The sequence below is a fragment of the Microlunatus phosphovorus NM-1 genome, assembly GCF_000270245.1.
GTDB lineage: Bacteria > Actinomycetota > Actinomycetes > Propionibacteriales > Propionibacteriaceae > Microlunatus > Microlunatus phosphovorus.
In genome coordinates this window covers 2,361,056-2,591,741 of the sequence record NC_015635.1, presented here as the reverse complement: position 1 = coordinate 2,591,741, position 230,686 = coordinate 2,361,056, and the positions used below count along the sequence as shown (strand labels likewise).

At 67.7% G+C, this 230,686-nt stretch carries 206 protein-coding genes, 4 tRNA genes, 2 pseudogenes and 1 riboswitch (1 of these 213 only partly in view); of the genes and pseudogenes, 113 read left to right on the top strand and 99 right to left on the bottom strand.

Annotated elements, in window-relative coordinates:
* The 12 genes and pseudogenes from MLP_RS11725 to MLP_RS26300 all read left to right on the top strand — a co-directional run.
* Positions 1-319, top strand: the 3' portion of a protein-coding gene (locus MLP_RS11725; RefSeq protein WP_013863303.1) for an NAD(P)/FAD-dependent oxidoreductase. Its footprint begins 935 nt before the window's first position; 319 of the gene's 1,254 nt are visible here — the last part of the coding sequence; its start codon lies beyond the left edge, outside the window; the stop codon is at positions 317-319.
* A 36-nt stretch (positions 320-355) separates the two neighbouring features.
* Positions 356-1,849 (top strand): 2-oxoadipate dioxygenase/decarboxylase, encoded by a 1,494-nt coding sequence (hglS, locus tag MLP_RS11720; RefSeq protein WP_083844014.1) that lies wholly within the window; start codon positions 356-358, stop codon positions 1,847-1,849.
* A 67-nt stretch (positions 1,850-1,916) separates the two neighbouring features.
* A complete protein-coding gene (gene amaB / locus MLP_RS11715) occupies positions 1,917-3,446 on the top strand; it encodes an L-piperidine-6-carboxylate dehydrogenase (protein WP_013863301.1) in 1,530 nt (509 codons plus the stop codon).
* A 120-nt stretch (positions 3,447-3,566) separates the two neighbouring features.
* The gene (locus MLP_RS11710) at positions 3,567-4,460 is read left to right on the top strand and encodes a metallophosphoesterase (protein ID WP_013863300.1); all 894 of its coding nucleotides are present in this window, start codon (positions 3,567-3,569) and stop codon (positions 4,458-4,460) included.
* Between the two features lie 115 nt (positions 4,461-4,575).
* A complete protein-coding gene (locus MLP_RS11705; RefSeq protein WP_013863299.1) occupies positions 4,576-4,962 on the top strand; it encodes a PPOX class F420-dependent oxidoreductase in 387 nt (128 codons plus the stop codon).
* 77 nt (positions 4,963-5,039) lie between these two features.
* Positions 5,040-6,047, top strand: coding sequence for a proline racemase family protein (locus MLP_RS11700; RefSeq protein ID WP_013863298.1), 1,008 nt, complete (start codon positions 5,040-5,042; stop codon positions 6,045-6,047).
* 89 nt (positions 6,048-6,136) lie between these two features.
* Positions 6,137-6,439, top strand: a pseudogene (locus tag MLP_RS29475) (LysR substrate-binding domain-containing protein); the annotation flags it as partial.
* 37 nt (positions 6,440-6,476) lie between these two features.
* The gene (locus MLP_RS11695; RefSeq protein WP_013863297.1) at positions 6,477-7,721 is read left to right on the top strand and encodes an NAD(P)/FAD-dependent oxidoreductase; all 1,245 of its coding nucleotides are present in this window, start codon (positions 6,477-6,479) and stop codon (positions 7,719-7,721) included.
* A 61-nt stretch (positions 7,722-7,782) separates the two neighbouring features.
* Positions 7,783-8,682 carry a dihydrodipicolinate synthase family protein gene (locus tag MLP_RS11690; RefSeq protein ID WP_013863296.1) on the top strand — a complete coding sequence of 300 codons (900 nt, stop codon included), beginning with the start codon at positions 7,783-7,785 and terminating at the stop codon, positions 8,680-8,682.
* Between the two features lie 16 nt (positions 8,683-8,698).
* On the top strand, positions 8,699-9,772 hold the full coding sequence (locus MLP_RS11685; RefSeq protein WP_041789985.1) for a proline racemase family protein: 1,074 nt from the start codon (positions 8,699-8,701) through the stop codon (positions 9,770-9,772).
* 494 nt (positions 9,773-10,266) lie between these two features.
* A complete protein-coding gene (locus MLP_RS11680) occupies positions 10,267-11,625 on the top strand; it encodes an NAD-dependent succinate-semialdehyde dehydrogenase (protein WP_013863294.1) in 1,359 nt (452 codons plus the stop codon).
* Between the two features lie 334 nt (positions 11,626-11,959).
* Positions 11,960-12,895, top strand: coding sequence for a hypothetical protein (locus MLP_RS26300; RefSeq protein WP_156821126.1), 936 nt, complete (start codon positions 11,960-11,962; stop codon positions 12,893-12,895).
* Positions 12,896-13,041: 146 nt separating this feature from the next.
* Here the strand turns inward: MLP_RS26300 and MLP_RS11670 are convergent, their stop codons facing one another.
* The 3 genes from MLP_RS11670 to MLP_RS11660 all read right to left on the bottom strand — a co-directional run bounded on the left by MLP_RS11670 (position 13,042) and on the right by MLP_RS11660 (position 16,753).
* Positions 13,042-13,743 carry a GntR family transcriptional regulator gene (locus MLP_RS11670; RefSeq protein WP_013863292.1) on the bottom strand — a complete coding sequence of 234 codons (702 nt, stop codon included), beginning with the start codon at positions 13,741-13,743 and terminating at the stop codon, positions 13,042-13,044.
* Between the two features lie 109 nt (positions 13,744-13,852).
* Positions 13,853-15,184 (bottom strand): aspartate aminotransferase family protein, encoded by a 1,332-nt coding sequence (locus tag MLP_RS11665; protein ID WP_013863291.1) that lies wholly within the window; start codon positions 15,182-15,184, stop codon positions 13,853-13,855.
* A 45-nt stretch (positions 15,185-15,229) separates the two neighbouring features.
* Complete coding sequence (locus MLP_RS11660; protein WP_013863290.1) at positions 15,230-16,753, bottom strand: CoA-acylating methylmalonate-semialdehyde dehydrogenase; 1,524 nt, start codon at positions 16,751-16,753, stop codon at positions 15,230-15,232.
* A 52-nt stretch (positions 16,754-16,805) separates the two neighbouring features.
* On the opposite strand from MLP_RS11660, the gene MLP_RS11655 reads away from it, so the two are divergent.
* Positions 16,806-18,395 carry a PucR family transcriptional regulator gene (locus tag MLP_RS11655; protein WP_013863289.1) on the top strand — a complete coding sequence of 530 codons (1,590 nt, stop codon included), beginning with the start codon at positions 16,806-16,808 and terminating at the stop codon, positions 18,393-18,395.
* Between the two features lie 184 nt (positions 18,396-18,579).
* Here MLP_RS11655 and MLP_RS11650 read toward each other — a convergent pair whose 3' ends face one another.
* Together MLP_RS11650 and MLP_RS11645 are read right to left on the bottom strand one after the other, a co-directional pair.
* Complete coding sequence (locus tag MLP_RS11650) at positions 18,580-19,827, bottom strand: arginine deiminase (protein WP_013863288.1); 1,248 nt, start codon at positions 19,825-19,827, stop codon at positions 18,580-18,582.
* The gene (locus MLP_RS11645; protein ID WP_013863287.1) at positions 19,824-21,050 is read right to left on the bottom strand and encodes an MFS transporter; all 1,227 of its coding nucleotides are present in this window, start codon (positions 21,048-21,050) and stop codon (positions 19,824-19,826) included. The genes MLP_RS11650 and MLP_RS11645 overlap by 4 nt, the downstream gene beginning before the upstream one ends.
* Positions 21,051-21,312: 262 nt before the next feature.
* Here MLP_RS11645 and MLP_RS11640 point away from each other — a divergent pair, with 262 nt between their 5' ends.
* The 5 genes from MLP_RS11640 (at position 21,313) to MLP_RS11620 (ending at position 28,257) form a co-directional block, all read left to right on the top strand.
* A complete protein-coding gene (locus tag MLP_RS11640) occupies positions 21,313-21,984 on the top strand; it encodes a response regulator transcription factor (protein ID WP_013863286.1) in 672 nt (223 codons plus the stop codon).
* Positions 21,981-23,378: a sensor histidine kinase gene (locus MLP_RS11635; protein WP_013863285.1), complete on the top strand. Its 1,398-nt coding sequence runs from the start codon at positions 21,981-21,983 to the stop codon at positions 23,376-23,378. The genes MLP_RS11640 and MLP_RS11635 overlap by 4 nt, the downstream gene beginning before the upstream one ends.
* A gap of 76 nt (positions 23,379-23,454) precedes the next feature.
* The gene (locus tag MLP_RS11630; RefSeq protein WP_013863284.1) at positions 23,455-25,461 is read left to right on the top strand and encodes an Ig-like domain repeat protein; all 2,007 of its coding nucleotides are present in this window, start codon (positions 23,455-23,457) and stop codon (positions 25,459-25,461) included.
* 141 nt (positions 25,462-25,602) lie between these two features.
* Positions 25,603-27,537: an Ig-like domain repeat protein gene (locus MLP_RS11625; RefSeq protein ID WP_013863283.1), complete on the top strand. Its 1,935-nt coding sequence runs from the start codon at positions 25,603-25,605 to the stop codon at positions 27,535-27,537.
* A gap of 3 nt (positions 27,538-27,540) precedes the next feature.
* A complete protein-coding gene (locus MLP_RS11620; protein WP_013863282.1) occupies positions 27,541-28,257 on the top strand; it encodes a FadR/GntR family transcriptional regulator in 717 nt (238 codons plus the stop codon).
* Between the two features lie 3 nt (positions 28,258-28,260).
* Here MLP_RS11620 and MLP_RS11615 read toward each other — a convergent pair whose 3' ends face one another.
* Together MLP_RS11615 and MLP_RS11610 are read right to left on the bottom strand one after the other, a co-directional pair.
* The gene (locus MLP_RS11615; protein ID WP_013863281.1) at positions 28,261-28,971 is read right to left on the bottom strand and encodes a GAF and ANTAR domain-containing protein; all 711 of its coding nucleotides are present in this window, start codon (positions 28,969-28,971) and stop codon (positions 28,261-28,263) included.
* Positions 28,972-29,002: 31 nt separating this feature from the next.
* Entirely contained in the window at positions 29,003-29,341 is a 339-nt protein-coding gene (locus MLP_RS11610) for an ANTAR domain-containing protein (RefSeq protein WP_013863280.1), read from the bottom strand.
* 260 nt (positions 29,342-29,601) lie between these two features.
* Here MLP_RS11610 and MLP_RS11605 point away from each other — a divergent pair, with 260 nt between their 5' ends.
* From MLP_RS11605 to MLP_RS28950, 6 genes are all read left to right on the top strand, one after another.
* Positions 29,602-30,921 carry an MFS transporter gene (locus tag MLP_RS11605; protein WP_013863279.1) on the top strand — a complete coding sequence of 440 codons (1,320 nt, stop codon included), beginning with the start codon at positions 29,602-29,604 and terminating at the stop codon, positions 30,919-30,921.
* 34 nt (positions 30,922-30,955) lie between these two features.
* Positions 30,956-31,447 (top strand): TetR family transcriptional regulator C-terminal domain-containing protein, encoded by a 492-nt coding sequence (locus tag MLP_RS11600; protein WP_013863278.1) that lies wholly within the window; start codon positions 30,956-30,958, stop codon positions 31,445-31,447.
* A complete protein-coding gene (locus MLP_RS11595) occupies positions 31,444-32,388 on the top strand; it encodes a DMT family transporter (RefSeq protein ID WP_013863277.1) in 945 nt (314 codons plus the stop codon). The genes MLP_RS11600 and MLP_RS11595 overlap by 4 nt, the downstream gene beginning before the upstream one ends.
* Positions 32,389-32,438: 50 nt before the next feature.
* Positions 32,439-33,032 carry a sugar O-acetyltransferase gene (locus MLP_RS11590; protein WP_013863276.1) on the top strand — a complete coding sequence of 198 codons (594 nt, stop codon included), beginning with the start codon at positions 32,439-32,441 and terminating at the stop codon, positions 33,030-33,032.
* On the top strand, positions 33,032-34,336 hold the full coding sequence (locus MLP_RS11585; protein WP_013863275.1) for an MFS transporter: 1,305 nt from the start codon (positions 33,032-33,034) through the stop codon (positions 34,334-34,336). The genes MLP_RS11590 and MLP_RS11585 overlap by 1 nt, the downstream gene beginning before the upstream one ends.
* Before the next feature lie 658 nt (positions 34,337-34,994).
* Positions 34,995-35,240 carry a hypothetical protein gene (locus MLP_RS28950; RefSeq protein WP_231851454.1) on the top strand — a complete coding sequence of 82 codons (246 nt, stop codon included), beginning with the start codon at positions 34,995-34,997 and terminating at the stop codon, positions 35,238-35,240.
* 222 nt (positions 35,241-35,462) lie between these two features.
* Here the strand turns inward: MLP_RS28950 and gcvP are convergent, their stop codons facing one another.
* The 16 genes from gcvP to thrS form a co-directional block, all read right to left on the bottom strand.
* Positions 35,463-38,321 (bottom strand): aminomethyl-transferring glycine dehydrogenase, encoded by a 2,859-nt coding sequence (gene gcvP / locus MLP_RS11575; protein ID WP_013863272.1) that lies wholly within the window; start codon positions 38,319-38,321, stop codon positions 35,463-35,465.
* A 51-nt stretch (positions 38,322-38,372) separates the two neighbouring features.
* Positions 38,373-38,473: riboswitch (glycine riboswitch) on the bottom strand.
* 216 nt (positions 38,474-38,689) lie between these two features.
* Positions 38,690-39,022: a hypothetical protein gene (locus MLP_RS11570; protein ID WP_156821125.1), complete on the bottom strand. Its 333-nt coding sequence runs from the start codon at positions 39,020-39,022 to the stop codon at positions 38,690-38,692.
* A gap of 260 nt (positions 39,023-39,282) precedes the next feature.
* The gene (locus tag MLP_RS11565; RefSeq protein ID WP_013863270.1) at positions 39,283-39,900 is read right to left on the bottom strand and encodes a MerR family transcriptional regulator; all 618 of its coding nucleotides are present in this window, start codon (positions 39,898-39,900) and stop codon (positions 39,283-39,285) included.
* Positions 39,901-40,043: 143 nt separating this feature from the next.
* Positions 40,044-40,523, bottom strand: coding sequence for a bifunctional nuclease family protein (locus MLP_RS11560; RefSeq protein WP_013863269.1), 480 nt, complete (start codon positions 40,521-40,523; stop codon positions 40,044-40,046).
* Between the two features lie 9 nt (positions 40,524-40,532).
* Positions 40,533-41,297 carry a transcriptional regulator FtsR gene (gene ftsR, locus MLP_RS11555; protein ID WP_041789979.1) on the bottom strand — a complete coding sequence of 255 codons (765 nt, stop codon included), beginning with the start codon at positions 41,295-41,297 and terminating at the stop codon, positions 40,533-40,535.
* A 39-nt stretch (positions 41,298-41,336) separates the two neighbouring features.
* Complete coding sequence (locus tag MLP_RS11550; protein ID WP_041789977.1) at positions 41,337-41,882, bottom strand: FHA domain-containing protein; 546 nt, start codon at positions 41,880-41,882, stop codon at positions 41,337-41,339.
* A 129-nt stretch (positions 41,883-42,011) separates the two neighbouring features.
* Positions 42,012-42,398 carry a glycine cleavage system protein GcvH gene (gene gcvH / locus MLP_RS11545; RefSeq protein ID WP_013863266.1) on the bottom strand — a complete coding sequence of 129 codons (387 nt, stop codon included), beginning with the start codon at positions 42,396-42,398 and terminating at the stop codon, positions 42,012-42,014.
* 77 nt (positions 42,399-42,475) lie between these two features.
* Positions 42,476-43,246, bottom strand: coding sequence for a DUF881 domain-containing protein (locus tag MLP_RS11540; protein ID WP_013863265.1), 771 nt, complete (start codon positions 43,244-43,246; stop codon positions 42,476-42,478).
* Complete coding sequence (locus MLP_RS11535) at positions 43,239-43,571, bottom strand: small basic family protein (RefSeq protein WP_013863264.1); 333 nt, start codon at positions 43,569-43,571, stop codon at positions 43,239-43,241. The genes MLP_RS11540 and MLP_RS11535 overlap by 8 nt, the downstream gene beginning before the upstream one ends.
* Before the next feature lie 28 nt (positions 43,572-43,599).
* Positions 43,600-44,430: a DUF881 domain-containing protein gene (locus MLP_RS11530; protein WP_156821124.1), complete on the bottom strand. Its 831-nt coding sequence runs from the start codon at positions 44,428-44,430 to the stop codon at positions 43,600-43,602.
* On the bottom strand, positions 44,427-45,140 hold the full coding sequence (locus MLP_RS11525; protein ID WP_049804526.1) for a CDP-alcohol phosphatidyltransferase family protein: 714 nt from the start codon (positions 45,138-45,140) through the stop codon (positions 44,427-44,429). The genes MLP_RS11530 and MLP_RS11525 overlap by 4 nt, the downstream gene beginning before the upstream one ends.
* Positions 45,134-46,639 carry a glycosyltransferase family 4 protein gene (locus MLP_RS11520; protein ID WP_013863261.1) on the bottom strand — a complete coding sequence of 502 codons (1,506 nt, stop codon included), beginning with the start codon at positions 46,637-46,639 and terminating at the stop codon, positions 45,134-45,136. The genes MLP_RS11525 and MLP_RS11520 overlap by 7 nt, the downstream gene beginning before the upstream one ends.
* The gene (locus MLP_RS11515; RefSeq protein ID WP_013863260.1) at positions 46,636-47,562 is read right to left on the bottom strand and encodes a phosphatidylinositol mannoside acyltransferase; all 927 of its coding nucleotides are present in this window, start codon (positions 47,560-47,562) and stop codon (positions 46,636-46,638) included. The genes MLP_RS11520 and MLP_RS11515 overlap by 4 nt, the downstream gene beginning before the upstream one ends.
* On the bottom strand, positions 47,559-48,161 hold the full coding sequence (gene pgsA, locus MLP_RS11510) for a phosphatidylinositol phosphate synthase (protein ID WP_013863259.1): 603 nt from the start codon (positions 48,159-48,161) through the stop codon (positions 47,559-47,561). The genes MLP_RS11515 and pgsA overlap by 4 nt, the downstream gene beginning before the upstream one ends.
* Before the next feature lie 16 nt (positions 48,162-48,177).
* Positions 48,178-48,726 carry an HIT family protein gene (locus tag MLP_RS11505; protein WP_013863258.1) on the bottom strand — a complete coding sequence of 183 codons (549 nt, stop codon included), beginning with the start codon at positions 48,724-48,726 and terminating at the stop codon, positions 48,178-48,180.
* A 13-nt stretch (positions 48,727-48,739) separates the two neighbouring features.
* A complete protein-coding gene (gene thrS / locus MLP_RS11500) occupies positions 48,740-50,788 on the bottom strand; it encodes a threonine--tRNA ligase (protein WP_041789975.1) in 2,049 nt (682 codons plus the stop codon).
* 207 nt (positions 50,789-50,995) lie between these two features.
* Here thrS and iolB point away from each other — a divergent pair, with 207 nt between their 5' ends.
* The 5 genes and pseudogenes from iolB to MLP_RS28945 all read left to right on the top strand — a co-directional run.
* Positions 50,996-51,835, top strand: coding sequence for a 5-deoxy-glucuronate isomerase (iolB, locus tag MLP_RS11495; RefSeq protein ID WP_013863256.1), 840 nt, complete (start codon positions 50,996-50,998; stop codon positions 51,833-51,835).
* Positions 51,836-51,877: 42 nt separating this feature from the next.
* Entirely contained in the window at positions 51,878-53,752 is a 1,875-nt protein-coding gene (gene iolD, locus MLP_RS11490) for a 3D-(3,5/4)-trihydroxycyclohexane-1,2-dione acylhydrolase (decyclizing) (protein ID WP_013863255.1), read from the top strand.
* Positions 53,753-53,777: 25 nt separating this feature from the next.
* Positions 53,778-54,764 (top strand): substrate-binding domain-containing protein, encoded by a 987-nt coding sequence (locus MLP_RS11485; RefSeq protein WP_013863254.1) that lies wholly within the window; start codon positions 53,778-53,780, stop codon positions 54,762-54,764.
* A 12-nt stretch (positions 54,765-54,776) separates the two neighbouring features.
* The gene (locus MLP_RS11480) at positions 54,777-55,841 is read left to right on the top strand and encodes an ABC transporter permease (protein WP_013863253.1); all 1,065 of its coding nucleotides are present in this window, start codon (positions 54,777-54,779) and stop codon (positions 55,839-55,841) included.
* Between the two features lie 3 nt (positions 55,842-55,844).
* Positions 55,845-56,399: pseudogene (locus tag MLP_RS28945) on the top strand (ATP-binding cassette domain-containing protein); the annotation flags it as partial.
* 95 nt (positions 56,400-56,494) lie between these two features.
* On the opposite strand, the gene MLP_RS27405 reads toward MLP_RS28945, so the two are convergent.
* Genes MLP_RS27405 through MLP_RS27970 form a run of 3 tightly spaced genes read right to left on the bottom strand, consistent with a single transcriptional unit; the run spans position 56,495 to position 57,939 of the window.
* Positions 56,495-57,364: an IS3 family transposase gene (locus MLP_RS27405; RefSeq protein ID WP_041790759.1), complete on the bottom strand. Its 870-nt coding sequence runs from the start codon at positions 57,362-57,364 to the stop codon at positions 56,495-56,497.
* 20 nt (positions 57,365-57,384) lie between these two features.
* Positions 57,385-57,678, bottom strand: a complete 294-nt coding sequence (locus MLP_RS11465) for a transposase (protein ID WP_013861031.1) — start codon at positions 57,676-57,678, stop codon at positions 57,385-57,387.
* A 48-nt stretch (positions 57,679-57,726) separates the two neighbouring features.
* The gene (locus tag MLP_RS27970; RefSeq protein WP_156821122.1) at positions 57,727-57,939 is read right to left on the bottom strand and encodes a hypothetical protein; all 213 of its coding nucleotides are present in this window, start codon (positions 57,937-57,939) and stop codon (positions 57,727-57,729) included.
* A gap of 80 nt (positions 57,940-58,019) precedes the next feature.
* Here MLP_RS27970 and MLP_RS11455 point away from each other — a divergent pair, with 80 nt between their 5' ends.
* Complete coding sequence (locus tag MLP_RS11455; protein ID WP_172641562.1) at positions 58,020-58,283, top strand: GntR family transcriptional regulator; 264 nt, start codon at positions 58,020-58,022, stop codon at positions 58,281-58,283.
* Here MLP_RS11455 and MLP_RS11450 read toward each other — a convergent pair.
* Positions 58,267-59,277, bottom strand: a complete 1,011-nt coding sequence (locus tag MLP_RS11450) for a Gfo/Idh/MocA family protein (RefSeq protein WP_013863249.1) — start codon at positions 59,275-59,277, stop codon at positions 58,267-58,269. The genes MLP_RS11455 and MLP_RS11450 overlap by 17 nt on opposite strands.
* Positions 59,277-60,479, bottom strand: coding sequence for a Gfo/Idh/MocA family protein (locus MLP_RS11445; RefSeq protein ID WP_013863248.1), 1,203 nt, complete (start codon positions 60,477-60,479; stop codon positions 59,277-59,279). Before MLP_RS11445 ends, MLP_RS11450 begins: the two co-directional genes overlap by 1 nt.
* Before the next feature lie 253 nt (positions 60,480-60,732).
* On the opposite strand from MLP_RS11445, the gene MLP_RS11440 reads away from it, so the two are divergent.
* A complete protein-coding gene (locus MLP_RS11440) occupies positions 60,733-62,214 on the top strand; it encodes a sugar porter family MFS transporter (protein ID WP_013863247.1) in 1,482 nt (493 codons plus the stop codon).
* 43 nt (positions 62,215-62,257) lie between these two features.
* Positions 62,258-62,674, top strand: a complete 417-nt coding sequence (locus MLP_RS11435) for a universal stress protein (RefSeq protein ID WP_013863246.1) — start codon at positions 62,258-62,260, stop codon at positions 62,672-62,674.
* A 10-nt stretch (positions 62,675-62,684) separates the two neighbouring features.
* On the opposite strand, the gene MLP_RS11430 is transcribed toward MLP_RS11435, so the two are convergent.
* The 7 genes from MLP_RS11430 to MLP_RS11400 form a co-directional block, all read right to left on the bottom strand.
* Positions 62,685-63,449 (bottom strand): IclR family transcriptional regulator, encoded by a 765-nt coding sequence (locus tag MLP_RS11430; protein ID WP_013863245.1) that lies wholly within the window; start codon positions 63,447-63,449, stop codon positions 62,685-62,687.
* Positions 63,446-64,264 carry an IclR family transcriptional regulator gene (locus tag MLP_RS11425; RefSeq protein ID WP_013863244.1) on the bottom strand — a complete coding sequence of 273 codons (819 nt, stop codon included), beginning with the start codon at positions 64,262-64,264 and terminating at the stop codon, positions 63,446-63,448. The genes MLP_RS11430 and MLP_RS11425 overlap by 4 nt, the downstream gene beginning before the upstream one ends.
* A gap of 86 nt (positions 64,265-64,350) precedes the next feature.
* Positions 64,351-65,202, bottom strand: a complete 852-nt coding sequence (locus MLP_RS11420; protein ID WP_013863243.1) for a sugar phosphate isomerase/epimerase family protein — start codon at positions 65,200-65,202, stop codon at positions 64,351-64,353.
* The gene (locus MLP_RS11415) at positions 65,202-65,990 is read right to left on the bottom strand and encodes an SDR family oxidoreductase (protein ID WP_013863242.1); all 789 of its coding nucleotides are present in this window, start codon (positions 65,988-65,990) and stop codon (positions 65,202-65,204) included. The genes MLP_RS11420 and MLP_RS11415 overlap by 1 nt, the downstream gene beginning before the upstream one ends.
* Positions 65,987-67,018, bottom strand: coding sequence for a Gfo/Idh/MocA family protein (locus MLP_RS11410; protein ID WP_013863241.1), 1,032 nt, complete (start codon positions 67,016-67,018; stop codon positions 65,987-65,989). The genes MLP_RS11415 and MLP_RS11410 overlap by 4 nt, the downstream gene beginning before the upstream one ends.
* Positions 67,019-67,030: 12 nt before the next feature.
* Complete coding sequence (locus tag MLP_RS11405; RefSeq protein ID WP_013863240.1) at positions 67,031-67,966, bottom strand: transketolase family protein; 936 nt, start codon at positions 67,964-67,966, stop codon at positions 67,031-67,033.
* Positions 67,963-68,907, bottom strand: coding sequence for a transketolase (locus MLP_RS11400; RefSeq protein WP_041792084.1), 945 nt, complete (start codon positions 68,905-68,907; stop codon positions 67,963-67,965). The genes MLP_RS11405 and MLP_RS11400 overlap by 4 nt, the downstream gene beginning before the upstream one ends.
* 115 nt (positions 68,908-69,022) lie before the next feature.
* Here MLP_RS11400 and MLP_RS11395 point away from each other — a divergent pair, with 115 nt between their 5' ends.
* The 3 genes from MLP_RS11395 (at position 69,023) to MLP_RS11385 (ending at position 71,808) form a co-directional block, all read left to right on the top strand.
* Positions 69,023-69,910 carry a sugar phosphate isomerase/epimerase family protein gene (locus MLP_RS11395; RefSeq protein WP_013863238.1) on the top strand — a complete coding sequence of 296 codons (888 nt, stop codon included), beginning with the start codon at positions 69,023-69,025 and terminating at the stop codon, positions 69,908-69,910.
* A 109-nt stretch (positions 69,911-70,019) separates the two neighbouring features.
* Entirely contained in the window at positions 70,020-71,195 is a 1,176-nt protein-coding gene (locus MLP_RS11390) for a phytanoyl-CoA dioxygenase family protein (RefSeq protein WP_013863237.1), read from the top strand.
* Between the two features lie 109 nt (positions 71,196-71,304).
* Positions 71,305-71,808, top strand: a complete 504-nt coding sequence (locus MLP_RS11385; protein ID WP_013863236.1) for a hypothetical protein — start codon at positions 71,305-71,307, stop codon at positions 71,806-71,808.
* Here MLP_RS11385 and MLP_RS11380 read toward each other — a convergent pair.
* Entirely contained in the window at positions 71,798-72,727 is a 930-nt protein-coding gene (locus MLP_RS11380) for a glycosyltransferase (RefSeq protein ID WP_013863235.1), read from the bottom strand. The genes MLP_RS11385 and MLP_RS11380 overlap by 11 nt on opposite strands.
* A 143-nt stretch (positions 72,728-72,870) precedes the next feature.
* Between MLP_RS11380 and MLP_RS11375 the strand changes: the two genes are divergently transcribed.
* Positions 72,871-74,022: a UDP-galactopyranose/dTDP-fucopyranose mutase family protein gene (locus tag MLP_RS11375; protein ID WP_013863234.1), complete on the top strand. Its 1,152-nt coding sequence runs from the start codon at positions 72,871-72,873 to the stop codon at positions 74,020-74,022.
* On the opposite strand, the gene MLP_RS26295 is transcribed toward MLP_RS11375, so the two are convergent.
* Positions 73,975-75,387, bottom strand: coding sequence for a glycosyltransferase family 2 protein (locus MLP_RS26295; RefSeq protein WP_013863233.1), 1,413 nt, complete (start codon positions 75,385-75,387; stop codon positions 73,975-73,977). The genes MLP_RS11375 and MLP_RS26295 overlap by 48 nt on opposite strands.
* Positions 75,384-76,349, bottom strand: coding sequence for a glycosyltransferase family 2 protein (locus MLP_RS26290; protein ID WP_013863232.1), 966 nt, complete (start codon positions 76,347-76,349; stop codon positions 75,384-75,386). Before MLP_RS26290 ends, MLP_RS26295 begins: the two co-directional genes overlap by 4 nt.
* Before the next feature lie 32 nt (positions 76,350-76,381).
* Between MLP_RS26290 and MLP_RS11360 the strand changes: the two genes are divergently transcribed.
* Positions 76,382-77,281: a glycosyltransferase family 2 protein gene (locus MLP_RS11360; protein ID WP_013863231.1), complete on the top strand. Its 900-nt coding sequence runs from the start codon at positions 76,382-76,384 to the stop codon at positions 77,279-77,281.
* A 26-nt stretch (positions 77,282-77,307) separates the two neighbouring features.
* Here MLP_RS11360 and MLP_RS26285 read toward each other — a convergent pair whose 3' ends face one another.
* Both MLP_RS26285 and MLP_RS11350 read right to left on the bottom strand, forming a co-directional pair.
* Entirely contained in the window at positions 77,308-79,704 is a 2,397-nt protein-coding gene (locus MLP_RS26285; RefSeq protein WP_013863230.1) for an Hsp70 family protein, read from the bottom strand.
* Positions 79,689-80,870 carry a Gfo/Idh/MocA family protein gene (locus MLP_RS11350; RefSeq protein WP_013863229.1) on the bottom strand — a complete coding sequence of 394 codons (1,182 nt, stop codon included), beginning with the start codon at positions 80,868-80,870 and terminating at the stop codon, positions 79,689-79,691. Before MLP_RS11350 ends, MLP_RS26285 begins: the two co-directional genes overlap by 16 nt.
* Before the next feature lie 289 nt (positions 80,871-81,159).
* Between MLP_RS11350 and MLP_RS11345 the strand changes: the two genes are divergently transcribed.
* Complete coding sequence (locus MLP_RS11345) at positions 81,160-81,465, top strand: hypothetical protein (protein WP_156821121.1); 306 nt, start codon at positions 81,160-81,162, stop codon at positions 81,463-81,465.
* Positions 81,466-81,620: 155 nt separating this feature from the next.
* Here the strand turns inward: MLP_RS11345 and MLP_RS29225 are convergent, their stop codons facing one another.
* On the bottom strand, positions 81,621-81,743 hold the full coding sequence (locus MLP_RS29225; RefSeq protein WP_269453386.1) for a hypothetical protein: 123 nt from the start codon (positions 81,741-81,743) through the stop codon (positions 81,621-81,623).
* Between the two features lie 65 nt (positions 81,744-81,808).
* Here MLP_RS29225 and MLP_RS11340 point away from each other — a divergent pair, with 65 nt between their 5' ends.
* Both MLP_RS11340 and MLP_RS11335 read left to right on the top strand, forming a co-directional pair.
* Complete coding sequence (locus MLP_RS11340; RefSeq protein ID WP_013863228.1) at positions 81,809-82,396, top strand: TetR/AcrR family transcriptional regulator; 588 nt, start codon at positions 81,809-81,811, stop codon at positions 82,394-82,396.
* A 43-nt stretch (positions 82,397-82,439) separates the two neighbouring features.
* Entirely contained in the window at positions 82,440-82,805 is a 366-nt protein-coding gene (locus MLP_RS11335; RefSeq protein ID WP_013863227.1) for an iron chaperone, read from the top strand.
* Positions 82,806-82,817: 12 nt separating this feature from the next.
* Here MLP_RS11335 and MLP_RS11330 read toward each other — a convergent pair.
* Positions 82,818-82,892, bottom strand: a tRNA-Val gene (locus MLP_RS11330).
* A gap of 413 nt (positions 82,893-83,305) precedes the next feature.
* The gene (locus tag MLP_RS11325; protein ID WP_013863226.1) at positions 83,306-84,178 is read right to left on the bottom strand and encodes an aminotransferase class IV; all 873 of its coding nucleotides are present in this window, start codon (positions 84,176-84,178) and stop codon (positions 83,306-83,308) included.
* 119 nt (positions 84,179-84,297) lie between these two features.
* Between MLP_RS11325 and MLP_RS11320 the strand changes: the two genes are divergently transcribed.
* The 11 genes from MLP_RS11320 to MLP_RS11275 all read left to right on the top strand — a co-directional run bounded on the left by MLP_RS11320 (position 84,298) and on the right by MLP_RS11275 (position 92,683).
* Positions 84,298-84,370, top strand: a tRNA-Gly gene (locus tag MLP_RS11320).
* Between the two features lie 73 nt (positions 84,371-84,443).
* Positions 84,444-84,514 (top strand) — tRNA-Cys (locus MLP_RS11315).
* Position 84,515: 1 nt separating this feature from the next.
* Positions 84,516-84,590: transfer RNA gene (locus MLP_RS11310), tRNA-Val, on the top strand.
* Between the two features lie 390 nt (positions 84,591-84,980).
* A complete protein-coding gene (locus MLP_RS11305) occupies positions 84,981-86,063 on the top strand; it encodes a YihY/virulence factor BrkB family protein (protein ID WP_013863225.1) in 1,083 nt (360 codons plus the stop codon).
* A gap of 90 nt (positions 86,064-86,153) precedes the next feature.
* On the top strand, positions 86,154-86,291 hold the full coding sequence (locus MLP_RS27965) for a hypothetical protein (RefSeq protein ID WP_156821120.1): 138 nt from the start codon (positions 86,154-86,156) through the stop codon (positions 86,289-86,291).
* A gap of 59 nt (positions 86,292-86,350) precedes the next feature.
* Entirely contained in the window at positions 86,351-88,048 is a 1,698-nt protein-coding gene (locus tag MLP_RS11300) for a nitrite/sulfite reductase (RefSeq protein WP_041789968.1), read from the top strand.
* A 193-nt stretch (positions 88,049-88,241) separates the two neighbouring features.
* On the top strand, positions 88,242-88,961 hold the full coding sequence (locus MLP_RS11295) for a phosphoadenylyl-sulfate reductase (protein WP_013863223.1): 720 nt from the start codon (positions 88,242-88,244) through the stop codon (positions 88,959-88,961).
* Entirely contained in the window at positions 88,958-89,551 is a 594-nt protein-coding gene (gene cysC / locus MLP_RS11290; RefSeq protein WP_013863222.1) for an adenylyl-sulfate kinase, read from the top strand. Before MLP_RS11295 ends, cysC begins: the two co-directional genes overlap by 4 nt.
* Positions 89,548-90,459, top strand: a complete 912-nt coding sequence (gene cysD, locus MLP_RS11285; RefSeq protein WP_013863221.1) for a sulfate adenylyltransferase subunit CysD — start codon at positions 89,548-89,550, stop codon at positions 90,457-90,459. Before cysC ends, cysD begins: the two co-directional genes overlap by 4 nt.
* Positions 90,459-91,883: a sulfate adenylyltransferase subunit 1 gene (locus MLP_RS11280; RefSeq protein WP_013863220.1), complete on the top strand. Its 1,425-nt coding sequence runs from the start codon at positions 90,459-90,461 to the stop codon at positions 91,881-91,883. Before cysD ends, MLP_RS11280 begins: the two co-directional genes overlap by 1 nt.
* Entirely contained in the window at positions 91,880-92,683 is an 804-nt protein-coding gene (locus tag MLP_RS11275; RefSeq protein WP_013863219.1) for a sirohydrochlorin chelatase, read from the top strand. The genes MLP_RS11280 and MLP_RS11275 overlap by 4 nt, the downstream gene beginning before the upstream one ends.
* Before the next feature lie 126 nt (positions 92,684-92,809).
* On the opposite strand, the gene MLP_RS11270 is transcribed toward MLP_RS11275, so the two are convergent.
* Both MLP_RS11270 and MLP_RS11265 read right to left on the bottom strand, forming a co-directional pair.
* Positions 92,810-93,121 (bottom strand): putative quinol monooxygenase, encoded by a 312-nt coding sequence (locus tag MLP_RS11270; protein WP_013863218.1) that lies wholly within the window; start codon positions 93,119-93,121, stop codon positions 92,810-92,812.
* A gap of 92 nt (positions 93,122-93,213) precedes the next feature.
* Entirely contained in the window at positions 93,214-94,188 is a 975-nt protein-coding gene (locus MLP_RS11265; protein ID WP_013863217.1) for a PPK2 family polyphosphate kinase, read from the bottom strand.
* Between MLP_RS11265 and MLP_RS11260 the strand changes: the two genes are divergently transcribed.
* Genes MLP_RS11260 through MLP_RS11250 form a run of 3 tightly spaced genes read left to right on the top strand, consistent with a single transcriptional unit; the run spans position 94,174 to position 95,572 of the window.
* Positions 94,174-94,941 carry a dihydrofolate reductase family protein gene (locus MLP_RS11260; protein WP_013863216.1) on the top strand — a complete coding sequence of 256 codons (768 nt, stop codon included), beginning with the start codon at positions 94,174-94,176 and terminating at the stop codon, positions 94,939-94,941. The genes MLP_RS11265 and MLP_RS11260 overlap by 15 nt on opposite strands.
* Before the next feature lie 57 nt (positions 94,942-94,998).
* The gene (locus MLP_RS11255) at positions 94,999-95,295 is read left to right on the top strand and encodes a DUF4160 domain-containing protein (RefSeq protein ID WP_013863215.1); all 297 of its coding nucleotides are present in this window, start codon (positions 94,999-95,001) and stop codon (positions 95,293-95,295) included.
* On the top strand, positions 95,282-95,572 hold the full coding sequence (locus tag MLP_RS11250; RefSeq protein ID WP_070100470.1) for a DUF2442 domain-containing protein: 291 nt from the start codon (positions 95,282-95,284) through the stop codon (positions 95,570-95,572). The genes MLP_RS11255 and MLP_RS11250 overlap by 14 nt, the downstream gene beginning before the upstream one ends.
* A 7-nt stretch (positions 95,573-95,579) precedes the next feature.
* On the opposite strand, the gene MLP_RS11245 is transcribed toward MLP_RS11250, so the two are convergent.
* The 5 genes from MLP_RS11245 to MLP_RS11225 are packed head-to-tail and all read right to left on the bottom strand — an operon-like array spanning position 95,580 to position 100,763.
* A complete protein-coding gene (locus MLP_RS11245) occupies positions 95,580-96,104 on the bottom strand; it encodes a mycothiol transferase (RefSeq protein WP_013863213.1) in 525 nt (174 codons plus the stop codon).
* Between the two features lie 37 nt (positions 96,105-96,141).
* Complete coding sequence (locus MLP_RS11240) at positions 96,142-97,221, bottom strand: DNA polymerase domain-containing protein (RefSeq protein ID WP_013863212.1); 1,080 nt, start codon at positions 97,219-97,221, stop codon at positions 96,142-96,144.
* Positions 97,222-97,230: 9 nt separating this feature from the next.
* A complete protein-coding gene (locus MLP_RS11235; RefSeq protein WP_013863211.1) occupies positions 97,231-98,625 on the bottom strand; it encodes a tryptophan-rich sensory protein in 1,395 nt (464 codons plus the stop codon).
* 3 nt (positions 98,626-98,628) lie between these two features.
* On the bottom strand, positions 98,629-99,396 hold the full coding sequence (locus MLP_RS11230) for a CPBP family intramembrane glutamic endopeptidase (RefSeq protein WP_013863210.1): 768 nt from the start codon (positions 99,394-99,396) through the stop codon (positions 98,629-98,631).
* On the bottom strand, positions 99,393-100,763 hold the full coding sequence (locus tag MLP_RS11225) for a cryptochrome/photolyase family protein (protein ID WP_269453393.1): 1,371 nt from the start codon (positions 100,761-100,763) through the stop codon (positions 99,393-99,395). The genes MLP_RS11230 and MLP_RS11225 overlap by 4 nt, the downstream gene beginning before the upstream one ends.
* 277 nt (positions 100,764-101,040) lie before the next feature.
* Between MLP_RS11225 and erm the strand changes: the two genes are divergently transcribed.
* The 5 genes from erm (at position 101,041) to MLP_RS11200 (ending at position 103,880) form a co-directional block, all read left to right on the top strand.
* Entirely contained in the window at positions 101,041-101,805 is a 765-nt protein-coding gene (gene erm, locus MLP_RS11220) for a 23S ribosomal RNA methyltransferase Erm (protein WP_013863208.1), read from the top strand.
* An 83-nt stretch (positions 101,806-101,888) separates the two neighbouring features.
* On the top strand, positions 101,889-102,350 hold the full coding sequence (gene msrB, locus MLP_RS11215; RefSeq protein ID WP_013863207.1) for a peptide-methionine (R)-S-oxide reductase MsrB: 462 nt from the start codon (positions 101,889-101,891) through the stop codon (positions 102,348-102,350).
* A 32-nt stretch (positions 102,351-102,382) separates the two neighbouring features.
* A complete protein-coding gene (locus tag MLP_RS11210) occupies positions 102,383-103,171 on the top strand; it encodes a GNAT family N-acetyltransferase (protein ID WP_013863206.1) in 789 nt (262 codons plus the stop codon).
* A 16-nt stretch (positions 103,172-103,187) separates the two neighbouring features.
* Positions 103,188-103,577, top strand: coding sequence for a tautomerase family protein (locus MLP_RS11205; protein ID WP_041789962.1), 390 nt, complete (start codon positions 103,188-103,190; stop codon positions 103,575-103,577).
* Positions 103,578-103,622: 45 nt separating this feature from the next.
* The gene (locus MLP_RS11200; RefSeq protein WP_013863204.1) at positions 103,623-103,880 is read left to right on the top strand and encodes an addiction module protein; all 258 of its coding nucleotides are present in this window, start codon (positions 103,623-103,625) and stop codon (positions 103,878-103,880) included.
* A 198-nt stretch (positions 103,881-104,078) separates the two neighbouring features.
* Here the strand turns inward: MLP_RS11200 and hemQ are convergent, their stop codons facing one another.
* From hemQ to hemE, 3 genes are read right to left on the bottom strand one after another with little or no spacing between them, the layout of a single operon-like run.
* The gene (gene hemQ, locus MLP_RS11195) at positions 104,079-104,768 is read right to left on the bottom strand and encodes a hydrogen peroxide-dependent heme synthase (protein WP_013863202.1); all 690 of its coding nucleotides are present in this window, start codon (positions 104,766-104,768) and stop codon (positions 104,079-104,081) included.
* Positions 104,765-106,186, bottom strand: a complete 1,422-nt coding sequence (hemG, locus tag MLP_RS11190; protein WP_013863201.1) for a protoporphyrinogen oxidase — start codon at positions 106,184-106,186, stop codon at positions 104,765-104,767. Before hemG ends, hemQ begins: the two co-directional genes overlap by 4 nt.
* Before the next feature lie 41 nt (positions 106,187-106,227).
* Entirely contained in the window at positions 106,228-107,283 is a 1,056-nt protein-coding gene (gene hemE / locus MLP_RS11185; RefSeq protein ID WP_013863200.1) for a uroporphyrinogen decarboxylase, read from the bottom strand.
* An 85-nt stretch (positions 107,284-107,368) separates the two neighbouring features.
* On the opposite strand from hemE, the gene MLP_RS11180 reads away from it, so the two are divergent.
* On the top strand, positions 107,369-107,989 hold the full coding sequence (locus tag MLP_RS11180; RefSeq protein WP_013863199.1) for a DUF3000 domain-containing protein: 621 nt from the start codon (positions 107,369-107,371) through the stop codon (positions 107,987-107,989).
* Positions 107,986-109,227 (top strand): HRDC domain-containing protein, encoded by a 1,242-nt coding sequence (locus MLP_RS11175; RefSeq protein ID WP_013863198.1) that lies wholly within the window; start codon positions 107,986-107,988, stop codon positions 109,225-109,227. The genes MLP_RS11180 and MLP_RS11175 overlap by 4 nt, the downstream gene beginning before the upstream one ends.
* A 120-nt stretch (positions 109,228-109,347) precedes the next feature.
* On the opposite strand, the gene MLP_RS11170 is transcribed toward MLP_RS11175, so the two are convergent.
* Positions 109,348-109,863 carry a DUF1707 SHOCT-like domain-containing protein gene (locus tag MLP_RS11170; RefSeq protein ID WP_197536546.1) on the bottom strand — a complete coding sequence of 172 codons (516 nt, stop codon included), beginning with the start codon at positions 109,861-109,863 and terminating at the stop codon, positions 109,348-109,350.
* A complete protein-coding gene (locus MLP_RS11165) occupies positions 109,860-110,588 on the bottom strand; it encodes a PadR family transcriptional regulator (protein ID WP_013863196.1) in 729 nt (242 codons plus the stop codon). Before MLP_RS11165 ends, MLP_RS11170 begins: the two co-directional genes overlap by 4 nt.
* Positions 110,589-110,700: 112 nt before the next feature.
* Here MLP_RS11165 and MLP_RS11160 point away from each other — a divergent pair, with 112 nt between their 5' ends.
* The 3 genes from MLP_RS11160 (at position 110,701) to MLP_RS26280 (ending at position 115,148) form a co-directional block, all read left to right on the top strand.
* Complete coding sequence (locus MLP_RS11160; protein WP_013863195.1) at positions 110,701-111,903, top strand: thiolase family protein; 1,203 nt, start codon at positions 110,701-110,703, stop codon at positions 111,901-111,903.
* Positions 111,900-114,050 (top strand): 3-hydroxyacyl-CoA dehydrogenase NAD-binding domain-containing protein, encoded by a 2,151-nt coding sequence (locus MLP_RS11155; protein ID WP_013863194.1) that lies wholly within the window; start codon positions 111,900-111,902, stop codon positions 114,048-114,050. Before MLP_RS11160 ends, MLP_RS11155 begins: the two co-directional genes overlap by 4 nt.
* A 291-nt stretch (positions 114,051-114,341) precedes the next feature.
* On the top strand, positions 114,342-115,148 hold the full coding sequence (locus tag MLP_RS26280) for a hypothetical protein (RefSeq protein ID WP_231851453.1): 807 nt from the start codon (positions 114,342-114,344) through the stop codon (positions 115,146-115,148).
* A gap of 89 nt (positions 115,149-115,237) precedes the next feature.
* Here the strand turns inward: MLP_RS26280 and MLP_RS11145 are convergent, their stop codons facing one another.
* From MLP_RS11145 to MLP_RS11120, 6 genes are all read right to left on the bottom strand, one after another.
* The gene (locus MLP_RS11145; protein WP_013863192.1) at positions 115,238-116,746 is read right to left on the bottom strand and encodes an amino acid permease; all 1,509 of its coding nucleotides are present in this window, start codon (positions 116,744-116,746) and stop codon (positions 115,238-115,240) included.
* A gap of 72 nt (positions 116,747-116,818) precedes the next feature.
* On the bottom strand, positions 116,819-117,439 hold the full coding sequence (locus tag MLP_RS11140) for a vitamin K epoxide reductase family protein (protein ID WP_013863191.1): 621 nt from the start codon (positions 117,437-117,439) through the stop codon (positions 116,819-116,821).
* Entirely contained in the window at positions 117,436-118,203 is a 768-nt protein-coding gene (locus MLP_RS11135; RefSeq protein ID WP_041789961.1) for a DsbA family protein, read from the bottom strand. Before MLP_RS11135 ends, MLP_RS11140 begins: the two co-directional genes overlap by 4 nt.
* A 51-nt stretch (positions 118,204-118,254) precedes the next feature.
* Positions 118,255-120,231 (bottom strand): 1-deoxy-D-xylulose-5-phosphate synthase, encoded by a 1,977-nt coding sequence (dxs, locus tag MLP_RS11130; RefSeq protein ID WP_013863189.1) that lies wholly within the window; start codon positions 120,229-120,231, stop codon positions 118,255-118,257.
* A gap of 60 nt (positions 120,232-120,291) precedes the next feature.
* The gene (locus tag MLP_RS11125) at positions 120,292-120,666 is read right to left on the bottom strand and encodes a hypothetical protein (RefSeq protein WP_013863188.1); all 375 of its coding nucleotides are present in this window, start codon (positions 120,664-120,666) and stop codon (positions 120,292-120,294) included.
* A gap of 23 nt (positions 120,667-120,689) precedes the next feature.
* Positions 120,690-121,304 (bottom strand): transglutaminase-like domain-containing protein, encoded by a 615-nt coding sequence (locus MLP_RS11120; protein WP_041789960.1) that lies wholly within the window; start codon positions 121,302-121,304, stop codon positions 120,690-120,692.
* Positions 121,305-121,476: 172 nt separating this feature from the next.
* On the opposite strand from MLP_RS11120, the gene MLP_RS11115 reads away from it, so the two are divergent.
* Positions 121,477-121,911: an HIT family protein gene (locus MLP_RS11115; RefSeq protein WP_013863186.1), complete on the top strand. Its 435-nt coding sequence runs from the start codon at positions 121,477-121,479 to the stop codon at positions 121,909-121,911.
* Here MLP_RS11115 and MLP_RS11110 read toward each other — a convergent pair.
* From MLP_RS11110 to MLP_RS11085, 6 genes are all read right to left on the bottom strand, one after another.
* Positions 121,894-123,420 (bottom strand): carboxylesterase/lipase family protein, encoded by a 1,527-nt coding sequence (locus MLP_RS11110; RefSeq protein WP_013863185.1) that lies wholly within the window; start codon positions 123,418-123,420, stop codon positions 121,894-121,896. The genes MLP_RS11115 and MLP_RS11110 overlap by 18 nt on opposite strands.
* Before the next feature lie 80 nt (positions 123,421-123,500).
* The gene (locus MLP_RS11105; protein ID WP_013863184.1) at positions 123,501-124,607 is read right to left on the bottom strand and encodes a PLP-dependent cysteine synthase family protein; all 1,107 of its coding nucleotides are present in this window, start codon (positions 124,605-124,607) and stop codon (positions 123,501-123,503) included.
* Entirely contained in the window at positions 124,604-125,419 is an 816-nt protein-coding gene (locus tag MLP_RS11100) for a creatininase family protein (RefSeq protein ID WP_013863183.1), read from the bottom strand. Before MLP_RS11100 ends, MLP_RS11105 begins: the two co-directional genes overlap by 4 nt.
* 2 nt (positions 125,420-125,421) lie before the next feature.
* Positions 125,422-126,255, bottom strand: a complete 834-nt coding sequence (locus MLP_RS11095; RefSeq protein ID WP_013863182.1) for an urea carboxylase-associated family protein — start codon at positions 126,253-126,255, stop codon at positions 125,422-125,424.
* Between the two features lie 48 nt (positions 126,256-126,303).
* Complete coding sequence (locus tag MLP_RS11090) at positions 126,304-126,978, bottom strand: GntR family transcriptional regulator (protein WP_013863181.1); 675 nt, start codon at positions 126,976-126,978, stop codon at positions 126,304-126,306.
* A 241-nt stretch (positions 126,979-127,219) separates the two neighbouring features.
* Complete coding sequence (locus MLP_RS11085) at positions 127,220-127,552, bottom strand: hypothetical protein (protein WP_013863180.1); 333 nt, start codon at positions 127,550-127,552, stop codon at positions 127,220-127,222.
* Positions 127,553-127,695: 143 nt separating this feature from the next.
* Between MLP_RS11085 and MLP_RS11080 the strand changes: the two genes are divergently transcribed.
* The 22 genes from MLP_RS11080 to MLP_RS10980 all read left to right on the top strand — a co-directional run bounded on the left by MLP_RS11080 (position 127,696) and on the right by MLP_RS10980 (position 159,726).
* Positions 127,696-130,353: an AfsR/SARP family transcriptional regulator gene (locus MLP_RS11080; protein WP_013863178.1), complete on the top strand. Its 2,658-nt coding sequence runs from the start codon at positions 127,696-127,698 to the stop codon at positions 130,351-130,353.
* Positions 130,354-130,407: 54 nt separating this feature from the next.
* Positions 130,408-131,406 (top strand): zinc-dependent alcohol dehydrogenase family protein, encoded by a 999-nt coding sequence (locus tag MLP_RS11075; RefSeq protein ID WP_156821116.1) that lies wholly within the window; start codon positions 130,408-130,410, stop codon positions 131,404-131,406.
* 201 nt (positions 131,407-131,607) lie between these two features.
* Positions 131,608-132,177, top strand: coding sequence for a DUF4255 domain-containing protein (locus tag MLP_RS11070; RefSeq protein WP_013863176.1), 570 nt, complete (start codon positions 131,608-131,610; stop codon positions 132,175-132,177).
* On the top strand, positions 132,174-133,001 hold the full coding sequence (locus tag MLP_RS11065) for a hypothetical protein (protein ID WP_013863175.1): 828 nt from the start codon (positions 132,174-132,176) through the stop codon (positions 132,999-133,001). Before MLP_RS11070 ends, MLP_RS11065 begins: the two co-directional genes overlap by 4 nt.
* Positions 133,002-133,047: 46 nt before the next feature.
* The gene (locus MLP_RS11060) at positions 133,048-134,970 is read left to right on the top strand and encodes a phage tail sheath subtilisin-like domain-containing protein (RefSeq protein ID WP_013863174.1); all 1,923 of its coding nucleotides are present in this window, start codon (positions 133,048-133,050) and stop codon (positions 134,968-134,970) included.
* 29 nt (positions 134,971-134,999) lie between these two features.
* Positions 135,000-135,455, top strand: a complete 456-nt coding sequence (locus MLP_RS11055) for a phage tail protein (protein ID WP_013863173.1) — start codon at positions 135,000-135,002, stop codon at positions 135,453-135,455.
* Positions 135,456-135,463: 8 nt separating this feature from the next.
* Positions 135,464-137,638 (top strand): phage tail sheath family protein, encoded by a 2,175-nt coding sequence (locus MLP_RS11050; RefSeq protein ID WP_013863172.1) that lies wholly within the window; start codon positions 135,464-135,466, stop codon positions 137,636-137,638.
* The gene (locus tag MLP_RS11045; RefSeq protein WP_013863171.1) at positions 137,635-138,204 is read left to right on the top strand and encodes a phage tail protein; all 570 of its coding nucleotides are present in this window, start codon (positions 137,635-137,637) and stop codon (positions 138,202-138,204) included. The genes MLP_RS11050 and MLP_RS11045 overlap by 4 nt, the downstream gene beginning before the upstream one ends.
* On the top strand, positions 138,204-139,004 hold the full coding sequence (locus tag MLP_RS11040; protein ID WP_013863170.1) for a CIS tube protein: 801 nt from the start codon (positions 138,204-138,206) through the stop codon (positions 139,002-139,004). Before MLP_RS11045 ends, MLP_RS11040 begins: the two co-directional genes overlap by 1 nt.
* Before the next feature lie 5 nt (positions 139,005-139,009).
* Positions 139,010-139,174 (top strand): hypothetical protein, encoded by a 165-nt coding sequence (locus MLP_RS27960; protein WP_156821115.1) that lies wholly within the window; start codon positions 139,010-139,012, stop codon positions 139,172-139,174.
* A gap of 3 nt (positions 139,175-139,177) precedes the next feature.
* Entirely contained in the window at positions 139,178-140,248 is a 1,071-nt protein-coding gene (locus tag MLP_RS11035; RefSeq protein ID WP_013863168.1) for a phage late control D family protein, read from the top strand.
* Position 140,249: 1 nt separating this feature from the next.
* Entirely contained in the window at positions 140,250-140,972 is a 723-nt protein-coding gene (locus MLP_RS11030; protein ID WP_013863167.1) for a phage baseplate assembly protein V, read from the top strand.
* A gap of 4 nt (positions 140,973-140,976) precedes the next feature.
* The gene (locus MLP_RS11025) at positions 140,977-142,677 is read left to right on the top strand and encodes a hypothetical protein (RefSeq protein ID WP_013863166.1); all 1,701 of its coding nucleotides are present in this window, start codon (positions 140,977-140,979) and stop codon (positions 142,675-142,677) included.
* Entirely contained in the window at positions 142,674-143,072 is a 399-nt protein-coding gene (locus tag MLP_RS11020; protein ID WP_013863165.1) for a GPW/gp25 family protein, read from the top strand. The genes MLP_RS11025 and MLP_RS11020 overlap by 4 nt, the downstream gene beginning before the upstream one ends.
* Positions 143,073-143,082: 10 nt before the next feature.
* Positions 143,083-145,410, top strand: a complete 2,328-nt coding sequence (locus MLP_RS11015) for a putative baseplate assembly protein (RefSeq protein ID WP_013863164.1) — start codon at positions 143,083-143,085, stop codon at positions 145,408-145,410.
* 10 nt (positions 145,411-145,420) lie between these two features.
* Positions 145,421-147,832 (top strand): phage tail protein, encoded by a 2,412-nt coding sequence (locus MLP_RS11010; RefSeq protein WP_013863163.1) that lies wholly within the window; start codon positions 145,421-145,423, stop codon positions 147,830-147,832.
* 52 nt (positions 147,833-147,884) lie between these two features.
* Positions 147,885-149,750 carry a hypothetical protein gene (locus MLP_RS11005; RefSeq protein ID WP_013863162.1) on the top strand — a complete coding sequence of 622 codons (1,866 nt, stop codon included), beginning with the start codon at positions 147,885-147,887 and terminating at the stop codon, positions 149,748-149,750.
* Between the two features lie 3 nt (positions 149,751-149,753).
* Entirely contained in the window at positions 149,754-151,367 is a 1,614-nt protein-coding gene (locus MLP_RS11000) for a hypothetical protein (RefSeq protein WP_041792037.1), read from the top strand.
* Positions 151,364-152,815, top strand: coding sequence for a hypothetical protein (locus tag MLP_RS10995; protein ID WP_013863160.1), 1,452 nt, complete (start codon positions 151,364-151,366; stop codon positions 152,813-152,815). Before MLP_RS11000 ends, MLP_RS10995 begins: the two co-directional genes overlap by 4 nt.
* A gap of 1 nt (position 152,816) precedes the next feature.
* Entirely contained in the window at positions 152,817-154,742 is a 1,926-nt protein-coding gene (locus MLP_RS10990) for an ATP-binding protein (protein WP_013863159.1), read from the top strand.
* A gap of 2 nt (positions 154,743-154,744) precedes the next feature.
* A complete protein-coding gene (locus MLP_RS10985) occupies positions 154,745-159,142 on the top strand; it encodes a hypothetical protein (protein WP_013863158.1) in 4,398 nt (1,465 codons plus the stop codon).
* 8 nt (positions 159,143-159,150) lie between these two features.
* Complete coding sequence (locus tag MLP_RS10980; RefSeq protein WP_013863157.1) at positions 159,151-159,726, top strand: hypothetical protein; 576 nt, start codon at positions 159,151-159,153, stop codon at positions 159,724-159,726.
* 12 nt (positions 159,727-159,738) lie between these two features.
* Here the strand turns inward: MLP_RS10980 and MLP_RS10975 are convergent, their stop codons facing one another.
* Positions 159,739-160,113, bottom strand: coding sequence for a hypothetical protein (locus MLP_RS10975; RefSeq protein ID WP_013863156.1), 375 nt, complete (start codon positions 160,111-160,113; stop codon positions 159,739-159,741).
* 10 nt (positions 160,114-160,123) lie between these two features.
* Positions 160,124-161,191 carry an eCIS core domain-containing protein gene (locus tag MLP_RS10970; RefSeq protein WP_197536545.1) on the bottom strand — a complete coding sequence of 356 codons (1,068 nt, stop codon included), beginning with the start codon at positions 161,189-161,191 and terminating at the stop codon, positions 160,124-160,126.
* Between the two features lie 227 nt (positions 161,192-161,418).
* Here MLP_RS10970 and MLP_RS10965 point away from each other — a divergent pair, with 227 nt between their 5' ends.
* Complete coding sequence (locus MLP_RS10965) at positions 161,419-163,617, top strand: glycosyltransferase (protein WP_197536544.1); 2,199 nt, start codon at positions 161,419-161,421, stop codon at positions 163,615-163,617.
* A gap of 14 nt (positions 163,618-163,631) precedes the next feature.
* Here the strand turns inward: MLP_RS10965 and MLP_RS10960 are convergent, their stop codons facing one another.
* The gene (locus tag MLP_RS10960; RefSeq protein WP_013863153.1) at positions 163,632-164,567 is read right to left on the bottom strand and encodes an NAD-dependent epimerase/dehydratase family protein; all 936 of its coding nucleotides are present in this window, start codon (positions 164,565-164,567) and stop codon (positions 163,632-163,634) included.
* A gap of 130 nt (positions 164,568-164,697) precedes the next feature.
* Between MLP_RS10960 and MLP_RS10955 the strand changes: the two genes are divergently transcribed.
* On the top strand, positions 164,698-165,387 hold the full coding sequence (locus MLP_RS10955) for a TetR/AcrR family transcriptional regulator (RefSeq protein ID WP_013863152.1): 690 nt from the start codon (positions 164,698-164,700) through the stop codon (positions 165,385-165,387).
* 94 nt (positions 165,388-165,481) lie between these two features.
* On the opposite strand, the gene MLP_RS10950 is transcribed toward MLP_RS10955, so the two are convergent.
* Positions 165,482-168,271, bottom strand: coding sequence for an aconitate hydratase (locus MLP_RS10950; protein ID WP_013863151.1), 2,790 nt, complete (start codon positions 168,269-168,271; stop codon positions 165,482-165,484).
* 70 nt (positions 168,272-168,341) lie between these two features.
* Complete coding sequence (locus MLP_RS10945) at positions 168,342-168,824, bottom strand: SRPBCC family protein (RefSeq protein ID WP_013863150.1); 483 nt, start codon at positions 168,822-168,824, stop codon at positions 168,342-168,344.
* Between the two features lie 136 nt (positions 168,825-168,960).
* On the opposite strand from MLP_RS10945, the gene MLP_RS10940 reads away from it, so the two are divergent.
* Positions 168,961-169,536 carry a ribbon-helix-helix domain-containing protein gene (locus MLP_RS10940; protein WP_013863149.1) on the top strand — a complete coding sequence of 192 codons (576 nt, stop codon included), beginning with the start codon at positions 168,961-168,963 and terminating at the stop codon, positions 169,534-169,536.
* A 53-nt stretch (positions 169,537-169,589) separates the two neighbouring features.
* Here the strand turns inward: MLP_RS10940 and MLP_RS10935 are convergent, their stop codons facing one another.
* Positions 169,590-170,789, bottom strand: a complete 1,200-nt coding sequence (locus tag MLP_RS10935; protein WP_013863148.1) for a class I SAM-dependent RNA methyltransferase — start codon at positions 170,787-170,789, stop codon at positions 169,590-169,592.
* A 134-nt stretch (positions 170,790-170,923) separates the two neighbouring features.
* Positions 170,924-172,942, bottom strand: coding sequence for an APC family permease (locus MLP_RS10930; protein WP_041792033.1), 2,019 nt, complete (start codon positions 172,940-172,942; stop codon positions 170,924-170,926).
* Positions 172,943-172,980: 38 nt separating this feature from the next.
* Here MLP_RS10930 and MLP_RS10925 point away from each other — a divergent pair, with 38 nt between their 5' ends.
* Both MLP_RS10925 and MLP_RS10920 read left to right on the top strand, forming a co-directional pair.
* The gene (locus tag MLP_RS10925; RefSeq protein WP_269453391.1) at positions 172,981-173,628 is read left to right on the top strand and encodes a potassium channel family protein; all 648 of its coding nucleotides are present in this window, start codon (positions 172,981-172,983) and stop codon (positions 173,626-173,628) included.
* A gap of 1 nt (position 173,629) precedes the next feature.
* Positions 173,630-174,346, top strand: a complete 717-nt coding sequence (locus MLP_RS10920) for a potassium channel family protein (RefSeq protein WP_013863145.1) — start codon at positions 173,630-173,632, stop codon at positions 174,344-174,346.
* 140 nt (positions 174,347-174,486) lie between these two features.
* On the opposite strand, the gene MLP_RS10915 is transcribed toward MLP_RS10920, so the two are convergent.
* Entirely contained in the window at positions 174,487-175,689 is a 1,203-nt protein-coding gene (locus MLP_RS10915; protein WP_013863144.1) for an ISAs1 family transposase, read from the bottom strand.
* Positions 175,690-175,858: 169 nt separating this feature from the next.
* Here MLP_RS10915 and MLP_RS10910 point away from each other — a divergent pair, with 169 nt between their 5' ends.
* Positions 175,859-176,827 carry a hypothetical protein gene (locus MLP_RS10910; RefSeq protein ID WP_041789957.1) on the top strand — a complete coding sequence of 323 codons (969 nt, stop codon included), beginning with the start codon at positions 175,859-175,861 and terminating at the stop codon, positions 176,825-176,827.
* Positions 176,828-176,843: 16 nt separating this feature from the next.
* Here MLP_RS10910 and MLP_RS10905 read toward each other — a convergent pair whose 3' ends face one another.
* From MLP_RS10905 to MLP_RS10885, 5 genes are all read right to left on the bottom strand, one after another.
* Positions 176,844-177,227, bottom strand: a complete 384-nt coding sequence (locus MLP_RS10905; RefSeq protein WP_013863142.1) for an OB-fold nucleic acid binding domain-containing protein — start codon at positions 177,225-177,227, stop codon at positions 176,844-176,846.
* Between the two features lie 128 nt (positions 177,228-177,355).
* Positions 177,356-178,120, bottom strand: a complete 765-nt coding sequence (locus MLP_RS10900; protein ID WP_013863141.1) for a DUF3710 domain-containing protein — start codon at positions 178,118-178,120, stop codon at positions 177,356-177,358.
* Positions 178,117-178,554, bottom strand: coding sequence for a DUF3093 domain-containing protein (locus MLP_RS10895; protein WP_013863140.1), 438 nt, complete (start codon positions 178,552-178,554; stop codon positions 178,117-178,119). The genes MLP_RS10900 and MLP_RS10895 overlap by 4 nt, the downstream gene beginning before the upstream one ends.
* A 40-nt stretch (positions 178,555-178,594) precedes the next feature.
* Positions 178,595-178,897, bottom strand: coding sequence for a DUF4193 domain-containing protein (locus tag MLP_RS10890; RefSeq protein ID WP_013863139.1), 303 nt, complete (start codon positions 178,895-178,897; stop codon positions 178,595-178,597).
* A gap of 147 nt (positions 178,898-179,044) precedes the next feature.
* A complete protein-coding gene (locus MLP_RS10885; protein WP_231851451.1) occupies positions 179,045-180,115 on the bottom strand; it encodes a ferrochelatase in 1,071 nt (356 codons plus the stop codon).
* Positions 180,116-180,245: 130 nt separating this feature from the next.
* Here MLP_RS10885 and MLP_RS10880 point away from each other — a divergent pair, with 130 nt between their 5' ends.
* The gene (locus MLP_RS10880; RefSeq protein ID WP_013863137.1) at positions 180,246-181,523 is read left to right on the top strand and encodes an MFS transporter; all 1,278 of its coding nucleotides are present in this window, start codon (positions 180,246-180,248) and stop codon (positions 181,521-181,523) included.
* A 54-nt stretch (positions 181,524-181,577) separates the two neighbouring features.
* Complete coding sequence (locus tag MLP_RS10875; RefSeq protein WP_041789955.1) at positions 181,578-181,955, top strand: MmcQ/YjbR family DNA-binding protein; 378 nt, start codon at positions 181,578-181,580, stop codon at positions 181,953-181,955.
* Positions 181,956-182,004: 49 nt separating this feature from the next.
* Here the strand turns inward: MLP_RS10875 and MLP_RS10870 are convergent, their stop codons facing one another.
* Positions 182,005-183,396, bottom strand: a complete 1,392-nt coding sequence (locus MLP_RS10870; protein ID WP_013863135.1) for a sugar nucleotide-binding protein — start codon at positions 183,394-183,396, stop codon at positions 182,005-182,007.
* A gap of 9 nt (positions 183,397-183,405) precedes the next feature.
* Positions 183,406-184,404, bottom strand: coding sequence for a dTDP-glucose 4,6-dehydratase (gene rfbB, locus MLP_RS10865; RefSeq protein WP_013863134.1), 999 nt, complete (start codon positions 184,402-184,404; stop codon positions 183,406-183,408).
* Positions 184,405-184,569: 165 nt separating this feature from the next.
* On the opposite strand from rfbB, the gene MLP_RS10860 reads away from it, so the two are divergent.
* The 3 genes from MLP_RS10860 to MLP_RS10850 all read left to right on the top strand — a co-directional run bounded on the left by MLP_RS10860 (position 184,570) and on the right by MLP_RS10850 (position 189,759).
* Positions 184,570-186,225: an SLC13 family permease gene (locus tag MLP_RS10860; RefSeq protein WP_013863133.1), complete on the top strand. Its 1,656-nt coding sequence runs from the start codon at positions 184,570-184,572 to the stop codon at positions 186,223-186,225.
* A gap of 70 nt (positions 186,226-186,295) precedes the next feature.
* Positions 186,296-187,168 (top strand): glucose-1-phosphate thymidylyltransferase RfbA, encoded by an 873-nt coding sequence (gene rfbA / locus MLP_RS10855; RefSeq protein WP_041792018.1) that lies wholly within the window; start codon positions 186,296-186,298, stop codon positions 187,166-187,168.
* Between the two features lie 155 nt (positions 187,169-187,323).
* Positions 187,324-189,759: an immune inhibitor A domain-containing protein gene (locus MLP_RS10850; RefSeq protein WP_013863131.1), complete on the top strand. Its 2,436-nt coding sequence runs from the start codon at positions 187,324-187,326 to the stop codon at positions 189,757-189,759.
* A gap of 41 nt (positions 189,760-189,800) precedes the next feature.
* Here MLP_RS10850 and MLP_RS10845 read toward each other — a convergent pair whose 3' ends face one another.
* The 3 genes from MLP_RS10845 to MLP_RS10835 are packed head-to-tail and all read right to left on the bottom strand — an operon-like array spanning position 189,801 to position 193,877.
* Positions 189,801-191,819 (bottom strand): vWA domain-containing protein, encoded by a 2,019-nt coding sequence (locus MLP_RS10845; protein WP_013863130.1) that lies wholly within the window; start codon positions 191,817-191,819, stop codon positions 189,801-189,803.
* An 11-nt stretch (positions 191,820-191,830) separates the two neighbouring features.
* The gene (locus MLP_RS10840; protein ID WP_013863129.1) at positions 191,831-193,231 is read right to left on the bottom strand and encodes a sigma 54-interacting transcriptional regulator; all 1,401 of its coding nucleotides are present in this window, start codon (positions 193,229-193,231) and stop codon (positions 191,831-191,833) included.
* A 34-nt stretch (positions 193,232-193,265) separates the two neighbouring features.
* The gene (locus tag MLP_RS10835; RefSeq protein ID WP_013863128.1) at positions 193,266-193,877 is read right to left on the bottom strand and encodes a trimeric intracellular cation channel family protein; all 612 of its coding nucleotides are present in this window, start codon (positions 193,875-193,877) and stop codon (positions 193,266-193,268) included.
* A gap of 93 nt (positions 193,878-193,970) precedes the next feature.
* Here MLP_RS10835 and sepH point away from each other — a divergent pair, with 93 nt between their 5' ends.
* The 4 genes from sepH to MLP_RS10815 all read left to right on the top strand — a co-directional run bounded on the left by sepH (position 193,971) and on the right by MLP_RS10815 (position 199,682).
* A complete protein-coding gene (sepH, locus tag MLP_RS26275) occupies positions 193,971-195,122 on the top strand; it encodes a septation protein SepH (RefSeq protein WP_083843783.1) in 1,152 nt (383 codons plus the stop codon).
* A gap of 5 nt (positions 195,123-195,127) precedes the next feature.
* Entirely contained in the window at positions 195,128-195,496 is a 369-nt protein-coding gene (locus tag MLP_RS10825) for a PH domain-containing protein (RefSeq protein ID WP_041789954.1), read from the top strand.
* Positions 195,497-195,563: 67 nt separating this feature from the next.
* On the top strand, positions 195,564-196,121 hold the full coding sequence (locus tag MLP_RS10820; RefSeq protein WP_013863125.1) for a dihydrofolate reductase family protein: 558 nt from the start codon (positions 195,564-195,566) through the stop codon (positions 196,119-196,121).
* A 138-nt stretch (positions 196,122-196,259) separates the two neighbouring features.
* Positions 196,260-199,682, top strand: a complete 3,423-nt coding sequence (locus MLP_RS10815) for a helicase-related protein (RefSeq protein WP_013863124.1) — start codon at positions 196,260-196,262, stop codon at positions 199,680-199,682.
* A gap of 176 nt (positions 199,683-199,858) precedes the next feature.
* Here the strand turns inward: MLP_RS10815 and MLP_RS27395 are convergent, their stop codons facing one another.
* Positions 199,859-200,191 (bottom strand): nucleotidyltransferase family protein, encoded by a 333-nt coding sequence (locus MLP_RS27395; RefSeq protein ID WP_013863123.1) that lies wholly within the window; start codon positions 200,189-200,191, stop codon positions 199,859-199,861.
* An 82-nt stretch (positions 200,192-200,273) separates the two neighbouring features.
* Here MLP_RS27395 and MLP_RS10805 point away from each other — a divergent pair, with 82 nt between their 5' ends.
* Positions 200,274-200,513, top strand: a complete 240-nt coding sequence (locus tag MLP_RS10805; RefSeq protein WP_013863122.1) for a hypothetical protein — start codon at positions 200,274-200,276, stop codon at positions 200,511-200,513.
* Between the two features lie 52 nt (positions 200,514-200,565).
* On the opposite strand, the gene MLP_RS10800 is transcribed toward MLP_RS10805, so the two are convergent.
* Positions 200,566-200,880, bottom strand: a complete 315-nt coding sequence (locus MLP_RS10800; protein ID WP_013863121.1) for a helix-turn-helix domain-containing protein — start codon at positions 200,878-200,880, stop codon at positions 200,566-200,568.
* A 68-nt stretch (positions 200,881-200,948) separates the two neighbouring features.
* Complete coding sequence (locus MLP_RS10795; protein WP_013863120.1) at positions 200,949-201,878, bottom strand: HNH endonuclease; 930 nt, start codon at positions 201,876-201,878, stop codon at positions 200,949-200,951.
* 182 nt (positions 201,879-202,060) lie between these two features.
* Here MLP_RS10795 and MLP_RS10790 point away from each other — a divergent pair, with 182 nt between their 5' ends.
* From MLP_RS10790 to MLP_RS10775, 4 genes are all read left to right on the top strand, one after another.
* The gene (locus MLP_RS10790; RefSeq protein WP_013863119.1) at positions 202,061-204,838 is read left to right on the top strand and encodes a DUF1156 domain-containing protein; all 2,778 of its coding nucleotides are present in this window, start codon (positions 202,061-202,063) and stop codon (positions 204,836-204,838) included.
* Positions 204,839-205,185: 347 nt separating this feature from the next.
* Positions 205,186-206,634 (top strand): hypothetical protein, encoded by a 1,449-nt coding sequence (locus tag MLP_RS10785; protein WP_197536543.1) that lies wholly within the window; start codon positions 205,186-205,188, stop codon positions 206,632-206,634.
* Between the two features lie 37 nt (positions 206,635-206,671).
* Positions 206,672-208,513, top strand: coding sequence for a DUF262 domain-containing protein (locus MLP_RS10780; RefSeq protein WP_013863117.1), 1,842 nt, complete (start codon positions 206,672-206,674; stop codon positions 208,511-208,513).
* 2 nt (positions 208,514-208,515) lie between these two features.
* The gene (locus MLP_RS10775) at positions 208,516-211,869 is read left to right on the top strand and encodes a Swt1 family HEPN domain-containing protein (RefSeq protein WP_013863116.1); all 3,354 of its coding nucleotides are present in this window, start codon (positions 208,516-208,518) and stop codon (positions 211,867-211,869) included.
* A 12-nt stretch (positions 211,870-211,881) separates the two neighbouring features.
* On the opposite strand, the gene MLP_RS27955 is transcribed toward MLP_RS10775, so the two are convergent.
* Entirely contained in the window at positions 211,882-212,052 is a 171-nt protein-coding gene (locus tag MLP_RS27955) for a hypothetical protein (RefSeq protein WP_013863115.1), read from the bottom strand.
* 324 nt (positions 212,053-212,376) lie between these two features.
* Here MLP_RS27955 and MLP_RS10770 point away from each other — a divergent pair, with 324 nt between their 5' ends.
* Positions 212,377-213,783, top strand: a complete 1,407-nt coding sequence (locus tag MLP_RS10770) for an HNH endonuclease signature motif containing protein (protein ID WP_013863114.1) — start codon at positions 212,377-212,379, stop codon at positions 213,781-213,783.
* An 87-nt stretch (positions 213,784-213,870) separates the two neighbouring features.
* Here MLP_RS10770 and MLP_RS10765 read toward each other — a convergent pair whose 3' ends face one another.
* Positions 213,871-214,731, bottom strand: coding sequence for a sulfurtransferase (locus MLP_RS10765; RefSeq protein WP_013863113.1), 861 nt, complete (start codon positions 214,729-214,731; stop codon positions 213,871-213,873).
* Positions 214,732-214,930: 199 nt separating this feature from the next.
* On the opposite strand from MLP_RS10765, the gene MLP_RS10760 reads away from it, so the two are divergent.
* The gene (locus MLP_RS10760) at positions 214,931-215,464 is read left to right on the top strand and encodes a flavodoxin domain-containing protein (RefSeq protein ID WP_013863112.1); all 534 of its coding nucleotides are present in this window, start codon (positions 214,931-214,933) and stop codon (positions 215,462-215,464) included.
* A gap of 44 nt (positions 215,465-215,508) precedes the next feature.
* On the opposite strand, the gene MLP_RS10755 is transcribed toward MLP_RS10760, so the two are convergent.
* From MLP_RS10755 to MLP_RS10745, 3 genes are all read right to left on the bottom strand, one after another.
* Entirely contained in the window at positions 215,509-216,624 is a 1,116-nt protein-coding gene (locus MLP_RS10755; RefSeq protein WP_013863111.1) for an alkaline phosphatase family protein, read from the bottom strand.
* Positions 216,621-217,196, bottom strand: a complete 576-nt coding sequence (locus MLP_RS10750; RefSeq protein WP_013863110.1) for a DUF5998 family protein — start codon at positions 217,194-217,196, stop codon at positions 216,621-216,623. The genes MLP_RS10755 and MLP_RS10750 overlap by 4 nt, the downstream gene beginning before the upstream one ends.
* A 79-nt stretch (positions 217,197-217,275) precedes the next feature.
* A complete protein-coding gene (locus MLP_RS10745; protein ID WP_013863109.1) occupies positions 217,276-219,915 on the bottom strand; it encodes a GNAT family N-acetyltransferase in 2,640 nt (879 codons plus the stop codon).
* A gap of 408 nt (positions 219,916-220,323) precedes the next feature.
* Between MLP_RS10745 and glpK the strand changes: the two genes are divergently transcribed.
* The 4 genes from glpK (at position 220,324) to MLP_RS10725 (ending at position 225,555) form a co-directional block, all read left to right on the top strand.
* Positions 220,324-221,832 (top strand): glycerol kinase GlpK, encoded by a 1,509-nt coding sequence (gene glpK, locus MLP_RS10740; RefSeq protein WP_013863107.1) that lies wholly within the window; start codon positions 220,324-220,326, stop codon positions 221,830-221,832.
* 64 nt (positions 221,833-221,896) lie between these two features.
* Positions 221,897-222,889: a class II fructose-bisphosphatase gene (gene glpX / locus MLP_RS10735; protein ID WP_013863106.1), complete on the top strand. Its 993-nt coding sequence runs from the start codon at positions 221,897-221,899 to the stop codon at positions 222,887-222,889.
* 51 nt (positions 222,890-222,940) lie between these two features.
* A complete protein-coding gene (locus MLP_RS10730) occupies positions 222,941-224,662 on the top strand; it encodes an AMP-binding protein (protein WP_013863105.1) in 1,722 nt (573 codons plus the stop codon).
* A 5-nt stretch (positions 224,663-224,667) separates the two neighbouring features.
* The gene (locus MLP_RS10725; protein ID WP_049804522.1) at positions 224,668-225,555 is read left to right on the top strand and encodes a CHAD domain-containing protein; all 888 of its coding nucleotides are present in this window, start codon (positions 224,668-224,670) and stop codon (positions 225,553-225,555) included.
* A 25-nt stretch (positions 225,556-225,580) separates the two neighbouring features.
* Here the strand turns inward: MLP_RS10725 and MLP_RS10720 are convergent, their stop codons facing one another.
* The 6 genes from MLP_RS10720 to uraD form a co-directional block, all read right to left on the bottom strand.
* Positions 225,581-225,808 carry a hypothetical protein gene (locus tag MLP_RS10720; protein WP_013863103.1) on the bottom strand — a complete coding sequence of 76 codons (228 nt, stop codon included), beginning with the start codon at positions 225,806-225,808 and terminating at the stop codon, positions 225,581-225,583.
* Positions 225,809-225,823: 15 nt separating this feature from the next.
* On the bottom strand, positions 225,824-226,822 hold the full coding sequence (locus MLP_RS10715) for an SPFH domain-containing protein (protein ID WP_013863102.1): 999 nt from the start codon (positions 226,820-226,822) through the stop codon (positions 225,824-225,826).
* A gap of 86 nt (positions 226,823-226,908) precedes the next feature.
* A complete protein-coding gene (locus MLP_RS10710; protein ID WP_013863101.1) occupies positions 226,909-228,438 on the bottom strand; it encodes a nucleobase:cation symporter-2 family protein in 1,530 nt (509 codons plus the stop codon).
* Positions 228,439-228,527: 89 nt separating this feature from the next.
* Complete coding sequence (gene pucL, locus MLP_RS10705; protein WP_013863100.1) at positions 228,528-229,445, bottom strand: factor-independent urate hydroxylase; 918 nt, start codon at positions 229,443-229,445, stop codon at positions 228,528-228,530.
* Positions 229,446-229,449: 4 nt separating this feature from the next.
* Positions 229,450-229,788 carry a hydroxyisourate hydrolase gene (gene uraH, locus MLP_RS10700; protein WP_013863099.1) on the bottom strand — a complete coding sequence of 113 codons (339 nt, stop codon included), beginning with the start codon at positions 229,786-229,788 and terminating at the stop codon, positions 229,450-229,452.
* Positions 229,785-230,306, bottom strand: a complete 522-nt coding sequence (gene uraD, locus MLP_RS10695; protein WP_231851449.1) for a 2-oxo-4-hydroxy-4-carboxy-5-ureidoimidazoline decarboxylase — start codon at positions 230,304-230,306, stop codon at positions 229,785-229,787. The genes uraH and uraD overlap by 4 nt, the downstream gene beginning before the upstream one ends.
* Between the last annotated feature and the right edge of the window lie 380 nt (positions 230,307-230,686).

Genomic DNA, 230,686 nt, shown 5'->3' with positions numbered 1-230,686 from the left:
CAGCTACGGCTGGACCAGGGCCTTCGATGATGCCGCCCGGATCGTGGCGCCGAGCCTGGCCGGACAGCCCCTGGTCGGTGGCTGGGCGGGACTGTACGAGAACACGCCCGACCATAACGCCATGATCGGCAAGGCCGACGTGCCTGGCGTCTTCTACGCCACCGGGTTCTCCGGCCACGGGTTCCTCCAGGGGCCCGCCGTCGGCGAGCTGGTCCGCGATCTCTATCTCGGCAGGGAGCCGTTCATGGACCCGGCACCCTTCAGCGCCAACCGCTTCAGCGACCAGGGATCGCTGTTCCACGAAGTCCACATCATCTAGTCCATCTCTATGCTTCACCTGAAAGGCATCGTCGTCATGACCAGCACGACCGAGTGCAGCGGCTCACTCACGTTGGACCCGCTCTCGTCGGACCCGCTCTCGTCGGACCCGCTCTCGTTGGACACCGTGTCGTTGGCCGCGCTTCGTGCCGAGTTCGCGCTGCGGCTCGCCGAGCTGTACGGCAACGAAGTGCCGGCCTACAACACCCTGGTCGAGGTGTCCCGAGAGGTGAACACCGACGTCGCGGCCGCGCAGGGCGTACGAGCCGAGCGACTCGGCAGCATCGACCGGGTCACCGCGGAACGGCACGGCGCGATCCGGGTCGGATCGCCACGCGAGCTGGCCCAGGCGGCCCGCGTGTTCGCCGGCTTCGGCATGCATCCGGTCGGCTTCTATGACCTGCGGGATGCCTCCAAGAGCTCCGTGCCGGTGGTCTCGACCGCGTTCCGGCCGATCGACGCGGATGAGCTGGCGAAGAACCCGTTCCGGGTGTTCACCTCCATGCTGGTCACCACCGACCGCCGGTTCTTCGACGCCGACACCCAGGCGCGGCTGGAGGAGTTCATCGACGCCCGGACCCTGTTCGGTGCCGAGCTGCTCGAGTTGGCCGACCGCTCTGCCGAGCGTGGCGGCCTGGACACTCTCGACGCCGAGCGCTTCGTCGAGTTGGCCACCGCCGCGTTCGAACTGTTCACCGAACCGGTCGACCACGACTGGTATTTCCATCTCGAGGAGATCTCCGCGGTCGCCGCCGACATCGGCGGCGTGCCGTCGACCCACATCAATCACCTCACCCCGCGAGTGCTCGACATCGATGCCTTGTACGAGCGGATGGAGGCGCGCGGCATCACCATGATCGACGAGATCCAGGGCCCGCCGGATTGGGAGGGTCCCGACGTCCTGCTCCGCCAGACGTCCTTCAAAGCCCTGGCCGAGGAGCGCCAGTTCCGGCATGCCGACGGCTCGGTCCGGCCGGGCTCGCTGCGGGTCCGGTTCGGCGAGGTCGAGCAGCGCGGGGTCGCCCTGACAGCCAAGGGACGGGACCTGTACGACCGGATGGTGGCCGAGACCGATGCCCGGCTGGCGACGGCCGCAGCGAATGGCACCACCCGGGTCGAGGTAGCTCGTGAGGTGTGGCGGGAGAATCTGCCCAGCACTGAGTGCGAGCTGGCATTGCGAGGGTTGGCCTTCTTCACCTACGCAGTGACGCGAGCGGCCCGGTTTGGCGAGGCCCACGGAGGGGACTCCACAACGCTGGGTGAGTTGATCGAGAGCGGGGTGCTGCACCCGGAGCCAATCGTCTATGAGGATTTCCTGCCGCGCTCCGCCGCGGGTATCTTCCAGTCCAATCTGACCGACGAGGGCACCCGCGACGACGAGGAGCTGGGCACGGCGTACGACATCGAGAAGCTGTCGCAGGTGATCGGCCGGCCGATCGCGGATCCGACCGCCCTCTATGCCGCCCAACAGCAGGCCTCGCTGACCGCGGCCGCCCAGGCGCTGGGCCTGCGCAGCATCATTGTTGACTGAGTCCCGCGACGTTGACTGAACACCACCCGACTGAACACCACCGACTGAGAATCACCAAGGAGATCACATGAGCACCGAGTTCCCCAGCACGACAGAGATCGCCGACGACGTCCAGCGGGCGCTCAAGGCCATCGGCGTCGACACCGAGGCCATCGCCGGCGATGTCGAGGTCCGCACTCCGATCACCGGTGGCGTGATCTTCTCGGTCCGGACCCAGACTGCCGACGACCTCGATGCGGCGGTGGCGGCGGCAGCGGAGGCATTCACGGTGTGGCGCGAGGTGCCTGCCCCGGTCCGTGGCCAGCTGATCAAGCGCTGGGGCGAGCTGCTCACCGAGCACAAGGCCGACTTGGGCACCCTGGTCAGCGCGGAGGTAGGCAAGATCACCTCCGAGGCCCTCGGCGAGGTACAGGAGATGATCGACATCTGTGATCTCGCCGTCGGGCAGTCGCGGCAGCTGTTCGGCAAGACGATCTCCTCCGAGCGTCCCGGACACCGGCTGGCCGAGAGCTGGCACCCGCTGGGCGTCGTCGGGGTCATCTCGGCCTTCAACTTCCCGGTCGCGGTCTATTCCTGGAACACCGCTCTGGCGCTGATCGCCGGTGACACGGTGGTCTGGAAGCCGGCCGAGCCGACCCCGCTGTGCTCGCTGGCCACCGATGCTCTGCTGGCTCGCGCGGCCACCGATGTCGGTGCTCCGGCAGGACTGCATCACGTCGTGCTCGGTGGTCGCGAGATCGGCCAGCGATTGGTCGAGGACACCCGGGTCGCCCTGGTCTCCGCCACCGGCTCGGTCCGGATGGGTCGCGAGATCGCTCCCCTCATCGCGGGCCGGTTCGGTCGTGCGCTGCTGGAGCTGGGCGGCAACAATGCCGCCATCGTCGCGCCGAGCGCCGACCTGGACCTGGCGCTGCGCGGCATCGTCTTCGCCGCCGCCGGCACGGCCGGTCAACGCTGCACCACGCTGCGCAGGCTGATCGTGCATCGCTCGATCGTCGATCAGCTGGTTCCTCGGATCGTGGACGCGTACGGCACGTTGAGCATTGGCAGCCCCACGACCGACGGCACCTTGGTCGGTCCGTTGATCAACGAAGCCAGCTTCAACGCCCAGCAGGCGGCACTGGCCGCAGCCGTCGAGCAAGGCGGCACCGTGCTCTGCGGCGGCGATCGGGTGCTGGCCGACGAGCATCCCAACGCCTACTACGTGCAACCGGCCGTCGTGTCCATGCCGGCCCAGTCCGAGATCGTTCAGGCCGAGACCTTCGCGCCGATCCTGTACGTGCTCACCTACGACACCTTGGACGAAGCCATCGCCCTCAACAACGGCGTACCGCAGGGTCTGTCGTCAGCGATCTTCACCACCAACCAGATCGAGGCCGAGCGGTTCACCTCCGCCAGCGGCTCGGACTGCGGCATCGTCAACGTCAACATCGGCACCTCCGGCGCCGAGATCGGTGGCGCCTTCGGCGGCGAGAAGGCGACCGGCGGCGGCCGCGAATCCGGCGCCGACTCCTGGAAGGCCTATATGCGCCAGGCCACCAACACCATCAACTACTCCGGCCAGCTGCCCCTTGCCCAGGGGGTCGAGTTCATCTAGCTCAGTCGGAGCACGCCGAACGGCTGAACACACACTGCCGATACGCTGCTGAGCGTTCCGAATACACAGCGTGAGCCACGGGCACCACATCTCGAGCTGAGCGACGGCAGGCGAGTCGCGGTGATCGGCGACGTCAGCGGGCATCTGGAGACGTTGCGCGAGGAGTTGCGGAGACTCGGCGCCAATGCCGATGGCCGACTCCCCGACGATCTGGTGGTGGTCCAGGTTGGCGATCTCGTCCACCGTGGGCCTGACTCCGATCAGATCGTCGAGCTGGTCGACGACTATCTCAGCGATCAGCCGGACAACTGGATCCAGCTGATGGGCAACCATGAGGCGCTCTACCTCGGCACCACGACGTTCCGATGGCCCCAGCGGCTCAGCCCGCGTTCCGCGCGGACCGTACGTCGGTGGTTCTACACCGGGGCAATGATCGGGGCCGTCGCCATCCATGGCACCGACGAGTCGTTCCTGGTGACCCACGCCGGTCTCACCGGGCGGTTCTGGCACGACGTCCTCGGCGGACCCGCCGATGTCGGAGCCGCCGCCGACCGGCTGGCCACACTCGCCACGCACAAACCGGCGGTCTATGCCAGACCTGGCCATCTACTCGGCGGCAATCGGCTCAACCTCGGTGCCGGCCCACTCTGGGCAGCCGCCAGCAGTGAGCTGCTGCCGAGCTGGCGAGGCATCGAGCTGCCCTTCAGCCAGGTGCATGGTCACGGCAGCCCCATCGACTGGTCCTGCAACGATCTCAGCACTCGTTCCCCCGCTCACCATCCGGTGCTGATCGATCCCGTCGCCAAGCACACCAGCGTCGAACTGCCCGGCGGCCGGATCATCGGCGTCGACCCCGACCACGGCCGCCTGCACCCTCGTCAGCGCTGGCAAGCCTGGCTGGCACCCGATCCGATCACGGCACCCGATCCGATCACGGCACCCGGTCAGATCCCCGCACCCGGTCAGATCCCCGCACCCGGTCAGATCCCCGCACCCGCCCGGTTCACGATCTGACACAGCGTCCCTTGACGTGCCCACCAGGCGCGCCTAAGGTGCCCATTGTCTGTCAATAAGCATCTCTGAATCCAGGCTCAGCACCTGACCCACTTCAGCGCGAGGAGACTCACCCGTGGAACCACTGACCCCGCAAGCTCGTGAACTCTTGGCCGGGCCCAACTTCGCCATTGTCGCTACCACCAATGCCGACGGCTCGCTGCAGCAGACGGTCGTCTGGGCCAAGGAGCGCGACGGCGAGATCGTGTTCTCCTCCAACACGAGTCGGGCCAAGACCCGCAACCTCGAGCGTGACCCCAACGTCAGCGTGCTGGTCATCGATCGGGAGAACGGCTACCGCTACAGCTCGATCCGCGGCACCGCCCGGGTCGAAGAGGCCGGAGCCAACGAGTTGATCGACGAGCTCTCCCATGACTACGACGGCCGACCCTGGCCAGAGGAGCAGCCGTGGAAGCCGCGCAGCACCATCGTGGTCACACCCGCCCGGATCATCGAGCACTGATCGGCTCGTTTGCCGTCGAACTCTGACCGTCGAACTCTGACCGTCAACTCTGACCGTCAACCACCGAAGGGACTGCCGTGCGTGCCGATCACCTGTTCAAAGTCTTCGATATCCATTCCTCCGGTGCGCCCAGCCGGCTGATCATGTCCGGCATCCCGCCGCTCCGCGGTGACAGCGTGATGGAGAAGATGCTGGACTTCGCCGCCAACCACGACTGGATCCGGCACGCTCTCGTATTGGAGCCGCGCGGCAAGGACATGACCAGCGGCATCGTGCTGCAGCCGCCGTCCCGGCCCGATGCCGACGTCGGCGCGTTCTTCATAGAAGCCCACGGCTACCTCCCGATGTGTGGCAGCGACACCATCTGCACCGTCACCGCGTTGCTGGAGACTGGCCAGCTGCCCATCACCGGGGCCGAGACGGTCGTCCGGCTGGACACCCCAGCCGGGCTGATCGAGGCCACCGCTGCGGTCGAGAACGGGCGGGTCACCGGCGTCACCTTCGTCGGAGCACCGGCGTTCTGCCTGCTGCCTGACCAGCAGGTCACCCTGCCCTCGTACGGGACGGTGACGGTCGACATCTCCTACGGCGGCAACTTCTATGCCATCACCGACGCCGACCCGTTCGGACTGGAGTTGGCACCCGACACGACCAAGCCGGCCTCCCGGTTCGCCGGTGAGTTGCACCAGGCCGTGAACGAGCAGTTGGTGGTCCAGCACCCGGAGCTCGAACCGGTGCACGGTGTCACTCATGTCCTGCTCTACTCCGAGCCGGCCGATGGCATCGGCCCGACCAAGGACATGGTGGTCATGCCCAGCGGCATGATCGACCGCTCACCCTGCGGCACTGGCACGACGGCGAGGGTCGCCACTCTGCTCAGCAAGGGCCGGTTGGAGCTGAACGAACCCTTGGCGCACACCAGCGTCACCGGCGGTCAGTACACCGGGCGGGCGGTGTCGCGTGGCCAGGTCGGCCCGGTGCCCTCCTGCCGGGTGGCGATCACCGGCAATGCCACCATCACCGCGGACTCGACCATCTATGTTGACGACTCCGACGTGCTCGCGGCAGGCTTCCAGCTCACCTGAGCCAGCCCTCGCCTGCCCCGGGCCGACCACCGAGGCTCAAACCAAGCTAGAACCGGGCCAAGGCAGCCACATCGGCCGAGCTCGTCTGTCGGGCAGCCGGCTTCGAGCCTCAGGTCCGCTTCGAGTCAGCCGATCTGCTGGTTCACGCCCAACTGGTCCAGACCGGGCATGCCGCCGCGCTGCTTCCTGACCTCGTCTGGCGCTCCCGACCGCCCGGAGCGGACTGGATCCACCTACCGGGCGAGCCGCATCGCGATGTCTACACTGCTGTGCGACAGGGCTCGGAGACCCGCCCTGCGTTGGTCGAGCTGCGCAGCGTGCTCGCTGAGATTGCAGCCCGCCCCCCAGAGGATTCTCATCGGCAATACTTGTCAAATCACCTGATCGTCTGACAACCTACAGACGTCCAGTCCCGAGACGGAGGTCTCTTTGCACACTGTCATCGTCGGTGGTGGCGTGATCGGCCTCACCACCGCCTATCACCTGGCCCGCGAGGGCGAGACGGTCACCCTGGTCAACGCCCGTGCCACCGGGTTGGGTGCCTCGGATGTCAACGCCGGCTGGGTCATCCCCGCCGAATCCGCCCCGGTCCCCGGGCCCGGACTGGTGCTGAAGTCGATGAAGTGGATGCTGCATCGAGACAGCCCGCTCTACATCCGCCCGTCGCTGCGACCCGAGTTCCTGCGCTTCATGCTCGGCATGTGGCGGCACTGCAACGCCGCGGACCAGCGGCTCGGCTTCGAGGGCCAGCTTCGGCTGGCCCAGGGCAGCATCGAGACCTTTGATGACTACCAGGCCGACGGCATCGACTTCGAGATGCACACCGACGGCCAGGTGATGGCCTTCATGGAGAAGGTGAATCTCGAGCACCACCTGGAGATCTTGGACCTGGTCCGCCAGTTCGACCTGGAGCCGCAGGTCTTGATCGGTGACGACGTACGCGTCCGCGAGCCCAAGCTCGCCGACCGGGTCTACGGCGGCATCTATCACCCGCACGAACGACACCTCGACCCAGGCGCGCTGATGCGCGGGCTGCACAAGCGCCTGGTCGAGATGGGGGTGCAGATCGAGGAGCAGGTGGTGATCGACGCCGTCGATCACGACGATCGTCGGGTACGCACGGTGCGCGGCGGCGATCAAGTCTTCAGCGGCGACCGTTTCGTGCTGGCGGCCGGTGCCTGGGCCGGCCAGCTCTCTGCCCTGTTCGGGCATCCGTTGCCGGTGCGGCCCGGTAAGGGCTACTGCGTCGACCTGGCGCCGTACGGGCTTCGCCAAGCAGTGAACCTGGCCGACGCAAAGGTCGCCGTCACCCCGCTGGCCGGCCGTCTCCGGCTGTCGGGAACCATGGAGTTCGGCGGGCTGGACGAGGACATCAACCCGGTTCGGGTAGCGGCGATCCTGCGCGCGCCCACCGCCTATTTCCGGGACTGGGAACCGCCGACCGAGCCACCTCAGGCCCAAGCGGGCTGCCGGCCGATGACCCCGGACGGCAAACCCTTCATCGGCCGACTGGGCACCTGCGAGAACGCGTACGTGTCCGCCGGGCACGGGATGATGGGCGTCACCCTGGCGCCCGGCACGGCCAGCGCTCTGACGGAGCTGATCCTCCGCGATCGGCTGAGCCCTGACCTGAACACCTTCAGCCCCAACCGCTTCTCCAAGGACAAGCACTGAGCACCGAGTTCGCCAAGTAGCAAGTAACCAAGTAGAAGTACTAGAGAGGAACACCCCCTTCATGTCCGACCTCGAGATCCGCGGCATCCTCGCCGCGGTCGTCACCCCGTTCACCGCCGATGGCAGCGCCATCGATGAGGACAACCTCCGCGCGCAGGTCGACCGTCTGGTCGAGGCCGGGATCCATGCGCTGGTGCCCACCGGCAGCACCGGTGAGTTCGCGTCGCTGAGCCTCGACGAGCACAAGCGCGTGATCGAGCTCTATGTCGAGGCCGCGGCGGGCCGGGTGCCGGTGATCGCCGGTATCGGTGGCCTTACCAACCAGATCACCATCGAGTTGGCTAAGCACGCGAAGCAGGTCGGTGCCGATGCCTTGATGGTGGTGCCGCCGTTCTACGAGCCGCTCGGTTTCGAGGACGTCAAGTTCTTCTTGACCAGCGTGTCCGAGGCCGCCGGTCTGCCGATCGTCTACTACAACATCCCCGGCATCACCGGTGCCAAGCTGTCTGCGGCCGAGCTCGCGGAACTGGGCGAGATCGAGAACGTCAAGTACCTGAAGGACACCTCCGGCGACGCGGTCTCCCTCACCGAGCTGCTGGTCAACCACAGCGACAAGATCAAGGCGTTCAACGGCTGGGACACGCTGACCTTCGTCGGCATCGCGAGCGGCGCCGAGGCAGCCGTGTGGGGTGCCGCCGGAATCGTGCCCGAGCAGGCCGTTGAGCTGTGGAACGTGCTCGCCGAGAAGAAGGACCTCGACGGGGGTCGTGAGCTGTGGGCGAAGCTGTGGCGGCTCGCCGACTTCCTGGAGAGCGTGAACTACATCGCCGGAGTGAAGGCGGGCCTCGAGCTCGTCGGCTCGCCGGCCGGCCCGCCCCGGCTGCCGGCCCGTCCGCTGTCGGACGAGAAGCGGGCGGAGCTCAAGGAGATCCTCGACGCCATCGGCGTCACCGCCTCCTGACGATCGGGAATTGATCATGGGGAATCGGATCGTCCTCGACGCGATCGAGACCCATGCCGAGGGCGAGCCCAGCCGGATCGTGACATCCGCCGCTGAGCTCGTCCTCGGCACCACCATGGCCGAGCGGTTCGCCTATTGCGTGGAGAACCTGCAGTGGCTGCGGCAGCTGCTGTTGCGGGAGCCGCGCGGCTATCCCGCTCTGTGCGCCGTCCTGCTGCTGCCGCCGGTGAACCCAGGATCACACTTCGGCATCGTCGTGCTGGAACAGGGCGGCTTCACGCCGATGTCCGGCAGCAACACGATCTGTACGGTGACGGCGGCAGTGGAGACCGGCCTGGTGCCGGTCCCACCGGGTGCCAGCAGCGTCGAGGTCGTCATCGACACCGCAGTCGGCACCATCCGGGCCACCGCGCATCTCGATGGGGCCAAGGTCCGTCGTGTGACTGTGGCCAATGTGCCGTCCTATGTCGTGGCGCTCGATCACCCGCTCGAGGTGTCGGAGATCGGCACGATCGGCGTGGACATCGTGTTCGGCGGTCAGTTCTTCGCCCAGACCGATGTCCGCAACCTCGGTCTGGAGCTGGATCCGCTCAAGGCCAAGGAGCTCGCACGGGCCGGCATCTTGATCAAGCTGGCAGCGCAGGAGCAGATTTCGGTTGCTCATCCGCTCAACCCTGGTGTCTCCGGGGTCGCTCTGGTGATGCTGCACTCGGGCGATCGGGTGCCTGGCGAGGTCTCCCGCAACACGGTCGTGATGAGCAACGGTCCGTTGCTGGCCGACGATCCGCGGACCTGGACCGGGGCTTTGGATCGTTCTCCGTGCGGCACCGGGACCAGCGCTCGGATGACGGCCCTGCACCGGCGGGGTCAGCTGGCGATCGGCGAGGACTTCGTCCACCGCAGCATCATCGACAGCGAGTTCACCGGTCGGCTGGTCGGTGAGACCACGGTCGGCGGGCAACCTGCCGTGCTGCCGACCATCACCGGCCGCGGCTGGGTGACCGGACGAGCCCAGTGGTATCTGGACGACTCCGACATCTTCCCGACCGGCTTCACCGTCGGCGACATCTGGGCACCGCAGCGCGACTAGGAGGTCTGCGGAGGGCGCGTACATCTTGTGCCGCGGGGCCACAGACGACCTGGAATCCCGCAGCAGCTGGGCACGCCTTGCGCCCGCGGGCCACATACGGTCACCAGCGGTCGGAGCCGAGTTCGTTCTCGCCACCTGCGCTACGAGAAACGGCGCGAGAAGGAGCTCTGGCACCCGATTCCGCAAGAATCAGGTGCCAGACCTCCTTCTCGATGGCCTGCCTTATGTCCTGATGTCCCAAGAGTCCGGCAATCGAGCCGCTGACCGGCCCGGGGTGGATCCCGACCGTAGCCCCCGGGCAGGCCTGGGTCACCGGCATCTATCAGATGGGGATGGACCCCTCCGACCCCTTCCCTCGCGGGTTCACCCTCAGCGACACCTGGCTCCGCCAGATCGATCAACTGCGGCCGGTCCACACCGCCGCCGAATAGTTCAGCATCCAACTCACCCACCGCGGCCCCAGCCAACCGGGGCCAATCCGACAGAAAGCAGCCATGAGCGAGTACGCCGTCACCAACCCCGCCACCGGAGAAGTCCTCCGCAGCTATCCCACCGCCACCGATGCCCAGATCGACGAGGCCGTCGCCAGCGCCTACCAAGCCAGCCGGACCTGGGCCCGGGGCACCACGGTGGCCGAACGTGCCGCGCTGGTGCACCGGGTGGCGGAACTACACACCGAGCGTCGGCAGGAGCTGGCCGAGATCATCGTCACCGAGATGGGCAAGCCGCTCGAGGAGTCGCTCTTCGAGGTCGACTTCGCCGCCCAGATCTACGACTACTACGTCGACAATGCCGAGGCATTCCTGGCCGACGAGCCGATCAACCTGCTGGCCGGCGAAGGCAGCGCGCTGATCCGACGCAGCCCGATGGGCGTCCTGCTCGGCATCATGCCCTGGAACTTTCCCTACTATCAGGTCGCGCGCTTCGCCGGCCCGAACCTCATCATCGGCAACACGATCGTGCTCAAGCACGCACCCCAGTGCCCGGAGTCGGCCGCCGCCATCCAGCGGATCTACGACGATGCCGGCTTCCCGGCGGGCGCCTACGTGAACGTGTACGCGACCAACGACCAGGCGGCAGACATCATCGGCGATCCGCGGGTGGCCGGGGTCTCGCTGACCGGCTCGGAGCGGGCCGGCGCGGCCGTGGCCGAGATCGCCGGACGGCACCTGAAGAAGGTCGTGCTCGAACTCGGCGGGTCCGACCCGTTCGTGCTGCTGTCCACCGACGACCTGGACAGCACGGTACAGGCGGCCGTCGATGCCCGGTTCGACAACACCGGCCAGTCCTGCAACGCCGCCAAGCGTTTCATCGTGGCCGAGGACCTCTACGACGGCTTCGTGGAGAAGATCGCTGCTTTGACCCTGGCCAAGGGCGACGGCATCGCGCCGCTCTCCTCCCTGGCTGCCGCCGAGCGGCTCGAGGCTCAGGTGCAGCGGGCCGTCGCCGGTGGTGCGACGCTGGTCGGTGGCGGCGAGCGGAGCGGCGCCTACTACCCGCCCGGCGTACTGACCAACGTACGCCCCGACAACCCGGCCTTCCGCGAGGAGTTCTTCGGGCCGATCTCGATGGTCTTCAAGGTCTCCAGTGAAGATGAGGCGGTCGAGTTGGCGAACGACACCTCGTTCGGTCTCGGCTCGTACGTCTTCACCACCGACCCCGAGCAGGCGGTCCGGGTCGCCGATCGGATCGAGGCCGGCATGGTCTTCATCAACGGCGTCCTGCTGGACGGCGTCGAATTGCCCTTTGGCGGCATCAAGCGTTCTGGCTTCGGCCGCGAGATGGGCCGCTACGGCATGGACGAGTTCATCAACAAGAAGCTGATCCGCAGCACCACTCCCCTCCCCGCCTGACCCAGTTCCAGGGCCCCAGTGGCGAGATCTGGTCGCGAAAGGACCATTTCTCGCCACTCGATCCCGCGGTTTCCTCCTGGCATTGTCGAGTGGCGAGTTCTGGTTGTTTCGCGGCACGTGAAAGGACAGATTCTCGCCTCTCGGCGTAAGACCTCATATCGAGTGGCGACTTCTAGCTGTTTCGCGACGTGGACCCTTTGAGTGCACACAGAATCCGCCTGTCGACACGACGCAGGTGTTGCCAGTTTCGACGGTGTGTTGTCTTTTTACGCGGAGTATTGTCCGTTTCGCCGAACTACTGGTGGGCTCGGGTCCAGCAGGTCAGGCTAGGCACATGCCAGCCCGCCGCAAGCCCTTGCCCCCGGAGTTGACCATGGGCGCCTTCGGCCCCAGCCTGGCCGCCGCGACTGGGGTTGAGTCGGGCGTCTTGCGTGGACCTGGCGTACGCCGGATCGGGCAGGGCCTGTTCCTGGCCGCCAGTTGTGACCCGACGTACCAAGCGTTAGCCGCGGCCTACTTAAGGGTTCTGCCGGCGGAGGTGACCGCCGTCGACGGCGTGAGCGCGCTGCGACTGTGGGGTGTCGAGGTCGGCACCGAGCGGCCGTACCGATATGTGACGACTGCGAAGCACCACTCGACTCGCCCTGAGGTGAGAGTTCGCAGGACGAGTCAGCTGCCACCCTGCCAGCACTCGGTGCTGCTGCCGTTGCCGGCACTCGTCGCAGCCCGGCGTGATCTGGACCTGCTGGGTCTGGTGGTTGCCGGGGACTGGCTGATCCGGGCGGGCTGGGCGACGCTGAGCGAGGTGCAGGCTGCGCTCGCCGCCGCGGAGGGGCGGGATTGTCGGCGGGCCCGACGCGCCGCCGAACTTGTTCGTGAGGGGAGTGAGTCGCCGCGTGAAACCCGGCTCCGGCTGCTCATGGTCCTGGCAGGGTTGCCTGAGCCCGAGTGCAATGTCGAACTCGGCGATGAGCGTGGATTCATCGCACGGGTCGACCTCTACTTGCGAGCATGGCGGGTGGCTGGGGAATATGAGGGTGATCAGCACCGCACCGATCCCGATACCTATGGAAAGGATCTGCGGCGGTACGAGCGCATCGTCGCGTTCGGCGTGTTGCCGGTCCGGGTCGCCAAAGCACATTTGAAGCGTCCGCGCGACGTCGTCATGCGAATCTATGATGCTTTGGTATCTCGCGGATACAACGGTCCGAGCCCGGTGTTCGGTCCAGAATGGTGCGACGCGTTCGAGCCGTGGCGCCGATCCACCTAATCCGCCAGAACTCGCCACTCGATTTGAGGTCTCACGCCGAGTGGCGAGAATCGGTCCTTTCACGTGCGTGCCGCGAAAGAGCGGAAACTCGCCACCCGACAATGCCCGGACGAAACCGCCGAATCGAGTGGCGAGTTCTGGTGCTTTCAGCGCTCGTCGAGCTCGGCCAGCATCGCGATCAGTTCTTCGGCACTGTCGACGGTGTGGGCTACCAGCGCCGCATGCACCTCGTCGAGATCGCCACCGAACAGCGCATCCACGATCCGCTCATGCACGTCATGAGCGCGTCGTGGGTCGTCGCGGGTCGTCTGGTCCCGCGCCAGGGCGATCGTGAGGTGGGCCTCGGTGACCGGCCACAGCCGGATCAGCAAGATGTTCTCCGAAGCCTCCCAAATGCGCCGATGGAAGGCGATATGGGCCTCATGTGCGGTGACCGGGTCGGCGTCAATAGGCAGCCGGTCATAGTCGGCCCAGGCCTCGCGAACCGCCTCCAGCCGTTGGCCGGACGTGTCGGCCAGGATGGCCTCCGCCGCCAGCATGTCCAGGGCCACCCGAGTGCGGGCGATGTCGATGATCGCCTTGGCGTCCAGATCCGCGACCCGCAGTCCGCGATAGGGCTCCTGGACCAGGAGTCCCTCCTGAGCGAGTTGGGTCAGCGCTTCCCGCATCGTCGGCCGGCTCACGCTCAGCGACGCCGACAGCCGATTCTCGGTGAGCTTCTCCCCTGGCTTGAGCGCGCCGAGCACGATGGCTCGGCGAATCTCGTTCATCACCGCGTCGCGACGGCTCACCGACGCGACAGGAGACAGCCCGGCCCGAGCATCTCGGCCGTCGGCGCGTACGGTCACCCTGCCTCCAATGAACCGCTCAGGGCGCTGCCGACCCCGCGGCATCACCTGATTGTCAGACACCGATCAGGTTAACACCCAGCACATGCCTGCGGGCAGGGAATCTGCCCTAGCAGAAGGTAGCAGCAAGAGCGGCATCAATGATGGCGATACCCTCCTCGGCTTCCTCGGCGGTGACCACCGCAGGCGGCACGACGTGCAGCCGGTTGGCGACCGCGAATGGGAGCAGCCCCCTGGCAACCAGCTCGGACTTGAGCCGGCCCATGGTCGCGTCGTCGACCGGGGTGCGGGACTCTTGATCGGTCACCAGCTCGACTGCCCAGAAGACACCGACGCCGCGGACCTCACCGATCGCCTCGTAGCGATCGGCCAGCGCGCGCAGACCCGGGCCCAGCTGGTAGGCGCCGATGGCCGCCGCGTTCTCGACCACGCCCTCCTCTGCCATCGCGGTCTGCGCGGCGACGATGCTGGCGGCCGCCAGCGGATGTCCGGAGTAGGTCAGGCCCCCGGGGAACACCCGCTCGTCGAACGCGTGCGCGATCGGATCGGAGATGATCACGCCACCGACCGGGACATAGCCGGAGTTCACGCCCTTCGCGAAGGTGATCAGGTCCGGGACCACGTCGTAGGCGTCCAGTGCCAGCCACTGACCGGCCCGGCCGAAGCCGGCCATCACCTCATCCAGGATGAACACGATCCCGTACCGGGTGGCGATCTCGCGTACCCCAGCCAGATAGCCGGCTGGCGGCAGCATGATGCCGGCAGTGCCGGGGATCGTCTCGAGCAGGATGGCGGCGATCGTCTCCGGACCCTCCAACTGCACCACCCGCTCCAGGTAGTGCAGCGCCCGGGCGCACTCCTCCTCCTCGGTGGTGGCCCAGAACTCCGAGCGATACAGGTAGGGGCCGAACACGTGCAGGTGACCGCGCGCGTACTCGTTCGGAATCCGCCGCCAGTCACCGGTGGCGACGATCGAGGCGCCGGTGTTGCCGTGGTAGGACCGGTAGCGGGAGATCACCTTGTCCCGCCCGGTCACCAGCCGCGCCATCCGGATGGCGTTCTCGTTCGCATCCGCACCACCGTTGGTGAAGAACACCTTGTTGAAACCCTCGGGCGCCCGCTCGGTGATCAGCCGAGCGGCATGCCCGCGGGTCTCGTTGGCATGAGCCGGAGCGATGGTCGCGAGCGTCGCCGCCTGCTCCTGGATCGCGGCAACCACCTTGGGGTGACCATGACCGAGATTGGTGAAGACCAGCTGGCTGGAGAAGTCCAGATAGCGCTTGCCGTCGAAGTCCCACACCGTCGAGCCCTGGCCGCCGGCGATCGGCAGTCCGCTGAAGGAGCCCTGGGCCGACCAGGAGTGGAACACCGAGGAGCGGTCACCCGTCAGCACCTCGGTGTTGCTCAAAGTACCGGTGGTGCTGCTCAGAGTCGCGGTCACGGGAGTCCTTTCGTCAGGTGTACTGCTACGTCACGTGCAGGTGGCTCAGTTGTTCTGGGGAAAGCCTAGATTGAGGCCGCCGTGGCTGGGATCCAGCCACCGAGTGGTGATCGCCTTGGTCCGGGTGAAGAAGTGCACACCCTCCATGCCGTGCGCGTGGGTGTCACCGAACAGCGAGGCCTTCCAACCGCCGAAGGAGAAGTACGCCATCGGCACTGGGATCGGCACGTTGATGCCGACCATGCCGACCTCGATCTCGTTGGCGAACCGACGGGCGGCGCCGCCGTCATTGGTGAAGATGGCGGTGCCGTTGCCGTACGGGTTGGCATGGATCAGCTCGACCGCCTCGGCGTAGCTGTCCACCCGGACCACCGAGAGCACCGGGCCGAAGATCTCGTCGGTGTAGGCGCTGCTGTCGGTCGGCACCGCGTCGAGCAGCGTGGGGCCGAGCCAGAACCCGTCCGCGCCGCCGTCGGCCTGCACCTGACGACCGTCCACCACGACGGTGGCACCGTCGGCCTCGGCCTGGTCGATGTAGGAGGCCACCTTGTCCCGGTGCGCGCGGGTCACCAGGGGACCCATGTCGCAGCCGCGGGTGCCGTCACCGGTCCGGATGGTGCGGGTCCGCTCGGCGACCTTGTCGACCAGGGTGTCCGCGATGTCGCCGACCGCCACCGCGACCGAGATCGCCATGCAGCGCTCGCCGGCGGAGCCGAAGCCGGCGTTGACCAGCGAGTCCGCGGCCAGGTCGAGGTCAGCGTCAGGCAGCACGATGGCGTGGTTCTTCGCCCCGCCGAGCGCCTGCACCCGCTTGCCGTGGGCGGTGCCGGTCTCGTAGACGTACCGAGCGATCGGGGTGGAGCCGACGAAGCTGATCGAGGCGACATCCGGGTCGGTGAGCAGCGCGTCGACCGCGACCTTGTCACCCTGCACGACATTGAAGACACCGTCCGGCAGACCGGCCTCGGCCCACAGTTGCGCCGTCCAGAGCACGGCCGACGGGTCCTTCTCGCTCGGCTTCACCACGACCGTGTTGCCGGCGGCGATCGCGATCGGGTAGAACCACATCGGCACCATGGCCGGGAAGTTGAACGGGGAGATGATGCCGACCACGCCGAGCGGCTGCAGCACGTTGTGCACATCGACTCTGGTGGAGGCGTTCTCGGTGAAGCTGCCCTTCAGCAGATGCGGGATGCCACAGGCGAACTCGACGACCTCCTGGCCGCGGCTCACCTCGCCCAGCGCATCGGAGAGCACCTTGCCGTGCTCGGCGGTGATGATCGCCGCCAGCTCCTCCTTGCGGGCGTTCAGCAGTTCGCGGAACCGGAACAGCACCTGCGTACGCTTGGTCAGCGAGGTGTCCCGCCAGGCCGGGAAGGCCGCAGCAGCAGCCTCGACCACGGCTCGTACGTCCTCGACGGACGCCAGCGCGAGCTGGCCGGTGACCTGTCCGGTCGCCGGATTCGTCACCGGCGCGGTGCGCGTGCTGGTTCCAGGAAACGACTTGTTGTCGAGCCAGTGGGCGATGGTCGGCTGAGCGTCAGTAGTCACGAGGTGATCCTCGCCCATCAGGTCAGAACAGAATATGAAACTGACCGACCAGATCTTTACACTATGTCAGGTGATCCCGAGCGTCCGCGATGTGCTCGCCATGCCGGTCATGGCAGCCGGCAACCCGTACGTGGTCGGGGGTGCCGCTCGGTTGGATCGACCGGTCCGCTGGGTGCACGTCAGCGATGCCAGCGACCTGACCGGGCTGCTCCAAGGTGGTGAACTGGTCCTGACCACGGGGCCGGTGTTCGCCGCCGATCGGGACCAGGTCACGGGCTATCTGCGGACACTGGTCGATCTCGGGGTGGTCGGGCTGATCGTCGAGCTGGGCACCCGCGTGAGCTCATTGCCGGCGTACGTGGGCGCGCTGGCCGACGAGCTCGGGCTGCCGGTGGTGGCGCTGCGCGAGCGGATTCGCTACGTGGATGTGACCGAGCAGGTGCACCGACTGATCGTCGCGGATCGCTATCAGGAGCTGCAGTTCGCCCAGTCCACTCACGAGACGTTCACGGCTCTCAACATCACCCGCGCGTCGCCACGAGACATCGTGACCAAGGCATCGGAGATCCTGGACGCCCCGCTGGTGCTGGAGGATCTGAACCGACATGTGCTCGCCTTCTGTCGCGCGAGCAGCCCGGCCACCACCCTGCTGGAGGGCTGGGCCGAGCGATCCCGGCGCAACGTGACCGTCGGCCGGAGCGGCTGGCTGGCCGTCCCGGTCGGGCTGGGCAACCAGCAGTGGGGCCGGCTCGTGTTGCCCACCGGCGCGGTGGACCGGGGCCGTGCCCGGATGGTGCTGGAGCGCGCGGCCCAGTCGCTGCAGCTGCAGCGAATGCTGGCCGAGGATCGCGATGCCCTGCTGGTCCAGGCTGCCGGTGGCCTGCTGGATGACCTGGTGAGCGGCCGTGTGAGCGATGACGCCGAGGCCAAGGCACGGGCCGGCGCGCTCGGCATGACCGCCAGCGCCTGCTACGCGCCGCTGGTGATCGCCGTCGCCAGTGAGCCCTCCCAGGACGTGCTCGCACAGGGAGCGGTCTATCGCCATGTGCTCGCGGCGGCACGGCAGCAGGTGAGCGCAGCGGGGTTGACCGCGATCGGATCCGTACGCCGAGAAGGGACCGTCGCCCTCATCATCGGCTGCCGGTCCGAGGCGACCGTGGACCGCACCCTGACCGCCTTCTGTGCCGGGCTGCAAGACCGCCTCGGTGTCCGGGTCGCCGCCCTCGACTGGGCGGCCGGCACGTGTTCCGCCGCGGCCGGCCTGGTCGCCGCCGCCGAGGGGCTCGACGAGGCCGAGCACGTCGCCGAGGTGGGCCTGGCCATGCCTGGTCCGCAGCGGCTCTACCGCTCCCGCGACGTACGCCTGCGCGGTCTGTTCGCGCTGTTGCGTGCTGATCCGCACGTCCAGTCCTTCGCCGACACCGAGCTCGGCAGGCTGGTCGACCATGACGCCCGCACCGGGGAAAGCCTCGTGACGGTGCTCCGCGCCTATCTCGACAGCGGCGGCTCCAAGAGTGAGGCGGCCGCGGTGACCGGCCTCAGCCGGCCGACGCTCTATACACGTCTGGCGACCATCGAGCGACTGCTGGGCGTGTCACTGGAGACTGCCGAGTCACGGACCTCGCTGCACGCCGCTCTGATGATCCTCGACAGGCGGTAGCTGCCACCTGGACGCAGGCGGCGGCCATCGGCACTCTGCCAGGCAGCGAGCCGCAGGTACGTCTCGCGCCTGCGGGCCACAGACGACCGGCGGCCAAGCGTGATCCGCGCACGCATGGCGCCGCGGGGCCAAAGACGATCGCGTACGGCCCGTGAGCCGGCACGCCACCGGTCAGTACCAGCGGTCAGTACGCGACTGGTTCGCGGATCAGCGGGCAGGTCATGCAGTGGCCGCCGCCACGGCCACGACCCAGTTCGGCACCGACGATCTCGATGACCTCGATCCCGGCGTCCCGCAGCAGTGCGTTGGTGGTCGTGTTGCGGTCGTACGCGACCACGACACCGGGCTCCAGCGCCACCAGGTTGTTGGCGTCGTCCCATTGCTGACGCTCGGTCGCATAGACCCCGCCGCCGGTCTCGACCACCCGCAGCTCGCTGAGTCCGAGCGCCGCCTCGACCACGTCGAGGAACGAGTCCTTCTCCTCGACGACATCCATCCCGATGGCGTTGTCGGCAGGGCGCAGCGTGAAGGTGTGGATGCTGTCGACGATCGTCGGATAGACCGTGACGCAGTCGACGTCGGCAAAGGTGAACACCGTGTCCAGGTGCATCGCGGCCCGTAGTTTGGGCAGCCCGGCGACGATCACCTGCTCGGCGATCCCGTCGACAAAGAGCCGCTGAGCGACCTGGGAGATGGCCTGCCGGGAGGTGCGCTCGCTCATCCCGAGCAGCACCACACCGTTGCCCGGCACCATCACGTCCCCGCCCTCGAGCGTGCTGAGCCGCCAGTCCTGCTCCGGATCGCCCCAGATCACGTTGGCACCCACGAAGTCGGGGTGGAACCCATAGATCGCCTTCATCAGCAGCGTCTCGTCCCGCCGGGCCGGCCAGTAGAGCGGGTTGAGCGTCAGTCCGCCGTAGATCCAACTGGTGGTGTCGCGGGTGTAAAGGGTGTTGGGCAGCGGCGGCATCAGATACTCCCGGCCCCCGAGGGACTCTCGGGCCAGGCTGACGTAACCGGGTCGGAAGTCGTCCGGCAGATCCATCGTGGACAGCCCGCCGATCAGCAACGTGGCCAGGGTCCGTGGATCGAGGCCGTCGAGATAGGCCCGGGTGTCCTCGACCAGGCCCAGCCCGACCTCGTTGGCGATGATCTTGCGGTCCAGCAGCCAGGACTTGGCCACCGGATCACTCATCGTCTCGGCCAGGACCTGGTGCAGCTCGACCACCTCGATGCCACGGTCGCGCATCACCGTCATGAAATCGAAGTGGTCCCGCACCGCGTTGTCGACCCACAGCACGTCGTCGAACAGCAATTCGTGACAGTTCGACGGGGTGAGTCGCTCATGCGAGAGACCCGGTGCGCAGACCAGGACCTTGCGCAGTGTGCCGACCTCGGAGTGGACGCCGTAGTTGGCTGCCGGATGGTTCATGAGCGGAAGCTTCCTCCTCGTAGGACCAGGTGCAGGACCAAGGCACCGACGGCCGCTCCGAGCATAATCGGAGCGAAGGCGCTCGGAGAGGCCGACATCGCGAAACCGAACAGCAACGGCAGCGTCGCGGCACCGACTGCGGAGGATGCTGCCTGAGCGGCGACCAGGCGGTCCAGTCCGGTCGCAGTCGTCCGGTCGCGAGTGGTGAGGATGAGCAGCGGGTACATCGGGCCGGCGGCCAGACCGAACACCAGCACACTCGCCACCGCTGCCGCAGGCCAAGTCGTTCCGACCGCCGTCAACACCGCAGCGACCAGCAGCCCGATCGCGCCGGCGCCCATGATCGTCCGGCTGCCGAGCCCTTCCGCGAGCGAACCCAGCACCACTCGACTCAGGAACATCATCAGCCAGAAGCCAGAGACGGCCAGACCCGCGATCCCTGCGCCGATGCCGGCACCCAAGGTCAGGAAGCTGTACGCCCACAGGGCCACGCTGGACTCGATGCCGGTCTGCACGACAACCGCTGCTATCCCCACCACCGCGGCAATCTTCATCCGTGGCCGCCGATTACGTGCCGGATCAGTGTCCGGAGACGCATGAGCCGTCCGTGGCTGGGTTTTGCGACGCCACTCGGGCCGCTGGTCCACATTCTCCGTCCACGGATGGACTCTGCGACGCCCCTCTGCCTCCTGCCAACGCCGCGCCCCGACGGCGAACACTCCCGCCAGCAGCAGTTGGAGACCTGCAATGACCAGGTACGGGACGCGCCAGCTCACCCCGACCTGCAGGAACAGCGTCACCAGAGCCGGCGAGGCCGCCGCCCCGATCACGTACGACGCGTGCATCAGGTTGATCCGCCGCGGACCGAAGCTCCGCGCGGCGTAGGCGTTCAGCGTGACGTCGATCGCGCCGCCGGAGAACCCCAGCATGACGACGCTCACCAAGAACACCGCCATCGTCGGACTGGCCGCCGAGATCACCAGCCCGACCGCCGACAACACGGTGCTGACGGCCAGCAGCCGACCGATCCCGAGCCGAGCCACGACATGCCGGGTGAGCAAGGTCGACACGATCGTGGCCGCGACTCCGAACGGTGGGATCAGACCGGCTGCCCCCAGGCTTTGGCCGAAGGACAATCGCATGGACGGCCAGGCGACACCCAGCATCGAGTCGGGCAGCGCGATGCTGAAGAAGGCCAGATAGGACAACAGGACAAGGAACATGCAGCGACTTCTCCGACGTCAAGGGGCGGGTATCCACGAGGGACCGCATCCAGCCGAGGAGGGCTGGCGTCAGAGCTGGCGAGGACAAGGATCAGGCACGGCCACTGACGGCGGTCAGCGCGTGCCCGAGACGCCGGGCAGGTTCGTCACGGCGTCGAGCCTAGTGGTTTCCCTCGAGCGTTCACCATCGACCCCGACGGAACGTCAGACATGATTTAGGATTGCCTTCCCTAGTCGAGTCGGGACGAGGCGGGCAGCCAGGATGTCGATCATCGCGAACGTCGAGTCCGAGCTTCGCGCCGGCGTGACGCCGGACCGCTGTGATGTGGTCGTGGTTGACGACCACGCGGTGCTGGCCGGTGCACTGGCCTCAGCGTTGTCGAATCAGCCGGACTTCGATCTCATCCTGACCGCGGGCGATGTCGAGGCCGGCGCCCGGTTGATGGCCCAGGTCCGCCCACGGTTGGCCGTTCTGGACGTCCGACTCGACGGTGGGGACGGCCTCACGCTGCTCGCCGAGCTGCCCACCTTGTCACCGGGGACTCGTGCGCTCGTGCTCACGGCACATGTCCAGCCGGCGGTGGTCAGCCGCGCCCGCAAGCTCGGCGCGTACGCCGTGCTCGCCAAGGGCACCACGTTGCCCGATCTCCTGCGGGCGCTGCGTGCGGTGGCAGCAGGGAGGAATCTGCTGGCCGAGCTGCCCGTCGGCTCCGATGAAGGCCGCGGCCAGCGGCTCACCGTCCGGGAGACCGAGATCCTGCAACTGCTGGCCGCGGGCCGCGACCCAGCCCAGATCAGTCGTCAGCTCGGTCTCAGCACCCACACCATCCGAGACCATGTGAAGAGCATCCGGAGCAAGCTCGGTGTGCAGACGCAGCTGGCCGCCGTCGCCGAAGCCGTCCACCTCGGGATCATCGAGCTGGACACTCGATGAACCGCCGCACCCGGGCCGACGTGCCGAACGCCCACTCACCGAACATCGGTGTCACAGCACGATCGTGGTGGCGGACCCGACCGGTTCGCCGGCACGCAGCCGCAGTCTTGGTGGTGATGCTGCTCGTCGGCGTGCTGCTGGGGTGGCGGTGCACCGTGCGCGCCACCGAACAGGCCGAGCAAGCCGCGGCCGACCAGGTACGCGCCACCGCGCTCGCCCTGGCAGTCCCGCTCACCTCCGCCGACATCACCGGCGACAGCGGCTGGATGACTCGCTTCGCCAGGATCGTCGAACCCCGGCTGGCGAGCGGCGACATCCTGACGGTCCACATCTGGCGCCGGATCGATCAGTCGACCGGCCAGATCTACTGGTCGACCGACGAGGCGCGCTCCGGCAGCGTCGTCCCGCTCGGTGGCGCTGCCGTCGCGCTCGACACCGGCGAGCCTGTCGTGGACCGGCTCGACGACGGCCGTCAGTCGGAGGGCCCGCCGCTGCCCAACCTGTACGAGATCTATCTCCCCTTCACCGACCGGACCGGCGCCAGCTACGTCCTGGAGATCTACCAGCCGGTGCACGACTTCGAAGCCATCCGGTCGGCACTGCTCCGCGACTGGCTGCCGATCCCCATCCTCGGGGTCTTGCTGGTCGGCGCCGTGACCTTCCCGCTCAGTCTTCGGCTCGCCCGCGCGGTCGCCGTCGCAGAGCGTGACCGGGCGCTCTTCGCCGACCAGGCGCTCAAGGCCCGCGCCGAGGAGCATCGCCGGATGGCCGAGCGGCTGCACGAACGGACCGTCCAGGACCTCGCCGCCGCTCGGTTGATCCTGGAAGGGGTCCGTGACCTGCCCGCCGACATCGAGGTCGGCGTGGCGCTGGATCAGGCGAACAAGCTGCTGGCCGGAGACATCCAGGATCTGCGGACCTTGCTGAGCACGGGCGAAGCGACCGAGTGGCAGGCCGACGATCTGGCGAGCGCGCTCACCGGCTGGGTGAACGCACTGCCGACGCCGGAGCTGGTGCGGCTCGAGCTGCCCACGCACTCGCTGTGCCTTGCCGATCCCGATGTGGCGGTGGTCTTCCGGGTGGTCAAGGAATCGGTCCGCAACGCCGTCAAGCATGCTCAGGCGACGCGCATCGACGTCCGGGTCGCCCGCGACCAGACCGGCGGTCTGAGCGCCGAGGTGCACGACGATGGTGTCGGCTGCGATCCCGTTGCCAAGACGAGGTCGACCGGACTCGGTCTGCAGCTGATGCGCCACGCCACCGCGGCTGCGGGTGGCTCGCTTCGGGTCGACTCCACTCCCGGGGCGGGCACCACAGTGCAGCTCAGCCTGCCGAGATCAAGCGCCGGTGCTGCCACGACAACCCCCCAAAAATGGGGAAGCTCATCCACATAGAGCAATCATCTGATGATGGTTAGGTAATCCTCATCAAACCTCCGGCTCGGCCGGTGTGTCTCTCGAGGAGTGTGGAATGCAGCAGAACAATGGATTCCGACGGTGCCGGCGCGCAATCGCCGCGCTCGCCGGAGCCAGTCTCGTGGCCGCGGCACTGACGGTGTCCAACCTGCCCCAGGCAGCGGCGGCCCCCAGCGAGCCCGTGGTCCACGACCACGGCGTACCTGGTCTCGCCGACATCTACAACGGCACCACCGCGTCGCCTGACGGCGGCACCTACAACGTCGGCTACCAGGTGGTCAGCGACACCAACCGTGCCGTGCTGGTCACCAAGAGCAAGGCCGACGGCTCGCTGGACACCGCCTTCGGCACTGACGGTCGTGCCGTCATCGACCTGGTCAAGACCTTCCACGAGACCGTCACCACCAATCCCGGAGCGAAGGAGGTCGCGCGCGGCGTCACCGTCGACAAGCTGGGCCGCATCCTGGTCGTGGGCGAGGTCGAGGGCGACCAGTCGTCGGCCGCCACCGCCAGCGACACCGACGTCTTCGTGGCTCGGGTGCACCCCAATGGCAACCTCGACACCAGCTATGGCACCAACGGGGGCTGGACGCGGATCAATCTCAGCGACGGCATCCACCCGACCGGCGGCACCAATGCAGCCGACGCTGCGGGCTATGACATCTTTGTCCGCCCGAACCAGAAGGCGATCTTCTCCGCCGCCATCGGCACGGACTCGAACGGGACGCGGACGGCCCGTGACGCGGCGGCGGTGCAGCTGTCCGCCAACGGCCAGCTCGACACGTCCTTCGGCAAGGACGGCATCGCCTCGATCCCGACCCCGTTCAGCGACAACCTGCGTCGCGGCCTGCTCGAAGAGGATGGGTCGTACTTCACCACCGCGTACGCCTCCGTCGGTGCCAGCAATCAGCCCTTCATCAGCAAGTTCGACTCGACCGGCAAGGCCGACGCGAGCTGGGGCGACGACGGTCTCGCCACCGCCTACCCGGGTGGACTGGGCGGCTTCGCCGAGGCCTACGGCATCAAGAAGGACAGCCTGGGCAACTACCTGATCAGCGCGTACGGCTACCGCGGCGGACGCACCGGCGACGCGGCGTCCAACGGCGTCGATGCGCTGCTCTTCAGCCTCAAGCCGGACGGCACCTTGAACAAGGATTGGGCCGACCGGGGTCTGCTCGCGTACCACGTCGGAGACGATGGCAACGGCAGTGCGGATCGCCACCGCAACCATGTCGTACTGCCCGATGGCCGGATCGTCGGGGTGGGCAGCTCGGGAGTCAGCGGCAGCATCAATGCCCTGATCACCGTCACCCCGCCGGACGGCACGCCAGGCACGGTGCACTCGATCGATCTGGGTGGCACCACCGATGACGTCTTCTGGGGTGTGACCACCGTCGGCAACGGCTACCAGGTCGTCGCCGCCGGTGTGGGCAACAACGACGCCAAGCTCGCCACTCTCGACCTGACTCCGGAGTCCTCGACCACCGCCGTGGCTCTGGCGAAGGCCTCGACCACCTTCGGTGGCGCCAACACCGCGACCGTGAACCTCAAGGTCGGCGGCGCCGCTGCAGCCGGTGAGGTCACCGTCTCGGTGGATGGCAAGAAGGTGCAGTCCGTGTCGGTGAGCAACTCCGGCACCGCGAGCGTCGCCTTGCCGAAGACGCTGTCGGTGGGCAAGCACACCGTCACCGCCGAGCTCGCCCCCGCCCCGGGCATCGCCGGCTCGAAGGCATCCGCCTCGGTGACCGTCAACAAGGCCGGCTCGGCCACCTCGCTCAAGCTCTCCGCCAGCAAGATCAAGAAGTCGAAGCGGGCCACCGCGATGATCAAGATCACCGGCAGCGGCGTGCCGAGCGGCTACTACCCGACCGGCACCGTGACGATCCACGACGGCAGCAAGAAGATCGCCACCGTCAAGGTCACCACCGGCAACAAGGGCACCGTCAAGGTGAAGCTGCCGAAGATCACCAAGAAGGGCAACCACACGATCAAGGCCAGCTACGCCGGCAACGCCCAGCTGAAGGCGTCCTCGGCCACGGCCAAGATCAAGGTCACCAAGTGACCCTGCTCGCCGGATAGCGCAGCAAACCCTGCACGGGTCAGCCGTGGACGTCGACACCGCCCCCTGGTCGACGTCCACGGCCGGCCTTCTCCAGCTCACTTTGAGCCAGCACCTCGAACAGACCGCAAAGGACCAGATCTCGTGAGCTCATCTCACCTCCTCCGCCGAGGAGTCGCAGCCATCGCGGGCACCGCCCTGCTATTCGCCGGGCTCGTCGCCACAGCGCCCTCCGCCGACGCAGCCCCGGTCACCGTCACCGATCCCGGCTCCGGCGCGACGATCACCCTCAGCAGCGACGAGATCAGTCCAGGTGAGCGGATCGAGATCTCGGGTACCGGCTTCATTGCCAAGCAGGGCAGCACCGGCGACCCGCTGGTCGCCGTCCGCCCGTACGACTTCGATGCCGGCCCAGCGTGGACCATCGGCGGAGAGGACGACTATGACCCCGTGGCAGGCAACAACCCGACGGCCGCCTCGGAGGCCAAGTACTGGTTCGTCACCCATCACGAGACCGGCTCGTTCGAGGGCTGGATCCAGGCGCCGAGCGGGCTGACCGAGGCCGGACCGCTGGGCAACGGCGATCACTGGCTGCGGATCCTGTCCGGTGCGTTCTTCACCAGCACCGGTGACCGACTGACCGATCCCATCACCTTCAAGGTGCCCTTCACCGTCGTCGACAAGGTCACCCTCGGGCTGACCAGCCCCACCAGCATCTTCCAGGCGGGTACGACCTTCCGGCCAGGGGCTGCCGTGACTGTGCGAGGACGCAGCTTCACCCCGAACACTGTGGTGTCGGTCTCACTCGATGGCAACCCTCTCACCAGCAGCATCACCACTGAGGCCGACGGGGCGCTCCCGGCCAGCGCACGAGTCACCCTGCCGAGCGATGTCAGCGTCGGCAACCACACGCTGCGAGTCGCCACCGGCGACGTGGCCGTGACCGTACAGATCAAGGTCACTTCGACCCCGACGACCACCGTCCTCACCGAACGGGTCCGCCCGGGCGGCACACTCGCCTTCGACCTGACCGGCTACATCGGCGTCGGCGGCAAGCCGCAGAAGGTCGCCGTGGTGGTCAACGAGCAGGTGCTCGCCTGCATCGAGGCAGACAGCAATGGCGCCGCCAGGGACGTCGCCAAGCTGCCCGATTCGGTCTCCGATTCGGTGGTGGTCGGCTTCAATGTCGGCACGTCCTGCCAACTGCCGCCGAGCCCGATCAACGACCAGCCGATCTCCCGGGTCGCCCCCACCGTCACGGTCAGCGACACCGCACCCACGATCACGGCCAAAGCCGGGTCCGCCGGCCAACTGGTGCTGAGCGGAACCGGTTTCACCCCCAACGCGACGGTCGCCATCACTGCCGGCAGCACGAATCTCGGCACGCTCAGCGCAAACGCAACCGGCGCGGTCCAGGGCACGGTCCCGGCCCCGACGGCCTCCGGCGCCCAGCGGATCCTCGCCAGTGACGGTGCCAACTCAGCAGCGATCAAGATCAGCTTCGCCCAATTGACGCTGTCCGCACCTTCCCCACTGACATACGGTGCCGCGCGCACCACCACGGTCGGCCTCAAGGTCGGCGGCCAGGCCAGCAGCGGCAAGGTCACGCTGTCGCAAGGCAAGTGGTCGACCACCATCTCGGTGCCGGCCAGTGGTGCGATCAAGGTCGCGCTCCCCCGCGACGCAGCCGTCGGCAAGCACACGGTGACTGCGCAGATCGGCACCACCGACGCCCTGATCGGCGCGGACGCATCCCGTGCGTTCACCGTCAGCAAGGCAGCCAGCTCTGCGAGCTTGAAAGTCTCACCGACCAAGGTGAAGAAGTCCAAGCGAGCCACCGCCACCGTCCGGGTAACGATCAGCGGGGCTCCCCAGATCGCGGCCACCGGCAAGGTCACGACCTATGACGGATCGAAGAAGCTGGGCTCCACCACCTTGAAGGCCAGCCACCAGGGGACGTGGAAGGCGAAGCTGCCGAAGATCAAGAAGAAGGGCACTCACAAGCTCAAGGTCAGCTATGTCGGAAACGCCAACATCAAGGCCAAGACCAGCGGCATCGTGAAGCTGAAGGTGGTGTGAGGCGTGATACAGGCCCAGTTGGGCATCAGCGACGAAGCTGAGGCCAGTGGCGATCTGCCGGCCGGCGTCCTTCGGATCCTGCATACGGAGATTGCCACCGGCCGCTGGCCGCGCGGCAGCAAGATTCCCACCTGGACGGACCTGGCCGCCGAGTTGCGGGTCGGTCGCTCCACGATCCGCGAGGCGGTCAGCACACTGGTGCATCTCGGCATGCTGCGGCCGCAACGCGGCAACGGCACCATGGTCAGTGCGCGCAGCGCCATCCCGGGTGTGCTGACCCGCTTCAGCGACCAGTACAGCATCGAAGAGCTGATGTCCGTCCAGCGCTCGCTCGAGGTCGAAGCCTGTCGGCTGGCCGCGCTGCGCCGGACCGATGCCGATCTCGCCGTCCTGACCGATGCCTGCAAGGCGGGTGCGCAGCGTGACTGCCGGCACCCGGTATCGGGACGGTTCCATGCCGTGCTGCTCGAGATCGCTCGCACTCCCCTGCTGACCGATCTGTCGGAGGGGATCGAGGCACGGCTGCGGGCCGGCGGGGGCGCCGTGGCCAACCGGACCCGCACGCCGTATGCCGTCGACCGGCAGCACCGAGCCATCGTTGCCGCCATCGCCGCCGGTGACAGCGAGGCAGCAGCCACGGCCGCCGCCGCCCATACCCGCGCCTCCTGTCAGGGGTCCCACCTCGGGATGATCGAGCCGCAGGCCGGGCTGGGAAGCTGAGCCTCAGCGAGTAGGAAGCCGTCCGGTCGAGAGCAGATGTTCGGCCACCGTGCCGATCTTGGTCCGACCGCTGCGTGCTGCGCCTCTCAGCCGGTTGAAGGCCACCGTGGCGTCGACCCGCTCTGTGGCCATCAGGTAACCCACGGCACGCTCGATGATCACCCGATAGTCCAGCGCATACTGCAGCTGACCAGCCAGCTCACCAGCAGTGTGGGCTCGCAATGCGGCGGTGAGAGTGGTCTCCACCACATCGCCATAGCGAGCCAACGCGCGGCGCTCGCTGTCGTCCCAGTCGTGCGGGTGGTCGCGATAGACGTCGAGCGTGCCGACCGGAATCGCTCCCAGCCGGACCGGAATCCCTAGCACCGCGTGCACCCCGTGGCCGGTCATGGCCGCCGCAAGCGCCGGCCATCTCTCGTCGGTGCACACATCCCGGCTGGCCACCATCCGGTTCTCGACGAACGCTTCCGTGCACGCTCCCTGTCCGGAACTCGATTCGGCCTCCTCCAGGAACCGCCCAAGACCGTCACTCGCCGCCACGTAGCGGGTGACATCCTGCTCGTCGGCGATCATCACGCCGCTGCCGGAGACCCCGAACAGCTCGACGCATGCGACCGTGACCGCCGACAACGCCGACACCACGCCGTTGTCGACAGATTTGTTCGCTGCCAGGGCGCGAAGACTCACGCTCAGCGCTTCTGAATCGACTGGCATGGTCGCACCGTACCCCCGTGCGGCCGCACGGTCACGGCCAGCGGCCGTTCGGTAGCCGCCTGCTCACCGCAGCCAGCAGTTCGGCATCCTCGCAACGGATCGTGCCATCGAACGCATGGACCAGAGCCCGCGCAATGTCGCGAACCTTGGTGTTGGTGTGTTGGGAGAGGGCGACCAACCGTTCCCAGGCCTCGTCGGTGCCGGTGCCATACCGATGCGCCAACAGACCGACGGCAACCCCGATCAGTCGCTGCGAACCGAGTGCCACCCACAGATGGTTGATTTTGTTCTGCAGTTGAGCCAGTTGCAGTTCCACCGAGACCGTCTCGCGATGGTGATCGGCGTACTCATCCGCAATCGTGTGTGCCACAGTCAAACGCCACCTTCATGGACGTCAGATCCGCGGACACAGGGCGGAGATGAACAAGGAGCCGATGCAGAGAATAGACCACACCAGCAAGTCGGCGATGACGCGACACCCGATTTCTAAGCCCGGATCGGGGGCGCCGAGGGCCCCAGCCCTGACCTGCTCGACCGGGTGGAGTCCGCTCGGTGTGTCGCGGGCCGTCGATCGGCTGCCCGTGGCCGCGAAGGCCCCCGCACCATATGGCTCGCCTATGCTTGTCCGTCGTGCCCTCTGGACCTGCCTGCGATGCCGATGCCGATCCGGCTGTAGGCGCTCCCGGTGCGAACCGGACCAGTCTGAAGCTGGGCACCGGCATTCGGGCGTACGGTCGGCTGCTGACCCATGGGCCGATCGCGCGTCCCTTCGTCTTCGCGGCGTTCGCCCGGCTGACCCTGGCCATGCTGCCGCTCGGGATCTTGATCTTGGTCCAGCAGGAACGGCAGACCTATGCACTGGCCGGCGTGGTCAGCGGCGCGTACGCGATCGGCGCCGCACTCGGCACCCCGTTGTGGGGACGGCTGATGGATCGCTTCGGCCAGGTGGCGGTGCTGGCGCCGACCTCGCTGAGCAGTGCTGCCCTGCTGGTCGCCCTCGCTTTGGCCACGACCGGAGGAGCCCCGGGCGGGGTCCTTGTCGCGCTGGCGGCTGGGGTCGGCCTCGCCTATCCGGCGGTCAGCCCCGCGTTGCGCGCCGGCTTCAGGGTCGCCTTTCCCGATCCCTGGTCCCGCAAGGTCGCCTTCGCGCTGGACGCCACCTCGGTCGAGCTGTCCTTCGTGCTCGGACCGCTGCTGCTGTCGGCGTTCCTGCTCGCCAGGATCGCGGTGCTCCCGTTGCTCATCACGGCGACGCTGCTGGCCGGCGGCACGATCGCCTACTGCCTGACCCGCTTCGCCCGCCGCGCCAGCCACGCCCTCGGCGCACGGGACGAGGTGGCGGGGTCCTCGACCGGCGATCCTGCGCCCCGGACGGCCCTGGCTGCGGCCGGCGTACCGGCCATCCTGATCGTGGTGCTGTTGCTGAGCGTGGGCTTCGGTCAACTGGACACCTCCATGACCGCGACCGCCGACCGGGCGTTGGGCGGCACGGAGCAGGTCGGCATCCTGTTCGCGGCGATCGCGAGTGGCAGCACCATCGGTGGACTCGTCTTCGGCGCCCGCTCGTGGCCGTTCGACGATCGACGCGCGCTCCCGGTGATGATGGGCTTCTTCGGCCTGTGCCTGTTACTGCTGGCCGGGCTGCTGGGTATCGGCCACGCCGGGCTGCCGATCCTGCTGCCGTTGCTCTTCCTGACCGGTCTGTCGATCGCTCCGGCATTGATCATGCAGCAGACTCTGCTGGACCGGCTGACCCCGCCGGAGCGACTGAACGAGGCCCAGGCCCTGCTGTCCGCGGCCAACACCACCGGCGCTGCCATTGGCACCGCGATCGCCGGATTCGTGATCGAGGGCGCCGGCCTGTCCTGGTCCTTCACCGGCGCCGCCATCGGCGTCCTGATCGCCGCCGCGGTCGCCCGCCTCCGACCCGACCGCCGTGCTCTCCCCTGATTCCCGAGGTCTTGCACTGCTGTCCACCTCCCACGTGGGTCTCGCTCCTGAAGATCGTGACCTCTCCGACGAGCTGGTGCTGACCTATCTGCGGGAGCGGCACGAGGAGTGGCTCGGTCTCTATCGCACCCGAGTCGAGCAGGCGAGCAGCCCACGGGAGCGCGTGCTCGCGGTCTTCGACGCCTACCTCGACCATGCCGAGTTCACCTATCAGCAGCACGGGTTCCGCGGCTGCGGCTTGCTCAATGCCGCCGCCGAGCTGCCGATCGGTGCTCCCGGCCGCGATCTGGTCCGCCGCCACAAGGAAGAGGTGGAGTCGCTGCTGGTACGACATCTCGCCGAGCTGGGCGCCGCTCCCAACCAGTCAGCGGCCATCGGCGAACAGCTCGCGTTCCTGATGGAGGGAGCGATGGCGCGCGCCGGGCTCGAGGGGGATGCAACTCGGCTCCGGCGGGCGCGCAGCCTGGCAGGGGCCCTGGTCGATTCTCTCCCACTCGGCACTCCCACATCGGATCCGAGCTCGTGACGAACCCACCTCCGCATCGTGCAGCAGGCACGATCTATGTCCTGCTGGCCGCGACCCTGTGGGGCACCACCGGCACTGCCGCCGCACTGGCGCCCGAGGTCGGCCCGTTGGCGGTAGGTGCGGCAGCGATGGGATTCGGCGGGCTGTTGCAGGGAGCGATCGCCGCCCGCCCCATGGCTGATCGGGCCCGACAGCTGCGCACTCACCGTTCGATGATCCTGCTCGGCGCTCTCGCCATCGCGGTCTATCCGCTCGCGTTCTATTCCTCGATGCGCCTCGCCGGCGTCGCGGTCGGCACCGTTGTCAGCATCGGACTCGCGCCCATCATCGCGGCGGTGATCGAACGGGTTCTCGATCACCGTCCGCTGTCGCGTCGCTGGCTGGTCAGCACCGGGATCAGCCTGCTCGGGATCGGCGCGTTGACTGTCGCCCACGCCACGAACGACGATTCCGCCCCGGAGCTCGGGACGGGATCGTTGATGTGGCGTCCGCTGCTCGGCATCGGCTTGGCGGTGATCGCAGCCGCCACGTACGCGCTCTATTCCTGGGCTGCCGCCACGCTGATCCGTCGCGGGCTGCCCACGCGCACCACGATGGGCGCGATGTTCGGCTGCGGCGGCGTGCTGTTGCTGCCGGTGGTGATCGCTACCGGCGCCTCGATCGTCACCTCCCCGGGCAACCTCGCCGCGGTCACCTATCTCGCAGTGGTGCCGATGTTCCTCGGCTACGTGTTGTTCGGCCGGGGGCTGGCCGTGGTCCCGGCGAGCACCGCGACCACATTGTCGCTGTGGGAGCCGGTCGTGGCCGCGTTCCTGGCTGTCATGGTGCTCCACGAGCAGCTGCCGGTCCTGGGCTGGCTCGGGGTGGCACTGGTCCTGATCGGCCTGGCGGTGCTCACTCTCCGTTTGCCGAACAGATCGCCTGCATCGATTCAGAAATAGTCGACAGAAGCCGTTGCGTACGGTCGTACGTTATGAGTACGATCGTACGCATGACGGTTCTGGATTACTTCGCCGACGACCCACGCACCAACCGGGAGCGGATGCTGGCCGGTGACCTCTACATCGCCGACGACCCGGAGAACGAGCGTCGCGCTCAGCGTGGCTGCCTGCTGGCGCACGGCTACCATCAGGCCTCGCTGGCGGATCCGCTGGCCGCCATCGGATTGCTGGCCGAGTTGCTCGGCACCCTCGGCGAGGGCGCGTACGTCAAGCCACCGCTGTATGTCGACTACGGCGAGCATCTGCATATCGGGGCCCGCACCTTCGTCAACTACAACCTGACCGCGCTCGACGTGGCCACGATCACGATCGGCGAGGACTGTCAGCTCGGTCCGAACGTGCAGCTGCTGACCCCGACCCATCCGGTCGAGCCCGGACCGCGGCGTGACAAGCTGGAAGCCGCGAAGCCGATCACCATCGGCAACAACGTGTGGCTGGGCGGCGGCGTGATCGTCTGCCCGGGCGTGACGATCGGCGACGACAGCGTGATCGGCGCCGGGTCGGTGGTCACCCGCGACATCCCGGCCGGCGTACTCGCGGTCGGCAACCCCGCCCGGGTCCTGCGCTCGATCGCGGATGCCTGATGAGCACGGCAGCCAACAGCGAGCAGTTCGACGCCCGCGACCCGTCCGCCATCAGCCCACGACTCCGGCAGGCCCGACTCGGCGTCTTCGGCACCTTCTTCGTAGCAGGCTTCGGCCTCGCAGCCTGGCTGGTCAACATCCCACCAGTCCAGGAGAAGACCCAGATCTCCCACGCCACGTTGGGAATCCTGCTGTTGGTCCTCGGTCTCGGCGGCGTCGTCGGGATGCAGATCTCCGGCTTCGTGATCAACCGGCTGGGCAGCAAGATCGTCTCGCTCGTCGCGCTGACGGTGTTCGTGCTCGCGGTGAATCTGCCGGTGCATGCCACCGGTGCGGTCTCCCTCGGCATCGCGCTGTTCGTGTTCGGATTGGGCAATGGCTCGCTCGACGTCGCCATGAACGACCAGGCGGTGATCGTCGAACGCGACTACGGCCGCCCGATCATGTCCGCCTTCCACGCGTACTGGTCGATCGGCGGTGCGGTTGGCGCCCTGCTCGGCGCTGCCCTGCAAGGTCTGGACGTGGGACTCGGCACCTCGGTATTGGTCGCAGCCGCCATCACCGCCGTCGTCGGGTTCGCTGCCGTCGGGCGGATGCTGCCAGGTACGCCGACGGTCGCTCCTGCTGCGTCCCCTGCTGTCGCTGGCTCGAAGTCTGAGGACTCGGCTGCCGCGGCATCGTCCCCTCCTCGGACTCAGCCAGGCATTCGCGGTCGAGTGATCGCCTTCGGCGTCCTCGCCTTCCTGCTGATGATGGCCGAAGGTGTCGCCAACGACTGGGCTCCCCTGCACGCTGTCGACCATCTCCACCAGCCGAGTTCCACCGCTGCGCTGGCGTACGCGATCTTCGCCGTGGCGATGACCGTCGGCCGGCTGACCGTGGACCGGATCGCCCACCGATTCGGCCCGGCCTTTGTGGTGCGCTACGGCTCGGCGGCTGCCGCGGCGGGCATCGCTCTCGTGATGGTCTCACCGGTGTTTGCCCTGACCCTGGCCGGCTGGACCATCTTCGGTCTCGGCCTCGCCGGTGTCGTACCGCAGCTGTTCACCGCGGCCGGCAACATCAGCAGCACCGGACAGAGCATCATCTTGTCCCGGGTGGTCGGCGCCGGGTATGTCGGCGCACTCGCGGGTCCCGCGCTGATCGGCCTGCTCGCCGGCCGGGTCGGGCTCAACCTCGCCTTCGTGTTGCCGTTGCTGGTCTGCATCCTCGCCATCGTGGTGGCGCCCGTCGTGACACCCCTGTCCGTTCCTGGGACCGGCGTCAAAGATGCCGACCAGCAGGCGGACGGTCAGCCGCGCTGACCAGTGCATCGCCGGCGGCGACAGTCGAATCGAAAAGGAGGTTTGGCACCTCAAATCGCCGGTTTTAGGTGCCGTACCTCCTTCTCGATCAGCGATCCCACCTGACAGAGCCAGAAGACGCTGCTCCGGCGCTGATCTGTGGCCCGGCGGCGCGAGAGGTACGCCGTGACCCGCGGTCGACGATCGTTCGTGGCCCGGCGGCGCAAACCGTACGCCACGCACGCCCGGTCAACGGCCGTCCGTGGCCCCGCGGCGCAAAACGTACGCCGTGCACGCGCAACTGGTGGCCGTTGGTAGCCCGGCGGCGCGAAACGACTCAGCATCCCGTCAGAGCCGGGTACATCTTTGGCCCGGCGGCGCCAGCCGGACCGGCGACCGCAGGTCACACCCCAGTCCCCACTTCGCACCAGCTGAGGCAACCGCCCGGAATCAGGTGCCAAACCTCCTTCTCGTGACGCCTCCGCGTCTCCGATGCCAGAATCGACGAATGCGGGCCACCGGAACCGTCGATACGACTGCGGCTGGGAACAGGGCCTCGAGTTCATGATCGGCCGAGGACTTGTCCTCAGCTGATCTGGGCCGGCCGAGGTGGCTGGCCCGGCTGCAAGGGATCTGACCTTGTCAGCTCAGGCATCGGCCGGACCACTGGCGGTGACCCGTGGTTGTCCGCATTCGGCTCGATCGCGAGCGTGTAGGGATTCACGACCAGCGGCGAGCCGTGACGTCGTCGGGCGAAGGCAACGATGCAAACGACTATCACGAACACCGTCGGCAACAGCGCAATGACGAACTCGACAGCATCCATGCCGAATACTACCGCCGTCGAGGCGGCGGCGTCACTGTCACGACGGCCGCCGCGACTTGTCGAGCATGCATCCTGAGCATCATGGAGAACCTTGAGTAGGTCCTGAGCACTCGTCCACCCAGGCTGAAGTCGCCGCTGCGATTGCCCTGGCAATCTTCTTCTCACCAGGGGAACACGGATTCGGACCGCGAGTGCCAACATCGGGGGATGGCGCACACACAGACCGGATCCGAAAGAGATGGCCCATGGCGCTGGAGCAGGGGACCTCAGCGTCATGGGCCAGCTTCATTTCTGGCCACTCTGGCCACCCGACGGCTAGGTTCAGGCTTCGAAGGCCTCCGGCGGTGGGCAGGTGCAGATCAGGTTGCGGTCTCCGAAAGCGCCGTCGATCCGAGCCACCGGGGGCCAGTACTTGTCGGCTCCGGTGGCGCCGATCGGGCCGGCGTGCAGGCCCGACGGGAATGCCGCAAGCCGACGTGAGTACGGATGATGCCACTCCTCCGCGGTCACCCGGGCCTGGGTGTGCGGCGCGTTCACCAGCGGGTTGTCCGCGCCCGGCCAGTCGCCTGTCTCGACCGCCGCGATCTCGCCCCGGATGGCGATCATGGCGTCGCAGAAGCGATCCAGCTCGGCCAGATTCTCCGACTCGGTGGGCTCGACCATCAAGGTCCCGGCGACCGGGAAGCTCATGGTCGGGGCGTGGAAGCCGTAGTCGATCAGCCGTTTCGCGACATCATCCACGGTAATCCCGCTGGCCTTGGTCAGCGGCCGCAGGTCAAGGATGCACTCATGGGCGACCCGGCCGTTGCGGCCCGTGTAGAGGACCGGGTAGTGCTCGGTCAGTCGCGCCGCGACATAGTTGGCGGCGAGCAGCGCGTGCTGGGTGGCACTGCGCAGCCCGTCAGCCCCCATCATCGCGATGTAGGCCCAGCTGATCGCCAGGATGCCGGCTGACCCGTACGGTGCCGCAGACACCGGTCCATTCCCCCGACCCTCGACCTCTGCCAGAGGGTGACCCGGCAGGTAGGGCACCAGATGCGCGCCCACTCCGATCGGCCCAACGCCAGGTCCGCCGCCACCGTGCGGGATACAGAAGGTCTTGTGGAGGTTGAGGTGGCTGACATCGGCGCCGAATCGGCCAGGTCGAGCCAGACCCAGCAAAGCGTTGAGGTTGGCGCCGTCGACATAGACCTGACCACCCGCATCGTGCACCAGGCCACACAGCTCGGTGATGCCTTCCTCGAACACACCATGGGTCGAGGGATAGGTGACCATGATCGCGGCGAGTTGGTCGCGATGGGTCGCGATCTTGGCCCGCAGGTCGTCCAGGTCGACCGAGCCGTCATCGGTCGCCTTGACGACCACGACCTTCATGCCCGCCATCACCGCCGACGCGGCATTGGTGCCGTGGGCCGACGACGGGATCAGGCAGACGGTCCGTTGCTCGTCACCGCGCGACCGGTGATAGCCGCGAACGGCCAGCAGGCCAGCAAGCTCGCCCTGGCTGCCCGCGTTGGGCTGGATCGACACCTTGGCATATCCGGTCAGCTCGGCCAGCCAGCCTTCGAGCTCCGCGATCAGGATCGCATAACCGGCCGCGTCCGCACCCGGCACGAACGGGTGCAGGTCGGCGAATCCCGGATAGGAGATCGGCTCCATCTCGGTGGTGGCGTTCAGCTTCATGGTGCAGGAGCCGAGCGGGATCATGCCACGGTCCAGCGCGAAGTCCCGATCCGACAACGCCCGCAGATAGCGCAGCATCGCGGTCTCGCTGTGGTGGGTGCTGAACACCGGATGGGTCAGGTACGCCGAGGTCCGGGAAGACTCCCCCAGCCGCGAGGGGCCCCGCCATGCCGGATCGCCGGCGACTCCGAACGCGGCCCGAACCGCGGCCAGGTCCTCGACCGTGGCATCCTGCCCGATCGAGATCCCCACCTGGTCGGCGTCCACCAACCGCAGATGTACGCCGGCCGCACGTGCCGCCTGGACTACCTCCGCAGCCCTACCCGGCACCCGAGCGAGCACGGTGTCGAAGAACTGCTCGTGGACCACCTCGACCCCGGCGGCGGTGAGATCCTCGGCCAAGGCCGAAGCTGCCCCGTGCACCGCGTTCGCTATCCGCACCAGACCTTGCGGGCCGTGATAGACCGCGTACATGCTGGCCGCCACCGCCAGCAGCACCTGGGCAGTGCAGATGTTGGAGGTCGCCTTCTCCCGTCGGATGTGCTGCTCGCGGGTCTGCAGAGCCAGCCGGTACGCCTGCACACCATCCGCGTCCTTCGACACCCCGACCAGTCGACCCGGCAGTGAACGCTCCAGCTTGGCCCGGACCGCGATGAACCCGGCATGCGGACCGCCGTAGAACAGCGGGACGCCAAAACGTTGACTGGACCCGACGGCGATGTCGGCCCCCCACTCCCCTGGCGGGGTCACCAGGGTGAGCGCCAGCAGGTCGCAGGCCGCGATCACGGCAGCGCCCTTGGCATGGGCCGCGTCGGCGATCGCCTGTAGCTCCTGGGTCGCCGCCAGTCGGCCGCTGGCACCGGGCGTCTGGACGACCACCGCGAACGGCTGGTGGGACGCGATCGCGTCCAGCAGGTCGCCGTCGGCAACCCGGACGTCCAAGTTGAGCGCCTCGGCCCGGGTACGGACCACAGCGACGGTCTGCGGCAGCGTATCGGCGTCGAGCAACAGCACGTTGCCCGTCTTGGTGGTGCGCCGGGCCAGGGTCATGGCCTCCGCGACCGCCGTCGCCTCGTCCAGCAGGCTGGCGCCGGCGATCGGCAGCGCGGTGAGGTCGGCGATCATGGTCTGGAAGTTGAGCAACGCCTCCAACCGGCCCTGGCTGATCTCCGGTTGATACGGCGTGTACGCGGTGTACCAGGCGGGATCCTCGAGCACGTTGCGCCGGATCACCGCGGGAGTGATGGTGCCGTGGTAGCCGAGTCCGATCATCGCCCGACCCGGATTGTTCTCGGCCGCCAGGCTGCGCAACCGGGTCAGGGCCTCCGACTCGCTCAGCGGGTCAGGAAGCTCCAGCTGCGCCTCGCCCGTAATAGTGCTCGGCAGGGATTGGGCGACGAGATCATCCAGGTCCGCCGCCCCGACCAAGGCAAGCATGCGATCGCGCTCGTCAGCACGTGGTCCGATGTGGCGGGCGGCGAAGGTCTCTGTGTCCATGGCAGGCTCCATCTCAGGACCCCCTCTGTCGCCGGCCGGTTCCAGAGTTGCCATCGCAGCGAGGTCTGGGTGCCTGAGAGGTTCCGGGGAGGTTGCCCCTTCGGCGCCACCTGCGCGTCATCGAGCCTGGTGGTCTCTCCCGCGCTGCTTCATCAGCAGCGCCCACCTTACCGGCTCGTCACTCGACCGGGTGTCAGCCGACAGAACAGATCAACACTGGACGTCAGAGATGTCGTTGCGCGAGTTCTCAACTCGAACAACGATGCCTCCCCAGCTCCGCGCTCGTCGGCGACATACTCACTGCGCTGGGCGTGGGCTGGCCCCGGTTGGGCAGATCGTGGAATCGTGAATGCCTGAATAGGCTCGACTCAGTAAGTTCCGGTGGAATCGAAGACCTCCTGCCCTGCGCCCGAACATTCCTTGTGGACAAGGTCTAGCACCGCCACGTCGCTAGTCATGCCACCTTGGAGACGCATACGGTCGCCGATGCGCACAGTTTCGCCGTTGACTCCGAGCGTGTCCGGTTCGTCGCCCCAGCGAGTCTCGAAGGGAAAGATCGCCACCTGGAAGACCCCGTTCGCCTCAAGTATTCCAACGCAGCCGTCAGCACCGATGGCCAGAGTTCCTTCCAGTTCTGCGTCCATGCCGGCGGTCGCCCGGGCGGCACGCACAACTATTCGAGACTCGTCCTTTCTGAGCACCTCGAAGGAGTCTCCCGCCGGATCAGACGGTGGCGAACTGCAGCCCATCAGTGTGCATAGCAGGCAAATCGATGGTATGGCGAGAGAAGTCAGCGCACGGCGCATAGTCGCAATTCTCACGTGGTCTTGAGTGTTAGGCCGAGCTTGCTTAAAGCGGTGCCGACCGGGGTGAAGACGGAACAAGTCCCCCCGCCACAGTCCATCCACCCACGCTGCTTCATCAGCAGCGCCTACCTTACCGGGTCGTCACTCGACCGGGGTCAGCCGACGGCGCGGGCCCGACGACGCTGGGCCAGCTCGTCGTCGGCTGTCGGAGTTTCTTCGACGGGGACGTCGGCGCGCTCGGCAGGCAGCTCGGACAGCGTCCCCTCGATGTCACGCCACACGCCACCCAGCGCGATGCCAAACACACCCTGGCCACCGCGCAGCAGGTCGATGACCTCATCGTCGGAGGTGCACTCGAAGACGGAGACACCATCGCTCATCAAGGTGACCTCGGTGAGATCGTGCACGCCGCGGGCGCGCAGATGCTCGATAGCGGTACGGATCTGGTTCAGCGAGATCCCGGCGTCCAGCAGCCGCTTGATCACCTTGAGCAGCAGCACATCCCGGAAGCTGTAGAGCCGCTGCGAGCCGGAGCCCTTGGCGCCACGGATCTCCGGCGAGACCAGCCCGGTCCGAGCCCAGTAGTCGAGCTGGCGATAGGTGATGCCGGCGACATTGCAGGCGACCGGCCCGCGGAAGCCGAAATCAGCCGGAAGCGGGGAGAAATCGCCATCGAACAGCAGACCCTGGGCATCGGCCATCGATTCCAGGCCCTCGAGCTGCTCATCGGACTTCGGCATGTCGCTCGTCCCCACTGACGCCTCCCCCTTCATGCGAACCCGAACGATGGAATTTCGCCCAGGAGATTTGCTTGCACCCGAAACGCTACGACCGACTCCGACGAGGGGTCAACGACACGCCGCGGACCAGCGGAGCCCGCGCGAAGTCTCAAGTGAGACTCCAGAGCGTCTGGCCCTCACGGCTTGGGTTCCTCGCCGGTGACGAAGTCGTCGGGATTGACCTGATCGAGAAACTCGCGGAACTTCTCGACCTCGTCGTCCTCCTGCTCCGGCATCTCGATGCCGGCCTCGTTCAAGACGTTCTCTGCACAGTAGATCTGTGAGCCCACCCGCAACGCCAACGCGATGGCGTCCGAGGGTCGGGCACTGATCTCCACCCCGTCGACCAACAGCACCGCATAGAACGTGCCGCCGCTCAGTTCGGTGATGTGTACTTCCCGCAGCCGATGCCCCAATGTGGCCAGTGTGTCGACCATCAGGTCATGGGTCATCGGGCGAGGCGGCACCACACCCTCCTGGGCGTTCGCGATGGCCGAGGCCTCACTCGCTCCGATCCAGATCGGCAGATAGCGCACACCACCCACCTCGCGCAGCAGCACCATCGGGTTGTTCGCCGGCATCTCCACTCGGACGCCGACCACGTCGAGTTCCCGCATGCCTCAACACTACTTCCCCAGCTTGTCCATTCCGGAACGGACCAGTGCCGCATGGAAGCTGAGCACCAGCGAGAGCACCTCACCGATGACCTCGGTACGCCGTTCGCTCCGCCGGAGGTAGGGCGCGATCGCCTGCTCGACCATGCCGATCTCCCGGTCGGCGGCCATCTTGAAGGCACGCAGGTGCCGACCGTCCATGCCGTAGTCCGACAACCGCTTGGCCGCCGTCGCCAAGGTCAGGGCATCCCGCCCGTAGTAGGCGGTGCCACGGCGTGGCGCGACGATGCTGTTGCGCTCCAACTCCATCAACGCGGCCTCCGACAGGCCGCTGGCCTCCAGCAGGTCCTTGCGGGTGAGGCGCAGCGGTTGACGGGCCGGTGGACTGGGTGCGGTTGGCGCCGCGGCCACTTCCGAGCCGTTGTCGACCACCTGGCCCGAGGCTTGGCCGTTGGCCATCGGCTGCGCGGGATCGACAGGGGTCGCGCCGGGTGGCAGCAGCCCCGCACGACCGGGCGGCACCTCACCCCGGTCGATCATGGTCAGGTGCTCACGGATCACCTTGAGCGGCAGGTAGTGGTCCCGCTGCACGGTGAGCACGTACCGCAGGCGCTCGATGTCCGATTCGACATAGCGGCGGTAGCCGGACGGCGCCCGTTCCGGTGTGACCAATCCCTCCGTCTCCAGGAACCGGATCTTGGAGATCGTGACGTCCGGGAAGTCGGCCTTCAAGGCAGCGAGCACCTGCCCGATGCTGCGAACCTGGCTTCGGGGCACCTGTGGGGGGTCGGGACTCACCGTCATCTAGGCGGGGGCCTATCCGCCGTCCTGCGGGCTGGCGAGGAAGATCAGCCGGAACTTGCCGATCTGCACCTCATCGCCGTGCCTCAGCAGAGTCGTGTCCACCAGTCCTCGGTTCACGTAGGTGCCGTTCAGGCTGCCCCGGTCGCGGAGCACGATGCCCTCCGCCGTGCGGGTGAAGGTGGCATGGCGTCTCGAGACGGAGATGTCGTCCAGGAAGATGTCGGAGTCCTGATGGCGGCCGGCCGATACCTGGTCGGTGTTCAACAGGAAGCGGCTCCCGGCGCTCGGGCCGCGTTGCACAATCAGCAGCGCCGAGCCACGCGGCAGCGCGTTCACCGCTGCCTCGTCCTCGGCGGACAAACCCTCGACGTCAGTCTCGACCTGTACGGGAGGGATCGTCTTGGTGGTGTCTCCCGTCGCCTGCCGGGGTGGCGTCTGCCCCGAAGCTGATGCTGGACTGGACGGTGAGACCTGGTTCGGGCGCAGCGCCGAACCGCACTGGCCGCAGAAGTTGCTCCCCTCCGGGTTGTCATGGCCGCAGTTTCTGCAGTACGGCATAGCCTTCGTCCTCCTCACCGGTCTCTGCCGACGTCGCCGCCGGGTCGAATCTCACGTGTCTGCCAAAGCTGCAGTGAGAGTCTAGGTCAGACTCCCACCCTGAGCCTTTTGTTCACGATTCAATCTGGTTCACGCTTCAACCTCTTCGGCGTAGGCATCGGCGTCGAGCAGGTCGTCCAGATCGGACTCGGAGGTGACCTCCATCTCGAACAGCCAGCCGTCCCCGTACGGGTCGCTGTTGATCGTCTCGGGGTTGGTCTCCAGCACCGGGTTGACCGCCGACACGACACCGGAGATCGGGCAGAAGATGTCGGAGACGCTCTTGGTCGACTCCAGCTCCCCGCAGGCATCGCCGGCCGAGACCTCTTCACCGACCGTCGGCGCGGTCACGAAGACGATGTCGCCGAGCTGGTCGGCCGCGTACTCGGTGATCCCGATCCGCACCACGGCCCCGTTGCCGCTGCGCACCCATTCGTGCTCGGCGGTGTACTTCAGGTCTTCGGGGAATTCGGCCACGAGGCGCTCCTGATCGGCAGGTCTGGTCTGAATTGTCACAGCGTCCGCCTGATCACCGGTCCCCTCGGCACAACCGATCACCGGGGTGTGGGCGCAGCAGACGCGGGCCGAGCGTACTGATTCTCCGCCTGCGAGTGCAAGGAGGTGATCTCAACCTGAGCCAAACGCTCGATCGAGACAGCGCCTCCGATCCGCGGACCGGAGATCTCAGAGACCAAGCCGCCCCGGAATCGGGCGGCCTCTTCCAGACTGTGCGGATCGCCGATCACCTCCATGGTGATCGGCCGCTGCAGTCGTTTGTCGTCCGCCACGAGGGTGGTGCCGTCCGAGCTGAACCAGGTCGAGGCGACGACCCGAACGGAGTCATTGAACTCGATCGCCTCGGCACCCGCATCGCGCATCTCCTGGACCGCGTCCACCAGCACGCTGGCCGTCACCTTCTGGCCAGGGTCGGTGATCCGCATCCGAATCCCCGGTCCCCTCGCGCCGACCGTGCCGGCCAGGATCGACAACTCGCTGAGCCGCCGCTGGCTCTCCTCCTCCGCCACCCGGCGCGAGTCGGCACCGCCTTCCAGGGTCGTCCTGGTCTGCTGCAGGTCGGCGATCTCACTCTCCAGCCGTCGCGACTCCGAGCCCAGGCCGTCGAGAATCTGGATCAGATCCTCACGCCGGGCATTGGTGTAGGCATCGTCGGTGTTGGTGATCCGGATCTGCATGGCGCCACCGAGCCCGACCACGAACAAGATCACCGCGGCGATCACCTGGCCGCGACCTGGCCGGGCCAGCGAATGCCACAGCCGGCTGCCGGCAGGTTGCCGCGGCGTCGGCTCCGAGCCGTGTTCAGGCATGGAACAACTGCCGTCGGATCGCCGCAGCGTTGGTGAAGATCCGGATGCCCAGCACCACCACGACCGCGGTGGAGAGCTGGGAACCCACACCGATCTGATCTCCGACCCACACGATCAGGGCCGCGATCAGCACGTTGGAGATGAACGAGATGACGAAGACCCGGTCCGAGAAGACCCCTTCCAGGTAGGCCCGGAAGGCACCGAAGAGGGCATCCAGCGCGGCCACGATGGCGATCGGCAGATACGGCTGCAGCGCCAACGGCAGGGTGGGTTCGAGCAGCAGCCCGACCACGATCCCGACCAGCAGCCCGATCAGCGGCAGCATCGGTGTCTCATTCCTTCCTCGTGTCGCCTCATCGGATCTCCCGGGCGTATCGAAGCACCATGCCGGGATCGGCACTGAGGGTCAAGGAGTCCGCGCCGCTGAGCGAATACGTCATGCCACGATTACGCGCCAGGTCGTTCCACCAGGCGCCGGCGCTCGTCTGGGCGAACGAAGCCGGCAGAGTCCGCGGATCGCCGATCGCCTCCACCCGATAGGGCCGATTCAGCGAGCGATAGTCGACGGTGATCGCCTCGCCCGCACCACGGATCGCGGTCAGGGCCGAAAGCCGATGACCATTGATCGAGATCGCCTCGGCACCCGACTGCCACAGACCGTTCACCAGGATCTGCAGGTCCAGATCGAGGACCCGATCTCGCGTGTCGTTGTCGGAGCCGTGTGCATCGTCGACGACCACCACCACACCGGGACCGGTGACTGCCACGGTGCCGACCGAGGCACCCAGCCGGTCGATCTCGGCCAGCCGCGCCTCGGCCGCGCTGTCCCCGCTCGCGGCGGTGACTCGCAACCGGGCGACGTCGGAGTCGAGGACCGCGATCTCGGCCCGCTGGGTCTCGAGCGTGCTCTCGGCCGCCTTGATCCGGGTGATCAACTCATCCCGCTCGGTCGCGGCCAGCGGCGCCCGCTGCGTGGTCTGCACCGCTCCGATCGCAAACAGCAATCCGGCCAGCGCGACCGTCGCTGCCAGCGCCCAGCGCCTGACCGGCGGCCGATCACCGAGACGGTGTGCCGCCGACTCGTAGTAGTCAGGGTCGATCGGCTGCTCCACGATCTGACGGAGCAGATCCATGCTGGCGTCGGGCCGACGCGGATTCGTCGTCCCGGCAGCTGGAGCACTCACCGGGCGCCTCGCTGGCGACTCCGCCGTGGGTGCGGCGGCGTCCCCTCCCGCGGGGTCGGACCCTCGTGCGGTGGCCCGATCGGGCGATGCTCCTTCGCCACCGGAGGCGTGTTGGCGAGCAGATCGACCGTCTGGCGGACGTAGAGGAGCCCTGCCCACCAGTAGAGCCCGGTGCCCCACAGCGCGAAGGCCCAGCCCGCGACCCGAGCGACCAGTTCCCAGGAGCCGGGATCGGCGCCGAGCAGCACCAGCGGAAAGGCGTACAACAGACAGAAGGTCGCGGCCTTGCCGAGGAAGTGCACCGGCAGCGAGGAGTAGCCCCGGGTGTGCAGGATCGGCACCAACGCCGCGATCATCACGTCCCGAGCGGCGAGCACGATCACCAGCCACCAGGGGATGATGCCGCGCAGCGCCAGGCTGGCGATGATCGCCAAGATGTAGAGGCGATCGGCGACCGGATCGAGCAGCTGGCCGATCCGCGAGCGCTGGTGCCACGCCCGCGCCAGATGTCCGTCGAGCCAATCGGTCAGCCCGGCCAGCGCCAGCACGACCACCGCGAGCACGTCGGCCTGTGGGCCGAGGATCAGCCAGACCACCAGCGGCACACCGAGCAGCCGCAGGAAGCTCAAGGCATTGGGTACGGTCCAGATCCGATCGACGTCGTAACTCGGAGTCTGCGGATCCACGGGTGCAAGGTTAGTTGTCAGGATTCGGCCATCTCGAAGGCACGCATGGCGGGGACACCGGCACGCCGAGTCCGCACCGCGGCGGCCACGGCGTCGTTGTGCAGCCGCCGGGCGAGGGTCGCCCGCTCGTGCTCTGCCCGCAGCGCGGACGGATCGGCTCTGACCAGCAGGCGGCTCAGGTCGCTCTCGACCTGCTCGCGATGCCGCTGGGTGACCCCCTCGCGCGCCGCCGCCAAGGCGTCCACGGCGGCCTGGTGGACGCGTAGCTGGTGCGAGTCGGCCAGGGCCGGATCGATCGTCGGATTGGTCAGTTCGAGCACCCGGCGCGCTCGGTCGATCAGCGCCTCGTCCAGCAGTGTCCAGGTCCTCCTGACCCGTTGGTCGGGCCCGGCAGCAGAGCTCCGCGCCGGGGCCGGGTGCACCGTGGCGGCGTAGATCTGGGCGATCCTCGGCGCAACCTCGGACCAGTCGTAGCGGGCCGCATGATCGGCGGCCGTCGGCTGCCGACGGACCCCGTCGCCCAGCACCCGGGTGACCGCCGCAGCCAGCGCCAGCGGGTCACCCCGGCGGAACAGCTGGCCGGCCGACACCTCGCCGGGCCGATGCAACAGTTCCACGAAGGCCGAGAGATCGGAGGCGACCACCTCCGCGCCGGCCGCGAGCGCCTCGAGCAGCACGATGCCGAAGCTCTCCCGAGCCACCTGCGATGCCACGAAGACGTCCGTGCCGGCCAGCAGCGTCCGCTTGTGCTCCTCGTCGATCCCGCCGAGCACCCGGACACCGAGCAACGCGGTCGAGCCGCCAGGCGGCATCCCGTGTCCGGCCAGGCAGACCTCGACCTCGCCGATTGCGGCCCGGATCGCCGGAAGCGCGTCCAACAACACCGCTAGGCCTTTGCGCGGCTCGTCCAGCCGGCCGAGGAACGTCAGTCGCGGCCGTTCCCCACCGCGCCACCGGCCCGGCCCCGGCGAAGCCGCCGCCTGCTCCCGTCGGAACCAGGCGTGTTCGAAGCCGTTCGGGACGACGACCGGATCACGACCCAGGTGACGGACCACGACATCCCGAGCCGATTCGGAGACCGCGATACCGGCATCGATCTTCTCGATCAGGCGGCGGAGCGCATCGCCGGCGAGTTGCATCGTCCGAGATCGGGGAGTCGCGGTGTGATAGGTCGCCACCACCGGCACGTCGGCGTGACGCAATGCCAGCAGCGCGATCGACGGGGTGATCGGCTCGTGCAGATGGACCAGGTCGAAGTCGCCCTGGCGCAGCCACCGTCGTACCCGGGCTGCGGTCACCGGGCCGAAGCTGACCCGGGCGATCGAACCGTTGTACGGGACCGGGAGCGCTGGGCCGGCCGACGTGAACTCCCCATCCGCTGGACCCAGATCGCCAGGAGCCAGCACCGCCGGGCGATGCCCGAGGTAGCGCAGCGCGCCCGCCAGGCCGAGCACATGGTTCTGCACGCCACCGGGTCGGTCGACGGAATAGGGGCAGACCAGCCCCACCCGCAGTCCCCTCATCGGTCGATCTCCCGGCCGGTGAAGAACGGCTGCAGCATCGGCCAGTCCTGTGGCTGCCTGCGGATCGCAGCGGCGAAGTGGTCGGCCACCTGCTGGGTCATGTCCCGGAGACCCTCCGGACCGGGTCGATGGTCGACCTCCGGGCCGAGCTCGATCCTCATCGACGTGTCGTCGACGAACTGGCAGACACCGGGGATCAACGCCGCACCGGTGCGGCGGGCCAGCAGAGCCGGGCCGGCGGGCAGTCGGACCGGCCGACCGGCCCAACGCACCCAGACCCCGGTCCGGGTCAGATCCCGGTCCCCCAACAGACAGACGGTCCGGCCCTGGCTGAGGGCATCGGCCAGGCGTGACAGCACGTCCGGCTCGGTGTGGCCGATCGGCTCCATGCCCAGGCTGCGCCGGAAGTCGAGAAAGTCTTCGTACGCCTCCGGATCGAGCACCTCGACCACCGTGGTCACCGGGAAGCCGCTGAGACAGGCCCAGGCACCGGCCAGATCCCAGTTGCCGCTGTGCGGCAGCACCACGATCGCCCCGGACTCCGCCTGCCGGTGCCGTAGTCGCGGGGCGTCCGGCACCTGGACCCGGGACACGATCTGGTCCGGTCGCCAGCGGGGCAACGACAGCACCTCGGTCAGCGTGCGCAGATAGGACCGCAACGCCGCCGCCACCAGCCGATCATCGGCCAGCCGACCGGAGGCAACGGACAGGTTGAGTCGCAGATTGGTCAGATGCCGACCGCGGGTACGAGCCGCCAGCGCGGCCCCGGCCGCAGTGGGCGGTCGCAACAGCGCCTGCGGAACGGCACCCACCGTCCGCCAGCCCGCCCGATAGACACCGCGTACGACGCGGTTCCAGAGTGCCGAGTTGCCAGACTCGGTGGTCGCTCGGGCGACCGTGGGATCTGACAAGTCGGAGTTCATGGTGCCTTGGCTTGGCGATAGACCGAGCGGCTACGTTGCGCCACGGTGACCAGCCCGGCGACGGCCAGGAACGTCATGGCGATCTCCAGCGTCCACGGAACACCCAAGCCCTCCAGAAAGGTCGCCAGCAGCACGATCAGGATCCGGTCGGCTCGGGCCGCCAGACCGCCGTTCGCCTCGAATCCCAGACTCTCCGCCCGGGCCCGGACATAGGAGGTCAGCTGCCCCATGACCAGAGCCGCCAGGGTGATCCCGGCCCAGATCGGCGCATCACGCTCGTACGCGAAATAGAGCAGCAGCCCACCGAAGATCGCGCCGTCCCCCAGCCGGTCCAGGCTCGAATCAAGGAAGGCACCCCATTTCGACGCAGTACCGCTGAGCTTGGCCATCAGCCCGTCGATCATGTCCGCGAGCACGAAGACCGCGATCACGAGGCTGCCCTGCCACAGCCAGCCCATCGGATAGCAGATCAGGGCCGCCAGCATCACCACGGCGGTTCCGACCGCGGTCACCAGATCGGGCGAGACCCCGTGCCGGTTGAGGAACAACGCGATCGGGGTGAGCAGTCGAGACGCACCGGCCCTGAATCTCTCGAGCATCAGAATCTCTCCAGCATCAGCCGGCCTCGGCCCAGGCGGTCGCGAGCAGTTCCCAGGTCTGGTCGAGCAGCTGCGGCACCGCCTTGGTCTGCGCGACCACCGGCAGGAAGTTCGCATCCCCGGTCCAGCGTGGCACCACGTGCTGATGCAGATGCGCGGCGATGCCCGCGCCTGCGACGGCACCCTGATTGATGCCCAGGTTGAAGCCGTCCGGGCCGCTCACGGCCCGGGTGACCCGCATCGCCTGCTGGGTCAAGACGGCGAGCTCGGTCAACTCGGTGACCGTCGCGTCGGTCAGGTCGGCGACATGGCGGTACGGGCAGATCAGCAGGTGACCCGGCGAGTACGGGTAGAGGTTCAAGATCGCGTACGCCAGCTCGCCCCGGTGCACGATGAGCGCGGACCGATCATCGCCACGCTCCGGGGCGGCGCAGAACGGGCAATGCTCGACCTGCGGAGTGGCCGGTTTGTTCTCTCCGGCGATGTAGACCATCCGGTGCGGTGTCCAGAGCCGCTGGAACGCATCCGGCGCGCCGGGCCGCTCGCCTGGGCCCTCGACCTCCACTCGAACCTGACCCTCAGACCTGGGCCCGGTCGCGAATCGCGCCGGTGATGATCTGGACGGCCTCATCCACCGGCACGCCGTTGACCTGACGGCCGTTGCGATAGCGGAACGACACCGCGCCCGCCTCGACGTCCTGGCCACCGGCGATCAGCATGAACGGCACCTTGGCCTGCTGAGCGGTACGGATCTTCTTCTGCATCCGGTCGTCGGAGGTGTCGACCTCCACCAGCACGCCTTCGGCCCGCAGCTTGTCGGCGATCTCGGTGAGATAGCCGTTGAACTCCGCCGCAACGGGGATGCCGACCACCTGGACCGGGGACAGCCAGGGCGGAAAAGCGCCGGCGTAATGCTCGGTGAGCACCCCGATGAACCGCTCCACGGAGCCGAACAGGGCCCGGTGGATCATCACCGGGCGCCGCCGGGTGCCGTCGGAGGCGGTGTATTCCAGGCCGAAGCGCTCCGGCAGCATCAGATCGACCTGGATCGTCGACATCTGCCAGGTCCGGCCGATCGCGTCGCGGGCCTGGACGGAGATCTTGGGTGCATAGAACGCGGCGCCCCCCGGATCGAGGACCAGGTCCAGCCCGGAGGCCGCGGCGGCCTGTTCGAGCGCCAGAGTGGCGCGCTCCCACTCCCCGTCCGAGCCGATCGACTTCTCCGGATCACGGGTGGAGAGCTCCAGATAGAAGTCGTTCAGGCCGTAGTCCTTCAACAGGTCCAGCACGAACTGCAGCAGCGAGATCAGCTCGCCCTGCATCTGCTCCTCGGTGCAGTAGATGTGCGCGTCATCCTGCGTCATGCCCCGGACCCGGGTCAGCCCGTGCACCACGCCGGACATCTCGTACCGGTAGACCGATCCGAACTCGAACAGCCGGAGCGGCAGCTCGCGGTAGGACCGGCCACGGGAGCGGAAGATCAGGCAGTGCATCGGGCAGTTCATCGGCTTCAGGTAGTAGTCCTGGCCGGGCTTGCGGACGCTCCCGTCGTCATTGAGCTCCTCGTCGACATGCATCGGCGGGAACATGCCCTCTTTGTAGAAGCCGAGGTGACCGGAGATCTCGAACAGCTCACCCTTGCTGATGTGCGGGCTGTAGACGAACTCGTAGCCGGCATCCACGTGCCGTTGCCGCGAATAGTCCTCCATCGCCTTGCGCAGGATCCCGCCCTTGGGGTGGAACACCGCCATTCCGGAGCCGATCTCGTCGGGAAAGGAGAACAGGTCCAGTTCCCGGCCCAGCCGGCGGTGGTCGCGCTTGGCGGCCTCCTCCAGCCGGGTCTGGTACGCCTTCAGCTCCTCCCGGCTCGGCCAGGCGGTGCCGTACAGCCGCTGCAGCTGAGGGTTGGCCTGGTCGCCGCGCCAGTAAGCGGCAGAGGTGCGCATCAGCGCGTACGCCGGGATGTAGCCGGTGTGCGGCACGTGCGGGCCCCGGCACAGGTCCTTCCAGGCGACCGAGCCGTCGCGCTTGACGTTGTCGTAGATGGTCAGCTGGCCGGCGCCGACCTCGGCGCTCGCGCCGTCATCGACACCTGCCCCTTGACCGACAGAGCCCTTGTCGGTGATCAGCTCCAGCTTGTAGGGCTCGTTGGCCAGCTCGACCCGAGCCTCGTCGTCGGACACCTCACGGCGGACGAAGCGCTGCCGCTCCTTGATGATCCGGGTCATCCGCTTCTCGAGGTCCTTGAGGTCCTCGGGCGTGAACGGCTCAGCGAGATCGAAGTCGTAATAGAAGCCGTCGGTGATCGGCGGTCCGATGCCCAGCTTGGCGTCGGCATGGGCAGCCTGCACCGCCTGGGCGGCGACGTGGGCGGCGGAGTGGCGCACGATCGCCAGCCCGTCCGGCTCGGCGTTGCTCACCGGCTCGATCGCGATCTCGGCACCATCGAGGCCCTCGATGTCGTCGAGACCCTTGATGTCGTCAAGGATGGGGCGGGACAGATCACGCAACTCGCCGTTGACCCGAACGGCGACGATCGTCTTGTCGTCGCCGAACAGATCCAGCCCGGTAGTCGTGTCGGTCACCTGCTGGCCCTCGATCTGTTCGCCAACAATGGTGATCGACATGCTGGACACGCGCCCATGCTCCCCTCTGGATGATTGCCAAACGGCCACCCGCCAGCCTAGTCGGTCGCCTCCCTTCGCCGCGGCACCATTTCGCCTCCTGCGCGCCAAGTTCCTGTCTATCGCTTGATGGACATCTCGTCTGCTACCCGATAGATTGTCGACGCTCGGCCGATGACGGATCCCGCTAGCTGGAGGAGTTCTCCCTCGATGACTGAACCCAAGATCCTCGCCAACGGATGGGAGTCGATCACTCCCGCCGATGCCGGTTGGACCTATGTCTCCTTCGCCGTCCACACCCTGCAAGCAGGTGACTCACTGACCTTGCCGATCGACGGTCAGGAGCGAGCACTGGTGCCGCTCTCGGGCACAGCCGACGTCGCCGCCGACGGTCAGCGCTGGCAGCTCGGCGGCCGGCAGACGGTGTTCGACGGTCTGGGTCACTGCCTCTATCTGCCGTTGGACACCGAAGCTACGGTGACCGCGACCACCGATCTGGAGATCGCGATCGCGGCCGCACCGGCCACCACGAAGCATGCGCCCGTGCTGGTCACTCCGGATGACACCGATTTGGAGCTCCGCGGTGGCGGCAACGCTTCCCGGCAGGTGAACAGCCTGATGCTGCCGGACTTCCCGGCCGACCGGCTGCACGTCATCGAGGTCTGGACCCCCGGCGGCAACTGGTCCAGCTATCCCCCGCACAAGCACGAGCATGATCGCGACGGCGAGGCGGAGCTCGAGGAAACCTACTACTACCGTCTCCGCGACCCGCGGGACGGCTGGGCGGTGCAGCGGGTCTACTCCCCCGAGCGTGACTTCGACCTGGTCCAGACGGTCCGCGACGGCGACCTGCTGCTGATCCCGTGGGGCTACCACACCACCGTGGCTGCCCACGGCCATGACCTCTACTACCTGAACGTGCTCGCCGGGCCGGCATCCAAGCGCACCCTGCAGGCCTTCCAGGACCCATGCCTGAAGGCGACTCAGGACGCTTGGCCCGACGCAGGCATCGACTCCCGACTCCCTTTCATCCCCCGCTATCCCAGCTGATCTCCAACATCACGACTCTTTGACGTGGAAGGAACATCCCTCGTGTCGAACACCAGCACCACTCGTCTCACGGTCGGTCAGGCCGTGGTCCGCTTTCTCGCCGCGCAGCGGGTGGAGCGCGACGGGCTCGAGCAGCAGTTCTTCGGCGGCGCGCTCGGTATCTTCGGCCATGGCAACGTGGCCGGCATCGGCCAGGCGCTCCTGCAGTACCGCAAGGAGTTCCGGCTCTATCAGGGCCGCAACGAGCAAGGCATGGTCCACATCGCCACCGGGTACGCGAAGATGAAGAACCGGCTCGGTGCGATGGCCGTCACCACCTCGATCGGGCCCGGTGCCACCAACATGGTCACCGGTGCTGCGACGGCGACGGTGAACCGGCTGCCAGTGCTGTGCCTGCCCAGCGACATCTTCGCCAGCCGCCGGACCGGGCCGGTGCTCCAGCAGCTGGAGTCGAACTTCTCCTGGGACTACTCCGCCAGCGACGCGTTCAAGGCCGTCTCCAAGTACTGGGACCGGATCAACCGTCCGGACCAGCTGCCGACCGCCCTGCTGGAGGCGATGCGTACGCTGACCAGCCCGGCCGACACCGGAGCCGTCACCTTGAGCCTGCCGCAGGACGTGCAGGCCGAGGCCTGGGACTTCCCCGCTCGGCTGTTCCGTCCCCGGACCTGGTTGGTGCCTCGTGCCCGGGCCGATCGCGAAGCGCTGCGCCGCGCGGCCCAGCTGATCGCCGGCGCGCAGCGCCCGGTGATCATCGCCGGCGGCGGCGTCATCTACTCCGACGCGACCGCCGCTCTCGCCGAGTTTGCCGCCAGCACCGGCATCCCGGTCGGCGTCACGCAGGCCGGCAAGGCGAGCCTGCCGTTCGACCACCCCCAAATGGTCAACGCGCTCGGCGCCTCCGGCTCGGTGTTCGCCAACAAGCTTGCCAACGAAGCCGATCTGATCATCGGGATCGGCACCCGCTACACCGACTTCACCACCGCCTCCAACACCCTCTTCCGCAACCCGGACGTTCAGTTCGTCAACCTCAACGTGGCCGAGCTGGACGCGTACAAGGAATCCGCGCTGGGTCTGGTCGGCGATGCCCGCGAGTCCATCACCGAGCTTGCTGAGCTGCTCGGCGATCACAGCGTGGGCGCGGAGTACCGAGCCGAGGTCGCGCAGGCCGCTGCCGACTGGCGGACCGAGGTCGACCGGATCATCGAGATCCAGGACAGCCCGACGCTCGCGCAGGCCGAGGCGATCGGCATTGTCAACGCCACTGCCGGTGATCACCACGTGGTGGTCAACGCCGCCGGTTCGATGCCCGGGGATCTGCACCGGCTGTGGCGACCCAGCGATCCCAAGGCCTACGACCTGGAGTACGGCAACTCCTGCATGGGCTACGAGGTCGGCGGGGCGGTCGGTGCGAAGCTGGCCGACCCGTCGCGCGACGTGTTCTGCTTCATCGGCGACGGCACCTTCCTGCTCTCCAGCCAGGAGATCATGACCGCGGTGCAGGAAGGTCTCAAGATCACCGTCCTGCTGGTCGACAACTCCGGCTACGGCTCAATCGCGGCACTGTCCGAGACGCGCGGCTCGCAGGCCTTCGCCTGCCGCTTCAGCCACCGCGACAGCGAGGGACAGTTCGACGACGACAACCTGGTGGGCGTCGATCTGGCCGCCAACGCGGCCAGCTATGGTGCCGACGTCCTCACCGCCAGCACCGCCGCCGAACTGCAGCAGGCCCTGGCCGAGGCCGCCGGCATCGACAACACCGTGGTGATCTACGTGAAGGTCGACGCCAAGGGCCGCTTCGGCGGCTCCGGCGCCTGGTGGGACGTGCCAGTCCCGGAGACCTCCGAGCTCGACAGCACCCAGACCGCCCGGGCCGAATACGACGCTGAGGTGGCCAACCAACAGCTCTACCTGTGACACCCCTATCAGGAAGGAATGATCGATGAAGATCACGAAAAAGGTCGCGTTCGCGAGCCTCGCCAGCGCCCTCGTCCTCACTGTCTCCGCGTGCAGCGGCGGCGGCGCGGCGCCGAACAACAACAATGACAACTCTGGCGGTGGCGGCGGCGATTCGGGCTACACCTTCGCCATGATCACCCACGAGACTCCGGGTGACAGCTTCTGGAATCGCATCCGGGCGGGTGCAGAGCAGGCCGCGAAGGACACCGGGTCGACACTGAAGTACTCGTCCGATCCGCAGGCCGACAAGCAGGCCCAGTTGATCCAGGCCGCCATCGACGCCAAGGTCGACGGCATCGCCACCACTCTGGTGACGCCGGACTCCCTGATCCCGACCACCAAGGCCGCGGTCGCCGCCGGCATCCCGGTCGACAGCTTCAACTCAGGGATCGACTACTTCGAACAGGCCGGCTCACTCACCCACTTCGCATCGAATGAGTTCCTGGCCGGTCAGGAAGCCGGCAAACGGATGAAGGCCGCAGGCGCGACCAAGATCTTGTGCACGATTCAGCAGACCGGCTCTGTCGCCCTGGAGGACCGGTGCAAGGGAGTGAAGGACACTTTCCCCAATACCGAGAACATCCAGGTCAACGGTGCCGACGACTCTGCGGTGACCACGACGGTCCAGGCCAAGCTGGCTCAAGACAAGGACATCGACTGGGTGATCAACCTGGGTGCTCCACAGGCATTGGACACCATCCAGGCGGCCGAGCAGGCAGGATGGAAGGGCAAGATCGGCACCTTCGACACCAACCCCGATGCGGCACAGGCGGTCAAAGACGGCAAGATCCAGTTCTATATCGATCAGCAGCCGTATCTGCAGGGATATATGGCGATCACCCAGCTGTATCTGTACAAGAAGAACGGCAATGTCCTCGGTGGTGGTGGTCCGGTGCTGACCGGTCCTTCTTTCGTCGACAAGGACAACATCGATCAGGTGCTGGAGTTCGTCAACAACAACACCCGTTAGGAGCCCACGACGATGAGTCAGTCAACGAGGATGGCGTCGGTGGGTGCGCCGTCGGAGGCGTCGAATCGGGTGCGGTTGGGTTGGTCGAATCGTCTTCTTGCTCGTCCTGAGGTGGGTGCCGCGGTGGCCGCGGTAGTCATCTTGATCTTCTTTTTGGTGGTGGCGCCGTCGTTTCGGTCGGCGGAGTCGTTGTTCACGGTGTTGTATGCGGCGTCGACGATCGGGATTGTCGCGGTCGCGGTCGGCATGTTGATGATCGGTGGTGAGTTTGATCTGTCGGCGGGTGTGATCGTCACCTCGGCGGGCTTGTTCAACGCCTTGTTCTGCTACTACCTGGGCATCAATCTGATCGTGGGCGCGGTCGTGTCGTTGGTGTTCTGTCTGGGGATCGGGTTCTTCAACGGCTACATGGTGATGCGCACCGGCATCCCGAGCTTTTTGATCACCCTCGGTTCGTTCTTCGTGTTGCAGGGCGCGAACCTGGGTGTCACCAAACTCGTGTCGGGTGCGGTCTCGTCACCGAATATTTCGCAGATGGACGGCTACGCCGTCTTGTCCACGATTTTTGCGGGGTCGTTCAAGATCGGCCCGGTCACGGTGTGGAACACGGTGATCTGGTGGTTCCTCTTCGTCGCCTTGTCGTCGTGGATCCTGAACCGGACGAAGATCGGCAACTGGATTTACGCGGTCGGCGGGAACGCCGCGAGCGCGCGGGCGGTGGGTGTGCCGGTGATCCGGGTGAAGGTCGGCCTGTTCATGGCCGTCTCCTTCCTTGGCTGGTTCGTCGGCATGCACACCTTGTACCGGTTCAACACGTTGCAGGCCGGGAACGGGGTCGGCAACGAGTTCATCTACATCATCGCCGCCGTCGTCGGCGGCACCCTGCTCACCGGCGGCTACGGGAACGCGATCGGCGTCGCGATCGGCGCGTTCATCTTCGGCATGACCCAACTCGGCATCGTCTACGCCGGGTGGGATCCGAACTGGTTCCGGGCGTTCCTCGGCGTGATGCTGCTCCTCGCGGTCATGGTGAACCTGTATGTGAAGAGACTCTCCACCACCCGAAAGGTCGGCTGACCCATGACCGATAGTTTGCGTGAGCACGCCGACCCGGAGCTGCACAAGGGTGAGGCGTTGGTGGAGATGGTGGATGTCGGGAAAACGTATGGGGCGATCCGGGCGTTGAAGGGCATCAACATGACCGTCAAGGCCGGCGAGGTGACCGGGGTCCTCGGCGACAACGGCGCCGGGAAATCCACCCTGATCAAGATCATTGCCGGGCTGCACCCGCACAACGAGGGCACCATGCTGGTCGACGGGGTCGAGACGACGTTCTCCTCACCGCGAGAGGCGTTGGAACGTGGGATCGCCACCGTCTATCAGGACCTGGCGGTGGTCGGGTTGATGGAGGTGTGGCGGAACTTCTTCCTCGGCTCCGAGCTGGTGGCCTCGGGGTTCCCGTTGGCGCCGCTACGGGTGCGGGACATGAAGCGGATCGCCGATGAGGAACTCCGCAAGATGGGGATCGTGGTCAAAGACATCGACCAGCCCATCGGCACCCTGTCCGGCGGCCAACGCCAATGCGTCGCCATCGCCCGCGCCGTCTACTTCGGCGCCCGCGTCCTCATCTTGGACGAGCCGACCGCCGCCCTCGGCGTCAAACAGTCCGGGGTCGTGCTGAAATACACCGCTGAGGTTCCCCCTGTTCCACGGACACTCGGGGTTGAGGGTCAGCCCGGACGGTCTGACCCTGTGGAACGGGTTTCAAACTCTATCGGCGACAGCATTCCAATACTCGAATGCCGACGTCTCCGATTATACCATGATTCTATCCATCGAAACATCGCGTTGGCAAGCTCGTCCCGGGTGAACCATACCTGCGAATCGAGCAGCTCGAGTTGCATTCTCTCCCAGAAGGACTCCATCATCGCATTGTCGTAGCAGTCGCCCACACTGCCCATCGACGGCACCAGCCCGGCATCATAGACTTTCTGACTGAATGCCCACGATGTGAATTGCGACCCGTGATCGGAATGCATGATCGTGTTATTGTCGACGTCCATCGGGTTGCGCCGCAGCACCGCCATCCCGAGCGCGTCGACCACGAGCTCCTTCCGCATGTTGTCGTCGATGGACCAGCCCAGGACCCGGCGGGACCAGGCGTCCATGACCGCGGCGCAGTACACCTTGCCCTCCACCGTCGGGTGCTCGGTGATGTCGGTCAGCCACAACCGGTTCGGACCGTCCACCGTGAACCGGCGGTTGACGAGGTCCTTGGCGGGGATGGCGTGCGGGTCCCGGATCGTGGTCCACGACCGACGCCGCCGGTACAGGCCCTGGATGCCGGCCTGGCGCATCAGCCGGGCGACCCGCTTCTGGTTCACCTGCAGGTCGTGCCCCAAGACCAGCTCGGCGTGCACCCGCGGCGCCCCGTACGTCTTCATGTCCTCATCGGCATGGATCTCCTCGATCAGCTTCAACAGCAGCGTGTTCTCCTGTTCCCGTGCCGATGCAGGCCGGCCGCGCCAGTCGTAGTATCCCGACCGCGACACATTCAGCACCCGGCAAGCCACCGCGACATCAATCCCGTCATCGGCCATTTCATGGACCAGCCCGTACACTATTTTGGGAGAACATTCTCCTGGGCAAAATAGGCGGCCGCCCTTTTCAAGATCTCGACTTCCATCTCCAGGCGCCGTTTATCCCGGCGCAGCTCGACCAGCTCCTTCTTCTCCCGACTGGTCAACGCCGTCTCGCTACCACCGGCAGCGTCGGTCTCGGACTGCTCCATCCAGCGACGCAGACACGATTCGGAAATTCCCAGATCTTTCGCCAACTCAGCAACTGGCTTGGACCGCTCACGAGCAAGCTCGACCGCACGACGGCGGAACTCAGGCGGGTGAGGAGCAGGCACAACGACATCCTCCCTGGTGACCAGTGGCCACCTCAGGTCAGGTGTCCGTCAAACGGGGGGAAGTCCACCGCCGCCGCACGAGACGCCGGGTTGGGCGTGGTATTCATCACCCACAACCCACACCACGCCTACCTGGTCAGTGACCACTTCATCATCTTGAAACTCGGCCAAGCCGTCCTCGACCGCAAACGCACCGAAGTCAGCCTCGACGAACTCACCCGCCAAATGGCCGGCGGCGACGAACTCACCGAACTCAGCCACGAACTCCAACGATAGTGAGCGACGCCGTGGTCAAACCACGCTCGCCGAGCATTGTTGATCAGTGGCACGACCACATTCAGGTGTCATCTCCGATCCCCTGCCACGCCCAACTGCAGGGGATCCTCGAGTTGCATCTGTACGCCGACGGCTACCGGATCGGCGACTTGCTGCCGAGCGAGATGCAACTGGCCAGTCGGTTCAACCTGAGCCGCGCAACCGTACGTCGAGCCGTAGACGCACTCGTCGCCGCCGGCCTGGTTCGTCGGCATCGAGGCGTTCGCACGGTCCTGATCCGACAGCCAAGCAGTCCCGGACGCCTTGACGGGCTCATGCAGAGTTTCTGAGCTCATCCATCCGGATCGGTCGGTGCTGTTGCCGCGACAGTGCGGCCGCTTCTGCGATCCAGCCGACCTCGACCGCATCTGCGACGGTGCACGGACTCTCGATAACGCCACTGACCACGTCGGTGAAGGCGGCAAGTTCACGGCGGAACGCCGCAGCGAATCGGTCCATGAAGAAGCTGTGCGGCTCGCCGTCGGGGAAGGTGACACCCGGCTCGGTGGACCGGATCGGCCATTTGGGCTCGACACCGGCCGCGATGCTGTCCTGCGAGCCGTGCAGTTCCAGGCGGACGTCATAGCCGCGTGGGTTGTAGCGGGAGTTCGACACCACCGCCAAGGTCCCGGAGTCCAACGTGAGGATCGTCGCGGCCGAGTCGACATCGTCGTTGTCCGCGAACACAGTCGTGTCCCCTTGGTTGGAGCCGGTCGCGTACACCTCGACGACCTCCTGACCGGTGACATAGCGGACGGCGTCGAAATCGTGGACGCTGCAGTCCCGGAAGATCCCGCCGGAAGCCCGGACGTAGTCGTCCGGCGGCGGCGCCGGGTCCAGAGTGGTGGAACGTACGGTGTGCAGGAAACCCAGCTCACCGGCGGCGACCGCGCGACGCGCTTCGGCGAACGCGGCATCGAACCGGCGCGGATAGCCGATCTGCACGGGCACTCCACTCACCTGAGTCCGCCGCAAGATCTCCATGCCGACATCGGGATCCCTGGCCACCGGCTTCTCGCAGAAGGTCGGCAGGCCTGCCTCGATCGAGGCGAGGATCAACTCCGGATGCACATCGGTGGCGGCCGCGATCACCACACCGTCGAGCCCGGCGGCCAGCAGTGCCTCGACGCTGCCGGCCGGCTCCGCACCGAGCCGTTCCGCCACCGACGTGACGAGGGCGGGCGCCTGGTCATAGACGACCAGCGAGTCGACCGCATCCAGGCCGCTGAGAGTGGTCGCGTGGAAGGCGCCGATCCGCCCGAGACCGATCAGACCGATCCGCATCACAGATCTTCCTCGAGGACGGGGACGTCGACCCAACGACGTTCGGCCGCGGCGATCTCGACCGCGTCCAGCACCTCAGCGACGCGCCAGCCCTCCTTGAAGTCGCCGTCCGGACGGCGATCCTCCGCAATCGCATGCAGCCACTCGTTGACCTCGATGGTCTTCAGCTCGTGCACGCCGATGGGTACGCCGGCGAACGGCCAGAAGGCGCCGTAGTCGCCATGGCCGGGACCGAGCTCGATCTCCTTGTAGCCCTTCTTGTCGGCCGGATCGCCGACAAGATAGAGCCGCAGGGTATGAATGTCCTGCTGGACGAACTGCAGGGCGCCCAGGCTGCCGATCACCTCGACGCTCTGGTGCCAGGTCCGACCGGTAGCCACTCGGGATGCCTCGATATGGCCGCTGGCTCCGTTGGCGAACTCCATCACGAAGCTGGTGTGGTCGTCGTTCTCCACCTCGCGGCGTGGCGCAGACAGGTCGGCGCCGCTTCCATAGCCGAACACACCGGTCGGCTCAGGCCGGGTCTTGATGAAGGTCTTGTTGATGCCGGCGACGGAGGCAATCGGGCCGACCAGCACCTGAGCCAGCGAGATGATGTGCGCGCCGAGATCGCCGAGCGCACCACTGCCGGACAGCTTGCGCTCGAACCGCCAGGTGAACGGCACGTCGGGGTCGCTGCAGGCATCCAGCACGAACTGGCCGTTGAAGGTCCAGATCTCTCCCAGCGCACCGCTGGCGATCAGCCGACGGGCCTCGGCGATCGCCGGGTTGCGCAGATAGTTGAACCCGACCAGCGTCTTGACGCCGGCCTTCTCGGCGGCCTCGTACATCTGCTTGGCCTCGGCTGCACTGAGCGCGAGCGGCTTCTCGCAGTAGACGTGCTTGCCGGCCGCGATCGCCGCCATCGCGATCTCGGCGTGCAAGAAGTTCGGCGTCACGATGTCGACCACGTCGACATCCGGATCGGTCACCGCCTCCCGCCAGTCGATCGTCCAGCGCTCATAACCCAACGACTCGGCCCCTGTGCGCGCGAGATCCTCCCGGGCGTCGGCCAGCACCGCGAAGCGCGGACGGTACGGGGTCGTGCCGTAGACGGCTTCCACGTTGCGGTAGCCCATGGTGTGAGACTTGGCCATCAGGCCGCTGCCGATCATGGCGACACCGATTTCGGGAACCGACGAGGTGACGTCGTGCAGAGTCATCAACGAACTCCAGAGGGTATGGGCCAACGGGCGAGAAGGAACTTGGCGCTACGAACGCAGACTATCAGCCTGTCTATCAGATGCTAGACATCTCGTCCACTGTGCGATAGGTTCCGTCAACATGTTCGGGAGGCAGAGCAAGTCGCCGACCCCGGCTGGGCCCCCTCGGACAGGCAACCCCTCGCACAGACACCGCTGTGGAGACAAGAAAGGACGGGTCGATGACGACCACCCCCCACCGCCAGGTCGCAACATGAGCGGGCATGGCGCTTCTGCGGCTGAGACCGAGCTCCCCCCGCTGACTGCCGGCCCGCACCGGAAACGGATCGGGTTGATCTCGATCGTCGCCTGCTTCGGCGGCTTCCTGTTCGGCTACGACACCGGCGTCTCCTCCGGCGCGGAAGGACCGATGTCCGAGGAACTCGGACTCACCTTGCTCCAGACCGGAATCGTGATCTCTTCACTGGTCTTCGCGGCCGCTGTCGGCGCCTTCATCGGCGGTCGACTGTCCGATGCCATCGGCCGGCGCAAGACCATCCTGGTGTTGTCGATCATGTTCTTCACCGGCGTGTTGTTCGTGGTGTTCGCCCCCGGCTTCGCGATGGTCGTCACCGGCCGCACCATCCTCGGCCTCGCGGTCGGCGGCGCCTCCACCGTCGTTCCGGTCTATCTCGCGGAGCTGGCACCGTTCGAGATCCGCGGCTCCATCACCGGTCGTAACGAGATGGCCATCGTCGCCGGCCAGTTCGCCGCCTTCACCGTCAACGCCATCTTGAATGCCACCCTCGGCCACGTCGACGGCCTGTGGCGGGTCATGTTCGGCATCTGCGCCATCCCCGCTGTCTGTCTCTTTGTCGGCATGCTCCGAATGCCGGAATCCCCGCGCTGGCTGGTCGACAAGGGACGCATGGACGAAGCCCTGGCCGTGTTGAAGACCGTCCGCTCCAATGAGCGCGCCCTGGCCGAGTACGGCCAGGTCGAGCGAGTCGCGGAGGAGGAGAAGGCAAGCGCTTCCGGGAGGCCCAACCTCGGTCAGATCATGTCCAACCGCTGGCTACGCCGGATCGTGCTCGTCGGCATCGGCGTCGCCGTGACCCAACAGCTCACCGGTATCAACACGATCATGTACTACGGACCGCGAGTGCTGGAGCAGTCCGGTTTCACCGAGTCCGGCGCGTTGCGAGCGGCCACCTTGTTCGGGCTGGCCGCGGTCGTCGGCGGCATCTTCGCGCTGCGGAACATGGACCGCCTCGACCGCCGCAAGACCTTCTTCATCGGCCTGTTCTTGACGACCACCTGCCACGTCCTGGTCGGGCTGTCCGGCATCTTGATCCCGGCCGACTCGCCCGCCAAGCCCTATGTCGTCATGGTGTTGGTGACGCTGTTCGTGTTGTCGATGCAGTCCTTCCTCAACATCGCCGTCTGGGTCTGGCTGGCCGAGATCTTCCCGCTGTCGATCCGCGGCACCGCGATCGGCATCTCGGTGTTCTTCGGCTGGACGGTCAACGGGATCCTCGCCCTGTTCGTCCCCACCCTGTTGGGCGCGCTCGGCACCAACACGTTCTTCCTGTTCGCCGTCATCGGCGTGATCATGCTCGGCTTCCTCTGGCACGAAGTCCCCGAGACCCGCGGCCGCTCCCTGGAAGCCCTCGAAGAAGACCTCACCAGCGGCGAGATCTACCGGTCACTCCCCCGCCGGCTGCCCTTCGCCGGCTTCCTCTGGGACCGCAAATGACACTGTCCAACCATCCCGAGAGTCAAGCTGAGGAGCTACGCTCATGACTGTCATCGCCGCCGTCACCGACAACCGCCAAGGCCATTTGGCTCTGGTCCAGGCCATCACCGAGGCGGAGCGGTTCGGCACCGACGTGGTCGCGGTCAACCTGGCCAACACCACACTGGATCTGACCGGCATCGACACCCGCGGTGTCACCGTCCAGGTCGTCGATCGCCGGGCCAAAGACAATCAGGACTCCGCGGATATGATCCTCGATGAGATCACCGCCCGCGAAGCCACTCGCCTGGTCATCGGCATCAAACGCCGTACGCCGGTCGGCAAGGCCATCCTGGGCAGCATGAGCCAGACCCTGCTGCTCAACGCCCCGGTCCCCGTCGTCGCGGTCAAGCTGCCCGAGGGCGAGTTGTCCGGCGGCGCGTTCGAACTACCCTCCGGCATCCGCCAAGTCACGGGTTAGGAGACGCCGGCTAGGGAAGGGTCGCAGACAGCGCATCCGCCGCGTCGAGCAGAGCTTCGGCCAGCTCGACGCGGCGTGCTGTCAGCCGGTCGGCGAGCCCGACGATCGACAGGGCGCCGGCGAAAGCACCGGTACGCGAAGTCCGCAGTGGCGCGCCGAGCGCCCCGATCCCGTCGGTCACATCTTCATCGGAGATGCTGAAGCCACGATCGCGGGTTTCCGCGATATCGCGGCGCAGTTCCTCGGCAGTGACCAGGGTGCGCAGGTTGTAGGCGGCGAACGGTGCACCGACGAGATACTGCTCGACGTCAGAGACCCCGTACGCCAGCGTCACCCGCCCTTCGGCCCCGGCATGCAGCGGCAAAGCCCGGCCGGGCTTCAGCAGCAACACATTGAACGCCTGCCCCTGGGCACAGTCGATGCAGACCGCCTCCTGTCCGCCCCCCTCCCTTCCGCGCGGCACGCACAAGAACACGGTCTGACCGGTCGAGGCGGCGAGTCCGTCCAGGATGGGTCTCGCCAGTTGCCATTCGCTCATGGAACTCCGGGCGGCGTCGCCGAGACGTAGCCAGCGCCGGCTCAGGGCAATCCGGGTCCCCGGCAACGTCTCGGTCAAACCCATCCTGGCCAGCGCGTCCGCCAGCCGGTAGACCGTGGGACGGGGGGTATCGATTCGCTCGGCGATCTCCGCCGGGGTGAGCGCACCTTCCTCGGCGAGGAGCCGGACCAGCGCGTCCGAGCGCTGCAGGATGCCCATCGGCCGCTCGACACTCACGATCCATCCTCCTGACCGAGCGCCTTGCTGACCGCCTGCGCACCGGCTCGGATGAGCTCGATGTTGCGGCGCTCCTGGTCACCCAGCACCTGGGCCCGCAGACCGCTGACCGAGATCGCCGCGACCAGGTCCCCGCGGTGGTTGAACACCGGTGCGCCGAGGGCGGCGATGCCAGGCGTCACGTCGCCGTCGGACACCGCGTACCCGCGACGGCGTACCTGGTCGATGTCTGTCTCGATGACCGATCGGGCCGGTCGCGGCGGGTCGCCAACCACGTCGCTTGCCTCGTCGAGCACCGTCTGCTGCTCGGCCACGGGCAGGAAGGCCAGCAGCGAACGCGGGGCCGCGCCGGAATAGAGCGGCAGCGAACTGCCCAGTTGCATCGCCAGCGACTGCACCGCCCGGCCCTCCAGCCGCTCCACGCAGACAGCACGGGGACCGCGGCGTACGCAGAGGTAGCTGGTCACTCCGATGTCGGCGAGCAGCGCGCGCAATGTCGGCAGCGCGGCTTCCCGGATGTCGAGCCGATCCTCCAGCCGTCGTCCCAAGGTGAGCATCGACAGCCCCAGCCGGTAGGTTCCTCGGCGCCAGCCTCGGTCCACCCAGCCGAGGCCGGTCAGACTCTGCAGCAGCCGATAGACCGAACTCAACGGCTCTCCGGTCAAGGCGGCGATGTCAGCCGCGCTGGTCTCGCCGCGCCGTTCGAGGATGGTGACGACCGCATCCACCTTGGCGAGGAGCTCGACCCCGGCGGCGTCATTGTCACTGGCGCGAGCCTTGGCGACCACGGTGATCCTCTCATCGTCATGGATCACCGCTACGGACCCACCTGCGAGAGACAAACTATCACGTGGCGGACAACTGGACCGGGCAGCTCGACCGCCCAGCTACTGAGCCGAGTTCACTCGAAGGCTTGCAGCGCGGTGCTGTAGGCCGCTCGCAAGGCGTCCCAGAGCGGGCGCTGGCGGTGTTCGGACGACAAGATCTCGACTCCCCACGGCCCGGTGTAGCCGATGTCACGCATGGTGCGGATGAACCCGGCCACGTCCTGATCGCCCTGTCCGACAAGCGTGCGGCGGTCGCGCGTGTCTTCGAACAGCGTCCCGACCACCTCGGCACGCGCGTCACATAGTTCGATTCCGAACACGATGCTCGGATCCAGGCAGTCCGCCAGTTCGCCCAACGAGGTGCCGGCACGGAACACGTGCCAGTAGTCGACGAGCAGCCCGGCAGCCGGGTGATCCACCGCTCGGATCAGCTCGGCACCTTGCGGCATCGACGCGATCAGCCCGAAGGGCAGCGGCTCGAGTGCGACCCGGGTGCCGGCTGCCGCCGCCTCGTCGGCGAGGCTGCGGAGCGGGTCGACGAACATCGTGAGGTCAGTGACCGGTTCCCCGAACTCCGTGCCGATCTTGATGAACGCCGCGCCCAGCTCCGTGGCTGCCTCGAGCAGCAGATTCCATTTGTCCCGCCAGGACTGGTCCTCGGTACGCCACCAGCCCGTGGCCAGTTCGACCTCGAGGTGCCTCAGTCCCGCAGCGTGGGCGTGCCTGCGAAGCTCCGCGAAACCGATCGTGTCCTGGACGACCAGCAGGTCGTCATAGACCAGGCCCATCCCCATCCACCCGGTCGCACCGACGGCTCGAACGCGTTCGAGGACCGGGATCGGACTGGCCTCAGACGTGTCGAGCGGGCCGACATTGCCGGCACTGGTCCAGCACGTCGCGACGAGATCCGGCGTGGTGGTTGTCACTAGTCCTGTCCTCCGATGACTTGCTGGTCCCAGTCGATGACCGAACCGGTGACCACACCAGCGCGTTCGGACAAGAGGAAGACGGCGAACTCCGCGAGATCGTCGGGGCGGCTGATTCGGCCCATCGGCACCGAGGCATCGGCCTTGGCCAGCCAGTCGTCGCCTGCCCCGTGTGCCTGGCGCTGGATCCTGCCCTCGCCTTCGGTGGCGGTCCAACCGATGTCGATGCCGTTGATCCGGATCTTGTCCCACCGGTGGGCGTACGCGGCATTGCGGGTCAGACCGGCCAAGCCGGCTTTGGCGGCGACGTACGGCGCCAGGTATGGCTGCCCGCCCACCTCGGCGATCGAGATGATGTTGACGATGCTGCCGGGAACGCCACGCTCCCGGAGGTGCCGGATCGTGTCGGCCATGATGAAGAACGGTGCCTTGAGATTGATCGCGATGTGGGCGTCGAACAGCTCGGGCGTGGTGTCCAGCATCGTGCCGCGGCTGGTGAGACCGGCTGCGTTGACGACACAGTCCAGGTGCCCGAACCCCTCGATCGCGCCCGCCACCGAGGCGCGGGCCTGATCGACGTCGCTGAGATCGACCCGCAGGAACTGGGCCGGCGTGCCGACTGCTTCCAGCTCAGCGACCAGCGCACCACCCAGGTCGGCGCTGCGGCCGGTGACGGTGATCGCGCCGGCACCCCGTGCGGCCGCCGTCCGCACGATCGCCGCACCCACGCCCTGAGTGCCGCCGCTCACCAGCACATGTTGGCCGCCGAGCCAGTTCTCGGTCGTCATAGCTGCGCTCCCCTCAGATCGCCCTCGCGTGGTCGCAGGCCGGCCCGGCGATACCACTCGTCGACGAGCTCCATCGTCGCCATGCTGTCAGCCGTGGTGGTCAGGTAGGGCGCGTGTCTACGGACCGCGTTGGTGAACGCGGCGAGCTGATAGGTGTAGGTGGAGGTCGTGCCCAGGTGCTCGACTCGATCGCCTCCGCTGTCGGTGCTGATGATCAGCCGGTCGTCGTCATGGACGTTGATGAGGTTGGCCAGCCGAACCCGTCCCGACGTGCCGGTGGCGGTCATGGAGAGGTTCCACGGGCCGTCCATGTTCGCCGTCGCGGTGGCCTCGGCCCCGCTCGGCAGCCGGAAGGTTGCAGTCGCCCACTCGTCCAGCTGCGACAAGCCGGCCCGTTCACCCGCGTCGGCCTCCAGCAAGGTCGGCGTGCCGCCTTGGGCGGCGGCCAGCATCCGGATGGCATGCACGCCGTAGCAGCCGAGGTCCATGATCGCTCCCCCGGCCAGCGACCAGGACCAGCGCAGATCGTCCGGCGGCGGGGCCGGCATCTCCATCGCCACGTGGAAGTGCTGCAGCTCGCCGATGGAGCCCTCGGAGATCAGCTCCAGCAGCCGGGCGAAGATCGGGTGATAGGCATAGTGGAAGCCCTCGAACAACACCCGATCCGAGCCTCGCGCGATCTCGTGGACCCGTGCGGCCTCCACGGCGTTACTAGCGAACGGCTTCTCGGTGAGCACATGTTTGCCCGCGCGCAGTGCTGCGACATTCCACCGTGCATGCAGGCTGTTGGGCAGCGGGTTGTAGATCGCCTCCACCTCGGGATCGTCGATCACCTGCTGATAGCTGTCGAGGACCCGCTCCACCCCGTTCGCGTCCGCCCAGGCAGCGGCTCGATCCCGGTCCCGAGCAGCCACCGCCACCAGCCGGGCGCCGAGTCGGTGAGCCGGCTCGATGATTGCCAGAGTGCTGATCCGGGCCGTGCCGAGCACGCCGATCCGCAACGGGGAATCCGCGGCAGAGTGCGACATCGCCTGCTCCTCCTAGTGACGGATCGGGAGGTTGCGGCGGACCCGATTGGCGATCGATTCGGCGGACAGTCCGTGCTTGGCGAGCAGGAAGTCGTCGCCGGCGGATTCACCCCAGGTGTCCTGGATCCCGATCCGATCGATCCTGGGTGCCGCGCCCGCCGCGGTGAGCACCTCGGCCACCAGACCACCCAGTCCTCCGTGGATCGAGTGCTCCTCGACGGTCACGATCAGGTCATGACCGGCCAGCGCGCTCAGCAGTGCCGCCTCGTCCAGCGGCTTCAGGCACGGCAGGTGGAGCACGGTCGGCTGGACGCCGGCCTCAGCCAGCAGCTCGGCCGCCGCCAGCACCCGGGAGGTCTGCGGCCCGGTCGAGACCAGCGCCACCTCGCCACCGGCTTGCAGCTCGCGCACGGAGCCGGGCTCGAAGACGTACTCGGCGTCGAACAGGTCCGGCACCGCACCGCGGGTCAGCCGCAGATACACCGGGCCGTCGTTGGCCTGCGCCCAGTCCATCATCGCCACCAGCTCGTGATTGTCCCCCGGGGACAGCACCGTCATGTCGGGCATGGCACGCATGATCGCCAGATCCTGGATGTCCAGATGCGTCTTGCCGACCGCGCCGATCAGCAGACCGGCATACGAGCCGGCGATCTTGACGTTCGCGTGACTCTGCGCCACCAGCATCCGGATCGGGTCGACGGCCCGATGGGTGAAGAACACCGCGAACGAGGACGTCCACGGCACATACCCGACGGAGGCCAGGCCGGCCGCGGCGCCGATCAGGTTCTGCTCGGCGATACCCATTTGGAAGAACCGGTCCGGATGCGCCTTGGCGAATTTGTCGGCCTTGGTCGAGTTGGCCAGATCGCCGTCCAGCACCACCGTCCGTGGGTCGGCGTCACCGAGCTGGACCAGCTTCTCGCCCCAGACGTCACGCATCGCCGTCATGCTGAAGCTCCGTTCATCGTCGGCGCCGAGGTGGCATGGGCGTCCAGCAGCTCGAGCTCATCGGGCTCCAACTCCTGCCGGGCGCGCTCGAAGTCCTCGGCACTGGGCACGATGCTGTGCCAGGTGTGCACGCCCTCGGCCAGGGACAGACCCTTGCCCTTCACAGTGTGGGCGATGATCACCGTCGGGCGATCGGCATGGTCACCGGCTTGCGCGAGCGCGTACGCGTTGTCGATCTGGCCGTAGTCGTGCCCGTCGATCTCGAGCACCCGCCAGCCGAACGCAGTGAACACCGCCGCCAGATCAACCCCGAACCACGGGTCGCGCCGATCACCGCGGTCGGTACGTACGGTGTCCTCGCTCGACGGCAGACCGAACTGCTGCAGACCGTTGCGATCGATGATCGCGGTCAGGTTGGACAGCCGGTAGCGGGCGGCGACCTGGACGGCCTCCCACACCATGCCCTCCTGGATCTCACCGTCGCCGAGCAGCACCCAGGTATGGAAAGGCTTCTTCGCCAGCCGAGCGCCCAGGGCCATCCCGACCCCGACCGACAGTCCCTGTCCGAGGGAGCCGGTGGAGGAGTCGAGGCCGGGCAGCCGGGTGACGTCGGGGTGCCCCTGGAGCCGCGAGTCGCCCTTGTCGAAGGTCGGCAGCTCGTCCAGCGGCAGAAAGCCACGCAGCGCCAGCACGGCGTACAGCCCGATCGCGGCGTGTCCCTTGGACAGCACGAATCGGTCCCGATCGGCCCAGTCCGGTTCCTCCGGACGGATGTTCAGCTGCCGGAAGTACAGACTCACCAGCAGGTCCATCATGGACAGCGGACCGCCGATGTGCCCGGCCTTGCTGCTGGTCACGGTCTTGACCACCTGCCAGCGCGCCTGCCTGGCCAGGGCCGGCAGATCGTCACTGACGACGGGGACGCCTGGGTCGGCTGTCACCACGACACCTCCTGCTGATCGGCGAACATCACAGCAGCGAACTTACCGATTTGCGGACAGTCTGTCCATCCAGCAATAATCGAGATTTCTAGCTGTCTTCTCGACGAGGAGCCCCATGGCCAAGAATGTCGTCCTCGGCACCGCCCCCGACTCCTGGGGCATCTGGTTCGCCGAGGACCCGCACCAGACACCCGCGAGCCGCTTCTTGGACGAGGTCGTCCAGGCCGGCTACGAGTGGATCGAGATCGGCGCGTACGGCTATCTTCCGACCGATCCGATCCAGCTGGCCGATGAGCTCGGCGCGCGTCGGCTCAAGGTGTCCGGCGGCACGACCTTCGCCCGGCTGCAGCACCCCGACACCATCGAGGCGGCCTGGGCTCACGTCGCTCCCATCGCCGCGCTGACCGCGGCCATGGGCGCCGAGCACCTGGTCGTCATCCCCGACCTGTGGCGCGACGATCTGACCGGCAACGAGAAGGAGTCGCGCCGGCTCACCACTGAGCAGTGGACCGCGCTCACCGAGGGGCACAACGAGCTGGGCAGGCGGATGCTCGAGGAGTACGGCGTGCATTCCCAGTTCCACTCACATGCCGACAGTCACGTGGGCTATCAGCCGGACATCGAGCGCTTCCTGGAGGACACCGACCCGGCGTACGTCAATCTGTGTCTCGACACCGGACATGTCGCCTACTACGGCGGCGACTCCGTCGAGTTGATCACCAAGTACCCGGAGCGGATCGGCTATCTGCATCTCAAGCAGGTCGACCCCGAGCTTGCGGCCCGCGCCGTGGCCGAGGACATCTCGTTCTCCCAGACCGTCCGGATGGACATCATGGTCGAGCCGCCGGCCGGCGTACCGGATCTCGCCGAGGTGCTGCAGGCCGCCGAGCAGCTGCCGCAGCAGCTGTTCGCCATCGTCGAGCAGGACATGTATCCCTGCAGTCCCGACCGTCCGCTGCCCATCGCCCGGCGGACCTACACCTATCTGTCCAGCTGTATGTAGCTGTCACTCGCGGCGTCCGACTGTCCAGGACGCGGATCTGCGACTAGCGTGTGCGGCGGCTTGCCCGCAAGCCGCCGCATTCGCTGCGCCCCGATCCGAGGAGACCGCGTTGACTGAGACGACCGCGCGGTTCACCGAAGCCGACTGTTCACTGGCCGACTTCGCTGCGCTGGTCGACCAGGTCACCGAGCTCGTCGACTATCCGTACGCGAGTGCCGTCGAGAAGAACGTCCTCGTCTACGACGCCGCTGCCGTGCGAAAGGCGATCGCTCACCACACGGGTCGGTTGGCGGTCGAGGCCGAGCTGGTCCGGGCGCTGACCGCCGGGCCGGGCGTAGTGGCGTTCTCGGGCGCTTTCCCGGACACCGCGGTGCTGGATCGGGCCACCGAAGCCTTCGAAGAGATCATCGCCGCCGAGAAGGAGGCCGGTGGCGGTCGCAATGATCACTTCGCCAAGGCGGGTGCCAACGATCGGATCTGGAACGCGCTGGAGAAGCTGGCGGTACGCGATCCCGACACCTTCGTCGACTACTACGGCAACGACATCCTGGCCCTGGTCAGCTCCGCCTGGCTGGGTCCTGGATACCAGCTGACCTCGCAGGTGAATGTCGTCCGGCCGGGCGGAAAGGCACAGGACCCGCACCGCGACTACCACCTCGGTTTTCTCACGAACGAGACTGCAGCTCGCTTCCCGGCTCACGTCCACCTGCTGTCGCCGGTGCTCACCTTGCAGGGTGCCGTCGCCCACTCGGACATGCCGATCGAGTCCGGGCCGACGATGTATCTGCCCTATTCGCATGCCTACGGGCCGGGCTATCTGGCGTGGCGGCTGCCGGAGTTCCGCGAGTTCTTCGCCAGCCGCTATGTCCAGCTGCCGCTGGCCAAGGGGGACGGCGTCTTCTTCAACCCGGCGCTCTTCCACGGTGCCGGCACCAACGTGTCCGCGGACGTGCAGCGGATGGCGAATCTGCTGCAGGTGTCGTCGGCGTTCGGCCGGGCGATGGAGACCATCGACCGAGCCAAGGTGTCCCGGGCGATCTATCCTGTGCTCGCGGCGCGCAGGGCCGCGGGTGTGGCCGCCGACACGCTCGCCAACGCACTGGCCTGTGCGGCGGAAGGATATCCCTTCCCGACCAACCTCGACCTGGACTCCAACGTGGACGGGCTCACGCCGCTGTCCCAGGCCCAGCTGGTCCAGGGCGCGCTGGACGAGGGCTGGAGCAGGGAACGCCTGGCTGCCGAGCTGACCGCGTACGACCGCCTACGCCGCACAGACGAGATCTGACAGGCTCCGCTGACGGCATCGGGCTCATCAGCACGCACTACCCAGGCATGTATCGCCGGCGGCAGCCGAAGTCTCCTCCCTCCAACATTTCCGAGGAGAGGAACCGACCATGGCATCAACCTCACAGATCCTGCGTGCCCTCATGTCCGGCGACCGGCTGGCATTGGTCATCGCCCTGAATCCCAAGGCGGCCGATGTGATCCCGCGCGGACCACAACACGTCGTGCAGTTCGCGGCACGCCAGAAGGCGGCATTGGGCGGGGAGGAGGTCGAGCTGAATCCTCAACCGCTGCCGCCGGGCGATCCGTCGATGGGTGCAGCCCTGCTGCACAAGATGACTGCTGCCGCGCTGGCCAGCCGGGATGGCTTCAAGCGCTCATTCCTGAGCGACATCGACGACTGGTGCGGCACCGGCTGGCCACGCCGCTGGCCGAAGGGCTGGCCGGTCCCGGGTCCGCGCCCTGGTCCGGTCGAGACTGCTCAGCTGCTGCTCGGCGGGCTGTTGGCCGCCGCCGACATCTCCGCGCACTACGACGACCCCGAGATGCTGGAGGTCTTCGACGCCGCGATCGAGATGCTCGGCGAGGCAGCGGTACGTCAGCTCAACGGCTGATCCTTGGCGGGCCTCCGGGCACCTGCACCAGGCAACGCGCCGCCTCCGCCAGCTGGACACCCGCAGCCCGCCGCTCGCCCGATCGAGCCAAGGACAGCGACGTGCGGGCCGCGAACACGGTCGCATAGACCAGTGCCCGCCGGGTCACCCACGGCCTCCGACGCGGCTCCAGATATCCCGCCAGCACGCCGATGGCGGCAACCCGCTCGCGGACGTTCGCACCGGTCAGCACCCGAGCCCGAGTGTCCGAGCCGGGATGCCGCCGATAGCGCGCGAGCACCTCGTCGACAAAAGCCACCCGCCCGTGCGCGGCAAGCCGCGTCCACATGTCCCAGTCCGCGGCATGCGGCAGGTCGGTCCGAAAGCCTCCCACCAGTTCGTACCCGGAGCGGCGCACCACGATGCCGGGGGCCCGGACCCGGTTCGAGACCGCGAGTGCGTCCAACGCATCGGTCCACACGCCCGTGCCCCGGCGGTAGGACCGGGTGCGATACAGCGGAGCACTGTCGATATCGACGTCCTCCACCCGGCAGATGGCGGCGAGCGCCGCCGTCGAGTCGAGCGCAGCCGCCATCGTCGAGTAGAAGCCCGGAAGAACCATGTCGTCGCCGTGCAGCAGGTGGACCAGGTCGCCCCTGGCAAGCTCGAGACCTCGGTTGAACGTCGCGCTGGCACCGAGCCGGCCCGGGTTGACGACAAAGCGGACCCGATCACGACCGACCTGCTCAACCACCCGCGCCGGATCGTCGGTTGAATCGTCGTCGAGCACGACCACCTCGCAGTCGTCCTCGGCCAGTTGCTCGAGCACTCCGGTCAGGGCATCGGCCAGAAACGGCGCGCAGTCGTGCACCGGCACGATGACCGACCATCGCGGTCGGTCTGCGGCCTCGGTCGGGCCGATCCGGGGGATCGGGTGCATCGGTCGGAGTGTATCCGCCCGCGCCGGGGTGGGCTGGGCTACACGGCCAGAGATCTGGGCTACACGGCCAGAGATCTCGACGGCACTAGAGTGGCGCGCATGACGGCCGTACGCAGGGCCGACCGGCAGCACCGAGCCGGCCCGTGAGATTCGGCGTGGCGGGAGCGGGCTTCTCGGGAGCGGTGATCGCCCGCGAACTCGCCGATGCCGGGCACGAGGTGACCGTGCTGGAGTGCCGCGACCACGTCGCCGGCAACTGCCACACCGAACGGGACCCGCAGACGCAGGTCCTGGTCCACCGCTATGGGCCGCACATCTTCCACACCGGCAATGAACGTGTCTGGAGCTATATCAACCGGTTCGGGGTGCTGCTCCCGTACTACCACCGGGTCCGCACCACCGTAGGCGGCCGGGTATATCTCCTGCCGGTCAACTTGCTGACCATCAATCAGCTCTTCCAGACCGCGCTGAATCCCGATCAGGCACGAGCCTTCATCGCGGAGCAGGCAGACTCGTCGATCGAGGTGCCTCGCAACTTCGAGGAGCAGGCGCTCAAGCTGATGGGCCGCCGCTTGTACGAGGCCTTCTTCCTGGGCTACACCCGCAAGCAGTGGGGGCTGGAGCCGAACGAGATCCCGGCCTCGGTGCTGCGACGACTGCCCTTGCGCTTCACCTACGAGGACTCCTATTTCAGTCATCCGCATCAGGGCATGCCGCGGGACGGGTACACAGCCATCGTCTCCGCCATCCTGGATCATCCGCTGATCGAGGTCCGGCTTTCGACGCCGTACGCCGCCGCTGATCGGGACGCCTTCGATCACTCGATCTGGACCGGGCCGCTGGACGACTGGTTCGAGCATCGCTACGGCCGGCTGGGCTACCGCACCTTGGACTTCGAGGAGATCCGCGCGACCGGGGACTTCCTCGGCTGCGCGGTGATGAACTATGGCGACCTGGACGTGCCGTACACCCGGATCACCGAGCACAAGTACCTTGCGCCCTGGGAGGAGCACACCGACACGGTGTGCATTCGGGAGACGAGCAGGCTGGCCGGCGAAGGCGATATCCCCTACTACCCGATCCGATTGGCCGCCGATCAGCGAACGCTGCGCCGGTATCTCGACGCCGCACGGTCGGCATCAGGCGTGACGTTCGCCGGGCGGCTCGGCACCTATCGGTACCTCGACATGGATGTCACGATCGCCGAGGCGTTGGCGACCGCGGACCGGATCCTCGCGGGAATCGACTCAGGCGGCAGGATCCCCTCGCTGTGCGTCGACGTCGACGGCGCCTGAGGTCGTCTCGCGATCAGTGCCGCGACCCTCGATTCGCCGATCGATGGCATCGAGTCTGGCCTCGACGACGCCGATCGACTCCTCCAGACCGGCGAGCTGCCGCTGGATCACCATCAGGCCGAACAGCACATCCTGCCGCGAGGCCTCGCGACCAAGTCGGCCGAACAGACCGAATCGACCAAGTGCCCTGCCGGCCTGGTCGCCGAGGAACCGGTTGCGGAGATAACGGCCGGTCAACAGCGCAGTGTGCCGGACACCGGAATGCCGGAGGTGGAATGCCGCAGCCAGCACCGGGCTGTTCGAGTCGGATCGGCTGGAGAGCGCGCGAACGAAGCTGCCGTACTCGCCCTTGGCAATGGCGAGGCTCAGCCGCCGAGCCGTCGCACCCTTGTTGCCCTCGCGGAGGGCGACCAGCACCATCTCCGTCGAGTACTGGGCGAAGATCGGTCGCAGGATCGCGAACAGCTGCCGGCGCGTGCTGGGCGAGATGCGCCGCGCGATCCACTCCAGCTGCGAGATCACCCAGATCAGCAGAGGGACCTGGTACGCATCCAGCAGGCCTCGACCGAGCAGCCAGGTGTGGATCGTGTCGTGGTGGTCAAAGATCTGCAGCAGCCGCTCGTCAGCTGCCGACGTGGTCTGGCCGGTCCGCGCGACCCGGTGATAGCAGAGCACCTCCGGCACCAGCGCAATCGAATCGGCGCAGAGCAATGTGAACCAATGGAATGGGTTGTCCTCGTAGAAGCCTTCGCTGACCGGGAATCGGATCTGGTTGTCCGCCAGCAGGGTGCGACGGTAGAGCTTGCGCCAGGGGACCGCGATGAAGCGGAGGAGCTGATAGCGGGTGTGGGTATCGAGCTCGTAGCGGCCCGCGGTGAACTCGGCCCAGCGATGGGCATCGGCCGGGTCGCGGCGCTCGCCAGAACCGTCGATCACTTCGAGGTACTCGCACATCGCGAGGTCGGATCCGGACGCGGCGGCAGCGCCGACGAGCCGCTCGAACATGGTCGGCTCGATGAAGTCGTCCCCGTCCACGAAGCCCACCCACGGGGAGCTGGCCCGCTCGAGACCGATGTTGGCGGCCGTGGCCACGCCACCGGGGCTGTTGTGTGGCAGCAGCACCGGGATGAATCGAGGATCTCCGGCACAGAACTCCGTGATCCTGGCCGGTGTGGCGTCGCTCGACCCGTCATCGACCACGATGACCTCGAGTTCGGCCAGGGTCTGCGCGGCGATGCTGGCCAGGGACTCCTCGATGTAGGACTCGATGTTGTAGGCGGTCACGATGATGCTCGCCTGCGGCGTCTGACCCAACTGCAGTGCTGGGCTCAACCGCGGTGACGGGCGCTCGGCTTGGTCGCTCATGCCAAGGCCTTGCGGATGATCCGGGTCGCCAACCGGGGATCGCGCCGCAACCGCATCCGGGTGAAGTCGCTGAGATCGATCCGGAGCAGGTGGTGCTGCAGCCGGAGATTGAACTCATCGACGGTATCTGGTGCCATCCGGGTGGTTGCCCAGCTGGCCACCCGAAGCACGAAGTCCCAATAGTGGTGCGAGAACCGATTCCGCTTCTCGGGACGCGCGGCCAACTCGGTATAGGTTTCATCGAGCGCTGCGACCAGACTCAGCCTGGCGCTGCTCTCCCGATTGGTCAGATGACGACCGCCCTCGTTCACGATATGGGTGCAGAGCGGCTCGTCCAGCAACACCAGAGCCCGCGCGTCCAGTAGGGTCAGCCAGTGTCCGAGGATGTCGTTGTGGACCGGGGTGCTACCGAAGCGAAGCCCGGTACGACGGTAGTGATCATTCCGGACCAGCTTGTTCCACGGGTAGTTGGAGAAGCCGAGGAGCCTCGGCACTTCGCCCAGCCGGGCAATCCGACGTGGCCCAACGGCGTACTGGCTCCACACACCGGTGTCGTAGGAGTTCATGCCGTCGGACTTGCGTGCCGCTCCGCGACGGTAGCGATAGGGCATGATCGCCGCATCGGCGCCCAGGTCGTCGAGCGCCTCGACGGCATTCAGCAGCGCCCCCGGATGGATCTGGTCGTCAGCGTCGAAGAAAAGCACATATCGGCCCTGCGCCCGGGCAAAGCCGTGGTTGCGCGCGATACCGGCACCCGCGTTGGCACCCAGTCCGACGACCTGCACCTCCGGTCGGTCAATGGCCAGCACCCGCTTGACCGAGTCGTCGGTCGAGCCGTCGTCGACGACGATCACCTCGATGCTGCGCTGCTCGATCTCGACGAACGAGCGGACCACCTTCGCGATGGTCGCGCTGGCATTGTGCATCGGGACCACGACGGACAGGTCGGGTCTGCTCGTCATGCCAGAACGTTAGCTGACCGGATCGGCACCCGGTGAGTCCTGATACCGGTGGTGATTCCTTCGAGCCACAGCACGAGATCGCCATCGTCATCCTCACTCAAGCCGACCGACCGGCGCAGTTGGCCAGAGCGGTGCGGTCGGTTCGCGATCAACGCCGTGTCCGAACCCAGCTCGTCTTGATCGAGAACGGCGTGTCATCCCCACCCGCCGACCTGGAGCGTCCGTCCGAGCTTGCCGACCTGCTGATCGTGCTGCGGGAGAACGTCGGCATCCCGGCCGGCCGCAACATCGGTGCCGCGAGCACCGACGCCGGGCTGGTGATGTTCCTCGACGATGACGCCGAGCTGCTCGACCCCGGGATGCTGGCGTCGGTCGTTGCCCGTTTCCAGGCCGACCCCCGGCTCGGCGCGATGGCGATCCGCTTGGTCGACGAGTCCGGCCTGACCCAGCGCCGGCACGTGCCACGACTAGGTGCCCGCTCCGCGGCGCGGTCGGGACCAGTCACCTACTTCGTCGGTGGTGCGTGCGTAGTGCGAACTGCCGCCTTTCGGCAGGTCGGTGGCTTCGACGCTCGGTTCTTCTATTCGATGGAGGAGTCCGATCTGGCCTGGCGGTTGCTCGATGCCGGCTGGTCGATCTGGTATTCGGCCGATCTGAGGGCCTTCCATCCTCGGAGCACTCCGGCTCGGCACCTCGACTACGCACGGTTGACCGCGCGCAACCGGTTGTGGATGGCGTGGCGCTCGCTGCCCGTTCCGTTCACGATCGCGTACCTGACCACCTGGACGGCGGCTGCCGTGGCCCGCGGCGCCCCGGCACGCGATGTGCTCGCCGGCTACCGCGATGGGCTCACCGCACTCCCCGCCCGGCGCCCGATGCGCTGGCGCACAGTCGCTCGGATGACCGCCTTGGGTCGGCCGCCGCTGCTCTGATCGCGCGGTGCCCCGCCCTCACGCTGCTAGCGCAATCCCCAGGCAGCGGCGTTCTGCTCTGGGTCGAGGCCCTGCGACCACAGCGCTGCCTTGTTGTCCCCGTCGTTGTCCATGATCCAGACCCGGGTCGCAGCATGATCTGGATGTTTGGGGTCCGGCGCCGTGCTCTTGTAGGCGATCTGACTGCCGGACGGGGAGAAGATCGGGTTCTGCTCATCGGCAGGGTCCTCGGTGAGCCTGGCCAGCTTGGCACTGCCGTCCGTGGTCACCGTGAAGACGTCGAAGTTGCCCCCCGACGTGCCATCGGCGACCCGGCGTCGGAACGCGATGTGCGACGCGTCCGGTGACCAGACAGGATCGGCGTCCTCACCGGCCTGGGTCGACTCCACCAGCAACCTGGGCTTCCCACCGTTCACCTCGACGGTGTAGAGGACGCCGCCATCCAGCTTCGAGTCCGAAGCGGCCCAATAGACCAGCTTTGAACCGTCGGGTGAGTAGGCGGGATCATCCACGCGTACGGTGCCGGACGGGACCGGGACCTTCGCGATCAACTCCCCGTCGAGAGTGAATCGATAGAGCCCGTACTTTCCCTTGGCGTTGACGCAGGGCACCGCGATCTCGCCGCCGGCCTCCAGCGGCACAGCCGGGTTCCAGGCCGGGCGAAACACCGTGTCGGCGCACTGCGAAGGCATCGGATTGAACAGCGCGCGGCCGTCGCCTGGTGAGGCAGCACCCTTCACCAGCAGCGTCCGTTTGCCCTCGTTGTTCAGATTCTGGAGGTAGATCACCGTGCGCCGATCGGGCGACAGGACCGGTCCCCCGTCCACTGCCGGGTCGGTTGTCAGCCGGGCGACCGGGGCCGCCGTCTCGGTGTCCGCGAGCCAGAGATCCCAGTTGTCGTCGACCTTTGCCGGCACGATCAACTGGCTGTCGGTCAACGGCGCAGAGATCGGCAGCCCGGCTGCGTTCACCGTGGCCGACGGGCTGACACTTGCTGATGCAGTGGATGGACCCAGGCTGGTCGAAGGTTGATCGCTGACCACCGGCACGTCTTTCGGACGGTTGAGGAGCGCGACCCCGGCAATGACACCGGCGATCAGGACAGCTGCCACGCCGGCGATGACGATGCCTCGCCGCCGGTTCGCGGCCCGATCGGGCCGCGGAGCTGCTGCTGGATCGACTGGCGCGGGCTTGGGCGTGTCCGGACTCGGCGGGACGGGCGGGGTGGCTGGCGTGGTCGGCTTCGGGATCGGTGCCGGTGTCGTGGGTGCCGGTGCCGTGGATGCGGGTGTCGTCGGCGGGGGCGTCGTCGGCGCGGATGTCGGCGCGACCGACGGGGTCGGCGGCAGCGCTGCCGCCCTGTCCGCGCGGTGTCCGAACTGCACCGCACCGAGAGCGATGTCGTGCTTGGGGTGGGTGTCGAGCGCGGTCGGGATCCCGAAGCGTTGCTGGACCAGCTCGCCGACGAGCGGGATCCGGCTGCTCCCGCCGACCAGCACGATCGCGGAGAGCCGGTCGGGGGTGACGTTCGCCGAGCGCAGCGCGCGCGCCATGGCGTCCATGGTCTCCTCCAGCGCCGGCCGAATCAGACCCTCGAAATCGCTGCGGGTGAACCGCAGGGTGGTGGAGAGTCCAGGCAGCGCGACAGGCAGCACGGCGTCCACGTCCGAGGACAGTGCCTCCTTGCAGTCCACACAGTCGCGGCGAAGGCGATTCAGCCCGAGGGTGGTCTGGGGATCATCGGGGTCGAGCTGCTCGATCCGGGAGCCGAGCAGACCGATGGCGTTCTGAAAGAGCGCCTCGTCGAAGTCGATGCCGCCCAGATGCTCGATTCCCTCGGGGACCCCGACCAACTCGAAGCCGTTGGCGGTCTTGGACAGGACACACGCGTCGAACGTGCCGCCGCCGAGGTCGTACACAGCGATCGTGCTGCCGATGTCCACCTTGTTCTGCGCCGCGTACTGCGCTGCCGCCGCCACCGGCTCGGGGCAGCGAATGACCGGGCCGACGTCGGCTATCGAAGCGACCTGGTCGAGCAGCTCGAGCTTGTAGGGGCCCCAGTTGGCCGGATGGGTGAGCACCACTTCGTTAGGTGCCGACCCCATCCGGTCGCGGGTCGTCAGCCAAACATGCCGCAGCAGGCGGGCGGTCAGACTCTGTGCAGAGTAGGGCGAGCCGGCCACCAGGATCGGGACCGAGTCACCGATTCGACGTTTGAACTCCCTGACCACCCGATCCGGCTCGGCCAGTCCGCGCCGCTCCGCCGATTCGCCACACATGAGCTGTCCGTCGGGCGCCAAGAACAGCACCGACGGAATCTGCAGCGCGCGGTTGCCGAGGCCGACCATCGTCGGGGGCTGACCGTTGGCGACGGCGGCGGCCGTGAACGTCGTGCCCAGGTCGACCCCTACGCGGTAGGACATACAGGTGCTCCCGATCCGGACGAGTGGGTACGAGGCCCGCCGCCGGACACCCGTCGGCTCGATCCTCCCCCATCCTCGGCCGATCCGTCATCACGATTCGGCATCCCAACCGAGCTGCTGGGTGCAAGATCTACCGGCTGCCCGGTCGCCGCGGACTCGATGACCGCATCGACTACGCGCATGGTGTCGAGTCCATCCCGGGCACTGCAGATCGGCTCCGCGTCGCCGCTGATCACGGCCGCGAAGTGGACGATCTGGTTGGCGAGCGGATCGCTGCGGTCTATCTCGATGGTGGAGGTCTCGAGAGGCTCCCACCAGGACGGCTTGCCGGCGAAGACCTTGAGCCGCATCGTCGGCACCGACAGCGACCCGGCCGTGCCGGCGATGTGATAGCAGTCCTCGTCCGGGTAGGTCGAATAGCTGGCATTCTCCCGTGAGGTCTGCTCCCAGGAGCGTGCCGAACCTGCCGCGTCGGACAGCAGGAACGTGCCCAAAGCACCGTTGGCGAAGGTGAACACCATCGCCGCCGTGTCCTCCACCGGAAAGCCGCGTACGGCATTGGACGCTACGGCCTGGACGCGCACGATCCGACCCAGCAGCTGCTGGAGGTTGTTCACCTCGTGGGTGAGATTGAGCAGGATCGGTCCGCCACCCGGCTCCCGACGCCAGCCGCCGCCGACGTCGAAGTAGTCGTCGGGCTTGTAAAACAGCGCGGTACCGGTCACCGCGACGATCCGCCCGAGCACGCCCTCGTTCACGACCTTCTTCGCCGTGGCCATGATCGGGCTGTAGTTGCGGTGATGCCCGGTCAGCACCGGTACGCCCGCCGACTCCCCCGCCTCGACGATCCGAACCGCACCCTCGATCGTGTCCGCCAGCGGCTTCTCCACGATCACCGGCACGCCAGCCGCGATGCACGCCAAAGCGCCCTCGACATGCAGCTGGTTCGGCGTCGCCAGGATGATCCCGTCGGGTTTGTCGCGTTCGAACAGCTCGGCCAAGGTCTGGTGGCAGACGACGCCAAACTTGTCGGCCACTGCCGGTCCAGCCGGTCCGGGATCGACGATCGACGCCAACTCGGCACAGTCGCTGGCGACGATCTCCTCGACGTGCCGGATCCCGATCAGACCAGCACCGACCACGCTGATACGAACACTGGCTGTCATCTGGGAGCGGCTCCTCATCGAGACGGGTGAGAGTCCTGCTATCGCAGCCGCACTGTATCCAACAGCCTTTCGCCAGCCATCGGACCACGGCGCGACATCCGTGAGTTGCCGGCCCCTTAGGCGGGTCCCAGCCTGACGGCCGAGCTTGCGGGATGGCGTCGTCACCTACGACGATCGTTTCGCAGACGCGGCACGGACCAACGGCATCACTGTCTTGACGCCGACCTGAGCGAAGCCAGGCGGACCAAGTCACTCCGACAACGCGGCCACCTTGAGCCGGCCTTTGGGTTTGAGCCAAGCCGAGAAGGGCTGCGAGGAGCAGCACCGCGAGTCCGGCAATGGCATCGACCAACAATTGGGTCTGCAACGACGCCAGTTCAGGCCTCGCGCTGACCGCGTACTCCGCTGCCTGCTGCGCGACGCCTCGATGGAGGAGGAGCGCCACTGTGGCACCGGTGGTGAGTACGAGCTTGATGACCACCCACCAATGCCGAAACAGTCCCCAGGGCGTCGCGAGGGCAACGACCACTCCCGATACGAAGGAGAGTCCCGCCAGCGGGACGATGACGACTGTGAGGAGGATGCTCAGGGCTGAGTAGAGACCGCTGGCGTCCATCGATTCGACGGCGAGGGCTGCCCCGACCGCAGCGACGGCGACGAATCCAACGACCGCTCCGATCCAGCCCACGGACGTTCCTGCATGGATCACGACCAGGCACCGTCGACCTCCTGGCGGGAGCGACGGCATCGTCAGTGCATCCGGTGCATGCCACCACCGCCAAGGTGCATGACGACGAAGACCACCGCACCAACGGCTGCGATCGAGAGCAGGACCACGACCCAGGTAGGCGTCGATCGAAGCCACCGTCTCATGCGATTTATCATGACATAGTGTATTGTTTAGATACAAACTGTCTCATCGCCAGTAGCATGGATCCGTGCCGAAGTTGTGGGAAGCGACCATCGAGGGCCACAAGGACTCCGTGAAGCTAGCGATCGTGCAGGCGACAGCAAAGCTGGTTCACCAGGACGGGTTCACCGGCCTCACGATGTCGGCGATCGCCGAGACAGCTGGGATCAGCCGAGCAACGCTCTACCGGTACGTCAAGGACTCCGCCGAAGCAGTCGAACTCTGGCACGCACACCAGATCGGCGACCACCTGCGTCAACTCCAGGCGGTCGCGGCAGCCACACCCGAGGATGAGCGACTTTCTACTGTCATCGAGCGCTATGCGATCAGTCGACAACACCAACACGGCGACCAAGACCACAGTGCCCTTCATCGGTCGGCAGCAGTGAGCGACGCAAGGGAAACCGTTGCAGCACTCCTGCACGAGTTGATCATCGCGGACTCGGAGGCTGGTGCAATCCGCACCGACGTGCCCGTCGACGAACTGGTGCAGTACGCGATGGCGTCATTAGAGGCGGCAGCGTACCTACCGGATCGCGATGCAGCGTTGCGCCTGGCGCACCTCGTGGAGCAGTCCCTACGACCCCGGAACCCAATCGGCACAATGGAGGTCTGAGGTCCTCATCAGTACCACCGACGCTGGAGTTGGAGACACGACCATGACAGCGATATCTGATCACGACGCCTACATCGCTGCTGCGCCGGAATCCTTCCGTGCGACGCTGGCGCGGCTGCGCGAGTTGCTAGCCCAAGCTCTGCCGCAGGCCGACGAGGTCGTGATGTACAACATGCCGGGATTCAAGATCGGCGGCTTGGTGGTCGCGAGCTATGCGGCGTTCAGCAAGCAGTGCGGGGTGTACTTCCTTCCGAGCGCCATCTCCCAGCACAGTGAGGAAATCGCCGCCGCCGGCTTCAAGGCCACGAAGACCGGGATCACGTTTACCCCGCGCAAACCCCTACCGGACGACCTCGTCCGACGCCTAGCGCGGACGGCATGTGCCGCGGCTCTGACCTCGCAGGTCTGAACACTCAATCCATGGTGGGCGATACTGGGTTCGAACCAGTGACCTCTTCGGTGTGAACGAAGCGCGCTACCACTGCGCCAATCGCCCCCTGCCCTGTCGGGCGACGCCAACCATATCCCATCGCAGGCGCTGTCCCCACATTCTGACCATGCAGAGGGTGAGACATCGATGTGGATCATCGACTGGTGCGCTGTGGTGGCTTCACGTCAATCGAAGCCACCCTGGGGCACCAGTGAGTGAGCACTCACTCCGGCATCTGCCGGCCGGACGGCCCGCTGCCGACTCGCCGATCAACCGCGGCTAGCAGGCGCCCGAAGTCGGCCGGGGTCGGCAGCCAGGTGAGCAGGTGGGTGACGTTGCGCAGCGCGTACCCGCACCGCTCGGCCGCGTCGGCGAGCGTCGCTGCCGGGTCTCATCCCGCAGACCGGCCAGCAGGTCCTTCGCCGACGGCGCAGGCGGTCGATCAAGGACGCGGGCCTGGGCCCGCATCAAGGTCCTGGTCAGGGGTCGACGAGTTCGGCGCTCCTGGCCAGGAAGTGGGCTGCGATCTCGGTGGTCTTCGGCCCGGGTGCGGCGTGGTCGATGCCGTCCCAGCGCGAGATCGCCTGCACATCACGCAGCGACGAGGTGAGGAACACCTCGTCCGCTTCGGCGGCCTCGGCGAGGGTGAAGTCGTCTTCCACCACATCGCACCACTCGACCACCAGTTCGCGGGTGATGCCCGCCAGGCAGCCCGCCGCCAGTGGCGGGGTGACAACCCGGCTACCGAACACGCAGAAGACGTTGGTCCCGGTCCCCTCGCAGACGTCGCCCGTCGTGTTCAGGAAGATCGTCTCGGCGGCGCCCCGGGAGCGCGCGTACGCCAGCCCACGGACGTTCTCGGCGTACGAGGTCGATTTGACCCCGGTCAGGGCCCCGTTCTCGTTCCGTCGCCAGGGAGCCGTGACGACGGTGCCGATCGCTGGTGCCGGATCCATGGGCTCGGCGATCACCACCAGGTTGGGCGGGCCGTACGCGGCCTGGGATCCGAGCGGCCCCGGACCGCCGGTGTAGGTGATCCGAACCTTCCCGAACTGCCAGTCCTGGCCGGCGCAGACCGCGTCGATCGCACCGCGGACGACGGCGTGATCGGGAGGCGGCAGTTCCAGCGATTTCGCAGACCGAGAGAGTCGCTCGAGGTGACGCTGCACGGCAAACGGGCCCGCCGCCGTGATCTTGAGCGCTTCGAAGGCGCCGTCGCCGACAACGAGGCCGTGGTCGGTGACCGGCACCGCAGGCGTCTCGCCATCCCCGTAGAGTCGGCCGTTCAGCCAGATCGTGCGGGCGGGTCTGATCAGCGTCGGGCGGGTCTCGGGGGTCGTCGGCGCGCTCATAGCGAGAGCCTAGACCGGGCCCCAACACGCACCGCCGAGACGGTTTGGCTTCCGGCGCGTACTCGGCTATTGTTCCTGACCGCGCCACGGACCGGATTCACTCCGGAAAGCAGCGCAACGCGGACGTGGCTCAGTTGGTAGAGCATCACCTTGCCAAGGTGAGGGTCGCGGGTTCGAATCCCGTCGTCCGCTCGGAGCGAGTCTCGCCCATCCCTTCGGGAGAGCAGTGTTCTCCAGTCCATCAAGGGGGAAGCGAACTCCTCAGGGTGGAGTGGCCGAGAGGCGAGGCAACGGACTGCAAATCCGTGTACACGGGTTCAAATCCCGTCTCCACCTCGGGCGATTGGCGCAGCGGTAGCGCGCTTCCCTGACACGGAAGAGGTCACTGGTTCGAACCCAGTATCGCCCACCAACAAGAACGCCTGGCTCTTGCGCCCTCGATGGGATCGTCGAGAAGGAGCAGTCGCCGCCGACAAGGCGCAGATGCAGGCGAAACCTGCGATTTCGGGTGTGCCTGCTCCTTTTCGATGACGTCCTCTCCTTCTAGATGACTTCCTCTCCTTCTCGATGACCAGGTGCGGAGCGATGGGGCCCTCAAGGTCGAGGGGTGGCGCGGCAGCCCACCTGAAGCTGCCCTGACACTTCCTTCACGTGGCCGGCTGACCCGGGAAGCCAACCCTGATCAGAGACGATGCCGTGCAGCGCCGCCCAGACCGCGAAAGCCGTCGACTGACGGAAACGCGGCGACTCTGCGCGGACCTTGTTCCCCTGTCGCAGGGACCTTCTCCCCTAGGCTTGACGGGTGGCTGGCTGGGAGGACGTGAGGGGGGTTGCGGCGCGCGTACGCCAACGCATCCCGCGGCCAGTCCGCTTTCGTCTCGGCCAGATCTGGGAGGTCATCAGCCGCACGGTCGGCATCTGCTTTCGCTACCGGGTCACCGGGCTGGCGGCCGAGGCCGCCTTCTTCGCCGTCCTGTCCCTCCCGCCCCTGATCTTCGCCCTGATGGGTGCCGTCGGCTATGTCGCCCAACGGTATGAAGGTGCGACCGTCGATGACTTCCGCGACGAGGTCCTGGAGATGAGCAGCCGGGCCCTCACCCCGGACGCGGTCGACACCTTGATCAAACCCACCCTCGACGACGTCTTGTCCGGCGGTCGATTCGACATCATCTCGATCGGCTTCGTACTGGCAGTCTGGTCCGGCTCGCGGGCCCTCAACGTGCTCGTCGACACGATCACGATCATGTACGGCCTCGCCGGCCTGCGGAACATCGTCAAGACCAGGCTGCTGTCCTTCGCGCTGTACGCCTTCTTCCTGGTGATCGGCGCGATCGTGCTGCCACTCGTGCTGGCCGGGCCGACCCTGGTCGACCACCTGCTGCCGACCCGACTGGAGTTCCTCAACAACCTCTACTGGCCGATCGTGCTGGTCGGCACCGCCTGCGTACTCGCCGGCCTGTTCCACCTCTCCGTCCCGGTGCGCACTCGCTGGATATCGGAGATGCCGGGCGCCGGCCTCACCCTGGCCATCTGGCTCGGCGGCAACTGGGTGCTCCGAGCTGTGTTGATCGCCTCGGCCGGCTCGACCACGATCTACGGCCCCTTGGCCGCACCGATCGCCTTCCTGGTGTGGACCTTCGTGACTGCCATGGCCGTGCTGATCGGAGCCGCCTGCAACGCCGCCATTGATTTCGTCTGGCCCCGGCTCTCCGGCATCGACCATCGACGCACCTATAAGGCCACGACCGTGCCAGCCAGCTCGCCGCGCCTTCGTGAGGCACTGGACGCCGAGACCGCCGAGAGCCTGATTCCCATCCTCCCCGAGCAGCCGACGGGACAGCCCAAGGACCCAGCCAGCCGACGGCTTCAGCCCCCATCGACCTGACCACCGACGTCAATATCACATTGTGAACAGCATTCTCATATGTCGAGATTTCAAGTTGCTTTCGCTCGTCCGGTGACAAAGGCTGTCGGTATGCGTCCCGCTCCCCTGCCCTGCTGCTGCTCGCACCATGCGTTCAGCACCGGCATGTGGGCGGCGGAGCTGACTGTGCGTCGCTTCGTCGACCTCGCGCGGACCAAGTCGATGATGTGTCACGCGCTCGCGCGCTGACAACCGCCGACCATCGCCGTCACCCCCCAAAGGCGGCCAACTCCGCGACTGAGGATCCGATGACCCAGACCCCCACAGCACCCCCTGCCCGCAAACCTGCCGCACGCGCCGCTCGCAAGCCGCGCGGCGAAGGCCAGTGGGCGCTCGGTTACCGCGAGCCGCTCAACCCGAACGAGCAGTCCAAGAAGGACGACAACCCGCTCAACGTCCGCGCCCGGATCGAGAACATCTACGCCCACCGCGGCTTCGCCAGCATCGATCCCGGTGATCTGCGCGGCCGATTCCGCTGGTACGGGCTCTACACCCAGCGCAAGCCCGGCATCGACGGCGGCAAGACCGCCACCCTCGAGCCGCACGAGCTGGACGACGAGTACTTCATGCTCCGGGTCCGGATCGACGGCGGCGCCCTGACCACCGAGCAGCTGCACGTGATCGGCCAGATCAGCGTCGAGTTCGCTCGCAACACCGCCGACATCACCGACCGGCAGAACATCCAGCTGCACTGGATCCGCGTCGAGGACGTGCCGGAGATCTGGCGCCGGCTCGAGGCGGTCGGTCTTTCCACGACCGAGGCCTGCGGCGACTGTCCGCGGGTGATCCTGGGCTCGCCGGTGGCCGGCATCGCCGCCGACGAGATCATCGACCCGACCAACGCGATCAGGGCCATCGTCGACCGCTACATCGGCGATCCGCAGTTCTCCAACCTGCCCCGCAAGTTCAAGACCGCAATCACCGGCCATCCCCTGCAGGACGTGGTGCCGGAGATCAACGATGTCGCTTTCGTCGGCGTCGTGCACCCAGAGCTGGGACCGGGCTTCGACCTGTGGGTCGGCGGCGGCCTGTCGACCAACCCGATGCTCGCGCAGCGACTCGGCACCTGGGTGGCCGAGGAGGACGTCGCCGAGGTGTGGGCCGGAGTGTGCGCGATCTTCCGCGACTACGGCTATCGCCGGCTGCGCAGCCGCGCACGGATCAAGTTCCTGATCGCGGACTGGGGCCCCGAGAAGTTCCGCGAGGTGCTGGAGACGAAGTACCTGCAGCGCAAGCTGCCCGACGGTCCGGCACCCGAGACGCCGGCGCGGCCGGGCGACCACGTCGGTGTCAACCTGCAGAAGGACGGCAACTACTTCATCGGCCTGTCACCCATCGCCGGCCGGACGGGCGGTCAGGCGCTGATCGACCTGGCCGAGCTGGCCGAGGCGCACGGTTCGTTCCGGCTGCGCGCGACTCCGATGCAGAAGATCCTGGTCCTCGACGTGGCCAAGGAACGGGTCGACTCGCTCGTCGCCGGAGCCGAGCAGCTCGGTCTCTCGGCTCGACCCCGTGCCTGGCGACGGTCGGTGATGGCCTGCACCGGCATCGAGTTCTGCAAGCTCGCCATCGTGGAGACCAAGGCGCAGGCGGCCCGCGTGGTCAACGAGCTCGAGCAACGGCTCGGCGAGCTGGACACCCCGATCACCGTCAACCTCAACGGCTGCCCGAACTCGTGCGCACGCATCCAGGTCGCCGATATCGGCCTGAAGGGACAGTTGGTGCCCGGTCCGAATGGCGACCAGGTCGAGGGCTACCAGGTGCACCTCGGCGGCGGACTCGGCCTCGACGCCGGCTTCGGCCGCAAGCTCCGCGGGCACAAGGTGACCGCGGACGAGTTGCCGGACTACGTCGAGCGAGTCGCCAAGAACTTCCTCGCCGAGCGCAACGATGGCGAGCGGTTTGCCCAGTGGGTTGTGAGGGCCGATGAGTCAGCACTCGCATGAGCGGCTCGACGCCCGCGCCCGCTGCCGGGTCGGGACACGCGAACCGGCAGGCGGTGATGTATTGCCCCTACTGCGCGGAAGAGACGCTGTTTCCGCTGGAGGACCACGGCTGGGAATGCCGGAGCTGCCAGCGCGCGTTCAGCGTGAGGTTCCTCGGGCTGAGACCGGCACGGGGCCAGGGAAAGCCGCAACCATGACCGCTCTCGATCTCGGGCACCGCGCCCCACAGCCAAGCGATGACCTTCGCGGGCTCGCCCGGCGTGCGAACGAGGAACTGGCCGGGGCCAGTGCCCTCGACATCCTCAGCTGGGCGTACGCGACGTTCGGTGCCGGTCTGGCCGTGACGTCATCCCTGGCCGACACGGTGATGGTGCACCTGGCCGAGCGCGTGGCGCCAGGCATCGACGTGCTGTTCCTCGACACCGGCTATCACTTCGCCGAGACGATCGGGACCCGGGACGCGGTCGCCGCGATCCATAACGTCAACCTGATCTCGCTGACCCCCGCGCAGAGTGTGGCCGAGCAGGACGCCACCTGGGGCAAGGACCTGTTCGCCAGCGATCCCGACCAGTGCTGCGCGCTGCGCAAGACCGCTCCGCTCGATGCGGCACTGGCCGGCTACACGGCCTGGGCAAGCGGCGTCCGGCGGGCCGACTCCGCAGCGCGGGCCAACACCCCGCTGGTCGAGTGGGACATGCGCCGCAAGATCGTGAAGGTCTTCCCGATCGCGGCCTGGTCCGACGACGAGGTCGCCGACTACATCGAGGCCAACTCCTTGCTGGTCAATCCCCTGTTCGAAGATGGCTACACCTCGATCGGCTGCGCGCCCTGCACCACTCGAGCTTCAGCCGATGATCCGCGCGCGGGCCGCTGGGCGGGCCTGGCCAAGACAGAATGTGGAATCCACCGATGAACGCTGACCTCACCACTCCAGGCACCGCCCGGGGCGCGACCCTCTGGTTCACCGGGCTGCCGTCCGCAGGCAAGTCGACGATCGCCCATGCACTCGCGGACCGCCTCCTGCTCGACGGCTACCGCGTCCAGGTGCTCGACGGCGACGCCGTCCGGCCTTACCTTTCCGCAGGACTGGGCTACAGCCGCGCCGACCGCGACGTCAATGTGAAGCGGATCGGCTGGGTCGCCCGGCTGCTGGCCAGCCACGGCGTGATCGTGCTGGTGCCAGTCATCGCCCCGTACGCCGCCGCTCGTGCCGCGGTCCGGGAGGATCATGCCGAGGCCGGCGTACCGTTCGGCGAGGTGTTCGTCGCCACCTCCTTGGCGGTCGCCGAGAGCCGGGATGTCAAAGGCCTCTACGCCAGGGCCCGGGCCGGCGAGATCTCCGGCATGACCGGGGTCGACGACCCGTACGAGCAACCCACATCCGCGGAGTTGAGCATCGACACAGCCGCCGTACCACTGGAGCAGTCGGTCGAACAGGCCTATGCCCTGGTCACCGACCTCATCGAACCGAAGGCCGCAGACCTGGTGGGGTCGGACGCATGATGACCCAAGCGATCCGACCGCTCACCGAGCTGCAGGCTCTGGAATCGGAGTCCATCCACATCTTCCGTGAGGTGGCGGCCACCTTCGCCAAGCCGGTGATGCTGTTCTCCGGTGGCAAGGACTCCGTCGTCATGCTGCACCTGGCCGCCAAGGCGTTCTGGCCGGCACCGATCCCCTTCGGGCTGCTGCACGTCGACACCGGCCACAACTTCGCCGAGGTGCTGACCTTCCGCGACTGGGCGGCCGAGTTCTACGGTGCCCACCTGGCCGTGGCCAAGGTCCAGGACTACATCGACGACGGCAGACTGCGGGAGCGGCCCGACGGGCAGCGCAATCCGCTGCAGATCGTGCCACTGCTGGAAGCCATCCAGGATGGCCGCCACGATGCCGTCTTCGGCGGTGCCCGGCGGGACGAGGAGCGCGCCCGGGCCAAGGAGCGCGTGTTCAGCATGCGCGACGAGTTCGGCCAGTGGGACCCGCGCAACCAGAGGCCGGAGCTGTGGTCGCTCTACAACGGCCGCCATCTGCCGGGCGAGCATGTCCGGGTCTTCCCGCTGTCGAACTGGACCGAACTGGACGTCTGGGACTACATCGAGGCCGAGAAGATCGAGTTGCCGACCATCTACTACGCCCACGAGCGTGAGGTCGTCCAGCGCGACGGCATGTGGATGGCGGTGACCGAGGTGACTCCCGCCCGGGACGGCGACGTGGTCGAGCGGCGTTCGGTTCGCTACCGAACGGTCGGCGACATGTCCTGCACCGCTGCGGTGCTGTCGGTCGCCACCACGGTGGCCGACGTGATCACCGAGGTCGGCGTGAGCACACTGACCGAGCGTGGCGCCACCCGAGCCGACGACCGGCTGACCGAGGCCGCGATGGAGGACCGGAAGCGAGAGGGGTACTTCTGATGGCAGCGCGTACCGGCACGGCCACCAAGACCGGGGGCCGCACGATCCTGCGGCTCGCCACCGCGGGCTCCGTGGACGACGGCAAGTCGACCCTGGTCGGCCGGCTCCTCTATGACACGAACTCGGTGCTCGCCGACACCCTCGATCACGTCGAGCAGGTCAGCAAGCGCAAGGGGCTCGCCAGCGCCGATCTGGCTCTGCTGACCGACGGTCTGCGGGCCGAGCGCGAGCAGGGCATCACGATCGACGTCGCGTACCGCTATTTCGCGACGCCGGCCCGCAAGTTCATCCTGGCCGACTGCCCTGGGCACGTGCAGTACACCCGGAACACGGTCACCGGCTCCTCCACCGCGGATGTGATCGTGCTGCTGGTCGATGCCCGCAAGGGTGTGGTCGAGCAGACTCGCCGACACCTTGCCGTAGCCTCGCTGCTGCGGGTCCCACACGTGGTGCTGGCCGTCAACAAGATCGACCTGGTCGACTATTCGCAGGACCGGTTCACCGAGATCGCGACCGAGTTCGCCCTGCTGGCCCGCAGCCTGAATGTGTTCGACATCCACTGCATCCCGGTGTCGGCGACCGAGGGTGACAACGTCGCGATCCGCTCGGACAGGATGTCCTGGTACGACGGCCCGACCGTCCTCGGCTATCTGGAGAGCGTCGACATCACCCCGTTGGCCACCTTCGCCGACTTCCGGTTCCCGGTCCAGCAGGTGATCCGACCACAGACCGCCGGGCTCGCTCCGTGGGCCGCTCAGACCCCGAGCTTGACCGCCGACTACCGCGGATACGCCGGACAGATCGCCTCCGGCACCGTACGCGTCGGCGACGAGATCATCGTCCTACCACGCGGCTCGCACACCACGGTCGAGGCCATCGACACCGCCGACGGTCCCCTCGACCTGGCGGTCGCCGGCCAATCGGTGATCCTGCGGCTCGCGGCTGACATCGACATCTCCCGGGGGGACCTGATCGTCGGTCCGGACACCCCGCCGGTGCCGCTGAAGGAAATCACCGCGACCGTGTCCTGGTTGACCGATCGGGAGCTGGCGGTCGGGGCCCGGGTGCTGATCCAGCACGGCACCAGCATCACGAAGGGGCTGATTCGGGCCATCGAGGCTAAACTCGACCTCGGCGGCGACGGTGAGCACCCCGTGTGGACCGACACCGACGTCCTGACGCTCAACGACATCGCACGGCTTCGGATAGCACTGGCCAGTCCGCTGCCGATCGACGCCTACAAGGAGCATCGGGGCACGGGAGCCTTCATCATCGTCGATGCGCAGGATGGCTGGACGCTGGGCGCCGGGATGGCCGGCCCACCCGCGTTCTCCGTCGCGCACCGACCGGCGCCAGACGAGTTCGACGACTTCGACGACCCAGATCTCCTGAACGACACAGACGAGAACGCAGGTAAGGAATGACCGCCCCCTCATTGATTCTGGTCGGCTATGGCAGCGACGACCCACGGGTCGCGCAGGTCAGCCATGACATCCGGGCGGGGGTGCTGGCGGTCCGTCCCGAGCTGGACGTGCACGTCGCCTTCGTCAGTGAGGGCAGTCCGAGCGGGCTGCAGGTCACCGCGAAGCTGGCCAAGCGCGGCGTCGAGGAAGCCGTCATCGTGCCCCTGCTGCTGTCGGACGCCTTCCACGCACACGCGGAGTTCCCCAGTCTGCTCGCCCAGATCGGTGCCGCGGGTGGCATCAAGGTCGCGGCTTCCCGACCGGTGGGGCCGGAGGCTCAGCTGCTGTCGGTCGTGGATCGCCGACTGCGGGACGCCCTGCGGGCCCGGCGGGCCAGTGAGCTGGACGGTCTGGTGTTCGCCGCCATGGGCAGCACCGACGTACGCAGCAACGCCATCATCACCCGGCGGGCCCGCCAGTGGGCGACCCATCACCGGCTGCCCTGCCTGACCGCGTTCGGTGCGGTGTCCGGGCCGTCGGCCGCCGAGGCGGTCCGTACCCTGCGCAGCCAGGGCCGTCGCCACGTCGCGGTGGGCAGCTGGTTCCTGTCCGCCACGCCGCTGTTCGTCCGCGAGGCCACCAGTGCTCTGGCGGCCGGCGCGGTGGCGGTCTCCGATCCGCTCGGCGCCGGACCCGAGATCGCCGAGGTCGTGCTCAGCCGCTATGTGGTCGCGGCCATGGAACTGGTCGATCTGGAACCCGAAGAGGGTGCCGAGACCGAGGAAGCCCCAGTCCGGCACCTCAGCGTGGTGTCTGCCTGATTCAATGGTCGTGCTCGCTGGGACCGCCCTTCGAGCCCGGCTACTTCGTCGTCGTGAGGAGAGGAAAGAACGCCTCTCCTCACTCCTCCTCAGCACACCGGCGGGCGGCCCCGGCCGCTCGCACTTCTATTCCGGCAGCTTCTCGTGGAACAGCTGCAGGTCGGAAGGCTGCCTCAGCAGCGGCTCCAGTTCGGCGTTGCCGCGCTGGTTGTGCTCGGAGGCCATGTGAGCGTCCCAGTCGGCCCGTGACCGGAACTTCTCGATCATCACCCAGATGTCGCGATGGTCGTCGATGCCCTGCGTCAGGTGCATGAACTCACAGCCCTCCTCCTGCTGGGAGGCAGCGCGCATCTTGTGCAGCTGGGCCTCCGCCTCGGCGAGCTTGTCGGTCTTGGGATAGATCGTCACCACCAGGAACAGGGGGTTCGGATTGGCCATCTCGTGCCTTCCTTGTCTTGTCAGTACGTGGGTTGCGGGTTTCGCCGACTGCCGAGCGGCAGCGACAAGCATGGGTGGTTGCCGGGGGCACGCTACATCGCGGCGAGGCGCTGCTTCTCCTCTGCGACATCGAAACCGGCCTTCGGCCAGGTCAATCCGAGCGCGCGGAGGTGCTCGTCCAGCAGCGCCGCGACGGCCCAGTTGCGATACCACTTCCGACCGGCCGGAATCACGTACCACGGTGCGGCATCGGTATTGCATCGTTCGAGAGCGTCGGCGTACGCAGCCTGATAGTCCGACCACTTCGCGCGCACGTCGAGGTCACCGGGGTTGTACTTCCAGTGCTTGGTGGGATCGTCCAGCCGCGCCTGCAACCGCCCGAGCTGATCCTCGGGCGTGATGTGCAAGTAGCACTTGATGATCGTCGTGCCGGCATCGGCCAGCTTCTGCTCCCAGTTGTTGATCAAAGCGTAGCGGCGTGACCAGACCTGCTTGGTGGCCAGCTCGTTGACGCGGGCGATCAGCACGTCCTCGTACTGTGAGCGATCGAAGATGCCGATCATCCCCGGCCCAGGCAGGGCGTTGGTGATCCGCCACAGGAACGGGTGCTGGCGCTCCTCGGCGGTTGGCGCCTTGAACGAGGTGATCTTGACGCCCTGCGGGTCGACCAGACCGATGGCATGCCGGATGATCCCGCCCTTGCCGGACGTGTCCATGCCCTGCAGGATCACCAGCACATTCCGTGCCGAGTCCCCCGAGCGACCGTTGGCGAACAGACACTCCTGGCGGTCGGCCAGCGAGGTCCCCAGCTGATCCATCAGTGCGGGGACGTGATCCTTGCCCAATCCCGGAAACCCGGGGGTGGCCCTGCTGTCCAGGGCGGCGAGATCGACCGGCCCGGCCGGCAACCGCAGGACCTCGCTCAGCGTCTGCTTCGGCGGCGGCTCCGGTGGATGCACGGGTGCAGCCGCCACGCCTTTGTGCTTCTTCGACTTCTTCGAGGCCACGCGGGCATTCTGCCGTACGCCGGTCCCGGGTGTCAGGATGGGCTGGTGCGCCTGCTTCATCACGCGGACCCTCGACCATCCGCCGAGCTCAGCCGAGCAGACCTGATCGATCTCTATCGCTGGCCCGAAGGCGGCTCCGGACCGGTCGTCCGGAGCAACTTCGTCTCGACCCTCGACGGATCGGTGCAGGGTCTGGACGGGCGCTCCGGATCGATCAACACCGAGAGCGACCACGAGATCTTCGCGCTTCTCCGGGCGTTGTCGGACGTGATCATGGTGGGTGCCGGGACTATCCGCGCCGAGGGCTATCAGGCCGTGGATCTGCAACCGTGGCAGCGATCCATCAGGTCGGCCGAAGGCCTCGCACCCTTCCCGATCCTGGTGGTGGTCACCAGGTCGCTCCACCTCGATCCGGCGTTCGCGGCGCCACCCGTCGAGCACGGTCCGGTGATCGTGGTGACCAGCGGGGACCATGAGCCGGGCACGATCGAACCGCTCCGTGACGCGGGCGCGGAGGTGCTGCAGGTGCCAGGACCGACCGTCAACCTCGGCTGGGTGCTGGATTCGCTCGCCGCGCGGGGCGAGCGTCGGATCCTGACCGAGGGCGGCCCCAGCCTGCACCGTGATCTGCTGGCTGCCGGACTGGTCGACCGGCTCTCCCTCACCCTGGCCCCCAGCGTCGTCGGCGGTGTCGGGCACCGCTCCACTGCCGGGGCCGCGTTGCCCGAGCGCGCCGACTTCGACCTGGACTTCGTGCTGCTCGCCGACGACCAGACCCTGTTCACCAACTACCGGCGTCAGGTTGCTGACTGACGTCAGGGCGGTGCGTCGCCGAGATCTCGTGTCAGCGGCGGGCCCTAGGCTCGGCCCGTGACGCCTATCTGGTACGACGGCGGCGAGTTCAAGCTCTACTTCTACAGCCGCGAGGAGCACCGCCTTCCGCATGTCGCCGTGATGGCTGGACGCCGACGGCTTGCGACGGTGGCTGTCGAGACCGGGGAGATTCTCGCCGGCTCACTGACTGCCCAGCAGCATCGGAAGATCAAGAAACTCCTAGCGCGCCACGCGGACTCGGCGGTCGCTGCATTCGAGGCAGCGCTGCGGCAGGAACCGATCGCTAGACTGGATCGAGATCTGAGGGTGGTGACAAGAGATGAGTTCAGCTGACGTCTCAGCGAGAGTCGATCCCTACTTGGTGTTGGTGACCGACGTGCGCGTGCTCGGGCGCTACGTGCTCGAGCTGACCTTTGACACCGGTGAGACCAAGATCCTCGACATGGAGCCTTTGATGTGGGGGCCGGTCTTCCAACCGGTCCTCGTCGACTACAACCTCTTCTGCCAGGTCGCGGTCGATCACGAGGCGGGGACGATCTCGTGGCCCACCGGTGCCGATTGGGCCCCCGATGAGCTCTACCTCAAGTCAAAAGCAGCCGTGCCGGCCTGAGGTCCCTTCAGCGATTGTGTGATCCGAGCTCGACCACGATGTCCAGGTGCCCTGCGTGGCGCGCATACTCAGCCAAGACATGGAAGCAGATCCACTCGAGGGTTGGTGGGTCGGCGTCGAATCGGCCGCCGAGGCTCGCCACGGTGTCGAGGGGATGACTCGCGAGGATCTCCCGCGTTCTCTTTCCGATCTCCTGGAGTCGGTTGGCGAGCTGCTCGCCGGTGACAGCCGACGGCACCTGCCAGTGAGCCCGATTCGCCGCAGTCGGATCTGATACGTCCCAATCGCCCCACGGATCGTCGACGGGCTCCCCGAGGAAGCCCCAGATGAACCATCGCTGCTCCATGTGCAGCACGTGGGACAACAACTCCAGCGGACTCCAGCCCGAAGGCACGCGCGGGAGACGTCTCTCGATCGGAGACAGACGCAGTGTGCCGCGAATGACGTCCATCCGCACCCAGTCGAGGTAGTCGGCCCACCGCTGCGCACCCGGCACGCCCGACTTCGGTGGTTCGCCCGAGTTCCTGGCCATTCGGCGATCTTCGGTTCCCACGTCCGTCAACTTAGTGTCATCCGATCCGATTGCCGTCCTCGTCCCAGTGGCTCGCGACCTTCTTGCTCGGCTGCACGCGAGGCGGTTCGCCCGGCATCTTCGGATAGTCCGGCGGGAAGTTCAGCTCGCCCCCTGGCAGGGTCTCCCAGAGCTGCAGCAACGGCTCGAGCGGATAGGCGACCTCGTCCATGTCCGCCCACGGATCCCCGTCGGCCAGGTAATCCGGGACCGTGGTCAGGTTGAACTCACGCGGATCGGTGATCTCGGCCAGCCGCTCCCAGGTCATCGGCGTGCTGACCGGGGCCCCAGGTCGGGCCCGCAGACTCCAGGCGCTCGCGATGGTGCGATCCCGGTTGTTCTGGTTGAAGTCGATGAAGATCCGCTGGCCCCGTTCCTCCTTCCACCAATTCGTGGTCACTCCGCCGTCTCGCCGTTCCAGCTCACGGCCGAAGCCGATGGCGGCGTGACGTACGTCCTCGAAGGTGTGGTCGGGCTGGATCCGTACGTAGATGTGGATGCCTCGATTGCCGCTGGTCTTCGGATAGCCGCGCATCCCGAGCTCCTCGAGCAGTTCCCGGGCAACACCTGCGATCCGTTGTGCATCGGCGAAGGTGGTGCCGGGCTGCGGGTCGAGATCCAGCCGAAGCTCGTCGGGGTGGTCGACGTCGGGGCGACGTACCGGCCAGGGATGGAAGGTCAGGGCACCCATCTGTGCCGCCCAGACCAAGGCCGCCGGCTCCGTCGGACACAACTCGTCGGCGGTCCGGCCGCTGGGAAAGGTGACCTTGACGGTCTCGACGAAATCGGGTGCGCCCTTGGGCAGCCGCTTCTGATAGAAGCCGTCAGCTTCGCGGTCCTGAGTACCGATCGCCAGTCGCATCCCCTCGCGCCAGCCGTCGGGCCACCGTTCCATCGCGGTCGGACGTTCACCGAGGGCACGCATCAGCGGCTCTCCAACAGCTGCGAAATATTCGCAGACCTGGAGCTTCGTGACCGCGGGAGTGCGCTCGGTCGCCTCATAGATGATCCGGTCAGGACTGGAGACCCGTACCTCGCGCTCCCCTGCCGTCACGGTCGCCGCTGCGCTCTTCGCCATAGCGCCACGCTAATGCCGCCGGTTGAGCCTGGCGACCGCACCGGAAAGGACCGTCGCGAAGCCGGTCCATCCGGCGTACGCACCCAGGGCGGTCGCCTTGCCGGGCCCGGTCGCGGCGGCCCGCCGAGCGAGATCCGTCGACGACGCGGCGAGCAGCGCCGACCACAGCGTGGCGAGCGGCAACCGGTGCAGCCGGAAGAACACCACGCTCCAGCCGGAGTTCAGAGCCAGGTTGACGGTCAGCGCCCTCCAGAAGGCCGCCGCATCGGCCTCGCGCCCCTGGTCCTCCAGTTCGGCGATCGTCGCCGTGGCAGCCACGGTGATGGCGGCGTACAACGAGGTCCAGACAACCGGGAAGGCTGCCGGCGGCGGCTGCCAGCGCGGCTTGCGGAGCCGGCGATACCAGCTGGAGTCCGGTGTCGTCGCGACCGAGCCGACGACCGCGCAGGCGGCCACCGCCGCGCCGACCTGGAGCACTGTGCGACTCCAGCGCTTCGGGTCGGTCCCGGCGAGCGCGCACCGTACCGCCTTGTCGTAGCCGAGCAGGCCGCCGGCCGGATCGCCGAGCAACCGGGACGCGTCGCCGTCTCGTCGCACGGCCTCGTGGATCAGGCTGCCGACGAGGGGCTTGGCGACCCCGGCGGCCACGGGCGTGACCAGACCGACCCAGTGGGAGGCGAGCCACGGTGTCAGCACTGGGACCGTCGCCACCAGCCGAGGCGCCAGACCGGCGAGCCGGGCATACCGCTGCATCATCTCGGCATAGGTGAGCACCTCGTCCATACCGATGTCGATCGTGCGATTGACTTCGGGAGCCAACTCAGCCGCCCGGACGAGGTAGTGCACGGCATCGTCGACGGCGATGGGTTGGATCCGGTTCTGCAGCCACTTCGGGCCGACCATGACCGGCAGCCGCTCGGTGAGATGGCGCAGCATCGCGAAGGACGCCGAGTCCGCGCCGAGCACCACTCCCGCCTGCAGCACCGCGGTGGGAACGCCGGATGCCAGCAGGATCTCCCCCACCTCTACCCGAGACGCCAGGTGCGGCGAGAGAGGCCCGTCGGGATGGAGCCCGCCGAGATAGACCAGCCTGCCGACGTCGGCGGCTCCGGCGGCAGCCGCGAACCCGTGGGCCAGCCGGCGATCGCGCTCGACGAAATCGCCGTCAGCGTCCATCGAGTGCAGCAGGTAGTACGCGACCTCGACCCCATCGAGCGCTCGACGCAGCACCTCAGGATCCGCGGCGTCGCCCTCGACGACCTCGACCCGTTCGTGCCAGGCGCTGTCGAGCTTGTCGGGGCTGCGAGACAACACCCGGACCTGCCAGCCGGCGTCCAGCAGCGCGGGGACGAGCCGGGATCCGACCGCACCGGTGGCACCGGTAACGAGAGCCGTACGAGACATCTGTCAGCCTCCTAGGTCGAGGACCGGGCCGAGCAGCAGGAGCATGCCCAGTGACCAGGTCAGATGTGAGGTGATGGGGCCGGCCACACCCCCGGTGACGCGCCGCTGCGCGGCAGTCAGCAGGCCCAGGCACGCAGCCGCGAAAGTGAGCAGCGGCACCCCGGAGAACAGAGTCGACGCGGCATATGACACCGTCGAGCCCACCAGGTTGAAGCGCCGGGAGAAGGCCGCGAAGACCGCCCCACGGAAGAACAGCTCCTCGGCAATGCCGCCCACCACGGTCACCAGCGCGACGAGCCCCAGCGATCCGTGACGGACATGGTCGAGGAGCTGTTCGACGGGGGTTCGCAGCAGCGGAATCCGGGCAATCACGAATGCGCCAGCCAAGAAGACGGCGAGCAGCATGGCGCCGAGGATGAACCCTTGCAGGACTCCCCGGCTGGTGGTTCCGGCCCGGGTTCGACCGCGTCCCAGGTGCAGCGGCCCAGAGACCAGGGCGCCCACGATCCACACCCCGGCGACCCCCAAAGAAGCGAGATAGAAGCGCGGGTCGCCGGGCGGGATCGCCAGCGCCAGACCCAGCGCGATCGTGCCGAGGACAACCGTGGCCGCCACCACGATCAGTCGCCGCAGCCGCTGTGCCGGTGTCTCGTCATAGTTTCGCTCCGTCGGCTGAAGCAGCGCCGCGTCGAAGAAGGCTCGGACCTCTGCGACGGGGCCACGTCGCACCGGCTCGCGGCCCGGCGAATCCGAGCGATTGCGCTCAGTCATCGGCTGTTGCCACCACGAGCAGCTTCGTATCGGGCGAGTGCTCCACGGCGCTCGTCGGCGTGGTCGACGACCCGCTGCGGATAGCCATGGGCGTAGCCGTCATCCTGCTTCCACGGCTCGTGGGCAGCCGCACCGCAGAGGTGGCGAAGCTCGGGGATCCAGCGACGTACGTAGTCAGCGTGCGGGTCGAACTTCACTCCCTGCAGCACTGGGTTGAACACCCGGAAGTAGGGCGCAGCGTCAGTCCCGGTGCCGGCGGTCCACTGCCAGCCGTGGGTGTTGGAGGCGAGATCGCCGTCGATGAGATGGTCCAGGAACCAGCGGGCACCCAGCGGCCACCAGACGTGTAGATCCTTGGTGAGGAAGCTGGCCGTGACCATCCGGACCCGATTGTGCATCCAGCCGAGGGCGAGCAGTTGACGCATTCCCGCGTCCACCAAGGGATAGCCGGTCCGTCCTTGCTGCCAGGCTTCGACCAGCTGTGGATCCTCCTCGTACGCCATTCCCGTCAGGCCATCGCGCAGATCGGCGTCGAGACTGCCCGGATGATGATGCAGGACATCGGCATAGAACTCGCGCCAGGCGAGCTCGGTGATCAACCGGTCCGCGCCCGCACCGCGACAGTCTGCCAAGTCGGCCAGCAGCGTTCGTGGATGCAGCACCCCGAACTTGAGGTACGGCGACAGCCGCGACGTGTGGTCCAGATCGGGCCGGTCGCGGTGTGCGGCATAGCCCTGCAGTCCATCGCTCAGGAACGTCCGCCACCGAGCCAGGGCGGCCGCCTCCCCCGCCGGCGGCAGCTCGGGCACACCTTTCCGGGCAAGCGCGCACTCTAGGATCGCCCACGGCTCGGGACCGCTCGCTGCGTCGGCCAGTTGGAGCGAAGCCGGTTCCTCCGCCGGAGCCCGCCAGCCGTGGTCGCGCCATGCCCGGGCGAACGGGGTGAAGACGGCGAACGGATCGCCGGCCTTGTTCCGCACTCGGCCGGGAGTCACCGCGTACGGGCTGCCGGTCTCGACCCACTCGACGCCGACCTCGGCCAACGCTGCCCGGACCCGAGCGTCCCGAGCCGCTCCGAAAGGCTGGGTCTCAGTGCTGACATGGACAGCGGTCGCACCATGTTCCTGCGCGAATCCGGGGAGAACGTCGACGGGATCACCGTGCAGCAACGTGAGTCGGCCCTGGTAGGTCTCGCGCAAGGCGAGCAGATTCGCCGCCAGCCACGCCTGCCGTGCCGGCCCGGCACGATCGAAGATGGCTGGGTCGAGCACGAAACAGACGATGACCTGACCACCGCCGGCACCCTCGTGTGCGGCGGCCAGCAAGGGCAGATCCGCTCGCCGCAGGTCGCGACGAAGCCAGACGATCGCTGATGCGTCGGCGGGAATGCGCTCTCACCTCTGTTCGCAAGCTAGCGTGTTCAAGGTTTGTTCAATGTTGGCCCCTTGAACGGTAGCCAGGGATTCCCCAGCAGGCAAGAAGCCCGGCTATGGTTTGACCGTGGGTATCTTCGCGACCATAGAGCGGATCCGCGGCCGGTAACGGCGCGGATCACCACTTCAACCTCGCATTCGCGCCGCCACTCGGCATCTGCCGGGCGGCGTTTTGTGCTGCCCGGCTCCCTTCACACTCACAGGAGTCGTCATGCACCAATCCCGTCTCGGTCGGCAGGAGTTCGGCCAGAACTTTCTCGTCGATACCAGGGTCATCGACCACATCGTGGGCCTCGTCGCAGAGCGACCCGGTCCGATCGTGGAGTGGGGCACCGGCAACGGCGCCCTCACGTTGGGCCTGGACCGGCTCGGCCGCCGTCTCGAGGGCATCGAGATCGATCCCCGTCGTGTCCAGGAGCTCAAGCGGAAGGTCGGTCCCCACGTTTGCATCTCGGAGGGTGACATCCTCCGGCACGCGCCGCCAGCCGGTGCTGTCCTGGTGTCGAACATCCCGTTTCACCTGACCACACCCATTCTCCGACATCTTCTCCGATCGCGACGCTGGACCGATGCCGTGCTCGTCACGCAATGGGAGGTCGCCCGTAAACGCGCTGGTGTCGGCGGGGCAACCCAGCTGACGGCGCAGTGGTGGCCCTGGTACGAATTTGCGCTCGACCAGCGCATTCCCTCCACAGCTTTCCGCCCGCGGCCCTCGATCGATGCGGGGCTGCTCCTCATCCATCGACGCAGCGAGCCTTTGCTTCCGGAGCAGAAGCAGCGGAGCTACCAAGCCTGGGTGGCACGTGTCTTCAGCAGCCGAGGCCGCGGAATCGTCGAGATTCTGCGGCGCAATGGCGTACCGCGTCGCATCGCAGCCGACCTGGTCCGAAGGGAGCGAAACCGCCCGGTGGCACTGGCGCGTGACCTGCTTGCGGAGGACTGGGCAACCGCCTATCGATCGGCGCAGGGCAGCTGACCACTCCCGCAGTGAGGACATCGACCCCGTGGAACACCCGCTGGGACGGCGGTGTTGAGTGGGTCGCAAGCACAGGAGGAACCATGACCGAGAACAATCCAACAACGCCCGGGTCGACGACCACCGATCCGGCGAGCGCGGTAGGCAAGATCGTCAAGTCCGAAGCGGAGTGGCGGGCGCAGCTGACGCCGTTCGAATACAAGGTGCTGCGTGAGGCGGGCACCGAGCGCGCCTTCACCGGTGAATACACCGACACGACCTCCCAGGGGGTGTACCGGTGCCGCGCCTGTGGCACCGAGCTCTTCCGCAGTGACCAGAAGTTCTCCTCGCATTGCGGCTGGCCTTCGTTCTTCGCACCGTTGGCCGAGGACCGGGTCCGCTACATCGAAGATGACAGCCACTTCATGAAGCGGGTCGAGGTGCGTTGTGCGGCCTGCGACTCTCATCTGGGGCATGTGTTCGAGGGCGAGGGCTACGACACCCCGACCGATCTGCGCTACTGCATCAACTCCGTCTCGTTGACGCTCGAGCCGAAAACCAGCTGAGCAGCCGATCCGAGCATGGCAGGCTGGCTCCGATGTCCACCACTGCCGACTATCTCGCCGCCTACGACGCCCAACTGCGCACCGAGGCGGCGAGTGCGATCGCTGTCACCCGCCTCGGACCGTTGTATCTGGCGACGTACCTCGGCGGGCGCGGCTGGATCACCTACGGGGCACTCGACGATGACGAAGGCACGGCCATCGCTGGGCTGGTCCCCGCGGCCCTCACGCACTTCGGCAGCGACTCCGAGATAGCCCGGGTCGAGTGGAAGACCCGCGATCACGACCACGCGCCGGGACTGCACGAAGCCCTGGTGCGGCACGGGTTCGTGGCCGGTGAACCGGAGTCGATCATGATCGGCGAGGCCCAACTGCTGGCGGTCGATGCGCCCTTACCGGCAGGCGTGTCACTACGCCGAGTGACGAGTGAGTCAGACGTACGCGCCATGTGTGCAATGGAGAGCGTCGTGTTCGACGAGAGCGAGGACATGTCCGACGAGATGGCCGAGCAGCTGCTGCATCGGCTGTCCCTCGACGACGGGATGGAGCTCTGGGTAGCCGAGGCGGACGGCGCGATCGTGTCGGCCGGCCGCCTCGAGCCGGTTGCCGGCACGGACTTCGCCGGCATCTGGGGCGGGGGAACCCTGCCGCAATGGCGGCATCAAGGCATCTATCGCGCCCTGACCGCAGCCCGAGCTCGATCGGCGCTGAGCCTGGGCAAGACTCTGATCCAGAGTGACTCGACCGAGTTCTCCCGGCCGATCCTGGAGCGGGCCGGACTGGTCAAGGTCTCCACGACGACGCCGTACGAGTGGCGTCGCTGAGCTAGGCTCCGCGAGCGTGGCACAAGTCGTGGTCTGGGGTCTGCGTGGTCAACTCGAATCGCGCCGGACCGTCTTGTCCGATGCGATCCACGCGGCGGTGATGTCGGCGCTGGACTATCCGGCCGAAAAGCGGTTCCACCGGTTCGTCGGTCTGGAGCCCGAGGACTTCGTCTACCCACCCGACCGCGGTGCCGACTACATCGTCATCGAGATCTCGATGTTCGCTGGGCGTTCCGAGCAAGCCAAACGCCGGCTGATCGCCGAATTGTTCCGCCGGATCGCCGACGAGGTGGGTATCGCCCCGCACAGCGTCGAGATCACCATCACCGAGACTCCCCAAGTGAACTGGGGCATCCGCGGCCAGAACGCCGCCGACCTCGCGCTCAACTATTCCGTGGAGGTGTAGCTGGGGGATCTGGTTGACGTCCATCCACAGCCGTACACTCGCTGCATGGCACCGGATGTGGCGGAGGTACTCGAGACCGCAAAGCTACTCAAACGCGATCAGATTGCAGATCTCGCGTACGCCTTGCTTCGTGTGCTCGATGACGACGACGACATGTCGGACGACCAGGAGCAGGCTGCGGCGGCGTGGCGTGCAGAATATCGCCGACGTATCGACGACATCGAGCACGGCAAGGTTCAGCCGGTCAGTCACGAGGACACCGTCACGGCGGCGCGCACCATGCTCGCAGCGCGGCGGAAGTGACGTACGTCGCCGACGACCATCCCGAGGCTCACGCAGAGTACCTTCAGGCCGTCGCCTTCTATGATGGGAAGGCGTCGGACTCGGCGACGAGTTGATCGACCGCTTCGAGGATGCGATCCGAGAGATTCTCAGCGATCCGGAATCATGGCCGCAGGTGCCGGACTGGAACGGCAAGCCGACACCAAACCTTTCCCACAATCACCAGGAAGCGACGATCTCCGCCAACTCCCGGCGCCGGCCTGTGTAGAAGGGGACCTCTTCACGGGTGTGGCGGCGCGCGGCGGCGGCACGCAGAGCGCGCATCAGGTCGACGATTCGATGCAGTTCGTCGGCCTCGAACGCGAGCATCCACTCATAGTCGCCGAGGGCGAACGACGACACCGTGTTGGCGCGGACGTCCGGATAGGGCCGGGCCATCATGCCGTGCTCGGCGAGCATCGCGCGGCGCTCTTCGTCGGGCAGCAGATACCACTCGTACGAGCGCACGAACGGGTAGACGCAGACGTGCGCCTTGGCCTCCTCGTCCTGCATGAAGGCGGGCACGTGACCCTTGTTGAACTCGGCCGGCCGGTGCAGCGCGAGCTGGGACCAGACCGGCACCAGGCGCTGGCCGAGGTCCGAGCGGCGCAGCGCGTGATAGGCGTCCTGCAGCGTCTCCGAGGTGGGCGCATGCCACCACACCATCAGGTCGGCGTCGGCCCGCAAACCTGCAACGTCATACCAGCCGCGGATCGTCAGGTCACCGCCCTCGGTCGCTTCGTTGACCGCCGACCATGCCGACTCGGCGATCTCCACAGGCGACCCGCTCAGTGATTGCTGCGACCGGTCGTAGCGGAACACCGACCACATCGTGTATCGGATGGTGTTGTTGATCTCGCGCGCCTTCATGCCTTCCTTCCTATCGTTCCTTCGTCGGCTTCGGCACACAGGTCGGCTGTGATCTTGCTCGCGGCCACGTCGGCCGAGCCCAGGCAGGCGGCGATCCCGACACCGTCGTACGCCGCGCCGCACACCGCCAGCCCGGACCAGGACGTCAGCTCCTCATACAGCCGTGCCACCTGGTCGCGATGGCCGACTTCGTACTGCGGCAGGCCGCCGCCCCAGCGCTGCACCGTGCTCGCCGCGACCTCCAGTCCGGACCAATCCGGCAGGCTACGCAGCTCCGCCACCGTCCGATCGGTCAGCTCACGGTCGCCGAGTTGCAGCAGCCGCTCCTCGCCCTGCCTGCCGACACTCGCCCGGATGATCTGCACCCCGGGACCGAGCGCCCGCTCGGCCGACTCGGCGACCCAACGCCATTTGACAGAGGAATGGGTGACCGCCTTGATCGTGGGCAGTTCGCCGGGCGGAACAAGCAGCCCGGAACCCACTGGCTCGACACCCCGCACGGCCAGCGCGACCACGGCCATCGACGCGTAGGGAATCCGACCGAGCCAGGCCGCCGAGTCGACCACCCCGGCCAGCAGCCGAGCAGTCGGCTTCGCGGGTGTCGCCAGCACCACCGCCGGCGCCGTGATCTCCTGCGCGTCCCGGGTGGATCCGATCGTGAGTCGATAACCGCCGCTCACTGGCACCAATGCCCTCGCCGGCGAATGTCGGATCTCGACCCCGCGCGCCTGCAACTCGGTGGCCAGCGCGTCCACCAGCCCGGCGATGCCTCCCGACAACCCACCGAACACCGGTCCCTCCCCCGGTCGTCGGCTGGCGGCGGCATGACCGCTCAGCGAACCGCCGGAGCGCGCCCGCTCGAACAGTGTCGGGTTGACCGCCGCGAACGACAGGCGACGCGCATGACCTGCGTACACCCCGCCCAGCAGGGGCTCCAGCAGCCGGTCGGTCACCTCCGGCCCGAACCGCTCGTCGACCAACTCACCGATCGCAAGATCGGCCGGCAACGGTGGCGCGGGAACCGAGGGCTCACGCAGCGCTCGGGCGAAGCCGGCCGGACTGAGCAGGTTGGACAACACGTCGAGTTCCCCCGGCACGCCCATGACCGAGGGCGGCAGGCCCACCGCCTGCCCGTCGACATAGACCCGCGGCTTTGCCTCGGTGGGATGCACCAGCTGCGCATCCAGGCCGAGCGAGGAGATCAGCGCCGGAGCCTCCGGTCGGCGGACGAGGATCGACTCCGCTCCGACGTCGACCCGCAGCCCGGCCGCCAGCTGGCTGGCGGCCAGCTTGCCACCCAGCCGCGGCGAGCCCTCCAGCAGCAGAACCCGATGACCGGCAGCCGACAGTCGTCGTGCCGCGGCCAGTCCGGCGATACCGGCGCCGACCACGACGACCTCCGGCTGCCGTCTGGTCACCGGCCTGCCAGTCACCTGTCGTCTGGTCATCCGTTGTTCAGTCACTCGACGGCGCGGCGGATCTCTGGGCCCTCGTCGTGGACGAGGTCGACGATCCGCTCCAGGACAGCGGGATCCGTGCCCGGCGGCACCCCGTGTCCGAGATTGAAGATGTGCCCCGGAGCTGCGGCGCCGGCAGCGATCACCGCGCGGGTACGCTCGGCGACCACCGGCCACGGCGCGCCCAACAGCGCCGGATCCAGATTGCCCTGCACCGCATAGCGATGTCCCAGTCTGGCCGACGCCTCGTCCAGCGGGATCCGCCAGTCCACCCCGACCACCTCCGCACCGGCCGTCCCCATCAGGGTCAGCAGCTCACCGGTGCCGACCCCGAAGTGGATCCGCGGTACGCGGTACTGCCCGATCGTCTCCAGCACCTCGGCGGAGTGCGGCAGCACCGAGGCTCGGTAGTCGGCCGCGCTCAGGCTGCCCACCCACGAGTCGAACAGCTGGACCGCCCGGGCCCCGGCGGTGACCTGGGCGGTGAGGAAGGTCGCCGAGATCTGCGCCAGTCGGCTGCAGAGGTCGTGCCACACCTCCGGCTCCGACACCATCAGTGCCTTGGTCTTCGCGTAGTCCTTGCTCGGCCCGCCTTCGACCAGATAGCTGGCCAGGGTGAACGGCGCGCCCGCGAACCCGATCAGCGGGGTCTCCCCCAACTCGGCGACCAGCAGCCGGACCGCCTCGGTCACGTACGGCAGCTGCTCGACCGTCAATGGGCGGATCCGTTGCACGTCGGCCGCGGAGCGGATCGGCTCCGCGATCACCGGCCCGGTGCCGGGCACGATGTCGAGCTCGATGCCGGCAGCCTTCAGCGGGACCATGATGTCGGAATAGAAGATGGCGGCATCGACGCCATACCGCCGGACCGGCTGCAGGGTGATCTCGGTGACCAGTTCGGGCCGGGCACAACTGTCCAGCATCGAGATCCCGGCGCGGACCTGCCGGTATTCCGGCAGCGACCGACCGGCCTGCCGCATGAACCAGACCGGCACCCGGTCGTCGCTCTGTTGCCGACAGGTGGCCAGGAAAGGACTCTCGACGGTGGGTGCGGACACGGCGCCGATCTTTCCATGTGGACAGCAGACCGGCTCTCGGCGCGTCGAACCCCGGACTGTCAGTCGGGCGATCTAGGCTCGACGGGTGGCAGCCAACTCCGACGTGGCCGCGGTCCCCACCCCATTCCAACGGGCCGCCCACGACCTGCTCAACGCCGCATGGCGGCCTGAGCTCGCGGTCGAGGAGATACCTGCGCCACAGAAGATCGCACCGTTCGCGGTCGCGGTGAGCGCCGATGTGCTGGTCGGCGGCGAGGACGTCGGCACCGGTCGGCTCGTCCTCTTGCACGATCCGGCCGGGAACGCCGCCTGGCAGGGCACCTTCCGTTGCGTCACCTTCGCCCGCGCCTCGGTCGAGCCGGAGATGGTGACCGACCCGCTGCTGGCCCGCGTCGGCTGGTCCTGGCTGATCGACGCGCTCGACGGTCACGGCGCAGAATATGCAGCCCCGAGCGGCACCGTCACCTCGGTGTCGAGCGAGTCGTTCGGCGGCATGGCCGACGAGGATCCGAACGCAGAGGTCGAGGTCCGAGCGTCCTGGACGCCGCTGCTTGCCGACGGTTATGGCCTTACCGCGCACGTGCAGGCCTGGGGTGAACTACTGTGTACGACGGCGGGGCTCCCCCCGCTGCCGGCCGGCGTGGTCGCCATGCCTGCCCGGCGACTTGCCCACAAGAGCCAGAATCGAAGCCCACGGAGACGGTGACCGACCAGCCCACGACAGCCCAGCTCGATGCTGACGCTCGGCTGCTTGTCGCCCCAGCCGAGGGCACGCCCGATATCGAGGACACCCCAGGCTGTCTCCAGGAGACCATCGCTGCCCTCCGGGCCGGCACCGGACCGATCGCCATCGATGCCGAGCGTGCGCATGGTTTCCGCTACTCCCAGCGCGCCTATCTGATCCAGCTCCGGCGCACCGGAGCAGGCACGCACCTGATCGACCCGATCGCCTTCGACGACACCCCGGCGTTGGCCGAGCTCGGCGCGGCGATCTCCAACACCGAGTGGATCATCCACGCCGCCAGCCAGGATCTCCCCTGCCTTGCCGAGATCGGGATGACTCCCCTGCACCTGTTCGACACCGAGCTGGCTGCTCGGCTGCTGAACTATCCGCGGGTCGCCCTCGGCACCATGCTCACCGAGCTGCTGGGTGTTCGGCTTCTGAAGGAGCACTCGGCCGCGGACTGGTCCACCAGACCTTTGCCGGCCGAGTGGCTCACCTATGCGGCGTTAGACGTCGAGTTGCTCGTGGAGTTGCGCGATCGGCTTGCCGATCAGCTGGTGGCGGCAGGCAAGGACGCCTGGGCCGCCGAGGAGTTCGCTGCCCTCGCCGCAGGCGCCGGAGCACCGATCGAACGACGAACGGACCCGTGGCGGCGTACCTCGGGTATTCACCGGGTCCGGACCCGCCGCGGACTGGCGTACGTCGCCGAGCTGTGGCAGATCCGGGACGAGATCGCCCGCGACACCGACCGAGCACCGTCGAGGATCCTGCCCGACGTGGCGATCGCCGAGCTGGCATCCGCCGAGCGGCCCGACCGGTCGACGCTCCATCAGATCCCGGGTTTCCAGCGCCGCCAGGCCCGGCGCTATCTGCCCGAATGGTTGGCCGGACTGCAACACGTGGCAACCCTGCGGGACGCCGAGTTGCCGCCCATGCACATCCCCAGCGTGGGCCCGCCGCAGGCGCGGATGTGGGCGTCCAAGGATCCGGTCGCCGCCAAGCGGTTGACCCGGGTCCGCGAGGTGCTCGGTGCCGTCGCCCAGCAATATGAGCTGCCGATGGAGAACCTGCTCACGCCAGACCACGTACGCCGGCTTGCCTGGTCCCCGCCCGCACCGCTCACCGAGGAGTCAGTCGACGCTGCCCTGGCCCAACTCGGGGCCCGCGAGTGGCAGCGCCGACTGACCGTGCCCGGGCTTACCGAGGCACTAGGCCCGTGAGCGGGAAGATGACGTGCCCGGCGTGCGGAGGAGTGATGAGTGAAGGCGGCGCTTTTCTGCCTTCACGAAGAGTGACGACGTAGCCGGTGAACGCACGTCATCGTCGCGAGCGGGCCCATGCTATCGCCGCGCGTGCCGCCGCCGGTGCTGAGTGATCTTGCCCATCACCACGAACCAGACCAGCACCCACAGCAGGAACGGCGCATGCAGCAGGATCGATCCAGCGATCGCCGCGACCAGCACGAACGGCAACAGCCACATCGCGTACGCCCAAGGCGGCGGTCCGCCAACCTTCGCCGGTGCCGTCGCGGGTGCCGACTCGACCGGCGACGACTTCGGCAGGTCCGCAAACAACGGCTCCAGGTCGGTGCTGAACCTGGCCTGGATGGCCTGATCCGCCCGCTCGTCGAACTCCTCGCGGGTCAACCGGCCCGCCGCGAAGTGGTCACCGAGGTCGGAGACGGCCTGGTCCCGCTCCGCATCACCGATCCGTACCGGTGTCGCCGGTGCCGCCGGAGTCGCTGCCACTGAAGTCGTGGCCGGCAGATCGGCAGGACGCTGCGGGCCGGCTCCCCACCACCACATCTGCAGCTGCGGCGGTGGAGGGGGTGGGCCCGGCTGCCAGCCCCGTCTCATCGCTGAGCTCGATCGAACGCGGTCCGGTCGGACTCGTTGCCGTCCGGCTCGACACCGTCGGCCAGGATTCCGTAGAGCGTCTTACGCAGCTCGACGATCGCCTCTTTCGCCGCAGCCTGCTGCTCGGGCGTGCCGACCGCCATCACCTGCCACATCGCCGCAGCGACCTGGCCGATCATCGGGCGGATGTCGCCGTCGGTCTCGGTGTCGGAGAGCGCAGCCCACGGCGCGGCCATCTCGTCGGGATGATTCGCCACGTACGTCCGGCCGTCCTCGGTCAGCGCGTACGCCTTCCGCCCACCCTCGGTGGTCTGCTCGACCAGCCCTTCGTCCTCCAGCTGCTGCAGCGTTGGGTAGATCGAGCCCGGGCTGGGCTTCCAGGCGCCGCCGGTCCGCTCGGCGATCTCCTGGATCACCTGGTAGCCGTTGCGTGGCTGATCGGACAACACCGAGAGGATCGCCGCCCGAACGTCACCCCGTCGGGCCTTCGGTCCACGCATGCCCCGCATCCAGGGCGGCCCACCGAAACCAGGCCCGCCGAAACCAGGTCCACCCGGTCCCCCGAAGCCCGGTCCGAACCCGGCCCAGGGTGGGCCGCCGCGGCGACCGGTGCGCGCCTTCCCCGTCATCTCGGCCCAGCGTTCCCGCAGCCGCTGCTCCAGCTCTCCGTCGCCGCAGTCGAACCCGAATCGGAGCCACGGAGCACCCATCGCATATGCGCCCATTGCCGTTCCCTTCACCAGTAGTTCACGAGTGTTGTCGATACTCGACGATATATCGGTAACTCGCGAGACCCAAGAGGTGCAGCCGTTGTTACTCGCGAGTAATATGTGGCTCATGCCTCGCCAGTCCCGGGATGTCGTCTTCGTCGACGGCGTCCGTACCCCGTTCGGAAAGGCCGGGTCGCTCTACAGCGAGACCCGAGCCGACGACCTCGTGGTCAGCTGCATCCGTGCACTGCTCCGCCGCCACCCCGAGTTGCCGCCGGAACGGGTGGACGAAGTGGCCATCGCCGCCACCACCCAGACCGGCGACCAGGGCCTGACCATCGGCCGCACGGCCGCGTTGCTCGCGGGACTGCCGCGGTCGGTGCCCGGGTATGCCATCGACCGGATGTGCGCCGGGGCGATGACCGCCGTCACCACCACGGCTTCAGGCATCGCCTTCGGTGCGTACGACGTGACGATCGCCGGCGGGGTCGAGCACATGGGCCGGCACCCGATGGGAGAGGGTATCGACCCCAACCCACGGATCGTGGCGGAGCGGCTGGTCGATCCGTCCGCCCTGGTGATGGGCTCGACCGCAGAGAACCTGCACGACCGCTTCCCCGGCATCAGTCGCCAGCGGGCCGACGAGTTCGCGGCCCAGAGCCAGCAGCGGGTCGCCTCGGCGTACGCCCAAGGCGTCATCCAGGAGTCGCTGGTCCCGATCGCCACCCGCTCCGCCGAGCTGGGTTGGGGTCTGGCCACCGCCGATGAGCCACCCCGGCCAGGAACCACGGTCGAGGCACTGGCCCAGCTGCGTACGCCGTTCCGCTCCCACGGCCGGGTCACGGCCGGCAATGCCGCCGGGCTCAATGACGGCGCCACCGCCTGTCTGCTGGCCGCCGAATCCGTCGCCGAAGAGCTGGGTCTGCCTGCGGCCATGCGGCTGGTGTCGTACGGGTTCGCCGGCGTCGAGCCCGAGGTAATGGGGGTCGGTCCGATTCCCTCCACCGAGAAGGCGCTCCGCAGCGCGGGCCTGGAAATGTCCGATATCGGTGCCATCGAGATCAACGAAGCATTCGCCGTCCAGGTGCTCGCCTTCCTCGACCACTTCGGACTGGATCCTGCCAGCGACCGGATCAATCCGTACGGAGGTGCGATCGCCCTCGGGCACCCGCTGGCCAGCTCCGGCGTGCGGCTGATGATCCATCTGGCGCGGCAGTTCCGCGAGCACCCGGAGATTCGCTACGGCCTGACCACGATGTGCATCGGGCTCGGGATGGGTGGCACGCTCATCTGGGAGAACCCGCACCACACCGAGGGAGCAGACAAGTGAACAAGCCAGCCGTGCAACCGCTGATGCCCGAGGACGAGCTCCAGGCCCTGCTGGCCGAGGCGTCCGCGCTGACTCCGGACGAGCGGGTCACCAGCTTCCTCAGCCGAGACATCGCGCTCCCCCACACCGGCCAGACAGCGGTGCTGATCACGCTGGACAACGGCGAGGACCACACCAAGCCGAACACCCTCGGGCCGCGCAGTCTGAGTCTCTACAACGAGGCCCTCAATGCGGCGCTGGCCAGGGACGATGTCGCCGCCATCGCGATCACCGGCAAGCCGTTCATCCTGGCCGCCGGTGCCGACCTGAAGGCGCTCGGCGGACTGACCGGTCGCGATCAGGCGGTGCAGATCGCCCAGCTCGGCCATGCCGTGTTCGACAAGCTGCACACTGCGCCGGTGCCGACGTTCGCGTTCATCAACGGGATGGCGCTGGGCGGCGGGCTGGAGATCGCCCTGCATGCTGACTATCGCACCGTCTCGAAGGCCGCCGCCGGCATCGCGCTGCCGGAGTGTTTCCTGGGGCTGCTGCCGGGCTGGGGCGGCACGTACCTGCTGCCCAACCTGATCGGCGCCGACCGGGCCGTCCAAGTGATCATCGAGAACGCCCTGTCGCAGAACAAGATGCTGGTCGGTCCGCAGGTGGCTCAGCTCGGGATCGCCGACGCGATGTTCGACGGTGCCGATTTCCTGGCCGACTCGCTCGACTGGGCCGGCCGGGTGGTGGCCGGCGAGATCACCGTCGATCGTCCCGAGATCGATCGGGGCGAGGGCTGGGAGGCCGCGGTCAGGCGCGGGAGACGATTCGCCGATCAGAAGACCTCCGGAGCGGCCCCGGCGCCCTATCGCGCGCTGGACTGCATCGCCGCAGCCAAGACCGCCGACCGGGCGACCGCGTACGCCGGTGAGGATGCCGGACTGGCCGACCTGATCATGAGCCAGGAGCTGCGCGCCAGTCTGTACGCGTTCGACCTGGTGCAGCGTCGAGCCAAGAAGCCCGCCGGCGCGCCGGAGTCCTGGTTGGCTCGGCCGGTCACCAAGGTCGGCGTGGTCGGCGCGGGGCTGATGGCCAGCCAGCTCGCCTTGCTCTTCTTGCGCCGGCTGGAGGTGCCGGTGGTGATCTCCGATCTGGATGAAGAGCGGGTAGCGAAGGGCATCGGCTACGTCCATGCCGAGCTGGACAAACTGCTGGCCAAGAAGCGGATCAAGCCCGACCAGGTCAACCGCTATCGCGCCCTGCTCAGCGGCACCACCGAGCATGCCGACTACGCCGACTGTGACTTCGTGATCGAGGCGGTGTTCGAGGAGCTGGCGGTCAAGAAGGAGGTGTTCGCCTCGCTGGAGAAGCACGTCTCGCCCGAGTGCGTGCTGGCCACCAACACCTCTTCCCTGTCGGTGACGCAGATGGCGGCCGATCTCGAGCATCCCGAACGAGTGATCGGCTTCCACTTCTTCAATCCGGTGGCGGTGCTGCCGCTGTTGGAGGTGATCCGCGGCACGGCGACCGACGACGAGACGGCAGCCACCGCGCTCGGCGTGGCGAAGTCGCTGAAGAAGAACGCCGTGCTGGTGCAGGACGCGCCCGCGTTCGTGGTCAACCGGCTGCTGATCCGGACGACTGCGGTGATCACCAAGGCGGTCGATGACGGCACTCCGATCGAGGTGGCCGATGCCGCGCTGCGTCCGTTGGGGCTGCCGATGCCACCATTCGTGCTGCTGCAGCTGGTCGGACCTGCGGTCGCGCTGCATGTCACGGAGACGCTCCATGCCGCCTTCGGCGACCGCTACCCGGTCTCGGCGAATCTGGAGGCGCTGGTCGCAGCAAAGAAGCCCGGTGTCTATGACCTCACCCCCGAGGGCAAGCCGTACGTCTCCGACGAGACTCGGGCACTGCTGACCGCCGGCGATCATCCCAGCACGGCCGACGAGCTGCGTACGAAAGTCGAGGAGGCCCTCGCCGAAGAGATCGGGCTGATGCTCGCCGAGGGCGTGGTCGCCGCCCCGATGGACATCGACCTGTGCCTGATCCTCGGTGCCGGCTGGCCCTTCCCGCTGGGCGGCATCACCCCGTACCTGGATCGAACCGGCGTCAGCGAACGGGTGCTGGGTCGCCGGTTCCTGCCCAAGGGCGTCGCCACCCTGCCCTGAGCGGCATACTCAGAGCGAGCCGTACACCCACTGGTGCGCTGTGGTGGCTTCAAGTCAATCGAAGCAACCCTGGCGCACCAGTGAGTGAGTACTCATTTCGCAGGGTGTTGTCCGTTTGCCGATGGTGTTGTCCGTTGTCGCAAAACCCTGGCTGAGGTGCCCTGGCACTGCCAAAGTAGGCGAATGCCCGCCCGCCGACGTCGGTTGCCAACCGAGCTGATCGGGCGCGCGTTCACTCGTGCAGTCGCACTCGATTGCAAGGTCACACCGAACATGCTGCGAGGGCCGAGCGTGCAGAGGCTCGTCCCTGGGGTGTACGTCGACGCGTCCGTCGAGCCCACGCTGGTCAAGACCCTTGCTGCCTGGCTCACTCTGCTGCCACCCGACACGCTGGTCGACGGTGTGACTGCGCTTCGCTACTGGGGAATCGAGGTGGGCGAGGCCGCGCCGTACCGGTACGTGACGACCGCCGCACACCAGTCGAAGCGCGCCGAGGTCCGGGTCCGACGGGTCGAGCGGCTGCCAGAACGACGCGGCTCGGTGGTAGCTCCCGTAGCAGCTCTCGTCACCGCCAAAGTTGAACTCAATCTGCTCGACCTGGTTATCGCCGGCGACTGGATGATCCAAGCGAAGCTGGCGACGTACGAGCAGGTGCGGAACGGGTTGGCAGCTGCGACCGGTCGCAATTGTCGCCGTGCTCGCCGCGCCGGCGAACTCGTGCGGAAGGGAGCGGAGTCACCACGGGAGACCAGACTTCGGCTCGCGATCGTGCTCGCTGGTCTGCCGGAGCCGGAATGCAACGTCAATCTCGGCGACGAGTGGTTCTTCATCGGCCGGGTTGACCTCTACTTGCGAGCATGGAACATCGCCGTGGAGTACGAAGGCGATCATCATCGGACGGATGCGAAGACCTACGGCGGCGACCTCCTGCGATTCGAGGAACTCAACGCCTCGGGCGTGCTTGCTATCCGCGTCTCCAAGGAGCACCTGCGTCGGCCTCGGGATGTCGTACGCCGCGTGCACGCCGCACTGGTGTCACGCGGTTACGAGGGTCCGGCGCCGGTCTTCGGTGCGGAATGGCGTGCGATGTTCGAGTGAGTACTCACCCACTGGTGCGCTGTGGTGGCTTCAACGCGGTCGAAGCCACCCTGGCGCACCAGTGAGTGCGCACTCATTTCGACCAAGCGCTACTTCTGGCCGTCGTTCTTGTGGGCCATGTCGTGCAGGGTTTCGCCCGTCGCGAGCCGGGAGCGCTTGTAGCCGTACAGGAAGTAGATCGCGAAGCCGATCGCCATCCAGATCAGGAACCGGAACCAAGTCTCGATCGACAGGTTGAGCGTGAGCCACAGGCAGATCGCCGCCGAGGCGATCGGCAGCACCGGTACGAGCGGAACCCGGAAGGCACGCGGCAGGTCGGGACGGGTCCTGCGGAGCACGACCACGCCGATGGACACCAGGATGAACGCGGTCAGCGTCCCGATGTTCACCATCTCCTCGAGTTTGCCGATCGGGGTCAGGCCGGCGACCAGCATGACGATGACGCCGATCGTCAGCGTGATCACCCACGGCGTCTGGAACTTCGGGTGGACCTTGCTCAGTTTGGGCGGCATCAGGTGATCCCGGGACATCGCGAACAGCACCCGGCTGGCCCCGATCATCAACGTCAGGACCACCGTGGTCAGACCGGCGACGGCGCCTGCCGAGATCAAGGTCGCGTACCCGGGGTGGCCGAGCGAGACGAACGCGTTCGCCAACGCAGCCTTGGGATCGATGTCGGTGTACTTGACCATGCCGGTGATGACCAGCGAGACCGCGGCGTACAGGATCGTGCAGATGATCAGTGAGCCGATGATGCCGATCGGCAGGTCGCGCTGCGGGTTCTTGGCCTCCTCCGCCGTGGTGGCCACCACGTCGAAACCGATGTAGGCGAAGAACACCAGGGCCGCGCCGGCGAAGATGCCGCCGATGCCGAACGCGCTCGGCTCCCAGCCCAGCAATGCCTGGATCAGCGGCTGCAGGTACCAGGCGGCTTCGGCACCGCCTTCGGCCGCGGTCGAGGCCGCCGGCGGGATGAACGGGCTGTAGTTGGCCGGGTTGATGAACCCGATGCCGGCGAAGACCACGAACAGCACCACGAACAGCTTGACCCCGACCAGCACCATGTTGACCCGCATCGACTCCTTGATGCCGATGGTGACCAGGGTGGCTAGCACGGCGACCAGCAGCATGGCCAGCACGTCGACGCTGCCGCCGGGGCCTATCGACTCCGGCCAGGGGATCCCTAGGTTGTCGAGGAAGACCACCGCGTACGTGCTCCAGCCCTGCGCCACCACGCTGGCGCCCAGCATCAGTTCGAGCAGCAGGTCCCAGCCGATGATCCAGGCGATGATCTCGCCGAGACTGGCATAGGAGAACGTGTACGCCGAACCGGACACCGGCACGGTCGAGGCGAACTCCGCATAGCAGAGGGCGGCCAGTCCGCAGGCCACGGCCGAGATCACGAAGCTCAGCACGATGGCCGGCCCGGCCAGAGTGCTTGCCGCGCGTCCGGTCAACGTGAAGATGCCGGCACCGATGATCACGCCAACGCCGAAGACCGTGAGGTCGAGCGCCGTCAGGCTCTTCTTGAGCTGGTATTCCGGTTCATCTGTGTCCGCAATCGACTGCTCGATGCTCTTCGTCCGCATCACACCCATGTGTCGCTCCGATCCTGAGGGTAAGTTAAACCTGAGCCAAACGCGTCTGTAAGCCTAGGCCCCGAAAGCGCCTCAGGCGAGCAGCGCAGCGCCGTACTTCCAGAAGATCAAAGCGACGACCGCAGCGAGCCAGATGGTGACCACCAGGACGTCGAGTCCCATCCGCAGACCGGCCTGGAGAGCGCTGCTCACCGGCATCGGCAGGAACAGGTTGTCGTCGCGGATGTTGACGTGGGTCAGCGAGGTGAACACCAAGGTGGTGGACAGGGTCACCAGCAGGCACCACGGGCACAAGGCGCCAATGCCGAACATGGCTTGAAAGAAGAGCCAGTAGGCGAAGACGAAGCCGATCGTGTAGACGAGCTGAGCAGCCAGCATGAAGCCACGAGGGAAGACGACGCCGGCCAGGCTGGCCACCGCGATCGTGATCACGACCGGCTCCGCCGCGAGCCCGAGGAACGCGTTCGGGAATCCGAACAGACTCGCCTGCCACGACGTCCCCACCGTGCCGCAGCTGAGCACCGTGTTGAGGTTGCAGGACAGCGCGGCATCTGGATCCGCCGCTAGGGTGACTGCGTCGGCCGAGAGCACGAACGAGGCGAGCAGACTCAGGCAGGCCGAGAACAGCATGGTGGAGAAGATCCACCGATTGTCCTGCCGGAGCTGGTGGATCCGGTCGAGGAGATCGGTCACGAGCCCTTGGCGTCCAGGACTGCTGCCTTCAGCGGGCCGGCCGAATACAGGTCGCCACCGAAGATCTTGCCGTTGATCTTGACGGTAGGGGTGCCCTTGATCCCGTCATTCCTGAAGGCTGCGTCGGTCAGCCAGGCCACAAAGGCCGTGGTCTCGTCGGCCCCGAAGCGTTGGATGGTGGCGTCGTCCACGCCGACCGCGCGAGCGAGCTCGGCCAACTGCTCGTTCGACAAGCCCTCCGAGCCCTCGGCGGGCTGGCGGTCATAGAGGATCGCGTTGTACGCCAGCAGCTTGTCCGGCTGATACTGGGCGACGGTCACGGCGGCGTTGGCGGCTCGGCTCGAATAGTTGGTGCCGGCCGACTGCGCATCGAGGAACGCCAGCGGGTGGATCACCAGCCGCGCGGACCCGTCATCGACGAGTTGCTGCAGGTCGGCCCGATTGGCCCGTTCGAACTGACCGCAGTAAGGACACATGTAGTCCTGGTAGACGTCCAGGGTCACCGGTGCGTCCTGCTGTCCGACCACCAGCGTACGGCCCTGGACGGCACCGATCTCTGCGATCTGGGCGGCGGCGACCGGTTCCTGTCCGCGCTTGGCGCCCAGCACTGTCCAGACGACGACGCCGACCAGGGCGAGGGCGACGACGCCGACCACACTGATCATGACGATCGTGCGGATCCGCTTCTCCCTGGCCTCTTGGGCCTCTTTGGCGAGGCGTTCCTGCTCCAGGCGCAGCCGTTGGGCTCGAGTCTTGTTGCTCATGGTCATCGCGACCCTACGCGGAGCTGCCGGCTGGCGCGCACGGCTCGCCGGTCACCGAGGACCAAGGTCCCCTTGGATTGATGCGTTCGGCTGCCGCCGGGCTTGCGACTCGGGACCGCGGACCACGGCCTCCACCGCATAGCGGGCGATCCGCTGCGAGGTGAGCCCGAGTTGCTCCAACAGTTCGGCGCGGGTGCCGTGCTCGAGGAAGTCCGGCGCGATGCCGAACTCCCGGAACGGCACGTCGACGCCGGCGAACCGCAGCTCTTGGGCCAGTCTGGCGCCGCAGCCGCCGACCACGTCGTTGTCCTCGATGCTGACCACGAGCTGGTGCTGGGCGGCGAGCTCGATCAGGGCGGGGTTGACCGGCAGGGCCCAGACCGGGTCGACCACCGTCACGCCGATCCCCTGGTCCGAGAGCCGGCGGCCGACGGCCATGCCGGTGCCACACATCTGCCCGTACGCGACCACCAGGACTCTGGGCTGCAGCTCGGTACGGAGCAGGATGTCGATGCCGCGATCGCTGGCCACCGCTTCCAGGTCGGCCGGCACCTGCTGATTGGAATAGCGGATCACGCTCGGCGCATCGACGATGGTCAAGGCGGTCGCCAGCGCTTGCCGCAGCCGGGTGCCGTCCCTGGGCGCGGTGAGCTGCAGACCGGGAACGACCTGCAGGATCGACATATCCCACATGCCGTGGTGACTGGCGCCGTCCGGGCCGGTGATACCGGCCCGGTCCAGCACGAACGTCACCCCGCAGCGGTGCAAGGCCACGTCCATCAGCACCTGATCGAATGCCCGATTGAGGAAGGTCGCATAGATCGCGACCACCGGGTGCATGCCGGCCATCGCCAGCCCGGCCGCGCTGGTGGTGGCATGCTGCTCGGCGATACCGACGTCCATCACCCGGTCCGGGAAGGCGGCGGCAAAGCGGTTCAGGCCGGTCGGATGCACCATCGCGGCGCTGATGGCCACCACCCGTTCGTCGACCGCGCCGAGCTTGAGCAGCTCCTCGGCGAACACGTCGGTCCACTTGATCGAGGCCGGTCCACCGATGGCCTGGCCGGTCCTGGCGTCGATCTTGCCAACGGAGTGGAACTGGTCCTCTTCGTGGTTCTCCGCGGCCGGGTAGCCGTTGCCCTTGCGCGTGAGGCAGTGCACCAGGACCGGGCCGCCGTACTGCCGGGCATGCCGAAGCGCCTTCTCGACGGCGGCTTCATCATGACCGTCGACCGGCCCGACGTACTTCATGCCCAGGTCGGAGAACATCCCTTGCGGAGCGACGACGTCCTTCAGTCCGGCCTTGATGCCATGCAGCAGGTCATAGGCGGCCCTGCCGAACAGCGGCGCACGACTGACGTGCCTGCGTACCAGTTCCAGCACCTGCTCATAACGCGGATTGGTGCGCAGTCCAGAGAGGTGTCGGGCGAGACCGCCCACCGTCGGGGTGTAGGACCGGCCGTTGTCGTTGACCACGATGATCAGCGGCAGATCCTCGTCGGCGGCAATGTTGTTGAGCGCCTCCCAGGCCATGCCACCGGTCAGCGCACCGTCACCCACGACAGCCACCACGGTGCCCGGCTTGCGCTGCAACTGCAATCCGCGAGCCATGCCGGCTGCGTACGAGAGCGAGGTCGACGCATGGGAGTTCTCCACCCAGTCGTGCTCGGACTCGGCCCTGCTCGGATAGCCGGAGAGCCCGCCCTTCTGCCGCAGATCGGGGAACCCTGCCTGCCGACCGGTCACGATCTTGTGGACATAGCTCTGGTGACCGGTGTCGAAGATGATCGGATCCCGCGGGGAGTCGAAGACGCGGTGGATCGCGATGGTCAACTCGACGACGCCGAGGTTGGGGCCCAGATGCCCACCGGTCTGCGAGACGTGGTCGATCAGGAAGGCGCGGATCTCGGCGGCCAACTCCGACAGCTGGTCGGGACTCAGCCGGCGCAGATCAGCGGGGTCGTTGACGGTCCGGAGCAATCCGTACGGCGCATGCTGCGAACCGCCGGCCTTGGGCGCGGGGGGCATGGAGGCGAGTTTACGTGTCAACCGATCGCTCTGGGCGCGACCTCGGCATCCGCGAGGGTGTCACAGCTGTGCGACGAACTCCTTCCCGCGCAACGCATCCTCCACCAGTCTCACCGAACGCCGCACCCGCAGCAGATGTGCCGCCTGCTCCAGCCAGGCCTCAACCGCCTCGGTGACGACCTCGGGCGGCACGCTGCGCGGCAGGCCGGTCCGGATCTCGGCGAGACCGTCCTGCGCCGTCTCACACTGCCCGGCGACATAGCGAGCGGCAAACCGGGCCAGCACGACCGGATGGCGGCGCAGCACCGGGTAGCCCCGGAACTCGGGTGGACAGCAGTCGAGCAGGTAGCCGGTCGCGGTCCGCTCCCAGCCCGGCGTGCCGGGCGGACGTACCTGAGGTGGCCAACCGGGAGGCAAATAGCTCGAACCGCTCATATATTCGATTATGGCGGGTGGCCTCAGGTTTGGCAACGGGAGGAGCTGACCGGCAACTCCGCCGGCAAGGCGCACCTGAGGATGTCGTCCGCCATGCGCAGCGCGTCCACCACCTCGGCGGCCGGCGACTCGTAGATGACCTGGTAGTCCAGCTCTCCACGGGTCTCGTCGACCGGCCAGGCAAGCCGCTCCACGCCGAGCGAGAACTGCGCGTCGACACCCGGCTTGTTGCCGCGGGGGTCCTGACGATGCCAGTCGCCATCGAGGTGGAGAGCGACCAGTCCGTGCACGACGTAGCCTTCCGCCGGACCGCCGAGTCGCTGGTAGCACAGTCCCGCTGGGATCCCTTGATTCCGGAGCAGCGCCACCAGCAGATGGGACTTCGCATAGCAGAGGCCGACCCGCTGATCAAGCACCTCCGTCGCAGTCAGGGTGACTCGCGAGTCTTGGACGTCGAACGAGTGCGCAACCTCGTCCCGCACCCACTCGAAGGCGGCGCGTGCAAAGTCGGGATCGTTCGCGTGCTGCCCTCGCAGCTCTTGGGCCAAGGCGGCGATCGCCGGATGGCTGCTCTGCAGGATCTCATCGGCACCCAGATAGCCACTCGTCGCTCTGGCGATCATGGGCGACGTAGGCATGGCGCCAAGACTAGGGCGACGGCGGGTGGCGATATCCAGGACCAATCCCCTGCGCACGGTCTCCTTCGCCCCAGCGCTCCACAACGATGGCGTTCGTCGGCGAAGCGTCTGCTACTTGACCTTGACGCCACGTCCTGGATCCGTGATCGCTCTCGCCCGCTAGCGTGGCGCTGTGGCGGACAACATCAGCGACAACCGAGACGACGTGGTGTGCAGGATCGTACGCAGGGAGCTGGATGCAGCGGTCGTGCTGCGAACAGAAGAGGTGATCGGTTTCCTGGATCATCGACCGGTGTTCAAGGGGCACGTACTGCTCTCCCCCATCCAGCACGTCGACACCTTGCTCGACCTGCCGCCGGAGCTGATGACGCCGCTGCTGACGGCCGCCCAGCGGGTCGCCGCTTCGCTGGGTTCGGCATTGGGCTGCCAGGGCACCTTCGTGGCCATGAACAACGTGGTCAGTCAGTCGGTGCCGCATGTGCACGTCCACGTGGTGCCACGGACGAAGGGCGACGGCCTGCGAGGGTTCTTCTGGCCGCGGACCAAGTACGCCGACGGCGAGCTGGAAGCGTACGCCGAGCGGATCCGGTCAGCTCTGCGCGGCTGAGTCGACGAGGCCGAGTGCGCCGAAGCTGTGGTGCTGCCAGAGCTGGCGGGAGCGCTCCTCGGGATAGGCCTTGACGGCCGATACGACGTCGAAGACCTTGGCGAGGCGCCGGCGAGTGTCGTACTCGGGCCAGCCCGGGTCCCCACCGTGAGCGAAGGAGATCCAGGCGTCACGCAGCTGCGTCGACATCAGCTCCGCCTCGACAGACGGCGGGTTCCCGATCAACATGGCCGGCTGACCCCGATCCAGGGTCCCGAAGACCAACGGCACGTCGAGACCATGGCAGGCACCGAACACACCACCCATGCCGGGCGCCGGCCAGGCAAGCTCGTAAACATGTGCCCGCCCGCCGGCCGCCACCTGCGCCTCGGCGAGGTGCAGGGATGGCATCCGAAACAGCCAGTCGGAGCCGATCAGCTCATACAGCTCCTCGGGTCCAGCCTCGGGAAATGCCTCGCGGTAGCTCCGTACGCCGCCCGGGCCGGGCGCGTACGCCTCCAATGCCTGCTGGGCTAGCTCCTCATCGACCTCACCGAGCAGTCCGTCGATCACGGTGAACAGGCGCTGTTCATCGCGAGTGTGCCCGACGACCAGCGCAATCCCGCGGGCCGCCCCGGCAGCCAACGCCTGCCAGGGGGTAGCGCAAAGCACCTCGCCGTCCACGACCGGGGAGAACAGGATCGACCGGTACGCCGGCTGGCCCCAGCGATGGGTCCACCCCTGCATCCGGGCGCTAACCACATCGGCAGCGGCGGCCAGGTGATTCGGGTCGGTGGTGGAGAGCTCGGCCACGGTCGGCTGTCGCCCCAACTCGGCGGCGCAGGCCGCCGAGATCTCCGCCGCGAGTTCAGAGGTGAAGAACGTGCCCGGCACGCTCTGGGCAATCGCGCGATGAAACAACCTCGCCGCACGGTCCATCCCCAGCAAGGCAGCAACGCACCCTGCGCCGGCCGACTGCCCGAAAACCGTGACACACTCGGGATTGCCACCGAAGGCGGTGATGTTGTCGCGGACCCATTCCAGGGCCGCGACCTGGTCGAGCAGGCCGCGGTTGTCCGGGGCACCGTCGAGATGAGCGAAGCCTTCGGCGCCCACGCGATAGTTGAAGGTCACGACGACGACGTCGCCGTCCCGCGCGAGCCCGGCCCCGTCGTACTCCGGCAGACTCGACATGCCGACCAGATAGCCGCCACCCTGGATCCACACCAGCACCGGCAGCCCGGCGATCCGCTGCGGGCTGGGCGTCCAGACGTTGATCGTCAGCCAGTCGTCCCCCTCGGCCGACGATCGCGAGGCCATGCCGAAGTAGCCGCCCTGGGGCGGCGGTGGACCGTATGCCAGAGCGTCTCGCGTCCCATTCCAAGCTCGAACCGGCCGCGGTGCGGCGAAGCGCATCGCCCCGACGGGCGGCTCCGCGAAGGGAATGCCGCGAAATACGGCGACACCGGCATCCCAGCCGCCCCGCACCGTCCCGGCGGCGGCTCGGACCTCTGGTGGGGGCGGCTGCACCCGCCCAGTTGAGTCGCTCCGCCAGGCGTCCGCAACTCATTTCTCGGGGACAGGAATCCCCGGCGCCGCGCCGACTGGAGCTACAGCTTTCCGGTCTCGGTGAAGGCACGCAGCCGGTCGAGGTACGAGGCGATGTCGAGCCCGTGAGCCGCCAGCCAATCGGACGAGTAGTACCGGTTGAGATAGCGGTCGCCGGGGTCGCAGAGCAGGGCCACCACGCTGCCGTTGCGGCCCTGGCTGTGCATCTCGGCGACGATCCGCAGAGCCGCCCACAGACCGGTGCCGGTGGAGCCACCGGCTCGCCGGCCGATCAGTGACTCCAGGTGCCAGATCGCCGCGATCGCGGCCGCGTCGGGAACCTGCATCATCCGGTCCACACCGGAGGCCAGGAAGCTGGGCTCGACCCGTTGCCGTCCGATGCCCTCGATCCGGGAGGGCACCCCGGTGGTCACCGAGCGGTCTCCGGCCACCCAACCGGGCATGAAGGCCGAGTTCTCCGGATCGGCGACACAAATGCCGGTGGCGCGTCCGGAGTAGCGCGCGTACCGGGCGATGGTCGCCGACGTGCCGCCGGTGCCGGCGGTCAGCACGATCCAGTCCGGCTCCGGATAGCGCTCCTGGCTCAGCTGCTCGTAGATCGACTCGGCGATGTTGTTGTTGCCGCGCCAGTCGGTGACCCGCTCGGCGAAGGTGAACTGGTCCATGTAGTGGCCACCGGTCGTCCCGGCCAACTCGCGCGCCACGTCATAGACCTCGCTGGCCCGCTCGACGAAGTGGCATTCACCGCCGTGCAACTCGATCAGCCGCACCTTGTCCGCGCTGGTGCTCGAAGCCATCACCGCGATGAACGGCACACCGATCAGCCGGGCGAAGTACGCCTCCGAGACCGCGGTCGAACCGCTGGACGCCTCGATCACCGGTCGGCCCGGCGCCAGCCAGCCGCTGCACAGCGCATACAGGAACAGCGACCGGGCCAGTCGATGCTTCAACGAGCCGGACGGGTGGGTCGACTCATCCTTCAGGTAGAGATCGATCCCCCACCCCGGCGGCAGCGGCACGGTGAGCAGGTGCGTGTCGGCCGACCGGTTGCCCTCCGCGCGTACCCGCCTCACAGCCTCGATGCACCACCGACGATGCTCCGGATCAAGCCGGTTCAGATCCTCGCCGACGTTCAGACCGGCGCTCACTCGGCCCGCTTGCCGATCGGCCCCTGATAGGTCCGCATCCACTCGACCAGCTCCACCAGCCGGCCAACGGTGTGATCGTGGTAGGCCTTGCCCTTCGCCTCGGTGACACCGAGCGAGGACGAGAAGCTGCCGGTCGGAGTGAACCGCCGCTCCTCCTCACCGGAGAAGATGATGTCGGCACCGTCCGGCGCCGGACCGAACAGGTCGTCGCCGACGAAGCCGCCGAATACCTGCTGGAAGTCGACACCGGCATCGGTCAGCTGATCCATCCGAACCGAACCAGGTACGCGGTAGTGCACCTGGGACAGCTCCAACTCGCCGGCGTGATGCTCCCGGGTCTCCTTGATCGTCGGCGCCGCCGAACGGGCCAGATGCAGCGGGTCGGCGACCGCGAACAGCACCCCCGGAAGCTCCCGATCGTGCAGCTCACGGACGGCGGTGGTCAGCGCCGGCAGATTCGAGCCCTTGTGGCCGTTGATCACAATGATCTTGTCGAAGCCGTGCCGGGCCAGGCTGCTGCAGATGTCGGTGACCAGCATGGACAGGGTCCCCGGCCGAATGGTCAACGTCCCGGGGAACGCCCCGTGGTGCGAGGAGTCGCCATACCAAACCGGCGGCGCGACGAGCGCTCCCGTCTGCTTGGCCGCGTCCTCGGCCAGCGTGATCGCGACGTACGCGTCCACACCCAGCACGCCGGCAGGGCCGTGCTGCTCGGTGCTGCCGATCGGGACGATGGCAACCTGGTCACGCTCGAGGTGGGCTTCTACCTCGGGCCAGGTCAGATCCTGCATCCACACCGACGGTTCGCTCATGCTCACTGGTCCTCCCATCGCGGCAGCTTCATGCCGTGTAGTTGTGAGTACGCCGCCCGTTGCGGCGAGCTCCATCCTTCCAACGCGCTCTCGTCCAGCCGGTACACCTCAACCCCCAGCGGCCGGCAGACCTCCAACGGATCACGCGCATCCGGCCCCCACATGTGCACCGACAGATCCCCGCCCGGGCAGGTGGACAGCGCGCAAAGCAGGTCGATCTCGGCAAAGAACTCGAAGTAGTCGCCTTCCTTGGCTGGGCAGGCCTTCATGAAGTAGCGGTCCTCGTCGTTCAGCCCGGTGCACTGGAACACGTTCAACACGTCGTGCACATCGAACTCGGTCAGCCCGTACGGCAGCACCGCCCGCGTGAGGTTCGAGTGACAGTGGAAGTCGAACGCCTCGTCGGTCAGCATCTGGTTCACGTACGGGTCGCAGCGGGTGCCGAGCAGATCGTGCACCCGGCCCCCATCGGAGTCGGTGCCATAGTCGGCGAGCGAGTCGCCGGTGACGGTGAACAGCGGACGCAGGAACGGCAGCGTCGACCAGACCCGGTCATAGGTTGAGATGTGCGCTGCCTGCAGCTGCCGAGTACGTGAAGCCCACATCCGCTCCCGCGGGTCGTGCCGGTTCCACACATTGAGGTCACCGACCTGCGGGCCCTCCGGCGTCGAGATCCGGCAGACGTGACCGGCCGGCACCTCCCAAGCGCGTCCGGAGCGGATCGGCAGGATGAACTCCTCGACGAGCTCGCGACCTGGCGCTTCTGCGACCCGATCGTAGAAGCCTCGGTCGACGCTCAGTTGGTCGCCCTGATAGGCGGCGGGATAGTTCCCCATGGGTACCTCTGTCCTCCTTGATTTGATGCTGGGGTTTGATGCTGGTGGTCAAGCAGCGGGCTCGGCGGCACCGTATCGCTGCAAAGCCTCGATGAGTGCGTGCTCGGAGTCGTCGAGGTAACTCCGCAACGACGCGGCGGCTGCGGCTCGGCTCCCGGCGAACAACAGGTCGTAGATCGTTCGGTCCCAGGCCGCGAAGCCGCGCTGGAAGCTTGCTTGCTCGGCGACTGCCGCAAAGGCGAGCCGGCTCGAGGCAATGACGGTGGCGAAGAAGTCATCGATCCTGGCGCTGCCGAGCGTCGTCACCAGCGCCTGATGGAACCGCAGACTCGCCGTAGCGGCTTCGAGCCAGTCTTGCGCGGCGGCTGCCTGCTCGATCTCGGCCACGATCGTCCCGATCGGCGCCAAGGCGCCTGGGCTGCCCACGGCGCCGTCGTCGACAGCGCGCAGCTCGAGTGTCCGGCGGACCTGGAAGAGATCGCGTACGTCCTCGATCGTCAGCACCCGGACCATCGCGCCCCGGTTGCGGCGCAGATCGACCAGGCCCTCGGTCGCCAACTGGCGAAGCGCCTCGCGGAGCGTGTTCCGGGAGACGTCGAACTCGCGAGCCAGCGACGCCTCACGCAATGGTGTCCCTGGAACCAACGTGCCGGCGACGATGCGCTCACGCAGAGCGGCGGCGACCCGGGCGGAAGCACCGGCAGCCGACTCACTCTCGATCACCAGGAGACCATATCTCCATGATTGTTCATCAATCAAGTCGCGTTAGGCCACAAGACGCCATCAGTGCATTGTTTTGTTGAACTATCTTGCCTTCACGTGTCATCCGTCCGGGCTGGCTCACGCCTCAGACCGGCGAAGCGGTATCACGGACGCCCCCAGAGTCCTCGTACGCAGCAGTGAACGAGGGAGGCCGATCGTGGACGATGGCACGCCGACCTCCCCTGCCTGTCACCAGGGTCGCTCACGCGGCGACGACGCTGTAGGTCAACTCGTAGTCCGCGTGCGTCCGATGGAACTCGCCGACCTGGTCGCCCTGGCCGACCTGGGCGGCCCCGCGGACGGTGATGGTCCCCATGTCGTCGTCGTTGCCGGCGTCGACCTCGATGAGCTGCACCTGCGCCGACGAGGTGAACAGCGCGGTTCGATTGAGATTGACCGTCTCCCCTTTGCCGATGTCGCCCGGCCCGTAGACCGTCCTCCCGTCGACGACGATCTTGGGATCGTCGCGCCCGACGGTGTCCTGCTTGCGATTGCACTTCAGCTTCGTGAGCTGCAAACGGTACTGATTGGCCATGGTGGTACCCCTTCCCTCGAGTGTCCGGAACTTCCGGATCGGTGTGTCATCAGGATGCGCGGCGGCTGTTGTCTCCCCGTTGCGTCTTTGTTGCACGCGGCTACGCCGGTGTCACACACGTCTTTGCTGCACAGGCGGCGATCATGACCACGCTGCCGGTACGACTGCTCGGACCGGTCTCGGTCGTCGGGCCGACGGGTGCGCTGCCGCTGGGGCCGGCCCGGCAGCGTTCCGTGCTCACGGTGCTGCTGCTGAGCGTGGGGCGACCGGTGCCCACGAGCGAGCTGATCGACCGGGTGTGGGGTGACGAGCCGCCGCCGGCATCGGATCAAGCGCTCCGGTCGTACCTGTGCCGGCTGCGCAAGATCGTCGAGCGGTCGCCGGCGGTTCGGCTGGAGCGCCGAGACGGCGGCTATCTCGCAGTGGTCGAAGACGGCCAGCTGGACCTGGCCGTCTTCCGCGGGCTCGGCCAGCGCGCCCGGGCAGCCCTCCGCGATGGCCGGCACGCTGCAGCGCTGACTGCCTTCGGCGATGCGCTCCGGCATGCCGACGGTCCGCTGCTGGCCGGTGTCGCCTCCTCCTGGTTGGCCGAGCAGCGCCGGCTGCTGGAGCGAGAGCGGCATGCACTGGCCTTGGAACGCAATGATCTGGCGCTGGCAGTCGGCGATCCGGGCCTGGTGGTCGCCGACGCTCTCGGCCGGCTCGGTGACGAACCGTACGACGAGCGTCTCGCTGGTCAGGCTGTGCTCGGTCTGGCCGGCGTGGGACGTACCGCCGAGGCGCTGCAGGTGTACGAGGGGGTGCGGCGGCAGCTTGCCGAGGAGCTGGGCATCGACCCAGGACCGGCGCTGCGGGACATCCAGCTGCGGGTGCTGCAGGGGGTCGAGACGGTCGGCTCGGTGGCGGGCCGGGTGACCGGTGTCCTGGTCTCGGGTTCTACGCCGAGGGTCCCCCGGCAACTGCCGCCGGCGACCCGCGGATTCGTCGACCGGAAGACCGAGTGGCAGACCCTCGACCAGCTGCTGCTCCCGGAGACGGACGAGCCGTCGGTCATCGTGGTCTGCGGTCCGGGCGGGGCCGGCAAGACCGCGCTCGCGGTGCGCTGGGCTCGCGAACACGCCGACCGCTTTCCCGACGGCCAGCTGTTCGTGGATCTGCATGGATTCGATGCTGGGCACCGGCCCATGTCCTCCGAGGGGGCGCTCCGCAGTCTGCTCACCGCACTCGGGCTGGAGCCCGCGGCAGTGCCGACCGATCAGGCGGAGATGGTCGGCGCTTATCGAACGATCCTCGCGGACCGTCGTGTCCTTCTGGTGGCCGATGATGCAAGCACCGCCGACCAGATCCGCCGGCTGCTGCCACCCGGCGGAGGCAGCGCTGCGATCGTGACCAGCCGCTCCGCGCTCCCCGGGCTGGTAGCAAGGCCCGGGGCGCAGGTGATATCGATCGGCATGTTGGACGATGACGCAGCCCGAGCACTGCTGACTCGTCGACTCGGGGCGGCACGGATCGAGGCTGAACCGGATGCGGTCAACCGGCTGGTCAGCCACTGCGGTGGGTTGCCGCTGGCGCTGGCCATCGTCGCCGGTCGGGCCGCCGCACTGCCTTGGCTACCGCTGTCCACTCTGGCCGAGGACCTCGATGACGAGACGCGCCGGCTCGCGGCGTTGAACGGCGGTGAAGGCGAGACCGACCTGGATGCCGTGATCGCAGGCTCGGTCGCGGCGCTGTCCGCCTCGGCCACCTCCGTCATGACCTGGTTGGCCGCCGGGCCGCGGATCCGCATCCGTACTTCCGTGGTGGCCGCCTTGGCGCATGTCAGCGATCGCCAGGCTGAGGAGATCATCCGGGAGCTGCTCACCATCCACCTGCTCGAGCCCGACGGACCACGCCAGTTCCGGATCCACGAGCTGGTGCGGCTGGCTGTTCGCTCACACATCGCGTACGGGTTCGACGCCGCTGTCGATCGACTGTTGTCGTTCTTGATCACCGAATCCCACCACGGCGGATCGGACACCGATGATCTGTTGGCCGCGCTGGCGTACGCGGCCGAGACCGGTCGCGATACCGCTCTGTGTGAGTTGGCTGATGCCCTGGAACGCCCGCTGGGATCGGCCGGGCGCTGGCCCGAGCTCGTGGCGGTGAACGATCGCGCAGTCCTGGCCGCATCGAGACTCGACGATGCCCATCATCGTGCCGTGGCTCTGATCGGACGGGGGCGAGGAGCCATCGGACAGCGTGACTTCGATAGTGCCTGTGCCGACCTGACCGACGCGCTCGCTCTGGCTGATGACCTTGCTGAGCTTGGTCTGCGCGCACGGGCCCATCGTGCTCTGGCGAGACTGAACGCCCACCAGGACCGGTTCGACCTCGCCCTGCACCACGACGAGTGCGGTCTGGCGCTGCATCGGCAACGCGGCGACGTCCTGGGTCAGGCGCATGCCTACAACGCGATCGGCTGGCACCTGGCACATCTGGAACTCCCGGCAAAGGGTCTGGAAAGCTGCCGCCGAGGGCTCGACATCTTCATCGGACGCGACGATCGGCCGGGTCAAGCGCTGACCCAGGACAGCATCGGGTACGCGCTCGAACGGTTGCGACGAGATCCCGAAGCTCGCCGGGCCTATCAAGCCGGCGCCGACCTGTGCCGGGATCTGGGCTGGCAGGTCACGCTGGCGAACACCCTGCAACGGCTGGCGGGAGTGTGCCGGCGACTGGGCGACACCCATGAAGCAGCGGCCGCGCAGACCGAGGCAGAGGTGATCCTGCGGCTGACCGGTCGTCACATCCTGGAGCCGTGATCGGCAGCTGGCCCCGTTGCCACAGCCTGGCACCGCACGAGCAGAATGGCGTTCATGGACGCCTGGGTGGTCGACCAACCTGGACCGATCGATAATCATCCGCTGTTGCGTCTCCAGCGCGACGATCCGGTGCCGGGGCCTGGGCAGGTCCGGGTCAAGATCAGCTGCTGCGGCGTCTGTCGGACGGATCTGCACCTGGCCGAAGGGGATCTGCCGCCGAAGCGTCCGCGAGTGACACCTGGACATGAGGTCGTCGGAGTGGTCGACGCGGTCGGCGCCGATGCTCGGCGGTTCATGATCGGGGATCGGGTCGGCGTGGCCTGGCTCGGCAAGACCGACGGCAGCTGCCGTTTCTGCCGCCAGGGTCGCGAGAACCTGTGCCTGCACCCGACCTTCACCGGCTGGGACGTCGACGGCGGGTACGCCGCCGCCTGTCTGGTCGACGAGTCTTTCGCCTACCGGCTGCCCGACGGGCTGGCTGACGAGACGGCCGCTCCCCTGTTGTGTGCCGGCATCATCGGTTATCGAGCGCTGCAACGGGCGGCTGTCCCCGACGGTGGTCGGCTCGGCATCTACGGTTTCGGCGGCAGTGCCCATCTGACGGCGCAGATCGCTCTGGCCCAAGGGCTGCGGGTGCATGTGCTGACCCGCGGCGAGCCCAACCAGGCATTGGCCCGCGAGCTCGGGGTCGACTCCGTGGGCGGGCCGAGCGACCCGCCGCCGGAGCCTCTCGACGGCGCCATCCTGTTCGCGCCGGCCGGCGAGCTGGTCCCGGTCGCGTTGCGGGCTCTCGATCGTGGCGGCACGCTCGCCATGGCCGGGATCTGGTCCTCCGACATCCCGACGCTGAACTACGACGAGACCCTCTTCCAGGAGCGGCAGCTGGTCAGCGTCACCGCGAACACCCGCGACGACGGCGAGACCTTCCTGGCGTTGGCGGCTCGCCTCGGTGTCCGGGCGACCACCGTCCCGTACCCGATGGCCGACGCCAATCGGGCTCTGATCGATCTCAAGCACGGCCGATTCGGCGGTGCCGCCGTACTGCACGTCTGAGGTTCTGCGGGGCATCCCTTAGCAGCGAACTCGTTGCTTCCGCGTCACCCGCGCTGCCTTCTCATCACCGCGCGCTGCCTCCACGCCGCCCGTGACATCCAGGTGACGCCCCCGTGACAGGCAGCAGTGAGACTGCTGCGCAAGCACCCTCAGGAGCCATTGAGCGCAGACCGGAGTGGGGCGAGAAGGGGGGAGAACTGAGTGGCCAGCTATCAGGCGATCGCTGCTGTGGCCGAGGCAGTGAAACGGCTGCTGGAGCAGTCGTGGGTGCAGACGCCCGACGGCCTGCGGCCGCAGTTCGCCGTGTACAACGGAGCCGAGTTCGACAGCCCGATGGCCACCGGCATCTCCGTCTTCGTGTACCAGGTGACGATCGACGCGACCCAGCGCACACTGCCGGCCAGCGGACCGGGCAGACGCCGGCCGCTGCCGGTCGACGTCGCGCTGCTGCTCACCGCCTGGGCGCCGAGCGCCGCGAGCGAGCACACGCTGCTGGGCTTCGCGATGCGCACTCTCGCCGACCACCCAGTGCTCTCCTCGGGCTTCCTGAATGCCGGCACACAGGGGGTCTTCGGCGCCGACGAGACCGTCGAGGTGGTCGCCGGCCAACTGAGCAACGACGAGATCTTCCAACTCTGGCAGGCGCTGCCCGGAAACCTCCAGTTGTCGGTGCCGTACTTGGCAAAGGTGGTGCGGATCGAGTCCGACGTCGCGCCGAGCGGCCGGCCGGTGCTGGTACGCGAGTTCGACATGGCGGAGGGCCTGCAATGACCGTCACCCATCTCGAGCGCGTCGGCTACCGGGCCGTCCTCAGCCTCGACTGCCGAGACGCGATCCGCCCCACGCCAGCTGCCCCCGGCGGCCAGGTGCTCGGGGCAGCGGTCAACGACCTGGCCGCTTGGGCGTGGCCGGAGACCGAACCGGGTGTCCGCCGACCGGCCCGGCGCTCCGTCACCTCGCAGCTGCTGGGATTCGGCGTACTGCCGGACCACCCACTCGAGCAGTACGCCCGCGCGGCCGACACCGGGCCACTTGTCTGGCGATCCAGCACCACCCGGAACCACCGGGTGCTCGTGGTCGACCCGCGGCGCCGCTACCTGCCCGTCCTCACCACCGCCACACTGCCGCTGGCCACCCCGTTGGTCGTGGAACTCCACACGGCTCCCACCCACCTCCCCCGGGGCGGATGGGCCGTCGTCCGCGGCCAGGTGCTCCGGACGAGCACCACCGACCCGCTGCCGTGGGCCGTGCTCACCGTCACTCTGGCCGGGACGCCGTACATCGCGCGCTGCGACGCGGCCGGGGTGTTCCTGCTGAACGCCCCCTACCCGGAGGCACTGCCCCCACTGTTCGGTTCGCCGCCGGCGGGCCCCGGCCTGGGCGCGATGACCTGGCCGGTCGTGATCGAGGTCGCGTCCGCACCCGCCACCCTGAGCTTCCCCGATCCGCAACATCTCGACGTGCCCGACCTGGCGTCGGTGCTCGCCCAGCCCCGAGCCGCCATCGACACCTCTGGCGGCCCGCAATCCACGACCACCGCCACACTCACCTTCGGTGAGGCCCTGGCCCTCTCCCTGTCGGCCGAGCCGACCTGAACCGTCCACCGCCCGACCGCGGGCACCACCGAGCGGAGATCACGTCATGCCGCAGTACCTTTCACCCGGCGTCTACGTCGAGGAGCTGCCGGGCTCCCGCACGATCCAAGGCGTGAGCACCAGCGTTGCCGCGTTCGTCGGCCCGACCCGATTCGGCCCGACCAGCGGGCGGCCGGAGCTGCTCACGTCCTACGCCGACTTCGTCGGCATCTACGGCGACCCGGCGGACCTGCGCTTCGGCGACAACGGCCAGTTCCGCAACCACGTTGCCCTCGGTGTGAAGGGCTTCTTCGACGAAGGCGGCGCCAGCCTCTATGTGGTGCGGGCCTTCGCCCACCGCGACACCGGGGCCCCGGAGGACGACCACGGCCGGACCCGCCTCGTCTCGCCCGGCGAGGATCCGGATGCCTCGCCGCCACCCGCCGGGCTGACCCTGCGAGCTCGCTTCCCCGGCACCGCCGGCAACCTGCGGGTGATCCTCACGCTACGGTCCGGCAACGACTGCTTGGTTCAGCCCAACAGCGGCCCCGCGCTGACCCGCGTACGCGAGTTCGACACGGTCTGGGCCGTGACCGGCGGGTCGCACCCGGCGGGAAGCGTCAACGTCGTCCGGCGCAACCCCGCGGACGGCAGCTGGTTCCTCTCCGGCGAATCGAGGATCGACCTCGACGACGTCGTCGCGGTGTACCCGATCAGCGTGCTGGTCGAAGTGCAGCGCCCCACCACCGACGCCCGCGGGCTGCCGGTGTTCGGGCCGACGGTGACCGTGGGTGAGTTCGGCTTCGATCCGCGACCGATCGGCACCGGGCTCACCACCGTCCTCACCGCCAACCCGCCCACCCGCCGGCAGGCGCTCACCGTCCCCCTCGCGATCGAGGGAGCGGCCGACCTGCTCGCCGCGGGCGATCCCCAGGACGCCGCTGCCGCCGCGCTCGCCCAGCTGCTCTTCGGTGCCACGCTCGAGACCGCCTCCAACCCCGCCACCCCGCCGGCCAATCGTCAGCGCGTCGTCACGCTGGCCGACGGCACGGACGGCAACGCCCCGGACGTCACCGAGTACGAGGGGATGCCGACCTTCGCCGACTACCAGGACGACCTCACCGCACTGCCGTTCAACGGACTGCTCGCGATCGAGGCGATCGAGGACATCTCCATCGTCTCCGCTCCCGGATCGTCCACCGGCTGGAACACCGACCCGGCGCTCGGCACCCCTATCGCGCAGGCCATCGCCGGCGCGGTCGTATCCCACTGCGAACGGCTGCTCTACCGGGTCGCGGCGCTGGACGCGCCGCCGAACAGCCTGCCGACCACGGTGCTGGACTACCGCAACCTGCGCAGTTCGACGCATGCGGCGCTGTACTTCCCGTGGCTGGTGGTTTCGCATCCGATCGAGGGCACCCGGATCACCGTCCCGCCGTCGGCCTATATGGCCGGGGTGTGGGCGCGGTCGGACAACACCCGGGGCGTGATAAAAGCGCCTGCCAACGAGGTGATCCGCTCGGCACTCGACCTCGAGTTGCGGGTCAACAAAGCGCAGCAGGATCTGCTGAACCCCGAGGGCGTGAACTGCCTGCGCTACTTCCCCGGTTCCGGCTTCCTGGTCTGGGGCGCGCGGACGATCTCCGACGACCCGGAGTGGAAGTACCTCTCGATCCGCCGGTACTTCAACTATGTCGAGCGGTCGATCGACCAGGGCACCCAGTGGGTGGTGTTCGAGATCAATGGCCCGGCACTGTGGGACGCCGTCCGGCAGACCGTCGAGGGCTTCCTGTTCACCGAGTGGAAGAACGGCGCGCTGCTCGGACGTAGCCCGGAACAGGGGTACTTCGTGCGCTGCGACGAGTCGACCATGACCCCCGACGACCTCGACAACGGACGCCTGATCTGCCAGATCGGGATCGCCGCCGCCAAGCCGGCCGAGTTCGTCATCTTCCGGATCAGCCAGTTCACCGCCACCACGCAGAGCTGACCGAGAACCACTGAGAGAGGAGACCCCCGATGGCCAAGGAACGCGAGAACCCCTACGGCAACTTCAACTACCTGGTCGACTTCCGGACCGGGGATGCCGACACCGTCCGCGGTGGCTTCGCCGAAGTCAGCGGGATGAACATCGAGACGACGACCATGGAGTACCGCGCGGGCAACTCCAAGGCCAACCACCCGGTCAAGATCAACGGCCTCTACAAGGTCGGCGACGTCACCCTCAAGCGGGGCGTCCTGGGCTCCCTCGACCTGTACGAGTGGGTGCACCAGATCCGCACGGGCGACCACAGCCAGGTACGAGACGTCGTGATCCAACTGCAGGACGAGGCTCACACCTCGACGGTGATGACCTGGAAGCTGATCAGCGCCCGACCGATCCGCTACACCGCGCCGAGCCTCAACGCCAAGACCGGCACTGACGTGGCCGTCGAGGAGCTCGTGCTGTCGATCGAAGACCTGGTCGTCGAGTAGGGGTTGAAATGGCGGCGTCCGGGCTCACCTTCGACGGCCGGCTCCCCGGAGTGGTCGTTGATGTCACCATGCCCGAACGGGAGTCCGCGATCCGGCTGGATGTGGCCGCCTTCGTCGGCTTCGCCGAACGCGGCCCGCTCGACGTCCCGGTGGCCCTCGAAGACGCGAACGGTTACGCTGGTGTCTTCGGCGGCGATCTGGTGCTGGCGAGCGACGGCGGTCGCCCGGTGGTCGCCCACCTGGCCGCGAGCGTCCGCGCCTTCTTCGACAACGGCGGACGCCGCTGCCACGTGGTTCGGGTCGCCGGCCCGGATGCGCAGCCCAGCCGATGGCGGATGCCCGGCCTGCGGATCGTGGACGGTACCGGCGCCAGCCACGAGGTCCTGGTGGACGCCGCCTGGTACGGGGCCTGGTCGAGAGGCACGCAACTGGCGGTCTCCGTGACCAGGCGTGCGCTCCCCCACCGTGGCCGCTACACCCGACGGGCGGGCGACCGGCCCGGCACACTGGCCCTGCCGGTGGGCGCCTCGGGGATCGTGACAGCGGGCGACCTGCTCGAACTCGACTTCGGCAACGACCTGCCACGGTTGTACGGCCGGGTGGGCGGCCGGCGCAGGGTGCCCGACGGTGAGGCAGCTGACGGAAACCTGCCCGGGGACGACCTGCTCGACATCGTCGGCGAGGTTGCCTGGAGGCCGCTCCCGACGCCGGTCTTCGACCCGCCGGCCGTCGGACTCGTTCCGTCGACGGCACCGCTGGTGGCCGTCCGCCTGGTGCGTTTCGACCTGCGGGTCGACCAGCTGGTCAACGGGGAGAGCCGCCTGCTCGAGCGGCTGACCGACCTCGGGCTGAACTCGTGGCTGGAGCGGTTGCAGCCGGTGATGGCAGGACAGCCGTCCCGCTCCCGTTCCATGGTGTTGCGAGCCGAGAGACACACCGCCGACCTGCTCACGGCGGGTGCGGTGATGGTTCCAGACACCGGCATCGCGGCTGCCGAGGTCCTCGCGGGCGACGACGGCCTGGCCGAGTTCGACCCGAGAAAGTGCTTCCTCGACTCCGATGTGTCCGGCGACACGGTCTCCTCGCTGGTCCCGCACATCGAGGCGCTCCTCTTCCTGAGCCCTCAGCCGATCGCGCTGCGAGGCATCCACAGCCTGGCCGCCATCGACGAGATCGGACTGATCGCCTGCCCCGACCTCGTCCACCGGCAATGGACGCCAGTGGCACCGCCGCCCCCCGAGGAGCCGCCGGAGCCGCCCGAGCCGGTGCCACCGGACTGGTCCTCCTTCCACTGCTGCGCGGCTCTCGACGAGGAACCCTCGCCGCCCGAGCCATCCGCGCCGCCCGACCTCGGCTCTCCGCCGGCGGTCCTGACGTCTCTGGCACTGGTCGACCCGGCCGGCTACGACCGCGAACCGGCACTCACCGTCCAGCGCGCCCTGGTCACGCTCTGCGCCGCGCTCACCGACCGGATCGCCGTGCTCAGCCTTCCCGCGCACCTGGACGCGCCGGACGCACTCGATTGGCAGCGTCAACTCAGCGAGACTCCCGCCCTCCGTGCCGACGCGGCCGTGGTGCCGCTGGCGTACGCCACCCTGTGGCACCCGTGGCTGCAACTCTCCGCGCAGGCCGCCGCCCCGCCGGACGGCGCCGTCGCCGGCATGATCGCCGCCCGGGAACTTCGCCGCGGGGTCTGGGTGGCCCCGGCCGCCGTTCCGCTGCGGGGGCCGGTGGCGCTCGCCGGACCACCGCTGCCCGAGCCCGACGTGAAGCGGCTGTTCGACGCGCACGTCAACGTGATCCGGCAGGGGCCACGCGGGTTCGCCCCGATCAGCGCCCATACCCTCGCCGACGACCCATGGCTGCAGCTCTCGGTCCGGCGCACCATCAGCTGGTTGCGCAAGCTGGTGCTGCGGACCGGCCGGCGTTACGTCTTCGAGGTGGCAAACGACTCCTTCATCGCGATGGTCACCCGGCGGTTCGAATCCCTGCTCGCCCGGCTCACCGACGCCGGCGCCTTCCACGCTGCCTACGTCGAGGTCGCCGGCCCGTCCCCCGACCCGGCCGCGGACGCCCAACTGGTCGTGCACCTGCACGTGGCCCCGACCTCCCCGATCGAGTTCATCACGGTCACCCTGTTGCGCACCGGCGACGGTCTGCTCGAGATCGGAGGCCCGTCATGACCGGGCTGATGGGGGTCTTCCGGTTCCAGGTGTTGCTGGATCTCGACATACCGCTGGCCGGCCTGAGCAGCCCGCTGTGTGACGGCGCGTTCGCCGAGTGCGACGGCCTGGAGCTCACCATGCAGCCCACCACCGTCGAGGTGGGCGGCCTGAACAACGCCCAGGTGCACCTGATCGGGCGGACGACCGGCGCCCAGCTGGTGCTGCGGCGCGGGATGACCTCCGATCTGCAGTTGTGGACCTGGTTCGCGCGGGGCACCCTGCCGGGCTCCGTGGTGACCGCGCACGGCCAGATCTCCGTCCTGACCGCGGACGGTGAACCAGCAATCTCGTTCGCCCTCGACGGGTGCCTGCCGGTCCGCATCAAGGCGCCCGGGCTGCAGGCTCGGGGCGACCAGGGAGTCGCGATCGAGGAACTCGCCCTGGTGTACCGCAGCCTCCGGGCGATCCCGCCAGGCGGTCTCGGGGCGTCGGCGTCCGCCGGTGCATCGGTGAGCATGAGCGCCGGGCTGTCGGTCTCCGCCGGAGCGTCCTTCGCCGCCTCGGCCTCGATCGGAGGATTCTGATGGGCAGCGCGAGGCTCACCGAATGGAACATGGGGGCCGGAGAGCCGGTCAATGGCGGGATCGACCTGAATGTCGACTTCGATCCCAACTCGCTCTCGCTCAGCTACACCCCGACCGGCACCGCGGATGGCTCCGCGGACGCCGACAACCGGCTGGCCAACAAGGCCGCCGCCCAGCAAACCGGACAGAGCTCGACCCTCACCGTCGAGCTGACCTTCGACACGTCCACGACCGGCACGTCGGTGCAGGAGAAGACCGACCTGCTGGTGAAGCTCACCCTGCCGGACAACAAGAAGCGGCGGGTGGTGCAGTTCAGCTGGGGCACCTTCCTGTTCTTCGGCTCGGTCAACACGATGAGCCAGACCATCAACTACTTCTCCGCCGACGGCGTGCCGTTGCGCGCCGTGGTGAACCTCACCTTCGCCGCGGTCGGGCCACCGAACCGCGACAACGCCCCCGCCTCGGCGAATCGACCCAGCACTCCCTTTGGCGCAGCCGCCTCGGTCGGGTTCGGGGTGAGTGCCGGAATCGGGTTGGGTGCTGGGGCGTCCGGGTCGGCCGGGCTGGGGATCAGCGCCGGAGCGTCGGTCTCGGGAGGCGCCGGCGTCGGCGGCGGGATCGGCACCACGCCGCTGGCCCAGAGCCGCTCCGGGGAGACCATCGCCTCGCTCACCGCCCGCGCCGGCGGCGGAGCCGACTGGAAGGCGGTCGCCAGCGCCAACGGGATCGACAACCCGCGAATGCTGGCCGCCGGCACCGTGATCAACCCGCAGGCCTGCATCGAGATCAAGGGAGCGTGACCCCCATGCCTATCCAGATCAACGAGGTCGAAGTCGTCCCGCCGCCCCCGCCACCGGCACCCCCCGCGGCTCCCCGAACGCCGGCCGCACCCGGGCAGGACGTCACCGAGCAACTCGCGGTCTGGCTGGACGAGCGGACCCGCCTGGCCCACCGGCTGCGAGCGGACTGAGCAATGAGCACCCTCGCCGCCTATGTCTCGACACCCGCCTTGCGGGTCGCCGGGCAGGTCCAGCCCGAACTCGCCGAGAACCTGCTGGACCTGACCGTGGAGTCCGACATCGTCGGGCTGAGCCGCTGCGTCTTGACGGTACGCAACTGGGGGCTGCGCAACAGCCGCTCCGACTACCTCTACAGCGACCGCGACCTGCTCGACTTCGGCACTGAGGTAGCCGTCCACCTCGGGCCGGACGACACGGAGGTGTTCACCGGCACCATCAGCGCGATCGGGGCGGACTACCCGCTGGACAGCGTCGCGCGCACGACGGTGCACGCCGAGGACGCCCTCTACGACCTCCGGATGGCACGCCGCTCCCGGAGCTTCGCGGACAGCAGCCTCGCCGACATCGCCGGCACGATCGCCGGGGAGCACGGTCTGCAGGCCCGCGTCGACGTAGGCAAGGTGCAGCGGGCAGTGATCGCCCAGCTCAACCAGTCCGACCTCGCCTTCTTGCGGGGGCTGGCCCGCCAGGAGGACGCCGAGGTATGGCTGGACGGCAACGTGCTGCATGTCTCCCGGCGCCCCGACCGCGGCGTCGGGTGCGACACCCCGCGGCTCAGCTACGGCTCCAACCTGCTGTCGTTCCGGGTGCTGGCCGACCTCGCCGAGCAGGTGAGCGAGGTGCGGGCGACGGGCTGGTCGGTCTCTGACAAACAAGCCATCGACGAGGCGGCCGGCGCCGGTGAACTGGGCGCCGAGCTGGGCTCGCTCACGTCCGGCACGAGACTGCTCGAGCAGGTGCGCGGCAAGCGCACCGAGCCGCTGGTACGGAGCGTCCCGCTCGCGGCCGGCGAGGCGAAAGCACTGGCAAAGGCCGCCTACCTCGAGCGTGCCCGCCGGTTCGTCACCGGCACCGCCGTCACCGGCGGCACCCCCGCCGCGCAGGTGGGCGGACCAGTCGAGCTCATCGGACTCGGAACGCTGTTCGACGGCCGCTACGCCGTGACCCGGGTGCGCCACCGGTTCGATCTGCAGCGCGGCCTGCGCACCTACCTGGACGTGGAACGCCCCGGGATCGGAGGCTGACATGAGCGCATTCACCGAGCTCGACCCGAGCGCGACCGACCTCAGCCTCGCGGCCCTGGTCGGCGATCCCGGACGGCACTACTACGGGGTCTATCCCGCGGTGGTGACCGACAACCAGGACCCCAACGGCGAGGGCCGGGTGCGGATCCGACTGCCCTGGGCGCCCGACCCCGGCTCCGCCGAGTTCAGCCCCTGGGCCCGGCTGGCCACCCTGAACGCCGGCAACAACCGCGGCAGCTGGTTCGTCCCCGAGGTGGACGACGAGGTGCTGGTCAGCTTCGGCGGTGGCGACCCGCGCGACCCGTACGTGGTCGGCTCGCTGTGGAACGGCCGGGATTCCGCCCCCGAGAAGATGGACGCCGACAACAACGTCCGCTCCCTCACCTCCCGCAGCGGCATCAAGATCACCCTCGACGACACCCGGGGTTCGGTCACCCTCACGCTGACCACCCCGGGGGGTCAGCAGGTCGAGCTCACCGACGCCGGCAACAAGGTCACCGTCTCCGACAGCAACGGCAACTCCCTGGAGCTGGCCCCCGGCGGAGTGTCCCTGACCGCGGCCAGCAAACTGTCGATCTCCGCGCCGACGATCAACATCGACTGCGGCTCGGCGAACGTGACCTCGGCGATGTGGTCCTACTCGGGCGTCATCCAGTGCAGCGCAGCCATCGCCACCTCCGTGGTGGGCACCAGCTACACCCCCGGCGCCGGGAACATCTGGTGACGCCATGACCCAGACCGTGATCCCCACCCGGGTGCTGCCGATCCCCAAGCACACCTCCGCCGACCTGCAGTGGCTGGCCCCGTCCCCGCTCTGGCAGGGATCCGTCGGTCCGGCAGCCTCCGGGATTGCCCAGCCTTGGATCGCCGAGTTCCGCACCGACGACTTCGTCGGCGAGTTCACCCGGCTGCTGGTCGGCGGGCACGCCGACGACCTGGATCAGACCAGCCCGGCGGTGGCCGCTGGGACCAGCTCCGCTACCGGGCCGTTCCGGCTGTACCAACCGCTGAGCATGCGCTACTACCTCGTCACCGCGACCCTCGCCTGCCGCCGGCCGGGCATCCCCGACCATCTCGCTTCGGCGCAGGAAGGTGAGCGGGTCTTCTTCGTGCTGCGGCAACGCACCACGGACGGCACCGAGCTGGCCCTGGTCGACGGGCAGTGGCAGCCGGTGGCCGGCGACGTCCTGGCCGAGGGCGAGGAGGAGCACCCGCTGCACTCCGCCCCGGTCACGGGGTTCGGCGCGCCCGGCACCACTGCCGCCCGGCTGGGTCTGCCCGCCGATCGTCAGGCCGCCCGACGGGTCTACTACGGCTACATCCCGGTCACCCGGCGGGAGTCGGTCGCGCCCCGGATGAGCGACCCTGCCAAGACCCTCGAGTCACTGTTCGGTCCGCTGGGGCCGAACAATCCACTGCCGACCCCACTCAGCATGATCGAGCACCCCGCGGTCGACGCCCTGGTCGACCGGGTGGTCGTCCCCTGGACCCTGCTGCGCAACACGCAGCTCGCCCTCAGCCCGAGGAACATCCAGTACGGCTCGCTGTTCGTGCTGCTCGACCTGATGGCCTGGCTCAAGCAGGAGCAACTCGCCGTCTACCAGCGGATCGTGCTGAACACCGGCCTGCCGAGCGGATCGGTTGCCCAGAAGCTGTTCGACGGGCTGAACGGCATCGAGATCCGGGTCGACGGCGCCGATCAGAAGCTGACGACCGCGCTGAGTGGGCTGGTCACCCCGACGGACTACCTTCCGCTGACGACTGGGGACGACACTCCCGGGAGCCCGCCACACACGTACGACCTGCGCACGAACACCAGTCCGGCGCTGCCTGCCACCTGGCTGCTGGGGCACCAGGTCGCCGGCAGCCTGACGAACCTGGCCGCCGACGCCATGACCGGGATTCCGCCGCGGCTGCCCCCCGAACTGGAGGGCATGATCGGCCTCCAGGGCCCCGGCCGCACCCCGAACGCCGACGGCGCCCCCGCCGCCGAGGCCCGGTACGTCATCCGGATGGTGTGGACCAGCCCGCCCTGCCGTCCGGTGCTGAGCGAGCCCACGCGGGCGTTCGAACTGGCGCGGGCGATGGACGCGGACGCGCCTGCCCGTCCGATCCTGATCCAGATGCCCGACATCAACAACCTGCGGCAGTTCAACCGCGGGGTCGCCATCGAGATGCCGCCCTCGCTGCGCAAGGTGCTCACTCAGGTGACCCCGAAGATCCTCAAGGAGGAAGGTCTCGACCAGGGGCTGGAGGTCCAGCTCGGCAAGATCTGCTCGCTGTCGCTGCAGATCATCATGCTGGTGGCCTTCATCGTGATGTTCATCTTCCTGATCTTGTTGAACATCGTCTTCTGGTGGCTGCCGTTCCTGAAGATCTGCTTCCCCGTGCCGATGCCCGCCAGCACCACGAAGGGACCGAAGCCATGACGCTCACCGGCCTTGACCTCTACGGAGTGGGGATGTCCTTCCCGCCACGGGTCGGCCCCGACGGGTCAGTGGCGTGGTCGGCCGGCGAGCTGAACGTCCGCGAGTGCATCGCCACCATTCTGCGCACCCTGCCGGGCGAACGGGTGCAGCGGCCCGGGTTCGGTTGCGGGGTCGACCGCTACCTGTTCGAGCCGAACACCGTCGCGACCCTGCGGCTGATCGTCGAGGACATCCAGCAGGCACTCGGCCGCTGGGAGCCCAGGATCCGCCTGGACGATGTCACCGCGACCGTGAATCCCAGCGACGTGCGCGCCGTGGACATCACCGTCAGCTACACCCTGATCGCCACCGGTGTGGCAGAGCGGGTGTCGATGACCCTGAGCCGGGACACCTGAGGAGGTCGCCGTGAGCCTGAACATCCCCGTCCTGGACAACCGCAGCTACGACCAGCTGGTCGCCGAGGTCAAGGCACGCATCGCCGTCCACACCCCCGAATGGACGAATCTCAATGCCAGCGATCCCGGCATCACCCTGCTGGAGTTGTTCGCCTTTCTCACCGACAACCTGCTCTACCGCAGCAACCGGATCCCGGAAGCGAACCGGCTGAAGTTCCTCTCCATGCTGGGGATCCCGTTGCAGCCCGCCACTCCCGGGCTGGGCCTGGTCACGGTCACCAATGCCAAGGGCCCGATCGAGGCCGGCCCGGTGCTGCCGGCCGGCACCGAGCTGCGGGCCGGCCAGGTCGCGTTCGCCACCGCGACCACGCTGCCCGTCCTGCCGGTGACCGCCCAGGCATACATCAAGCGGCCTCACACCCCGGACGCCGAATCGCGGCAGCGCTACGAGACCGTCTACCAGACCTTCCTGGAGACCGACACGACGATGCTGAGCTACTACGCGCCGGTCAGGCTGGAGGAGCCGGTCACCGGCAAGCCGGACGCGGTGGTCGACCTCGTCGACTCCGAGCACGGCACCATCGACCGGTGTCTGTGGCTGGCGCTGCTGGCGCCCAACGCGGATCTGGCAGCGGTCCGGGCAGCCATCGCCAACCAGACCCTCTCCATCGGGGTCTACCCCGCGGCGCGGATCGACGGCCGCGCACTGATCACCCCCACCATGAACAGCGACACCATCGACCCGGGCCTGTTGGTCGAGATCGCCGAACCGGATCCGTCCCCTCTGGCCGGTGAGGGCTTCGGCATCGGCCCGGCCCGGTACCGCCGACTCGAGCAGAGCTACGCCGAGCCCGTTCTGGAGGCTCCCGGCGTCATCCAGGTGAAGCTGCCGCCCTTCGAGAAACTGCTGGTCTGGGCCTTCGACCCCGCCGAGGAGGGAGCCGGCGACTACCCGCCGAGACTGGACGATCCGGAGGTCTCCAGCCGGCTGGTGACCTGGCTGCGGCTGCGCTATCCCACCGACCCGCACGCCGCGTCCGAGGCTGAGGCCGAGCCCAGCCCAGAACACGCGGCTGACGACGGCAAGGATGGCTGCTGCTGCTGTGGGGACGGCTTCGACCTGCTGGGCAGCCCCGAGCCGTCCACCAGGCTGACCTGGGTGGGGGTGAACGCCGTCCGGGTCGCCCAGGCGGTCCAGGTCACCGACGAGCAGCTCGGCCTCGGGACCGGCACCCCGTTCCAGGTCTTCACCATGGCCAATTCGCCGATCATCGTGGACGTCGAGCACCCCTTCCTCGTCGAGGTTCGCGACGACACCGGCAAGGACCCCGACACCTGGGTGCGGTGGCAGGAGGTCGACGACATCTTCGCCGCGGGTCGTGACGAGCAGGTCTACCGCCTCGACCGGGCCACCGGACAGGTCACCTTCGGCTCCGGGCTCGCCGGGGTGAGGGTGCCACGCGGGGCCTTCGTCCGGGTCACCTATTGGTACGGCGGCGGGTTGCTGGGCACCCAGCCGATCGGGGCGATCAACTCCAGCGCCGCACTCCCGGGCGGGTTCACCGTGACCAATCCGCTGCCGACCTGGGGAGCCGGCGCCGGCGAGTCGGTCGCCGATGGCGAGGCGGCGATCTCCAGCTGGTTGCGGCACCGCGACCGGCTGGTGACCGCCACCGACTTCGCCGACCTCACCCGGCGCACGCCAGGCGTCGATCTGGGACGCGTGGAGGTGCTGCCGCTGTTCCATCCGGAGGCCGATCCCACCCAGCGGGTGCCCGGGGTGGTGACCCTGATGGTGGTGCCGCGCTCCGACCCGCTGAACCAGCAGTCACCCACCCCCGATCGACTCTTCCTGAACGCCGTCTGCGCCTGGCTCGAGCCGCGGCGACTGATCACCACCGAGCTCCACGTCCGCGGGCCCGAATATCTCAAGGTGTGGGTGTCGGTCGGTGTCGTGCCAGTTCCCGGGCAGGTGCCGGCGGTGGTCGAGCAGGCGGTGGCCGCAGCGGTGCGCAACTTCCTGAGCCCGCTCACCGGTGGGCTGGAGGGCAACGGGTGGCCTCTCTCGCTCACCCTGCGCACTCAGGACGTGGAGGCGATCGCCACCCGCGTGCCGGGGGTACGGTACGTCCACTCCGTCCTCATGGCCGCCGCGCTGCCCAGCTCCAGCGGGGCCACGGTGGTCGTCTCACCGCTGCCCTCCGTCGCCCTGACCGGCCTGCAATTGCCGGATGCGACCGTGCTGGTCAGCACCGGCGAAGCCCAGGATCCGCGGGCCCAGGCGCAGCCGATCCCGCTGACCCTCGTCTCCGTCCCGGTCGTGCCGGCGACCTGCTAGGGGGCTTGGGATGGACATCCAGGGATCGCAGTTCCACCTGCTGAACGGACCGGCGGACTGGGGAGCGTGCATCGACACCGCCCTCGATCTGCCGCTCCGCGAGGCGGGCGCGATCGAGCCGACCCCGGAGCTCTCCCGCCCCGACAGCGCCTGGGAGTACGACAGCGGTCGCGACTGGCTACGGTTGCGTCGCGACACCGCCCGCTTCCAGCAGGCTCTGCGCACCGACCCGCTGACCCCGGACGCTCGCCGCGGGGCCGGGCGGGACCGTTATGGAACCTGGTACTGGATCGACACCGACCGTCGTACGATCCGCCACCGCGAGCAGGGCAGCCGGGCCGCCAGCACGTGGTGGACGATCGACGACCTGCACCTGCACTGCAGCTGCGTCACGCTCGCCGGCGGCCGGTTCGGCAGTGTCACCAGCTGCCCGCCCGATCCGGCGCGGTTGGTCGGACTGACCGTCACCACCAGGCACTACCTCGTGGTCGGCTACGACGGCCCGGACGGCTCCGGGCTGTTCGTCTTCGACCTGCACGCCGGGGGCCGGCCCGAGCGAGTCACCTTCGGGGCGGCACCGTTCGCCCCCTGGGATCTCGCCGACCTGCCGGACGGTGGCGTGCTGGTGCTCGACCGGGAGCACGGCAGCTACTGGCAGCTGGACAAGGACTTCCGGGTGGCCGGCCAGGAGAACGCCCGAGTCGGCAGCTTCGCCGATCTCGCTGCCGACGGCGCGCTGACCGTCCGCAGCTACCGGACCGAACCCAGCACTCCCGGCTGGGCGCTGGCGAATGCCGACGGCGACCCGATCCACCCGGTGAGCATCGAACCGGGCCCGGATGACACGGTCCTGGTGCTTGAATCCGACCCGGCCACCGGCTACTCGATCGTCAGCTGCTTCGACCACGACGCGCTGATCTGGGTCCGACCACTACGAGACATCATCGAGGTGATCGACCTCGACGACCCCGACCACGTCTCTCGCCGGATCTCGTTGTTTGCCCACGACTTCGCCTATCTGACTGCGGGCAGCACGCGTCCGCTGGAGAGCCCGCTGCTGTACCTCGCCGACGCCCAGGGCGACCAGGTGGTCGCCTTCGCCCTCGACCCCGCCACCGGCGAGCTGGTCGCGCGCGACGACTTCCTACCGCTCCGCCGCTGGGCCGCCCGCGGCCTCGTCCGGGCCGATAGCACCCTGTGGTACGACTTCGGCGAGCGCTGGATCGAGGTCGGTGTGTTCACCGAATGCCGGTTCGCCGGCACCGCCACCCTGGTCACCGCGTTGCCCGCGGGCGGCTTGCCGGGCGAGCCGTTCGACTCCCAGCTGCCCGGCTGCGTCTGGCACCGGCTGCTGCTGGACGCCCTGGTGCCGTCCGGCACGTCGATCCAGATCGAGGCCCGCGCCGCCGACCAGGTCGAGGTGCTCACCGCCCAGCCGTGGCTCGCCCAGCCCGCGCCGCTGCTGCGGGGTGGCGGCTCCGAGCTGCCGTGGGCCGATCCGTGGCGCGACCAGCGCGACCCGCAGAACCCCGCGGCGGCGCTGCCCGACGGCCTGGGGACGGTGGAACTGCTCTTCCAGCACGTCGTCGGGCGCTACCTGCAACTACGGATCACCCTCGCCGGCGGCGGACGGGCGTCGGCTGCGATCCGGTCCCTGCGGGCCTGGTTTCCACGGTTCTCCTACGTCCAGCACTATCTGCCGGCCGTGTTCGCCGAGAACGACCGTGCCGAGACCTTCCTGGAGCGCATGCTGGCCAACCCGGAGGGGGTCCTGACCACCCTCGAGGAGAAGATCGAGCACTCCCACCTGCTGCTCGACGCCCGTACTGCCCGCGACGTCGACCTGGACTGGCTCGGGCGGTGGTTCGCGCTCGTGCTCGACCCGGCCTGGGCGGTGGACCGCCGGCGTTTCCTGATCGAGCACGTCGACGCCTTCTACCGCCGCCGCGGCACCCCGGCCGGGCTGATCGGCATGCTGCGGGTCCTGTTCGACCCGCAGATCACCGCCACCGACGTCTTCCGGATCCGCCGGGTGCCTGCCACCTACTCCAGGATCCGGCTGGTCGAGAGCTTCCTCACCCGTGGCCCCGGCCTGGACCACGTCCGGCAGGCCGCGCACCGGTTCGTACTGCAGGTGCCCCGCTGCTTCGAGGCCGGGCAGGCCGATCTCGCGAACCGCATCGTAGAACAGAGCAAGCCGGCGCACACCGCGTTCACCCTCGAGCTCTACGACAGCACCTTCGTGGTCGACTCGGCCCGGCTCGGGCTCGACACCGAACTCGGCGACAGCCGGCAGTTCACCCCCATCGTGCTCGACCGGACGCCGGTTGCGGCCGGCTACCTGAGCGCCACCTGGCCGTTCGACATCACCGACCGGCTGGTCTCCGACCGTGACCGTCTGCCGGAAGGGCCACCGCTGTGACCCGCCGTTCCCGCAATCCCATGATTCGCCACTCGATGGAAGAGGACCAGCGATGACCCAGACCTGCATCTCCACCAGCACCGTCACCTCCAGCCCGGACCAGCGGGTGGCCTACGCCCACGGCATGGTGCTGGGCGTCGACGATCTCGTCACCGAGCAGAACTACTGGCTGTACCACCGCTATCTCGCGCAACGCGGGCTGGCGGGCATGGGGACCGTGTACGGCCTCCAGGTGACCGCAAGCGCCGTCGATCGCGATGCCGAGGTGAGGGTGAGCCCCGGCCTGCTGGTCGACCAGTTCGGCCGGGACGCGGTGATCCGCTGCCCCCAATGCGCCCGCCTGGGGCAGTGGCTGACCGCCCGGGAGCTGGCCCAGCCGGGGACGATCGGCGAGCACCGCGATCCGAGTGGAGTGCTCACGGTGTATGTCGTCGCCCGCTACGACCAGTGCCTGGACACCTTCGTGCCGCTGCCGGGGTCGCCGTGCAGCACCAGCGACGAGCTCATGACGCCGTCTCGGATCAGAGACTCCTGGGAGGTGGATCTCAGCTTCGACCGTCCTGCGATGCCGCGCTGGGACACCGACCGGCGGCTGGCTCGGCTGCTGTCGCTGGTCGATGCCGTCCCCGGTCTGCCTGAGGCTGATTCCGACGAACCGGAGCTGATCGCCGCCGTGCTCGACCTGATCAACCAGGCCGACGACGGACCAGGCGAACTGTGGCCGCCGACCTCCCCGCCCGATTCGGCCCAGCTCCGGTTCACGATCCCGGCCGAGGCCGCCCCGGACGTCCTCGACCGGCTGTTCGTGGTCTGGGTGACCCAGGTCCGTCCGGTGCTGCTGCCCGATCTCACCAGCCCACCCGGGATAGTGACGCCGAGCGATCCGGCCCCGGTGCCGGAGATCTTGCTGGCCACCCTCACCTTCAGCGCCGCGGATCCGTTCGACGTCGCCTCGCCCGAGATCGCCGGTCCCGTCGATGTCGACGACGCCGGGCGTCCCTACCTGCTGCACAGCCAGCTGCTCCAACTGCTCGGCGTGCTCGAGGACGACGAGGTGGTGCGGCCGCAGGAGATCGCGCAGCTCTCCGCCCAGGTGACGACCGAAGGCCAGTTGGCCGCCATCTCGGTATGGTTCAGCGCGGACGGCATCGGCCAGGTCGACCTCCCCGAGCGGGTCATGGTCACGCTGTCCGACGGCACCGGCCGCGAATATCGCAGCAGTCCCGTCCCGTCCGGACCGTTCTCCGCCCGCTGGCGGCTGATCCCGGTGACGCCGACGTCGTTCCTCACGGTGACCGACGGCGAACTGGTGCGGGTCACCTTCAGCGGCGCGGACACCCAGATAGGCACCACGGCCGAGTCCCGCGCCCTCAGGCAGGTCATCGACGACGGGCTCGTCCTGGTCAATGCCGACGCCGAGGGCAACGTCGCGGCCTACGCCACCGCCTGGATCGACCAGGTGGGGACGGTCGTGCCACCCGCCAGTCCGCAGGCCAGCGTCGAGTTCGCCACGCTCACCCCGTCCGTCCGGGAGAACAAGGTCCCCGAACTCGAGATCTGGTTCCACCCCCAGCCGCGCGGACCGGTCGATGACGTGCTGCTGTTCCCCGACCAGGACCTGGCGGTCGAGGTGTTCGACGAGCAGACCGGCAACGCGGTGCCGATCCAGCAGACCACCCGGCACCCTACGTACACCAACGTGTGGACCATCGTGACCGACGCGCCGAGGGACGGCCGTCAGCCCTGGCCCGCCTACCTGCGACTGCGGTTCATCGTCGACAAGATCGTGGTGGAGGTGCGGGGCAACCAGCTGACCCTGGGCGACTGGATCGACAAGGCCGAGATCTTGTTCATCGGCTGGGACCCGCGAGAACGCATCGTGACCGGCTTCAGCAGGCATACCGTCCAGGCGAGGTGAGTGATGTCCGCCTTCACCGTCGGAGGACATTTCCCCGACACCACCAGCCCCGGCATCACGCCCGGGCTGCGGTGGCCGAGCTACCGCAGCGGCCGCGTGCTGACGGCGACCGACCTGACCGCCGACCAGCAGGCTGCCCGGGCACGCGACCGGCTGCTGGGACGCGCGACCGGCCACGGCGTCGTCTCGGGTTTTACCGTGGCGACCTCCGCCGTCCAGACCCGGGAGTCCCCGAGCAGCAGCGGCGGCAACACCCTCACCGTCAACCCCGGCGCCGGGATCACCCGCAGCGGGGATCCGGTCAGCCTGGAGCTCCAGACCACACTGCCGCTGATCGGGGTGCTGGCCGAGGCGGAGCTGCCCAACGTGGCCGGCTTCCACTGTTGCGGATCCACCTCGGCGTCCACCACCGGGGCGCTGCTGACGGCCGGTGCCTATCTGTTGGCGGTCCGTCCCGCCGAGCGCACCGAAGGCGGCAAGTGCGCCGGCCAGTGGACGGTGGCCGGACTGGAGTTCCGGGCGATCGCGCTGCCCGCGTTGACGACCGTCGGCGGACGTCCGGTGACCGCCCAGAATCGCCGCAACCTGCTGGCGATGTGGTGCCTGGGCGCCGACTCCCACCTCGGCACCCCCGACTGGGGCGGACTGCCGGCCGAGCTGTACGGCAAGCACGTGCCGACCGGGACAGCGAGCCTGCTCGATCTGACCGGGGACGACCTGCCGCTGGCGGTCTTCTGGTGGGACGGCCTGCAGATCGCCGACCTCGATCTGTGGTCGGTGCGCCGGCGGATCACCGAGCCCGAACCGGCCGACCCGACCTTCGGCCTGCTCACCGGCGACGAGCGGATCGCCTCGGGGCAGGCTCGGTTCCACCAGTTCACCGCGCAGTGCAACCAACTGGCCAGGGAGAACCAGGCCAGCAGCACCGTGGCGAGCGAACGGTTCGGCCTGCTGCCGCCGGCCGGCTTCCTGCCGATCGGTGCCGGCATGCTCGACGAGCAGCTGGAGTCGCTCAGAGACACCCTGGCGCGTTTGAGGGACTGGCTGGCCGACGGCGGGGCCGGTGTCTCGCGAAGCCGGTACCTCAGCCTGCTCAGCTGGCTGGAGCAGGCTCTGGCGCGGTGGACGGCACTGCAGGCAGGATCCGGCTCGGGGTTCGTCCCGGAGGCCTTCTTCGGCAGGTTGGCGCGGTTCGGTGGGCTGATCGACTGGGATCTGGCGGAGTTCGCCCTGCGGGATTCATGGCACCGCCGCCCGGTCCCGACGACGCCCCCCGACATCACCCTGGTGGATGCGCAGCAGAAGGACGCGGCCTCCGGACTGAGACCAGACCTGGGCGCACACCTCAGGGAGACCAGGGCCACCTCACGGGCTGCACAGACCCCGTTCGTCTACTACCTCGTCCAGCAGCAGCTGTTCCCGCCCACCCAGGTGCTCCCGCTGGACCTCACTCAACCACCACCGGAGTCCCCGCCACCGAGCGGATCGCCGAGCCAGCTGTACGTCTTCTTCGTCGCCGGCTGGACGGTCGGCGCCCGCACCACGATGCCCGCACGCCTGCTTCTGGAAGAGCAGGTGCTCGACCTGCTCAGCAGTGGGAAGCTGTTCGGGCGGTGACCGTCGACCTGGTCGTCGAGCGACTTCGAGCGGTCACCCCGGCCGGAATGGCGAGAGTGGCCGCGGAGGTTCTGCTGCGCCCGGCCGCGGACCTCGCCCGGGATCGTCGGGTGTTGATCGTGCGTCGGCTGCGGGTGGACGCAGCCGACCCGGCCGCAGCGCGGCTGAAGTTGGTGCGATTGATGGAGCGGGCGGTGCCGGGCAGCGACCCCACCGCCCCGGAGGCAGCGGCGGTCGTGTTCGACGATCTGGTCGACGCGCTGATGGTGATCACCCGCGACCTCGCCGAGGGAGTGGCCGGCGACCGCTGGTACTGGACGTCCTGGCTACGCCGGGCCCGCAGCCATGGAGGATCGCCGCTGTACGGGGTCTGGCGCGAACACCACGCCTGGCTGCCGGCGGCGCTGCGCGAACTCGCAACCACCAGCCCGGAGGTCGTCGAGCGGGCGATCGGCCTGCTCGACGACCCCGAGCGGGAGGTGCTCGGCCGTCTGCTGCCCGCGTCGGCGCTGGCGTCGGAACGGCGGTCGTCACGACACGAACCCAGCCCGGCAGAACCTGCCGTCGGCCACCCTGCCGATCGCCGGAGGCCGCCGCCGGCAGCGCCGTATCCCCACCCTGGCAGCGGCCGTCGGCGCCGGACCCAAGCTGGACAGGCGAAATCACGGCCCGCGCGACCCGTCCGCGTGGTCAGGCAATCGCCCATCCCGGCTCCAGCGCAGCAACCGGATCGCCGCGCGGCCCGTACCGCTCCAGCCGGCGCTGCGATCCGCCGGGCGAAACACGGTCGGATCGCCGGGTTCACCCCGCGCCCCGTCGACCGGGCGCGGGTCGGCCGCGCAGCTCGGCCGGTTCCGGCCCGGCGCAGGCCCTGGCATCGTTCGCTCGCCAACCTGGTGCCACCCGTGCGCACGGGACGCCCGCGGGTGGTGCCCGTCCGACGACCACTGGCGCCGGCCCGGCGCAGCACCGATCAGTTTCCGGTCGCCGCCGTGCCCAACCCGACCACGTGGTCGGACGGCATCGCGACCAACCACGCCAGCGCGCTCTATCTCCTGCACCTGGTCCTGCGCCTCGGCGGTGAGGAGGCCGGCTACGCCGATCTCGCCCGGTTCGCGCTGTGGCTGCTGCGGCACCAGCCGCGGCGACCACGCCGGCTGCGGGATCCGCTGTGGCCGCTGCTCATCGCGCTGGACGAGGAGCCTGCGGCCGTCCCTCGCGGGCGGCCGGTCTGGTGGCGGCAGGCCGCCGCCTACCTCGACGACGCCGGCCTCGATCTCGACAGCTTCGAACAGCCCGGCCTCGTGGCGGTCACCCGCACCCACCTCGACGTCGTCCTCGGCCTCGACCAGATCGACTTCGCCGTCCGGATGGCGGGCCTCGACCAGGATCCGGGCTGGGTGCCACAGCTGGGCCGCGTGATCAGCTTCCACTTCGAGAGCAGCTGACATGGCACCCATCGACCAGGTTGTCGGCCGGGTGGTGCAGCGGATCCGGGAGCGACTGCAGGACACCGCCGCTACCCTGCCCGACCTGACCTGGCTCCCCGAGCCGGCTCCGTCGGCGCCGAACGAGGGTGGCCCGCTCGCCCGGCTCGCGCCGATCGAGGCCGATGTCCTGGTCGCCGCGGGTCTGATCGAGCTGGACATCAGGTACGGCTCGCTCTTCGCCGTGCTGCAGGATCCGCTGCCCGCCCGGCGTCCCTGCATCGGCCTGCTCACCTGGCTGCTGGGTGACAGCGACGGGGACGTCACCGCAACCTGCCACGACCTGGTGCGCCGAGGCCTCCTGGCGGTCGACAACAGCGCCGATCCCCGCGCGGAATGGACGCTGCGGGTGCCCGTGCCGGTCTGGGACGCGGCGCGCACCGGCAGCATCGAGCCCCGGACCCTGCCACCTCAGCTCACCCTGCGCACCGAGTTCCCGGCCCTCGCGGAGGTGGCTGTCGGCCCGGGTCAGGAGGCTCTGCTGGTGCGCCTGCCGGGCCTCCTCGCCGACCCCGCCCTGAGCGCACTGGTCGTCCGGGGACCACGAAGCAGTGGCCGGACCACGCTGCTCGGTGCGGCGGCGGCGACCCTCGGTCTCCAGGTGCTGGTTCACGACGGCGACGCCGGCGCGCCGTCCTGGCAGGTGTTCGAGGCCCTGACCAGGCTGACCCCTGTCCTTCCGGTGGTACGGGTGGACCCCGGACCCGGAGAAACCCTGGAACTCCCGCCCCTGCGCGGACTGGACCGCCCACTGGGCGTGGTCGCCGGCCGTTCGGGTGGCCTGACCGGGACTGGTCTGGATCACGCGCTCACCGTCACCTTGGGGCCCGCTGGACCGGATCGCCGACGGCAACTGTGGATAGCGGGCGGACTCCGGGCCGGGTCGGCGGACGCCGACGAGATCGTCGAGCGGTTCCTGCTCACCCCGGGCAATATCCGGCGGGCCACGCCGGTCGCCCGGCTGCAAGCCCTCGCCGCAGGCCGCGAGCAGGTGGTCGCCTCGGACGTGCGGGCTGCCACCCGGACGTTGCGTCGCCAGGAACTGGAAACGCTGGCAACCTTGCTCGAGCCGCTGCCGGCCGGGACCGGGCCCGTGCTCTCGCCTCCGGCCCAGGAAGAGTTCGACACCCTGATGCGTCGGTGCCGGCATCGCGAACGCCTTACCGAGGCCGCAGCGCAGCCGGGCGTGACCCGCGGCGTCCGGGCGCTGTTCTCGGGCGGCAGCGGCACCGGCAAGACCTTGGCCGCGCGGCATCTGGCCGCGCTGCTCGACCTCGACCTGTACCGGATCGACCTGGCCGCCGTGGTCAACAAGTACATCGGTGAGACCGAGCGCAATCTCGACCGGGTGCTTGCCCGCGCCGAGGAGTTGGACGTCGTGCTGCTGCTCGACGAAGGCGACGCCCTGATGGCCAAGCGCACCGACGTCGCCAACGCCAACGACCGGTACGCCAACCTGGAGACCAACTTCCTGCTGCAGCGGCTAGAGACCTTCGACGGCATCGTCATCATCACCAGCAACGCCGCCAGCAGGATCGACCGTGCCTTCCTACGCCGCATTGACGTGACCGTCGAGTTCCTGCCGCCCGACGCCGGCCAACGCTGGCAGATCCTCCTGGCCCACCTCCCCCTCGACCACGAGGTCGAGTCCCGGATACTCGACGAGGTCGCCCGGCGCTGCGATCTGACCGGTGGCCAGATCCGCAACGCCGCCCTGCACGCCACCCTGCTGGCGGTCGACGGCAGCCATCCGTTGGGCTCGGCCGAGCTGCTGGCCGGCATCCGGCGGGAGTATCGCCGCAGCGGAGGCGCCTTCCCCCTGGCCGGGCTCAACGGCGCCGGCCACCGCGTTCCTGCCGTCTCCCGGGGCGACTCGCCCGCAAGCTAGCGATGCCCGAGCGCGCCCTCATCGAGTTGCCGGCCCGCAGATCGCGGGAACCGGAGGGCGCGAGCACGTCCTGGTCCAGTCCGGCCGGACGACGTGCCCCGGTCTGGAGCCGGCGGCTGGACGAGCGAACCCCCGCACCGGAGGAGGACGACCAACGGCAGGCGGAGCCCGGCCGCGTTCCGACCTGGAGCGCAGGCCTGCCGAAGCTGACGGACGGCACCGGGGGCTCGGAACCCGAACCAGAAGCCGACCTGACCTCCGCCGTCCCACACCCGACCCCGACATCGGAACAGACGACCGAGCCGGCATCCCTTCCCAACGCCGTGCCCGAGCCGGCTGGCACCACGTCCGTCGGCGACGCCGGTGAGGCTGTCACGGGTTCGACGACCGTTGCCCAGGAAAGCCCGTCGTCGGAGCAGGAGAGCTTCGAGGACAGGCTCGACCAGGCCTCGCCGGAGTCCAAGGAGGATGAGGAGGCGGAGGCGGCGGAATCCGAGTCGCCTCCGGCTACGACCGCGGGGATGGCGGCACCGGCGCCCCCCGAGGAGAACCCGGCGCCGCTCGCAGAGGACGTGCCCGGGGCCGAGGCCGCTGCCGGGGTCGAGGCGCCGGTTCCCGAATCCGCCCCCGAGCCCGAGGCCACCTCGGCTCCGGAGCCGGCGGAGGCGGACGCCGAGCCTGAGACCATTGAACGGGAGAACGTACAGGTCGAAGCCCGGCAGGAGCAGGAGGGCGACGAGCGCGTCACAGCCGAGGAAACCGCCGAACACGATCAGGAGGCCGCCGAGACCGCGGCGGAGTCCGGGCAGGCCACAGCCGGCGGCGAGCTCTCCGGGGGCGAGCGGGATGTCGGCCTCGCCGGTCTCGCCGAGCCAGTCGAAACCGGTGGCTCCCCTGCCGGACCCGGTGGGGGTGGCGGCGGCGCCCTTCCGGAACCACCGAAGCCGGCCCCGCTGCCCGACACCTCCGGCATGTCGCCCCAGGCGGGACTCGGTGCCGTCGCCAAGCTGAAGCCGCTGCAGGCGGCGCAGGCACTCGGTGGGGTGGCCGCCGCTGTCGACACCGCGGCGCAGCAGGAGGCTGAGCAGCTGCAGGCGCTGCTCCCGATCGTGGAGGTCGGTGGCGATGGCAGCGGCGGCTCGGCGGTGGTCCAGCAGTCGGAGGCCGGCACCGGCGACAAGGTGGAGAAGATCGAGGGCGGGCCTTCCCAGCCCACGCCGGCGCCGCCACCTGCACCTGAGCCGGGCCCGGCACCCACCGCGGCGATCCGGACCCCCACCGTCGCAGACTCCGATCAGGGGAAGATCCGGCCCGAGGATGCCCAGCGGGTGGCGACCGCGATCGACTCCATGCCGACCACCGATCCCTCCATCGACACCTCGGCCGGACCAGCGCCCCAGCTGGAGCGGACCGGGGACGCAGACCCCGCCCTCATCGGCGGCCAGCACGCCGAGCTCGACGCCACCATCGCCGAGCAGCGGACACAGGGAGCAGCCGATCTCGCGGCACCGGCGGGCGAGCGTGAGGTACGCGACCGCTCGCCCCGCGTGGCTGTTGAACGCCCGAGCATCGCCGTACCCGCCGGTGCGTCCCGGCTCACCACCCCGGCAGACGACGAGGCCGTGGGCATCATCGCCGAGGAGAAGCAGGGCGCGCAGGTGCGCGCCGAGATCGCCAAGGCCCAGGGCGGTATGGCGTCCGAGCAGGAGGCTCACCGCGCCAAGGTGAGCGAGGAGAAGACGAAGAGCGACGTCGAGATCGCCACGGCGAAGGCGGAGAACGCCAGGCAGCAGCAGGACGAGAAGAACCGGGTCGCGACCGAGGTCGGCGAGGCCCGGGCCGAGTGGAGTTCCGAGCAGTCCGCGAAGGTCAAGGAGACCAACGACAAGGCCACGCAGGAGGTCGCCAGGACGGAAGCGGAGATCTCCAAGGAGGAGACCAAGGGCGACCAGGATGCCGACGCCGAACTCCGCAAGGGCGAGGTCGAGGCCCGCGAGGCCAAGCAGACGGCCGAACGTGACGCCGCTGCCAAGAAGCAGGAGGCCGAGCGCAGGAAGGCCGAGGAGTCCGGCGGCATCTTCGGCTGGATCGCCTCCAAAGTGACGTCCTTCTTCAACGCGCTGAAGGACGCCATCACCAAGGTCTTCGACCTGGCCAAGGCCCTCGTGAAGAAGGCGATCGACGCGGCCAAGAAGGCCGCGCTCGCTGTGATCGAGCGCGCTCGCAAAGCCGTCGTCGGTCTGATCAAGGCGGTGGGGGCGGCACTCATTGCGCTGGGCGACGTCCTGCTGGCGGCCTTCCCCAGCCTGCGCAAGAAGTGGCGCGCGTTCATCGAGGACAAGGTTCGCAAGGCCGAGGCCGCGGTCAACAAGCTCGCCGATGCGCTCAAGAAGGGCATCACGAAACTGCTGGACGCCCTCGGCAAGGCCTTCGAGTTCCTGCTCGACCTGTACCAGAAGGGCCTGCTGGCCGTGGTCGGGATTGCCCAGAAGGCGGCGCTGGCGGCGGTCAACGCGGCGAAGGCGATCGCGGCCGCCATCGGCGCCTGGGTGGGGATCATCAAAGACATCGCGGCGAGCCCGGTCGCCTGGATCCGCAACCTCGGAGCTGCCGCGATCGACGGCGTCAAGAACCATCTGTGGAAGGCGTTCAAGAAGGCGGTCAAGGAGTGGTTCGACGCCAAGCTCGAAGAGGTGCTCGGGCTGGGCACCGCCATCTGGAACGTGCTGAAGAACGGCGGCATCGCGATCGCCGATATCGCAAGGATGGTGTTCGAGGCGCTCAAGAGCGCGATCCCGACGGCGCTGATCCAGCTGCTGATCGAGAAGCTGGTCGCCATGATCATCCCCGCCGCCGGTGCGGTGCTGGCGATCATCGAGGGTCTGCAGGCGGCCTGGGGCACCGTCCAGCGGATGCTCAGCGCCTTCGGCAAATTCATCGCTTTCCTCAAAGCGGTCGCCAAGGGCGGCGCCGGACCGCAGTTCGCCGATCTGCTGGCCGCCGCGGCGATCGTCGTCATCGACTTCGTCTCCAACTGGCTGCTGAGACGACTGGTGAAGCCCGCGTCAAAGGTCGGCGGCAAGATCAAGGCGATCGCGCAGAAGATCCTCGCCAAGCTCAAGAAGGTAGCGAAGAAGGCGGTCACCAAGCTGAAGCGTGCCTTCCGCAAGGTGAAGAAGAAGGTCACCGACTGGCGCAAGAAGCGCCAGGCCCACAAGGACGCCAAACGCGGCAAAGACCCGAAGGCCGAGGCCGCCCGCCGGAAGAAGGCGAAGGAGCAGGCCAAGCAGAACCGACTCGAACGGGCAGTGAAGGCGATCGGGCCCGCGGCGGAAGCGATGTTCCGCCGGGGGGTCGGCAGCCTGCGATTGAAGGTCCAGCTCGGCTACTGGCGGCTGCGCTACAGACTGACCTCGCTCAAACTGGAGAGCGGGACCCTGGTGGCTCGCGTGAATCCGAGCTACGGGTTGACGAAGGCGCAGCAACTCGAGCTCGGGGCGGCCCTCGAACCGATCCTCCAGGCTGCGGAAGCGCAGTACCTTGCCGAGTACGAGGCGGCTCGCGAGAAGGAAGCCCGCGGTGAGGACCTCTCGGAGGACGACCCACTCAGGCATCACTCGACCGAGACCCAGCTCTGGTTCCTGAGGGCGGCCAGCACGGGCGAGGGCGTGAGCTGGGGCACGTCCAAGAAGGGAGCACGATACGTCGGGAAGGCAGCGGCTCCCAACGGCGTGGAAGTCACCTCCCTGAAGCATCGTGGGAAGGGCGAGCAATCGACGACACCCGGTGACGTACGGGCAAACCTCGTGACGACCGTGATCCCCATGCGGGCCGGCCGTGGCGGAGACAGCTACCACGGCATCGCCAAGAAGGAGCGCGCCCTGGAGATCAGCGAGAAGACCGACACGATCCTGGAGCTCGAAGGCGCCCGTAAAGCCGGGATGTCCAGTGCCCTGGATCTGTCGTGGGCGACCGCTGAGGCCCAGGTCGCGGCCACCCCCGAGGAGAAGCGAGCGAGTACGAGCCGCCGACTGGCGAGGGAGAACCTCACGACCCACAATCCGATGGCGCCGAAGAAGGCTGCCTCTGCCGCTTCAACGGAGGCGAGTGCGTCCGGTGCGTCCGACAACAAGAAGCGGAAGCTCACCAAGAAGGAGAAGCTCAACAAGAAGGCGATAGCCGAGCGAAAGCGCCGCGTCGCCCAGATCTTTCTTCGGATGCGCGAGATGGTCCGGACCAACAAAGATGTGTTCGGGGACAGGTCATCTGCATTGGCAGGCGTGGCCGAGGCCTTCCGACAGTGGCTCGACGCAAGGAAACTGAGCCCGTCTGCCTCCGACGAGCAGTTGGAGGCACTCAAGGCGAAGCTGGTGGTCTTCCTCAAGAACTACAAGCGTTAGGAGTTGTGATGGGCGATCACTTCTACTTCGTGTTCCCAGGGGACACCAGCACTGATCACGCGGTCACGCAGGTCGACGATGCCGTGCACACGTTGTGGCCGAGCGGCACGGCGGCGCCCCACCACGCCCGACTGAGCGCGTCCACCGAGGTGTACACCTGGGCACCGCAGGAGCTGGGCTCAGGGAGAGTGAGCCTGACCCTCAACAATGCGATTCCCGCCGCGTTCGTCAGCGTCGGTGACGGTGCATCCCCCGAGCAGGTAGCTCAGTTCGGCGCCAGACTCGGCCTGCCGACTGTTCGTGAGCACACGGCTCTCGCTGCACAGGCCCCGGCCGACACCGGTGCACTGCTGCGTGCGGCGCTCGCCGCAGGACCGAAGAAGGACAAGGCTCTATTCAGGCTTGTGGTCGCAGGTCTCGAGGCCGGGGACGCCACCGTACGAGGGGCCGCGATCCAGGCTGCTGCGCTGCTCGCGTGGCCGGCTCTTGCCGAGCACCTGCTGCTGGCAGCGTCCGTCGAGACCGACAGCGACCTCAAGCCGCTCCTGGGGGTCGCGCTTCGTAAGTGCACACCCGGCAGCTGACGGCGAGACTCCTCAGCCGGCAGAGGTTGCCAGGACGTACAGCGTGCCGCCCTGGTGGCCGGCGACCAGCCAACCGCTCGGGGAGGCAGGGCGCACAGTCTGGTCAGCCAGGGATGCCGGGTCTGTTGGCCACCACTCGGGTGGATCGCCAGGTTCGGTGAACCAGCCCGACGGCAACATCACGAGCGAGTATGCCGCAGCTTCGGCGGTCGTCAGACCGGCAGCGTCCAGCAGCGCAGGGAGTGCGTCCATCGGGATGTCGACTGCGGCGTAGCGGACCTGGTAGTCGAGTTCGCCGGGAGCCACGAAGGTGTGGACGCGCACCGGGTACCCAGGGTCGACCGCGGTCCCGAGCATCCGCTCGACAAGGAGGTGATCGTCGCTCACTCCTCCCTCCTCACTTGTTCAGGTCCTCACTGGACTGGGTGCCGACGTCGCCGCCGACCGGCCCACCCGCCACGTCGCCGGCGGCGATGTCGGCGACCCCACGGTCCTTCTTGTCGCCGACGGAGACGGGAGCCTTCATGCTGCCCCACAAGCCGCGATCATCGCTGGAGGTCTGGCTCACCGCCGCCGATTCGCTGTAGATGTGGAACGGCCTCCCCGGCAGGAGCGCCGCTGCCACCCGGACCTTCTGCTCGCCGGCCTCGGACCGTCCGGAGTTCTTGCCCTTGGGATCGAAGTCCCAGTAGTCGTAGAAGGTCATGGTGCCGACGAAGGTCCAGCTCCCGTCCGCCTTCACCGAAACGGTTCCGGTGTAGGTGATGGTGAAGTTGCCCAAGGTGCCGTTGGTGCGAGCCCCGCCCCAGCCCTTGGCGACGATGCTCTTGGTGCCACCACCGGCAGCAGCGAGCTTCGCCACCTCCGCCATGAAGACGGTGCTGCGCCGAAGGTCCACGATCGGGTTGCAATCGATCATCTCCTGGAGGGTCAGGGTGAGGGCCTTGCCGGTGTCGTCCATGTAGTTGTCCAAGAACTTGCGCGGCAGGTAGTGGTCGAAGAAGCCCTTCCACATCCGGCGCTCGAGAAAGGTGGCCGCCCGCAGGCGCACGACATCACCGCCCTCGGCGACGTGGGCCAGTTCGTGCCGCATCAGTGCGGAGTCGTCGACGGATTCCCCCTCTGCCAGGAAGATGTCCCTGCCGTGGGTGGCTGCACGCGCACCGAGCAGCCCAGCGAACTCACGGTCCTCCGGGCCCTGGTGCACCCGTGCACCCGCGCCCTCGACGCCCGCCGCGCGTTCCAGAGCAGCTGGGACGGCCGAGCCCGCGTCCGAGGCCAGCGGCGATCGGCCGGTGGGCGCCGCCCCCGCACGCCGCGGCGCCGCATGTCCCGCCTCGGCGTTCTCGGCCGCCTTCTCCGTCGGGCCGCGACGGGGACCGACCCGAATGCCAGGTCCGGACGCCCAGACCGGGGTCGCGGCACCCTGGGCTGAGGCGGAGGCCTGCTCCTGCGGTTGGGGCATCGGCTTTCGCCGCCTGGTGTCCTTGTCCGCCTGCATACGCCTGCTCCGCCCGGTCGCGGTCTGGGGTTCCCCTGACAGGTTCCTGCACGGGAGTCACCGGCGCGTCACCGCCTGGTGCCCATCCACGCGTCCGCCGGTGTCGGTGACAGCATCGTGACGCCTCCGTGAGGGGTCGGGTGACGTGGCACATACACCGCCGTGATGGGGGCAACGGAGAGTTGCCAGACATGGTGGGAACGACGGTTGTGGGGCTGACGCCGGCCGAGCCGCACGCCCTGCTGCGCAGCGCCACCTTCCTCGCCCGTTATACCGGCGAACCCTTCGAACTGGTTCACCTGTCCGCCGCCGGAGCTACCGGGTTCAACGAGTTGTTGCAGCATCCGGCGCCGCACATCGTCCTGCTGCAGGGCGGCGCCCTGGTCGGCCCCGGCTGGCTCACCCGGCTCACCGCTGCCCTCGCCCGCACCGGGGCAGGGCTTGCCGGGCCGAGCACCAATCGCTCGTGGAACGAACAGGGCTGCATCGACGCAGCGCCGAACGTCCGCGGGGTCGAGGCTGCGGCGGCGGCTCTCGCCCGCAGGTTCGGGACGGCCGCGCGGACGCTGGCCCCGCTGCACTCCCTGGGCGACTTCTGCTACCTGGTGCGGCGCGAGGTGGTGGACGCCATCGGCAGCGCCGATCCGGCCTACGGCGAGGGTCCATGTTGGGAGATGGACTACAACGTCCGGGCGGCCCGGGCGGGGTTCGTCGGCGTCTGGGTCGGCGGTGCCTTCGTCTGGCGTCCACGATCCGTCGACGAGCGCGGCACCCTCGGACCCGCCCGGCGGCTCTATCAGGACCGGTTCTGCGGACAGCGGCTGCGCGGAGAGCGCGAGGAGTACCGGCCGCACTGCCTCGGGGACGAGTGCCCCGACTTCGCCCCCCGCGAGTTGATCGAGCTGCGGCTCGGCAACCCCAGCCGCGCTGCCGACGGACCGGCGCGGCCCGTCCCGGCAGCTGCCCGGACGGCACCCCGCCAGCCGCTGGTGAGTTGCGTGATGCCCACGTACGACCGGTTGGCGTACGCACTGCGTGCGGTCGGCTACTTCCTGCGCCAGGACTACCCCGCCACCGAGCTCGTCATCGTCGAGGACGGGACGCCCCGGTTGGCGGGCCGGCTCCCCGATGATCCGCGGATCCGGCTGGTCAACGCCTCAGCCGGCAACCGCCACAGCATCGGCGCCCTCCGCAACCTCGGCTGCGCAGCCGCCCGCGGTGAGTTCATCGTCTTGTTCGACGACGACGACTGGCACGGTCCGAGACGGGTCAGCGCCCAACTCGAGCCGCTGCTGGCAGGGACGGCCGATGTCTCCGCGCTCCACGGCATCGACTGGTTCGAGCCCGCGAACTGGAAGTGCTGGCGTCCGTCGCCTGCGCTGGAGTCCCGGCTACTGCGGCACGGCGTCTACGGCGGCACGATGGCCTTCGCCCGCCGGTGGTGGGAGCGGCGAGGATTCCTGGACCGCTCGCTGGCCGAGGATGCCGACTTCCTCGACCGCTGCGTACGCGCGGGAGGCCGGCTCAGCCGCATTCCGGGCCGGGAGCACTACGTCTATGTGCGGCACCCCGGCAACAGTTGGTCGCTCCAGGCCGGGCAGGCGCTCGATCGCAGCGGCTGGACGCCGGCACCGGTGCCCGACCTGCCGGTCGACGACCTGGCGTTCTATCGCGGGCCCACTCCGACCGACCCTGCCCGGATGGCCGGACGGGTGAGCTGCATCATGCCCACCCGCGACCGACGGGCCCTGGCCGGCCTCGCGATCTCCTACTTCCTGCGCCAGGACCACCCCGACAAGGAACTCATCGTGCTCGACGACGGCGAGGATCCGATCGGCGACCTCGTCACCGGCCTCCCGAACGTCCGCTACGAGCGTCTGGATCGGTCGGTCGTGCTGGGGACGAAGCGGAACCTCGGCTGCGAGCTGGCCACCGGCGAGTTCGTCGCCCATTGGGACGACGACGACTGGCAGGCCCCGACCCGGCTCAGCAGCCAGCTCCGCGGACTGGCGTCCCAGCGGGCCGAGCTCTCGGGCACCGGGAGCCTGCTGTTCTGGGATCCCGAACGCGCTCACGCCTGGCGGTACACCTGGCCGGCCGGGGCCCGGCCCTGGCTGGCGGGCACCAGCCTGTGCTATCCGATCAGCCTCTGGCGCAAGCACCCGTTCGCCCCCGTCCGCGTCGGAGAGGACACCCGGTTCGTCTGGCAGTCGGCGGTGCGCAGGATGCACGATCTGCGCGGCACCGACCTGGTGGTCGCGTTGGTCCACCCCGGCAACACCGTCGCCAAGGATGGACGGGGCGCCTACTGGTCCCCGACCAACGCCGCCGAGGTCCACCAAGTCCTCGGCGGCGATGCTGATCTCTACCAAGACCTCGCACCCCTCTGACCCAAAGTCATGGGTCAAGCGCTGATCTGCCGATTGCCTTCCAGGGTCCGCCGGCACACCTCGTCCCAAGGTGTCGGCCGCAGATCCAGGGTCTGCTGGGTGAGTGCAGAGTCCAGCACGTACGGCCGCGTCCACATATACGCAAGATCGGCGATCTCGCGCAGCAGCGGATTGACCAGCGCCAGGCCACGCAGCACCGGCATCGGGATCGCCCGCACGGCCACCGCTGGATGGCCGCCGGCCGCCAGCACGTCGGTCAGGGCCTGCCGCTGGGTCCGCGGCGCGTTGCTCGGCACGTGCCAGACGCGCCCCCAGGTGTCCGGCCGGTCCGCCACCGCGACGAGCGTCCGCGCGACGTCGAGCACGTCGGTCCAGGTGTGCGGGACGTCGGCCTTGCCGATCACCCAGGCGGTCTTGCCGCGGACCGCCGCCGGCACATGTCGGGTGACGTGACCGTTCGGGCCCACCCCCGCACCCACGTAGTCCGAGCCGCGCACCTCCACCATCCGGATCCGGCCGGCCTCGTGGCGGGCCTTCGCGTCGGCCCACATCCCCGCTCGGAGCCTTCCCTTGTGGTCGGTCGCGGCGTCGGCCTGACCTTCGACCATCGGCGCGGTCGTCGGTCCGTACGGATAGAGGTTGGAGGTGACGACGAGCGTCGCCCCCGTACGCTCGGCGGCCTGCGACAGACTCTCGGCCAGCGGCGGCCAGACCTGCTGCCAGGTCGTGTAGTCGCCCGGGTTAGCGCAGTTGAACAGAGCCGTGGCGCCGTCGACGATTCGGCTCAGCGCATCGGGGTCCGAGGCATCGGCGCGTACAGACTCGACGCCGTCAACCACGCCATGCCCGGAGCGGGTGACCACCCTCACGTGGTCACCGCGATCTCTCAGCAGTTCGGCAGTGTGCCGGCCCACCGGCCCGGCACCGACGATCACGTACGTCTTAGGCATATCTGCATCTCCCGTTCTGAATTGAGAGCAGTGCTCTCGCTTCATTCAGAGTGACGTGCTTCTCGAGCAAAGTCAAGAGCAGCGCTCTCGTTTTATTGCACTGGTCTCTTTTGCCTGTCAGACTGGCGTCATGCCGACCTTCGCGCCCCGTACCGCACGCGCGATCGCCCGCCGCGAGCTGACGGATGCGATCACGACCAGCGCCCGACGCCAGCTTGCCGAGATCGGGCCCGCCGCGCTGTCGGTGCGTGCCATTGCGCGCGACCTGGGCATGGCGTCGTCAGCCGTCTATCGCTACTTCCCCAGCAGAGACGAGCTGCTCACCGAGCTGCTGGTGATCATCTACGGCGAACTCGCCGACCGGTTGGAGGCTGCCGACCACGCCGTGGATCGCGACGATCTGAGCGGTCGGTGGCACGCCCTCGGAGAGGCGCTCCGCGCCTGGGCGCTGCAGACGCCGCACGAGTACGCGCTGCTGTTCGGCTCCCCCGTGCCTGGCTACGCCGCCCCAGAACGCACGATCGAGCCGGCCGGCCGGGTGACCGGCGTGCTGATCGCGCTGATGGCCGATGCCCAGACCCGGGGTCCGCTGCCGGCACGCACGGAACTGCCGGCGGAGGCCCACGCGGTCTACGCCGGCATCCGCACCGTCACCGGCATCGACTTCAGCGACGAGGCGTCCGTACGGGCGCTGACCGCCTGGAGCGGCCTGTTCGGGGCACTCAGCCTCGAGCTGTTCGGGCACCTCTACCGCGGCGTCGACGACTACGCAGCCCACTTCGCGATCATGCTCGATCGCCTCGACCCCACCGGCCCTTGACCCGCGATCACCATCGAATCTGCTCGGGTTTGTCGGTCTTGCACTACCTACAGCCCGAGCAAGACCGACAAGATCGAGCAGATCGGCCCGTCCGCTACTTCCTCAGCAGCGAGCGCAGCACATACTGCATGATGCCGCCGTTGCGGTAGTAGTCGGCCTCACCAGGGGTGTCGATCCGGACCACGGCGTCGAAGCTGACATCGCCGGCGGTGACGTGCACGGTCTTCGGGGTACGTCCCTCGTTGAGCTCGGTCACACTGGAGATCGAGAAGGTCTCCTCACCGGTGAGGCCGAGCGAGGCGGCGTTCTGCCCCTCCGGGTACTGCAACGGGAGTACGCCCATGCCGATCAGATTGGAGCGGTGGATCCGCTCGTACGACTCGGCAATCACGGCCTTGACGCCCAGCAGCGCAGTGCCCTTGGCGGCCCAGTCACGCGAGGACCCGGAGCCGTACTCCTTGCCGGACAGCACCACCAGCGGGATCCCGGCGGCGATGTAGTTCTCCGACGCCTCGAAGACCGTGGTGACCGGCGCATCGTCCTGAGTGAAATCCCTAGTGAAACCGCCCTCGGTGCCCGGCGCCAGCTGGTTGCGCAGCCGGATGTTGGCGAACGTGCCGCGGATCATCACCTCGTGATTGCCGCGCCGCGACCCGTACGAGTTGAAGTCGCGACGCTCGACACCATGCTCCGACAGGTACTTGCCCGCCGGGGCATCGGCCTTGATCGCGCCGGCCGGGGAGATGTGGTCGGTGGTGATCGAGTCGCCGAGCTTGAGCAGCACCCGGGCACCGGAGATGTCGGTGACCGGCACCGGATCGGCCGGCATCCCTTCGAAGTACGGGGGCTTGCGGACGTAGGTGGACGAGGCGTCCCACTCGAAGGTGTCACCCTCGGGGGTGGGCAGCGACTGCCACTGCTGATCACCGGCGAACACGTCGGCGTAGGACTCGGTGAACATCTCGGCCCCGATCGAGGAGGCGACGATCTCATCGATCTCGGCCTCGGTCGGCCAGACATCCTTCAGGTACACGGGATTCCCGGCCTCGTCGGTGCCCAGCGGCTCGGTGGTGATGTCGATGTCCATCGACCCGGCGAGCGCGTACGCGACCACCAGCGGCGGCGAGGCGAGGTAGTTCATCTTGATGTCGGGGTTGATGCGTCCCTCGAAGTTCCGGTTGCCGGAGAGCACCGAGACGACCGCCAGATCGCTCTCGTTGACCGCGGCGCTGACCTCGGGGATCAGCGGACCGGAGTTGCCGATGCAGGTGGTGCAGCCGTAGCCGACGAGGTTGAAGCCCAGCTTGTCCAAGTAGGGCGTCAAACCGGACCGGTCGTAGTAGTCGGACACGACCTTCGACCCGGGCGCCAGTGTGGTCTTCACCCACGGCTTGCGGGTCAGGCCCTTCTCGACGGCCTTCTTCGCCACCAGGGCCGCGCCGATCATCACGCTCGGGTTGGAGGTGTTCGTGCAGGAGGTGATCGCGGCGATGGTCACCGCGCCGTGGTCGATCTCGACCTCGGCGCCGTCGAGCGTGAGCTTGGTCTTCTTGCTCGGCCGGCCGATGTTTCTCGGCACGTCCTCGCCGTACTCGTGCGGCTCACTGTTGCCGTTGCCGCCCGACCCCGCCGGGGAATCCGACGCAGGGAAGGACTCGTCGACCGACTCGTCGTAGCCGGTCAGCTCCTCGGGGTTGACGTAGTCGCGCAGCGCCTCCCGGAAGCCTTGCTTGGCATGGGCCAGGATGACCCGGTCCTGAGGTCGCTTCGGCCCGGCGATGCTGGGGACCACCGTGGCGAGGTCGAGCTCCAGATACTCCGAGTAACGCGGCTCGCGATCGTCGTCGTGCCACAGACCCTGCTCCTTCGCGTACGTCTCGACGAGGGCGATCTGGTCCTCGGAGCGGCCCGTGAGGCGCAGGTAGTCGGTGGTCTTGGAGTCGATCGGGAAGACGGCGATGGTCGAGCCGTACTCCGGGCTCATGTTGCCGATGGTGGCCCGGTTGGCCAGTGGCACCTGGGAGACGCCCGGTCCGTAGAACTCGACGAACTTGCCGACCACCTTGTGCTGGCGCAGCATCTCGGTGATGGTCAGCACCAGGTCGGTCGCGGTGGCGCCCTCGGGCAGCGCGCCGGACAGCTTGAAGCCGACCACCCGCGGGATGAGCATGGAGACCGGCTGGCCGAGCATGGCGGCCTCGGCCTCGATGCCACCGACACCCCAGCCGACCACGCCGAGGCCGTTCACCATGGTGGTGTGGGAGTCCGTGCCCACGCAGGTGTCCGGGTAGGCGTAGGTCACCCCGTCGATCACCCGCGGGAAGATCACCCGGGCCAGGTGCTCGATGTTGACCTGGTGCACGATGCCGGTGCCCGGCGGGACGACCTTGAAGTCGTCGAAGGCGGTCTGACCCCAGCGCAGGAACTGGTAGCGCTCGCGGTTGCGGCCGTACTCGATCTCCACGTTGCGTACGAACGCGTCGGCGGTGCCGAACACATCGGCGATCACGGAGTGGTCGATCACCATCTCGGCCGGTGCCAGCGGGTTGATCTTGGCCGGGTCACCGCCCATGTCGGCCATCGCCTCACGCATGGTGGCCAGGTCGACCACGCAGGGCACGCCGGTGAAGTCCTGCATGATCACCCGGGCCGGGGTGAACTGGATCTCCTTGCTGGGCTCCGAGCTCGGGTCCCACTCGGCGAGCGCACGAATGTCGTCGGCGGTGATGTTGGCGCCGTCCTCGGTGCGGAGCAGGTTCTCCAACAGGATCTTCAAGCTGTACGGGAGACTCTCCTGCCCCTCGACCGCGTCGAGCCGGAAGATCTCGTACGACGCGTCGCCTACCGCCAATGTGGCCTGGGCACCGAAGCTGTTGACACTCATTGCGTTCTCCATGGGGGTCGATGGAAAGTATCTTGACGTCAAGATATCACGCTGGTCCTACTTCGGCACTCTAGCGATCCTCGATTGCGGCGAGTACGACGGGATCGGCGCAACCTGCAACGAAGCCGTCGATCCGACGGTCGATCTCCCGTTGCAGCAAAGCGGTGCCGATCCGCTCGGCCAAAGGGGCCAGCCAGGATGGCCGGCAGTTGAAGTTGTAGCGCCAGGTGGCCAGCGTGTGTCCGGGGCGGTCAGGGACCGGCGCGAAGCGCCAACCACCACCCATCTTGGCGAAGAACCAGGGACCCCGCTCCATGGTGAAGCCGACCGAGGTCGGTGGGCGAAAGGACACGTACCGGCTGATCATGGTCAGGCCGAATCGTTGCCTGGTCTCGGTACGCACGCCCTTGGCGGCGACAACCGCGCCGTCGAGGTGGTGCTGAGCGGTGATGAACCGGTCCCAGCGCAACCGAGTGGCTCCTGTGGTCTGTGAGACGGCGAAAGCGGTGGCCGGGTCCACCGGGACGACGCGCTGAGCTTGGACGGTAGGCATTGCCGTCATCATCTCCGACTCGGCTCGAGCATGGCCACCGCCTCGAGATAGTGCACCATCAGGAAGACAGGGATAGTCCAGAGGATCGGCGATTAGGCTGGGATCAAGCGACCGCACAACACGAGGGGGTGCCCCGATGACAGTTCTTCCGGTCAACGTCGATGACGACCTGATCGAGCTGCTCGATGCCCAAGCGGCCGAAACTGGCAGGTCGCGCAGCGAGGTGCTGGCTGCTGCCATTCGTCGCGGCCTCGGCGGAGGTCGACTAGCTGAAACTCTGGCGGCCTACCGTACCGGCGAAGAGATCTCTGAGGACGACGCGATGGCTCTCGCGAAGGCTGAGCTCGCGGCCGCCCGTGCCGAACGCCCAACGGCGCGCTCGCGCCCGATCATCACCCTGATCGACGCCGGAGTGCTCGTGCCGGTCGTGACCCAGCACTTGGTGGACGAAGTGGTCGACGTGCTGGGTCGGCCGAAGCTGTCCAAGTACGTCAAGCCTGTTGCCGGAGCCGCATTCCAGGAGCAAATGCATCGACTCAGCGAGTGGCACTCCGACGTCGTCGATGCACCCCAGTCACGCGTGATCCGAAAGACGACTATCTCGTCGCCCTTGCACTCGGCGCGGACGCCGACGCCATCACAAGCGGCGACGACGACCTACACGCGGCCACGGACCTCGGTGTCGAGGTCCTCACTCCCCGCGAACTCCTGACGCGCCTCGGCTACTGACCGCTCGGGCCACGAGGGCACTTGCCGGGAATTGCATCACCGCTGGTCAGAGCGGACTTTCGTCAGCACCGCGACCGTTTCGAGGTGATGTGTCATCGGGAACAGGTCGAACGCGCGGATGCCGACTGGCCGATAGCCACCCCGAGCGGCGCGCGCCAGGTCCCGAGCCAAGGCTGCCGGATCGCAGGCGACGTACGCGATCGCTCGCGGTCGTCGAGCAACGATGGCATCGACCACGTCTTTGCCGGCACCAGTCCGCGGCGGATCGAGCACCACCAGATCGGTGCGCTTGGGCATGGTCCGGATCACCCGCTCGACCTTGCCGGCGGTGAATCTCGCCTCGGGCACATTCCGGCGGGCGTACGCGATTGCCTCTCGGCTCCACTCGACGCCCCAGGTCTGCGCTCCGGCGTCGATCAGAGCGCCGGCGAACAGTCCAACACCGCAGTAGAGATCGAAAGCCCGCTCCCCCGGTCCCGGCTCGAGCCCAGCCAAGACCGCCTCGACCAAGGTGTCGGCGGCACCGGGATGGACCTGCCAGAATCCATCGGCCGCAAGCCGCCAGTCACGTCCTGCGGCGTGCTCGGTGACCTCACGGTTTCCCTGCTCCACAACACCGTCGACCAGCAGCGCACCACCGGAACCCGCGGACACGGCGAGCATCTCGGCACCGGGAGGCCAGGCCTGGTCGGTGACCGACGGAGCAGCTGGATGAGCGATCGGACAGCCACCCTCAGGCAGCGGTTCGATCTCATGACTGCGATGACGACGGAGCCCGGCCCGACCGGAGTCGTCCACCTGATAACGCATCCTGGTCCGCCAGCCCAAGCCGTCTTCAGTCCCAGGAGACTCGACCGCTTCAACTACCCCGTCCCACGCGATCCCGGCCAGCCGATCCAACTGCTCGGCCAGCACGGCGGCCTTGAGCCGGCGCTGACCGGCCAGACTCACATGCTGGAAGTCACATCCGCCGCAGCGCCCCGGCCCCGAGACCGTACACCGAGACTCAACCCGATCCGGGCTGGCGGCCAGCACCTCAATCGCGTCAGCCCGCCAGAACTTCTCGTGGCTGGTGTCGGTAACCCGGACCCGGACCCGTTCGCCCGGCAGCGCGTGCCGGACGAACACCACCCGCCCGTCCAGTCGCGCCACGCAGTGCCCGCCGTGCGCGATCGGCCCGACCTCGACGGTCGTGTCGACCTCATCGGCAGCTCGCCGATTCGTGGTCGTGGTCATCCGAACAGTCAACCGCACCTCATAGCCCAAACGTCATTCGAAAGGTGCGCTGATGTAGTTTCACTCGACCCGAAACAGCATCTGCGCACCTTTCGACCACCGGATGCTGCCCGACCCACCGGACCCAGCGCCCATCACGTCTCGGATCGGCTTCTCGCGTACGCACGGCGCCGGCGACGCGACCGGCGATCCTCCCGGAGCATCCGTTCCCCCGCCTTGCCGGAGGACTGCAACAGGTACGGCACCGACGTCACCATGACACCCGGGGTGAACAGCAGCCGCGCCTTGAGCCGCAGCGCGCTCTGGTTGTGCAGCAACTGCTCCCACCAATGACCCACCACATACTCCGGGATGTAGACGGTCACCACATCCCGCGGCGAGTCCTTCCGCAGATTGGCGACATAGTCGAGGATCGGCCCGGTGACATCCCGGTACGGCGACGCGACCACCTTGAGTGGCACGTCGATATCGGCCTGGTGCCATTGCTCGATCAGCCGATCGGTCTCCTCCGGGTCGACCGACACCGTCAACGCCTCCAGCGTCGAGGGATGGGCAGCCTTGGCGAAGGCCAGCGCCCTGGCGGTCGGCTTGTGCAGCTTGGAGACCAGCACGACGGCCCGGACCCGGGACGGCAGCGTACGCTCCTCGCCCTCGACCAATGCCGTCTCGACCGAGACCCGGTCGTAGTGCCGTCGGATCAGCTTCATCAGCACGAACAGCCCGGCCATCGCGATGATCGCGAGGTAGGCACCCTGCAGGAACTTGCTCAGCAGCACGATGACCAACACGGTCCCGGTCATGGTGAGACCGACCGCATTGATCACCCGCGAGCGGATCATCCGAGCCCGGACCTGGGGCGAGGTCTCCGTCTTGAGCAGCCGGGTCCAATGCCGCAGCATGCCCAGCTGGCTGACGGTGAACGAGACGAACACCCCGACCACATAGAGCTGGATCAGCGCCGTCACGTCAGCCTGGAACACGATGATCAAGCCGATCGCCAGGGCAGCCAGCGTGATGATGCCGTTGCTGTAGGCCAGCCGGTCGCCCCGGGTGTAGAGCTGCCGTGGCAGGTAGCCGTCCCGGGCCAGGATCGAGCCCAGCACCGGGAACCCGTTGAACGCCGTGTTCGCGGCCAGGAACAAGATCAGCATCGTGGCGGCGACGACGAAATAGAAGCCAGGCGTGAAGTTCGAGAACACCGCTTCGGACAGCTGGCCGATCGCGGTGTGCTCGACCACCTCGACGCGCTCACCGTTGAGTGTGTAGTGCGAGTACGGCGCGTCGATCAGCTTCAGCGCGGTCAGATTGGCCAGTGCGATGACCCCGATCAGCATGGTGACCGCGATCGTGCCCAGCAGCAGCAGGGTGGTCGCGGCGTTCCTGCTCTTGGGCTTGCGGAACGCCGGCACCCCGTTGGAGATCGCCTCGACCCCGGTCAGCGCCGCACAACCGGAGGAGAAGGCACGGGCCAGCAGCGCGACCATGACGAAGCCGTTGAAGGCGGCATACCTCGGGTCGGCCTCGATGCCGTACTGCGCACTGTCCGCCTGCACGTGATGTCCGAGGATGACGATCCGGAACAGTCCGTAGACGACCATCCCGACGATGCCGAGCATGAAGCAGTAGACCGGGACGGCGAACACGCTGCCCGACTCCCGCACGCCGCGTAGATTCAGCGCCATCAAGATCAGCGCGACGACCGCCGCGACCGTGGCTTCGTGCCCGACGATGAACGGCAGCACCGACTTGGCGTTCTGCACCCCCGAGGAGATCGACACCGCGACCGTCAGCACATAGTCGACCAGCAGCGCGCTTGCCACCGTCAGCCCGGCGTTGGAGCCGAGGTTGGTGGTCGCCACCTCGTAGTCGCCACCACCGGAAGGATAGGCGTGCACGTTCTGCCGGTACGACGCCACCACCACCAACATCACGGCCGCGACGACGACGGCGATCTTCCAGGAATACCCGTACGCCGCCAGACCGGCGAGCGACAGGGTGAGCAGGATCTCGTCGGGGGCGTAGGCAACCGAGGACAAGGCGTCCGAGGCGAAGACCGGCAAGGCGATCCGCTTGGGCAGCAGCGTCTCACCGAGCTGCGTACTCCGGAGTCGTCGACCGATGATGAGCCGCTTGGCGAACTCAACAGGGTTCACGTTCGGCACTCTAGACTCGTGCCGTGCACATCGTGATCATGGGCTGCGGACGCGTCGGGTCCTCGCTCGCTCGAAGCCTGGAGCGTCGCGGCCACACCGTGGCGATCATCGACCAGAACGTCGAGGCGTTCCGACGGCTGGGGCCGGAGTTCGACGGTCAGACAGTCAAGGGTGTCGGCTTCGACCGCGAGGTGCTGATCGAGTCAGGCATCGAAGAGGCCGGGGCCTTCGCCGCGGTCTCCAACGGCGACAACTCCAACATCTTGGCCGCCCGGGTGGTGCGAGAGACCTTCGACGTGCACAACGTGGTTGCCCGGATCTACGACCCGGGCCGCGCCGAGGTGTACGAACGGCTGGGCATCCCCACGGTCGCCACCGTCCGCTGGACCGCTGACCAGGTGCTCCGTCGACTGCTGCCGGCCGGTTCGGAGCCGCAGTGGCGAGACCCGTCCGGTTCGGTCCGGTTGATGGAGGTGCACGCCGACCGCTCCTGGGTGGGCCGCACCGTCGAGCAGATCGAGGCCGCGACCGGCGCCAAGGTGCCGTTCGTCTTCCGTCTCGGCACCGGCATGGTGCCCAAGCGGGGCACCCATTTCCAGGACGGCGACCTGCTGTACGCCGCCGTGGCCGATGCCCGGCTCGCCGAGGTCGAGGCCATCCTGGCCGCCAAGCCGAAGGAGTCCTGAGATGCGCGTCGCTATCGCCGGGGCCGGCAATGTCGGCCGATCCATCGCCTCGGAGTTGCTGGAGAACGGCCACCAGATCCTGCTGATCGACCGTGACCCGCACGCCATCAAGTCCGAGAGCGTCCCAGAGGCCAACTGGCTGCTCGCCGATGCCTGCGAGCTGTCGTCGCTGGAGGAGGCCGAGATCGACTCCTGCGACGTGGTGATCGCCGCCACCGGTGACGACAAGGCCAATCTGGTCACCTCACTGCTGGCCAAGACCGAGTTCGGCGTGCCGCGCACCGTGGCCCGGGTCAACCACCCGAAGAACGAGTGGCTGTTCAACGACGTCTGGGGTGTCGATGTGGCCGTCTCGACCCCACGACTGATGTCGGCTCTGGTCGAGGAGGCCGTCTCGGTCGGCGACCTGGTCCGACTGCTCACCTTCCATGAGGGCGACACGAACCTGGTGGAGATGACGCTGCCGGACGAGAGTCCGAAGGTGGGTGTGCGGATCGGCGACATCAAATTCCCCGGCGATGTCGTCCTGGTGGCGGTGATCCGCGATGGTCACGCCCAGCCGCCGGACGGCGACGGCACCCTCGAGGCGGGTGACGAACTGCTGTTCATCACCGCGCAGTCGTACGAGCACGAACTGGCCGAGATGCTGGCACCACGGCAGGGCGGCAACGTCGCCGTCTCGGTGACGCCGACCCCACCACGATTCGGTGCTCGCTGAGCCGACGAGCGCATCCAGTTCCGTAGCTCTCCCCTACGATGAGCAGAGACTGGAGAGGCAGCATCATGTCGGAGTATCTTGACCCCAGACCCCGTCGCCATCTTCCACGCATTGCCCCAGGCCCCCCCATTCTAGCAGGGTCAATTCAAAGTTGATTCTGTTGTGACTGGTGTGACCTGGGCGTGATCGATCAGGTCGAGCAGTTGGCCGGTTTGGCGACCGAGGCTGCGGGTCGCGGCGGCGATGTTGGTGTGTTTCCCGCGGAGTCGGAGGAGTCCGATCGCAGTGTTGCGCAGGGTTGCCATCAGCTGGGGCAGGGTGCCGGTGCGCACGGTGGAGTGGTCCTCGTCGAAGGTGAGATCACGCACCCAATGCACCTTGTTCTCGATGCTCCAATGACCACGGACCAAGGTCGCGAGGTCGGCCGGGGCGATGTCTGACCAGCCGAGACTGGTGACCACATAGACGATCTCCTGCGTGGTCTCGCCGGTGGCGGTCTCGGTCCGGTTCCGCACGATCCGGCCGACGAGCCGGGCGTGCGGGAACCCGATCCCGGCCCGGACACCGGTCAGCTGCAGGGTACGGGACTCCCGTCGCCCATGCCCTTTCTCCACCACACGATGAGCGACCGGCACCTTGCTCCACGGGAGCCCGGCGAGCTGGTCGTACAAGGTGGGCTGGTTCCGTTTCACCACGAAGACGTACCGGCCGCCGTGCCGGTGCAGATAGTGGGCATGGCCACGTTGCGTGTGGAGAGCATCGGCGGTGACGATGACGCCGTTGAGGTTGATCCGGTCCAACACCGCCGCGAACGCGGCGATCTCATGATCTTTCCCGCCGGCGTTGACCTGCCCCAACGGCACCCCGGTGGCATGGTCGACGATCGAGAACAGATGCACCCTCGACCCATCCACACCGCGGGCGCCGCGGCAGGTCTTGCCATCCACCGCGACCGCCCGCCACCGCGACGAGACCGGTGTCAGCGTGGCCAGCCAGGCGTGCAGGACCGCGTCCACCACCTCCGGGTCGACCCGCAACAGCACCCGGCGGATCGTCGACAGGCTCGGCGGCCGCCGGGTGATCCCCAACCGTGGCCAATGCCAGGTGGGCAGATCCGCTGCCCATCCGGCGATCGAAGCCAGACTCCGTGATCCGCCGACCACCGCGGCCAACGCGACCACCAGCACGGTGGCCAGCTCATACCGGCGGCCCCGCCGGCCCCGCGGATCGGTGATGATCGACAACACCTCCCACACCTCGACCGGAACACCGTGACCGGGTTCGACCTGATGGGCGCGCAGCGCATCAGCGGCCGGGATGAGAGAAGATACGGGTGCGGGCACGGCAGGACTCCGATCGATCGGCAGTGGACGTCAAGCACCCACCACGATCCCGGTATCCACCGTGCCCGCCCGGCTTATACCTCACCCATGGCGTGTCAACCCGACACCACGCCGCAACCACGACTTTGAACAAGCCCTGCCCATTCTAGGGCCACGACCCTTTCCGCGATTGGCCGCTCTCCAACACCGCGCCGGCAACGCAGCGGTGACGGGGTTGTTGCGCGGCAGGCAAGCCGCCCTCGTGGACCGGGCGAGATCTCAGCCCAACCCCGTTGTCAACAGAATAGGCGAAGTAACGCGCGAGTGCTTGCAGGCGGAGGCTGAAGCCAAGAATCTGGTTGGCGATCTGAATTTCGATGGCCGAGAGGAAGAGCAGCATGAAGCGCCGTTGGCTCGGTACGTCTTTTCACTGGCATTGAAGCAGGTGAAGGGACCGATCGAGAAGGCCATTGAAGACATCTTCACCGTCGCCAGGTTGAACAAGACAGACCGCAATGCCGCAGCACAGGTCGAGGAATTCAAAGGATTCACGATGCTCCTCACGAGCGGAACTGACTTCAAAGATCCGATGTCGAGCAGACCTGCACATGGCAAGGCGACCTACGCCGAGGTCAAGATTGCCACAGGGTCATTTGACACCGCTCCAGCGGTGTGGGACACCGTTATCGATCCCGAGCAGACGATAGAGATGTTCGAGACGAACTGGGCCAGCGTCAAGGACCAGGCAACGAAGATCGCGCCGACCATCGTGCACGAGTTCACACACTTCGCACTGGAGCGGGTCTACGGAAACAACTCAGCGCCCTATCCGGAACTCACTCCCGCCCTGGACGATTCCGCTTTCGAGCGCAGGGTCGCATTGGTCCGAAAGACCAAGGAGGCGGTCAAAGAATTTTCCACAACAAAGGATGACCAGTTCATTGCCGGCATACAGGGACGATTCCTACTCTACGAAGAAGGTGAAGAGCAACAGAAAGAGATCTGCTCGCACCTGATGGAGATCGCACACAAGCGCGGTATGCCCTATCTGGAAAAGACCTTCCCCCAAGGTAAGGCACTCCTGGATATCGCATTGAACGACATCCAGAAGTCCAATAACGGCAACAGCAACAGCAGAGAGAAGTCAGCTGTCAGTTAGTCGGCAAGTGGCCGGATCAGCCGCCGGCGCGGGGACCGTCGAGCAGTTCGTAGCGCGGGTTGTACATCACTCGTTCGCCCCGGCGACAGCTGACCCGGCCCTCCACGGCCAGGTTGCGACCGGGCTCGATACCGGCGATCTCACGGCGGCCCAGCCAGACCAGCCGGGCTGCGCCGCTGCCGTCGCGAAGCTCGACCTCCAGCGCCGGGTGGCCGCCCCGTGGGTGAACGGTGACGTTCGCCACGGTGCCGCGCAGCCGAACCTGCTGTCGATCCGCGCACGCCCGGATCGGCACGGCGGACTCGGCCTCGACGGCGCGCTGCATCTCCTCCGACTCCAAGTCCGCGTTGGAGGTCGCGATGCGGTGAATGACCCGCTGCAGCAGAGAGTTCTTTCCCATAGCAAGATCAATCCTCCCACCGACAACAACCCGTCCGACAGGTGACTAAGGGGTAGATCCTAAGTGACCTCCGGCCCAACCAGCTCAGTGTGGCGTCCTGGTCGGCTCCGTGCGGTGTCTTGGTCGGCTCAGTGTGGCGTTTGGTTACCGGCCGGGTCGACGTCAGCCGGGATGGACAACGGAAGCAGGTCACCAGGCGCCTTCGCCTCGTCGCCACGCCGCACCACCACTTCGCGGAAAGCCGTCAGGAGGTCACTCACCGGCGGCTCCAGACCCTCCAGCACCGCTGCCTGACCATAGAGGATGCCGCGTAGCAGCCACCGTGGGCCCTCGACCACCCACATCCGCGACGGCTGATAGCCCTGCTCGCCATCTGGGGTGGTGACCGGCAGGATCCGGCGCAACTCCACTCCGAACGGGCCCTCGACCAGCGCCGCCGAACCACCCGCCTCGGTCGCTGCCTCGATGATCTCCTCCCGCAGCTCGGGCCACAGTCCGCCGCTCCGCGGTGCTGCGTACGCACCGAGCTCGAGTGCCGAGTCGCCGTGGATGAGCATCGCGGAGATGATCTGCTGGGTCTCCTCCGCCACCTGCAACCGCAGCTCCGCACCACCGAACCCGGTGATGATCATGCTGCCCAAGTCGATCCGGGCCCGCCCGGGTAGTGGCTCGAGATCGAGGTCGATCTCGGTGATGTCCCAGGGTCCTGCACCCCGCCAGTCGAGTGAGTCGAGCGTCTCGATATCCAGTTCGCCCTCGCCTGACTCGTCCGCGTCGGACACCTCGGCGTCTGATTCCCTTGGGTCGGACTCTTCGGGGGTCGTCTCCTCGGCCTCCGAAGTCTCCTCGACCTCGGGCGCGGGCGCGTTCTTGGGGCGGCGGCGGAAGATCACCGCGTCAGCCTAGCGGCTCGGGCGGTCTGAACAGCCTGGGCGAGCGCGGCCGGGCGGCGGGTGGAGACCAGCCAGTAGGGCACCGGGTCGGCGGGATCGTTCAAGGTCAGCTCGATCGATGATCTCGCGTACGGCCGGAGCACCAGGTGCGCCCGGACATCGGCCTTCGGGCCGGAGCGTTCGGCGGTCGCCTCGGGGTCCAGCCCAGCCACGGCGGACACGTAGGCCAGCTCGAGCACGGCTCGCCCGATCCGCAGCTCCCCGTCTTCCAGCTCCAGCCGAATCGCCGTCGCCAGGAACGCCGCGGTCACCAGCCCTTGGGAGCAGATGAAGGCGACCACCCCGGCGATCGGCCCGAGGTAGAACCCGACGGCGGCCAGCCAGCTGAGGCTGAACAGCAGCGAGAGCACCCACCAGGTCGGCGTCGGGCCCACCCATTCTCGGTATGTCGATGGCACCGGTTCGACCAATGGCTCAGCCGGCGCAGTCGTAGCAGTAGGCGTCCCCGTTGGGTCGCTGCTCGGCGATCTGGCTGCGGTGCCGGACCAGGAAGCAGCCGGCACAGGTGAATTCGTCCGACTGCTGGGGCAGCACCCGAACGGTCAGCTCCTCGTGGGAGAGGTCGGCTCCGGGCAGCTCGAACGACTCGGCCGCCTCGGCCTCGTCCTCGTCGACCTTGCCGGAGTTCTTGTCGTTGCGGCGAGTCTTGAGCTCCTCGATGCTGTCCTCGTTGAGCTCTTCCTCGGTCTTGCGTGGGGCGTCGTAATCGGTCGCCATCATTACCTTTCCGGGCGGTGACCCAGACATTCGTTCTCGTGACCCGCGCGTATGAATATCACACCCGGGACCCGAGCGTTGGCCTACGAGGCCAGCGCCCCCATAACGCCACACGCGCCGGGGTATTCCCGTGGTGGGAGGGGTACGTTACAGGGCTCCCGGCAAACCGCACAGCGCCGGTCTGTCGGGGTGTCGCAAGTTAGGACAACAGCCCGCGGGGCAGGCGTAGCGGCCGGGGTCTCCCCCCTCGATGGTCGGCTCGTCCACCAGCTCACCCCGGGCCACGGCGGCCCGCTCGACCAGCAGGTCGACCAGCTCGCGCACGAACGCCGGATGAGTGCCGGCCGTGCCGGCCCGGGCGAAACCCAGCCCCAGCTCGTGCGCGGTCGCGGCCGCCTCGGTGTCGAGGTCGAAGATCACCTCCATGTGGTCGGAGACGAACCCGATCGGCACCGCGACGACGGCGCGCTCCCCCGCCTCCGCCAGGGCGGTCAGATGGTCGTTGATGTCCGGCTCCAACCACGGCTGGGTGGGCGGTCCGGAGCGGGAGCAGTAGACCAGGTCGTGCTCGGCCGCGATCGGACGCTGGGCGGCGACCTGGCGCCACACCTCGGCGGCCACCAGTCGATGCCAGTCGACGTAGCCGCCCTCGCGCGAGTGCGGTTGAGGTCCCGCCGTCTCGGCCATCGCGGTGGGAATCGAGTGGGTGACGAACACCAGGCGTGGGACCGCCGGCTCGGCGGCCAGCTCCTCGATCGCCGCCAGTGTGGCGTCCACGGAGGCGGCGACGAAGCCGGGCGTGTCCGCGTAATGTCGGATCCGCTCCACGGTCAGGCCGGTGTCGTGGAAGGCGTCGTACAGGTTCTCCCGATACTGCCGGCAGGACGAGTACGAGGGGTACGCGCTCGTGGTCAGCACCACCACGCGTCGATAGCCGCGGGCCTCCAGTTGGCGGGCCACATCGGTGAGGTAGGGCTCCCAGTTCCGGTTGCCCCAGAACAGCGGGGCGCTGATGTCTCGACCGTCCAGTTCGGCACGCAGGGCGGCCAGCAGCGCGCGGCACTGGTCGTTGATCGGGCTCTTGCCACCGAAGCCGTAGTAGTGCTTGCCGACCTCGACCAGCCGCTCCCGCGGAATGCCACGCCCGCGGGTGACGTTCTCCAGGAACGGCACGACGTCCTCGGGGCGCTCGGGGCCGCCGAAGGACAACAGCAGCACCGCATCATAGGGATCCAGACCCCGCCTGTCAGAGGTGGCGTCTAGGGTCCCGTTTGTTGCATACGGGATGGGCTCAGGCACAGCGCGATCTTGCCCTACCGAGGGAAACGGACACGACAGGAGGACCACAATGGCCGCCGGATTCGGCGCGTATCGGCAGGTGCTAGGCACTCGGGAGGCGAGAGCGTTCACCGCTGCCGGGTTCCTGGCCCGGCTGCCGATGTCGATGACGGGTCTCGGCATCGTGATGCTGGTCTCGATCACTTCCGGCTCCTACGGCCGGGCCGGACTGGTGACCGCGGTGGCGATCTTGACCACCGCCATCGCCTCGCCGGTCTGGGGCCGGCTGATCGACCGGATCGGACAGGCACCGGTGCTCATCGCGGCCGCGATCATCTACAACGTCAGTGTCGGCGCACTCATCGCCACCGTGCAGCTCGACGCACCCCTCGCCCTGACCCTGGTCGCCGCGTTCGGCACCGGGCTCGGCTTCTCCTCCGCCGGCGCCTGTGTCCGGGCTCGCTGGAGCCACCGCTATCACGGAGATCCCCTGCTGAACACCGCGTTCTCCTGGGAGGCCGTGCTGGACGAGGTCGTCTTCATCGTCGGGCCCGTGCTGGCCACCTTCCTCGCCACCGCGCTGCACCCCACGCTCGGACTCGCCACCGGCGGCGTCGTCGGACTGGTCGGGGCGATCGCGCTGGCCGCACAACGAGCCAGCGAACCGCCACGGGTCACCAGGAGCGGCCGCAGGCAGGCCGCCAGCCGGCTGGACCCGCGAGTCCTGGTGCCGATCTCGCTGGCCTGCGCCGCACTCGGCATGCTGTTCGGCGGCATGGAGGTGGTGATCATCGCTTTCGCCGATCAGGCGGGCATCCTGCAGTACGCGGGGGTCATCTTGATGTTCTGGGCAGGCGGCTCGCTGGTGGCCGGCATCGTGACCGGCACCATCACCTGGACCGCGAGCCCGGCGAAGCGATTCCGCATCGGCGCGGTATTCCTGGCGTTGTCGCTGGCGCCGCTGCCGTTCGTGATGCACCCGCTGCCCACGGCCGGCCTGTTGATCTTGAGCGGACTGACCGTCGCACCGACCTTGATCGCCTCGGTCGCCGTCACCCAGTCGCTGGTGCCCGCCGACCGGCTCACCGAGGCCCTCGGCTGGACCTCGATGGGACTGGCCGGCGGGGTGGGTCTCGGGGCAGCAGCCCTCGGCCGGGTGATCGACACCGGCGGGGCCCAGGCCGGATTCTTCGGTGTGGTCGTGGCGGGGTTGGTCCTGGTCGTCGCCGCCTTGTGCGTACGGACCAGGCCGGGCGTGCCGAACGCCGATGACTCGGTCGACTTCGCCGCGGACGGTCCGACCGCGGGATCGGCCGATCCCGCGCCAATCGTGCGTCCCGACCGGTAACGGTGAGCCGGTCACGACGGAGGTGTGTCAGCGCGGCGTGTCAGGCTGTCCACCATGGCGACGAAGGAGCGGCCGCCGGTGCCCGAGGAATGGGTCCTCCGGATAGCCGACGTGCTCACCGAGCTGCCCGAGTGCACGACGGAGCCCGCCTGGGTCGGGACTCGTTGGCAGGTCGGTGGGGCGACGGTCGCGCACGTCTTCGGTGGCGAGGACCAGCTCTTCCGCATCACCTTCCGCGGCGAGCTCGATGAGGTGATGGCCTTCGAGCACCTCGGCCCGCCGTACTTCCGGGCAGGCTGGGGAGCCAACGTGATCGGCATGCTGCTCGATGACGGCACGGACTGGACCGAGCTTGCCGAGCTGCTCACCGACTCCTACTGCCTGGTCGCCCCCAAGCAGCTGGCCAGTCGGGTCGCTCGTCCGGACCCATGACCCGTGGTAGGGCGGCCCGGATGAGATCGCGAGGGCTTCGGCGCCGTCGTCAGGGCAACTCGGCCAGGTAGGCCGCCAGTCGATCGTGCGCCGGCCGAGGTGCAAAACCCGTCGCCGTGAGCTTGCCGAGGTCGAGCGCCGAGTGCCGCGGACGAAGCGCCAGGTCCTTGCCCCGGCCGTACTCCTCGGCACTCACCTCGGTGACCATCGCCGGATCCTTCCCGCGGGCGGCGTAGACGTCCTTGGCGATGTCGGCCCAACTGGTCACCGGGCCACCGTTGGAGACGTTGTAGGTGCCGAACGGCGCGCCCGTGCCGACCAGGTGGTCGATGGCAGCGACGATCTCGTCGGTGAAGGTGAGCCGGCCGAACTGGTCGCCGACCACGCTCGGCGCGATCCCGCGATCGGCCAGCGAGGCCATGGTGGCGACGAAGTTCTTGCCGTCGCCGATCACCCAGCTGGTGCGCAGCAGGTAGTGCCGCGGCAGGGTGGCCAGCACCGCGTCGCCGGCGGCCTTGGTCTGGCCGTAGACACCGAGCGGTGAGAACGGCTCATCCTCGGTGTGCTGTTCGATCGTGCCGTCGAACACATAGTCCGAGGACACGTGCACCAAGGTCGTCCCGTGTTCCCGCGCGGCGTGCACCAGCGCACCGACCGCAGCGACATTGACCGCCCAGGCGTCCCGGCGACCCTGTTCGGTCTCAGCAGCGTCGACCGCGGTGTAGGCGGCGGCGTTGACCACCAATCCGTAGCCGCTCAGGTCCAGCTTCGCGACGCCGGCGGGATCGGTCAGATCGACATCGGCCCGGGTCAGCCCGGTCGCGTCCGGCCAGGCGGCCAGCAACGCCCGCCCGAGCTGACCGCCGGCGCCGATCACCAGTCGCCGGGGCGGACTCATCGGGACCACAGCCGACAACGGTGGATGGTTCTTGTCCGCCTCGGATAGCTCTGCCTGAGCCAGCGGGATCGGCCATTCGATGGCCAGCGTCTCGTCCGCAAGATTGCAGAAGGTGTAGGAGTCCTTGGCGGCCAGGCTCCAGTGGTCGTTGACCAGGTAGGAGTAGACGGTCTCGTCGGTCAGCGTCTGGAAGGCGTTGCCGACGCCGCGGGGCACGAAGACCGCGGTGTCGGCTCCGAGCTCCAACGTGACCACCCGGCCGAAGCCGTCGCCGGGGCGAAGGTCGACCCAGGCGCCGAAGATGCGGCCGTGCAGCACCGAGACGAGCTTGTCCCAGGGCTCGGCGTGGATGCCCCGGGTGGCGCCGGCCTTCGTGTTGAACGACACGTTGTTCTGCACCGGCGCGAAGTCCGGCAGTCCGAGGCCGACCATCTTGGCCCGCTGCCAGTTCTCCTTGAACCAGCCCCGATTGTCGGCCCGGACATCCAGCTGGACGACCAGCAGTCCGTCGATGGCGGTCGGGGTGACACTGAGCTCTGCCATGTCCGCGCCTTACTGGTTCTGTGCGGCGTAGGCGGCCTCGGTCGCGGCCTTCTGCGGCCGCCACCAGGACTCGTGGTCGCGGTACCAGGCGATCGTGTCGGCCAGCCCCGCGGCGAAGTCGGAGTAGCGCGGCTCCCAGCCCAGCTCGGCACGAAGCCGGGTGGCGTCGATGGCGTACCGCAGGTCGTGCCCGGCCCGGTCGGTGACCAGGTCATACGCATCGGCCGGCTGGCCGAGCTCGGTGAGGATCGCCTCGACGACCTCCTTGTTGTTCTTCTCCCCGTTGGCGCCGATCAGGTACGTCTCCCCGATCGTCCCCTTCTCGATGATGGTCAGCACCGCGGCGCTGTGGTCGTCGGCGTGGATCCAGTCGCGGACGTTCTCGCCCTTGCCGTAGAGCTTCGGGCGACCACCGTCGAGCACATTGGTGATCTGGCGTGGGATGAACTTCTCCACATGCTGATAGGGCCCGTAGTTGTTCGAGCAATTGCTGATCGTGGCCTGCACCCCGAACGACCGCACCCAGGCCCTGACCAGCAGATCCGAGCCGGCCTTGGTCGATGAATAGGGGCTGGACGGGTTGTACGGGGTCTGCTCGGTGAACTTCGCCGGGTCGTCCAGTTCGAGGTCGCCGTACACCTCGTCGGTGGAGATGTGGTGGTAGCGGGTTTCGTGCCGGCGCACCGCCTCGAGCAGGGTGTAGGTGCCGATCAGATTGGTCTGCAGGAACGGCGACGGGTCGCGCAGTGAGTTGTCGTTGTGCGACTCGGCGGCGAAATGCACCACCACGTCGGCGTCAGCCACCAGCTCGTCGACCAGCGCCGCGTCGCAGATGTCGCCGCGGACGAAGGTGAACCGGCCCTCGGGCAGCCCGTCCAGGGAAGCCCGATTGCCGGCGTACGTGAGCTTGTCCAACACCGTGACCGTGTGATCGGTGTGGTCGAGGACGTGGCGGACGAAGTTCGAGCCGATGAAGCCGGCTCCACCGGTCACGAGATAGGCGGACATCTCAGGGTTCCTCAGAGGTGGATAACGGGTAGATGAACAAAAGGTGAATGCGAGGTGAAGGTTGCTACGCTGCGGCGAACACCTTCGGGTCGTGCCTGCCCGAGGTTACCGGCGAATATCGCCGAGCGTCGGCGAATCGTCAGACTCGGCCGAAGAGGGGGGCTAGTGATCGTCGTAGCCGCGATCTTGGTGGTCGCGACCTTGGTCGTGATGACGGTCGGCTGGGTGCGGCCGGTCGTGGCGCTCGGCTCGGCCGTCGTTATCGCCGGTCTGTTGGGTATCGCCCCGGCCCGCGATCTGTTCTCCGGCCTGAGCAACGGGGGCGTGATCACCGTCGGTGCGATGCTGGTGATCGCCAAGGGCATCGTGCAGACCGGTGTGGTGGCCAGGGTCACCCGCAAGCTGCTGCTCACCGTGACCACCGCGCGGCAGGCCATCCGACGACTCGCCCTGCCGGTCGGCGTCGCATCCGGCCTGATGAACACCACCCCGATCGTGGCGATGCTCATTCCGGCCAGCAAACAGCTCGAGCAGACCCGTTCGATCCCGGCCCGGGAGGTGATGCTGCCGATCGCGCACCTGACCACGCTGACCGGCTCGATCACCTTGATCGGCACGAGCTCGAACCTGCTGATCGCCGGTATCGCGTCGCGCAGCGATGTGGACATGGGCATGCTGTCCTTCGCACCGGTCGCGTTGCCGGTGGCGCTGGTCGGGATCGTGGTCATCTATCTGGTCGCACCGCGAATGCTGCGGGGGACCCAACAGATCGAGGCTGACCCACTGGACTGGCGGATGGAGATCCCGATCGGCGAACGCGCTGTCGCTCGTGGCCGGACCGCTGATCGGCTCGGCTTGGCGCTGGCCAGGGACTACCGGCTGGCCGCGGTCAAACGGGACGGCGAGTATCTCGCCCCGGATGTCCCGATGGAGGTCGATGACATCCTCGTGTTCCAGGCGACCGAGACCGGGATCAAGGGGCTCTGGGCGAGCCCGCTGTTCGGGCTCTCACCGCAGCGGCTCTTCGCGGTCTCGGTGAACACCGGCGAGACCGGCTCGCTCAACGATCTCGAGGAGGACGGCGAGATCACCGTGATCGCCGCCAAGACCAAGGTGTCGCTGCGGCGTACCGAGCTGGTTCCCGGCGCGACCTGCTACGTGACCGCACCGGATGCCGAGACCGTCGAGCACAACGAGTTCGTCGCGCTGTGGCAGGACGCCGCCAGCCGGGCCCCGCAACCCAAGAACACCTGGAAGGCCGTGGCAATCCTGGCCGCGGTCGTGCTGACCGCCTCCTTCGGCATCGCACCGATCGAGTTCACCTCGGTGGCCGGTGCGCTGTTGATGGTGTTGACCGGGGTCTTGACGCCACGGTCCGCCGGTCGAGCGCTCGACTGGAACGTGCTGTTCATCCTCGCCGGATCGGTGGGTCTGGGCGCGATCGTGCTCAGCAGCGGACTCGCCGATGTCCTGGCCAATGCGATCCGCTTCATGGCCGGCGGCAACTCCCTGCTGGTCATCGTGGTGTTCGCGGTGATGACCACCCTGCTCACCAATGTGGTCTCCAACGCGGCAGCGGCCTCGATCCTGACACCGGTCGCGATCGCGGTGGCCACGGAGGCCGCCCTCAACCCGGTGACCCTGCTGGCGCTGATCGGCACCTGCATCTCCTTCACCTTCCTCAACCCGTTCAGCCACCAGACCAACCTGATGGTGATGGGTCCGATCGGCTACAGCACCGCCGAGTTCGCCAAGTTCGGTGTCCCGGTGCTGGTCAGCGGGCTGATCGCTGCCTGCGGGGTGGGGATCCTGCTGGCCTGAGTCGGCTGATTGGGACCGAGTTGTCGCGTTCTTCTGACGTTCGGCCGAACACATGTCAGACTTCTGCACCATGCGCGGCATCATCTTGGCCGGTGGCTCCGGCACCAGACTGCACCCGGTGACCCTGGGCATCAGCAAGCAGCTGGTGCCGGTCTACGACAAGCCGATGATCTACTACCCGCTGTCGACGCTGATCTTCGCCGGCATCCGCGACATCCTGGTGATCACCACCCCGCATGACGCACCAGGGTTCGAGCGGCTGCTCGGCGACGGGTCGCAGTTCGGCATCTCGATCAGCTATGCCCAGCAGCCTTCCCCCAACGGCCTCGCTCAGGCCTTCGTGATCGGTGCCGACTTCATCGGCGACGACAAGGTCGCACTGGTGCTGGGCGACAACATCTTCTACGGCCCCGGCTTGGGCACCCAGCTGAAGAGGTTCAGCGACGTCGACGGCGGCGCCGTCTTCGCGTACTGGGTCGCCGAGCCCCGCGCGTACGGTGTCGTGGAGTTCGACTCCGACGGCACGGCCATCTCACTGGAGGAGAAGCCGACCGAGCCGAAGTCGAACTACGCCGTGCCCGGTCTGTACTTCTACGACAACGACGTGGTGCAGATCGCCCGGGAGCTGAAGCCGTCGCCGCGCGGTGAGTACGAGATCACCGACGTCAACAAGCACTACCTGGCGGCAGGGCAGCTGCACGTGGGTGTCCTCCCCCGCGGCACGGCCTGGCTGGACACCGGCACCTTCGACTCGCTCAACGACGCCAACAACTTCGTCCGGACCCTGGAGTCCCGGCAGGGACTCAAGGTGGGCGCCCCGGAAGAGGCCGCTTGGCGGCAGGGCTTCCTGTCCGACGACGGATTGCAGACCCGGGCAACGGCGCTGGCCAAGTCAGGCTATGGCGTCTACCTGCTCGACCTGCTGCAGCGCGGTCGCGGCTGACCGGCCGGCGCCTGGCGCAAAGGCAAGCGTCTGCCGTCAGTCAGATATTTCACTGCAGACCCTTGCATCAATTCGATTGTTCGCCATAGGTTCTTCAGGTGTGGGCTGGCTCACAGCCGCTCACGGTTCCCCCTCCCCAACCCGAAGGAAGTGGCATGCGTAGAGCCATCGTCGGGACCCTGGGGCTGACCCTCACCGCCGGGTTCCTGGTGGCGATGGGGTCGACCGCCCAGGCCCAGCCAGACGACGGGCACGGCCCGAAGACGTCACCACAGACCGCCCTGGTCGACGATCTCCCCAACCCGCTCGAAGAGAAACGTCGAGAACTGCGGCAGACCGCGCTGACCGACGTGCTGTCCGGCCGTCGCGACGCCGTGACCAAACACGGCTCCAAGGTGGTGAGGGTCGGCAAGACGTACGCGCCGCTGACCAAGTCACAGCGAGACCGGGTCCGGCGCGGTCACCACGTGAAGCAGCGGAAGGTCGACCAGTATGTCGAACTGTCCCGCGAGAAGACCGACCGGATCTTCGTGGTGCTGGCCGAGTTCGGCAACGAACGCCACCCGGACTTCCCCGACCAGGACACCGACCCGAACACGCCTGGGCCGGTGGTCTTCGACGGCCCCTTGCACAACGCCATCCCGGAGCCGGACCGTCGGCAGGACAATTCGACCGTCTGGCGCAGCGACTATGACGCCGACTACTTCCGCGACCTCTACTTCGGCACCGGCAAGAAGACCGAGTCGCTGAAGACCTACTACGAGAAGCAGTCCTCCGGCCGCTACAGCGTCGACGGCGAGGTGACCGACTGGGTCAAGGTGCGCTACAACGAGGCCCGGTACGGCCGGAGCAATGGCTACCCATGTGCCAGTTCGGTCTGCAACAACACCTGGAATCTCATCGCCGACGCCGTGACTCAATGGGTCGCCGACCAGAAGGCCGCCGGCCGCACCGACGCCCAGATCAAGGCCGACCTGGCGAGCTTCGACCAGTGGGACCGCTACGACCACGACAACGACGGTGACTTCAACGAGCCGGACGGCTACATCGACCACTTCCAGATCGTCCACGCCGGTGGTGACCAGGCCGACGGCGATCCGTGGCAGGGCGAGGACGCCATCTGGTCGCACCGCTGGTACGCATTCGTGAACCAGGCCGGTCAGACGGGCCCGGCCGACAACCCGCTCGGCGGCACCCAGATCGGCGACAGCGGAATCTGGGTCGGCGACTACACCATGCAACCGGAGAACGGCGGACTGTCGGTCTTCGCGCACGAGTACGGCCACGACCTCGGACTGCCCGACCTCTACGACACCAGCGGCCTCAGCCAGGGTGCGACCGAGTACTGGAGCCTGATGGCGCAGAGCCGGCTGTCTGCGAAGGGGGACGAGGGCATCGGCACCCGGCCGGGCGACTTCGGCGCCTGGGAGAAGCTGCAACTCGGCTGGTTCGACTACGAGACCGCCCTGGCCGGCGAGCGCCTGAGCTACAAGCTGGGCCCGCACGAGTACAACAGCAAGAACCCGCAGGGTCTGGTCGTGGTGCTGCCGAAGAAGACGGTCACAACCCCGCTCGCGACACCGACGGAGGGCTCGAAGTCGTGGTGGAGCGGAACCGGCGACGACCTGTCCAACACCATGGGCAGATCGGTGACCCTCCCGGCGGGCACGGCCACGCTGAGCTTCCAGACCCAGTACAACATCGAGGCCGGTTACGACTTCGCCTACGTCGAAGCAGACGACGGCACCGGCTGGAAGACCGTGGCGGGCGACATCGCCAAGGCCGAGAACAACGGCATCGACGGCGACACCAACGGCGCGTGGGTGGATGCATCGTTCGACCTGTCGGCCTATGCCGGCAAGACCATCGGCCTCCGCATCCGCTACACCACCGATGGTGGCGTGGCCGGCAACAAGATCGGGCTGCCACAGGGCATCTTCGTCGACAACCTGAAGATCACGGCCGGCCAGACCGAGGTGTTCGCCGACGGTGCCGAGAACCCGCCGAACGGCTGGCAGCTCGACGGCTTCACCAGCGTCGGCAACAGCATCACTCAGGACTACGACAACTTCTACCTCGCGTCCTACCGGAGCTACACGTCCTACGACAAGTATCTGCAGTCGGGGCCGTACAACTTCGGTTGGCCCACCAAGCCGGACTGGGTCGAGCACTTCCCGTACCAGGATGGTTTGCTCGTCTCCTACTGGGATACCTCGCAGGCCAACAACAATGTCGGCGAGCACCCTGGTGAGGGTCAGATCCTGCCCGTGGATGCCCATCCACGGCCGATCTTCCGGCTCGACGGCGGCGCCTGGCGGGTTCGAGTGGCACTGTACGACGCGACCTTCGGCACCCAGAAGGCAGACTCGTTCTATCTGCACTTCAACGGGCAGCGGAACTACATCCGCGGTCAGGACGCCGTGCCGGTGTTCGACGACACCAAGTCCTACTGGGACTCGCGGACACCTCACGCCAGTGTGAAGGTGGCCAACGCCGGTGTGACCATCAAGGTGACCGAGCAGAAGGACACCTCGATGAAGGTGCAGCTCGGTGTCAGCAAGGGTGGCCTGCGGGCAGCCTCCACCCGCTGACAGCAGTCACCAACCAGCAAGACCTGTCGGGGTCGGCGCACTCAGCGCCGGCCCCGACGGGCTTGTAGGTAGTCGCTGACCACGTACTCCCCCAGCCGACCGATGTCGGGGGTGAACACGCGGCCGCCGCAACGGCGCGCGATCGCGTCCACGAAGCGGGCCAAGCCGGGATCGTCACCAAGCATGAAGGTGTTGATCGTCGCGCCGTAGCGGGACAGCTCGTCGATCTGCGCGACGGTGGCCCGCAGCGTCGCCGAGGTCGTCGGCCACTGGAAGTACGCTTCCCCGTCCTCGGCCAGATGCGCGGTCGGCTCGCCGTCGGTCACCACCAGCACCACCGGCTCGGCATCGGGGTGCCGACGCAGATGACGGGCCGCCAGGATGAGCGCGTGCTGCAGGTTGGTGCCCTGGATCCAGTCCGGCTCGATCTCCGCCAGTTGCAACGGGCTGAGCCAGCGGGCGTACCGGTTGAAGCCGATCACCTGCAGCGCGTCCTGTCGGAACCGGGTCTCGATCAGGTGATTCAGCGCGAGCGCCGTCTGCTTCATCGGACCCCAGCGGCCGTCCTGCACCATCGAGTACGACAGATCGACGCACAGCGCCACCGCGGCCGTGGTCCGTCGTTCGGTCTCGATCACCTCGAAGTCCTCGACCGCCAGCGCGACCCCGCCTTGGCCGGGCTCGGGTAGTCCCGCACTGCCCCAACTGAGCGATCCTGCGGAGCGACGAAGCGCGTTCGCGACCGTACGCGGCGCATCGATGGGCAGTTCGTCGCCGAACTCCCAGGGTCTCGTGAGGCCCGTACGCTCATCGGCAGATCCGGTGCGGCGGTCGTCGTGGTCCCCGCGACCCGACGCCTCGAGCTGCGCGAACACCCGTTTGAGGGCCGTCTGACCCAACCGACGCAAGGCCCGCGGGGTGAGCCTGAGACCCTCGTCGGTGCGGTTCAGATAGCCCTGGCGTTCCAGCTCCCGCTCCAGGTCACGGAGCGCCTCCAGGTCGGCGACCGCCTCTCGTCCCAACCGCTTCTCCAGCAGCTCGACATCGACGTCGTCGAGGGTGGAGCCAGGATCGGTCTGGGACAGCTGTTGCGCCAGCGCCTCCAGGTCGGCCAACTCGGCCACCGCTTCCACCGCCTCGCCGTAGCCGAGCGGCTCACCACCCGGCCGCATCCCCGTCGGCGACGAGCGATCGAGCCCGGGTCGGAGGGCCCGCAGGTTGTCGGCCAGTTGGGCCATCTCGGAGGCCAGGTCGGCATCGGCCAGCGCCTGCTGCATCAGCTGCGCCAACTGTTCGCGCTGCTCGGGGCTGAGCGAGCTCATCATCCGCTGCGCCGCCGCCTGGCGCCGGGCGAGGGCATCGATCAACTCCTCGACGTTCTCCGGCTGCTCGGGGAAGAAGTCGCCGTGCTTGGTCATGAACTCGCGGAACGCGTCGGTGGTGTCCTCGTTGCGCGCGTGCTTGGCCAGCAGCGCATTGAGATCGGCCAGCATGTCCTTGACCGCCTGGATGGCTTCGGGATCGCCGCCCTCCAACGCCTGCTTCATACCGGCGAACTGGGCGTCGAGCACCTCCCGTTGCAACATCTGCGTGATCTGCTCGTACGTCTGTCGCGCCTCCGGCGAGCGCCACTGATAGTCACTCAGAGCCCGGACGGCACCGGCCACGTCGTCGGGAATGGTGTCCAGCTCCAGCTCGGCCAGCCGATGCTCCTCTCCTGGCATCCCGGCCAACTGCTCCCGCTCGGCGGCGAGCGCCTGGTCGAGGGCCGCGCGGATCTGGTCCAGGGTGCCGCCCAGATCACCTCGCCGACGGGCGGCGGCGCGCAGTCTGCGAAGCCGCTCACTCAGCTTGTCCAGCCCGCCGCGACCGTCGAGTCCGCGGCGCAGCAGGTCGCGCAGCGCGTCGCGTACCGTGCCGGCGGCCAGCACGTCCTCGCCGATCTTGTCCAGCGCGGCCCGCAGATCGTACGGCGGCGCCAGCGGATCTCGGCCACCGCGCCACGGCCCGTACCGGAAGCGGCCGTGCGGATCGGGGACCTCATAGTGTTCTGCGCTCATCTGACGGCCTCTCAGCGAGCCCCGTAGATCGTCCGACCACCGACCGCGTCCTTGTCGATCCGGCGGGTGAGGTGCAGGCCCTCGAGCACGAACTCGGCCGCAGCGGCGACCTGGCCGCGGCCGGCCGAGTCGGCGTACCCAAGTCGATCGAGCACCTTGGCCAGCCCGGTGACCGTGCCGAGCTGAGACAACAGCTCCGCCGCCGGCACCAGGTCGCCGGTCTCGACGATCGCGCCCTCGGCGAACACGGCCGTGAAACCCGACAGATCGAGCCCGCCGAGCCGATCGCGGAAGGTGGCCGCGATTGCCATTCGGAGCAGGTGCTCCAGCACCTCGCGTTCGCGGCCTTCCTCTCCCATCTCGAACTCGACCTTGCCGAGCAGGGTGGGCAGCACCGCCGGCAGGTCGCCGACCCGGGCGACGGCTTCCGGGTCGTTCGTCCGGCCGGCACGCCGCAGCGCCGAACCGGCGACGGCTTCGGCTGCGGCGATGGTGAAGCGTGCCGAGACCCCCGAGCGCTGGTCGATCGAGGCGGATGTACGCAGACTCGCGGTAAACCGAGCCAGCACCTCGAGCAGGTGGTCGCCGACGTCGGCGACCAGCTCGGCCTCCTGCCGGATCAACGAGACCTCGTCGTGCAGTTCGGACAGATAATGAGTGCGGATCTCGGCGCCGAACCGGTCCTTCAGCGGAGTGATGATCCGGCCCCGGTTGGTGTAGTCCTCCGGGTTGGCGGTGGCGACCAGGAACACGTCCAAGGGCAGCCGCAGCGAATAGCCGCGGACCTGGATGTCTCGCTCTTCCAGCACGTTGAACAGCGCGACCTGGATGCGCTCGGCCAGGTCGGGCAGCTCGTTCAGCCCGAAGACGCCACGGTTGGTCCGCGGCACCAGTCCGTAGTGCACGGTCTCCGGGTCGCCGAGGGTACGGCCCTGAGCGACCTTGACCGGGTCCACGTCGCCGATCAGGTCGCCGACGCTGGTGTCAGGCGTAGCGAGCTTCTCGGTGTAACGGTCATCCCGATGCCGCCAGGCGATCGGCAGTTCCTCACCGAACTCGGCGGCCAGTGCCCGGCACCGGACGCAGACCGGCGCGTACGGGTCGTCGTGGATCTCACAATCGGCGACCTCGGGACTCCACTCGTCCAGCAGCTGGATCAAGGTCCGCATCAGCCGGGTCTTCCCCTGGCCGCGCTCGCCGAGCAGGACGAGATCATGACCCGCCAACAGCGCGGTCTCCAACTCCGGCAGCACGGTGTCGTCGAAACCGACGATCCCGGGGAAGGCCGTCTCGCCGCTGCGGAGTCTGGTCAGCAGATTCGAACGCAGTTCCTCGGCAACGGACTTGGGCTGGTAGCCGCTGGCACGAAGTTGGCCGAGGGTGGCGAGTTGGCCGAGGGTGGTGGGCGTCATGTCCCGACACTACGTCCGGGAGTACGCCCGAGCACTACCAATCGGTGGCTCGCGGAGCGCTCCAGCGGAACCGGATGGCCAGCAGCCGAAGCACGATGCACAACGCCGCCGCCGGGATGAGCATCCAGGAGCGGAACACCCCGAGTTCCCAGCTGATCACCACCACCAGCGAGCCGGCCAGGGACGGCAGCGCGTACACATCCTCGCGGAGCACGCTCGGCATCCGATTGGCCAGCAGGTCACGCAGCACACCGCCGCCGACGCCGGTCAGGATGCCCATCAACACGGCCGGGATCGGATCCAGTCCGACGATCAGGGCCTTCTGGGTGCCCAGCACACTGAACAGCCCCAATCCCATCGCATCGGACCAGTTGATGTATCGCTCGATCTTGACCAGATCGGGATGGAAGCGGAAGGCGATCAGACCGGTGAGCAGCGGGACCGCCAGATAACGCCAGTCGTTGAAGGATGCCGGTGGGATGGCGCCGATCAGGACGTCTCGTACGATGCCGCCACCGAGACCGGTGACCGCGCCGAGCACCATGACTCCGACAATGTCGAACCGGATCCGTACGCCCAGCAGGGCCCCAGAGAGCGCGAACACGAAGATGCCGAGCAGGTCGAGCACGACCGGGAGGAGGTCCACTCACCGCACGATAGATCCATTGCGGGGATCCAGACCGGCCACCGCGTACGGCGGGATGGCCCGAGTCAGAGTAGGTTTGGCAAGACATTTTGCATGACTGCTGGAGAGAGCGAGATGGAGAGCGTACTCAGCCCGCGCGAGATCCAGACCCGGATCCGATCTGGTGAGTCGGTGGCCGACGTAGCACGTGTCGCCGGCATGGACCTCGATCGGGTCGAACGTTTCGCCGCGCCGGTGATCGCGGAACGAGAACACGTGGCGGGGCTCGCGATGACCTCGTCGGCGAGACGCCGAGGCGAGACGTCCTCACATCGGACACTGCGCGGTGTCCTGAGCGAGCGGCTGCTCAATCGCGGCATCGATGCGGACACCGTGCGCTGGGACTCCTTTCGGCTCGAGGACGGCCGCTGGGCGGTGACCGCCGACTACGACGCGGATGAGACCCCGCATCAGGCACTGTTCTATTTCGATCTGCCGGGCCGCTACTCGGTCGCCGGCAATGACGAAGGTCGCTGGATCCTCGGCGACGCCAGGCCTGGTGCCGGTACGGGATCGCTCGTCGAGGGGTATGAGGAGGGCGCCGAGCCGACCATCGACCTCAGCGACGAACTGGCACTGGTACGTGTGGTCCAGGACATTCCGGTGGCACCGCCCAGCGAGCCCGAACCGCAGGCTGCGATCGCCAAAGTGGAAATCACCGAGGTCGAGATCACCAGGGTCGAGTTGGAGGTCGTCGGCGACGAGCAGAACAGCTTGGACGAGGAGATCGCCGAGGTCCAGGCCGCACTGGATCAGCTCGAGACCGAGGAGTCCGGCCTGGACACGCTCTATCAGATGTTCGAGGACCAGGATCCGCTGGAGCTGACCGTCGAGGCCGCCCCGGAGGATTCGCGCCCGACCGATGCCGCCGCGGTGCCGGACGTGAGCCCGTCCTTGCGGGCCACGGCCTGGGAGCCGGCGATCGTGGTCGACTACCCGGTGGAGCCGAGCGAGGATGTCGGGGCCGATGCCCCGGACAGCGCTGACGGCATCGAGATTGCCGAGGGCAGCGACGACCCTGGTCGTCCCGAGCTGCCGGTTGCCGCCGAGGACCGGCGCGACGAGGCAGCGGCGCTGGTCGACGAGCCGCTGCCCCTCGACATCCCGGATCTACCGCCGCCCACTCCCCCGAAGCCGGCCCGCCGCAAGCGAGCCTCCGTCCCCAGCTGGGATGAGATCGTCTTCGGCACCCCGAAGGACAAGTGACTGTCATGGAAGCCGGCGCAATTCTGAATTGGACTCTGCAAGCGGAGATCCCCATCCCCAAGGACGCCGGGGAGCTTCTCATCCAAGGCGAGCAGCCGGTGGCAGCCTTCCGTACCTACCGTGACTCCGCGATCTTCACCAACAAGCGGCTGATCGTGCGGGATGCGCAAGGCATGACCGGCAAGAAGGTGGAGATGTACTCCCTGCCCTACGCCGACATCCACATGTGGTCCTCGGAGAATGCCGGCACCTTCGACTTCAACTCCGAGCTCACCCTGTGGACCCGCGCCGGCGAGATCAAGATCAAACTGGGCAAGGGCGCCGATATCCGGCGGCTGGACAACCTGATCGCTTGGGCTGTCCTCAACCACTGACACTCCGGGGTCGGACGCACTGCGGATCAGTCGGAGCGCACTGCGCATTAGTAGGGAGAGCACTGAGATGAGACCGCTCCGATACTCGATCAACGTCACACTCGACGGCTGCTGTCATCACGAGGCAGGGCTCCCGCCCGACGAGGAGTCGATGAGCTACTGGACCGCTGAGATGACGCGCGCCGACGCCCTGCTGTTCGGCCGGGTGACCTACGAGATGATGGAGTCGGCGTGGCGACGGCCGGCCACGGGTACGTGGCCTGACTGGATGGACGAGTGGGAGGTCCCGTTCGCCGAGGCCATCGACCAGACGAAGAAGTACGTCGTGTCGAGCACGCTGAGCGAGGTCGACTGGAATGCGGAGCTGGTGCGAGGTGACCTGGGCGAGGCGGTTCAGCGCCTCAAGCAAGAACCAGGCGAGGGCTTGTCGGTGGGCGGTGTGACGCTCCCTCTCGCGTTGGCAGATCTGGGACTGATCGACGAGTACGAGTTCCTTGTGCAGCCGGTCCTTGCCGGGCACGGGCCGACGTTGCTCGCCGGTCTGCGCGAGCGCGTCCAGCTCGAACTCGTCGATCGCCGTCAGTTCCGGTCGGGGGCGATCGCTCTGCGATATCGGCCCACGTGACTGGCTGAGCCCCCTGAGCTCCCCCGGGCCCGGGAACCGGTTTGTGGATGCCGGTCGACTGCCACCCACTCCAATCACGCGAGGCCCAACTCATAGGGCCTTACCGATACCGTATGCGGCATCCTCAAGGAGGTCAGGGTGCTGTTGGAAGAGCTCGAAGCCGGGTTGCGGCTGCACGGACTGCTGCCCGGCGAGGAAGTGAGCGTTCTCGCGGTCACACGACATGGCAGCGATGCGGTCGAGCTCACGTACAAGGCAACGAACGGCGGTCTCGGCCAGCGCGTGGTCTATCGAGCCGACCAGGACCAGCTCAGCACCCGCCCGGCAGCAGGACGACCCTTCGACGCACCTGCGACAGACTTCAAGTTGGCCGCGGAGGCCCAGCGCATCACCCTCGCCGGCCTCTACGATCCGATGCTCGCCGTTGCCACCAGCGACGTACAGCCGCTCCCCCACCAGATCCAGGCCGTCTATGGCGAGATGCTGCCGCGTACCCCATTGCGCTTCTTGCTGGCCGACGATCCCGGAGCCGGCAAGACGATCATGGCGGGGCTCTACGTGAAGGAGTTGATGCTGCGCGACGACGTCCGACGATGCCTGATCGTGGCACCCGGCGGTCTGGTGGAGCAGTGGCAAGATGAGCTGCACTTCAAGTTCGATCTCCGCTTCGAACTACTGACCAACCAGCTCATCGACGCGCAGGTCGGGCCCGATGTGTTCGATACGCATCCGTTGCTGATCGCCCGGATGGATCAGCTGGCCCGCAACGACGACTTGCGGGCCCGCCTGGCGGAGTCCGAGTGGGACTTGATCATCGTCGACGAGGCGCACCGGATGGGCGCGCACTACTTCGGCGGCAACCTGCAAAAGACCAGGCGCTTCCAGCTCGGTGAGCTGCTCGGCACCGTGACTCGGCACCTGCTGTTGATGACCGCCACCCCGCATTCGGGCAAGGAAGAGGACTTCCAGCTCTTCTTGTCCCTGCTGGATCGCGATCGATTCGAGGGCCGGAGGGTCCGGCCGGTCGATCTCGACGGGATCTGGCGCCGGATGACGAAGGAGGAGTTGCTCACCTTCGAAGGTCGGCGGCTCTTCCCCGAACGCATCGCCGAGACCGTGCCGTACGAGCTGACCCCGATCGAGCAAGAGCTCTACGAACGCGTCACCGACTACGTACGCACTGGGATGAACCGGGCCGAGAGTCTCGGTGGCAAACGACGTAACACGGTCGGCTTTGCGCTCACGGTGCTGCAACGGCGGTTGGCCTCCAGTCCCGAGGCGATCTATCGCAGTCTTGTCCGTCGTAGTGAGCGGTTGGAGCGACGCCGGCAGGATGTCCTGGCCGGCAAGTCAGCCGAGCCCGAGCCCTGGGTTGATCCCGCCGGCGTGGATGCCGACGACTACAACGCTGAGGAAGTCGAGCAGCTGGAGGAACTGCTGGTCGACTCCGCCACGGCAGCCCAGACGGTGGCCGAACTCACCGCTGAGTTGACAGATCTGGCCGATCTCATCGACCTGGCCAGGCGGGTCCGGGACTGTGGGACGGATCGCAAGTGGGCCGAATTGAGCGCGATCCTCCACGACCAGGCCCTCAGTTCCGACGACTCCGGTCGTCCCCGCAAGCTGATCATCTTCACCGAGCACCGCGACACGCTCGGCTACCTGTCGACCAAGATCAGCTCGCTGCTGGGGCGACCGGAAGCGGTGCAAGCGATCCACGGCGGAGTACGCCGCGGCGAGCGCCGCCGGATCACCGAGGAGTTCACCAAGAACCAGGACTGCCAGATCCTGCTGGCCACCGATGCGGCCGGCGAGGGATTGAATCTCCAGGCAGCTCATCTGATGGTGAACTACGACCTGCCCTGGAATCCCAATCGAATCGAGCAACGCTTCGGCCGCATTCACCGCATCGGCCAGACCGACGTGTGTCGGCTGTGGAATCTGGTGGCCAGCAACACGCGCGAAGGTGAGGTGTTCACCCGGCTGCTGGAGAAGCTGAGCCAGATGCGGGAGGCGTACGGCGGCAAGGTGTTCGATGTGCTCGGCGAGGCCTTCAGCGAGATTCCGCTGCGCGCCCTGCTGCTTGAGGCGATCCAGTACGGCGAACGCGACGACGTCCGGGCGAGGATGTATGAGGTCATCGACCATACGGTCGGCGACGGACTCAAGGATCTGCTCGACGAGCGGGCGCTCGCGGCGAATGCCCTGGCCGAGGCCGATCTCGCTGCGCTTCGGACGGCGATGGACGAGGCCCGGGCCCGACGGCTGCAGCCGCACTACATCGAGCTTGCCTTCAAGGCAGCGTTCACCCGGCTTGGCGGCCGCATCGTCCGGCGCGAGAAGGGCCGGTACGAGATCACCCACGTACCCGCGGGCCTGCGATCCGGAATCCGGCCGATCGCCACCAGGTATGACCGGGTCACCTTCGATCTCGATCGCATCCAGCCCGACGGCTTCACTCGGGCGGACCTGCTCGCTCCCGGGCATCCACTGCACGACGCCACGATGGAGGAGGCGGTCCGGCGACTCGGCGGCGCTCTCATCGCAGGCACCACCCTCGTCTCGTCCGCCATCGACCAGCCATGCCTGCTCGTCGGGGTGATCGAGGAGGTCACCGATGCCACCGGAGAACCTGTTGGACGACGATTCGGATACGCCTATGTCGATCCCACTGGCACGGTCGTCCCTGCTGGGCCGGCCCCGTACCTGGACTGCGTAGCCGTCCCTGACATCCCGGCAGTCACCGCCGCCCGCACGCTCGACTGGCTGGCCCACGCCGAGGAGCAGGCGCTGAGTTGGATGATCGCCCACCAACTGCCGCATTACTTGGCCGAGGTCCAGCCGCGCCGCGCGGCGGAACTGGCGCGGACCCGCCGCCTGGTCACCTCCCGGCTGAACGCAGAGAGTGAGCGGCTGCTGCTCGACGCCGCCGTTGCCGCAGAGCAGGAGCGGGCCGGCGAGAAGCCCAAGGAGTCGTCCGAGAGTCTGAATCGGAAGGCTGCCGACTTGGAGTTCCGCCTGCAGCATCGGTTGGCGCTGCTCGACCGACAGGCCCTGATGTCCACGGCGCCGCCACGCATCCTCACCGCCGCGCTGGTGCTGCCGCTCTCACTCGTCGAAGGCGATGGCGCCGAGGGAGCTGACTCGGCGAAGGCGGCGCAGCACGCCAAGGAGACCAAGGCGGTCGAACGCCGAGGCGTCGAGCTCGTCCTGGCCAGCGAGCGGGCACTGGGCCGGAGACCGGTCGAGCAGTCCTTTGCCAACAAGGGGTTCGACATCTTGTCGACCTCGGACGACGGCGACACTTATCGGATCGAGGTCAAGGCGCGGATCGCCGGAGCCGACGACTTCTTCATCACCCACAACGAGGTGATCCTGGGCAAGAACGCCGTCCCCCGCTACCGCCTCGCGTTGGTCCGTGTCGATGATCGCGGACCTGAGTTCGATGAGGTCCGCTATCTCGCCGATCCCTTTGCCCAGACCGATCTCGGGAGCTTCGACGCCACCGGCGTACGCGGCCATTGGGCCAAGACCTGGGCCAAGGGATCGCCCCCGTTCTGAGAAGGCTGGGGCTCCCGGCTGGGGGGTCGATCCCTTCCGACTTCACCGATCTCAAGGATCCGCATCCGGACCGCGTCGATGATCAGGTCGTCCGAAAGTGGGCCGCGGGCTACATGGGCTCGGATGGCCCTAATCGCCGCGGTGATATCGTCCTAGGCGCGCCAGGTCAAGGCGAGTCACAGATCAACCAGGTCCGGCTTGAGGTGGGCGCGCACCAACGGTTTGAGACCGACGGCAGGGACAAGGTCTACGTCGGCACCGAGAATGCTCTCAAGTTCCGCCTGAACCCGGGCGATGCCGAACAGCCCAGTCTCAGGTGGAAGCTCGACAAGGATGTCGACATCGCTGCCCGCGTGGTCATCGCCTCGAGCAACACTGCCGAAGACCTGCGCGTGGGCAATCCCGTGTCGTAGGAGCACTTCACGCAACTCGCTTCGATGGGCGACGACCAACCGCCCGATCAGGCCGCTTAGTGAGCCACCCCGGGTGCGTACGGCGCCCACAGTCATGTAGGAATGGTAGTTCCGCAGCATGCTCGACGACACCCGCTTGTCGTTTCGACGCTCCGCGATCTGGTAGCACACTGAGTACATGACCGAGCACAAGATCGTTGTGTCGCTCCCAGAGGACCTCGCTAGCAAGGTCGAGACAATCGCGGCGGAGCGCGACACTACGGTGTCCGCGCTCGTGGCCGACCTGCTCGCCCGACTTGACGACGGCGCCCCGAGCGACGGACATAGGGAGTCCGCGGGGGATGTGTTGACCGCGCCAGATGGCAGCCTCCGGATCGGTCCCATCACCTGGACCCGTGACGAGTTACACGAGCGATGACAGCGCCAACGTTGTTCCAGACAGCGGCTCGGCCCTCAACGACCACCGATCCTCAGCGCCCCACCGACTCGGGAATCGGGTCGACCGGACACCGTGGATCGACCAGGTAGGTGACGTCAACCTGAAGCTCCTGCGCCAACAGGAACAGGGTGTCGAGTCGGGCATTGCCGGGTCCCGGTCGGCCCGTGGCCGAGTCCTTCGAGTTGTTCCTGTTGTGCTCGATGTTCTGGATCTGGTTGCGCGCGATGCCGGTCGAGTGGGCGAGCTGTTCCTGCGTGAGGCCGCGCGCTTCGCGGAGTGCCCTGACCTTCTCGCCCAGCAGCCGAACAGCCTGCGCGTAAGCGTCGGGCGGCTGACGGCTGGGCACTCGCCCACCTTGGTGGGCCAAGCATCAAGAGTCCGCACAACATGTTGGGTATTTGGCTCGCGCTCAAGTCAGGACAGGAAGATCGTGTCCATGTGCCACTCGATCGCGCGCCGATCGGGCCGGTTCGCGCGGGTGTCGGGGATTCGGATCGGCTGCCCGGCGCGGTCATAGAACTCCCGCCCATTGCCCCACTCCTCCCTGAGCCTGCGGCTGACCTGGAGTTCGTACCGCTCATTGATGCCCAGGTAGCCGAGGTCGAAGAGCGTGTGGACGTCGGACCGGAGCAGCAGCCCGTTGTCGACACGGTTCTCGCCGGCACGTGACACCGGCCTGATGTGCGCGGCTTCCAGCGTCGGCCGGATGTGATTGCCGGTGATCGCACAGCGACGCTCGTACGAGGTGAGCACCAGCCCCTTGAACGCCTGCTGGCCGACCCGAGCACGGACGAGCCGGTCCCGACCGAAGACCGGCCCGGCAACCACGCTCGACTCCCCCTCCTCAGGGTCAACCCGCACCTCGGCGCGAGCAAGCATCGTGTCGAACATCAGGTCAACGTGCCGCCCAGCTCCGGTCAGGTCGTAACCCTTGAAGTTGACGATGTTCTTCGCGAAATCGCGCGGAGCGTCGAGAGTCTCCCCCGCCGGCACGAAGAAGAGGTCGCGGAGCAACACGCAGCCGATCACAGCGGCCAGGTCCGGCGCAGCCCTGCGATAGCGGGCGATCGCCGTTGCCAACTCGGCCTTCGAGCCAACCCCATTGCCTTCCTGGAACAGATCCCACGCTTCACTCACCGTCAGCAGCGCGTAGCCGCTGAAGAAGCCGCCGCCGACCAGTTGGTTCTGCGGCCAGTGGGTCTTGAACAAGAAGGGCTCCCCCACGGAGAGCGCCCGGAACGCCACCCGGGCGGAGGGGATCCAGAAGCTGGCTTCGGTGATGCTCGGCCGGTCGCGGAGGTAGGCGGCCCAGTCGTTGTCCGTGACACCGATGACCGCCCGCATGGCGGGACGCTACCGACGATTCCTACGTCAGTCGGCCCCATTCATTGGGCAGACACCCGATTGACCCACTAGACCCAATAGATTGGGTGCCCCACAGGTAGGCGAGGACTGCCTGCCCTTGTGACGCGCCCTCGCCCCCACGATCGAACGCCCAATGTGTTGGGTATGAGAGCGAGTGACCAGTGCCGGATGCGGGGTCAGCACCCAAGCGCAAACTGATCGAGGTAGCGCTGCCCTTGGAGGCCATCAACCGTGAGTCGGCCCGAGAGAAGTCGATCCGGCACGGGCACCCGTCGACGCTGCATCTATGGTGGGCACGGCGGCCATTGGCAGCGGCGCGCGCAGTGCTGTTCGCCCAACTGGTCGACGACCCCTCCGCTCGGCCCGAGGAGTTCCCGACCGAGGAGGCCCAGCGGGCCGAGCGGGAGCGACTGCATCGACTCATCGAACGTCTGGTCGTCTGGGAGAACATCCGCGACGAGAAGCTGCTGGCGGAGGCGCACGCCGAGATCCTCAAGTCCACCGACGGCAACCCCCCACCGATCCTCGACCCCTTCGCCGGCGGCGGCACCATCCCGCTGGAGGCCCAGCGGCTCGGGCTGGAGGCGCATGCCTCTGACCTCAATCCGGTCGCGGTGCTGATCAACAAGGCCCTGATCGAGATCCCGCCCAAGTTCCGTGATCAACCGCCTGTGTTCCCCGGCCTGGCCGACTCTCAGATTCGCGAGTGGAAAAGCGCCGAAGGCCTCGCGGCCGACGTCCGCGCCTACGGCCAGTGGATGCGCGACGAGGCCGAGAAGCGGATCGGGCACCTGTATCCCAAGGCGACCCTGCCAGACGGGTCCAAGGCGACCGTGATCGCCTGGATCTGGGCGCGGACCGTGACGTGTCCCAACCCGGCCTGCGGGATCGAGATGCCGCTAGTGCGCTCGTGGTGGCTGGGAAAGAAGAAGGGCAAAGAGGCGTACGTCGTGCCGTCGGTCGTGAGCGATCCGACGCATCCGTCCGGGCAACGGGTGAAGTTCGAGATCGGGCACAATCCGTCCGGCCCCAAACTCGAAGGAACGATGTCTGGCCGCCAGGGTGCCGTGTGTGTGGCGTGTGATGCGGTCGTCAGCAAAGACCACATCAAGTCCGAAGGCATGAGCGGTCGGATGAGCGCCGTATTGATGGCTGTGGTCGCCGAAGGGAGTCGCCAACGGCTGTACCTTCCACCGGCCCAGGAACATGAGAGGGCTGCGCAGGTCGGGCGGCCCCACGACGTGCCGGAGCAGGAACTCGGCTATGACCCTCGCAATCTCTGGACACCTCAATATGGGCTGAGCAGATTCGCCGACCTGTTCACGAACCGACAACTGGTCGCCCTCACCACCTTCAGTGATCTCGTCGGTGAGGCCCGAGACCAAGTCCTCGCGGACAACGGCAGTCCCGAGTACGCCGATGCCGTCGCCACCTACCTTGGCCTCATACAGAGCAAGATGACCAACCTGTCCTCATCAATCACCACCTGGATGAGTGACAGGGGAGCCTTCCGAGAGACGTTTGCGCGGCAGGCGCTTCCGATGGCGTGGGACTTCGCCGAAGCCAGCGTGCTCTCCGACTCAGGAGGCGGCTGGGGAACGTTCCTCGATAAGGAAGTCCGGGTCATTGGCTACCTGCCGGCCGAAGCGGGATTCGCAGCGCAGGCGGATGCCTCGCAGACTGATCTCGATGGGATGGTCATCAGCACCGACCCGCCCTACTACGACAACATCGGCTACTCCGATCTCTCCGACTTCTTCTACGTATGGCTGCGGCGTACCCTCCGACCGATCTATCCAGACCTTCTCGCCACCATGCTTGTACCCAAGGCCGAAGAACTGGTCGCCAATCCCTATAGGCATGACGGGAAAGGCGGAGCCCGCCAGTTCTTCGAGGACGGCTTCCGCGCTGTGTTTGCGCGAGCACGCCGGGCGGCTCGCGATGATCTCCCAATTTCGGTCTACTACGCGTTCAAGCAGAGTGAGAGCGATGAGTCTGGCGAAGCGTCGACAGGATGGGAGACTCTCCTCGACAGCATGATCCGCGAAGGCTGGGAGATCACTGCTACCTGGCCAGTCCGAACCGAGGGATCTGGAAGGCTGCTCGCCAAGGACACCAATGCCCTCGCCTCCTCGATCGTCCTCTCCCTCCGACCGCGCCCCGACGATGCACCAACAACCGACCGCCGCGGCTTCATAGCGGCTCTCGGAGCCGAACTACCGGACGCCCTCCGCAAGCTCCAACAAGGCCAGATCGCGCCGGTCGACCTACCCCAAGCCGCCATCGGCCCAGGCATGGCGGTCTTCAGCCGTTACTCCGCCGTACTCGAACCGGACGGCGGCAAGATGTCCGTCCGCTCAGCGCTCGCTCGGATCAACGAGATCCTCGATCAGGTGCTGAACGAGCAGGAAGGCGACTTCGACTCGACGTCCCGCTTCGCGATCGCCTGGTATCGCCAGCACGGTTACGGGATCGGCACCTTCGGCGACGCCGACAACCTCGCCCGGGCGCGCAACACCAGCGTCGAGACGATGGATCGCGACGAGATCCTGATGAGCCGCGCGGGCAAGGTGCAACTGATCAAGCCAGCCGATCTCCCCGCGACCTACGATCCGGCCGCCGACCCCCACATCAGCAACTGGGAATGCCTGCACCATCTGATCAAGACGCTCGAGCGAGAAGGGATCACTCCAGCCAGTGAGTTCTTGAGATCTGCGCTAAGCAGGCCTGACGACGCGGTCGACGCCGATCTGCTGAAGGAACTCGCCCACCTGCTGTTCCGGATTGCCGAAAGCAACGGCTGGACCAAAGACGCGCTGAGCTTCAACAGCCTGGTGACCAGCTGGCCAGAGATCTACGACGCTGCACGAGCTCCGCGCAGTTCGTCTGGATTCGAACAGGTCACGCTCGACTTCCACGACGGCGAGTCAGAGTCATGAGAACCGAGGAGAGCGTTGCCGACCGCAGTCGCGACTTTGTCGCGCTGATGCGTTGTGAGGCTGGCGACCATTGGTTTCCGGAGGCAGTCGCCCAGCTGCAGTCCTGGTTGAGGGAGAAGAAGTTCGACGTCAACCTCGACGTCGCCGGGGACCAGGCCACGCGTACCGCAAGCCTGACGGTGCGCCCCCTGTCAGGCAAAGGTCGCGACCTTCGCGTCCGCTTGGTCGAGCCGACGAGGGCCGGCACGTGGACCACGGATCTGGTCCTCCACGATGAGCCTGGATCCGAGGACTGGATCAGTCTGACCGTCCGGAACAGTCGCGGAGAGTTCGTCAGTGTTCCCCGGTTGGCGCCGTACCTCATGCAGGTCCTTCCACTTGGCGATGGAGCGATCGAGTTCAGTGACAGTCCTCAGGTCTTTGGGGCCGCCGACATTGATCGTTTGATCGACCTACTGACCGACTCGACCAGGCATGGTCTGGTCTTCGTTGCCGGTACCGACAACAAGATCCCGTTCGACGCGTTCCGTCGCAAGGTCAAAGAGTGGACCAAGGAGGTCTACGGGCTGGCCCAAGTCGTCGTTCTTGACCCGGCGGCAACCCGTGCTCTCGCTGAACACGTCGGCGCGCATTTCACCACACCAGCCTGGACCATTCGGACGTATCAGCCAGGTGTTGACTTTGAGAACAGACTGGACTCACGCCGCCACCGGATCCTCGGCACGAATCGTCTGGCGACTCAGTCCGACAAAGCGACCCGGATCCTACTGGGCGAGATCGCCAGGCAGCAGGCCTCCACTCGCCCGGCCGACCCCGCCCTCCAACGCGTACTACGTCGATTCGAACGCTCCGAAAACCAACGACTGGTCGAGGACCTGTCTCGGCCGGCGGAGCCTGTCACGCCGATCGTCGAGTTGCCACCGCCGACGCCACCGGAGCCGAGCCACCTCGTCGTGGAGCCACCGGGCATCCTCGCGGAAGGAGAGGCACAACTGGCGCTGGTGCGTCGCGTCCTTGGCATCGACGCCATCACGGAAGAGGCACTGATCCGAGCGGTGTCGCCGCGCGTTGACAAGACCGCCGTGGAAGCCCTCGATGAGCGCGTCAATACGCTCCAGTCCAGGAAGGAAGAACTGGAGGACGAGCGAACGGAGCTACACGCGGTCCTGGAGGATGCCCAGCTCGAACTCGAGGTGGTCAATCTCGATCTCGACAACCGCGACGGCAAGATCGCCTGGCTTCAGGCCCGCTTGAAGGAGCGTGGCGACTATGAGGCTGCATACCTGAGCGTGCCGGACGAGTATTCGATCTCCCGGCCCGGCTCGTTCGGTGAACTGCTCGACCGCATCGACGCGATGGAGACGATTAGCTTCACGGGCGACCAGTCCGTCGTGCTCAAGCTCGGGGTGAGCGATACCAACGATTCCGCGCTCCGAACCGCATGGGATGCGGTCCTGGACATGGGCGACTACGCACGGGCGAGAGCAGAAGGCAACTGGGGCCACGGCCTGGACCTCTATCTCAAATGTCCGCCAGACGGCTATCGGGCGACGACAGCCGGCAAATTCGGACAGACCGAGACGGCGGCCACAATGAAAGCTCATGGCGCTGAGCGCGTCTTCCCGGTACCTCCCGAGGTTCATTCATCGAAGCGCATCGAGATGAAAGCGCACTTCAAACTGGCGCGAATCGGGATGGTGAGTCCACGGATGTACATCCACGATGGCCACCCGAACGACCCACGACTCTATATCGGCTACATCGGTCCCCACCTGACCAACACACAGACGCGGTGACGGTCATGGCACAACTGACATCGAATGAGGATGAGCAATGGGCTTTCTGACGCCTATGTACGAACTGGGTGAGTATCTGACCTGGACCCGGTCCGGCGAGATCCAGCTGCCGGACTTCCAACGTGGCTACAAGTGGGAGGACGAGCGCATCCGCCAATTGCTGGTGACGGTGCTGCGCGGTCACCCGCTGGGGGCCGTCATGCTGCTCAAGACCGGAAACGCTCAGGTGCGATTCAAGCCGCGGGCGATCGAGGGGGTCGACCTCGCTCCTGGCACCGACGCGAAGTTCCTCCTGCTCGATGGCCAGCAGCGGCTCACCTCCTTGACTCAGGCGCTCAGCGGCGACGGGGTGGTGAACACGAAGGATGCCCGCGGCAAGCTGCTGGATCGGTGCTATTTCGTCCACATGCAGACTGCGCTCAGCGATCCGAACCGGGTCGACGAAGCGGTGATCTCGATCCCGGCCGACGGCGTCGTGCGTACCAATTTCGGCAAGGACATCGTCCTCGATCTCAGTGACCACGACAAGCAGCGCGAGCACGGCTACTTCCCGTTGCACCTCCTCTACGGCGACTATGTGAGCTGGATCTTCGATCTGGACGACCGCGCGCTGGGCAAGACCTTCCATGAGCGATTCATCCGGCCGGCCACCACGTACGACATTCCGGCGATCGTGCTGGACGAGAACACCGACAAGGCCGCGGTAGCGACGGTCTTCGAGAAGGTCAACATCGGCGGACTGCCGCTGAATGTCTTCGAACTCCTGACTGCGGTCTTCGCCGGTGACGCCAGCTACTTCGCCGAGACCGGTGAGGACTTCCGACTGAATGACGACTGGAGGGAGACCCAGCTCAAGTGGTCCGCCTATCCGGTGCTTGCCGCAGTCGAGAACACAGACTTCCTCCAGGCCGTCACGATGCTCGTCACCCAGAAGCGCCATCTCGCCGACACCTCCGACCGCCCACCGGCGATCTCGGCCAAGCGGGAGGACATCCTCAAGCTCACCCTCGCCGACTACTTGGAATGGCGTGACCCACTCCGCGAGGCGTTCATCTGGGCCGCGACCTTCCTCGCCGATCGGCACATCTTCGCGCCCCGCGACGTCCCCTACCCCAAGCAGCTGGTGCCTCTCGCAGCGATCAAGGTCGCCCTTGGTCGAGACGCCGATCTCATCGCAGTCAGCGATCGACTGGTGCGCTGGTACTGGTGCGGCGTGCTCGGCGAACTGTACGGCTCTGCGATCGAGACCCGCTTCGCGCGGGACATCGAGATGGTGCCAGTGTGGGCACTCGACCAGGAGGATCCGACCCCGCGCACGATAGCCGATGCCAACTTCACCGAATCGCGGCTGCACTCGCTCCGTACCCGCAACGCAGCCGCATACAAAGGCATCGCTGCCCTCATCCTCGACGGCGGCGCCCGCGACTGGATGGAGGACAGGGCGCTCGACAAGATCCAGTACGTCGACCTGGCCGTCGACATCCACCACGTCTTCCCCCAGAAATGGTGCAACGACAACGGTATCGATGACGAGCATCGCGAAAGCATCGTCAACAAGACGACAATCAGTGCCCGCACCAACCGTACGATCGGCGGCGCCGCACCGTCGTCCTACCTGACGGTCATCCAGTCTCGGGCACAAATCGACGAGGCGCGACTGGATCAGTTGCTTGCCACCCACCGAATCCCCGCCGAGCACCTGCGTGCTGACGCCTTCGACAGCTACTTCGTAGCTCGGCGGGAGTCATTGTGCCGACTGGTCGAAGCGGCGATCGGCAAGACCGTCCAACGCGACATCGGGGAAGGCCACGCCGAGGAGGACTCCGCACAGTTCGAGACCGATGAGATCCGCGAAGACCCCGTCACAGAGGGCGACTGATCATGGCACTCAGCAACCGCGATCGGATCGAGCGGATGTTCCAGGTGATGGCACCGGCGCTCGACGACTTCATCTCGTCGGTGATCGGGCAGGCCAATCCGGCTCTCGGGGCGGACTGGGTCAAGCTGGTCCAGGCCAGGGATGTCAAGAACGGCGCCTCGGTCAACAAGACCTACGATCCGCTCGATCCGCAGGTTCAGTTGCGCATTTTGACCGAGGGCAAGATCACCGGCAGCTATCAGCCGGGCTGGTATCCGTTCAACTCCTCGCTCGGTCGGGTCGGCGAGACCTTCGCCAGCGAGTTGCGAGAGGTACGCAACACCTGGGCCCACAACGGCACCTTCACCGATGACGATGCCTACCGCGCACTCGACACCGGCGAGCGAATGCTCCGTTTGATCGGTGCCGGCAACGAGGCCGACCAGGTCAAGAGCGTCCGTCTCAACCTCCGTCGGGTCACCGCGGACAAGGACGACAAGAAGGTCCTCAAGGCCGCGGTCGCCAACCCCGAAGCCGCGGGTCTCCGGCCGTGGCGGGAAGTGCTGCCGCCGCATCACGACGTGGCCACCGGCAACTTCCACGCCTCCGAGTTCGCGGCCGACCTCTACAAGGTGGCCACCGGAGGTGAGGCAGATGCCGACTACGCCGACCCGGTCGAGTTCTTCCGGCGGACCTACCTCACCGAAGGGCTGCGCGACCTCATCGGCCGCGCGGTCCGGCGGTTGTCCGGCGACGACAACGCCTCGCCGGTCATCAATCTGCAGACCAACTTCGGCGGCGGCAAGACCCACTCCATGCTGTCGCTGTGGCATCTGGCGGTCGGGCTGCCGATCGGCGACTTCCCCCAGGACACCCAGGAACTGCTGAGCGCGAGCGGCTACCTGCCTCGCAAGGTCAACCGGGTCGCGATCGTCGGCAACCATTTGAGCCCGGCGGGGATCGTCAAGGAGGACGGGACCCGGGTCAACACGATCTGGGGTGAGCTCGCCTGGCAGCTCGGCGGAGCCGACGGCTACGAGATCGTCGCCAGGGCCGATCGCGACCGCACGCACCCGGGCGAGGCGCTGCACGACCTGCTCGTCCTCCATTCGCCCGCGGTGATCCTGATCGACGAGTGGGTGGCGTACGCCCGATCGCTGGTCGGGCGTGACGACCTGGCGGGCGGCACCTTCGACGACCAGTTCACCTTCGCCCAGGCACTGACCGAGGCGGTGAAAGGGACCTCGGGCGTCCTGCTGGCGATCTCCATCCCGGCGTCGGAGACCGGCGACGACACCCAGATCGTGACCGGGAACGCCGAGGAGGTCGGCGGCACGCACGGGCTCGAGGCGCTGAAGCGGCTCCAGAACGTGGTCCGGCGGGTAGCCGACCAATGGCGTCCGGCCTCCTCGGACGAGGCCTACCACATTGTCAAACAGCGACTCTTCACGCAGCCCGACGCCGCGGCCCTAGCCGCTATCGGAGCGACCGCGCGGGCGTACGTCGAGCTCTATCGCAAGTACACCGACGACTTCCCGCGGGAGGCGCGCGACCCGGCGTACGAGGACCGCATCAAGCGGACCTACCCGATCCACCCGGAACTGTTCGACACCTTGTACGAGGAATGGTCCTCCCTCGAGCGGTTCCAGCGAACGCGCGGCGTGCTGCGCCTGATGAGCACGGTGATCCATGCGCTCTGGACCGGGGAGGACGCCTCGCCGCTGATCATGCCCGGCTCCATCCCGCTGGCGACCGCCAATGTGAATGCCGAGCTGACGCAGTATCTGCAGGATTCGTGGAAGGCGATCATCGATGCCGACGTCGATGGGGCCAACTCGGAGCCGGCCCGGATCGACACAGCCAAGCCGCTGTTCGGCCAGCGAGCGCTGACCAAGCGCCTCGCGCGTACGGTGTTCTTCGGTGCCGCTCCGACGGTTGCGCCGGGGTCGATCCACAAGGGCATCGGCACCCAGCGTGTGTTCCTCGGCACGGCCATCCCGGGCGACGTGCCCGGCAACTTCCACGCCGCGTTGACCCAGCTCGGCGATCGGGCCACGTACTTCTATTCCGGTTCGGGGAAGTACTGGTATGACGTCCAGCCGAACATCACCCGGACCGCCAAGGACCAGGCCGAGCGGTTGCACGTGGAGGAGGTGTGGGCTGAGATCGCCCGCCGGCTCCAGGGGCAGGCGCGTACCCGTGGTGATTTCGCCGGCGTCCACGTCTGCCCGGAGACCGCCGCCGATATTCCGGACACCGACGAGGCACGGCTGGTGATCCTGCATCCCAAGGTGGCCCATCGGCGCAGTACAGAATCGGCAGCCAAGGACTTCGCCCGCCACGCCACGGAACATCGCGGCAACGCCAACCGGACCAACCGGAACATGGTCGTCTACCTCGCTGCCGACGAGACCCGGCTGGCCGAACTGGACAGCGCAACCCGTGACTATCTGGGTTGGAAGCACGTCCTCGACAGCGAGGCCGACCTCGATCTCACCCAGAACCAGCGGAACCAGGCAGCACAACGACAAGCACAGGCTGATCAAACCGTCAGCGCGCGATTGTTGCAGACCTTCATCTGGGCGCTGGTGCCGACGCAGCCCGATCCCGGTGCACCGTTCGTGATCAGGGAGGCCAAGGTGGAAGGCCAGTCGGAGGCGCTGGCCGAGCGGGTCTCCCGCAGACTCGGCAACGACGGCGATTTGTCCACGCGGCAGGCCGCCGCCACCATTCGACTGGCGATCAACCGGGTGCCGCAGATCTGGCAACGCGGCCATGTCTCGCTGGGCAGCCTGTGGGGGCTCTATTGTCAGTACCCGTACATGCCCCGGCTGCGAGACCGGCAGGTCCTCAACGAAGGCATCACCGACCTGCCGATGATCTGGCAGACCGACGCGTTTGCCCTCGCCACTGGCTACGACGAGGCAGCCGATCGCTACAGCGGGCTATGGACACCGGACGACCGCGGGGCCGCGCCACCAGCCACCGACTCATTGCTGATCGTCCGTCCCGATGCAGCGCTCCAGCAACGCGATGCCGAGGTGCCGAAGTCACCCACCACGCCTGCTGAGGGTGATCCGGACGCGGGTGGTGGCGCGACCGTGCGTCCAGATCACCGACCCGACATCGTGTATCCGAAGGCCAAGACCCGCTTCTACGGCGTCAAGACCCTCAATCCGGAGCGGATCGCCTTGGACTTCAGAAACATCGCCGAGGAGGTCATCGCCCATCTCCGGGCCGACGTCGGGACCACACTCACGGTGCGGATCGAGATCGAGGCGACGGATACGTCGGGCTTTCAGGAAGGCAAGATCCGTACGGTGTCGGAGAACGCCCGGACCTTGAAGTTCGATCAGTCGGGGTTCGAGGAGGACTGAGTCTCGGGACGGCTACTCGGTGGCCCGCAAGGCATTCATCAGCACCCGACGTGCCTCAGAATTCAAGCGAAGCAACCCGATCCGTCCGAGTACCTCACGGAAGACGGCATCAGGATCTTGCCAGCCGAGCGAGTTCGCTGCGTCCTCGAGCAACGCCGCCAGCTCCGCCGACGGCACGTCCACCAGACCTCAACTTCGGCCGACCCGCAAAGAATATCGAGGATCTTAGCCCCGGGGCGCGCGATCGCCGCGGGCTGCACGTGAACCGGTGTCGGAGAACACCCGGGCCCTGGAGCTCGGCTCAATCGGAGTCAGGGAGGATTGAGGCCGGACTCGGTAAGCCGCTGCGCGCTGCGCCTGTGGAGCGACGACCGGTCCGGGAGCCTGTAGGCGCTCCTCACGATCCAGCCAGAGCCGCGCTGCGCCTCCCTAATCGCTCGCGAGCACTCGAACCTCTTAGCGAATTCTCAGATCGGGAGACTCGTTCAGTCGAACGTAGAGCCGAAAGTGTCAGTGGTCTCCTCTACCGTTTCGGGTATGAGTACGGCAGCGGTGATGGAGGCAGGCGAGGAGATCGACCTGCCCGATGCTGCCGCGCCCCACGCTGCTGCCGCCGCGGATGCTGCTACCGACGATGCGCCGGCGGCTGCCGCGGCTGACGATGTGACGGTTCGGTTGGATGAGACGTTGGACTGGCTGCACTCTCTCGTGTCGGTCCGTGGTGTCGATGCCGGTCTGGTCGGGGATGCCGCCCGGATTGATCGGATCGCGGTGTGTGAACGCCTGCAGGCCAGCCTGGAAGCCGTCAAAGCCGTGGAGATGGTCGCCTTCGCGCAGTCCCAGTCGGCTGAGCAGATGCGTCTCGGGGTGCATCCGGGCAAGATCGGCAGCGGGATCGCCGACCAAATCGCGTTGGCCTGCAAAGTGTCGCCGTCCGAGGGGTCCCGCCGGTTGCATGTCGCCCGGGATCTGGTGCTGGACATGCCCCACCTGCTGGATCTGCTCGCGACCGGGGAGATCGGTGGTTGGACCACCCGGTTGATCGTCGGCCAGCTCTCGCATCTGGATCGGGCCACCCGGTCCCGGTTGGATGCCGAACTGGCGGGCAAGGACCTGGGGTCGATGGGTGCCCGGCAGGCCGAAACCACAGCGAAACGATTGGCTTACCAGGCGGATCCGGTCGCCGCCACGGAGCGGGCCCGGAAGGCGCGGAAAGACCGGCGGGTGACGTTGCGGCCGGCGCCGGACACGATGAGTCTGCTCACCGGATTGTTGCCGGTGGAGCAAGGGGTGGCCTGCTACGCCGCGTTGGACGCGGCCGCGAAGACCGCGAAAGCCGCTGGTGACACGCGATCCAGGGGTCAGATCATGGCCGACACGCTGGTCGCCCGGTTGACCGGGCAGGAGAAGGCGGAGGACACCGGCTTCGAGGTCGGGGTGATCATGCCCCTGGGCACCCTGCTCGACCCGAACGATCCACGGCCGGCGGAGATCATCGGCCAGGACCTACTGCCCGCCGACCTGATCCGCCAGTTGATCAAAGATGCGGAGGCCCGCTGTTGGTGGCGCCGGTTGTTCACCCGCCCCACCGGTGATGGTGGCCACCTGATCGTCGATGCGGACAAACGGCGCCGCCAGTTCAGTAGTTGGCTCGCCCATCTGATCCGCGGCCGCGACAAGATCTGCAGGGATCCGTTCTGTGGGGCGCCGATCCGGCATCTCGACCACATCCACCGGCACGCTGATGGCGGTGCCGCCACCGCCGAGAACGGGCGTGGGGTGTGTGAACGCGGCAACTACATCCGCGAACTGCCCGGCTGGACCGTCCAGACCATCGACACCGACACCCACACCGTCGAGATCACCACCCCCACCGGACACCACTACCGAAGCCGACCACCCCAACCACCCTGACCGGCGCGAGGGGTCTTGGGCACCATCGCCCGGCAACTGAGTTCTGGTTCGGGAAAGACTGACGTGACCGCGGCTTGTCGATCCTCGTCAAGCTGAGGGACCGGTGGTGCGAGGCCGGTCAGGGTCGGTGATCCAGTCGCTCCAGGAACCCGGATAGATCGCGCCGGTGCGGCCGGCCGATTCCAAGGCCAGCAGGGTGTGTGCCGCAGTGATCCCGGACCCGCAGTAGAAGACCGGTTCGCCGTCGATGTCGGCGAACCGCTCAGTGATCTCGGCGGGCGGCTTGAACTGGCCAGAAGCCGTCAGGTTCTCGGTCGAAGGCCGGCTCAACGCACCGGGAATGTGGCCGGCGATCGGGTCCATCGTCTCGTTCTCGCCGGCATACCGATCGGCGGCGCGGACATCGACCCGGGTGATGTCGGTCGAGGAGGAACGGGGCGAACCGCTCCCCTCATCGAGCAGCGCAAGCACCCCAGCCGCGTTCACCGCCGCTCGCTGCCCCGGCCGGCCGACGAAATCCCCGTCAGCCGGACCAGGTCCAGGACCGGTTTCGATCGGCGATCCGGCGGCCTCCCAGGCGGCGAACCCGCCATCCAGCACGCGGACATCCTGGTGACCGGCATCGGTCAGCAGCCACCACAGCCGAGAGGCAGCCAGAGACGTCGCCCCGTCGTAGGCGATCACCGGCGTCGACGCCGAGACACCCAACCGTCGCATGGCGGCCTGGAACACCTCCGGATCGGGCAACGGATGCCGGCCCCCGGTCGGGCCATGAGTTGTCAGTTCCGACTCCAGGTCCACCCAGCGCGCCCCCGGCAGATGCCCTGCCTCGTAGTCGGGGCGCCCCGACGGACCGGTGAGGGCCCAGCGCACGTCGGCCAGCACCACCTGGGACCCGGCCGCCAGCTCCGCGGCCAGCTCGGCGGCCGAGATCAACGGGCCGTTCACAGTCCCGTCCTGACCATCGCGTTCTGACAACTCACCGGCGCATCCTGACAATTCACGGGCCTATTCTGCTGAAGCCCGACACTCCTTGCGACCCGGGACCTTCGGCTCTCGGAAATCTGCCCCTCCGTGAGCGAGGATGAGAGCGACCACAAGGCCGCAACACCTGCGACAACAGACCTGCACCACGGAGGATCGCACCTTGGCCACCATCTGCATCTGCTATGGGACGACTGACGGTCAGACCGCTGAGGTGGCGGAGTACGTCGCCGCAGGGATTCGCGAACTCGGCCATGTCGCCCGCGTCGTCGATCTCAAAGATCCCGCCGACGTCGCTCTCGACGGCGTGGATGCGGTGCTGGTGGGCGCCTCGATCCACATGAACTCCCACGCCTCGTACGTGGTCAACTTCGTCAAGGCCAACCTGACCACCCTGCGCAGCCTGCCCTCGGCGTTCGTCTCGGTCAGCCTGTCCGCGTACGGCGATCCGGCACGGGCCACCGGCTACATCGAGCAGTTCTGCGCCCAGACCGGTTGGCAGCCGAACGCCTCGATCGCCGTCGCGGGCGCGCTGCGCTACACCCGGTACGGCGTGGTCAAACGAGGTCTGATGAAGCAGGTCGCCCGCGAGAAGAATCTGAGCACCGACACCAGTGTCGACGCGGTCTACACCGACTGGGACGCGGTCAGCGCCTTCACCAGGGACTTCATCTCCAAGATCGCTGTCCGGACCTGAGACTCAGGTTCAGTCGATCAGCTCGAGTCAGCCGATCACGAGCGTCAGCCGATCAGTAGGGGCACCGTCATCTCGGCTGCCGTCAGCGAGCCGTGCATGCCGATCAGCGACAGCTCACGTGGGAACTGGCGGGTCATCACGGCCCAGTCGGTACGCATCGCGACCAGCACATGTCCCCAACGCTCCCTCAGCTCAGGATCGACTGAACCGAACCAGCCGGCCTCGATCGCCTCATCCCGAGTCCGGACCCAGGCCTTGTCGCCCAGCCGCTCGGCCCAACGCCTGGCCACCGCGGCCACCGGCTCGCGATCGACATAGACCTGTCGGAACCGTCCCTCGCCGGCCAGCGCATCCACCCCGGCCATCAGATCGGGATGTTCCTCGGCGATCAGCTGATGCCACGGCGGGATGTCGACCATGCCGTGGTCCCCGGTGACGATCAGCACGACCTCAGCCGGCAGCGCCTCGCGCAGCTGGGCCAGCATTCGGTCCACCCTGCCCAGGTGCCGCCGCCAGGCCGGCGAGGCGCAGCCGTCCACGTGTCCCGTGTGATCCAGCTCCCGTTCGTACGCGTAGACCAGCGACCGTTCGCCACGCAGCGCCGCCTCGACCGTCAACGCGACCCGCACATCGACGGCTCGCTCCTCACGAAAGCCCAGGAACGCCGGCCCACGAAGCCCTGCCTGAGTCAGACCGGTGGACTCGAACCGCTCCAGCGCCACCGAGGTCACCGCGATCCCCGCTGCCCTGGCCCGCTCGAACTCGGTGACCTTCGGCTGGTAGTCCTGCGCGACCAGATCGGATTCCCAGGTCAACGCGTTCAAGATCTCCCCGGTCGCCGGCACCCGGGAGGTGTAGCCCACCATCCCGTGCTGTCCCGGCGGCAGTCCGGTGCCCAGCGAGGCGAGACTGGTCACCGTCGTGCTGGGCACCCCGGCGGTCAGCGAGCGGCTGCCCGCCAGCAGCGAGCCGAGGTACGGCGTCTGCGCCGCAGCACCCTGCAGCAGGTCCCAACCGAGTCCGTCGATCAGCACTACGACATAGCGATCCGCGGCGGGCAGTCCGAGGCGATCGGTCTCGTAGCCGGGAACGCCCAGTCGAGCGGCCACGCTGGGCAGCAGGTCGGCGAGCGTTGACGACCCGTACGCCGGGATGATCACCGGGCGGTGACGCGCTGCAGGGTCGTGGCGAACCGCACCAGCCGAGCGACGCGCTCCACGCCGTCGGCCGCGGCGCTCATCCGCACCGTCAGATCGTCACCGGTCATCGAACCGGTGTAACCATGATCGGCCTCACAGTCGGGATCTCCGCAACCGGCCTGTTCCAGATCGATCCGGCGCATCGCACCCCAACCCACCGACAGCCAGGTCTCCTCCACCCGGGATCCGGCCTGGAACCGCTCCGGATCGACGACCACCCGGGTCAGCACCACGGTGCCGATCTTGTGCAGCGCGACGGACTCCGTCGACGAGGCCGCGTACGAGCCCGTGTTGGGCGGCTCGGCCGGCTGGTCGTCGGTGTGTCCGACGATCAACCGGGTCGGCGTCAGCGCCAGGACCGTGACGTGGCGATGGATCTGGTCATGGCTGAAGGTCGGCTCGTGGTGCACCACGAAGTCGACCAGCTCTTCCCCGGCCAGCGCCAAGGTGACGGTGTCCTCGACCAAGTCCGGGAAATACCCCTGAGCCTCGATCTCTGTCCGCAGATCTCGCCGCACGGCGTCCAGCCTCATGGGCACAAATCCTGCCATGTCGAAACCACGTTGCCTGGTCGTGCTCGCGCTCCTAGCCACGCTTTCACCGCACCCCCGTTCACAGAACCCGTGCCATCGGATCGCGGTGGTCATCGGTCGGGGCCAGCCGGATCGAGGCGCCCAGCACCGCGACCCCTGACCGCGAAGCGACGCACGGGGTCAGCGTCAGCGCGGCCAGCTGCGGCAGGTCGTCGGCCAACTGGGCTGCTCGTTGGAGCAGATCCTCCACCGCGGCCACGTCGACGCCGGGCGCACCCTGACGACCGAACAGCAACGGCGCGGCCCTCAGCCCGCGTACCATCCCGGCCGCGTCGACCGTGGTCAACGGCGGCACCCGGTGCACCACGTCGCCCAGCAGCTCGCTGGCCAGCCCGTCCAGACCGAGCGTGACGATCGGCCCGAAGGCGGCATCCTCCCGGCACCGGATCACCAGCGCGACGCCCGGCTTGGCCATCTTCTGCACCACGGGCGCTGCGGCGGCGATGGCCCGCTCGGGGTCGAACCCGAGCACCGAGACGACCTTTGTCAGGTCCTGCCAGGCCAGTCGCAGCTCTTCGATGTCGTCGAGATTGCGATAGACGGCAGCCTGATCGGGTCTGGCTCTCAGCTCCGGCGCCGAAGCCTTGAGCACGACATCCCAGCCCATCTGCTCGGCTGCGGCCACCGCCTCCTCGAAGGTGTGCACGGCGGTCCTGGTCACCAGCTCGATGCCGTAGGCCCTCAGCAGGATCGCCGACTCGTCCTGGGTCAGCAGCCGACCGGCGGGATCTCCGGCCAACACCCGGTTGACCAGCCGCTTGGCGGCCGCCTCGTCGATGTCCAACAGCGGCACCGCACCGGGGTCGCGGGCCAGCCAGCCGGCGTACTCGGTGGCCAGGCCCAAGGCGCGGATCGCGTCCCCGGGCTCGGTGAAGGCGACCAGTTGACCCATCCCGTCCGGTCCGTGGCGCAGTGGCGGCGGATCACGGAAGTCGAGCGGCACGTAGAGCAGCGGCTTCGGCGTGTTCCTCGCCAACCGATCCAGTCCCCACTCGACCGGATCGGCCCGCGGGTAGGGCGACACCACGGTGCAGATCACCGAGTCGCATTGGTCATCGTCGAGGGCTGCCTTCGTCGCTGCCTCGAAGACCGTGGCATGGGCGTTCGAGGGCAGTACGACGGGTGTCGGCTTCAGCACCAGCCCCGAGGCGGCCGCAGTGGCCGCCATCTGCCGCGCCAACGTGCTGGAGTTGGTGATCAGCTGGACACACGGGCCCTTCGGCAGCGGCTGGCGAGAGACCACGCGGGCGATGTCGATCATGGCCTGCCGCCGGTGCGCGACGATCACGCCGTTCTGCCGGAACAGCGCGTCCACGGCGGCCTCCTCGGCATGCACCAGGCCGCCGCGTACGCCGTAGTGGTTGGCCCGGTCCGCCTGCCCGGGGGCGAACACGATGACCGGCTTGCGCCTGGCGAGCCGGCGGACGATCCGGGAGAACTTCCGCGGGTTGCCGATGCTGTCCAGCACCAGCAGGCACACCTGGGTGGCCTCGTCATCCTCCCAGAACTGCATCACGTCGTTGCCGGTCACGTCGGCGTAGTTGCCGGTGGACAGGAAGGAGGAGAGCCCGAGGTCGTCGTCTCGGGCGTACTTCAGCAGCGAGACACCGATCGCGGCGGACTGGCAGAACATGCCGACCACACCGGCCCGCGGCATCGGAGCCGGCGTGGCGTTCAGACCGACCTCGGAGTCGGTGTTGACCAGCCCCAGGGCATCCGGACCGACCGCCCGTACGCCGTAGGCCCGGGCGAGGTTGACGACGGTCCGGTTGTCCTCACCGTCTCCGGTGCCGGTGAGCACCACCAGGCCGTGCGCGCCCTTGTGTGCCGCATCGATCACGACGCCGCCGAGCTCATCGGTCGGGACCGACACCACGGCCAGGTCGATGCTGCCCTCGATCGCTGCGATCGAGTCGGCGCAAGGCACCCCGGACACCTCGACCTGATCGGTGCTGACCGCGATCACCTCGCCGCGGAATCCGGCGCGGACCCCGGCGATGACCAGCTCCTGCACCCGGGCACCGGGGCCGAGCAGCACCATCCGGTCCGGCGTGAGCAACCGCCGGATCGACCGGCTCTCCGCCCGATGCTCCCGCCGTTCCATCACCCCGACCGAGGTGTTGGTCGGCAGGATCGGGAACTCCACCAGCACCACGCCGTCCTCGATGCCCTTGTGGACGCGATAGCCGGCGTCGACGAAGACCTGAGCCATCCGTCGGTTCTGCGGCAACACCTCGGCGACGAACTTGGTGATCCCACGCTCACGGGCGGCGTCGGCCAGATGCTCCAGCAGCAGTTGGGCGATGCCGCGACCCTGATGGGCGTCCTCGACCAGGAACGCGACCTCGGCCTCGTCGTCCTCGACCCGGTCGTAGCGGCCGACGGCGATCATCTTCGTCCCAAGGGTGATGATCAAGGCGACCCGGTCGATGTAGTCCACGTTGGTGAACCGGATGACATCACGGCGGGACAGCCTGGGGTAGGGGGCGAAGAACCGGAGGAACTTCGACTCCGGGGACACCCGGTCATAGAACTCCACCAGGAGTCTGGCGTCGTCGGGCCGGATCGGCCGCAGCCTCGCCACACCGCCATCGGCCAGCAGGACATCGGCCTCCCACTCCGTCGGGTAACCGGGCGGATACTCGGCTGAATCGGGCACGGGGTCAGACTACGGGTTCGTGCAATGTCGTCTCGGCCTCCTCCAGATCGGTCCCTGCGCGCCGCCCCCGTTGCGAGCGCAGCCGAACAGCGAGCGACGACCCCGTTGCGAGCGGCCGCGAGGCGGAGCGACGGCTCCGTCTGGACGACCGGACGAGCAAGACATGTTCTTCGTCGTGCGAGGGAGGGAGGAAGACGGAGTCTGTGGAGCGCAGCCGAACAGCGAGTCGACGACCCCGTTGCGAGCGGCCGCGAGGCGGAGCGACGGCTCCGTCTGGACGACCGGACGAGCAAGACACGTTCTTCGTCGTGCGAGGGAGGGAGGAAGACGGAGTCTTGGGAGCGCAGCCGAACAGCGAGCGATGACCGTACTGCCAGGAGTGTCAGCGGGCTGTGCAAGGCTTCGGTTATGGCAGATCTCGTCGCGGCGATCGACCAGGGCACGACCAGCACACGCTGCATCCTCTTCGACCGGGGCGGCAACGCCGTCGACTCCCACCAGCTCGAGCATGACCAGATCCTGCCGCGGGCCGGCTGGGTCGAGCACGACCCGCTGCAGATCTGGCAGCGCACCGAGACGGTGGTCGAGCATGCGATGGCAGCGGCCGGGGTGTCCGCGAGCGACCTCGCCTCGGTCGGCATCACCAACCAACGGGAGACCACCGTGGTCTGGGATCGCCGGACCGGCCAGCCTTATCACAACGCCATCGTCTGGCAGGACACCCGGACCGCGTCGCTGGTCGCCGAGCTCGAACGGTCCGGACGAGGTGATCTCATCCGGGACCGGGCGGGGATCCCGCCGGCGACCTATTTCGCCGGCGGCAAGCTTGCCTGGCTGCTGAGCGAGGTCGAGGGACTGCGGGAGGCGGCCGAGGCCGGCGACGCACTGTTCGGCACCATCGACACCTGGCTGCTGTGGCAGCTCACCGGCGGTGTCGACGGCGGCCGGCATCTGACCGACGTCACCAATGCCAGCCGCACCATGCTGATGAACCTCACCGACCTGGCCTGGGATCCGGATCTGCTCGAGCTGTTCGACATCCCGGCCCAACTGCTGCCGCAGATCGTGCCGTCCTCCCATGCTGAGGCGTTCGGCACCACCAAGGCCGCGTTCGGCGGTGAGGTGCCGATCGGCGGCGTGCTCGGCGATCAGCATGCCGCCATGGTCGGCCAGGTCTGCCTGGAGAAGGGCGAGGTGAAGAACACCTACGGCACCGGCAACTTCCTGCTGATGAACACCGGCACCGAGATCGTCCGCTCCGCCAACGGCCTGCTCAGCACCGTCTGCTATCAGTTCGGCGACCAACCGGCCCGCTATGCGCTGGAAGGCTCGATCGCGGTCACCGGCTCGGCGATCCAGTGGCTGCGCGATCAGCTCGGCATCGTGACCAGCGCCGACGACGCCGATCGGCTGGCGAGCACGGTGCCGGACACCGACGGGCTCTATTTCGTGCCGGCGTTCTCCGGGCTGTTCGCTCCCTATTGGCGACCGGATGCGCGCGGAGTCATCGTCGGCATGGCCCGCTTCCATACCGCCGCCCATCTGGCCAAGGCGACGCTGGAGGCCATCTGCTATCAGAGCTACGACGTGGTCAAGGCGATGGAGGCCGATGCCGGAGTCACCATGACCTCGCTCAAGGTCGACGGCGGGGTGACCAAGAGCAACCAGACCATGCAGTTCCAAGCCGACATCCTGGGACTCGACGTGATCTGCCCGGTCGTGCCCGAGACCACGGCGCTCGGCGCGGCCTATGCCGCCGGGCTGGCCGTCGGGGTGTGGGAGACCCCCGACGACTTCCGGACCAACTGGCAGGAGGGCCGGCGCTGGCGGCCCACCATCGACGACGACACGCGTACGGCTGGCGTCACCGCCTGGCACAAGGCCGTGGACCGCACCCTCGGCTGGGTCGAGCACTGACACCACCCGTTCATCCGCGCCCGATAGACCGACCGACAAGCCCGTTCGACGAGAGAGGAACCCCATGAGCGAGGTCACCCGTGTGACACCCGATCCCGACCGCAACCTGGCGCTGGAGCTGGTCCGGGCCACTGAGGCGGCCGCCATCAACTGTTCGCGGCTGATGGGCTTCGGTGACAAGAACGCCGTCGACGGTGCCGCCGTCGACGCCATGCGACCGGTGCTCGGCTCGGTGCGGATGAACGGCGTCGTCGTGATCGGCGAGGGCGAGAAGGACGAGGCCCCGATGCTGTTCAACGGGGAGCGGGTGGGCGACGGTTCCGGGCCCGAATGGGACATCGCGGTCGACCCCGTGGACGGCACGACGCTGACCGCCAAGAGCCTGCCGGACGCGGTCAGCGTGCTCGGTGTCTCCCCCCGCGGCACCATGTTCTCCCCCGGTCCCGCGGTCTATATGCAGAAGCTCGTGGTGCCGGGTTATGTCGCCGATCAGGTCGATCTCGACGCCCCGCTCGCCGACACCCTCGCCCGGATCGCCAAGACCACTGACCGATCGGTCTCCGAGCTGACCGTCGCCGTGCTGGACCGGCCGCGCCACGAGCAGCTCGTGGCCGAGATCCGGCAGGCCGGCGCTCGGATCCGGTTCCTGCTGGACGGCGATGTCGCGGGCGCGATCATGGCGGTCACTCCCGGCACCGGCGTCGACATGCTGGTCGGCATCGGCGGCACCCCGGAGGGCGTGCTCGGCGCGTGCGCACTGAAGTGTCTGGGCGGTGAGCTGGTCGGACGGCTGATCGCCCGCGACGAGACGGAGAAGCGAGCCATCCTGGACGCCGGTTTCGATCTGGACCGGGTGCTCACCACGGAGGATCTGGTCGCCGGCGACAACGTGTTCTTCGCGGCCACCGGCGTGACCGACGGCGCGCTGCTGAAGGGGGTCAGGTTCGAGGCGCGTCGGATCATCACCCATTCGCTGTCGATGCGCTCTCGGTCCGGCACCGTGCGGCTGATCGAGGGACGGCACGATCCGGAGCGGTCATTTCTGGTCAATCACTGATCGCAGTAGGGTTCCAAGTGGCCCGACCATGACAGCTTGGAGGTCTCGACGATGGCGTTCAATCCTCACGTCCGTGCAGCTCGCGACTTCCTGCTCCAGCATCGCGACAACTACGAGATCGCGTACGCCGGTTTCAGCTGGCCCGAGCTCCCGATCTACAACTTCGCCACCGACTGGTTCGACGGCCTGGCCGAGGAGAACCCGGACGGTATCGCGCTGTGGGTGATCGACGGCCCGGACGAGACCAAACTGACCTTCGCCGAGTTGGCCGCCCGATCCGCTGCCGCGGCCCATCTGCTGGCCGAGCTGGGGCTCAGGCGCGGCGACCGGCTGCTGATGGTGTTGGGCAACTGCGTGCCGTTGTGGGAGCTGATGCTGGCCGCGATTCGCCTAGGCGCGGTGATCATCCCGGCCACCCCGCAGCTCTCCGCGGCGGATCTGGCCGACCGGGTCGAGCGCGGTGAGGCAAAGCTACTGGTGGCCGCCGGGGCGGAGGCTGAGCGGTTCGCCCATCTGAGCCTGCCGCTGGGCAAGCTCGCGATCGGCGTCACGGACGAGGAGCCGACGCCTGAGGACTGGATCGACTACCGGCGGGCGTACCAGTATCTCGGTGCCGGCATGCATCTGCCTGGCTGCAGCAGGGCCAACGACCTGACCCTGCTCTATTTCACCTCGGGCACCACCGCGCTGCCGAAGCTGGTCCAGCACACTCAGGTGAGCTATCCGATCGGGCATCTGTCGACGATGTACTGGATGGGGCTGCAGCCGGGCGACATCCATCTCAACATCTCCTCCCCCGGCTGGGCCAAGCACGCCTGGAGCAATGTCTTCACCCCCTGGCTGGCCGGGGCCACGGTGCTGGTCTTCAACTACGCGCGCTTCGATCCGCAGGAGCTGCTGGCCGTGCTGGAGCGGACCGGCGTGACCACCTTCTGTGCCCCGCCGACGGTCTGGCGAATGCTGGTGCAGACCGACCTGGCCGCGGCGACGCACTCGCTGCGGGAGGTGCTCTCGGCCGGCGAGCCGCTGAACCCCGAAGTGATCGACCAGGTCAGGACGGCCTGGGGGCTGACCATCCGCGACGGGTACGGACAGACCGAGACCACCGCGCAGGTCGGCAACCCGCCAGGTGCCGAGGTGCGCAGCGGTTCCATGGGTCGACCGCTGCCCGGCTACCAGGTCGTGCTCATCGATCCGGCGACCGGTGAGGAGCGGCCCGACGAGGGCGAGCTCTGCCTGACGCTGGACCCTCGACCGACTCCCCTGATGCTCGGCTATGCCGAGCGGGCCGGAGTCCCCGACGACGCGCTCAATGCGACGGCTTTCGAAGGCGGCGTCTACCACACGGGGGACGTGGTCCGCAGGGATGCCGACGGCTATCTGACGTTCGTCGGCCGCGCTGACGACGTGTTCAAGGCCAGCGATTATCGGATCAGTCCCTTCGAGCTGGAGTCGGTGCTGATCGAGCATCCTGCTGTCGCCGAGGCCGCGGTGGTGCCGGCTCCGGATCCGGTGCGACTCGCGGTGCCGAAGGCGTACGTGATCCTTGCGGCCGGCTACGCACCGGACGCGGAGACGGCGAAGTCGATCCTGGCCTACTGCCGGGAGCACCTGGCGCCGTACAAACGGATCCGCAGATTGGAGTTCAGCGAGTTGCCCAAGACCATCAGTGGAAAGATCCGGAGGGTCGAGCTGCGACGGGCCGAGGAATCCCGGTCCGGTCCCGGCGAGCGACCGGCCGGCGAGTTCCGGCTCAGCGACTTCGAGCTGTGACCCCGATGAGCAAGAAGAAGAGCACCAAGAAGACCAAGACCGACAAGACGCTGGGCGATCTCGTCCGTGCCTACCTGACCGAGCAGATCGACGTGATCCTCGGCGCGGAGCCCGCCCTGCGCGACCGTGGGCCGGTCATCCACGACACCCGGGTGGCGTGTCGACGGCTGCGGAGCACCCTGCGTACCTACCCCGAGGTGGTCGACACCGACCGCGCCGCGGCACTGAACGAAGAGGTGGTCTGGTTCGCGGGTCTGCTCGGGGCAGTCCGCGATCTGGAGGTGCTGACCGATCGGCTGCTCGCCGACCTGGCTGAGCTGCCGCCGGACCTGGTCGTCGGACCGGTGGTCGCCGACCTCGAGCAGGAGCTGGCGACCCAGCAGTCGGCTGCCTGGGACGCAGTGGTCGAGGCGTTGGACACCGACCGCTATCGCCGGCTGGCCGCGGAGCTGGACCGGTGGCGCAGCGATCCACCGTTCACCGAGAAGGCCAAGGCGCCGGCGACGAAGGTCAAGACCTTCGTCAAGCGTGCCGGCAAGTTGCTGACCAAACGCCTGGACCGGGCCATCGAGGCCCATCTCGCCGACGACCCCGAAGCTGACGTCGCCCTGCACTCGGCCCGCAAAGCCGGCAAGCGGGCCCGTTATGCCGTCGAGCTGGCCGCCCCGGTGCTGGGCGAGAAAGCCGACGAGATCATCGCCGGCCGCAAGGAGCTCCAGGACATTCTCGGCGAGCACCAGGACAGCATCGTGGCGGCGGCGTTCCTGCGTTCCGAAGGGGTCCGGCTGGGGATCCGCTCGGGTCACAACGGGTTCAGCTATGGGGTGCTGTACGGCCGGGAAGTATCCCGACAGGCGATGATCAGCGAACAGCTGCGACCGTTCCTGAGCTGACCCCGGGAAACGGCCGACCGCCAGGTCAGCTGGCCGGTTCGTCGGCTCTGGGCCGGCCTGGGCGCCGAGGCGCCTTGACACCGCTGGGCATCCGTCCGGCCTTGCTCAGCGACTGCCGAAGCAACCACTCGAGCTGTCCGTTGACGCTGCGCAGGTCATCGCCGGCCCATCGGGCCAGCGCATCGTAGACGGCTGGATCGAGTCGGAGCAGCACGGATTTGCGCTCTCGACCCGACCCAGCCGTGGTGGCCATAAGGGGCGGCTCCGATCAGTTGTAGAGCGAGCCGGTGTTGACCACGGGTGTCGCACGCGACTCCCCACACAACACGACCAGCAGGTTGGACACCATCGCGGCACGCCGTTCGTCGTCCAGCTCGACGATCTCGCGTTCGGAGAGCCGGCCGAGAGCCATCTCGACCATGCCGACCGCACCCTCGACGATCCGCTCCCGGGCGGCGACCACGGCGTTGGCCTGCTGCCGCTGCAGCATCGCCTGGGCGATCTCCTGCGCGTAGGCCAGGTGCGAGATGCGTACCTCGACGATCTCCAAACCGGCAACCGAGACCCGGGCGGCCACCTCCCGAGCCAGTTCGTCGGCCACCACATCGGTCGAGCCGCGCAGCGAGGTGCCGGCCCCGCTGGTGTCGTCGTACGGGTGGCCGCCGGCGACGTGCCGGAGCGCCGCTTCGGCCTGCACCTGGTTGAAGGCGCGATAGTCCTCCACCGCATAGTGGGCTTTCGCCGTATCGGCCACCTGCCAGACCACGATCGCGGCCACATCGACCGGGTTCCCGTCGGCGTCGTTGACCTTGAGCCGGGCGGTCTCGAAGTTGTTGACCCGCACCGAGACCTGTGTCTTCGTGCACAGCGGCACGGTCATCGACAACCCCGTACGGCGGATCGTGCCCAGGTAGCGACCGAAGAACTGCACGACCCGGGTGGTGCCCGGCTGCACCACGACCAGGGTGCTGGCCAGCAGGATGCCCACGACCAGGAGCCCGGCGATGCTCAACAGCAGCAGCGGCGGCACGTCGTCGTCCACGGCCAGGCGGAAGAAGTCGACGATCAGCTTGCCGGTGACGCCGAGCAGGACGGCCAGACCGGCGACGGCGATCCAGCCGCTGAGGCTCCAGCACGCGTGTTCGCTGACGACGACCCGGGTCCCGGCATGGCCGACCGGTGCGCCCGCCGGCTCGTGCGGTGCTTGATCGGCCGCCGTCGGCGCGCTCAGCACGCCGGCCGGTTCGGGAGCGGGGGAACTGGTCATCGTCGTCTCCTTCCGAGAGAGTCTCACTATGAGATGTCATAGTGATATCACATTTGAAGGGCAACCGCCAGAGATTGCGTGCCGGGTTACTCCCTCGCGGGCTGCTTCGCCCGAGTGCCCTCCGTGGTGGTGTCGGGCTCATAGGAGTCCGGCCCGAGTTCACCGCCGCTGGACAGCACGTCAGCCTCGGCCTCCTGCACCCGCCGTGGGGGTGCTGCGGCCAGATCTGACGGTTCGTCCGGCACACCGGGAAGCAACACGTTGAAGAACAGGTTCAGCAGCACCGCCATGATCGCGCAGGAGCTGATGCCGGAATGGAAGATGGTGACGAACCACTCCGGGAAGCTGTGCCAGAAGCTCGGCGCGACGACCGGGATGAGCCCGAAGGCGACCGACGCCGCCACGATCACCAGGTTGTTGTTGCCCTGGTAGGGCACCTTGGACAAAGTGCGAACCCCGGAGGCCGCGACTGTCCCGAAGAGCACGATGCCCGCACCGCCGAGCACCGGCCCGGGGATCACGCTGAACAGCGCCGCGGCCTTCGGCGAGAGACCCAGAATCACCAACAGCACCCCACCGGCCGCCACCGCGAACCGGCTCTTGATGCCGGAGAGTGCCACCAGGCCGACGTTCTGCGCGAAGGCCGTGGCCGGGAAGGAGTTGAAGACCGGCGCGATCGCCGAGGAGGCCATGTCCGCCCGCAGACCGTTGCCAACCCGACGCGAGTCCACCTTGGAGCCGACGACCTCACCGACCGCCAGCAGGTCGGCGGTGGTCTCCACCATGATCACCAAGATCACGATGAACATGGAGATGATGGCCCCGATCGCGAAGGTCGGCATGCCGAAGGCGAACGGCTGGGGCAGCGCGATCACCGATGCCGAGCCAACCGGGGCGAGGCTCGCCTGACCGGTGAGCAACGCCACCACGGTGCCGATCGCCAGGCCCAGCAGCACCGCCATCCGAGACAGCACCTCGATCTTGCTGAGCACGATCACGACGGCAAAGGTGAACAAGGCCAGGCCGACACTGGACAGCGAGGCGAAGTTCGGGTTCGGCACAGACTCGCCGTCCACGACCATGGTGGGTTGGCCGGTGATCCAGCCTGCGGCGACCGGCATCAGTGACAGCCCGATCACGGTGATGATCGAGCCGGTGACCACGGCCGGGAAGAACTTCACGATCCGGGCGAAGAATGGTGTGATCACAAACCCGATCGCCGCTGCGACGATGATGGCGCCATACGCCGACTGCAGCCCGGCCCCGCCGCGGTCGCCGATGATGGCCAGCATGGTCGAGACCGCAGCGAACGAGGTGCCCTGAACCAGCGGCAACTGAGCACCGAAGAACGGCAGACCCAGCGTCTGGAGCAGCGTCGACGCGCCGCTGACGAACAGGCCGCAGGCAACCAGCAGAGCCTTCTCGGCGCTGTCCAGCCCGGCCGCACCTCCGACGATCAGCGGAACGGCAATCACGCCGCCGAACATGGCGAGGATGTGCTGGACGCCGTAGCCGATGGTGGGACCGATGCCGAGGCGCTCGTCCTCGGGTCGGCTGCCAACCGGTAGGTCCGGTGGGTCAGGTGCGGTCGTGGTTGGTTCTTGGGAGTCGATCATGGTGGGGAGCCTCCTCGTGATGGATGGGTCGAAGGATCGGCCAGCTGTCCAGCCGGGATCAGTTCCGGCAGCCGGCCGCCGGGTCTCGCTCAGACAAAAGTGGGGACGTCGGTCCAGGCCTGCGGTGCAGCGGCGACGCCGTCGCGCACGATCGTTCCCTCGATCAGGCCGTACGGGCGGTCGGCGGCATAGAACACTTCGTTCGGGTTCTCCAGCCCATAGGGAGCCAGGTCCACCAGGAAATGGTGCTTGTTGGGCATCGCGAACTTCACTTCGGCGATCTCTGGGAAAGCCTCGATGGCAGCCTTGCCCATCTCCCACTGGGTTTGCTGCAGCGCCAGGGAGTGAACGCTTGCGAAGGTGGCAAGGAAGACCTCGCTGACTCCGGCATAGAGCGCGTTGAAATCAATTCCGGCCTCGACGGCCTCGGGCAGATAGCGCCAACGACCGGTGACCGAGGTGGCCAGGATGCGGTCGTCGGTCTCGATCAAAGTGGTGTAGCGGTCGCGGGGAAACCCGCGAAACTCGCTACCGGTGGACTTGAGCACCACCAGGTCCTTGAGACCGGCCGTGACATGGGTTTCCCCGTCCACCTTCTGCACGGTGGCGAGCCGCGTGGCCTGACCTTTGCGGACAAAAGAGTGGTCGTGTTCGAGACCATCCAGCAGGATGCGGTCCCAGCTGTACTGCTCGGCCTGCCACAGACCTCCCTCGATCCAGTCGAAGGACGAGACGAAATGGTCGCCGAGCCTCAGCAAGAGCTCTTCAGGAGAGCCGACACCGTGCTCCCGCGCGAAGGCGTAGACCGTGTTCTTCTGGGTGTCGGTGGCGACAACCAGCGAATTGTCCCCGGTCAGATAGGAATCAACGAGCCGGGCGCCACGCAATTGGCTGGTGACGTTGAGATCCTCGATCTCATGTCGCGCTGTGTCACGGGTGATCTTGACCAGGCGGCATTCGGCCTTGCCGTACTTGTTGGCGCCCAAACTGACGGTGACGTCGGACATCGTGTTAACTCCCTCGATAGGTGGAATAGGCGAATGGGGAAAGCAGCAGTGGCACGTGATAGTGCGGGGCAGGCGCGCCGGCGGAAGCGACGGCGATGGTGATCGTGACGCTGGGATAGAAGGTGTCGACCCCGCGACCGGCGAAGTAGGCACCGGTGTCGAACACCACGTGGTACGTCCCGGTGGGCAGTACCTCCGGCCCCAGCGAGGCGATCCGCCCGTCTGCATCAGTGGCGCCTTCGGCAACCAGCGCCTGATCGGCGTCGAGCAGCTGCACGACCACGCCGGCGGCGGGTCGTCCGAGGCTGCCGTCCAGCACATGACTGGTGATCTGGCTGGTCATGCCGCCACCGCCTGACCGAGCCGCAGCAGCGCGATCTCGGCGAGCTCGCGGGCCACGATCGCGTCCTCCGTGGCATCGTCGTGCGCCAGCCGGCGGGTGAGTTCAGCGAGGATCTGCTCCGGTGAGCGACCCGCCGCCCGGATCAGGAACACCCGACCGAAGCGCTCCTCGTACGCCGCGTTCCCAGCGAGGATCGCGGTCTGCGTCACACTGTCGATGCCGGCCAGACCCGCCTGCTCCCGCGTCGAGTGCGCCGCGTTGGCGGGGCCGAGCCGAGTGGCGTCCGGACGCTCGGCGATCCGAGGATGGTGGGCGAGCGCGACATCCACTGCACTGCGCGGCCAGTCTTCGGCGGCCTTGCTCGCCGCATCCAGCAGGGCCTGCCGCGACGGGAAGGGCCGCCGGCTCACCAGCTCGGCGATCCAGCCTTCGATCGCAGCACAGGCCGCCAGCACGTCGGCGGCCCCGGCCGGATCGAGTCGATTGAACTCGTCAATGGTCACAAGATCCTCACTCACCGGTCCGCCCGCTTCTCTGGTCTGACCATTTGCAAAGACGCTAGTCAGAGCGAGCACGCGAGTCGTTACTCCGGTGTAAAGACCGTGTGACATGCCCTCACGCAGCTGAGAGATCCGGACTGGGCCGTCGTTTGTCATGGCCTCGTAACACCGGAGACACGGCGGTCGCGATCGGGCTGCCTAGCCTGACCGAGGTCCTGGGACTGTCCCCGGAACAGCTCAGAACGGCAGGTCCACCATGACGACGAACGATGTGGGACTCGTCGCCTTCCGCGCCGACCGTGCATTCATCGAGGGCGAGTTCCGCCCGGCGACACTTCTGGTCGAGCGCGGGATGATCGCTGAGCTGGACAGCCCCCTCCCGGCAGGAGTCCGATCAT

Bases quoted from the DNA above. Each gene is read 5' to 3' on its own strand.
- MLP_RS11295 (WP_013863223.1), top strand. From the start codon at position 88,242: ATGACCGCTCTCGATCTCGGGCACCGCGCCCCACAGCCAAGCGATGAC.
- thrS (WP_041789975.1), bottom strand. From the start codon at position 50,788: ATGTCGATCACCATTGTTGGCGAACAGATCGAGGGCCAGCAGGTGACC.
- MLP_RS11135 (WP_041789961.1), bottom strand. From the start codon at position 118,203: ATGAGCAACAAGACTCGAGCCCAACGGCTGCGCCTGGAGCAGGAACGC.
- MLP_RS11630 (WP_013863284.1), top strand. From the start codon at position 23,455: ATGCAGCAGAACAATGGATTCCGACGGTGCCGGCGCGCAATCGCCGCG.
- MLP_RS10980 (WP_013863157.1), top strand. From the start codon at position 159,151: ATGGGCGATCACTTCTACTTCGTGTTCCCAGGGGACACCAGCACTGAT.
- MLP_RS11170 (WP_197536546.1), bottom strand. From the start codon at position 109,863: ATGAGACGGGGCTGGCAGCCGGGCCCACCCCCTCCACCGCCGCAGCTG.
- MLP_RS11050 (WP_013863172.1), top strand. From the start codon at position 135,464: ATGGCGGCGTCCGGGCTCACCTTCGACGGCCGGCTCCCCGGAGTGGTC.
- MLP_RS11125 (WP_013863188.1), bottom strand. From the start codon at position 120,666: ATGAGCGGTTCGAGCTATTTGCCTCCCGGTTGGCCACCTCAGGTACGT.
- MLP_RS11445 (WP_013863248.1), bottom strand. From the start codon at position 60,479: ATGACTCTGCACGACGTCACCTCGTCGGTTCCCGAAATCGGTGTCGCC.
- erm (WP_013863208.1), top strand. From the start codon at position 101,041: ATGCACCAATCCCGTCTCGGTCGGCAGGAGTTCGGCCAGAACTTTCTC.
- MLP_RS10825 (WP_041789954.1), top strand. From the start codon at position 195,128: ATGGAAGCCGGCGCAATTCTGAATTGGACTCTGCAAGCGGAGATCCCC.
- MLP_RS10970 (WP_197536545.1), bottom strand. From the start codon at position 161,191: ATGCCCCAACCGCAGGAGCAGGCCTCCGCCTCAGCCCAGGGTGCCGCG.
- MLP_RS10795 (WP_013863120.1), bottom strand. From the start codon at position 201,878: ATGCGGGCGGTCATCGGTGTCACGGACAACGACTGGGCCGCCTACCTC.
- MLP_RS11095 (WP_013863182.1), bottom strand. From the start codon at position 126,255: ATGGGGAACTATCCCGCCGCCTATCAGGGCGACCAACTGAGCGTCGAC.
- MLP_RS10960 (WP_013863153.1), bottom strand. From the start codon at position 164,567: ATGCCTAAGACGTACGTGATCGTCGGTGCCGGGCCGGTGGGCCGGCAC.
- MLP_RS10780 (WP_013863117.1), top strand. From the start codon at position 206,672: ATGGGCTTTCTGACGCCTATGTACGAACTGGGTGAGTATCTGACCTGG.
- MLP_RS11275 (WP_013863219.1), top strand. From the start codon at position 91,880: ATGACCGCCCCCTCATTGATTCTGGTCGGCTATGGCAGCGACGACCCA.
- MLP_RS10840 (WP_013863129.1), bottom strand. From the start codon at position 193,231: ATGACGCCCACCACCCTCGGCCAACTCGCCACCCTCGGCCAACTTCGT.
- MLP_RS11040 (WP_013863170.1), top strand. From the start codon at position 138,204: ATGGGCAGCGCGAGGCTCACCGAATGGAACATGGGGGCCGGAGAGCCG.
- cysD (WP_013863221.1), top strand. From the start codon at position 89,548: ATGATGACCCAAGCGATCCGACCGCTCACCGAGCTGCAGGCTCTGGAA.
- MLP_RS10905 (WP_013863142.1), bottom strand. From the start codon at position 177,227: ATGGGAAAGAACTCTCTGCTGCAGCGGGTCATTCACCGCATCGCGACC.
- MLP_RS10750 (WP_013863110.1), bottom strand. From the start codon at position 217,196: ATGAGGCTGGACGCCGTGCGGCGAGATCTGCGGACAGAGATCGAGGCT.
- MLP_RS10965 (WP_197536544.1), top strand. From the start codon at position 161,419: ATGGTGGGAACGACGGTTGTGGGGCTGACGCCGGCCGAGCCGCACGCC.
- MLP_RS10715 (WP_013863102.1), bottom strand. From the start codon at position 226,822: ATGACCAGTTCCCCCGCTCCCGAACCGGCCGGCGTGCTGAGCGCGCCG.
- MLP_RS27965 (WP_156821120.1), top strand. From the start codon at position 86,154: ATGCGTCCCGCTCCCCTGCCCTGCTGCTGCTCGCACCATGCGTTCAGC.
- MLP_RS10940 (WP_013863149.1), top strand. From the start codon at position 168,961: ATGACAGTTCTTCCGGTCAACGTCGATGACGACCTGATCGAGCTGCTC.
- MLP_RS10920 (WP_013863145.1), top strand. From the start codon at position 173,630: ATGCGCGTCGCTATCGCCGGGGCCGGCAATGTCGGCCGATCCATCGCC.
- MLP_RS11085 (WP_013863180.1), bottom strand. From the start codon at position 127,552: ATGGCCAATCAGTACCGTTTGCAGCTCACGAAGCTGAAGTGCAATCGC.
- glpX (WP_013863106.1), top strand. From the start codon at position 221,897: ATGAGCGAGGTCACCCGTGTGACACCCGATCCCGACCGCAACCTGGCG.
- MLP_RS11045 (WP_013863171.1), top strand. From the start codon at position 137,635: ATGACCGGGCTGATGGGGGTCTTCCGGTTCCAGGTGTTGCTGGATCTC.
- MLP_RS11245 (WP_013863213.1), bottom strand. From the start codon at position 96,104: ATGGCCAGGAACTCGGGCGAACCACCGAAGTCGGGCGTGCCGGGTGCG.
- MLP_RS26285 (WP_013863230.1), bottom strand. From the start codon at position 79,704: ATGTCCTACCGCGTAGGGGTCGACCTGGGCACGACGTTCACGGCCGCC.
- MLP_RS11325 (WP_013863226.1), bottom strand. From the start codon at position 84,178: ATGAGCGCGCCGACGACCCCCGAGACCCGCCCGACGCTGATCAGACCC.
- MLP_RS10775 (WP_013863116.1), top strand. From the start codon at position 208,516: ATGGCACTCAGCAACCGCGATCGGATCGAGCGGATGTTCCAGGTGATG.
- pucL (WP_013863100.1), bottom strand. From the start codon at position 229,445: ATGTCCGACGTCACCGTCAGTTTGGGCGCCAACAAGTACGGCAAGGCC.
- dxs (WP_013863189.1), bottom strand. From the start codon at position 120,231: ATGCCCCCCGCGCCCAAGGCCGGCGGTTCGCAGCATGCGCCGTACGGA.
- iolB (WP_013863256.1), top strand. From the start codon at position 50,996: ATGACTGAACCCAAGATCCTCGCCAACGGATGGGAGTCGATCACTCCC.
- MLP_RS11585 (WP_013863275.1), top strand. From the start codon at position 33,032: ATGAGCACGGCAGCCAACAGCGAGCAGTTCGACGCCCGCGACCCGTCC.
- MLP_RS11030 (WP_013863167.1), top strand. From the start codon at position 140,250: ATGAGCGCATTCACCGAGCTCGACCCGAGCGCGACCGACCTCAGCCTC.
- MLP_RS27405 (WP_041790759.1), bottom strand. From the start codon at position 57,364: ATGGCCGATGACGGGATTGATGTCGCGGTGGCTTGCCGGGTGCTGAAT.
- MLP_RS10845 (WP_013863130.1), bottom strand. From the start codon at position 191,819: ATGAGCGCAGAACACTATGAGGTCCCCGATCCGCACGGCCGCTTCCGG.
- MLP_RS11650 (WP_013863288.1), bottom strand. From the start codon at position 19,827: ATGAACCATCCGGCAGCCAACTACGGCGTCCACTCCGAGGTCGGCACA.
- MLP_RS10725 (WP_049804522.1), top strand. From the start codon at position 224,668: ATGAGCAAGAAGAAGAGCACCAAGAAGACCAAGACCGACAAGACGCTG.
- rfbA (WP_041792018.1), top strand. From the start codon at position 186,296: ATGCGCGGCATCATCTTGGCCGGTGGCTCCGGCACCAGACTGCACCCG.
- MLP_RS10985 (WP_013863158.1), top strand. From the start codon at position 154,745: ATGCCCGAGCGCGCCCTCATCGAGTTGCCGGCCCGCAGATCGCGGGAA.
- MLP_RS11660 (WP_013863290.1), bottom strand. From the start codon at position 16,753: ATGGGCGAGGATCACCTCGTGACTACTGACGCTCAGCCGACCATCGCC.
- MLP_RS11590 (WP_013863276.1), top strand. From the start codon at position 32,439: ATGACGGTTCTGGATTACTTCGCCGACGACCCACGCACCAACCGGGAG.
- MLP_RS11635 (WP_013863285.1), top strand. From the start codon at position 21,981: ATGAACCGCCGCACCCGGGCCGACGTGCCGAACGCCCACTCACCGAAC.
- MLP_RS11615 (WP_013863281.1), bottom strand. From the start codon at position 28,971: ATGCCAGTCGATTCAGAAGCGCTGAGCGTGAGTCTTCGCGCCCTGGCA.
- msrB (WP_013863207.1), top strand. From the start codon at position 101,889: ATGACCGAGAACAATCCAACAACGCCCGGGTCGACGACCACCGATCCG.
- MLP_RS11480 (WP_013863253.1), top strand. From the start codon at position 54,777: ATGAGTCAGTCAACGAGGATGGCGTCGGTGGGTGCGCCGTCGGAGGCG.
- MLP_RS11405 (WP_013863240.1), bottom strand. From the start codon at position 67,966: ATGACGGCGATGCGTGACGTCTGGGGCGAGAAGCTGGTCCAGCTCGGT.
- rfbB (WP_013863134.1), bottom strand. From the start codon at position 184,404: ATGTCCGCCTATCTCGTGACCGGTGGAGCCGGCTTCATCGGCTCGAAC.
- MLP_RS11515 (WP_013863260.1), bottom strand. From the start codon at position 47,562: ATGAACTCCGACTTGTCAGATCCCACGGTCGCCCGAGCGACCACCGAG.
- MLP_RS11065 (WP_013863175.1), top strand. From the start codon at position 132,174: ATGACCGTCACCCATCTCGAGCGCGTCGGCTACCGGGCCGTCCTCAGC.
- MLP_RS10945 (WP_013863150.1), bottom strand. From the start codon at position 168,824: ATGCCTACCGTCCAAGCTCAGCGCGTCGTCCCGGTGGACCCGGCCACC.
- MLP_RS11535 (WP_013863264.1), bottom strand. From the start codon at position 43,571: ATGCTGCCGCTGATCGGGCTGCTGGTCGGGATCGTGGTCGGGCTGCTG.
- MLP_RS11200 (WP_013863204.1), top strand. From the start codon at position 103,623: ATGGCACCGGATGTGGCGGAGGTACTCGAGACCGCAAAGCTACTCAAA.
- MLP_RS11300 (WP_041789968.1), top strand. From the start codon at position 86,351: ATGACCCAGACCCCCACAGCACCCCCTGCCCGCAAACCTGCCGCACGC.
- MLP_RS11540 (WP_013863265.1), bottom strand. From the start codon at position 43,246: ATGCCTGAACACGGCTCGGAGCCGACGCCGCGGCAACCTGCCGGCAGC.
- MLP_RS11060 (WP_013863174.1), top strand. From the start codon at position 133,048: ATGCCGCAGTACCTTTCACCCGGCGTCTACGTCGAGGAGCTGCCGGGC.
- MLP_RS11250 (WP_070100470.1), top strand. From the start codon at position 95,282: ATGAGTTCAGCTGACGTCTCAGCGAGAGTCGATCCCTACTTGGTGTTG.
- MLP_RS11550 (WP_041789977.1), bottom strand. From the start codon at position 41,882: ATGCCGTACTGCAGAAACTGCGGCCATGACAACCCGGAGGGGAGCAAC.
- glpK (WP_013863107.1), top strand. From the start codon at position 220,324: ATGGCAGATCTCGTCGCGGCGATCGACCAGGGCACGACCAGCACACGC.
- MLP_RS11055 (WP_013863173.1), top strand. From the start codon at position 135,000: ATGGCCAAGGAACGCGAGAACCCCTACGGCAACTTCAACTACCTGGTC.
- MLP_RS11165 (WP_013863196.1), bottom strand. From the start codon at position 110,588: ATGGGCGCATATGCGATGGGTGCTCCGTGGCTCCGATTCGGGTTCGAC.
- MLP_RS11685 (WP_041789985.1), top strand. From the start codon at position 8,699: ATGGGGAATCGGATCGTCCTCGACGCGATCGAGACCCATGCCGAGGGC.
- MLP_RS10710 (WP_013863101.1), bottom strand. From the start codon at position 228,438: ATGATCGACTCCCAAGAACCAACCACGACCGCACCTGACCCACCGGAC.
- MLP_RS11410 (WP_013863241.1), bottom strand. From the start codon at position 67,018: ATGTCGCACTCTGCCGCGGATTCCCCGTTGCGGATCGGCGTGCTCGGC.
- MLP_RS11235 (WP_013863211.1), bottom strand. From the start codon at position 98,625: ATGTCTCGTACGGCTCTCGTTACCGGTGCCACCGGTGCGGTCGGATCC.
- MLP_RS11450 (WP_013863249.1), bottom strand. From the start codon at position 59,277: ATGCGGATCGGTCTGATCGGTCTCGGGCGGATCGGCGCCTTCCACGCG.
- MLP_RS10880 (WP_013863137.1), top strand. From the start codon at position 180,246: ATGGCCGCCGGATTCGGCGCGTATCGGCAGGTGCTAGGCACTCGGGAG.
- MLP_RS11440 (WP_013863247.1), top strand. From the start codon at position 60,733: ATGAGCGGGCATGGCGCTTCTGCGGCTGAGACCGAGCTCCCCCCGCTG.
- MLP_RS10850 (WP_013863131.1), top strand. From the start codon at position 187,324: ATGCGTAGAGCCATCGTCGGGACCCTGGGGCTGACCCTCACCGCCGGG.
- MLP_RS11240 (WP_013863212.1), bottom strand. From the start codon at position 97,221: ATGGCGAAGAGCGCAGCGGCGACCGTGACGGCAGGGGAGCGCGAGGTA.
- MLP_RS11640 (WP_013863286.1), top strand. From the start codon at position 21,313: ATGTCGATCATCGCGAACGTCGAGTCCGAGCTTCGCGCCGGCGTGACG.
- MLP_RS11645 (WP_013863287.1), bottom strand. From the start codon at position 21,050: ATGTTCCTTGTCCTGTTGTCCTATCTGGCCTTCTTCAGCATCGCGCTG.
- MLP_RS10805 (WP_013863122.1), top strand. From the start codon at position 200,274: ATGACCGAGCACAAGATCGTTGTGTCGCTCCCAGAGGACCTCGCTAGC.
- MLP_RS11270 (WP_013863218.1), bottom strand. From the start codon at position 93,121: ATGGCCAATCCGAACCCCCTGTTCCTGGTGGTGACGATCTATCCCAAG.
- MLP_RS11680 (WP_013863294.1), top strand. From the start codon at position 10,267: ATGAGCGAGTACGCCGTCACCAACCCCGCCACCGGAGAAGTCCTCCGC.
- MLP_RS11210 (WP_013863206.1), top strand. From the start codon at position 102,383: ATGTCCACCACTGCCGACTATCTCGCCGCCTACGACGCCCAACTGCGC.
- MLP_RS11080 (WP_013863178.1), top strand. From the start codon at position 127,696: ATGACCACGCTGCCGGTACGACTGCTCGGACCGGTCTCGGTCGTCGGG.
- MLP_RS11035 (WP_013863168.1), top strand. From the start codon at position 139,178: ATGAGCACCCTCGCCGCCTATGTCTCGACACCCGCCTTGCGGGTCGCC.
- MLP_RS11435 (WP_013863246.1), top strand. From the start codon at position 62,258: ATGACTGTCATCGCCGCCGTCACCGACAACCGCCAAGGCCATTTGGCT.
- MLP_RS11280 (WP_013863220.1), top strand. From the start codon at position 90,459: ATGGCAGCGCGTACCGGCACGGCCACCAAGACCGGGGGCCGCACGATC.
- MLP_RS26300 (WP_156821126.1), top strand. From the start codon at position 11,960: ATGCCAGCCCGCCGCAAGCCCTTGCCCCCGGAGTTGACCATGGGCGCC.
- MLP_RS11350 (WP_013863229.1), bottom strand. From the start codon at position 80,870: ATGACAGCCAGTGTTCGTATCAGCGTGGTCGGTGCTGGTCTGATCGGG.
- MLP_RS10955 (WP_013863152.1), top strand. From the start codon at position 164,698: ATGCCGACCTTCGCGCCCCGTACCGCACGCGCGATCGCCCGCCGCGAG.
- MLP_RS29225 (WP_269453386.1), bottom strand. From the start codon at position 81,743: ATGAGACGGTGGCTTCGATCGACGCCTACCTGGGTCGTGGTCCTGCTC.
- MLP_RS11230 (WP_013863210.1), bottom strand. From the start codon at position 99,396: ATGACTGAGCGCAATCGCTCGGATTCGCCGGGCCGCGAGCCGGTGCGA.
- MLP_RS11005 (WP_013863162.1), top strand. From the start codon at position 147,885: ATGACCCAGACCTGCATCTCCACCAGCACCGTCACCTCCAGCCCGGAC.
- MLP_RS26290 (WP_013863232.1), bottom strand. From the start codon at position 76,349: ATGACGAGCAGACCCGACCTGTCCGTCGTGGTCCCGATGCACAATGCC.
- MLP_RS11025 (WP_013863166.1), top strand. From the start codon at position 140,977: ATGACCCAGACCGTGATCCCCACCCGGGTGCTGCCGATCCCCAAGCAC.
- MLP_RS11380 (WP_013863235.1), bottom strand. From the start codon at position 72,727: ATGCACCCGATCCCCCGGATCGGCCCGACCGAGGCCGCAGACCGACCG.
- MLP_RS11520 (WP_013863261.1), bottom strand. From the start codon at position 46,639: ATGAGGGGACTGCGGGTGGGGCTGGTCTGCCCCTATTCCGTCGACCGA.
- MLP_RS10875 (WP_041789955.1), top strand. From the start codon at position 181,578: ATGGCGACGAAGGAGCGGCCGCCGGTGCCCGAGGAATGGGTCCTCCGG.
- MLP_RS10925 (WP_269453391.1), top strand. From the start codon at position 172,981: ATGGGCTGCGGACGCGTCGGGTCCTCGCTCGCTCGAAGCCTGGAGCGT.
- MLP_RS11565 (WP_013863270.1), bottom strand. From the start codon at position 39,900: ATGAAGGGGGAGGCGTCAGTGGGGACGAGCGACATGCCGAAGTCCGAT.
- MLP_RS11020 (WP_013863165.1), top strand. From the start codon at position 142,674: ATGACGCTCACCGGCCTTGACCTCTACGGAGTGGGGATGTCCTTCCCG.
- MLP_RS11265 (WP_013863217.1), bottom strand. From the start codon at position 94,188: ATGAAGCAGGCGCACCAGCCCATCCTGACACCCGGGACCGGCGTACGG.
- MLP_RS10935 (WP_013863148.1), bottom strand. From the start codon at position 170,789: ATGACCACGACCACGAATCGGCGAGCTGCCGATGAGGTCGACACGACC.
- MLP_RS10990 (WP_013863159.1), top strand. From the start codon at position 152,817: ATGGCACCCATCGACCAGGTTGTCGGCCGGGTGGTGCAGCGGATCCGG.
- MLP_RS27395 (WP_013863123.1), bottom strand. From the start codon at position 200,191: ATGACTGTGGGCGCCGTACGCACCCGGGGTGGCTCACTAAGCGGCCTG.
- pgsA (WP_013863259.1), bottom strand. From the start codon at position 48,161: ATGCTCGAGAGATTCAGGGCCGGTGCGTCTCGACTGCTCACCCCGATC.
- MLP_RS11560 (WP_013863269.1), bottom strand. From the start codon at position 40,523: ATGCGGGAACTCGACGTGGTCGGCGTCCGAGTGGAGATGCCGGCGAAC.
- MLP_RS11010 (WP_013863163.1), top strand. From the start codon at position 145,421: ATGGACATCCAGGGATCGCAGTTCCACCTGCTGAACGGACCGGCGGAC.
- amaB (WP_013863301.1), top strand. From the start codon at position 1,917: ATGAGCACCGAGTTCCCCAGCACGACAGAGATCGCCGACGACGTCCAG.
- uraH (WP_013863099.1), bottom strand. From the start codon at position 229,788: ATGACCAGCCAGATCACCAGTCATGTGCTGGACGGCAGCCTCGGACGA.
- MLP_RS11120 (WP_041789960.1), bottom strand. From the start codon at position 121,304: ATGCCTACGTCGCCCATGATCGCCAGAGCGACGAGTGGCTATCTGGGT.
- MLP_RS10950 (WP_013863151.1), bottom strand. From the start codon at position 168,271: ATGAGTGTCAACAGCTTCGGTGCCCAGGCCACATTGGCGGTAGGCGAC.
- MLP_RS27960 (WP_156821115.1), top strand. From the start codon at position 139,010: ATGCCTATCCAGATCAACGAGGTCGAAGTCGTCCCGCCGCCCCCGCCA.
- MLP_RS11485 (WP_013863254.1), top strand. From the start codon at position 53,778: ATGAAGATCACGAAAAAGGTCGCGTTCGCGAGCCTCGCCAGCGCCCTC.
- MLP_RS11395 (WP_013863238.1), top strand. From the start codon at position 69,023: ATGGCCAAGAATGTCGTCCTCGGCACCGCCCCCGACTCCTGGGGCATC.
- MLP_RS26295 (WP_013863233.1), bottom strand. From the start codon at position 75,387: ATGAGCGACCAAGCCGAGCGCCCGTCACCGCGGTTGAGCCCAGCACTG.
- MLP_RS11075 (WP_156821116.1), top strand. From the start codon at position 130,408: ATGGACGCCTGGGTGGTCGACCAACCTGGACCGATCGATAATCATCCG.
- MLP_RS10870 (WP_013863135.1), bottom strand. From the start codon at position 183,396: ATGGCAGAGCTCAGTGTCACCCCGACCGCCATCGACGGACTGCTGGTC.
- MLP_RS10730 (WP_013863105.1), top strand. From the start codon at position 222,941: ATGGCGTTCAATCCTCACGTCCGTGCAGCTCGCGACTTCCTGCTCCAG.
- MLP_RS11100 (WP_013863183.1), bottom strand. From the start codon at position 125,419: ATGAGCGAACCGTCGGTGTGGATGCAGGATCTGACCTGGCCCGAGGTA.
- MLP_RS11335 (WP_013863227.1), top strand. From the start codon at position 82,440: ATGACAGCGATATCTGATCACGACGCCTACATCGCTGCTGCGCCGGAA.
- MLP_RS11690 (WP_013863296.1), top strand. From the start codon at position 7,783: ATGTCCGACCTCGAGATCCGCGGCATCCTCGCCGCGGTCGTCACCCCG.
- MLP_RS11145 (WP_013863192.1), bottom strand. From the start codon at position 116,746: ATGGGTGTGATGCGGACGAAGAGCATCGAGCAGTCGATTGCGGACACA.
- sepH (WP_083843783.1), top strand. From the start codon at position 193,971: ATGACTGCTGGAGAGAGCGAGATGGAGAGCGTACTCAGCCCGCGCGAG.
- MLP_RS11160 (WP_013863195.1), top strand. From the start codon at position 110,701: ATGCCTCGCCAGTCCCGGGATGTCGTCTTCGTCGACGGCGTCCGTACC.
- hglS (WP_083844014.1), top strand. From the start codon at position 356: ATGACCAGCACGACCGAGTGCAGCGGCTCACTCACGTTGGACCCGCTC.
- MLP_RS10720 (WP_013863103.1), bottom strand. From the start codon at position 225,808: ATGGCCACCACGGCTGGGTCGGGTCGAGAGCGCAAATCCGTGCTGCTC.
- hemQ (WP_013863202.1), bottom strand. From the start codon at position 104,768: ATGAAGGCGCGCGAGATCAACAACACCATCCGATACACGATGTGGTCG.
- MLP_RS10890 (WP_013863139.1), bottom strand. From the start codon at position 178,897: ATGGCGACCGATTACGACGCCCCACGCAAGACCGAGGAAGAGCTCAAC.
- MLP_RS11415 (WP_013863242.1), bottom strand. From the start codon at position 65,990: ATGACGACCGAGAACTGGCTCGGCGGCCAACATGTGCTGGTGAGCGGC.
- MLP_RS11000 (WP_041792037.1), top strand. From the start codon at position 149,754: ATGTCCGCCTTCACCGTCGGAGGACATTTCCCCGACACCACCAGCCCC.
- gcvP (WP_013863272.1), bottom strand. From the start codon at position 38,321: ATGGACACAGAGACCTTCGCCGCCCGCCACATCGGACCACGTGCTGAC.
- MLP_RS10820 (WP_013863125.1), top strand. From the start codon at position 195,564: ATGAGACCGCTCCGATACTCGATCAACGTCACACTCGACGGCTGCTGT.
- MLP_RS11385 (WP_013863236.1), top strand. From the start codon at position 71,305: ATGGCATCAACCTCACAGATCCTGCGTGCCCTCATGTCCGGCGACCGG.
- cysC (WP_013863222.1), top strand. From the start codon at position 88,958: ATGAACGCTGACCTCACCACTCCAGGCACCGCCCGGGGCGCGACCCTC.